Raw genomic sequence first — 230,686 nt, forward strand, 5'->3', positions numbered from 1 at the left:
GAGCTTTTGGACCCAAAGGAAGCCTGGTACGGTATCTGCGGCCCCTGTATGGAGACCCTGGTTATGGATAATGGAAGCCGCTGCTCCTCCTGCGGCCGGCCCCTGATCTCAGAACAGGAACAGTGTCTGCAATGCCGGGAAGGGGAGGGCGGGGGACCTGGGTCCCGGGCCTTTGACGGGGCGGTCAGTATCTTTCCCTATACGGGAAGATACCTGAAACTCCTGGGGGCCTACAAATTTGGGAAGAACCTTGCCCTGGCTAATTTTCTGGCGGAGAAAATCCCGGAAGCCCTGGCCCGGCTTAACCGGAACGCCGGTGAAACAGTGTTGGTGCCCGTACCGCCCCGGCCGGGCAAAATACGGAAAGCAGGCTGGGATCAGGTGGCGTATCTGGGAAAGATTCTGGAAAGAAACGCCAGTAAAACTAATGCCTATACAGTCTACCCCTGCCTCAAGCGGCTTCCTTCAAAAACCCAAAAGAAGCTGGACAAGGCAGACCGCAAACTAAACCTTCGGGGGAAGATACTCTGTACCCGCCCGGCACCCAGGGAGGCTGTCCTCTTTGACGATGTGTTTACCACCGGCGCAACCCTGGAGGCCTGCGCTTCAGCTTTGAAGGAGGCGGGGACGGAGAAGGTATGGGCCATAAGTTTGTTCTACGGTTAAGGGTGTCTCAGGCTTACAGACACTCCGCAGTAAAACTGTTGGTGGGCTTTACCAGTTCTTCCTGGGCCTGTATGGTGAGCAGTTCCCGGCTTCCCGCCTTATAGGTAGCCTCTATGATGCCGAAGACCGACCCTGCGGTAAGTTCCAGGGTGCGGCATATATCGCTTGATTCCAGGTAGCGGGAGAGGAAGATGGCGGTGGTCAGGTCCCCGGAACCGGCCATGCCCGGACCCAGGGGGAGTTCCGGGGTGCGGACCCGGTAGAGGGATTTGCCATCCGAGGCCAGCATTTCGATGTGGTCCCCGGCCAGGGCTTCTTTTCCCCGATAACTGGTAACCAGCACCACCCGGGGGCCCTTGGCGTGGAGCAAATCAATGGCCTTGCGGGCCTCGGCAAGGGTTGCGGTATCAAGGCCCGTCAGGGCTTCAAGCTCAAACTGGTTAGGGGTTACTATATCCGCCAGGGGTATCACTTCATTTTTGAAAATTTCAGGGATATCCGGGTGCACGTAGAAACCCCGGCCTATATCCCCCATCACGGGGTCGCAGCAGTAGAGCGCCCCGGGAGAAACGGCTTTCACCTTTCGGACCGCTTCCAGTATGCCCCGTCCTACCCCGCCGTCCCCCATATAGCCTGAAAGAACCGCCTCGCAGTTCCCCAGCACCCCCCGGTCCTCAAGGCCGCTCAGCAGATCACTGGTTAACCCCGCATCCAGGATGATGCCCTTCCAGGCGCCGTATCCGGTATGGTTGGAAAATTCCACGGTGTTTATTGCCCAGACCTCCCGGCCCAGGCGCTGGAGGGGGAAAACTGCGGCGGTATTCCCCGCATAACCGTATACTACGTGGGATTGAATCGACAGAATAGCCATGAACTACCTTTCCTATTTAAACTGGTTTTTTTGTTTGTCCGATGGAGAGCGTTTAAATATACGATCAATGCTATTGGCAATCAAGCCCGAAAGCCCCTTCCTGGGGGCCCCGTACTTCTGGGAGAAATCCAGGGCCGCCTCTGAGACCGGAAAATGCACCCCGTATTTTTGCTTGAGGAAATCCCAGTGTTTCACGATCCACACATAGAGATCGCTGGGGGTCCTGCCGGGAAAATTCAGGTAAAGCCGCTCATCCTGGATTATTTCAATGATCGGTTCATATACCTTGTTATACCAGGAGACCAGGGCCTCCCCAAAGGGAATTTCCCCGCTCACATGCTGGTTCAGGAAGTACTTATGGACCAGGATATGGTTGTATATCACGTCATAACGGCCCGGGGCGCTGAAATCCAGATCCTTGTTGCCGGTCAGCCTGCCGAAACCGGTTTTCTCATAGAAGAGATTCTTTTCATAGCTAATCAGGGAAACCCGGAGATCATCGGTAGTCATGTCGGGGGAGATGCGTATCTCGCTGGAAAGGCTGGTAATCTCGGCGTCGATCTGTTCCACCCCCTGGGACCGGGCTACAGAAACCCGGTGGTTACCGTCCCGGACAAAGTAGACTCCCCCGATTTCGTAAAGCTGAATAGGGGGCAGGGGGATATCCTTGATCCGGGCCAGATCGACCCGCTCCCAACGCTGCCTGAGGTATTCCGATCGGGGGAGGAAAAATTTGTTAAAATCCCGGTACCTGCCTTCGCTCCCCACAATAAGATCGATTGCAATGGTCTGCATGCCCCGGTAGGTTTCATGCTTGGGTTTCAGGATTTCCTTAACATCGTTAAACGAAAGGAGTTTATCCTTATCAACATTCATAAAATGATGAATTTGAGAAAGAATGGCCCTTCCCCGGGCTTTGGAAAAATCATCGGAAGCCTGGAGCTTATCAGTGTTGCTCATGGTTATGTTCCTCTGTATCAATGATGTAGTGGCTATAGGCATTGATCACCAGGGTTTGTTCATACCAGGTGGTCCGCACTTCGGATAAATCGTAGAGATGGATATGGCCGTGGATCAGGTATTTGGGCTTAAAGACCCGCATAAACCAGAGGAAGGCCCTGAAGCCCCGGTGACAGGGGTCATCCCGATCATGGATATGCTCCGGAGAGGCGTGGGTCAGCAGTATGTCCAGGTACCGTCCCCGGAAGAGACGGTTAATAAGCATGCCCGGGATAAGCTTGAGTATTTCCAGGTACATCTGGAAATTAGTGTACTGGTTATCCCCCCGGTTGTACTGCATGGATCCCCCCAGGCCGGCGACGATGAGCCCCTCCTCAGTCTTGATCTTGGAACCCACATGGGTGGCCCCGGTAAACACCCTGTTTTCCCACTGGAGAGGCGCAGACCTATCCTTCCGGTAATAATAAAAATCACTCAGATCATGGTTGCCAAATACAAAAAGGAGGGGCTTGTTCAGGCTGGAAACCACAAAGTCCAGGTATTCCATGGGCAAATCCCCGGCACAGAGTACCAGATCGACGCCGCCGAAACGTTCCTTAATGGACGGGGAATATACCAGAGGATCGATCTGATCGGAAATACAGAGGATTTTCATGATCCCCCTTTGGAAATGCCGATAATTAGTATGGTTATTAGGTTTCCCATTTTAGTTTTATTATAGTATATCATAGAGAAAAACCCAATAATTGGCGAGTAGGGGAGGGGGAGGAATTGAGGGTGTTATTTGCAAAAAAAGGGGTATTTACCCTTATTTGCGTAATTTTTTTTGCCGGGACAGCCTTTGGGCAGAGTTCCTTTTCCCAGGGGGAGGATCTGTTCCTGCATAATAAACCCCAGGAAGCCCTGAGCTTCCTGGAGGCGGCCCTTGCGGAAGACCCCGGAAATGTTAAGGCCTGCATCTATTTGGGGGTTTCTTATCAGCAACTTAAGCGCCCCGATGAGGCTGTGGTGGTATACAACCGGGCCCTTCCTGTGGCCGGGGAAGATGCAGCCCTGATCGCCTTTAACCTGGGGAACGCCTATTATGCCATGGGGAACCTTTCCCTGGCCGAGGAGTCCTATACCCAGGCGGTGGCGGCAAACCCGGACTACGCTTCCGCCTACCTGAACCGTGCCAACGCCAAGCTGACCCGGCAGGCCCTCCAGGATGCTATCTCTGACTATGAATTGTACCTTTCCCTGGAGCCCCTTTCGGCCAAGCGGAATACGATAGAAAAGCTCATATCTTTCATCCATTCAGAGTTCGCTGCGGCGGAACGGGAGCGCATCCTGGCGGAAGCCCGGGCAGCGGCGGAAGCGGAGCGGAAAAAACGAATCCTGGAAGAAGTGGCCGCGTCCCTCCAGTCTGCGGCGGAGGATACCACCGGGCTTTCCTCAGGCAGCGAGGAAGTATTGGGCTATGACGGCGAATTTGAGCTGGAGTAATTGAGGAGTAATCATTTATGGCAACGAAGAAAAAAGCAGTTATAATCGGCATATCGGCCTTCGCCGTTTTGCTTCTCATAGCAGGGCTAGTATTTCTGGTTCTCCCCCGACTCTCCGGGGAGAAGCCCATGAGCCGGGAAAATGTCCTTGCCCTGGCCCGGGACTATCAGAGCCGGGGAGAATACAGCCGCGCCCTGGACCTCCTGGACAGGATCCTGCTCGTTGATGCCGAAGACGCCGATGCCCGGGCCCTGCGGGAGGAGATACTCCAGGCCCAGGCTCAAGTTGCCGCCGCAGAGCGGGAACGGGAAGCCCTGGCTGCCGCCCGGGAACGGGAACTAGCCGCCGCTGCAGCAGCCCGGGAAACCCCCCTGACCCCCGAGGAAATCGCCGTCCAGGCAGCCCAGGAAGAGGCGCGCAGGGCCGCAGCTGCGGAGGAACTGGCCAAGCTGGAAGAAGCCGCCGCCGCCAAAGCCGCCGAAGCAGCGGAACGGGCTGCGGTTGCCGCCGCCGAGGAAGCCCGGCGCAAGGCCCAGGAAGAGGAGATGGCCCGGAAATCCGCGGAACTCCAGGCCCAGATGCGGGAAGTGCAGTCCCTGGTTACCCGGGGCAAGGAAGCTCTGGCCAATGGTGATTTTGCCGCGGCCCGGGAAGCCTTCAATGAAGCACTGGCAAAGATGCCCCCGGGGGAAAATCGCTTTGAAGCCCAGGAAATGGCGGAGATAGCCGAAGCCTACTACGAGGGCTTCTCCCGGAACCCCAACACCCCTGAGGGCCGGGAAATGGCCCAGGAAGCCGCAGCCATGGCCCGCTCCGCCATTCAGAAAGACCCCACCCAGGCCCTGCCCCACTATACCCTGGGCAAGGTAAACCGGGACCTCAGGCAGACCGACAGCGCTATTGCCGAATTAAAGGAAGCGGTACGGCTGGATCCCAATAACTATGTCTATACCTATGATCTGGGCCGGGCCTTTTTTACCAATAAAAACTACCCCGAAGCCCGTGACTTCTTTGAAAAGACCACCACTCTGAACCGCAATTTTGAGTCAGCCTGGTACAACCTGGGGGGCAGCTACCGCGCCCTGGGAAAACCCGATGACGCCCTGGGCGCCTACCGCCGAGCCGTGGGGGTTAAGCCGGATTACGCTACCGCCCACCGGGAAATAGGCCGCATCCTCTCCGCCAAGGGGGACGCCCAGGGCGCTGCGGACGCCTTTACCAAAGCCCTGGAATTTGCCCCCAATGACCTGGCCTCGCTCCGGGAACTGGGGGTAGCCCAGCAGGCAGCCGGAGATTTTGCGGCGGCGGAAGCTTCCTTTGCAAGGTCCCTCCAGGCTTCCCCCGCAGATGATCAGACCAATTACAATATGGCGGTGGTTAAACTGAGTCTGAACAAGGGCGCCGATGCTCTGCTCTACGCCCAAAAAGCCTCGGAAGCTGCCCCATCCAACCCTGTCTACGCCTACACCCTGGGGCTTGCCTATGACGCCCAGGGGGACTTTGACGGGGCTGTGGCCGCCTACGGCAGGGCCGTAGCCATGGACCCCAACTATATACGCCCCCGGATCAACCTGGGAAGCCTCTACCTGGCAAATGGCTTTCCCCAGGAAGCCCTGGACCTCCTTAACGCAGCCTATAGCAAGGAGCCGAAATCCTTTGAAGTGAACAACAACATGGGTTCCGCCTATGCCCGGCTGGAAAAGTGGCCGGAAAGCGTGGAACATTATGAAAAAGCCCTTGTATCGGAACCGAAAAACCCTGCGGTCAGGCTGAATTTGGCCCGGTCCCTGGTCAGCGCCGGGGATCTTGCCAAGGCAAAGGATGCGTATCTGGAATTGCTAAGTATCGATACAAGCAACTGGGACGCCCGGATGGAGCTGGGAAAGACCTACATCAGCCTGGGGGACAGCGCTTCTGCAAAGCGTTCTCTCCAGGAACTTATACGGGGCAACCCCAACTACTCAGGCAAAACCGAGGTCGAGCGGATACTCTCAGGGCTCTAAACCTGCGTTTTTTGCAGCCCTCCCTTGTTGCAAATCATCGGTGATGGTACTGTTAAGCAGTGGAGGAAACCCATGAACGCGATTATCACCGTGGTAGGTACCGACCATGTCGGTATCATTGCCAAGGTCAGCGCCTTTTTGGCGGAACGTAATATCAATATTGAAGAAATCAATCAAACCATCCTTTCGGGCAATTTTGTGATGCTCATGATGGTGGACCTCGCCCAATGCAGCAAGCCCCTGGAGGCTGTTAAGGATGAACTCCCCAAGCTGGGGGAAGCTTTGAAGGTTTCCATCAGCATCATGCACGAAGGGGTCTTTAGCGCGATGCATAGGATTTGAAACTTCGTTTCAAATCCTTGAGGAGAAAAGCGAAGCTTTTCTCCATACCAATAACCAAAAGCCAAGAACTAAAGGCCGAAAAATCAGCGGTTCAATAAGCAAAAGGACCAACATTGAATAAGGATAGTAATTATGTTATTTACGCCCTTTGAAATAAAAGAAACCCTGGATATGTTTCTGCGGTATAAGCTGGATATACGGGCCATCACCCTGGGGGTTTCCCTCCTGGACTGCGCCTCTGCCACGGGCACTGATACCCGGCGGCGGATCCGGGAAAAACTCCTCCGGGTGGCAGGCCCCCTGGTGAAGGTGGGCCGGGAAATCGAGGTGGAATACGGGATCCCCATCATCAACAAGCGGGTCTCGGTCACCCCGATAGCCCTGGTAGCCGCCTCATCGGATGACGAAAACTACACCCCCTATGCCCAGGTGCTGGACAGCGTCGCCAGTGAACTGGGCATCGACTTTGTCGGCGGATTTTCCGCCCTGGTGCAGAAAGGCTTTTCCTCCGGGGACAAGCGGCTCCTGGATTCCATCCCCGAGGCGCTCTCAGTGACCGAGCGGGTCTGCGCCTCAGTGAATGTAGCCAGCACCAAAAGCGGCATCAACATGGACGCGGTGCGCCGCATGGGGGAAATAGTAAAACTAACTGCCGAAAAAACTGCGGACCGTGACGGCCTGGGCTGCGCCAAACTCGTAGTATTCTGCAACGCCCCTGAGGACAACCCCTTCATGGCCGGCGCCTTCCACGGCACCGGAGAAGGGGAGAGCTGCCTGAACGTAGGGGTCTCAGGCCCCGGGGTAGTAAAAGCCGCCCTGGAATCCCACCGGGGCGCCAGCTTTGACGAACTGGCGGACACGATTAAAAAAACCGCCTTCAAGATAACCCGCATGGGCCAGCTGGTAGGCATGGAAGCCGCCAAACGCCTGGGCGTCCCCTTCGGCATCTTGGACCTGTCCCTGGCCCCCACCCCGGAAGTAGGGGACTCGGTAGCTCGGATCCTGGAAGAAATGGGCCTGGAATCCGCGGGCACCCACGGCACCACCGCCGCCCTGGCCATGCTCACAGACATGGTGAAAAAAGGCGGCGTCATGGCCTCCACCCACGTGGGCGGCTTTTCCGGCGCCTTTATTCCCGTCTCGGAAGACGAAGGCATGGTAGCCGCAGTCCGCGCCGGCACCATCACCCTGGACAAACTGGAAGCCATGACCTCGGTCTGCTCTGTAGGCCTGGACATGATAGCCCTTCCCGGTGACACCCCGGCCAGCACCATTGCTGCGATCATCGCCGACGAAATGGCCATAGGCATGGTGAACAATAAAACTACCGCCGTCCGGGTCATCCCGGTGCCTGGAAAAAAAGCCGGCGACTGGGCTCAGTTCGGCGGCCTCCTGGGCGGGGCGCCCATCATGGCGGTCAACGCCGCAGGCAGCGAAGCGTTTATTCAGCGGGGAGGGCGCATACCGGCGCCTATACACAGTTTTAGGAATTGAGAGGGGGGGAAGAAAGGCATTGCGGACAGTGATGGCAATGTGCTATTATATGGGTAAGGGGAACATGAAATGTATGCAGCCTATCATGTAAAGGCAAAAGAAATAAACCAGGAGCTTATTAATATCCTGGAAAAAACCTACCATGACCAGGAACTGGTCATAGTAAGCCGGGATGAATATAACCAAATGGAAAAGGCCCGGCACAATATTGAATACCTTGCCAAAATAGACAAAGCGGCACGTGACATAGAAGACGGGAAGGGCATCAGTGTAACCATGGAACAATTGGAAGCCATGGAAAATGGATGATCTGATATTTGCACCCGATGCGTTTAAACAGTATACCGAATGGCAGACCGAAGACAAAAAAATCCTTAAACGCATTAATGAACTTATACGGGATATCCGGCGGAATGGCTTACTGAAAGGAATTGGCAAGCCAGAAGCATTAAAACATCGGAAAGCCTATAGTCGCCGCATTGACGATGCCAATCGGCTTATCTATACGGGAGATGAAAACCGGAATCTGAAAATACTTTCGTGTAAAGGCCATTACGAGGATTAAGTTTCCTCCAAAATTATTTTTCATACCTTCTGCCCAGCCACCTTTTTATGAAGTATGTATTGATCCTATAAAGAAAGCGGACTATTATTACTTACTAAACATATAAAAAAGGGGGCAATAATGTCTGTAAATACTCGTAATTACTTATATTATAATGAATTATCACCCCCCCCCCCCGACAAATTTACTAGGATATACCGAACCAATAGTTTCCGGACCCTCTGTCCTACCTTGTCTCTACTTTTTTCCGCAAATCTATTTTTTCCTCGGAGAGCAAAATGATATATAAACATTCCCGGTTTTACAGTTCTGGCGTTTATGCCCTGCTTCTCTCTGTGGCTATAAGCGCAGTGTTGGCCATTAGCTGCGAATCGCCGACAGATCCGGCCCCCACTGCTCCTGTGAATACCTACATGGTCATATTCAGCAGGAATGGCGGGGACACGGATGCCGACCCCCAAGCCAAGACGGTGACCAGCCCGGCGACGACTGTAGGCAGCCTGCCGTCACAGCCTGTCAAGGCTGGAAGCACCTTTGTTGAATGGAACACCGAAGCGGATGGGAGCGGGTCAACTTTTTTCGCCAATACAGGGGTTACGGGAAATATTACGGTATACGCAAAATGGTCGCTTAATCCCCCCGGAACCTACACGGTAAGTTTCAATAAAAACAGCGGGGACACTGAGGCCAACCCTCAAACCAAGACGGTAATCAGCCCGGCAACAGTAGACGCACTGCCCTCACAACCCACCAAGGCCGGCTATACCTTTGTCGGATGGAACACCCGGAAAAATGGGAGCGGGTCAGCTTTTACCGCTACAACGCCGGTTACTGGAGATATTACGGTATATGCCAAGTGGCAAGTGATTACTTACACAGTAAGTTTCAATAATAATAACGGAGACACAGAAGCCGACCTTCAAACCAAGATAGTGACCTATCCTGCTACTACCATAGACAGCTTACCCTCAGAGCCTACCAGGGCGGAGTTCACTTTTATCGAATGGAACACCCAGGAAGATGGGAGCGGGACAGCTTTTACCGCCGCAACGCCGGTTACAGATGATATTACGGTTTATGCAAAGTGGAACAGCCTTTCTGCAATTATCCTGAGTTTTGCCGATTCGGGATCCGGGGTCTTTAGCCAGGAAAGCTTTACGGTTATAAAGAGCGGAACCCCGGCGAGCCAGGCCATTGTGCTGGCCGGAAGCTGGACCAAGAGGGAATGGTATATAGACGGGGGGCTTCGGGGAAACGGGGTCAGCCTGACGGTGAACGCTTCGGATTATACCCTTGGGGGGCATATCCTGACAGTTACGGTATACCAGGGAACGATTCCCTGGACTAAGAGAATAAACTTTACGGTAAAGAATTAGAAAAGGGGACCCTCATGAGGACTATGAAAAAGAGTGTACTATTTCCGGCTTTTTGGACCGCTCTGATCTTGTGCGGCGTCTTATCCATGGGATGTTCAAACATTCTTGAAGGAAATTCCGATGCGCCGGAATACACCGGAGAAACGGCGATTCCGGAAGGCCAGGGCGCAGTATTGCTGAATATCCAATCCCTTTCGGCCCGTACCCTGCTGCCCTCTGCGGAACAGCTTTACTGTATCGCCACTTTTACCAGCGGGACAAATACGGTAACGGAAAGCTTCGGCGGCATCAGCAAAAAAACAGTAGTCCTGTCTGAAGGAACCTGGAGCCTGGTGGTACAGGGGTACCGGAACCCGTCGGATGCCCTTGCGGATACGCCGCTTACACCAACTGCAAGCGGCAGTGTCTCCGAAATTATCGTAAGTTCGGGGGAGATGACCCCGGCGCCGGTGGTGCTGACTGCCCCTCAAACAGGCATAGGAAAACTGGCCCTGTCCGTAAGCTATCCCAGTGAACCCCAGATAATCGATGGCTGGATCAAGGTGGAACAGATAGGCGGCGCCTATACCAATAAGATTGACATAAACCCCGGCCCGGGTACTGGGTTTACCCGGCGATTTACCCTTGAAGCAGGGTATTACCATGTTTCAGTATATCTGTTTAATGGAAAAAACATCCTGACCAGGGATGTGGCCCATATACATGATGACTTGGAAACCCCGGCAGCCTTTAGCTTTACTGCCGCGGACCTCGCTGAAAATGCGGATATGACCGCCCTGAACTACGCCATAAGCCTTGCCAACATCAAAAAGGATGGGGTAAAGATCAGCCCCAACGGAACGTGGATCCCCTCAGGCTTCTTTTGGGCTACCCAGGAAAACATGGGTACCCTGAACGCCGCCATAACGGAAGCCCAGGCCATTGTCGCCCTGCGTGGAACGGGCTATACCCTGAGCGCAATCAGCGCCGCAACAACAACCCTGAACAATGCGGTAAATGCCTTTACCCGGACATCCGGCACCTATATTCCCGGTTCGGATGCGGATATCGGCCTTTATATTGATGATGATTCCTCCCCGGAGGATGCCGCCGGGAAGACCCTGGCATCGGCCCTGGCTTGGCTGCAGATCCACGGACTTGATGATACTGCATACACCATATTGCTGGGCAATGATGAAACTCTGACCCCCTGGACCCTGGGGGGCTCTTCAGGCGGGACCGCTATTGCATTCGACGGCAAGACCGGCGTTACCCTTACCCTGAAGGGAAAAAGCGCCGAACGGATCGTGCAGCTTAGCGGACAGGGGAGCCTGTTTACCGTTTATGGGGGAGTAACTCTTGTTTTGGATGAAAATATCACCCTCAAGGGTATCTCCGCTAACAACACTTCGTTGGTATTTATCTCTGGTAATAATGCAAAACTTGAGATGAAGGCGGGGTCTAAAATCACAGACAATACCAATACCTCCTCCTCCTCCTACGGCGGTGGCGGTGTGTATGTCTCTTCCGGGACTTTTACCATGAGCGGCGGGACCATATCTGGTAATACCTCCTCCTCCTCCTACGGCGGTGGCGGTGTGTATGTCTCTTCCGGAACTTTTACCATGAGCGGTGGGACTATATCCGGTAATACCACCACCACCACCTCCTCCTACTACTCCGGCGGCGGCGGTGTGTATGTCTCTTCCGGGACTTTTACCATGAGCGGCGGGACCATATCCGATAATACCTCCTCCTCCTCCTACTACTCCTACGGCGGCGGTGTGTATGTCTCTTCCGGAACTTTTACCATGAGCGGTGGGGCTATATCCGGTAATACCTCCACCGGCTACTACTACGGTGGCGGCGGTGTGTATGTCTCTTCCGGGACCTTTACCATGAGCGGCGGGGCTATATCCGGTAATACTACCACTACCACCACCACCATCTCCTCCTCGTCCGGCGGCGGCGGCGGCGTGTATGTCGGCTCCTCCGGAACTTTTACCATGAGCAGTGGGACCATATCTGGTAATACCTCCCCCTCCTCCTATGGTGGCGGCGTGTATTCCGAGGGGGCATTTACCATGAGCGGTGCATCCAGGGTTGCCTTAAATAACCCGGTGTTTATTTCTCTTGGTAAGGAACTACTCATCGGCGGCGCCTTGAGCGGCTCCGATCCGGTTGCAGCCCTGGAATTGGAAACCAATATTGGGTGGATAGGGAAGGCCCTTATCAAATGGGCACCCAGCCAGAGCGGCACACTGCCGGTTAGCCGCTTTAGCTACCCCAACAGCAATATGGTGAATAGTTCGGGTGTGGTTAGCATTGTCAATCCAGCGCCCCTTTCTTTGGGGGCCACCAGCGGCGCATGGCTTGCCCCGGGGGATGCCCATTACTACAAGATTGCCGCAACTATCAACCGGACTTACCGCATTACCACTACTGGCATGGGCATGGGCCCTTCCGTGTCTAAGGCCTACCCCGATGGTACGGGAATCGCTGCAGGCAGTTTTATTGCCAACAGAACCGGGGATGTTATTGTCATGGTTACCGGGGATGGTGCGTATACCCTGACATATACGGAAGAGTAGTCCGGAAAGATAGAAAAAGTGCCTGTCACCGGTTTTGGAAAAAGGTGACAGTCACCTCTTTTTTATCTTGTCCTGACATTCCCTTATGTCCGTGTTTGAACAGTTCTTCACCCTGCCAAAACCTTGGAAACCACATCCGGAACTTGCTCAATAACTTTAAGATACGCCCTGGCCGCCGGGTCCGGCTGCCGCTTCCCCTGTTCCCAATTCCGCAACGTATAAAGCGACAATCCAAAGCGCTTGGCAAATGCAGGTTGTGAAAGTCCCATTTGCTGCCGTATGGCCTTAACATTAATCTGCTCCGGTATATGAATTCGGTAGGTATCCTGGGCCAGTTCATCCCGGGAAATGGCAAGCGCCTCTTTCATACTCTCAACAATCCGGCTTCCGCTCATTATTTTAATCTCCCTGCTCTATAATTTTCTAACAAGACCCGTTCATCACCCTCAAGAAGCTTCTTTCTATCCCGTAGAAACGATGGTGTTTCAATAACGGTGACAGGCCCTGATGTGATCATATGGTAAGTGTAAGCCATTGGATTACCCCTGTCAAGTTTTTTTTAACTTGCCTTTTTGACCAAGCGCCCAGAAAGGAGGTGTCTTACGCTTTACGTAATGCCCGTGATGCCTTGACAAACACACCTTATATGGTGTATATTTAATCATGAGCGGCAAGGAATTTGTCAAGAAATTGATGAAAGATGGCTGGATTTTAGATCGGGTAAATGGTTCCCATCATATTATGCGAAAAAACAGCATCAATTTATCCGTGCCGGTACATGGGAATGGGGACTTGAAACCGGGTATTCTCAATACATTAATGAAAAAGGCGGGTTATAAATGAAAACGATGATTCCCTGTAAAATAAGCTATTCAAAAAAAGATGATTGCTGGTATGTTGAATCTCCCGGGTTCTACGATGGCATCATGACTTACGGCAGTACTCTGGAGGAGGCCAAACGTATGGCCGGAGAAGCCGCGTCGGGACTTCTTGAGTCATACCTTGAACATGGGGACAAATTTATCATCCCCAAGGGAAGAACTTCTTCAGGCTGGTATGGTATAGAAATAGCGCCGGCCCTGTCTTTTGCGCTTTGGCTCCGGAATGCCCGGTTATCGCGTAATATGACCCTTGCAGAGACGGCGGAAAAATTGAAGGTAAAATACCAGGTTTACCAAAAACTGGAAAATCCCCGCACTGCCAATCCTACACTGAAAACATTAAAAAAACTTGAGGAACTATTTCACGAAGAAATTGTCAGGGTTTAAAACAGAGGTAGGCTGGCAAACATGTCATCACCACCACACAAATTCAAAGCCCCCATTGACCTAATCGGAATAAACCCCTTTGTATTTCTCCCCGAAAATATTTTGACTGATCTGTTTAAACAAGCGGGTAAAGAAAAAGGCCCTATCCCTGTTAAAGGAACTGTGAACAATAATCTGTATAAACAGACCCTGGTAAAATACAGGGGCTATTGGCGATTGTATATTAATACAACAATGCTAAAAGATTCGCCGAACAGAATTGGCGAAATAATAGAAGTAACCATAAGTTTTGACCCGGTTGAACGGACAATAACTCCGAACCCGAAATTTATAAAAGCCCTGGAAGAAAATAGTGAAGCAAAAACAGTCTTTGACGGATTATCCCCCTCTAAAAAACATGAAATTATCCGGTACATTTCATTCCTAAAAACAGAAAAGAGCATTGACAAAAATATAGATAAGGCAATAGATTTTTTATTGGGCAATGGAAATTTTGTTGGCAGAGACAAGCCGTAGGAAAAAAGGAAGATTATGCCGATGTCTGATTCATCTGAAAAAGAAAAAGTGATAGAAAAGATACGCAAACTCTTTGCCATGTCCGAATCCACCTCGATTAACGAAGCTGCCATAGCGGCGGAAAAAGCGCAGCTCCTGATGAGCGAATACAGCATATCCGCCGGTGATTTTATGGCATCCTTCAATATCCCCACTAAAAGAAATATTCCCCTGTGGCAGCAAAGCCTTGGGTTAACCATTGCAGATTTATACGGCGTAGTCATGAGGCGGGATCAAAACTTAATTTATGAAGATGATGCCTCCGGTTATTATACGTATTCCCTTCAATTCATCGGCGACGAAGTGTATGCAACGGTTGCAAAAGAAATGTTTGTGTATCTCAAAGAAGCAATACAGCGGCTGTCCATGGCGGTAGGGGGACGAAGCAGCCGGGACGCTTTCTGTAAAGGCGCTTCTCGGACGGTGATTGAGAAGCTCAATAATATGGGTACCGATGAATCATGGATCAGCCAAAGAAAACGTCGATATCTGCAAGCCTGTGATTATGTGGAAAACACCCTGGCCCTTGTAGTTCCCGCCAGAAGAAATGTTAAGTTCTCTATTGATCAGTCAAATTATGATAAAGGGCGGGATGCGGGAAACCGTATCTCCCTGCACAGGCAGGCCGGCGGAATTGCGCCCCAAGGAAAAATAACCGGTCGGTAAGCTTGTATTAGGCCCGGTTACTTACCGATACCACAGACATGTGCCATCAGCGCAATGATTGTAATTCCTTCCGTGCCACAGCCTGTGCAAAGGCGGGGCCGATGTCCGCCACTGCGGAGAGGAGCCGTATGCCTGCTTCACTCAAGGGGGGGCCTGAGAAGCGGCAGAGTGAGCCGGTTGCGGCGGCTACTGCGGCCAGGACCCGTTCATCTCGGTTCGGGATCAGGGGGAAGATCATGGATCTGAATGCGGCCAAGGCTATGCCGTCGGGATCAACCCCAATGTAGCCTATGGCCTCTGCGGCGGCGGCCTTGACCAGGGGGTCCGGATCGCTGCGGCAGAGGCCGGCCAGGAAGGGTATGGTTTCCCGGGAACCCATGTAGGCCAGGAGCCGGGCTGCTTCGACCCGGTAATTCACATGGATCAGGGGGTGCAGGGGGGACTGGTTCATCGGCGCGTCCGCAATGCTTCCGGCGATTTCCATGAGGTAGGCTGCGTAGCTCCGCTCGTTTTCCCCCAGCCTGCCTTCCCGGGCGGCGGTGGAGATTCGTTCCAGCCGGTCCCTGATTTCCCTCTCCTCATAGCGGTTGAAGTCCTCCGCCCAGGGCGAAGGCCGGGGGTTCCCGGTACCGTAGCTGCCCTCAGGGGCGGGCCCGTAGATGGACTGCCGTTGGGTTTTAATGGTGTCTTCCAGGTGGTAGGCGTAGAGTACCCAGTCATTGCCCCCGGAGTAGAGTATGCCCTCGTCGGAAAAGGCCGGGGGGGACTTTGCGTCCTGGATACGCTGGAGCCAGTGCTGTTTGCCATCCTCGAAATACCCGGTGGCCCCGGATTTGCTCAGGGCATAGAGGCCCCGTTCATCGTAGATCAGGGAGGACTCTGCCGGGGTATCCGAGTTGGCGATATGGCTGTCCCCGGACCAGAGGCTGCGTTTTTCTCCCACCGAATAGAGGGAGACCTTCCCGTTTGCCAGGGCCATGCCCAGTTTGTCCCCCCGACTGGCTACTGCCAGGGGCGCCGCAGCCAGGGCGGGGAAGGCTAGGGCGAAGCTTTGCTCGGACCTGGTCCAGCGTATGGTTTCGGCTTTTCCGGTTTTGTAAACCACCAGCAGGGTTGTCTCGGCGCCGGTGAAGACCGGGGGGAATTTTGAGGCGATATCAGCGGCAGCAGTGGCCTTTTCCCCCGCAAGCCGGGCTGCGGCTTCCGCGGCTCCCCGTGCCTGGGCTGCGGTGTTTTGGGCGGCCTGGTTATCCGGGGCGGCCTTTGCGGCAGCAGCGGCTTTTTCGGCGGCTTCCCGGGCCACGGCGGCGGCTTTGGCAGCCTCCTCCGCAGTTTTTGCGGCCTCAGCCACCGCAGCCTTGAAGGCTTCCGCTGCAGCTTCCGTGGCTTCAGGGGCCAGTGATTCCGCCGCCGGGGTATCCAGGGCAATGAAAAGCGCCGGGGTTTCCGAAAGCCGCCGGGACAGGGCCTTTCCAAAGGCGTTCAGGACCAGGAGTTCCCCGTCGTTTTGGATAGCCAACAATCCCCCCTGTTTGTCCAACTGGAGGGGGAGGCCCAGGGGCTGGGTCAGGGGCTTCGACCAGAGGGGGAACCCCGAGGCGGTATAGCAGGCGATACGTGAGGCAGTAGGGACAAAAATCCGGCCGTCAAAGCCCACCTGTACCGGGCTGGTGATGGGCGCCCCCAGATTGACCCGCCATAGTTCCTGGCCAACCCGATTCAGGGCAATTAAAAGCCCATTGGTCCGGCAAATATAACTGGTCCCTTCTCGGGAGCGGGTGATAAAGGGGGTCAGCCGGCCCTGGGCGTTGAAGTTCCACAGTTCCCGGCCTTCCCGGGAATATGCCTGGACATTCCCCCCGTCACAGACCGCCGCCACGGATTCCACCTGGGCAGCCGGGGCGCCGATCACCGCCCCGCCCAGAGCATGGCGCCAGTAGGGTGCCTGTTGGGCATGGAGGGTTGTGATACAGAAAACACAGAACAGAAACGCCGGGATTTTTGTTTTCATATATACAGTATCGGAAAAAAGCGATGGTGCCGGGTGAAAAAGGTGACTGTCACCTTTCCAGCACCCTATTCTCCCCCTTGCCATTTTCAGGTGGCTTACAGATACTGGGATAGTGCAGGCGTCAAAACGGTTTTCCGCTCAATGTATTGAACAGCTACGTTCCGAAATAGAGGACTCCCGGGGTAATGAGGTTTTTGCCCTGGGCTACCTGGACGATCAGGGCCTGGTGACCCGGCTTGATATCCGGGCCCGGGGCAATGAGGGCTCGGTCCTGGCCTTGCAGGACTGGTCCGAGGTAGATACTCCGGAGCTGCCGGATGCTGAGGACCTGTCTCACCCTGCGGATGTGCTGATCCACAACCACCCCAACGGTTTACTGACCCCCAGCGACGAGGACATGACCATAGCAGGCCGGGCGGCAGAGGCGGGGACCGGCTGCTATATCGTGGACAACCGGGTGTCCAAGGTCTATGTGGTGGCGGAGCCTACCCGGCGGCGCAAGCGGGTGCTCCTGGACGGGGATGCCATCTGCGCTTCCCTAGAACCCGGTGGCGCCATTGCCCGGCGGCTGGAATCCTACGAAAGCCGGCCATCCCAGCTTGGCCTGATGCGGCTCATCACCCGGGGTTTTAACGAGGATGCCATCATAGCCGCCGAAGCAGGGACCGGGGTGGGGAAGTCCTTTGCCTACCTGCTCCCGGCCATGGACTACGCCCTGGCTAACGAAGAACGGATCGTTATCTCTACTGCCACCATCAACCTCCAGCAGCAGCTCTACGAAAAGGACATACCCCTGGTTTCTGGGGCAATGAACAAAAAGATCAAGGCGGTGCTGATCAAGGGCCGGGGGAATTACCTCTGCCGCCGCCGCCTGGATGATGCTCTCAGGGAAATGGAACTTTTTGATGATGAAAAGGAAAACCTTGAAGCCATCGCCGCCTGGGGGGAAACCACTGCCTCAGGGAGCCGCTCGGACCTTTCCTTCCTGCCCCTGGATACACTCTGGTCCCGGGTCTGCTCCGAGGCGGATCTCTGCATGGGCCTGCGCTGCCCCGAGCGGGAACGCTGCTTTGTCCTCGCCCTCCGCAAGGAAGCCGCAGACGCCCGCATACTGGTGGTGAACCACCATCTCCTCTTTGCGGACCTGGCAGCCCGGTCCGAAGGGGCGGGTTACGATTCCACCGTGGTGCTCCCCCCCTATACCCGGGTGATCATGGACGAGGCCCATACCATGGAAGGGGCCGCCACTTCTTTCTTTTCCGAGGACTTCAGCCGCCTGGGGGTGTACCGGCAGCTCAACCGGCTTTACCGCCGCCGCAGGGCCCGGACCTTGGGGCTCCTGCTGCGCCTGGCGGTCCTGTCCCGCCAGGAGGACAAGCTCGACGATGGCGCAGAAATGGTGCAGTTTGTCCGGGATGCCGCAGATGCCCTGGATGAAGCCGCCCTGGGGCTCTGTTCTAAAGAAGGCAGCTTCCGGCTTACCCCCGCGGACGGGAAGATCATCGCCTCCGCCCTGTTCCCCCCCTTGCAGGATCTGCGGAAAAAGCTTTCCTCCCTGGCCCTGCTCATCCGGGATATGCTGGAAACCGTGCCCGAAGACAGCGCCGATGATCCTGCGGTCTGGGAAATAAAGTCCATCGCCCGGCGGCTTGAGTCCATCGCTTCTGTTTGCACATCCTTTATTGAATACCGGGAGCGGCCCACAGAAGTACTGTGGATAGAACGGCACTGGGGCCGGGGAGGATTTGGCCGCGCCGGGGCTGAAGCCCAGAACTGGGCGGTATTAACGGTCACCCCCATCGATGTGGCCCCATCTTTGCAGGAAGCGCTTTTTGCACCCAATAAAACTGTGGTCTGCGTTTCCGCCACCCTCACCATCACTGACTCTTTCAACTACTGGATGAACCGTTCAGGCCTCAACCTGACTGACAAGGAAGTCCTTACCGGGCAGTTTCCCAGCCCCTTCCCCTATGCCCGGGCGGTGCTTCTGGGCACCCCCTCGGATGCGCCCCTGCCCAACGACCCCAGTTACCGCTCCTTCGTGGACATGGCCGCAGCAAAACTGGCGGAAGCCGCAGGGGGATCCGCACTGATACTGTTCACCTCCTACGAATCCCTGAAAAGCGCCTTTGCCGCTGCGGCCCCCAGGCTGGAAGAGCTGGGCATACGCTGCCTCAAACAGGGAGATGATGACCGGGGCCGGCTCCTGCGGACTTTCCTGGATGACAGATCCAGCGTGCTCTTTGCCACCGACTCCTTCTGGGAAGGGGTGGACGCCCCGGGGGACACCCTCCGGCTGGTGATACTCTGCCGGCTCCCCTTCCGCACCCCCAACGAGCCGGTTTTTCAGGCCCGCTGTGAAGCCCTGGAACGGAAGGGCGGCAGCTCCTTCATGGAACTGTCCCTCCCGGAGGCGGTGATGAAATTCAAGCAGGGCTTCGGCCGGCTGATGCGCCGTTCCAGCGACCACGGGGTAGTGGCAGTCCTGGACGGGCGGCTCCTTCACAAACGCTACGGTGAGCACTTTCTCCGCTCCCTGCCTGAAACCAGGCGGAGCTTCGGGGAGTTTAACAGTTTATTGCAGGAGATGGAGCGGTTTTTATTTTCCGGGCATTATAATCAATAGTTACTTATACTACTTTTTACCCCTCGCTGTCAAACACAACCTTCCCCAGCCCTGAAGCATTGGGATCGATCCCCCTGCGGTATTTCTCCAGTGCGGCCTTTTCCCGTTCCAGTTCATTAAAGGAATAAACCGCTTCCCCGGACGCATCCAGGGCGACCTCGGGCACCGAGTAGGCGCCGATTTCTTTGATCACCCGGTCCCGGGCGGCGGCCATGTTTTTGGGGCGGCATTCCGCCGGCTTGGGATCGATTTCAGCGGGCTTAACCGAAAGCGGGGCCTCCCAGATCCGGTGAAAGCCGTCCTTCCGCAGATTTTCCAGTTTGACCGTTTCGTTGGCCTTCTTCAGATTTACGTTTCTGAGCAGGGGGATGAGCCAGAAGAGGAGGGAGAATACCAGGGGCACCACCCCGAGGCCGATGGTGATAAAGGGCAGGATATCGCCGCTGCTTATTGATGAGAAGAGGAGGTAACTTACTTTATAGAGGTAGGAAGCGGCATCAAACTGGGCCTGGGTGGTGATGGCCCCGGTGGTGAAGGCGTTAAAAAGGAAGTAGCTGCCGAAAGCCAGGTTAGCCCCGTTGATCACACTGAACCAGCCGTTCATTTTTTGCTTGTTTGAGGAAAAGCTTAAGAGCCGCTTCAAGGGGGCGCTAAAACCCGCAAAGGAACGGCTTTTTTTATCCGCCCGGAGCAGCAGTTCGTCAAAGCGATACACCACAGTCCCATCATCGGTCGCCTCAGGGAGGCCGCCGAATTCCGCGCAGTAGCCGGTGATCCCTTCCTCGGCCTCAGTGCTTTCCTTCCCCGTGAGGGCCATAAATTCCGGCAGGGAGATGACCCCCGCATTGGCCTGTATATAGGCGATCACCCCCTGCTTTTCACGGGAGATCCAGTCGGCGTTGGGGTCCCCGTCGCCGAATACAAAAGAAAAGATCGCCTTGTACAGGGGGCGGCCCTTGGGACGCGGCTGCGAGCTTCCCCGGCCGTAGCCATAGCTGCGGTCTATGGATTTGGTTAATTCCGAATAGAACCAGATGCGGATGATCATGTTAAAAATACCCGAGGCAAAGAAGAGGCCCCCGCCCCCCCGGCTGGAAGAACGGTTATCGGACCGGGAAGAGGAGGAAGCGGCCACGGAAAGCATCAGGGAAGCCAGGGCGATGAGCATGAACAGGGCAAAATAGCCCACCAGCATCACCATGATCCATACCTTAAAGGCCCCAACGCTGAAAATTTTCAAGGCTTTGCCGAATTTTTCCAGGAACCTGTTCAGGGAAGCCTTAAAACCCCGGTATTTACTAATAAATCCCCGGGGAAACGAGTAGAGTATCTCCCCGGATTCGGTCACTTCCAGGCGCCCTGAGTATTCATCCGCCGCCTGGGGAACCAGTTCCCGCACCGTATTCAGGGGAAGCGCCGTTTTTGCCACAATATCGGCAACCGTAGCGCCCTTTTGCTGACGCATAAAGGCCGTTACTACCTTTTGATACGCTTCCTTGTCCTTAATTTTCTGCCCCATATTGATCCACCTATCTGGATACTACAGAAAAAGGGCTATCTTAACAAGGAGAAACAGGTACAGCTATTTCTCAAGGGTTTCCTTTTCCAGGATAGAGGCCAAGGTTATACTATTGAAGAAATTGTTGATCAGCTCGGTTACATCCGCCCATACCGAGTGGGTCAGACAGGCGCCCAGCCGGGCACAGTCCTCGGAATGTTTATCGCAGGCGGTAAGGTTTAGCTCCTCCCCTGCGGCGTCCAGAATTTTTTTGATGGTGAGCTGATCCAGGGGCTGGGCAAAGCAAAATCCGCCACCGGGGCCTCGGACCGAAGAGACTATCCCCGCTTTCCTGAGCTTAAAAAAAATCTGCTCCAGAAAGACCGATGAGATATTTTCCTCTTCCGACAGGCTATTAATGGATACAGGGACTCCCTCTTTTCCGATTTTTGCTAATGCCAAGGATGCCCTGAGTGCGTAACGACCTCTTGTGGTAATTCTCATAGGAATCAGCCCCCCTTTCGAAATTTGAACGCTCTAAAACCTTAAAGCATCGATAATGTATCTATTAAACATGACTGTATCTGACTATCATAATAATGAATATTTGTATAAATGTAAAACAAATTTTTCCAAAAAACCTTAAAAATAGATAAAAAACGAGGTAAATTTTTGTAAAATGAAGAACCGGTGTTACAGGAGGCTCACGGGATCCACATCCACCTCAAGGTAAGCCTTGGCATCCCGGCCCTTGTCATAGCGGTCCAGGATGGCCCGGGCTGCGGTATGGAGGGTGCCCATGGTCTTTCCCCGGAGTATAAGCTGCCGCCGGTGGTTTCCGCTCATGATGCCTATGGGGCATTCTGCGGGGCCCAGTACATCCGCGTCCCTGGGGATCAGGGGCGTGGCAATTGAGGCAAGCCGGGCAATGGCCCCGTCCGCCCGTTCCGCTTCCTTGGACCGGAGGGTAAAGCGTATGAGCCGGGTATAGGGGGGGAAGCCCAGCATTTCCCGCTGGGCCAGCTCGGCGGTGAAAAAGCCCTCCACATCCAGGGCGCAGGCCCGGGTGATGGCGGGATCATGGGGGCGCAGGGTTTGGACTATCACCTTGCCGTCCGGAAAGTAGCGGCCTGCCCGGCCTGCCACTTGGACGATCAGGGAGAAGGTCCGTTCCGCCGCCCGGAAATCCGGCATGTGGAGCCCCGTATCCGCCAGAACCACCCCCACCAGGCGCACCCCCGGGAAGTTGAGCCCCTTGGCAACCATTTGGGTTCCCAGGAGTATGTCCATGCCCCCAGCTTTGAAAATGTCCAGGGTTTCCGCCAGGCTGCCCTTGCGCCCCGTGGTATCCGCATCCGCCCGGCGCAGCCTCAATTCCGGGAAAGTCCGGGCCACCTCCTCCTCGATCATCTCGGTGCCGAACCCAGCAAAACCCGCCTCCAGGGAGCCACATTCCGGGCAAGCCTTGGGGGGAACCACCGAATAGCCGCAATAGTGGCATACTGCCCGGCCCTTGCTCTTGTGGTAGGTCAGGGATACCGAGCAGTGTTTGCAGCTCAGTTCAAAGCCGCACTGTTTGCAATGGTAAAAATAGGCGAATCCCCGGCGGTTGAGAAAGAGTATGCTTTGTCTGCCCAGTTGGGCGGTTTTGCGAATTTCGTCTTTTAATTCCCCGGTGAGGCAGCCTTCGGTATGTTCCAGGCTTACGGGGATGATCTCCGGGGGGCTGCCACCGGAAAGCCGCCGGGTCAGGTCCAGCCGCTTGATGCCCCCGTCCTTCATGAGCTTCCAGGCCTCCGCCGAGGGTGTGGCTGACCCCATGACCAGCCGGGCCCCGCTGGTCGCAACCCTGCGCATGGCCACCTGCCGGGCATGGTAGCGGGGGGTGTTTCCGGACTTGTAGGAGCCGTCGTGTTCCTCATCAATGATGATCAGCCCCAGGTTCTTCACCGGCGCAAAAACCGCGCTCCGGGGGCCCACCACGATATGTACTTCCCCGGCTCGTATACGCACCCACTCGGTAAGCCGCTTGCTGGGGCTCATCCCGGAATGGATGGTGGCTGCCACCGGGCCGAATCGTTTTCCGATAGCCTCGGCGGTTTGGTGGGTCAGGGAAATTTCAGGGACCAGGTAAATTACCGATTTCCCCTCCCGGATCGCCGACTCTGCGGCGCGGAGGAACACCTCGGTTTTTCCTGACCCAGTGATGCCGTACAGGTAGAAGGGCGGGGGCTTTTCGGCGGGGGCGGTAATCGCTGCCAAGGCCTTTTCCTGTTCCTCCGACAGTGATAGTGCAGCCTGGGCAATATCTTCATCATCATCAAAGGACGAATAGCCCCCCACCCGCCGGCCCGAGGGGATCATGGCTGCCAGGGCTTCCCCCAGGCCGCAGAGGTAATAGCCGGCCATCCATTTGGCAAGCTCTACGTCGCCGCTGTCAAAAACAGGCTCCCCATCCACCACCCGGCGTACCGCCTTTATACTGCCGGCGCTAAGGGCGGCGGGGGCCTCGTCCCGCTGGCCGATTATGTACCCCGTCATTTCCCGGCGCCCAAAGGGGGCCATGACCCGTTTTCCCAGGGCCGCTTCGCCTTTGGGGTCCATACGGTAGGTAAAAACAGGATTGTCCCGGATGGGCACATCAAAGACGATATCCAGGTACTGGGCAGAATCGGCCATGGCTAAACGCCGCCTTCCCCGGCCTCCCGGGCGTAGCTTTCATCAATTTCTATGAGACGCTGCCTGAGCAGTTTCAGGTCCTCCCAGGCGGGGCGTTTGTAGGTATCATCCCGGAGCAGGGCACTGGGATGGTAGGTGGCTAAAACGGGGATACTCAGGGTTTCATGTACATGGTAAGGGGTGAACTGCCCCCGGAGGCTTCCGATGGGAGACCCGGTTTTAAGCAGGGTCTGGGCGGCGACTCGTCCCGCACAGAGAATAATCCGGGGTTCCAGGAGGCGTATCTGCCGGGCAAGGAAGGGGGCGCATGATTCGGTTTCCTCAACCAGGGGGTCCCGGTTATCCGGAGGCCGGCATTTTACCACATTGGCGATAAAGCAGTTTTTCTCCCGGGAAAGCCCCACCGAACCAAGCATCTTGTCCAGGAGCTGTCCCGCCTTACCCACAAAAGGCCGCCCCGAGGCATCTTCATCCGCCCCGGGGCCTTCCCCAATAACCATGACCAAGGGCCGCTCCACCCCCTCGCCGGGGACCGCCTGGCTCCGCCCGCCGTGCAAGGGGCAAGCAACACAGCGGACAATATCCGCCGCCACCGCTTCCAGGGTGTCTGAAACGGTGACAGTCACCTTTTCGACGCCCAGCGCCTCCGGTGAGGGCCTCGTAACGGTGTCAGTCACCTTTTCGGCGGCTGATGCCTTTTCCGGGTCATCGGTGAAGGCACTGGGTTCCCGGGGCTTATGGTAGCCATCCCGGAAAAAATCCCCCGCAGTGTCAAGGAACAGGGCAAGGCTCAATTTTTCTTCGGCGGTCATGTCCCTATTGAACCCTAAGAGCCGGGAGAGTTCAAGGGGCGGATTAAGAACAAGCGCTGCCAACGTCCCCCCGCCGGCAGCAAGAAGTTCTCCGTGTTATAGTACCTCAAGGTTTAGGGACATCTCCCAGTTTTTGGATTTCCCTTACAAATTCTTCAACATTTTCAAAATGCCGGTACACCGAGGCGAACCTGACACAGGCAACCTTGTCCAGGCTGCCCAGTTTTTCCAGAGTCAGTTCCCCGATGGCGGAGGCGGCGATTTCGTGGTTCACCTTCCCCAGAATGGCCGAGGCGTCCTCGATCTCGTTGATCAGGTTCTCTATGCTCATCTGGGAAACCGGCCGTTTTTCCAGGGCCCGCTGAACCCCCCGCTCTATCTTTGACCGGTCAAAGGGCTCCCTGCGGCCGTCCCGCTTTATCACCATGAACTGCTTGTCTTCGATCCGCTCATAGCTGGTAAACCGGTACCCGCAGCCATTACACTCCCGCCGCCGCCGTATGGCGTCGCCGTTGGCCAGAGTTCGGGATTCTATTACCTTGTCATCAAAATTCCCGCAATGGGGACAGCGCACCCTTTACCTCAATACACAATATATAGCGTTACACCTGTAGCGTCAATTTTCTTTGTTCCAAGGATATCACGCTATAGCTTGTGTCGCAAGGGGGATGGGCGGGAAAAAGGGGAATATCTTAAAATTCTCTTTTCCTTTATAGTAATGACCGCTATGCTATAGATAAGCGAGGTATATATAATGAAGGTTGGTATCGATACCTTTGCCTGCAATGTTGGGGCATCCGGTGTCGGTGTATATATTTCCCAATTGTTGAAACGAATCCCCCCATCGGGGGACCGGTATGAACTTTTTGGATGGGATTTTGACCGTTTTGCCTACAACGAAACTGCCCCGAACCTGGAATTTATCTCCAGATGCCGTTATAGCGGCGATAGCGCCAGCGCCCTTTGGCATATTTACAGGTACCCCCAATTCGCGGAACACCGCAAATTTGACGCCTGTTTTTTCCCTGCAGCCCACAAACAGCTGCCCCAAAGTTCCCCCTGCCCATCCGTGGGGGTGGTGCATGATATGGCAGCCTACTGGGGCAAACGGGGGGTTCGGGAACATTTGGGAGTGGTAATCCGCATGGGCCTCCCCCGGGCGCTGCGCCAGTTGGACCGTATTATCGCGGTGAGCCAGTGGGTCAAGCAGGAACTGGTGGAGCGTATGGGTATCAGGGAATCCCAGATCGATGTGGTGCCCAACGGCATTGACAGCTCGGTTTTCTACCCACGGCCCCAGAACGAGGAAAGTGTCATTTTGATACAGCCCTTCAGCTTCCGCCGCCCCTATATACTCAACGTGTCCCGGCTGGACCATCCGGTTAAAAACCATGTCCGGCTCATCCAGGCCTTTGGTATCTTTAAGGAACGGACCCGGTTCCCCCACCGCCTTGTCCTGGCCGGCTCGGATAGCCACCGTGCGGATGTGATCAAAAACGCCGCTTCTATCAGTAAATTCCGGAACGACATCTTCTTTACCGGCCATTTTCCGGCAAAAAATCTCCCGGAACTCTACGCCGGCGCAGATATGGTGGTAGTTCCCTCGCTGTACGAAGGGGGCGGTATGGGGGTTCTGGAAGCCATGGCTTCTGGGGTTCCCGTTGCCTGTTCCCGCTCCGCCGCCCTTCCCGAAATAGCGGAACACGCGGCCCTGTACTTTGACCCCCTCAGGCCCGAAGACATGGCGGATCGCATGGTTACCATGTCCACCAACCGGGAAACCTATCTGGAATGCCGTAGAGAGGGCCTTAAACGGGTAGAGTCCTTTTCCTGGGATCGCTGCACAGAGCAGACCCTGCGGATTATTCGGGAGACTTCAGGGCTTTAAGGATCAGGGGAGTTTTTTAATATCAGTAAACAGAATGGCAAAAGCCTCATCCGCAGTTTCCACAAAGTCTACTTTCAGGGAGTCCCGGACTTCCTTATCCAGCTCCTCCCAGTTGTCACGGTTTTCTGTGGGCAGCAGAACCCGCTCCATGCCGTTACGGATAGCGGCCAGCAGTTTTTCTTTGAGCCCCCCGATGGGGAGTATGCGGCCTGTGAGGGTGAGTTCACCGGTCATGGCAACTGCGCTCTTCGGGGGGACTGCGCAGAGGGTTGACAGTAATGATGCTGCCAGGGTGATACCCGCCGAGGGGCCGTCCTTGGGGATGGCCCCTTCCGGGACATGGACGTGGAAATCCGCTTTTCCTATATCGACCTTGAAATTGTAGCGGCCCTGGGCGCTGCGCAGATAGGACAGGGCGATCCGGGCGCTTTCTTTCATCACGTCCCCCAGGTTGCCTGTGATGATCAGGTCACCCTTGCCCTCATAGCTGATGGTTTCCACGGGCAGCATGGCGCCCCCGGTTTCGGTCCAGGCCAGGCCGTAGGAAACACCGATTCTGGCTTCTTTAAAAACTACATCGTTTTTATACTTCCGCCGGCCCAGGAGTTTTTCTAAATCCGCGGGGCGCACAGTTTTTCTAAAGGATGTAATGGGCTTTCCATCGGTCTTTCCGTATCCCTTTTCCACCGCATACCGGGCGATACGGCGTATACAATGGGCTATCTCCCGTTCAAGGCTCCGCACCCCGGACTCCATGGTCCAGTGCCGTATGAGTTCCAGTATGGCCTCATCCTTAAACTGTATTTTAGCCTCAGCAAGACTGTTCTCTGTCAGTTCCTTGGGTACCAGAAACTGTTTTGCGATGGCCAGCTTTTCCATTTCCCCGTAACCGGGCACTTCGATGATCTCCATTCGGTCCAGAAGCGCATAGGGGATGGTGTGCAGGGAATTGGCGGTGGCAATAAACAGGACCCTGGAAAGATCGTAGGGCACTTCCATGTAGTGATCCGTAAAGCTGGAATTCTGTTCCGGATCAAGCACCTCAAGCAAGGCCGATGCGGGGTCCCCCCGGAAGTCGCTGGAGAGTTTGTCGATTTCGTCAAGCAGGAACACTGGGTTTACGGTGCCCGCTTTCCGCATGGACTGGATGATCTTCCCCGGCAGGGCCCCCACATAGGTTTTCCGGTGCCCCCGGATCTCCGCCTCATCCCGGACGCCCCCCAGGGAAATCCGCACAAAGCTGCGGCCCAGGGCCCGGGCTACGGATTTGCCCAGGCTGGTTTTTCCCGTTCCCGGGGGCCCCACAAAGCAGAGTATGGGCCCCTTAATCCGCTCATTAACCCCGCTGAGCAGTTCCGGTGTTTCCGCTGCCCGTTTTTCCCCCAGTAAAACTAACTGGCGGACCGCGATAAATTCCAGGATCCGTTCCTTGGCCTTCTTCATGTCGAAGTGATCTTCGTTGAGGATACGCTCCGCTTCTCCCAGGTCCCCGGAATCAATGGTGGCGTCGCTCCAGGGGAGGTCCCCTATCCATTCCAGGTAGCCTCGCAGAACCCCTGCTTCGGGGGAAAGGGCCTGTAGTTTTTTGAGCCGCGCAATTTCTTTGCGGGCCTTTAACAGTACTTCGTCCCCGGGGTTTTTTTCCAGAATCACCCGTTCCAGTTCGGCAAATTCATCCTCCCCGCCGTCCTTTCCCAGTTCCTTGTTAATTTCCTTAAGCTGCTCGTAGAGAATATATTCCCGCTGGTTTTTCTCCATACGGTTTTTAACTTTTCCGCTGATATTTTTCTGGATACCGTAAATTTCATTCTCTGTTTCAAGGGTTTCCAGAATAGCCTCCAGGCGTTCCGTGATTCCCTCAATCCGCAGTAATTCTACCTTTCTATCCGGTTTGATAGCCAGGGCATTGGCGATAAGGTTGCCCATACGTTCCGGGCTTTCGGACTTTTCAACGGAAGTAATGGTTTCGGTGCTTATTTTTTTGGAAAATTCCGCATATTGGGCAAAGGACCGCTGTACCGCCCGGGTCAAAGCCTGGATCCCGCTCTCACCCAAATCGGAAGGGTCCCCTCCGCCCACGGGCTCCACCATAGCCATGGCATGACCGCCTTTTTTCCGTGTGCCTGTGATGATTCCCCGGTATTCCCCCTGAAGGACCACACGAAAAGTGTGGTCCGGAAGCTTGATATGCTGTAATACCCGGACCACCGTGCCGGCAGAATAGGTTTCCCCGTCGAATCCCCTGGGGTAGGCGGCCTTGGCTTCCCCTTCGCTCTGGCCGGAATTTTCCTGCTTCTCAGGCTGGCTTTCTTTGAGGCAGGCGGCAAAGAGGCGGCTGTCCAGTTTTAGCGCCTCTTCCAGGGCAGTAATGCCGGATTTGTAAGTTATATAAACAGGCACAATGGTGTGGGGAAATAAAACCAGCTCCCGCATGGGGAGCAGGGGGAATTCTTCGGCAGTGTTTTTTCCTTTCGGTGGTGAAAGGAATTTCATGGGATCCTCATGCGGATTTCTGAATTATGTGAACTTCAGGGGGTTCGGATTTTTCAACCACATCCTGGGTGATCTCCACCCGTTTGCTCCCCTCCATTGAAGGAAGTTCAAACATAATATCGGTCATCATTTTTTCTACGATGGCCCGTAATCCCCGGGCGCCGGTTTTCTGTTTGATCGCCGTATCCGCAATGGCGTCGATGGCCCCTTCGGTAAATTCCAGCTTAACGTCATCGATAGCCATGGAAGCCTGGTACTGTTTAACAATGGCGTTCCGGGGCTCGGTGATGATGCGCCTGAGATCCTCCCGTTTCAGTTCTTCCAGGCTCACCGTGATGGGGAGCCGCCCGATAAATTCGGGGATCATGCCGAAGTGGATCAGGTCATCCGGATGGAGGGCGTCGTACAGTTCCTTGAGGTTCCGGCCGGTCCGTTCTTTCACATCTGCGCCAAAGCCCATGGGATGCTGGACCACCCGCTGCTCAATGTATTTGTCCAGCCCTACAAAGGCGCCGCCGCAGATGAACAGTATATTTGTGGTATCAATGCGGATCATTTCCTGGTTGGGATGCTTCCTGCCGCCCTGGGGGGGCACGGATGCTATGGTTCCTTCGATAATTTTGAGCAGCGCCTGCTGCACCCCTTCCCCGGACACATCCCGGGTGATAGAAACGTTCTCGCCCTTCCGGGCTATCTTGTCGATCTCGTCGATATAGACGATGCCCCGTTCTGCGGAGGCGATATTTCCCCCGGCGCTCTGGATCAGTTTGAGGAGTATGTTCTCCACATCCTCGCCCACATAGCCCGCCTCGGTAAGGGTGGTGGCGTCCACAATGGCAAAGGGAACCTTGAGTTTCTTCGCCAGGGTTTTTGCCAGCAGGGTTTTTCCTGTTCCCGTGGGGCCGATCAGGAGGACATTGGATTTTTCAATCTCCACTTCCTCAGGCTCCTTTGACGGGTTGGCTATGCGTTTGTAGTGGTTGTACACCGCCACAGACAGGGCCTTTTTGGCAGGCTCCTGGCCTATGATAAAGAGATCCAGGTAGCTCTTGATCTCCTTGGGGGTGGGTATTTCACCGTTAAACTGGGTGGAAAGTTCGTGGTCCTCGTCGGTAAGGATCTTTCGGCAAACCTCCACGCACTCGTCGCAGATAAACACATCGTTAGGACCCGCAATCAGGCGCCGGGCCATATCGGCGCTCTTCCCGCAAAATGAGCAGGATCGCTCATAACTCCCTGAACCGTTACGAAGCCGCGCCATTTTTTTCCCTTGTTAAGACCCGGTCCACAACGCCGTAGCTTACGGCGTCCAGGGCAGGCATGTAAAAATCCCGTTCCATATCAAGGGCAATCTGCCCCTGATCCTTGCCAGTGTGCTTTGCAAAATACTCTATGGTTAGTTTTTTTAACCGGATAATTTCCTGGGCCTGGATACCGATATCCCGGGCCTGCCCCTGGGCGCCCCCCCAGGGCTGGTGCATCAACACCCGTGAAGAGGGAAGCACAAAGCGTTTCCCCGCGGCCCCTGCGGTGAGGATAAGTGCGGCCATGCTGGCGGCCTGGCCCAGGCAGATGGTTTGCACATCCGCCTTCACATACTGCATAGTATCGTAGATCGCCAACCCTGCGGTTACCGAACCACCGGGGGAGTTGATATACAGGTTGATGTCCTTGGCAGTATCCTGGCCGTCCAGGAAGAGGAGCTGGGCTACCACCAGGTCCGCGGTAAGATCGTTGATCTCCCCGTCCAGAAATACTATCCGGTCCTTGAGCAGCCGGGAATAGATATCGTAGGAACGTTCACCCATGCCGGTCTGTTCGACCACTACGGGGACCAGGTTATTCATATATTCATTCATTGTTTGGTACGCCTATTGCTGGACTATGTCCGTGTATTTTTCCTGCTTGCCCTTTTTAATGGTATTTTCCGCAAGCATGATATCAAAGAGTTTACGTTCTTTGATCTCTTCTTTCAGGTATTCCTTCATATTCTCCTGTTCATAGTATTTTTTTATATCCTCCACGCTCGATCCGGTCTCCGCAGACAGATTTACTATTTCTTTTTCAAACTCATCGTCGGAAGCTTCAAGTTTTTGCTCCTCCATCAATTTTTCTACGATGATCCTTGAGTGGAGGGCCTTGATAACATCGGGCCGCCATTCCTCGATAATTTGTTCATACCCCTTACCGGATGTTCCCATAATTTTCAGGAGCTCCTCCGCTGAGGTGTTGAAACGCCGGGCCAGGTTCCGCCAACGGGAGTCCAGTTCTATGCGAATCATGGATTCGGGGATTTCAACCGGAGTCTCGGCGCTTATTTTTTCCAAAAGATTATTCAGGCTGATATCCCGCAGCCGTTTGTCCAGATTTTTGGTAAGCCGCCCCCTGATATCCGCCTTAAGGTCATCCAGGGTTTTGAATTTTTCATCCACATCCTGGGCAAGATCGTCATCCAGGGCCGGGAGTATCTTTTTCTTCAGGGCCGACAGGGTAATTCTGAGCTTGATGGTTTTCCCCGCCAGGTCCTTATCGGTAAAGTCCTCGGCATAGGTTTTGGTGATATCCTTGGATTCTCCCTTCTTCATCCCCACCACTTCATCATCGAATTTATAGAGGTTATACCCCGAACCCAGGGTAAAGACAAAATCCTCCCGTTTGGTATCATCCAGGGGCTCCCCAGCTTCGGAAAGTTCCAGGTAATCCACGGTAACCACGTCGTCCTTGAGCGCCTCTTCGCCATCTTCCTTGTCCTGGACTATGGCGTTCCGGTCTCGGACGGTTTCCAGTTCCCGGCTGATGTCCTCTTCGCTTACAGAAACATCCGGGGCCTCCACCTCAAGCCCCTTCCAGGTTGCCACGTTTACCGCGGGCATCACGTCGTAGACCACAGAAAAACTCAGGTCCGAATCCAGGGCCAGGACAGGCTCTTCCTCGACCTGGGGGGTGGAATAGGGGAGGGGCCTATCCCCCTTGGGGAAGCCTTCGTCCTCGAAAATGTCGGTGATAGACTTTTCGATAATGCGGCCCAGGGCTTCTTCTTTAAGCCCGGAACCGAATTTCCGTTCCAGTACATCCTTTGGGGCCTTTCCCTTGCGAAATCCCGGGATTTGCAGGTTTTTACTGTAGCCGGAGAGCAATTCATCGTACTGGGTGCGGACATCCTCTTTTCCGACTGTTACAGTCAGCTTTACGTTGGAATGTTCAAGCCGGGTAATTTCTTTAGTTATAGCCACTTTAATCCTCTTCCTCTTATTAATATACCATTATTCGGTGAAAAAAAGCATTATTTTTTTGTTCTACAGCGGGAAACGGGAGTCGGACCCGCGCCATGCGTCGCTAACGCTCCGCGTGTCGATAGGAATGGATTGAAGGTCCGACTCCCGCCTCTAAACCGCTCTAAAGCCTTCTAGCGGGAAACGGGAGTCGGACCCGCGCCATGCGTCGCTACGCTCCGCGTGTCGATAGGAATGGATTGAAGGTCCGACTCCCGCCTATACCGCTTAAGAACACTTTGAGCGGGAAACGGGAGTCGGACCCGCGCCATGCGTCGCTACGCTCCGCGTGTCGATAGGAATGGATTGAAAGTCCGACTCCCGCCTCTAAACCGCTTAAAACACTTTGAGCGGGAAACGGGAGTCGGACCCGCGCCATGCGTCGCTACGCTCCGCGTGTCGATAGGAATGGATTAAAGGTCCGACTCCCGCCTATACCGCCCTAAAGCTTTCTAGCGGGAAACGGGAGTCGGACCCGCGACATCGACCTTGGCAAGGTCGCGCTCTACCACTGAGCTATTCCCGCACAAACTAGGATATAGTTTAATATATTAGGCAAATCAGCGTCAAGTGTGGTTTATAAAGGCGGGCTTTACGAGAGAAGGGACTTGAAGGTTTCTCGTATAATTTAAGTCTTTATATTATAAAGAATTAAAGCCACTGAAATTACCTATGTATAAAATAATGTATTTTTTTCCCCCTTTCTCTCAAATATTATCTTCTATATTATTGTACTTTCTAAAGGCAAGGACAAGAGGGGGCAGGGGTGGTTATTATGAATAATTTTATATTATTAGTATTCTTAGAGGAATAAAATATAATACTAAAAGCCCCTTTTCAGGAGCTCTTAATATAGAAAGTATTATTATTATGAAAAAATTATTTTCTTTCTTTTATATATAGTCCAGTTAGTCATAAATAAAGTTTATAATTCTTTCTATATCATTGATTATGACAGACTATATCAATAGAGGTATTAAAATTATGAAAACTATTTATTTCAAAAAGTATACAGAAGGGCATCCAGATCAGCTTTCAATCTGGAAAGTTAGACAATCCAGTTATTACAAACAACTTAGAAAGAATATTTTGAGAGAACACCACTATCAATGTGATATTTGTAGCGATCCTGAATTACTAACAATAAGTCATCAATATCATTCAAAGAATGAAGATGAATACTTAGAAGACTTAGAGGAAAGGAATGTTTCTGTACTCTGTAGCTTTCATCATCTAAAAATTGACAAGCTCATTCATAGGTATTCAATTCTGTATTCTCTTTCCCCGGCAGAGGAAAGGGAGCTCTATTCAATGGTGGTCAATGAATATAGGGCCCTTCTAAGTAAATATGATGATGATTATATAATTGGAGAGCTGAGAGAGCTCATAGTTGAGACATTGGAGTATAACCGGAGCTTCAAAGTAGCTTAAAATCTTCTCGGGGTCATCTTGAGCCCCAGCACTTAATTTAAAGATATGTATCATTTTGACCCACCTAAAATAAAATATATTTTAAAGCGTTAATATGTATAGGAAAGAAAGTTAGCGTCTTCCAATGACTAACTAAGTATATAGAAACCTTAAAACTAAACTGAAAATGAAGCTTCTTTTAGTTTTTGGTTTAGTGAAAGGTTTATTTTAATCTAGCCCTATAATTTTAGAGTGAGAATTAAATGGTCTTTCCAATAAAGAGAGATTATTAATTCTCACTCTTTTTTATTGGACATAAGAGAATTAAAAATTATAGGAGTAACAATGAACATTTTAATAACTGGGGCAGCCGGGACAGGGAAAACATTTTTAATAAAAAGACTTCAAACAATTCATAAGAATTGGTGTTTCACCGGAATGACTAATCAATCAGCGTCACTAATCAATGGAAAAACTATTCATAGTCATTTTGGTTTCACTACAAATTGGTTTGATGAATTAACTATACCACATAATAAAAAAGCCACTATTGTTATTGACGAAGCATCAATGTTAAGTCAGGAACAACTGGAAATGATGAATAGAGCTAGACCCTTTCAAAATATAGTATTAATAGGAGACTTCAATCAATTATTACCAGTGAAAGGCACTCCAATAAAACCAGAAAGTATTGATGAAATGTATATACTCACTAAACAGTATAGAAGCAAGGATATTATTCTTGACCGTTTTCTGAATGGTTTATTAAATAATAAAATTGATTGGGATCTGATTGAAGACAGAAAATCTAATCATACCGATGAAAAAACATTATTTATTACTTATGAAAATAGCTCTAGGGAAGAGTACAACAAATTATTTTCACTAAAAAGAAATAGTCCAGTAAAAGCAAGAACACATAGGATTATTGACGGTCTCCCCGTTTCCTATAGAGACAGTAGGGAGACAAGGTTTAAACACCCTTTTTGGTTTAATAATGAATTATTCACTATTTATGAATTAACAAACTTAGATATTGTATTATTTAATGAGAGACTAGGAATTAAAACCCTAGCAAGAGATATCTTTGATGATTATTTTCAAGTCAATTTTTCATCTACCTTTCATAGTGTACAGGGGCAAACAAGGGAAGGGCGAACAATCATTCATCTTGACAGTTTAACTAAAAAATACCAGGACCCGGACAAAAGAATGAGGGCCCTCTATGTAGCGTCAAGCAGAGTTAAGAATATAAATGACTTATATTTCTCTTATGATGACTTAGAGAATATAAGGAAAGAGGAGTTAAAATATATGTATAGTTTTTCAGGGGGGCCACTTAGTGGGGGATCAATGATCAAAGAATTAAAAGCACTAGAAGTTAGTCAGGATGATATTCTTAAAATCCCGGAATGGGGGTATGTCCGTAAGAGCTTACTCTGTAGTATAGACAGGGGAAGTGGGGACCCCCTGAAGGTTATAAAAGACATAAAACCAAAAACCGAGAAGGAAATAATTGAAAGGAAAGCTCTATGTTTAGAATATTTAAAAAATTATAAAGATCCTTATACAACAAGGGAAATGTCTTCACTCTTAGAAGTATCTCCAAAAACAATCAGAAAATATTTAAAAGAGATTGAAACAATTACTAAAGCCCCTTATTCATATCTCTATGGTGTAGACAAGTTTGCAAACTATGACAATGGGACAATTAAGAATAAACCAGATGAAACCACCCAATTTGTTTCAATAAATCCTATATACTTGACAGATATTAGTGAAGGGAAAAAGACAAATTGGGATGATGATCACGCAGCTTCATATAGTAATTTTGTATTTGAAAGTGACAACATATCAATAGAAAAACAAATTGAAATGGCCTACAAGCTAGGATCAAAAGGAATAGTCAACAGATCTGTACATTCCGGGGGAAAGTCTATACATTGTAGAATAACTGTAAAAGATGAGCCAAAAAATAAAGATGAATATCACTATGTATGGGATATTCTGAATATAAAGTATTTTGAAGGGCAAGCAGACAGAGCCTGTAAAAACCCCTCAAGGAAAACAAGGTGTCCCGGAGCTATGAGAGACAATGGGAATATACAAGAATTACTCTTTGAGAATAACAGTATATTAGATATTGAATGGAGGGGAGACTATGAGAGAGAGAAAAGGGGTATTGAGCTAGACAGAGCCTGTCTTTCATACATTAAGAAAGGAAAAAAGATTGTTGCTTCCAGTGGTGTAGTATCTTTAAATGAATTGTCTAGGAAAAGTATAAGTAATAAAGCCAAAAAACTAATAGACAATTCTTTTATTGATGGTGAAAAACATATTGAAATCCCGGGAGGTGTAGCCAGTCTCAAAAGGTTAGGAGTAGACAAAGAGACAGTCTTTAATCTTGTAAAGGCCACTAAGATCAAAGAACCAAACATTAAAGCTTATTTTGAAAAGCTTTGGAATTATTTTGAATAGGAGAGAGTTACAAATCCCCCCCTGAATTATGAAAGAGTTGTAAACCTTCCCCCGCACGGGGGGCAAGATGAAAGACAGGAATTATTTCAGGGGGAATAATATATAACTAATAAAGATATATGAATTGGAGTAGAAACAAAATAAAAAAATATCTGTTAGAGAATATCTTTTTATAATAACAATGAGAGAGTACAGGAATGAATAAAAAGCAAGATGATGATCCCTTCAAAATAATTGAAGATGAATTGAAAGAACAAAAGAGAATTAGTAAAGCTCTCTTCAAAGAAATTAAAAGTCTAAAAGATGATATAGAGAAGTTGAAAGAGTATGTTTATGATTAGACCTATAGGGGGGTATTTTAAAATGAGTAACTTAGAGTATTTCACACTACACAGTATATTTCCAGATATAGGTGTCAAAAAGGCAGACTATATAAGTAATAGGAGATATAAAAAATGAAAGATGAATTGAAAGAAAAGATTAAAAGATTAGACAAAATATATTTTGGATATGAAGAGCCAATATATATAATTGAAAAAAAAATAGAATTGGAAGATGAAATATTATTTCAGTTTGAAAGAATTAAATTGGCCCTGAATGAGTTAGAACCAAGAGACAGAGGATATATAGAATTATTAGAATTATTATTATATATTGAAAAACAATTAAGAGAGGATGATCAAAATGCCTAGAGGTGGACATAACAAAAAGAGTATTGAGGAACATATTAAAAATGGGACATATAGAGCAGACAGACAGGGAATAAAAATAGGTGAAGATCAAAATAAAACCTTAAAAGATATTGAAACTGATCTAAATAATAAAATTAGTAAAATTAAGACAGAATTAGAAACAATTGATATGATTAAAGATATTGACACTTATAAAGGACTTATGAGTACATATCTTTCAGTAATTAAGAGTTATAATATGTTGGTCAAAGAAAATGGAGTAACATTCATTGAAAAGAATGAAGATGATGAAAGATTAAAAGCTATATCTGAGGGGAATGTAGTAGCTAAGATATTGTTAGAAAATGAATTAAAGAATAGAGAGCCAACGGAAAATGAAAAACAAGCTCTAAAGGATTATAAAAAGACTAGAAAATAATTTTTATTCAAACCGAAAAAGTTATATATTTCTAACATATTAGAGTCTAAGAGTTATACTTGTATAACATTAAAACGCAAACAAAAAGCTCTAGGAATTAACCTAGAGCTTAATTATTCTAATTATTTATACCTATTTTTTAATTGCTTCAATTAGTCTTATTACAACTAAAGTTAAATTAAAAACACCTAAAAGAACATTAGCTATTAAAAGCTTTTCTAACTTACTAAAAGGTTTTTTCATAATTCTTTCCCCCCTCCTTTTATTTTAACACATATTCATCATTATTTTTTAAGTCTTTCTTAAAAGCTTTTTTTTCTTTAATTTTTTTAATAGCTTCATTAATTGTTTCAAGTAATTTGTTTAATCTTTTAAGTCTTCTATTGTATTTTTTATCATCAACAATATTTAAATTATTGATATCTCTTTCTAAGTCTTTTATAAAATCATTTAATTCCTTTTTATTATTCTTTTTTAATAATTCAACTATTCTTTCCTCTTCATAATATTTTAATTGGAAAAGACTTATAATATATTTTGCTTCTATTAAATGTTCTAACTTTTCCTTGTCCCATTCTTTTATTTTTTTTAAATAACTTTTGGAATTAATTGAACCATTAATCTTTTCCAGTTTTAAAAATAACTCCCAGGTCTTTTCATCTATCATAATTCTTTCCTCTCCTTTTCTTATTATTTTTAATTCGTTTTTATAATTTTCAACTAGAGTATTTAATCTGTTTAATCTAATACTATATTTTTTATTATCAATAAGACTTAAACTTTCTGCCCAAATTTCTAGAAAACTTAATATTTTTTTTAATCTCCGTTTATCAATTCCTTTTTCTGTTATATATCTTTCATAATCTTTTAATAGTGAAAGTTTTATAACATACAATTTTTCTATCAATTTTTCTAGCTTTTCTTTATCATATTCTTTATATTCTTTTAATTGAACACTTGAAAAAGATGAACCATTTATATATTTTAGTTTTAAAAATAACTTCCAAGTCTTTTCATCTATCATAATTCTTTCCCCTTTAAAGTTGTATTAGATCATCTCTAAAATAATCATCATCATCTAAAATGTCAATAACAGTTTCGGTATTCTTTAAACAATAAATGAGATATTTTTTCTCTATAGTACTGGAAACATCTTTATACATAATCTCATTTTTAACATATTCTTTTTTTGGTATAATCTCTTTATTACTTAGAATGTCTTTTATTGATGAATAATCCCAATTCAAAATATTCTCTTTTTCTATATCTTTCCTATAATCATCAATAACCTTGATGATCATTTGACCATTCTTTTCTAATAATTCATTACCTATTTTTTCTAAGTGTAGGTAATTTTTTGACATATCCCCTTTTTTGTTTTTTCCGTGTCCCATAATCATTTCAATATAATCTTTATATTCAGGTATTTTATTTTGTAACATTGTTTTAAAAAAATGTCTAAAAGAATTGAACACTATATTATGTTTTTTAATAGTATTTATATCATACCCACTCAAAAAAGAAAATATCTTTGATGATCTGTCAAACTGAGAGTATGAAATACCTTTTCCCCCATTCCAAAATAAATAATCTGTCCTATCATTATCTTTAATGTATTTTATTAAATGTTTGTACACTATAGGATGAATTGGGACTAATCTTTTCCCGGCAGGTGTCTTAGTCCCGGATTGATTAATTCTACTATTCACTATGTCAAAAAAATATGTATCACCTATTTTTTTAATATAGGATTTTCTTAACATATATATTTCAGCTACTCTAAGGCCGCACAAATTACCTATGAGACAGAGAAGTCTAAAAGTTTCAATATGTCTAGTTTTATTTATTAAGAAAGGAATAGTAGTTTTTTCATTATTCTTTGACCATAAATGATCATCAAACAAGACATTTAATGTTGTTGAAATAGGAATAATACCTATTTCCTTTCTTTCCCCCGGTTTTTCTCTCACTCTGTAGTCTAATAAAAATACAGAATTGGTTACTAATACTTGATTAAATATTTTAGCTATTGAAGTAAGATTGTTGTTTAGTGTTTTTCCAGTAATTGAATGTTGTAAGTCATTCTGTTTATCATCTTGACAGTATTCTTGAAACCTTTCAACAACTTCCAAAGTATTAGCTTTTTCAAGAGTAGTAATATTATTTTTTTTAAGGAAAGGAATATAATAATTATCAATAAAAGCTTTATACTGTCTAATCTGTTGATCCCCTATATCTCTTTTTTTCATAGCTTTAATAAGCAGGGGACTATTTTCAGTGTAGTAATTTGTTAGAAGATTGTAAAAGCTCTCTTTATCTTTTTTCTTGTAATAATTTTCTAAAAAAGTTTTTCTGTTTTCAGTAGCGTATAGTTTAGCTTTTTCTTTATCTGTAGTCCTACAAGACATTCTAGCGTCTGTCTGTCTTCCATCATCATCATAAAGGTGGGCATAGTATATAGGTGTTTTAGTGTAGTCATTGATATATAATCTAAAGAGCTCTTTTCCACTCAAGATCATCAATTCCTTTCTAATAATATCTAGGCTATGTTCTAAGTCCTTTTCTTGGCTAGAAAGTATTCCAGACAGTTTGACTAGTCTTTCATCATCTAAGTGTAACATTATTACACAAAAATACATAGATCAATACATAGTTTGTTTTTTCCCTTTCATATACACTATATATGGTGTAGGTAACTCTCTATTTCAGTAAAACTACACTATATATGGTATACGAGAGAAGGGACTTGAACCCTTAAGCCAAAGGCACCAGATCCTAAGTCTGGCGTGTCTACCAATTTCACCACTCTCGCATTGTTTTGTGAATTTTACCGGAAACAGGGGAGGGTGTCAATTAAACACGTCGCTGTGCTCCGCGTGTCGATAGGAATGGATTGAATGGTCCGACTCCCGCCATTGACGGCGGTATAAAAAACTAGCCCGGAAATGTCGAATTTCCAGGCTTTTCATACACTTATGAGCGGGAAACGGGAGTTGGACCCGCGCCATGCGTCGCTGCGCTCCGCGTGTCGATAGGAATGGATTGTATGTCCGACTCCCGCTATTAATGGCGGTATGAAAAATAAGCCTGGAAATTTAACATTTCCAGGCTTATTTTTCATAAAAGCGGGAAACGGGAGTCGGACCCGCGCCATGCGTCGCTGCGCTCCGCGTGTCGATAGGAATGGATTGTATGTCCGACTCCCGCTATTGATGGTGGTATAAAAAAACAGCCCGGAAATTTAACATTTCCAGGCTTTTCATACACCTATGAGCGGGAAACGGGAGTCGGACCCGCGCCATGCGTCGCTGTGCTCCGCGTGTCGATAGGAATGGATTGAAGGTCCGACTCCCGCCATTGACGGCGGTATGAAAAATAAGCCTGGAAATTTAACATTTCCAGGCTTTTTATTTATAAAAGCGGGAAACGGGAGTCGGACCCGCGACATCGACCTTGGCAAGGTCGCGCTCTACCACTGAGCTATTCCCGCATATAGATAGCGAAAAATCGGAGATTTTTCGCTAATGAGCCGCCCGAGGATCGAACTCAGGACCCGCAGATTAAGAGTCTGCTGCTCTACCAGCTGAGCTAGCGGCCCAAAAATACAAAAACACCCACAAGGAGCCTGTTATGCCGCCTGAAAGATGTTTTTCTAATTTATAGGAAAGGGCGAAAGTCGTCAAGCCCCCTTTTCAAATGATAGGGCTATATTAAAACAAGTTCTATTTCCCTATTCTGCGTCCGGCAGGACTCGCCCTCCGGCCTTCGACGTCCTGTCTCAGGCCTCCGGGCCGGGGTTGAACCCTGACGGCGCCATCCATGGCGCCTTTTCCTCCCTTTGGTCGGCGGGTTCAACCCTTCGAGTCCTGCCCTAATGCGTCCGGCAGGACTCGCCCTCCGGCCTTCGACATCCTGTCTCAGGCCTCCGGGCCGGGGTTGAACCCTGACGGCGCCATCCATGGCGCCTTTTCCTCCCTTTGGTCGGCGGGTTCAACCCTTCGAGTCCTGCCCTAATGCGTCCGGCAGGACTCGAACCTGCTACCTACGGATTCGAAGTCCGTCGCTCTATCCACGTGAGCTACGAACGCATAACTGGCTGTGACAGCGTATCAGCAGCCAGAATCCAGCATATAATACTGTTAATAAGATGATTATATCAGGTTATACGATTTTATCAAGGCTTATGGTGTCGCATATCATCAAAGGGTGAATAGCGCCATCAAGCCTTTAACAGAGAAGGGCTACTACTTCGTCGCCGTGGGCGCCGACCAATTCTTGTTTTGCGGGATTCACGATTAAATCCATGTCTTCAAGGGGGATAGCGCCCAGCAGGACAGGGCCGGCGCCTGAAATCATCAGAGATGTACAGGCTGTTTCCCGGTTCTTCCAGTGAATTTCTACCGGCTCGGTAACTTTGCATATCTCCTTTACCTCATTGGCGAGGCTGGCGCTACGCAAGCCCTGGATAGCTAGCCCCAATTTTTGCCGGATCTCTTCGTTGATAATGAGGGTCCCCGCACCGGTATCAACTAGCGCCCGTACCGTCGTTTCCCGGACTTCCTCTTCCTTGATATACCCGCGTCGAACATTAATTACATCGCCGGCGTTTTTCAGGGTGATTTCTGCGTATACTGTTCCCATGCCAAGCCCCCGGTATATAATATCGCATAAAAAGGGCAAAAAGAGAAGCTGGATCGTAGCTGATCGTGATTCCAGTCACTATTTTTCGCAAAAAATAGCCCGGTGTTAGCCGGGGCCAGTCATAGGCATCCCCTCCAAAAGGCCTAAACTTGACCCGGCACAAGCAGTAAGAAGAATTTTACCACGAAGGGACACAAAGGTGAATAGGAAAAGATCATAGCCCCCCCTCTTCTTCGTGTCCTTTGTGGTGATTAAATTGGGGTCAAGTTTAGTCAAAAGTCGCACTTGATAATCCCCCCCCACCCGGAGTATCCTTCTATAACATGGACAAGCTCATCATAAAAGGAGCCCGGGAGCACAATTTAAAAAACATCGACCTGGAGCTTCCCCGGGACAAGTTAATCGTTATTTCAGGCCTTTCCGGATCCGGGAAGAGCTCCCTGGCCTTTGACACCATCTTCGCCGAGGGGCAGCGGCGTTATGTGGAGAGCCTTTCCGCCTATGCCCGGCAGTTTCTGGGCCGCATGGACAAGCCCGATCTGGACTATATCGAGGGCCTTTCCCCGGCTATTTCTATAGAACAAAAAACTACCCACCGGAATCCCCGGTCTACCGTGGGCACGGTTACGGAAATCTACGACTATTACCGGCTCCTCTTTGCCCGGATAGGGCTGCCCCATTGCCCCCAGTGCGGCAGGGAAATCCGGGAACAGCCGGTGGACCAGATCATTGATACGATCATGCAGATGGGGGAGGGGACCCGGGTCCAACTTCTGGCCCCGGTGATCCGGGGCAAAAAGGGGGAACACCAGAAGGTACTGGAGGACGCCCGGAAAGCGGGGTTTGCCCGGGCCCGGGTAGACGGGATTTTGGTGAACCTGGATGAAGAAAGTACTATTAAACTGGACAAACAGAAGAAACACTCCATCGAAATCGTGGTGGACCGGCTGGTCATAGGCCCGGAGATCAGGTCCCGGCTTGCGGAGTCTGTGGAAGCCGCCCTCAATGCGGCGGACGGGATCATGCTGGTGCTCCAGCAGGGGGCCGGTAAAACGGGAAGCTCCCCCGATCAAACGGGTGGCAGAACCGGAGGTTCTGCAAGAGATTCCGCCGCCGGCGGAATCTCCGAACTTTTTTTCAGCCAGAAAAACGCCTGCCCGGACTGCGGGATTTCCATACCGGAGCTTCAGCCCCGGCTTTTTTCCTTTAACAACCCCTACGGCGCCTGCCCCTCCTGTTCCGGCCTGGGGGCAAAGCTGGAATTCGACCCTGCCTTGGTGATCCCCGACAGGCGCCTGTCCTTTAACGAAGGAGGGGTAGTCCCCTATAACCCGGACAGTGCCTGGCACCGCAGCCGCTTTGAAAGCCTGGCCAAGCATTACAAGTTCAAGCTGGATACCCCCCTGAAGGAACTGCCCAAGAAGGTGCTGGATGCCATACTCTACGGCAGCAAGGACGAGATAAAGGTCCGCTACGAAAACCGGGACCGGACCGGCCACTTTGAGTACCAGTCGAAATTTCCCGGGGTGCTGGAAGACCTGAAACGGCGCTACCTGGAAACCCAGTCGGAGAACATGAAGGAGTGGTTTGAAAAATTCATGAGCCAGAAGCCCTGCGAGGACTGCGGGGGCAAGCGGCTCAAGCCTGAAGCCCTGGGGGTTACCGTGGGTGGGCGGAATATCTGGGACCTTACCAATCTTTCGGTCACCGATACTCTGAAATTTTTCGATACCCTGAAATTTACCAAAAACGAAAAGAAGATTGCCTCCCAGATACTCAAGGAAATTAATGCCCGGCTGGGGTTTATGAAAAACGTGGGCTTGGAATACCTGACCCTGGAACGGAAGTCCGCCACCCTTTCCGGGGGGGAGGCCCAGCGCATACGCCTGGCCACACAGATTGGGTCAAGCCTTGTCGGGGTGCTTTACATCCTGGACGAGCCCTCCATCGGGCTCCATCAGCGGGACAACCAGCGGCTCATCGATACCCTGCTCTATCTCCGCAATTTGGGGAACACCCTGATCGTGGTGGAACACGACGAGCAGACCCTGCGTACTGCGGACCATATCGTGGACCTGGGGCCTGGGGCAGGGGTTCACGGGGGCAAGGTGGTGGCCCAGGGTACCCCTGCGGAGGTGATGAAAGTGGGGGAGAGCCTTACCGGCCAATACCTGGCAGGGACCCTCACCATGGAAATCCCCAAAAAGCGGCGCCAGGGGAACGGGAACTTCCTGCGCCTCACGGGGGTTACGGAGCATAACCTTAAAAACATCGATGTGGAGATACCCCTGGGGCTGTTTACCTGTATCACCGGGGTTTCCGGGTCAGGAAAATCCACCCTCCTTTCGGATGTGCTCTACCCGGCCCTATCCAACCAGGTCTACGGCTCCAACCACCCCGAAGGGGCCTATAAAAAACTTACCGGGGCGGAGTTCATCGACAAGGTGATCGATATCGATCAGAGCCCCATAGGCCGGACCCCCCGGTCCAACCCCGCCACATACGTTGGGGTCTTTTCAGGGATCCGGGACCTTTTCGCCAGCCTGCCTGAGGCCAAGATGCGGGGTTATAAGCCCGGGCGCTTTTCCTTCAATGTCCGGGGGGGGCGCTGCGAAAACTGTTCAGGGGACGGAACAATCAAGATCGAGATGAACTTTCTGCCGGATGTGTATATCACCTGCGATGTGTGCCACGGACAGCGCTTTAACAAGGAAACCCTGGAAATACGGTACAAGGGCAAAAATATCGCCGATGTGCTGGACATGACCATAGAGGAAGCGGCGAAATTTTTTGAATATATACCCCACATAGCCCGGAAGATGGATACCCTCCTTTCGGTTGGCCTGGGCTATGTCAAGCTGGGCCAGTCCGCCCTGACCCTGTCCGGGGGGGAGGCCCAGCGGGTGAAGCTTGCCCTGGAACTGTCCAAGCGCTCCACCGGCAGGACCCTCTATATCCTGGACGAACCCACCACAGGGCTCCACTTTGCGGATGTGAAGCAGCTCATGGAGGTGATCCAGCGCCTGGTGGATCAGGGAAATACGGTGGTGATGATCGAACATAACCTGGATGTGCTGCTCCAGGCGGATCAGCTCATCGATTTGGGGCCCGAGGGGGGCGACAGGGGAGGGGAACTGGTGGTTACTGGTACCCCCGAAGAGGTTGCAGCCTATCCCCGTTCCTATACGGGGGTGTATATCAAGGAAATCCTGGACCGGCGTTCACATCGCCGTTCCTCCCGGCGTACATGAATATACCCTTTCTCCGTATTTCTCGCCGGATTTTTCTAATTTCAGCGTTTTTCTTCCTCGCACTATCGTTTATAAATTCCCAGGAAGCTCCGGTAGAACCTTCCTTGGAATCCCCCCTGGAGGAGCTGACTGAAGAGGCGTCTACCGGGGAGCCAGGGGCGGAGGCTGAAGCAGCGACAGAACCGGCGGCTGAGCCGGTAAAGCCTTCCAGGGATGCGGAGATTCTGGAACTGGATATCAAAACATCCACCCTGTCGGAACTGGCCGCTTGGTGCCGTATCCTGGGCTTGAGCGAGGGGGGGACCCGGGAGGTTTTGGCTGCCCGGCTTCGGGAGCACTTCCTTCTTGCGGCGCTGGTAGAAACCCCCGGTGAGGGGCCCGAAGGGGGGCCAAAACCTCCCAAGGTTATAACCATTGAAGCAGCCAGGAGTACCGAGTATTTTACCCTGGAAGTGGTGGACGAAGAATACGCCCGGCTGCGGGGAAATGTGGTGATCAGCCTCAAGGATGGGGACGCGGTTCACCGGATTAAAGCCTGGGAACTTCTCTACAACCGGAGCCGGAACCTGCTCTCTGCCACTGGCGGTGTGGAGTATGTGAAAGAGTCCGGGGATACCATCGAAACCTTCCGGGGGGAATCCATCACGGTGGATCTGGACAACTGGTCCAGTATCTTCATGGACGGCGTTTCGGAACGATCCCTTTCTGATGAAGAAACTACCTATCGTTTTGAAGGGAATGTTATTTCCCGAAGCGCCGAGGAAGCAACGGTGCTGAGCCGTGCGGAAATATCCAATGCCGGTAAAGAGGAAGCCTACTGGTCTATTTCCGCTTCAAAACTCTGGCTGCTCCCGGGCTCCGACTGGGCAATCCTCAACGGGTTTCTCAAGGTAGGTGAAATACCCGTGTTGTACATCCCCTTTTTCTTTTTTCCCGCAGATGAAGTTATTTTCCATCCGGTCCTGGGCTACCGGACCCGGGAAGGGACCTTTCTCCAAACCACCACCTACATACTGGGCCGGCCCCAGGCTTCCTCCTCCTCGGAAAGTAGCTCTATCAGTAAAATTCTTGGCAATTCTTCGGACATGGAAAAGACCCAGCACGGAATCTTTCTGCGGAGTACGGGGAAAAAATCCCGGGACCCCAATACCACCAGACTTTCAGTTCTCATGGACTTCTATACGAACCTGGGGATGTACATGGGAACCAACCTTGCGCTCCCCAAAAAGGGAGTTTTCGGTGAATACAATTTCTCCCTGGGGGTGGGCCGTACCCGGGATATTTATAAAATAGGAGATAACGATATCTATACCCCCTTTCCCCGGTATGACGGAACCAGTGACTGGAATAGCTCCCATATCGGCGATTGGGAGGCGCCCTTCCGGTTCAGGATGATTAACAATGGTTCTCTGTCGGGGAAATACGGTTCCTTTAACTGGAATCTGCCCCATTATTCCGACCCTTTTGTGGACCGGGATTTCTTAAACCGCAGTGAAGAGATGGACTATATCAATATGTTAAAAGAAGGCAACTCAACGGAACAGAATGTCGAAGAGGAGCTTACCAAAAATGTATTGGGTTCCTATGAATGGCGCTTGAGCGGTTCCTCCTCGCTTTCCCTGCCGATACTGTCCCCTTATGTCTCCAATATCTCGATCTCCAGCCTTTCCAGTTTTGTTTCCTTTAATTACCGGAATTCTACGAAGTACCAGGAAAGCGTTTCTCCGAACCGAACCTTTTTCTTCCCCGATAAATTTACTATCTATTCCCTAAGCGCCTCAATACAGGGAACCCCCCTGACCCTCACCAGCGGCCAGGGTCGGCAAACCGCCTCGCAGGGAACTCCCGCCCTTGAAGGAGTGCTGCCTGCTGAGGCGCCGGATCCCTTCATGGGTCTGGGCATCCCCGTTTCGCCTTGGGGCTCCGGGGCCGAGGAAGCCAAGGCGGAAACGCGGGCTACAACTTTAACTCCCCCGGTCTTAAATCAGCGTTTTGATCTTCCATCAGCTTCGGGGCTGCGTTTTTCCATCGCCTATCAGCTTACCCCCACCAGTGCAACGGAGCTTAAGTTTAACTCCGATTCGAGTAACTGGGTCGAGCCTGAGGATATAGAGTGGGACGATATTGCTTCTATTCTGACCAGTTCCAGAATGGACAGCAGTACCACCTTTACCCTGGCGGATCTGAACAATATCGTTACCACCACCATCCGGATTTCCGGAAGCGGCTCCTGGCAGGAATATGGGTATATTAATGAAGAAGCGGGGGAGTACACCAAAGTTGTAGGGGGAATCCGGGAGCCTGACCAGAGCAGGATCAATTCCGCCAAAATACGGGCCATGGGCCAGAGCTCGTTTACCACCAGCTCGGAATTTACCGAAACTATACGGCCTTTCTACCAGAGTACTGTTTGGGGTAATACAAATTTTCAATATACCCTAAAGGGGCTTATTGCCAAATCTGTCCTTGAGGGTACCGAAAAAAATGACCCCAAGGAAGCCTCTTGGGATGTTGTCTACGGTGACTGGTATAATAAGGACGATCTGGAAACCCACCGGGCTGCGGCTAATATTCAGGCTTCGGTGATGAACAAGGTGCAGACCCTTACGGTAACTGCGGATCTGCCCCCGGAGGACGGCCTCATGACCGGAGACGCCACCGCCCGGATTTGGGTCAGCGAAACCAATTTTAACGGGAAGGTTAAGGAGCCTTTTGATGATCCGGTCTTTGATCCCCTGCGGTTCACCGAAACCCTGCGGTTTAACACTTCCTTTTATGTTTCTCAGAATGTGGTCTACGATCCGGAAAAGGATGAATTTGACAGTATGACCTCGAATTTAAGCTTCTACGGCCTGACTGCCTCCTATACAATGACCAATTCAAACACCTATACCCTTGAGCCCAGGTCAGGCTCGACCAGCGGATACCAGTGGGTTGCCTCAAAAGACCCGTCTTTTAATCCCCGAGAATTCAGGTTGGGGTATAACCAAACTTTTAAAAAGGAAAATCTCTGGCGCCAGCGGCTTGCTTTTTCGCTTAACCTTAATTCTGCCTTAAATTTCAATTTACAGCAGTATACCAACTCCAGTTTCAATTTTGGCCTGAATTTTACCCTGGGAATCGGCAAATTTATCGATATCACCCTGGGAACCACATCGGCTAATTCGGTGATATTCCGGTATTTCCGGGATTGGCCTATTTTTGATGTCCCGGAGGATCTTCCCAGGAACGGGGAGGCAAATATATTTACGGATCTCATAAATTCCTTCAGATTTGACGATGAGGAACTGCGGCGCAGCTCTGGATTTAAGCTAAAATCCTTTCATTTAGCCCTTCTGCACTATCTGGGAGACTGGAATGCTAAGCTGGATGTCACCCTGTCCCCCTATTTGCCTCCCGGGGATAAGCAGAATTACAAATTCAATACCGAACTCTCCTTTGTGGTTCAGTGGCTGCCTATTAGTGAAATAAAAACCGAAATTCTCTATAACAAGGACGATTTTGAATTTAAATAAGATTAGGGCTTGAAACGCTTGACATAAATGAGGCCAGGGGGTAGACTATTATTAATAATTAGGTATTGAAACTTTTCTATGGTGTATTCCTTTCAAAGAAAAAATCTAACAGGAAACGAGCACGTTTGAAAGCGCGTAAGAATAAATTATCCACCTGCGGTTACCGCATTTATCACATCAATTCTTGTTCCGTTCAGTTATGAACGTGAAGCGGAGAGACGGAGTTTTTCCATGGCAATTATACGAAAGAGTCGAAATTCCAAAACAGCGAATCACGATGAACTACCGGGTTTTGATAAGGACGAATCAGCCCAGGGGGATTTTTCCGCCGATCAGTCCTATGACTCCCAAGGTGATCTTCATTCCTTTGAAGGTTCAGAGCCGGATAGGGTGCTGCAAAATCCCGGTGAGGGGGATACAGAGTCCGGATATGCCCAGTCAACCCAATTAGGCCAGGATGATTATGGATCTGAACGGGGAAATGGCAAGACCATTGTGGTCCGTACCAAGCCCCGTCGGACCCCCTCTTCCCGGGAAAACCCGGGAAGGTTTTCTGAAAATGGCAATGCCTGGAATGAGAGCGCCTATGCCTCACCGGGCCAGGGCAGACCCCGGGGACGGCGGCCCTATGGGGGGGCTAATCAGGGGAATTTTAACTCCTCCGGGGCCCAACCCATGCAGAGCATGGGGTCCCGGGAGAACGGTACTGAAGACCAGGTTTCTGCGTCCCAGGATGCTTCGCCCCAGGGCGCCCCTCAAGGTACGGCGCCTGGGCTTCCCCTGCCGGCCATACCCAAGCTGCCCTCCATGCCGGATATCTACGGCAAACCGGAACCCCGGCTGGATCAGGATAACGGCAAGCCCCGGCTTTCCATCAACGAGCTTATCCGGCTCAACATGATAGACCTGCGGGAGCTGGCAGCCTGCTACAATATCTCCCACGAGGACATGGTGGCCCTGAAAAAGCAGGAAGTCATCTTTATCATTCTCAAGGCCCACACCGAGCGGGGGGGCATCATCTACGCCTACGGCTCCCTGGAAATACTCCCCGACGGTTACGGCTTCCTCCGCAGCCCCCAGAACTCTTACCTTCCCGGGCCGGACGACATCTACATCAGCCCCAGTCAGATACGGCTCTTTGCCCTGAAAACCGGGGACACGGTCTACGGTCAGATCCGCAGCCCCAAGGAAAGCGAACGCTTCTTTGCCATGCTCAGGGTGGAGACCGTGAACTACGACGACCCCACGGTGGCCCAGAACCGCATCCCCTTTGACAACCTGACCCCCCTGTACCCCAATAAGATACTGGACCTGGAGACCACCACCGAAGGCATCAGCGAGCGGGTGATCAACCTCTTCTGCCCCATTGGGAAAGGCCAGCGGGCCCTGATCGTGGCCCCTCCCCGGACCGGGAAGACCATCATGATGCAGAAGATCGCCAATGCCATCACTAAAAACCACCCCGAGGTCTACCTCATCGTGCTCCTCATTGACGAGCGTCCCGAGGAAGTGACCGACATGGAACGTACGGTCCGGGCTGAGGTTATCTCCTCCACCTTTGACGAACAGGCCAGCCGCCATGTCCAGGTAACCGAAATGGTCCTGGAAAAGGCCAAGCGCCTGGTGGAGCATAAAAAGGACGTGGTCATACTTCTGGACTCAATTACCCGGCTGGCACGGGCCTATAACCAGACCGTGCCCATGTCGGGAAAGATACTCTCAGGGGGCGTGGACTCCAACGCCCTCCACAAGCCCAAGCGCTTTTTCGGGGCCGCCCGGAACATTGAGGAAGGGGGCAGTCTGACCATCATCTCCACCGCCCTGATAGAGACCGGCAGCCGCATGGACGAAGTTATCTTTGAAGAATTCAAGGGCACCGGCAATCTGGAAATCAACCTGGACCGGCGCATTTCCGACCGTAGGCTCTTCCCGGCGATCAATATCAAGAAATCCGGCACCCGGAAGGAGGAACTGCTCCTGGCAGAGGAACAGCTCCAGAAAATATGGATACTCAGGAAGGTTATTAACCCCATGGACGATATCGAGATCATGGAACTCCTGGTTGACAGAATGAAGAAAAGCAAGAATAATGAAGCATTCCTTAGGTCAATGAACACCGGCTCAGCCGGCATGGATTAAGGGTCAGAATGTATCATTCTGAACAAAGAAAAGATCGCACTGGAGGATTGATATAGATGAAAGAGAAGATACATCCCAAGTATGAGCTGACAAAAATCACCTGCGCCTGCGGGAACGTGATTGAAACCCGTTCTACCGCCAAGGACCTTAAGGTTGAAATCTGCTCTTCCTGCCACCCCTTCTTTACGGGCAAGCAGAAGCTGGTGGACACTGCAGGCCGTATCGAGCGGTTCCGCAAGAAGTACAACATCAAAGAGTAGGGCGGCTCATTCGCCTTAGGGCGAAGTTGCTCATTTTTTTCGGTATACCCAGGCATTGCCCTCTTTTCCGACCCGCTCTGTAATATTGAGCTTGGTTAGGACATAGAGGGTTTTTCCTGCTATTTCCGGTGTTATACTTGTCTTTTCTGCCAAACCACGGACCGTAAAGATTTCAGTTTTCTTAAAAGGTACAAACTGGCGGTATTCTTTTAATCCTGAAAGCACAATGGACTCATGGTATTCGGCTATGCTCTTATCGGTAATGCTCGCCCCCTTGCGCCGCCAGGAACCCTTTCCGTCTAAAATACGCTTTTCCAGCACATCCACCGGGGCAATTTCCAAAGTGAGCCCCTTCAGGCGGGGCAGTTCCGGGGCATAGACCAGGGCCTTGAAAAGGTCCCAGGCTGTGCCCTTGCGGGGGCTTTTCCGACGGCGGATGAGTTTTTTCCGGCTGTCCCTGGTTTCAATTATTTTGCTGATAATGACCGGGTGGATGAGCCGTACCGGCCCCAAGCGGAGCAGTTCGGGGATTTTTTCCTTTAAAGGGCCGAAACTTCCGGTCTGGACTTCGATCATTTCCCCATAGGAGCTTATTCCATCACAGACATAGCCTCCCCGGGGGACCTCGGTTTCCCCTTCAATCCCGGTGTAGCGGAATTTCAAGGCCCGGTGAATATTTCCCTCCCGTTCAGTTCCAATTCCCATGGGCAAATCATAGCAGGCGGCCGGATCCAGGGCAAGCTTTACCCTGTACCATACGTACGTTTAGTAGAAAGAATTTTATTTTACTATTTATAACGTTTTTTCCAAAAAACCTTATTGACCTTTTCATTTGAAGTATAAATAATGGCATATAGTGGGTAATCGTGGAAATTAATAGGAAAATGTGGTATGGTAATAGAAACCGGGACATTTGAAAGCACTTTAGATGACAAAGGCCGGGTGAGCATTCCTGCGCAGATACGGGAGAAATATGCCCGGGGCCAGCTTGTCATTACCCAGGGTATGCAGCCCAGTGTCTATATCATGACCCCCACTGCCTGGGAGCTGTTTTCCGGGAAGTTGATGGATTCTGAAACCCTGAATGAGGAAGAGTACAACCTGATCCAGTATCAGTACATTCTTCCCGCCCAGGTGGGAGAAATAGATAAGTCCGGTCGTGTCGCCATACCGCCGGCCATCAGGAAGTATGCTGGTTTGACCAGGGACTGTCTGGTGATGAATGCGGAGAACCATCTTGAAATATGGGACGCCGAATTCTTTTATGCATACTTGAAGGAGAATCGTGCGAGAACCCAGGAAGCTATGCGGCAGATGGGAGCCCTAAGGCTCTTTAAAACGGATGAAAAGGAATAACCTGAAAATGACTGCGGTCCATGTTCCGGTTTTACTGGAAGAGACAATCTTATACCTCGCCCCCCGTTCCGATGGGGAACTGATGGTGGATGCCACCCAGGGTGAAGGCGGGCATAGCTATGCCTTCCTGTCCCGGTTCCCCACCCTCAGGGTTGTGGGGATAGACGCGGATAAGGCTATTCAGGAAAAAGCCCGGGAGCGACTTCAGGAATTCGAGGATCGAATTACTTTCTATAACGGCTGGTCCCATGATTATTTCGCCGCCCTGGGGGCTGTTGAAAAGCCCGATACCATCCTCATTGATCTTGGGGTGAGTATGTACCATTACGAGGAATCCGGCCGGGGCTTCAGTTTCAGGAAAGATGAACCCCTGGATATGCGTATCGATATCAGTAGCGGGGATACCGCTGCGGACCTGATTGCCCGGCTTCCTGAAAAGGAACTGGCGGACCTGATCTACAATAATGCGGAAGAACGGTATTCCCGGCGTATAGCCCGGGCAATCGTGGAAACCCGGTCCCAAGGAGCCATCACAGGTTCCGCGGCACTGGCGGAGATTGTAAGCCGGGCTGTCCCGGCGGAATACCGCCGGGGGAGGGCTCATCCGGCTACCAAGACCTTCCAGGCCCTGAGGATCGCGGTGAACGGGGAATTGGGTCGGCTGCTGGAATTGCTGGAGTCCGCCCTGAATTCCCTGAAAGTAGGGGGGCGAATGGGAGTTATCAGTTTCCACTCCCTGGAGGACCGGAAGGTAAAAAATTTCTTCCGGGAAAAGAACAAGGAGTGTACCTGCCCTCCTGAAACGCCGATATGTAGATGTACGGGACACCGCTTTGTCAATCTTCTGACCCGGAAGGCTGTTGCCCCGGATCAGGAAGAAGCCCGAAAAAATCCAGCTTCCCGGAGCGCCAAGCTGCGGGTTGTGGAAAAAATATTTAATGAGGATGGACAGCCATGAGGCGGTTTGTATCACTGTATGTATTTGTCCTGACCCTTCCCCTGTTCCTGGCAGGATCAGTTTGGCAAGCCCGCCGTTACACAGCTCTTCAGCGGGATGTGCGCCGGCTTGAGGTGGTACAGGAAGAATGGATTGAGAGCAATAAGCGGCTTATTGCAGGAATAGGATTGCTGTCCTCTGCGGAGCGGATAGAACATATCGCCATTGAAGAACTGGGGCTTATGAAAAAGCAGCCCGAAGATGTATTACAGGTCCGGATTGAGGCCGGCCGCGGGAGGACCGATGGCTGAGCGCTACTTACAACGCAGGGTTGTTGGTAAAGGGGCCGTCCGGTTTCACTCTGGGGCTTCGGTATATCAGGTATCCGGTTTTACCCATATCGTATCTATCGGCAGAAATGGTACGGAACTTGAGAGCATGAGGGGAGGAGCATAAATGTTTTTGGAATTTATCTATCCCTTGGTTAAATACTTTACCCCCCTTAACGTGTTTCAGTACCTCACCTTCCGGGGCGCCTATGCCGCCCTGACTACCCTGCTTCTGTCCTTTGTGTTCGGGCCTCATCTTATTCTGGCCCTGAAGAAACTTAAGATAGGCCAGCCCATACGGGATGATGGCCCGGCTACCCATTTGAAGAAGGACGGGACCCCCACCATGGGCGGGGTGATCATCATCTTTTCTACGCTCATTTCAGTTTTGCTGTGGATGGATCTGGATAACGGAAAGGTTTGGCTTACCCTGGGCGCCTTTATCGCCTTCGGGATAATCGGGTTTGCGGATGATATCATCAAGGTACGGCGACATAACTCCGACGGGCTTCCTGTCTGGGCAAAGCTGGTAGGCCAGTTCGCGGTAGCCATAACGGTTACACTGATACTGTACAATTCAGGAGAAGAGGGTATCACGGATCTGTACGTGCCCTTCTTTAAAAACCCGGTGGTGGATATGGGAGTTTGGTGGATACCATTCGCAGTATTGCTGCTGGTAGGAGAATCTAACGCAGTAAACCTATCTGACGGCCTAGATGGACTTGCTTCGGGGCTGTTAATTTTAGTGTGTATTGCTTTGGCTATCCTGACCTACATTTCCGGTCGGTCGGATTATTCCTCCTACCTGGGGATACCCTATATTCTCGGGGGCGGTGAGCTTACGGTGTTCTGCTTTGCCCTGGTAGGGTCCTGCATAGGTTTTCTGTGGCATAATGCCCACCCGGCGGAAGTTTTTATGGGCGATGTGGGAAGCCTCTCCATGGGAGGGGTTATTGCCACAATTTCCCTGATTATTAAAAAAGAGATACTTGTTCTGATTATAGGCGGAGTATTTGTGCTGGAAGCGGCATCGGTGATTATCCAGGTGCTCATTTTTAAATTGCGGAAGAAGCGGGTCTTTAAAATGGCGCCCCTTCATCACCATTTCGAGAAATCAGGATGGGCGGAGACCAAGGTGGTCATCCGGTTCTGGATCCTCGGGGGCCTGTTTATCATAATAGCCCTGTCAACACTGAAGATACAATGATGCAAACCTTTAACGCCGAAAAGACGGGATTCCGGCCCCGTTCAGACCACATTTTAATCGCCACCATCTTTCTCTTGACCGGGGTAGGCCTGGTGACTCTCTATTCTGCGTCCTATGCCTACGGGGAACGCTTCTTTAAGCAAGGTATGTACTTTGTCAACCGGCAGCTTTTGTACGCCCTTGTGGGTGTAGTGGCTTTCTTTGTCGCATCCTGGGTAAACCTGGATTCTGTGCGAAAACTGGTGGTTCCCATAGTGGCGATCACCGCCCTGCTCTGCCTCTTTGCGCTGCTGCCCGGAATCGGGGCAAAAAAGAACGGCGCCGCCCGGTGGATAAAAATTGGGGCTTCCGGTACCTTCCAGCCCTCTGAGCTGGTTAAACTGACCCTGCCATTCTATCTGGCCCATATTTTCAGTAAGAAACAGGATCGCATAAATTCTCTGGTTTCAGGAATATTACCTCCTATTTTGATAACGGTACTGTTTTTCATTTTAATTTATCTTCAGAATAATTTTTCAACTGCCTTATTTCTTGCTATTAATGCGCTGGTTATATTTTATCTTTCCGGGATATGGTATCGCTATTTTATTGCCGCCGCAGTAATTTTGACGCCCTTGTCAGCTTATCTGATACTTTCTAAGGCGCACCGGATCAGCCGGGTGATAAGTTATTTTATCCCCGACTGGGAACCCCAGGGCGCAGGGTACCAGGTTCACTCTTCCCTGCTTTCCATAGGCTCAGGAGGGGTTTTAGGCAAGGGCTTGGGGCAAGGCACCAGAAAAATTGCCAGTGTCCCTGAAATACAGTCGGATTTTATTTTCTCTTCATTTTCGGAAGAGGCGGGCTTGGTCGGGGTTATCCTGTTTTATGCCCTGTTTATTGTATTTACCGTCCAGGGCTACCGGGCGGCTTTGAAGGCCGATGATATGTTCCGACGCCTTTTGGGCTGCGGCCTGGTTACCGTTATCAGTTCCCAGGCGCTGCTCAATATTGCTGTGGTTTCCGGGGCTGTGCCCGCCACAGGGGTTCCCCTGCCGTTCTTTTCAGCAGGCGGTTCTTCGCTGATAGTAACCTTGCTGATTGCAGGGATCATTGTCAATATTTCCCGAAAAAGGGAGGCCAGCCATGTCTGATGGGTATATTTTTGACAGCGCCCTGCCGGAGGATCACCCTGTTCATGCAAAGATGAACAAACGGCTCAAGGGGGCATTGGTAGTCCTTGCAATAATTCTGGCAGGTGAACTTATCTGGGTTTTAGGGATAACTCCCTGTATGCCCTTGGCGGTAATTGATATATCCGGAATTCCTGAACTGGATCGAGGGACGGTGCTGGCCCAGGCGGGAATCGGGATACACAGTTCCTACATGACCGTGGATATCCGTGGCGCCGAGCTTTCCCTGGGCGCCCTATACCAAGTGGAGTCAGCCCGGGTAACCAGGCAGTTTCCCGATACGGTTAAAATAGCCCTGGAGCCCCGTAAGGCAGTGGCCATGGCGTTGGCGCCGGTAAATGGCTTGATAGAGCCGGTGTTTTTTGACAGGTTTGGTGTGGTTTTTAAAATCGGAATTGATGGAGATAAACCGTTAGAAAGACTGCCGATTATTTCAGGGCTGGTGTTTGAGAATCCCTCCCTGGGAATGAAGCTGCCTTCAGTGTTTCAGAAATTTCTTTCCGACCTGGCCCGGTTAAACAATTCCGATCCGGAACTTTTGGGAACCCTTTCAGAAATCCAGGTGAATCGAAGGCCCTATGACGGGTTTGATCTGGTCCTGTATCCGGTACATTATCCGGTAAAGATTCGGGTGGGTAATGAATTAACCCAGGAAACGCTTCGGTATATGCTTCTGCTTATCGATGTATTTATAAAACAGGGGGTGGCGGTGGATGAAATTGATTTCAGAACCGGTACCGCCTCGTATATCAGGAAGGAGGCATCCCTTGGCTAATGATGGATTAGTTGTGGGCCTTGATATAGGAACCACCAGCACCCGCGCCGTGATAGGCGAGCGGACCGAAAAGGGAACTATTGAAATTACCGGTGTTGGGATCAGCCCTTCCACGGGATTGAAAAAAGGTGTGGTGGTAAATATTGAGGCAACCCTTCAGTCGGTGTCCGCAGCTATTGATGCGGCTGAGATGATGAGCGGCCGGGAAGTACATTCCTGCTGGGCCGGCATTGGGGGGAACCATATCGACGGGGTAAATTCCCGGGGTGTGGTGGCGGTGACAGGCAGGAGCCGGGACGAAAAGCAAAACCGGGAAATAGGGCCTGAGGATATAAACCGGGTGCTTGAAGTTGCCCGGGCTATGGTTTTCCCCATGGATCGGCAAATACTGGAAGTGATACCCCAAACTTTTATTGTGGATAAGCAGCGGGGTATCAAGGATCCTATGAATTTTATCGGGGTAGGCCTGGAAGCAGAAGTGCATATCATTACCTGTTCCGCCAACAGCGCCCAGAACCTGATTAAGTGCGTTAACCGTGCAGGATTCCGGGTTAACGATCTGGTGCTGCAAACCCTGGCAGCGGGCCGGGCGGTTTTGACCGAAGAAGAAAAAGAATTGGGTGTAGCACTGGTTGATCTTGGGGGAGGCACCACGGACGTGATGGTTTACTGCCAGGGTGCTCCCTATTCAACCATTTCCATCCCCCTTGGGGGATCAGAAATTACCCGTGATATTTCAGCAGTGAAGAATATTTCTTTTGAAAATGCCGAGAAGGCTAAGATCGACACCGGATGTTGTATTGCAGAAATGCTGGAAAGGGATGAGGATATTATCATTGAGGGTATGGGCGGACGGCCTCCGATGCCTATTCCAAAATCTCAAATCGCAATAATAGTGCGGCCTCGGCTGGCGGAAATATTCCGTTTGGTCCAGGATAAGTTAGACAGTCTTTCTCTGCCCCGGCCGCTGGGCGGCGGGATTGTGCTTACCGGGGGGGGCGCAGAATTTTTGGGGGCCGTTGAACTGGCAACCCGGATATTCAAGTTGCCTGTACGGATCGGTAACCCCCTGTCCCTTGGGGGGCTTCATGAAAAGTACCAAAGTCCGATTTACGCTACCGCAGTGGGACTGGTTCTGGAAGGGAATATCCGGGAGGGCATTAAAGTTCCTGAACGGGGACTTGATCCTAAGATTCCCCGGAAAGGGGGGAAATCTATTTTTAATAAAATAGGTGAATGGTTGAAAAAAGAATTGTTCTAAAGGTCTATAAAAGGCGCAGGGAACGCCTTAAAAAAATACATCAAAAAATGATGCGGGGGGGAACGAAATGTTGAATCTTGAGGTACATGAAGAGACAGTGATGGGGCCGAGGCCGACGATTATCAAGGTTATCGGTGCCGGAGGTGGCGGGTGCAATGCGGTGAACCGTATGATCGAACACGGTTTGCAGCAGGTACATTTTATCGCGGCCAATACGGATCAGCAGGCGCTGAACCTGAATAAGGCCGAGACAAAATTGCCCATTGGGTCCAAGCTCACCTCCGGCCTGGGAGCGGGGGGCAACCCTGATGTGGGGGAAAAAGCCGCCATGGAGGACAGGGATTCTGTGGCCAATGTCCTGAAAGGGGCGGACATGGTTTTTGTTACCGCCGGCATGGGTGGGGGCACCGGTACCGGATCAGCCCCGGTAATCGCCCAGGTTGCCCGGGAAAACGGGGCGCTCACGGTTGGTGTGGTAACCACACCCTTCACTTTTGAGGGTCAAAAAAAGATGCAGCTTGCCGAAGAGGGGATCAACAAGATGCGGGAAGCGGTGGATACCCTCATCATTATCCCTAATGAGCATCTCATGGGAATAATCGACAAGAAAACTACGATGAAGGAAGCCTTCCTCAAGGCCGATGATGTACTCCGTCAGGGAGTACAGGGCATTGCAGACCTTATCACCACTCCCGGGGATGTTAATGTTGACTTTGCGGATGTTAAAACCGCCATGCTCGGCCAGGGGGATGCCCTTATGGGTATAGGGACCGGGACCGGGGACAACCGTGCTCTGGATGCGGCTTCCAAGGCTATTGATAATCCCATGCTCAAGGATACTACCATTGCCGGAGCCCATCACATCCTGGTTAATATTTCCGGAGGTGCTGATATCTCGGTGTTTGAAGTTCAGGATATCGTTAATTATGTTAGAGAAAAAGCTGACCCCGATGTGTTGATCAAATACGGAACCGCCTTCACTGCTACCCATGAGGATAAGATCCAGGTAACGGTTATTGCCACAGGCTTCCGGGGAGATAATATCAAGGAAGCGGAACTCCCAAACGCCCAGGAAGGGACCAAGCCTAAGGATGAAGACTTTCTCCATTTTTCCGAATGGGAAAAGGTGACCAACCATTCCAAGCAGGCATCTAAGCCCCGTAACGGGCAGGATGATTTTTTTGATTCTTCCCGGAAGAGCAATCATGAAGACTATTACAATGTGCCGGCGATTTACCGGGACAGAGAGTATTTGCTTCAATTTGAGAAGGGGAAAAGCGAGAAAACCGGTTCAGATAACAGGGAACTCTAGGTGCCGCGGCCTGATTTGTTGGGGCATTTCAAATCCAGGCTCCTTGCTCTGGAACACCGTTCCCTTCTGACCGCCCAGACCTATTGCTTTGAGGCGAAGCGTTTTCTGGAATGGCTGGAAACCGCGGGTCTTAAGGTGGAAACCGTGGATTCCCTTTCGATTTCCCGGTACCTTGAGGAGCGGCGGGAACGGGACGGCATAGATTCCCGTTCCACCGCTAAAGCAATTTCCGCTCTTCGATCCTTCTTCCGGTATATTGGGGATGAAGGATTACGGGATGATAACCCTGCATCCATCCTGGAGCCTCCCCGGAGGAGCAAGCGCCTGCCGGAACTGCTCTCCCAGGAGGGGGTTGAAAACGTTCTTGCCATGGCGGATCCCGAAAATCCCCGGGGCTTAAGGGACAGGGCGATCTTTGAGCTTATCTATTCTTCGGGCCTGCGGATTTCCGAAGCGGTTTCCCTGAATATCAGGGATCTGTACTTTCCCGAGGGCATTGCCCGGGTTCGGGGAAAGGGCAATAGGGAGCGGCTGGTCCCCTTTGGCGGGGAAGCTGCCCGGTGGCTTAAGCGCTATCTGGAGGACGGTCGGCCCAAGTTGGCGAAAAGCAGCCGGAGCCCGGCGCTTTTCCTGGGAAGGACCGGCAAACGGTTTTCCCGAAAGGGGATATGGAGGAACTACGCAGCCCTGGCGGGTCTTGCGGGGACCAGTTCCAGGGTCCATACCCTGCGGCATAGTTTTGCCACGGAACTCCTGGCCGGGGGGGCGGATCTCCGTTCAGTTCAGGAACTTTTGGGGCACGTGGATCTGGCGACCACCCAGATTTACACCCATGTTGATATGTCCTTGCTTAAGGATAGTTTGAAACGGTACCGGCCGAAATTGAAAGCTTTAAGGAGTTCTGATAAAGCATAGGGGTTTTATGAAAGTCAAAAAGGAAATGGTCGTTGGCATTATTGTAATTATCCTCATTGCTACAGGATTGTTTACCTATATCGGACGCCAGCGGAGCAAGGGCCGGGACGCCCTGGCCAGGGAGATAATTTCCTTTAATCCCCAGAACGGTCCCCCGGAAACCATTGAGGGCCTGCGGACCGCCATACGGGCCTATGAAACCAAGATCCAGCAGCATGTTAAAGACGCCGCCCAGACCGGGGTTTACTGGAAGATACTGGCTAACCGGCTCCAGGACAAGGGGCTCCATGGTGAGGCCCTGGACGCCCTGGAGCGGGCCATCTATTATAAGCCCACAGATGCCTCCCTGTTTTACCAGGTGGGAATTTCCGCCGGGGTAATGGCCAAGTCCGCCCTGGATTTTAACGGGGCGCCCGGAGAGGCCCGGGAGCGCTACTATGCCCTTGCCGAAGAGGGCCACCTTAGGGCACTATCCCTGGACGAGCGTTATGTGAAGCCCATGTACGGCTTGGCAGTGCTCTATGTCTTTGAACTGAACCGGCCCAGGGAGGCCATACCCTATTTGCAGAAAAATTTGGCAATCAGCCCCGATACGGACGCCATGTTTGTCCTGGCCAGGGCCTATGTCATGACCGAATCCTTCACCGAGGCGGTGAAGGTCTACGAAGACATTGTTTCCTTTACCAAGGATCCTGATAAACGGAACGAGGCCCAGGTAAACCGGCAGTTGGTATTGGACAGGTTATATGAATAAAAGGGGTTTGCTGGATCTGATCATTAACCGTATTCCTGGCCTGGGCAGCCGGGAAAAAATATTCCTGGGTGAAAAATTTGACCGGGAGGGGGATTTTACCATACTTTCAAAGAAGGATGTTGAAGCCCTTATAAACCGGCCCTTGCAAGCTCCCTGGGATATGGGCACCCTCCGGGGTCTGGCTGAACGGGACGCTTCCCTGGGGCGGCTGCGGGGCATTGCCTGGGTATCCCATGGGGATCCCCGGTACCCGCCTTTGCTCCGGGAGCTTTGGGATCCCCCGGCTCTGCTCTTTTTCCGGGGGATACTGCCGGACCCGGAAAAGCCCCTGATCGCAGTGGTGGGAACCCGGCGGCCTTCCGGGCAGGCTGCGGCCCAGGCCTACGATATATCCCGGGACCTTGCCCGGGGAGGTGCCGTGGTGGTTTCCGGCCTGGCCCTGGGTATCGACGCCCTGGCCCACCGGGGTAACCTGGACGGCGGGGCGCCTACGGTGGCAGTGCTGGGTTCCGGGCTGGACCAGATCTACCCCGCTTCGAACCGGCCTCTGGCAGGGCGTATCCTTGAAGCTGGGGGCTCCCTGGTGAGTGAATTTTCCCCGGAAATGGGGCCCCGGAGCTGGACTTTTCCCGCCCGGAACCGGATCATTTCCGGCCTTGCCCGGAGCGTGCTGATAGTGGAGGCGCCCCAGCGATCCGGGGCACTGATAACTGCCCGGTTTGCCCTGGAACAGGGCAGGGACCTGATGACAGCCTCCGCGGGGGTTTCCTCCTCTCTGGGGGTGGGGACCAGAAAGCTGGCCGAAGAGGGCGCCAAGGTAATAAGCGGCGCCGAAGAGATTTTTGAGGAATGGGGAATGGTTCCTGGGCCAAGGACTGGGGCAATGCCCGGGTCCGTAGAAAGGATGTACGAAAATGGAGTCGGACTGGCCTTGAGCCTTGCCCGATCCCTTAATATTGTTTGCGAGGAATAGGATACCATGGCTGTAAAGACCGAAAAGATCGAAACGACCAAGAAGGCCGAAAAGAAAGTAAAGGGCAAAAAAGCTGGGAAGGAACGGAAAATTCTGGTCATTGTGGAATCCCCGGCCAAAGCTAAAACTATCGAAAAATATCTCGGCCCCAGCTACACCGTGAAAGCTTCCATGGGCCACCTCATCGATCTTCCCAAGTCAAGAATAGCCATTGATGTGGAAAATAACTTTGAGCCTGAATACATCACCGTCCGCGGCCGGGCAAAGCTGCTGAAGGAACTCCAGGGGGACGCCAAAAAAGCTGACACCGTGCTCCTGGCAAGTGATAATGACCGGGAAGGGGAGGCCATAGCCTGGCATTTGCGGAATGCGATTATTGCAAAGACCGACAAGGTTCCTATCCGGCGTATCAGTTTTAATGAGATAACCCCGGTGGCGATCAAGGCTGCAGTTGCCAATCCCACTGACATAGACGAATCCAAGGTGAATGCCCAGAAAGCCCGGCGGGTACTGGACCGCCTGGTGGGGTACAACCTTTCCCCCCTGCTCTGGAAAAAGGTGAAAAACGGCCTTTCTGCGGGCCGGGTCCAATCGGTGGCCCTCAGGCTTATCTGTGAACGGGAGAAAGAAGTAGAGACCTTCATCCCCGAAGAGTACTGGACCCTGGAGGCGGATTTCAAAACCAGTAAAACAGTGTTTACCGCCCAGCTGGTTTCCTGGAAGGGGGCCAAGCCGGATCTTAAAAACGAAGGGGACGTGAAGAGCATTGTTGATCAGATTACCGGACTGGACTGCTCGGTCCTGGATATACGGGAAACCGATAAGACCGTGAAGCCCAAGCCCCCCTTTACCACATCCCAGCTTCAGCAGACTGCGGCAAACCGTCTGGGCTTCACCAGCAAGAAAACTATGCAGATAGCCCAGCAGCTTTACGAAGGGGTGAATATCGGCAGTTCTCGGATAGGGCTTATCACCTATATGCGCACCGATTCTGTGCGTATTTCTCAAACAGCCCTGGATGAGGTCCGCACCTGGATTGGGGAGAAGTACCCCAAGGATCTGCCGGAAAAAGTGGTGGAATATGTAATGGGCAAAAAAGCCCAGGATGCCCATGAAGCGATACGGCCCACATACGTAAGCTATCTCCCGGATGATATGAAGGATCATCTGACCCGGGATCAACTCAGGCTTTATACAATCATCTGGGAGCGTTTTGTTTCCAGCCAGATGAATCCTGCCAAAACTAAAACTGTCAGTACGGACATAAAAGCCGGGGAGGGGATCTTCCGGATCGCAGGTACTAAAATTGTGGAAAAAGGTTTCTATAGGGTTTTGAAGCTTCTCAATACTAAAGAAGAAAAGGGGAGCTCCTACCCGGTCCTGAAGATTGGGGATATAGTGACGGCGGATAAATTCTCCCCCGAACAGCACTTTACCCAAGGGCCGCCCCGGTACACCGATGCGACCATCATAAAGACCCTGGAGGATAAGGGCATTGGGCGGCCTTCAACCTATGCGCCTATTATCTCGGTGCTCATTGACAGGTATTATGTAACCCGGCCCAATAAACAGCTGGTTCCCACCCTGGTAGGAAGGATGATCTGCGATATGCTGGTGGAAAATTTTTCCACTGTGGTGGACGTTGCCTTTACTGCGGATATGGAAAATAAGCTGGACGAGGTGGAAGAAAGCCACATCCTCTGGCCCGACATGATCCGCGGCTTCTATCAGCCCTTTAAGGACCAGGTGGACCTGGTGGACAAATCCCTGGAATCCTTCAAGGGTTCCCTGGACGAAGCGACCGATTATGTCTGTGAAAAATGCGGTAAGCCCATGATAAAAAAACTGGGCCGTTTCGGATTTTTCCTTGCATGCTCAGGCTTCCCGGAGTGCAGAAATACTAAGTCCATACCCCTGGCCAAGTGCCCCAAATGCGGGGGGGACATCGTAGCCCGGAAAACCCGGGGCCGGGGCAAGGAATTTTACGGCTGCACCAATTACCCGGACTGTGATTTTATCAGCCACTTTAAGCCCCTGAATCAGGACTGCCCCAAGTGCGGGCATTTCCTGGTGGAAAAATACGACAAGAAAAACGGGAACCATAAGGCGTGTATCAATCCTGAATGCGACTATCTCCATTCCGATGATGATGAGGAGACTGCTGATGCCGAATAGGGCGGGTGTGCTTCCGGCGGCGGCCAAAACAGGCACCGTTACTGTGAACACAAATACTGAAAATTATATCCGCGAATACCTGAGCTACCTTTCTGCGGTCCGGGGGATATCCGAGCGGACCCGCCATGCCTACGAGGGGGATCTGCTCCGGTTTGCCGCGTACTGTGAAAACCGGGAAACCACGGCGGAAACCGCAGTTCCCTACGAAGTTCAGGGCTTTATCGGGGATCTCAGCGCTGAGGGTATGGCTTCGGTGAGCGTGAACCGGGCACTTTCCTCGGTCAGAGGATTTTACCGCTGGCTCATACGCTTCGGCCTCCGCAAGGATAACCCCGCAGGAAACCTCAGAAACATCAAAACCCCTAAAACCCTCCCGGTATTTCTCTGGGAAGGGGAGATGGCGGACTTCGCTGATCTGCCTGATACGGCGGGCATACTCTGGCCTTTGCGGGATAAGGCCCTGATTCTGACCATGTATTCTGCGGGGCTCCGTATTTCCGAGCTGGTGAGTCTGTCCCTGAAAGCCCTGGAACGGGATCTCAGCGGGGGCAGGGTTATCGGAAAGGGAGACAAGGAACGGATCGTGTTTTTTTCCGATGAGGCAAAGGAAGCTATCGCAGAATACCTGCCTGCCCGGCAGAACCGGATCAAGGCGGAGCATCCCACGGACCGGCTTTTTGTCAACCGCCGGGGCGGCCCTATCTCTGTGGCAGGGGTACGGTGGATTATCGCTAAATACGCCGAACGCTCGGGTCTGCAGAAGAACGTGCACCCCCATGCGCTCAGGCACAGTTTTGCTACCCACCTGGTTAACGCAGGCTGTGATGTGCGTATAGTCCAGGAACTTTTAGGCCATGCAAGCCTGTCCACAACCCAGCGCTATACCCATGTGGATATGGAACGGTTAAAAAAAGTATATGTCAAAGCGCATCCCCACGGGAAAAGGAAAACCCAATGAAGAATAAAAGTAATGAACTACAAGGGAATGGTACCGGAAAATTTCGCTCAACCACAGTATTGGCAGTACGCCGGGACGGCAAGGTTGCCATGGCCGGGGATGGCCAGGTAACTCTGGGGGAGACGGTGATGAAGAACAATGCCCGCAAGGTCAGGCGTCTTCTGGACGGCAAGGTCCTCTGCGGCTTTGCCGGGGCCACTGCCGACGCCTTTACCCTCTTTGACCGGTTTGAGGAAAAACTCAAGGAGTATTCCGGTGACCTTGCCCGGGCGGCGGTGGAGCTTGCCCAGGCCTGGCGCACCGACCGGGCCCTCAGGAAGTTGGAAGCCATGCTCCTGGTGGCGGACAAAGCCAAGACCCTGCTCATCTCCGGCACCGGGGATGTGGTGGAGCCTGCGGAAAACGCCCTGGCCATAGGCTCCGGGGGCAATTACGCCTATGCTGCGGCCCTGGCCTTTCTGGAAGGCAGCAGTTATTCTGCGGCAGAAATCGCCGAGAAGAGCCTTAGAATAGCAGGAAGCATCTGTATCTATACCAATGGGAATATTACCCTGGAGGAGCTGGACTGATGAGCGAAAAAAACCTGGACCGGCTTACCCCCCGGGAAATCGTTGCGGAACTGGACAAGTATATTGTGGGCCAGAAAAAAGCCAAGCGGGCGGTGGCAGTAGCCCTGCGGAACCGTATCCGGCGGCTCAAGCTGGACCCGGAAGTGCGGGAGGACATTGCCCCCAAGAACATACTCATGATAGGCCCTACGGGGGTGGGGAAAACCGAAATTGCCCGGCGCTTAGCAAAACTGGCGGGTTCCCCTTTCATAAAAGTGGAGGCCACCAAGTACACCGAGGTAGGCTATGTGGGCCGGGACGTGGAATCCATGATCCGGGACCTCATGGCCGCAGGGGTGCAGATGGTAAAACAGGAGATGCAGGAAACGGTCACCGCGGAAGCGGAAAAACGGGCCGAAGAAGCGCTGTTGGATCTCCTCCTCCCGGGTACCGGAAAAAAACCCAAGGAGCCAAAGACCCCGGACGGCCCGGTGGTACGGCCCATGGGAGCCTTTTCCATCAACCCCAATAACGGCGGCGGAAACGGAGCTTCCTTTATGGGCGCCGCCATCCAAGTGGGGATACCGGTATCCCGGAAGCAAAGCGGTGACACCCCTGAGCTTACGGCAGATTCGGAACAAACAGAAACCCTGAATGATTCTGCGGGAAGTACCGGAAACCAAAAAGACTTCGGGAACACTAATGATTCAAGAAATCAAAAAGACTCTACCCGTGAAAAATTCCGGGCCATGCTCCGGGATGGAAAACTTGAGGACCGGCTGGTTGAGATCACCATAAGCCAGAACCCCCAGTTTCCCATTGAAATGATGGGCGGCGGCGGCATGGAAGACCTGGAAAACAGCCTTTCGGGTATCGCCGGATTTTTCGGCGGCGGCAAGAAAAAGAAGCTGCTTCCGGTCAGCCGGGCCAGGGAAATCCTAAAAGCCGAGGAATCGGAAAAACTCATAGACCGTGACCGGGTAAGCGACGAAGCCCGGCAGCGGGTCTGCGAAACCGGCATCGTATTTATTGATGAGATCGACAAGATCGCCGTAAAGGGCGACCGGGGAGGGGGGCCCGATGTTTCTCGGGAAGGGGTACAGCGGGACATACTGCCCATAGTCGAAGGCGCCACGGTGAACACCAAGTGGGGCCCCGTGGACACCAGTCACATCCTCTTCATTGCAGCCGGGGCCTTCAATGTCAGCAAGCCCTCGGACCTGATCCCGGAACTCCAAGGCCGCTTCCCCTTGCGGGTGGAACTGGAATCCCTGGGCAAGGATGAATTCCTCCGTATCCTCACGGAGCCGAAAAACGCCCTGACCAAGCAGTACATCGACCTGCTGGGTACCGAGGATGTGACAATCGACTTTGTCCCTGAAGCCATTGAACGCCTGGCAGCCCTGGCTGCGGACGTGAATTCCCGGCTGGAAAACATAGGCGCCCGCCGGCTTCATACCATCATGGAGGCCCTTCTGGAGGAACTTTCCTTTGAGGCTCCGGATATTGCACCCACAAAAATTTCCATCACCGAAGCCTATGTGAACGAGCGGCTCAACGACCTGGTGGTGGACAACGACCTGGGGAGATATATCCTGTGATTGGGGTTAAAAGACGTTTAGTAAGTGCCGATGATAAGAATGGGAGAATGTAATGATATCGAATAACTTTGAAAAAACTGTGGATCTCCTGCACCGCTCCATGGATGCAGCCCTGATCCGCCGGGATGTGATAGCCAATAACCTTGCTAACTCGGAAGTTCCCAATTTTAAGCGGTCCAATGTGAACTTTGAGAGCGAGCTTAAGCGAGCCCTGGAAACAGAAAAACAGCGGCCCGCCCTGGACCTGACCCTGACTAATCCCAAGCACATCCCCAACTGGCGTGAGCGGGATTACCGGGACGTGGAACCCCGGCGGGTACTGGACTATACCAGTACGTCCAAAAACAACGGGAACAATGTGGACGCCGAGCAGGAAGTGATGCTGGCCCTGGAAAACCAGATGATGTATACCCTTCTGGCCCAGGCCCAGACTTTTGAATTCAGCCAGATCAATATGGTCTTGAGATAAGGAGATAGAATATGGGACTTTTCAGTTCGATTAACATAGCTGCCACGGGGATGAGTGCCGAACGGCTCCGCTCGGATGTGATCGCCGACAACATGGCCAATGCCTCCACCACCCGTACCGCCGAGGGGGGACCCTTCCGCCGGAGCCGGGTGGTGCTGCGGCCCCGGGTTGAACAGCCCTACTGGCGTTCGCCTTTTCTGCCGGACATGATGGACAACGGCCCAGGACAGGGGGTCCGGGTGGCGGAGATACAAAAGGACACCACCCCGAACCGTCTGGTCTACGATCCCACCCACCCGGATGCAATTAAAGCCGGACCCCAGGCTGGGTACGTGGAGATGCCCAACGTTGATGTGGTCACCGAAATGGTGGATATGATCGCGGCGACCCGGGCTTATGAAGCAAACGCTTCTATTATAGAAGGTTCCAAGACAATGTTTCTGCGGGCCCTGGATATAGGCAGCAGATAAATTAAGGGGGAGGGGATAGATGACAATTTACAAACCTGAACTGGTAAGCGGGGACAAGGTCCCCATGGCGATAACAAATCCCAAGCACCTGGTACCCCAGGGCGGGCCCTTCTCAATCGGCGGCAAACTTGCGGCCGGCCAGGGCTCCCTGATTTCCGAAATGGGAAACACCATTGGCGCCGAGGCGGTTCTCGGCACCGGCAGCTTTGAGGATGTGATGCTCCGGGCCCTGGACAGGGTCAGCGGGGAGCAGCAGTTTTCAGCGGATTTAACCCAAAGGGCCATCATTGAGCCTGGTTCCGTGGATGTCCATGACATAACCACCGCCCAGGCCAAGGCCAATATGTCATTGAACATAGCCCGGACCGTACTGAGCCGTGTGGTCCAGGGTTGGAAGGACATAATCAATACAAGATAAGGGCCATTAGCAGGGCTGCTAAAGCAGCTTAACATAGTTATAAATTAAAGGAGAAATCCGGCGTTGCCGGGTTTCCCGTTCTTCTGGGGAGGGGAACTATGAACGAATTTTTCAAAAAAATCTTTGGACAGATCTCAGGACTTTGGGGCAAGTGGAGCTGGCTGCAAAGGGGCATACTCATCGGTATAACCGTGGCGGTCATCGCCGGGCTTATCGCCCTGGTGACGGTTTCTTCTGCACCCACCCTGGTGCCGGTCATCGATGTGTCTATCAAGGACGAGATTAGCCGGGACCGGATCATCACCCGGATCAACGAGGAGGGGGTTAAAACCTCAATCAACGCTTCCGGGGTTATCATGGTGGAGGATGCCAAGACTGCCCAGCGTTTGCGGTCCATCCTTATCCGGGAGGACCTTATCCCCTCGGGAACCGACCCCTGGGCCATCTTCGACAAGGATCGCTGGTCCATTACCGACTTTGAGCGGAACGTCAACTTCCAGCGGGCCCAAACCCAGATGGTTACGGACCATATTAAATCTATTGATGATGTAGACGACGCTAACGTTACTATCGTGTTTCCGGCCCGGGAGCTTTTTTCCGCAGACCAGAACCCGGTTACCGCCAGCGTTATTATCACCCCCCGGCCGGGCAGCGATATTACGGCGAACCGCAAAAAAATCGAAGGCATCCAGAAGCTCCTCAAATTTGCCATCGAGGGCCTCAAGGACGAGAACATCGTTATCGCGGATCAGAACGGCATGATGCTCAACGATTTTGCGGGCATGGCGGAATTTGACCGCCTGGCGGTGATAGAGCGGGAAACCAAACTGGTCCAGGGCCTGGAAGCCAAGTACCGGGCCATGGCGCTCAAGTCCCTCCAGGGGACCTTCAGCTCCGACCGGGTCCGGGAACTCAATATCAAGATCGATATGGATATGTCCAAGAAGGCGGTAAGTACCGAGGAATACTTCCCCATCACCATAAAGCCCCGGACCCCGGGCCTTTCCTACGACGATTCGGAAAGCGCCAAATCCATTACCCGGTCCTTTTCCAACTCTAGCACCGCCTGGGAAGGCACGGGCTTTAACCCCGAAGGCCCTGCGGGGGTAGAGGGCCAGACCGCCCCGGCTTTCCGGGACATGTCCAACCTCTACGGAAAGGTGAACCAGGAAACCAGAACCCAGAACGAAGAAATCAACAGCCGGCATATACAGGAAGAAAAAAGTCCCAGTATTGACCGGGTAACCGTATCGGTGAATATCGACGGAACCTGGAAATTGAAGTATGATGAAAAGAAGAACCCGGTGATACTGGTGGATGGTTCCCGGGAACGGGAATATACCCCGGTTGCGCCGGAGGATCTTAAGGCCGCCCAGGCCTTGATCCAGGACGCCATTGGGTTCAGCGCCGGCCGGGGGGACTCAGTAACGGTGCAGAACATCCGCTTTGACCGGACCAAGCAGTTTTTCGACGAGGACGCCGACTACCACCGGCAGAAGCAGATGCAGACCACTATCCTGGTGCTCCTTTCAGGGGTGGCCCTGCTCCTGGTCGCCTTTATCGCCTTCCGGATGATCACCCGGGAGATGGAACGGCGTCGGCGGCTTCGGGAAGAGGAACTTGCCCGGCAGCATCAGGAGATGCGGGAACGGGCCTTCCAGGAAGCGGAGGAAGAAGGGGTGGAGGTATCCATGTCCGTGGAAGAGCGGAAGCGCATGGAACTCCAGGAGAACGCCATCAATATGGCGAAGGAACATCCCGGGGATGTAGCCCAGCTTATCAGAACCTGGCTTTTGGAGGAATAGTATATGGCAAAAGCAGCAGCTCCAGGCGGCGGCGCCGCCGCGGGAGGAAAGAAAAAAGGTGTCAAGGATTTTACCGGGCGCCAGAAAGCCGCAGTTTTCCTGGTCAGTATAGGATCGGAAATATCTGCGGAGATTTTTAAGTACCTCCGGGAAGATGAAATAGAAACCCTCACCTTTGAGATAGCCCGGCTTGAAACCATAGAGCCGGATCAGAAAGAGGCGGTCCTCATAGAGTTCCAGGAACTCATGATGGCCAATGAGTTCATCACCACAGGGGGTATCGACTATGCCCGGGAACTTCTGGAAAAATCCCTGGGAAGCCAGAAAGCCATTGATATTATCAACCGCCTCACTTCCAGTCTCCAGGTACGGCCCTTTGACTTTATACGACGCACTGATCCTGCGCACCTCTTAAACTTTATCCAGCAGGAACACCCCCAGACCATCGCACTTATTCTGGCATACCTGGAGCCCCAAAAGGCGTCACTGATCTTGCAAAACCTCCCCCATGAGGTACAGAGCGATGTGGCTAAGCGTATCGCCACCATGGACCGGACCAGCCCTGAGGTGCTCCGGGAAGTGGAACGAGTTCTGGAGAAAAAACTCTCCACCCTGTCCAGCGAAGACTACACCGCCGCAGGTGGTGTGGAAAGCATCGTAGAAATACTGAACATGGTTGACCGTTCATCAGAGAAGCAGATCATAGAAGCCCTGGAAGACGAGGACCCGGAACTGGCTGAAGAGATCAAGAAACGGATGTTCGTGTTCGAAGACATTGTCATGCTGGACGACCGGGCCATACAGCGGGTTATGCGGGAAGTGGATTCCCAGGAACTTTCCAAGGCCCTCAAATCGGTGGATACGGAAGTGCAGGATAAGATATTCCGGAACATGTCAAAACGCGCCGCTCAGATGCTGAAGGAAGATATGGAATTTATGGGCCCTGTACGGCTTAAGGACGTTGAGGAAGCCCAGCAGAAGATCGTATCCATAATCAGGCACCTGGAAGAGACCGGGGACATTGTGGTTGCCCGGGCCGGTGAGGATGAGTTAGTCGTATGATTACTAAAGCTGTTTTCAGGCCAGGGGAACTGGTCATGGTGGATCAAAAAGTTTTTCTGGAGCCCCCCCAGGCTTATGCGGAGCTGCCCTCCTTTTCGAGCCCCGCCCTGGAGCCCCTGGATGAACTTGAAGAGATGCCGGAATTTCTCGGCCCCACTGCAGACGATCTCAGGCGGGAAGCGGAACTGTTCAAAAGTAATTGGGACGCAGAACGGGAAGCCATGATCGCCGAAGCTAAGGACAAGGCGGAAGCCATTGTCGCCGACGCCCAGGCCAATGCCGGCGAAGAGACCCTCCGGGCCGCCGAGGAAGCCCAGGAACTAAAAACCCGGGCGGAAGCGGAGGCGGAGACCCTCCTGGCTGAGGCAAAACAAAAGGCGGAAGAGCTTGAAAACTCCGCCCAAACCACCTTTGAGAAGGATCGCAAAGAGGCAGTCGATGCGGGAACCAAGGAAGGTCGGGAAGCAGGATACGCCGAAGGAAAAGCCGAAGCGGATCGCCTGATTGAGCGGGTCCAAACCGTGCTGGAACGGGCCCAGGGCCGGCGGGAAGAAATCCTGGAAGAGACGGAACAGCAGATCATCGATCTGGTGCTCATTTTGACCCGGAAGGTTATCAAGATCCTTTCGGAGACCCAAAAGGATGTGGTCAAAGCCAATGTAAGCGAAGCCCTGAGTAAAGTTAAGGGCCGGGGAGATATTATTATCCGGGTGAACATGACGGATGTAAAACTCACCACCGAACACATCAACAGTTTTATTACGAAGATGGAAGGTGTCAAGGGCATACAGGTGGCGGAGGATTCCACGGTTGGTCCCGGGGGCTGCATCATAGAAACCGATTTTGGGGAAATTGACGCCCGGATCAGCAGCCAGCTTTCTGAGCTTGAATCGAAAATACTGAATATGACCCCCATAAAGACGAAACCAAAGTCCCCTGCGGGGCCCTCGGTCTCCGGAGGACAGACCTCCGGCAGGGGGCTTGGCGCCCTCAGCGAGCAAGCTGAAACAGCGGACAGCGAAGCGGCTGAATAGGGGAGTGTATGGAAACCTTATTAGACAAGTATATTGAAACTGCGGAAGAAGTTGAAACCATAAAATACGTGGGCCATGTGATAAAGGTCCAGGGTATACTCATAGAAAGTCTCGGCCCTTCCGCCGTGATAGGAGAAGTGTGCCGCATAGAAGTACCCCGGGGTAAAGGGGTCATCCAGGCAGAAGTGGTGGGCCTCTCCAATGGCATAGTGCAGCTCATGGCCTACGAGGATATTGAAGGCATTGAGATAGGCAATAGGGTAGTGGCCTCAGGCGCTGCATTAGGGGTTGCAGTTTCCAACAAACTATTGGGCAGGGTCCTGGACGCCATGGGCCGCCCCAGTGATGGGAAGGGCGAGATAGATTCCCCCCTGCAGTATCCTGCCATCGCCAGCCCCCCGCCCCCCCTGAGCCGCAGACGTATTAAAGAGCGTATTGCAACCGGGGTGCGGGCCATAGACGGCATGTTAGCCGCAGGCCGTGGGCAGCGTCTGGGGATCTTCGCCGGTTCCGGGGTGGGGAAGTCCACCCTCCTGGGCATGATAGCCCGGAACACCAATGCTGATGTTAATGTTGTTGCCCTCATCGGAGAGCGGGGCCGGGAAGTCAACGATTTTATTGAAAATGATCTGGGCCCCGAAGGCCTGGCCCGGAGCGTAATTATTGTAACCCCTTCTAATTCCCCCCCCCTGGCCCGGCTTCGGGGCGCCTACACTGCCACTGCGGTGGCAGAATACTTCCGCGACCAGGGCCTGGACGTGATGCTCCTCTTTGACTCGGTCACCCGTTTCGCCCGGGCCCAGCGCGAAATAGGCCTGGCAATCGGGGAACCCCCGGCCACCCGGGGCTATACCCCCAGCATGTTTGACTCCATGCCCAAGCTCCTGGAACGCAGCGGCACTTCCGACCGGGGATCCATCACCGGCTTCTACACCATCCTGGTTGACGGGGACGACATGGACGAGCCTGTGGCGGACACAGTCCGGGGTATCCTGGACGGCCACATCATCCTTTCACGGGACCTGGCTCAGCGTTACCATTACCCCGCCATCGACGTGCTCACCAGCATATCCCGGCTGGCCCCCGCCGTATCCGGCCCGGTGACCAACAAAGCTGTGGGCTACATACGCCGGCTCATGGCGGACTATGCGGCGGCTGAGGACCTTATCAACGTGGGAGCCTACCGCACAGGCTCCAATCCAGCTATTGATCAGGCCATCGCCAAGCGGGAGGCCATTGAGAATTTCCTCGTCCAGAATGTGGATGAAAAATCCACCATGAGCGAAACCCTAAAGACCCTGGCCGCCATAGCGGACATGCAGATCCCCGATGAAGAGCTGTCCCGGTACCGCGCATGAGGCGTTTCAGATTTGCCCTGCAAAAAGTTCTTGAACTGAGAGAACATGTTGAAGCTGAAGCAAAAATAGAACTGGGCCGGGCCATGGGCGCCCTCAACCTCATAGAACAGCGCATAAAAACTGTGGCAGAGCAGCGCAATAATGCTGTGGCGGAACGCTTCGCCCCGGGCAGGGATTTTTCGGAAATGCAGAACTACGAACGGTACATAGTCAGGCTCGACCAGACTAAGGAAAAGCTCCTCAAGGACGCCTCCCTGGCGGAACTGGATGTGGCGGAAAAGCGGGACATCTACCTGGAAGCCGCCAGGGACCGCAAGGTCCTGGACAAGGTCAAGGAACGCCGCACCGGGGAGTACCGCAAGGAAGCCCTGGCTGAGGAGAACAAGGAACTGGATGAAGTGGCAGGGCGCCTCTTGCAACGCAGTTCCCCGCGCATGAGGGACCGGGAAGGGTAAGCTGGCCCGGCATCCTGTTAAATAGTAAAAGGATGCCCATAAATTCTACAAATATACGCCTTTTCATCCCCCTTTTGTTCTGCTATAATTCAAATATGAAAAATTATATGCTAAGACTAACATTATTTACGGCCCTCTTTGCGGGTCTCTGTGGAGCTTTGGCGGCCCAAACGCCGCTGACTATTTATGCTATCAAGGGGCCCTCAGGGGTCGGCATGATCCGGCTCTTTGACCGGCCCCCGGCCCTGCCCGGCGGTCCGGCGAAACTGGAAGCCCTAGCCCAGGCGGACCTGATGGCGGCGAAATTCATTTCAGGGGAAGCCAAAATCGGCATACTCCCCGCCAATGTGGCGGCCAAAATCGCTTCTACCGGCAAGCCCATCCAGATTGCGGCGGTGACCGGTACGGGTATGCTGAGCCTTTTGACCAGTGACAGCGCTGTCCGCAGTATTGCGGACCTTAAGGGAAAGTCTGTGGAGGTGGCAGGGCAGGGCGCCACCCCAGATTATGTTTTCAGGCGCATACTCCTTTCCAAGGGGATCAACCCTGACAAGGATATCCAGCTGGGCTATGCCCTGGCCTATCCTGAAATAGCCCAGTCCCTTATCGCCGGCCGGGTTTCTACGGCCCTGCTTCCTGAACCTTTTGCCACCATGGCCCGTACCGGTAAGCCGGAACTCAGGGTGGTGGGGGATATCCAGGCTGAGTGGGTAAGCGCCGGGGGCAGGGGCAATTACCCCATGACAGTCCTTGTGGTGGACGCCGACTATGCTAAGGCCCAGCCCGCTGTTATCAGGACTGTGCTGAGCGCCCTCAAGGATTCTATCGAATGGGTAGTTGCCCATCCCGCCGAGGCTGGGGCGCTTGTGGAAAAGTACGACTTGGGACTCCGGGCGCCGGTGGTAACTGCGGCTATTCCCCGGAGCAATTATATTTTTATCCCCGTAAAAGAGGCCCGGCCTTCCCTGGAAGCGCTTTATAGAACTTTCTTGGAATTTTCTCCTGTCTCAATCGGGGGCGCCCTTCCGGCGAACAGCTTCTACCTTGATCTCTAAGAACTGGTGGTGGAGCCTTGCAGGTATTGTAAGCTTCATCGCCTTATGGGAAATCGGAGCTTTGGCGGCTGGGAGTGATCTTATCTTTCCCGGCCCTCTGCCGGCGGCTCGGCGCTTTGTTGAACTGCTGCAAAGCCCCCGTTTCCTCCGCGCCCTGGGGGGAAGCTTCCTCCGGGTGCTTTTGGGGATACTCCTCTCTGCGCCCCTGGGTATGGTCCTGGGTATAGCTGCCGGGCTGGACAAGCGGTTCAGCGCCTTTTTGTCGCCCTTCTTTTCAGTTATCGCTGCCACCCCGGTGATGGCGGTGATCCTCATCGCCTTTCTGGTATTCGGCTCCGAGCGCACCCCGGTCTTTACCGCCTTCCTCATGGTCTTCCCGGTGATGGCTGCCAATGCCATGGCCGGGGTTCGGGCGGTGGATCCCAAGCTCAGGGAACTTTTTGCCCTTTACGGCTTGTCCCGCAGCGAAACAGTGCGGCGCCTCTACATTCCGGCGATCAAACCCTTCATCCTGGGGGGGATGCGGAGTTCCCTTTCCCTTTGCTGGAAGGTGGTGGTGGCTTCGGAGGTGCTGGTCCAGCCTTTGCTGGCCCTGGGTACCGGTATGCAGCGGGCTAAGGCCCAGTTTGAAACCCCGGAACTCTTCGCCTGGACCGCAGCCACGGTGATCGCCGCCGCCCTTTCCGAGGCCCTCTTTACCCTTGCCGCAACTGGGTCAGGCAAAAGGCGTTTAGCAGCGTGAGTATTTCTGTTGAAAACATTTCTTTCAGTTATGGTGAAAAATCTGTTTTCAAAGACCTTTCCATGGAAATAGGGGAGGGTGAAAGCCCGGTAGTAATACTCGGCGCCTCAGGCTGCGGCAAGACCACCCTTTTGCGGCTCATGGCGGGTCTCCTTAAACCAAGCTCCGGCGCGGTGGAATCCAGCGACAGGGCTTCCTTTGTGTTCCAGGAAAACCGGCTCCTCCCCTGGTACACGGTGCTGGAAAATGTCAGCCTCCCCATAGAGACACTATTAGGTAAGCCTGAAGCCCGTGAAAAGGCCCGGCAGTTTCTGGAACTGGTTTCCCTGGGGGATAAGGCCAACGCTTTTCCCACCGAACTTTCCGGGGGCCAGGCCCAACGAGCCGCTATTGCCCGGGCTTTTGCCTACCCGTCACCATTACTGTTTATGGATGAACCCTTTCAGTCCCTGGACATACCCCTGCGGCTCCAGCTTATGGACACGGTACTTGCCCTGCTGGAAAAAGAAAAACGTCTCACCCTTTTGGTAACCCACGATCCCCGGGAGGGAATCTACCTAGGCCGGCGCATCCTGGTCCTGGGCGCCGCTCCCGCCGGGATCATCCTTGATGAAGGGGTGGATTTTTCCCGGGAAGACCGCGCCTACGGGGCCGCCGCCCACAGCGGGCTTGAGAAAAGGCTCATGGATGCCCTGAGGCAGGGCCCTATAGGCTGAGTTCTTTTCTGTAGGCGACGACATAGGGCGCCAGGCGTTCCCGTTTTTCTCCGGGGAAACGAATCCAGTTGTTTCGACATGCCGGCGAAAGTATCTATATGTTATACTAAACTAACATCATAGGCAAAAAAAACCCTTTTTCGCTAAAGTCCAAACACGCTTCTTCCGGTGAGGGAAACCAACAGAACAATACTGAAGGGGCGATTATTTTTGTCAGCGTTGTAGCTATAATAGGTCCCGTCCTCGCTGCCTAAGGCCATGGGAACGGCTAAGGATACCGCCATATGGGGTAGTGGATTTATTCTGATCCCCGGCACGAGCTGTGCGGTATTTTCTTTAGGGGCATACAGAAACTGAAGGACAAAGCGGAGGTCCTTGAACCAGTCGGGTCTAAAACGCAGGTTAAGGGCGGTATTCAAGCCGCCAATAAAAGGAGATACCTCCTCTTCCCGTAAATCAGTTTTTGGGCGGAATAAACCAGAGCCTGCTTCGCCATTATAAAATACTTCGGCATTGACCGTCAGTTTGTCCGTAAAGAAATCCTGTAAAACCCCAAGGTTGGCGGAAAAGTTCCAATTATCCCAGGTATCATGATCGTCAGTAAAGGGATGCTGAACTGAGGTCATCCCTTCAGTATAGAGTTCAGTTTCCTTAATCGTTTTCTTAACGGAGATAAAAGCTCTCAGGGGCATGGCTGCAAGGAAAAAGGCTCCCACATCAATATCCGCCCAGGGAAAGGCTAGATTGTATTTAGCGCCGTATCCAATCTCGCGTAAACCAGGATTAATACTGTTATCTTCTATAAAACCACGACGGTGCAGGGCAAGGACTTGCAGACCCCCAATGCCGATAGGGATATCGGCCCTGGCCACGATTGCACTCTGGCTGGAGTTCAATGCGACTTTCCACCAGGGCCCGTTGGGCACCCTGGCTAACAGGTTGGTAAACGGAAAATTAGAAGAAATCCCCCAGGTAGGTTCGTACTTTCCTGCCCGGATAAAAACAGCATTTTTAATCGTATAATCAAAGAAAAATTGGTCGACGTACAAGGAAAAATTGGGGTAGTAAAAGCCAAAGCTGTTTTTTACCCGAAACACATCGGAGATCTGGACATCAAGCCCCATACCACCGGCCATTCCCAGACCTACAATATGTGTGTACTCATTTTCCTTGCTCGACGAATCCCAGTGCCAAGGAGCCTGGTTCCAACCGGGAGCAATACCGGCATTGAAATAATAGGAAGCGTCCAGGGAGGCCCCTGTTTTTCGCAACAGAAAGGCCGGCACATTCTTTGCAGGAACGCTTTCTTCCTTGACATCACCCTTCTCTCCGGGGGACACTTCTTCCGTATCCACCGGCTCGTTAAACAGGGTGTCCATATCCCAATCAGAAAAATCTGTGTCATCCGCCCATACTACAAAGAATAATGAATGAAACAGCAATAGTAACAAAAAAGCACGCCGCATTATCGGTTCACCGACTCCAGAAACGTTTTTGAATAGACTGAGTCGGCAATCTTTTCAAAAGAAGGTTTATTAATTGTAATCAAAGTCCGCTCTTTTACCAATTTTCCGTTAATCACGGCCCCCCGCAGGGCTTCTTCAAACAGAATCTGGGTAGGAACAAACCGCTTCCCTGTCCTCTGATAATCGAGGATAGCCGAGGTCCGCATCAACTGGCCGGAAAGGCTGTAATCTTCGGTTTTCCGTACCAGGCCGTCCTCACTGATCCATAGCTTCATCCGGGGATAGGTAAGCCCGGCGCTTACCTCTTCCAGGGTAAGGAGACGGCATTTGAACCGTCCCAGAACGGTATCTTCCCCGTTTACAACCCGGTAATCATCCGCCAGAGTGGAGCGGGTAAAATCGGAATTTCGGGCGTTAGTATTTTGGAACCGTTCACTGCTGCTTGTGGTGTTAAAACGACGGCTATCGGGATCGTAGAACCATAGGGTGTCATCCTGTTTCAGATATCCCTGTCCCCGGCTAATTTGGGGCTGCATAATAATTATCACATATATTGCCCGGGAATCCCGACGAAATACCCCTGCCACAGTGGTGGACCGGTCCTGTCCGGGTTTATCCTGAACAATAGTATATTCCGCAGAAAAATCCGTATCATAATAACTGGCAAGGCCATCCGCATTGCGTAGCAGTTCTAAATCGGTAATTGCCCAAAGGAAATGTGCGGAGAATACCAGCAGAGAAACCAAAAGTGTATGACAGAAACGTGTATTCATCAATCATTTCCTCCGGATAACATCCCTGGCAATGGATTCCGTGATGAGCGGAATGCCGGAAGCCAAATTGCCGCCATCAGGATAGAAAAAAACACGGCAAGATTGATAAGCATCGTATTGGAAAGATAGAGAGGTGTTAAGCGTCCATTCTTCATGAAGATTTCAAAACTGGGAAACCAGGAAAGGGGAATAAACTGTACCGCCCGGGACAAAATAAATGCGAAGATAAAGCCCGCGATCAGGGAAAGCAGCCCTAACCCAAGGGTCTCCAGTATCAAAATGTGCCGTACATCAGCTTCATGAAAGCCAATGGCCCGCATGGTCCCCATTTCCCGGGATCGTTCGTGGAGAATGAGATTGTAGGTTACCATGGCGCTTACCAAAATAATCACCATCATCATCAAATACAAAAAATAGGTAATGATGTTTATGGCGCCCAAGAGATCCGCAACTTCTGAAAGATATACCGGAATAGTAAGGACAAATATTTTTACTCCATTCCATGGTTGATCTCTCTCCCGTATCAGTTCATCCCGATCCTGCACCAGCGGAGCGGTCGGAATATTTTTCTCTAATTCCTTCTGTAAAATATTTTTTTTTACATTTGTTTCCCGTCGATCATTGAAGAACAACCCGATACTAGAACATTCATCTGCTCTGAATAAAAAGAGTCTGTTAAGGGTGGGACGGGAAACATAGGCCTTATAATAACCAAAAAGTGTTGAATCCTCCACAATACCTCTAACCACAAATACACCGGTATTACTTTGACCAAATCGGGTTTTTACCCCCAGGACAAGACTATCCCCAAGGCGAACCCCCAGCTCTTTGGCTACGGGAACGGAGAGCAGGATGGTATCTTTATCCTCTGAAAAACTTTGACGTTCCTGGTAAACAAGGCTATCAAAATAGTTTTTTTCGGTATTCCAATCCACTCCAATGGTATACTTAAGGGATAGCGCTGATCCATTAAAATAGAGAATCCCGTCGCTGGACAATGTCCGCATGACGGCACGCGCCGGATTAATTTTTGTATTTTTAATTACCCAGCCGATTTTAATCATATCAAGTATTTTTATATGGTCTGTCTCTATCTGTCCTTTGTCATAACCATTAATAATAATATCACCGGCATAATGAGACTGGGCTGAATTATAGATATTTTCGTACATCCCGTCTTTAATAGAAGTAATAAAGGTAACAATACCAAAGCTAAAGGTCAATGCCAGAAAGAGAAAGAGATACCGGCGGCGGTAACGAAAGAGATATTTCATGGCCAAGTGCGGTACCAGTAAAAATTTCATGTTTATCCCTGCCGCACCGCAACAATAGGATTCACACGAACCGCCATTTCCACCGGATAGAGGGATGCGGCAATGCCAAGAAACAGTGAAACACCAAAGGATGCCAATGCCGCGGAGGGTAAAAAAGAAATCTGTACCATTTGATCATCCAAGAGAGAGGCAATAAGCGTATTGGAAATGATAATATCAAAGCCGTTGATGATGCGGAGAAAACAATAGCCCCCCAGAATACCAAGGATGCCAGCAATACAAGCGAGAATGAGGTTTTCACCCAGGATAAGGGTGCGGATATATCCATCATAGGCGCCCATAGCCCTCAGGGCGCCTATTTCCTTTGTTCGCCTGAATACTGAAATTAAAAGAATATTTACTGCGGCGATGATACCGGCCACACTCACCAGAAACATTCCGATGTTAAATAAGTTTTTTATAAGCAGCATAAGAATAGCGGAACTACCCGCTGCTATACGCCAGCCCACCGCGGTAACTTCAAAGGGGGCAAGTTTTTTGTTGAGCGATGCAATTACGGCCCCAGGATTCACTCCCTTCTTAAGGCGGAGGATAATGAAATTCCAATCGCCTCCTACCGGTATATTTTGCTGATCCGCTTCTTCTTTTGAATTTTGCAAAACATTTTTAAGGAAATCCACAGAAAAACTTTCTTCTTCGTCGCCTTCTCTCCCAAAATCACCGCTAAAAAAATCATCCAAATCTATCCCAAACAAAAGGGAGTCTTTCTGGTCAAGCTCTATATCTGAAGCAGCAACCTGTATTGACTCAAGCACCCGAACCGTCTGAGGATCGGCGATGACTATTTTGTTCATAAAAGTGCCGGGATTCCGGTAGCGATAGATCCCCACCAGGGGAACATCTCTGATCTTGAACCCTGTAGTCCCTCCTGCGGTAAGCAACAGAGAATCACCAATAGCCGGACGCTGTCCGGTTTGTTTTTCAATACGCTCTGCTCTATCGGCGCTTATCATGACGCCGTATTCGTTTGCTTCCAGAAAGCGCCCTTCCTCAAGGAGGATTCCCGGAAAGGCAGTGAAATAGGTTGACGCATCTATCCCGCAGAGCAGAACCCCCTCCCGGACCCCCAGGGCATCCAAAAATGCACGACTTGATACCTGACTGGTAACAACACTAATGCCCGGTTCTTCAAGGATAAGTTCCCGTACCATATCATACGCGGGAAAAGAAGGGATATTGAAATATTCATCAATTACGGGTGTATTGGCGCCAAAGAGATTCATGGTTACATCGGATGTTTTCTGGATAACCACATCCCCGGTAAGGCTTTCCACAAAAGCGTTCCGCAAGCCCTGATCGGACTTCCCGAGTATGCTGTTCCCGATAAAAAGAATAAAAGTAATAACCCCGATAAGCAGGATTATTACCAAACTATTTTTTTTATTCCGGGTTATATTTTTAAGCATAAGCTGCCAATTCATCGTCGCTTCTCCGATTCTATACGACCATCCTTTAAAAAAACAATGTGATTAGCCATTTCCCAAATATCCGGATCATGGGTTGAAAAAATAAAAGTCGTCCCCTCTTCCTGATTTATTTTTTTCATAAGTTCCAATACCCGCTCCCCATTGGCGGAATCCAGGTTTGCCGTGGGTTCATCGGCAATAACTATTTTTGGTCTGGTTACCAACGCCCGGGCGATAGCCACACGTTGCTGTTGTCCGCCGGAGAGCTCTGAAGGCTTATGGGTTTTCCTATCCCCTAACCCGACTTCCTCCAAAAGGTATTCAACCCGTTCCCGTCGTTCAGCACGGGCAGTCTTTTTTTGTGCGATTGTTAGGGGAAGTTCTACATTCTCAAAAACCGTTAAAACCGGCAGCAGATTAAAAGATTGGAATACAAACCCAATGCTTTCCTGCCGTATGCGGGTCAGTTCCTTACGGCGGAGGTTCCCGGTCTCTTTACCGTCGATAAGTACCCTGCCGCTGCTTGGGGTATCAATGAGGCCGATAATGTTCATTAGGGTAGTTTTTCCTGAACCCGAAGGACCGGCTACGGAAACAAAATCACCCTTGGATAGTTCCAGAGAAATCCCGTTCAAGGCATCTACGCCGAGTTTTCCCATGGGGTAGCTTTTCCAAATGTCCCTTAGCGTAATCATCTTACCGGCACCTCATCGTCCTTCCTGCTTAAGCACGGTTACCACGGTCTTAAACAATATAGAAATATCCAGTAAAAGGGACATATTCTTGATATAATACAAATCGCGCTGCATTTTTTTACGGGTATCTTCTCCGGAAGGCGAATGATACTCCCCCGATACCTGATCCCATCCAGTAAGGCCTGGTTTTACCAATAGGCGCTGGCGGTAAAAGGGAATATTCTTCTCCAGATGACTAACAAAAACAGGCTGCTCCGGCCGGGGTCCGATAAAACTCATATCACCCCTAATAATATTAATACATTGTGGAATTTCATCAATCCGGGTTTTGCGCAGGAAATCACCGAATTTCGTTATACGGGGATCATTGTTAGTAACCATGCCGCCGGTATTTTTTTCTATCCGCATGGTACGAAATTTTATAATAGTAAATTCATTACCAAAAAGACCAACCCGCTTCTGAAAGAAAAAAGCAGATCCCGGACTTTCTGCTTTTATCATCAGGATGATAAGGGGGAAAAAAGGCAGTGCTAAAATCAAGATCAATAGGGCTATTATTATATCGCCTATTCGTTTAAAATATTGATACAGGTTTTTGACGTTTAGATTAATACTTCGTAAAAACCAGAGTTCATTTACCGAATCAATGGGAATACGCCGCAAATATGTTTCATAAAAATCAGCTATATTGAAAAAAAAGACGCGGCTATGCAAAAGTTCAAACAGGATATCTTGCAGGATGTAAGAAATATTTATATCATTAGCAAAAACTATTGCCTGGATATTATTTTTTTTGATTTCATTTATAAATGATGCTTTTTCTTTACACACCGGTATACCGCAATAATCATCTCCCTCATAGGTATCATCAAATATAAAGGGAACATGATAGGTCATATACGAAAAATTGCTGGTGTTATGTAATAAATCGGCAACCGTATTGTTAATACCAATAAAAATAATATTAGACACGGGAAAATACTTTTTTAATACTACGCTAAGAAACCATCGCCAAAACCCAATAAGGGCAAAGGCGAAGGATGAAAATAACAACAGAATAGTTTTCGGCACAATTAGTGAGTCATAATTGAGATAATAAATAGAAAAACCAAAAAACGTACAAATAATGGCAACAAGAAATATGGTCCATATTGTTTTATAGCCTGCATAGGGCATTTCCAGGGAATAAAACCCAAGGGTGTAAAAACAGATTATCCAGGCTATGATTACCGGAAGCATCACCCATATATGGACAAAATAATCATGAATAGACGGAAAGAGACGCCACCGTATGACAAGCGCCATGTGTACCGAAATAAGGAGTAATATAATATCAATAATAGCTATAAAAAATTGACGTTTCTTTCGAGATAGAGCCATAAAATTTTCTTATTCTTTTCCTATTTTTTTCAGATATTCCAAGGTTGTTTCCGGCACGAGCTTGGAAATCTCTACGAAGTTCTTTTCTTCAAGCAGCTTCCGTACCTTTGATGCGCTAATTGGCGTTCCATCCACTTCTTTCCTGGGAATTACTTCAAATTCGATGCCATGCTGCGGTAATATCCGCTTCATAGTATCGTTATATTGGCGTGTTACATTGTCCAATGGCTCTTCCCCGGCAAAACGTACGTTTATACCTAAAGTAGGAGCTATTTCTTCCGCGAAAATGGTAACATCATTTGACGGGTCAATCACCCGATCCTGTATTTTCGATTTATTAAAATAGTCGTTGAACGTGAGGGATGAAATAATAAACTTACCGCTTGGCAGTACGGTAACATTCGGTAAGTCTTTCACGCCGGCTTTGATAAGCTCTAACCTGTCTGCAAATGGGAATATAGACTTGTCTTCTTCCACCGCAAAGATATAGAGCCGTTCAACCTGTTGTGCGGCGTACTCCGCGAGATACCGGTGACCGAAGGTAAATGGATTGCAGTTCATGACAATAGCGCCGATTCTTGTTTTATGCTCAAGCAGCGATCTTTTGTATTTTTCTAATTCAGCGGTGTATTCGGAGGGAATATTTGTAGAGGATGCCGTGTTTTTCTGTAGGGCTGATTCCGGAATACCGAATAAATGCGGAAATGCAGACAGTGCACAGGGTGGAGCGGCGTTTTCTTTAGGCGCAGAAAAAAAATCATGTTTTTCGAGAACTTTATAGAGGGCATCTGCTATGGCGCGATTGCCGTTTTCATTCCAATGCAACTGATCAATAAACACTTCACCGTAAGAATGAGGACGCTGTAAAATTTGGGATAAATCAGTCCAACAATAGTGCTCTGATGGAGAAGCCGAGGTAATCACAATATCTCCCGGCTTTACTGGTAAAAGAAATAGTTGGCGTAAATAGTCCTCATGGCGCCCATGTATATAGCCGCCATAATTCCGTACGATGAAATGCCGCTCCGGAACATGCCTATTTAACAGCGCTTGTAAATATGATGAAGTCGTGCCGCTGTCCGGCGCACCATAACCAAAAAGTCTACAATCGCCATAGAAATAAATGGTTTGCACCGGGTTTTCAGGCTGCCCGATTGTTACTCGGTGACCATCTTTAATGTTTACATATTTTCCTTCTTTGTCATTGTAAATACGAAGATTATTAGTATCTAAATAAGAAGAAGAAGGAGTCATCATTTCGAGCACATCCGACGGCGTATAGGAAAACTCATTATAGGTGGATGTGGTAAATATACCCTTTTTTAATCCTTGTATAAATTTCCCTAATGAACTGTGCCCATTCAAAATATCAGTTTCGTTTTCTGTTCCTTTTTTTTGTGGAAATAACGGAGCGTGATATGTAAGTAAGTTAACGTAGGGATAGATGGAAGTAAAGAGGATTAGTGGTCTTTCATAAAGGAAATAGAAATGCAGAATCTGTATTAATGATGGCAGCTGCACAATCCGCGTTTTAGTTCCTTTCAGATATTTCTCAGCCGCATAATCGATAACCGGTTTGATGATAAAGATCACATCTACATCTTTCAGATCGATTGTATCGAGCGTACCGGAAACAAAACTGCCAAAATGAATGACATCGTGATAATTTATTATAAAAGGAATTCTTGAACAGGCATGCATTGTTATTCTTTCATCCATACGAAATGATAAAGCGATCGGTTCCATCAAAGGCCAATATTGCTTTTCTGTATAGAGAACAATGTTTTTATATCCCTTGTCAACGCACCATTGTGTGGCTGTATAACCTGCCGCATACAACTCATGGATTTGAGAAAGCCATTTTTGCATAATATCGTGTGCAAGGGATGGAAGGAAATTATGCTCTGCCTTGTCCGCATTTACTTGTACTGACTTATTTTTCTGTAGGCTCCGATTTTTTAAAATTTCACACGGTAGAATGGTTTTGACAATTTCCTTCAGCGTAATTTTCAACTTAGTTTCCTTGAGGCTATTTACCACATTTTTCTTGCAAATACTTTAACGTTGTTTCCGGCACCAGCTTTGAAATCTTCACGAAGTTCTTTTCTTCAAGCAGTTTCCGTACTTTTGATGCGCTAATTGGCGTGCCATCCACTTCTTTCCTGGGAATTACTTCAAATTCGATACCGTGCTGCGGTAATATCCGCTTCATAGTATCGTTATATTGGCGTGTTACATTGTCCAATGGCTCTTCCCCGGCAAAACGCACGTTTATACCTAAAGTAGGAGCTATTTCCTCTGCAAAAATAGTCACATCATTTGACGGGTCAATCACACGATCCTGCATTTCTGATTTATTAAAATAATCTTTGAACGTGAGGGATGAAATAATAAACTTACCGCTTGGCAGCACGGTAACATTCGGTAAGTCTTTCACGCCGGCTTTGATAAGCTCTAACCTGTCTGCAAATGGGAATATAGACTTGTCTTCTTCCACCGCAAAGATATAAAGCCGTTCAACCTGTTGTGCGGCGTACTCCGCGAGATACCGGTGACCGAAGGTAAATGGATTGCAGTTCATGACGACAGCGCCGATTCTTGTTTTATGCTCAAGCAGCGATTTTTTGTATTTTTCTAATTCTGCGGTGTATTCGGAGGGAATATTTATAGAAGATGCCGTGTTTTGCTGTAGAGCTGATTCCGGAATACCGAATAAATGCGGAAGCGCAAACAGTGAACTGGGGGGAGCGTCGATTTTTTTAGGCTCAGAAAAAAAATTGTTTTCTTCGAGAGCTTTATAGAGGGCATCCGTCACGGCGCGATTACCATTTTCATTAAAATGTAACCTATCAATAAATACTTCACCGTAAGAATGGGGGCGTTGCAAAATTTCTGATAAATCAGTCCAATAATAGTGTTCTGATGGAGGAGCATGGGAGACTACAATGTCGCCTGGTTTTACAGATAAAGAAAATAATTGGCGTAAATAGTCATCATGACGTCCGTATATATAACCGCCATAATTCTGTACGATGAAATGCCGCTCTGGAATATGCCTATTTAACAGCGCCTGTAATTGTGAAGGAATTGTGCCACTGTCCGGTGAGCCATGACCAAAGATATCACAAGGTCCAGAAAAATAAATCGTACGTTCCGGGTTTTCAGGCTGCCCGATTGTTACTCGGTGACCATCTTTAATGTTTACATATTTCCCTTCTTTATCATTATAAATACGGAGATTATTGTCGTCTAAATAAGAAGTTGGGGTTGTTAACATTTCGAGCACATCCGACGGCGTATAGGAAAGCTCATCATAGGTGGATGTGATAAATATACCCTTTTTTAATCCATCCAAAAATTCTTTTTCTGCCCTGCGATTACTCAAAATATTATCTTCATTTTCCGTTCTATTTTTTTGTGGAAATCGTGGATAGCGATATGTAAGTAAGTGAACATCGGGATGAAGGGAGGCAAAGAGGATCAGTGGTTTTTCGAAAAGGAAATAAGCACGCAAAAGCTGTATCAGGTCCGGCAGCTGCACAATCCGCATTTTAGTTCCTTCCAGATATTTTTCAGCGGCAGAATCAATAAACGGTTTGATGATAAAGATCACGTCTACATTGTTCAGATCGATTGTATTGAGCGCACCGGAAACAAACCAGCCAAAAACAACTTCATCTTGATACCTTGATATAAAAGGAATTCTTGAACAGGCATGCATTGCTATTCTTTTATCCATACGAAATGATAAAGCAATTGGTTCTATCAAAGGCCAATATTGCTTTTCTGTATAGAGAACGACGTTTTTATACCCCTTGTCAATGCACCATTGTGTGGCGGTATAACCTGCCGCGTATAACTCATGGATTTGAAAAAAAAGCCATTTTTGAGCAATATCAGTCTGCACATTGGGTGGAGGGAAATTATGCTGTAGTTTTTCTGCGTTTACCCGTATTGATTTGGATTTTTTTACATCCAATATTTTTAAAATCCCATACGGTATAAAAGCTTTGACAATCTTCTTCGGCGTAATTTTCAATTTAGTCTCCTTTTAGCTATCCGCTGTACTTTTCTTTCAAATATAACAGCGTCGTCTCTGGAACGATCTTGGAAATCTCCACAAAGTTTTTTTCTTCAAGCAGCCTCCGTACCGTTGATGCGCTGATTGCTACACCGCCAATTTCTTTTCTCGGAATCTCAACAAGACTCACACCGTTTTCAGGAAAAATCTTATGCATAGTCTCGTTATACTGTTTTGTAACAGTATCGAATGGCTCTGTCCCTACAAATCTAGTTTTAATATTAAGAATTGGGGCAATCTCTTCTGCGAAGAAAATTACATCACTTGACGGGTCGATTTTTACCTCCTGTAGTTTTTCCCTGTTATAATAACTGGAAAAAGTAAGCCGTGAACCTATGAACATACCGGAAGACAAAACGACAACATTTGGAAGGTCTTTGGTTCCCTCCTTTACCATTGCATACCTATCTTCATACTCCAAAAAAGTTTTGTTGTCTTTAACTACAAAAATATATAAGGTTGAAACTCGTGCTGCAGCATATTCAACTAAATATCGATGCCCATAGGTGAATGGACCTGCCGTCATAGCAATAGCCCCATTTTCACCCAAAGTTTTGTTGCGGTGTTCATACAAAACTTTTTTGTATTCCTCAATCTGCTTTTCATACCCAGGGAATAATTTGTGTTTTGCAGGGATATTCGTAGAGAATGCTGCTTTGCTCTGTAATACTGATTCCGGGATACCGAATAAATGCGGAAGCGCAAACAGTGTACCGGGGGGAGCGGCGTTTTCTTTAGGCGCAGAAAAAAAATCATGTTCTTCGAGAGTTTTATAAAGAGCATCCGCTATGGCGCGATTGCCGTTTTCATTAAAATGTACCCCGTCTATAAATACTTCACCATAAGGATGGGGGCGTTGCAAAATTTGTGATAAATCAGTCCAACAATAGTGTTCTGATAGAGGAGCCCAAACCTCGGAAACTACAATATCTCCTGGTTTTACAGACAAAGAAAATAATTTGCGTAAACGGTCATCATGACGTCCGTATACATGGCCGCCATAATTCTGTACGATAAAATGCCGCTCGGGAGCATGGCTATTTAGCAACGCTTGTAAATGTGATGAAGTCGTGCCACTGTCCGGTGCGCCATGGCCAAAGATTCGACAACCACCAAAAAAATAAATCGTATGTTCCGGGTTTTCAGGCTGCCCGATTGTTATTCGGTGACCATCTTTAATGTTTACATATTTCCCTTCTTTATCATTGTAAATACGGAGATTGGTGTTATCTAAATAAGAGGGCGGAGGGCACATCATTTCAAGTACATCCGAAGGTGTATAGGGAAATTCATCATAGGAGGATGTGGTAAATATACCCTTTTTTAATCCATCCAAAAATTCTTTTTCTGCCCTGCGATTACTCAAAATATTATCTTCATTTTCCGTTCTATTTTTTTGTGGAAATCGTGGAGAGCAATACGTAAGTAAGTGAACATAGGGATGGAGGGAAGTAAAGAGGATCAGTGGTTTTTCAAGAAAGAAATAATCACGCAAAAGCTGTATCAAGGATGGCAACTGCACAATCCGCGTTTTAGTTCCCTCCAGATATTTCTCAGCGGCAGAATCAATAAACGGTTTGATGATAAAAACCACGTCTACATCTTTTAGATCGATTGTATTGAGCGCACTGGAAACAAACCAGCCAAAAATAGCTTCATCTTGATACCTTGTTATAAAAGGAATTCTTGAACAGGCATGCGTTGTAATTCTTTCGTCCATACGAAATGATAAAGCAATCGGTTCTATCAAAGGCCAATATTGCTTTTCTGTATAGAGAACGACATTTTTATACCCCTTGTCAATGCACCATTGTGTGGCGGTATAACCTGCCGCGCATAACCCATGGATTTGAGAAAGCCATTTTTGCATAATATCAGTCTGTACAAGGGGTGAAGGGGGATTATACTGTAGTTTTTCTGCGTTTACCCGTATTGATTTGGATTTTTTTACATCCAATATTTTTAAAATCCCATACGGTATAAAAGCTTTGACAATCTTCTTCGGCGTAATTTTCAATTTAGTCTCCTTTCAGCTATCCGCCGTACTTTTCTTTCAAATATGACAGCGTCGTCTCTGGAACGATCTTGGAAATCTCCACAAAGTTCTTTTCTTCAAGCAGCCTCCGTACCCTTGATGCGCTGATTGCTACATCGCCAATTTCTTTTCTCTGAATTTCAACAAGACTTAAACCGTTTTCAGGAAAAATCTTATGCATAGTCTCGTTATACTGTTTTGTAACAGTATCGAATGGCTCTGTCCCTACAAATCTAGTTTTAATATTAAGAATTGGGGCAATCTCTTTTGAGAAGAAAATTACATCGCTTGACGGGTCGATTTTTACTTCCTGTAGTTTTTCCCTGTTATAATAACTGGAAAAAGTAAGCCGTGAACCTATGAACATACCGGAAGACAAAACAACAACATTTGGAAGGTCTTTGGTTCCCTCCTTTACCATTGCATACCTATCTTCATACTCCAAAAAAGTTTTGTTGTCTTTAACTACAAAAATATATAAGGTTGAAGCTCGTGCTGCAGCATATTCAACTAAATATCGATGCCCATAGGTGAATGGACCTGCCGTCATAACAATAGCCCCATTTTCACCCAAAGCTTTGTTGCGGTGTTCATACAAAACTTCTTTATATTCCTCAATCTGCTTTTCATACCCAGGGAATAATTTGTGTTTTACAGGGATATTCGTAGAGAATGCTGCCTTGCTCTGTAATACTGATTCCGGGATACCGAATAAATGTGGAAACGCAAACAGTGTGCCGGGAGGAAGGTTATTTTCTTTAGGTTCAGAGAAAAAATCGTTTTCTTCGAGGGTTTTATAGAGAGCATCCGCCATGGCGCGATTACCATTTTCATTCCAATGTCTTTTGTCTATAAAAACTTCACCATAAGGATGGGGACGTTGTAAGATTTGCGATAAATCTATCCAAAAATAGTGTTTTGATGGGGTAGCCTGGATTACAACAATGTCTCCTGGTTTTACGGGCAGTAAAAACAGTTGGCGAAAATAGTCCTCATGGCGCCCATGTATATAGCTGCCATAATTCTGTACAATGAAATGCCGCTCGGGAGCATGGCTATTTAGCAGCGTTTGCAATTGCGAAGGTATCGTACCACCGTCCGGCGCACCATGACCAAAAAAATTACATTGTCCAATAAAATAAACCGTTCGTTCTGAATTTTCAGGCTGCCCGATTGTTACCCGGTGACCATCTTTAATGTTTACATATTTCCCTTCCTTGTCATTGTAAATACGGAGATTATTATTGTCCAGATAAGAAGGAGGGGGCGTAATCATTTCAAGCACATCCGATGGAGTATAGGAAAACTCGTCATACGTGGATGTGTTAAATATACCATTTTTTAATCCTACAGTAAATTCCAACCCTGCCTTACTTCTCTTGAAAATATTATTTTCATTTTCTGTTCTATTTTTTTGTGGAAATATCGGCGCATGAAATGTGAGTAGGTGAACATCGGGATGGAGAGATGTAAAGAGGAGGAGCGGTTTTTCAGAAAAGAAATAAGAATGTATGATTTGTATCAATGATGGCAACTGTACAATCCGTGCCTTTGATCCTTTTAGCTCTTTCTCAACATCCAAATCAACATCCGGTTTGATGATAAAGACCACGTCTACATCTTTTAGATCGATTGTACTGAGCGCATCTGAAACAAAGCTGCCAAAATCAATCTCATTTTGATAATTGATTATAAAAGGAATTTTAGAATAGGCACGCATTGTTGTCCTTTCGTCAATACGAAACGATAAAGCAATCGGTTCCATCAAAGGCCAATATTGCTTTTCTGTATAAAGTACGACATTTTTATATCCTTTTTCAACGCACCATTGTGTGGCGGTATAACCTGCCGCATATAGCTCATGGATTTGGGAAAGCCGTTTTTGCATAATATAGTTCGGTATATGGGCTGGAGAGAAATTATGTTGTTTTTTGTCTATATTTACCGATATTGACTTTTTTCTCTGTATATTCCGAATTTTTAGAATTCCGTATGGTATAAAAGCTTTGATAATCTTCTTTAATGTGATTTTCAACTTAATCTCCTTTTAATTTTCCTTTGGCGGCTATATCTTTACTACGCCGAAAAATACCTCAAAGAACAACGGTTCATTTATCTCGGAGGACACAAACAACGACAATTGTGCTTCAAACTCTTCCTTTGTTTTGGCAGAAAGATATTTAAAACCGAGTGATTTTACCCAACCCTCAGCGGCCGTTTCGTGTGCCTGGGTAACGCCGGGACTACGATGATGCCGGAGTAATCCGGCTCCTCCATCGTTGTTGAGGAGTATGCGGATATTTCCTGTAATATTTTTATTCCAAAGACTGTTCATATCATAGAAAAATGATAAATCTCCAACAAGCAGAAAACAAAGACGCGATGGCTCAGTTACCGCAGCTTGTCCCATAAAAGTGGACACACAGCCATCTATGCCATTTGTCCCCATGTTGCAGAACACCTCAACGCTGGGATGAAGCGCATATCTTTGGGACATCATAAATGTATTGCCAACCGCGAGGTGAAGTGTCGAATTTGGCGGGATACGTTTCATAGTTTCGTTTAGTGTAAAGTCTGTAAAGTAATTTGTTGGATTTTTAATATCTAGCTGATCAATGCTTTTTTTAATCAACGAAAAATATTCATTGGTATTTTTAATATTTCCCGCATGTTCGGCAAAATACTTAAAGAAATAATTATCTGAACACTCAAAAACCGCGGTGAGCTTACGATAGGGATCAACAATAGCTCCATCCTCGGACACACGCCATATATCTACATTTTGGGGCGCTCCACGTAACCTATCACCGGTAGGATTATTCATAACCTGCTTGTCACCTATGGATATTACCAGATCTGGTGACATGGTTTGATTGAATTCTTCTTGAGTGCAATGATTGAATAGGAGATAGGTATGGAGGCTTTTCTCAGAATGATAATTTGAAAGGTGATCGGTTGTTATTACGCAGTTATATTTTTTTACAAACACATCAATGTTATTGCGTAATTCCGGAGAAGGCGGAAGATATTGCCCAACGACAATCAGTACCCGTTTTTTACCGTGCAAAACCGTTATATAATCGTCCCATATTTTTGAGCCGCTTTCAAGCGTAATCCGCTGAATAATTCGTAATGGCGGAAGTTTCAATGTTGTCAAATCAGTCGGCGGCATACGTTCAATATAATTTATTGGCACATTTATCTGAACAGGCCCTTTGGAATGATGGGTTGCCTCTAAGATTGCCTCCGATGTCAGCAGCCTTGTTTCCCATTTACCAAAATAATCGCCATTAATAGGAAGGGTTACACTTTTTTTGCAGACCGCGCCGTACATACCCGGTTGTGGGATTGTTTGGTCTTCCATTTGCCCGAGAAAACACGGGTATCTATCGGCGGTAATCGCAATGAGTGGCACATGCTGATAGAACGCTTCAGTTATTGCGCTTAGGTAATTTGACGCGGCGGTACCTGAAGTACAGCACATTCCAACCGGCTGTTTTCCTAATTTGATCGACAGCCCAAGCGCAAAGAATCCAGCGCTGCGTTCATCTGTCACATGATATATTTTAAAAAAGTCATTATTTGCCTCGAATAGCCGGACAAGGGAAACATTGCGCGTGCCGGAAGAAATCACAATATGTTTTATGTTGTATGTTTTGCACAGTGACACTACAATTCGACAACGCTCAATATCAGGATGTATTATGGTGTCCACTGTTTTGCCTATAGATTTGGCCGGCGGCATCTTGTCATTTGGTTTTGGCTGTATTGGCTCATTTTTATTTAAATCCCGAATTTTTAAAATCCCGTATGGTATAAAAGCTTTGACAATTTTCTTGGGTGTAATATTTAATTTACCTCCCTCCGATGGTGGTGTAAACAGCGTCTTTTTTATCCACTTCAGGGAATATCTTTTTGGAGGTAATGCATTCTTTAGCCAATCAAGAGATTTTTTACGTTCTTCTTTTAACACGGAATTTATTTTTTCATAGTCAAGCGCTTCGAAAAGCTTTTCATTTCCTATGATAGTTTCGGCGTCGGTTGTGAATCGTTCTTTGTTTTCTATCATTTCAAAAAGAGAGTCAAACCGTGACATACCCCGCATTTTGTTCCCTATAGTTACAAAGGGCTTGTTGAAAAGCAGGGCAAAAACAGTTCCATGAAAAGAGTCGGTTATAACAAAGTTTGCGTTGAGGTATAAATATACAAAATCTTCACTTTCTACGTCTTCCGCTATGCCATCTAAATCAAGCGCTTTTTTATTCCCTTCAAATTTCCATGGCAACCCGTCAAGAATATGTATCAACTTCAATCCCAAATGCTCTGCTATATAGAGCATTGCCCTGCGTTTTTCGGGTGTGGGGTCCAAAATGTATGATAAAACATAGGGTTTCTTTTCGCGTAACAAAGATTTTTCAGCAAGTTTTTCATACAGTTTTTTTCCGCATAACAATATGGGGTCTAAAACCTGTGTTGCCTTAACATCGTAAATGTCCCTGCATAAACGAACACCGCTCTTTTCTCTGACAGAAATGGCGTTAAAACATTTCATATAGCCGCTGATATTTTTACGTTCTTCCGGCGGGGCGAAATCAACCGAATGTCCAAAAGAAGTGGAATAAGAAATTTTATGCTTGGTATTGTATGCAAAATCTAAATAATAGGCTTTGCCGAAATTTTTACTGATCCCGTAATTCCACAGTTGGTCAGAACCCACAATAAATGCGTCGCATAAATCGTTGAGTTCAGAAATATCTGATAAGGTATAATATTTGCTTATATTATAATGCATCCGTGCAAAACGCATGCTAAAGGTGTCCCCACGTTCCGGATCCGTTAGGGAAGCATTGATTTTTGAAATCATCAGCACTGAAAACCCCAGGGATTTCAAGGTTTCATGCAAACCATAATAGGTCAAAACACCGCCATAATTACAGCTGTGCCATAGACCAAGTACCCCAATGTCATATTTCTTTTTATTCATGGTTTAACTCTAAATACTTTTCCCAGAACTCGAATGAGGTCAATTCCTTATGCGCTTTGGTATATTCTTTTTTTAAATCATCAAAACGCGCTTTGATCTGCTTCATCCGTGCTTTGAATTCTTTTTCAAACACTATCATGCGTTTACGGTCATATTTTCTGATACAATATTTTCCGGTTAACAAATTGTATACTTTTACTGTTTTAACAAGCATAAAGTTATCCATCGGCGGGTACCACTCAAGGGCATTGGATTCTTTTTCCCAGAGGAATTGCGGGCAATATTTGCCATGCCTTGTCAACTTAAATACTATCTTACGTTTTTTCCTTGGTGGATAATAGGTTTTAGCGTATTCAATTTCACGTATTTCGGCATCAAAATATTCTGGTTTTTTTACCATGCTTTGTAATTCTTTGTGTAGCAGTTCAGGATTTTGTTTGAGCATTTGCGGCCCCGCAAGAACGTCATCAAGCGCCCTAAATAATAAATCGATATCATTATAATTATATGTTTTCAGTAAAAAATAAAAAACATCTGTCAAGAATTTTTTATAGGTGTTCTTAAAATCATCAATATAAATTGACCAAACAATAAAAACATTTCTGTGATGATAATATCGGTCTGTCAGCGGAGGAACCTTCCACATAAAAGGCTCATGCCAAACACAAATACCGTTCAATGCGATATGGTGCTTTCCCTGATGCCGCCAGCCCCATTCCACATCATCGCATCTAATAAAGAATGGGAGGGGCAATCCTTTTTCATGAATAAAGGAGACCGGGAAGCAATTATACCACCATCCGGAAAACACCTTTTTTTCAGAAAATAATTTGTCTTGTACTGTATTGATTTTTAGGATATTTTCCAGCCTGAGAACATCCATCCCTGAATACACACCCTTAACCCAATCTCCCTTTTGAAATGCAAGGGCCTCAAATAACCAATGCTTCGAAACCATTTCCATCATGGCACCGCTAATAAAGGCATCACGGTATTCTTCGCGTAAATAATTTGAAACAATCAATGTGCGGAAATAAGATTCCGGTAAAACATCAATATCATCATCCATCAGAAGGATTCTGGTATACCCCGCATTTGATTTTACCGCTTCCATCATTCCCCGTGTAAAGCCGCCGGCGCCGCCGGCATTCATATTGGGCAAAATATCTGTATGAGCATAACGTTTACCGGCATCCAAAGTTCTTCCGTTGTCAATGACAAATAGATGTATTTTATCGCGCAGTGCTTCGTTTTCTGTTAAAAAATTTTCAAATTTGCCGATGTTATTTAAAATATATTCTTCCCGCTTGAAGGTACATGAAACAATGGCAAGTTTGTTTTCAGTTCCAGGCGTCTTATCGGTGCACCATTGTATTGAATTAATAGCAAAAGGTTCAGTTGATTTTTTGTAAATAGTGAACCAAATACCATCATAGTTTTTTGCATCAGGAATTGATACTTGTTCACTATCGGTATCAATATATGTATCGAGTAAAATACTGTCCAATGATGTGCCAAAAGCATGATTTTGATTTGTGCCCATAATCTGTAATTGATAAGCGCCGGTAATGTTAAGTCTAAGATAAATTTCGCCCAAATCGCAGTAGGCGTACCATTTCTTTGCTCCGAATAAATTCATCCATGTGTTAAATTGATAGACATCGCCTTGTTCCAAATTACCAAGATCCTTATGGTGCCAATAAAAAAGCCCCTTATAGTGAAGAAAATTTGGTGGAGGTAATACCACATTTGAAAGCGGGTACAGTTTCTTTATCACTTTTGACGACTCCATATGTTCTTAAGATGGGTCCCTAGCATATACTTCAGATATTCGGTATGAACTTCTTTTGGTGGGCCCTGCATAGCAATAATGCCATCATTTATCCAGTAGGTGCGGTTACAGAATGCCTCTATGGTTCCCAAACCGTGTGCAACTATTGCAATGGTCATGCCTGCCTCCTGCAATTCGTGCATTTTTTTGATACATTTTGCAGAAAACGCGGCATCCCCCACTGCCAAAACTTCATCTGCCAATAAAATATCCGCATCGACATTGATAGCTATGGCAAACGCAAGGCGAACATACATACCGGAAGAATAGGTCCGCACAGGATTGTCCAAATAATTGCTAAGTTCGGAAAAGTCGATAATATCCTGTAGTCGTGCGTCTGTTTCTTGTTTTGAGAGTCCAAAAATTGAGGCATTTATATAGATATTCTCCCTGCCGGTCATATCCGGATGGAATCCGGCGCCCATCTCGAGCAGACTTGATATGCGGCCAACCATTTCGATGTTTCCCTGGTCGGGATACATAATTCTTGTCATGAGTTTAAGGAGCGTGCTTTTTCCGGCGCCGTTTTTCCCGATTATTCCAATAGATTCACCTTTTTTTGTTTCAAGCGAAACACCCTTCAACACCCACCTATCCTCATAATAATTTCTGTTCCTAAATAGAAGACGTTCCTTTAGTGTTTTGCCTTTGTCGAAGTACACTTTGTATTTTTTATATACATTGTCAACTTTTATTATTGTATCGTCCGCCATCTATAATTCCTCCGCAAAATATTTTTTTAGCCTTTGAAAAACGAATATGCCGATGCATAAACAAACCACACTCACCGCAAAAGCGTGGACGAGAGTCAGCCAATCGGGAATTTTTCCTCTATAGAGAATATCCCGATAGACTTCGACTATGGGAGTCATGGGATTCAGGATATACCATTTTTGATATTTTTTAGGCACATTTTCAATGGAATAGAATAGCGGCGTGAGAAACATCCACAGCATTGAGACTGTACTTAGAATATATTGCACATCCCGGAAGTATACGGTAATTGCGGAGGTGATAAAGGTTATGGCAAGGGCAAGTAAGTATTCAATTATCATGATGAGTGGCAAATAGAGCATGGCGACCGGATTTATGGGGACGCCGGAAATAAACACCACCGCAAACACAATTACAAAACAGTATAGCATATTGATGAAATTGGTAGTTACAAATGCGATGGGCAGCACTTCCCGGGGGAAGTATATTTTTTTTACCATGCCGCCATTCGCGATGATGACGGCACAGCCGCTGTGTAGTGCCATTGAAAAAAATGTCCATGGGATAAAAGCAACAAATAAAAACACACTAAAATTCGGAATGTTCGTACGTCTGATTGTGGAAAATACGAAGGTATAGACAACGAACTGTAAGAACGGATTAATGAAGGTCCATAGGAACCCCAGCACTGACCCCTTATACCGCCCACGTAACTCGCGGTGTATAATACCAGCAAGCATATATCGATAATTGTAAATTTCTTTTAAAGTATTCATTAGGGCTTATTTATCCTCCATTAGTTGGCGCGGGATATCCAGGTGTTGGCACCAAAAATCCAGGCTGGAAATTTCTTCCTGTCGTTTCCGAAAGGAACGGGCCGCTGCAGGATAGTTTTGAATCATTTTTACCGTCATGGATGTCAAATCCCGAAAGGTTTTACGGATACTCTTTTTTACCGTTCCGGAAGATATGGCCAGTAAATCCCTGTGTAAAAGCTCTTCATCGATGGTCAGAAAAAAATCTATTCCCTGCAAAAAATCTTCATAAGCTTTATTTATAAAATTAATAGCCATATACTGCCGGCGGAGGGATAACTTTATTGTGCCATAAACAAATTTTAACCAGTGGATAAACAAACCGGCACGGGGGCAGTGCAAAACATCTACAATCATGTGATTACGCCTGACATAATAAGACATTACGGGCCTGTTGTATTTGCTGTCAAAATCCGGATGCCAAATTCCTATGCCGTTCATGAGCGCCAATCTTTTAACAGTTCTTAGACCGTAGTCCACATCATCGCTATTAATAAACAAAGGCAGGGGCAGCTTATACTGATCTACCACAGAGAGGGGCATACACATATACCACCACCCCTGATAATCTATTTTTTCCTCAACTTCATTTTCAAGGACAGAATCAATGCTTCTTAAATCCAGATTATGCTTGACAGACACACATTTCCCCCGCCAAACACCGCCGGCTTCATGCTGAAGGAAAGGCAAATCCAAGCGCAGCATACTGGCGCCAATACATAAATCCTTATGTTCCGGCCGGATTACCCGGAGAAAAGATACGGTTTTTGCCAGGGTTTCTGCGTCAAATATAATATCATCATCCATGAGCAGAAAATGGGTGAACTCGTCCTTCCGTTTATGGGCTTCAATAATGCCCCGGGTAAATCCTCCGCTGCCGCCATAGTTTTTATTGGGAAATACCTGAATACGGTTCTTATCCCAGCGGTCTTCCGGTATAGTTTTTCCGTTATCAATAATAAAAAATTTTATGCGGCCGGCAATAAAATAAAGATCGGCGTTCTGAAATATATACCGTTCTGCCATCTCCATATTACGGTAAAGGAAGGCTTCGCGCTTATAGGTGCAGATAATAACCGCTGCTTTTACATTATTGGGCGGCTCCATATCTTCCGATGCATAATACGCACCGGAAAGAACTGCTCCGTCGGATATGGCCCTTACTTCTATATAATAAAAACCTATGGTCCTGTCCATAGAAAAATCATTGCCAAGACGAACTTCTTCAAATGATTCTGTATGGATATCCTTCGATGCCAGTACTTCCCTGTGTATCCTACGGCCCTGTCTGCGTACCGCCAAAAGACGGATACTAACTTCACCTTTTAAACGCAGGACCGCTGCAACAGTGCTTACGGTGGTATAGGCCAGATATTTTGAATAGGAAAAACAATTAAAATAGGTGTCAAAAGAAAGGACCGTTCCTTTTTTTATCTCCAGTCCTTCGCTGCTGAAGGCTACTCTCCCTAGCTCCCCGCCTGCTGCATAGGCACGGTAATATAATTCTTGTTCTTGACAAATTCCTTCATTTGGCCATCTAAAATTAAATAACTTCAATATTTTTTACCAATTTAATTTTACAATACCCTGTAAACCCCAATACAATGTATTAAAAATACTACGCACATAACTTAATCCCAGGTATTGGTGGTAAAAACTAAATTGTTTTTTTATCAATTTAGTTTTTACCCCTGTGGTTGATGAGCCAATAAGCCGATACTTTGCCAACACTTCCGGGTTACCATAGGCAATGCCGGAAAATTTTAAAATATCTAACCAATATGCATAATCATCCCGGATACTTTTTAATTCTTCCCGCAGATAAACTTTTCCGTATTTTGTTGTATCATATAAGCCGGTTAAACATTGAATATAATTGGTTGATAACATTTTTTTATAGGTTATAAACGGGCGGGCCATTACAGGATTTAAGAATTCCTTTGAGTACTCATTTATTCTCCCACAGGATGCATAGACAAGCACAGCATTATTTTTCTTTAGAAAATCAATTTGGCTTTCAAGAAAATTCGGTTCCCATAAATCATCCGCATCCAATAACGCAATATACTGTCCATTGGCATGGCGAATACCGTTATTCCGTGCGGATGCGGAACCCATATTGGCCTGTTGTAATAAAAGGAACCTTGGATCACTGGATATAACACTATTTATTACTTCAATACTTTTATCGGTAGATCCGTCATCGATGATGATCATCTCCCAATTTGTATACCTTTGATTACGCACAGATTCGATGGTTTCACCAATGTATTTGGATCCATTGTATATTGGAGTAATTATACTTACTAATTTATCAACCATAATGAATTATCTAAAGGTATTTTAAATGACGGGTAAAATCATTATTAAATGCATCTGCGACCGATTGCAGATACAATTTATATCCATCCATATCAAAATTTTTAGTAATTAAAAATAACCATGTATACATAAAGAATTTCAACGCAATTTTTATTTTTTTGTCATAGTGAAGGTAAATGTAGGTATGGTTCCGTATTAAACATACCATTCGCAGTTTTGATTCTGAATAAGGAACATGAAAGAAACCGCACATAATTGGCACCAGGGGAAGTTTTTTCGCCGGGTGATAAAACAGTGCATCCATTGCGGTTACCGGATCAATATGGTGTTTCTTGCATCTCCAATAATGCTCATATTCATCTCCCCAGATAAAAAAATCCTTGTTTACATATCCAACGGAATCAATACAAAATTTTGATAACAAAGCGCCATTAAAGGGATACACATAGTTCATAATGGCACCCCATGATCGTTTTAATTCATCATAATATATTGTTTTTCCCCTGTTACGCTTTATGGTTGGCCAGGACAGTTCAGTGTGGTTTTCAATGTTTATACTAACCGGCATGGCATAGTCATAGTGCTCTGTCAGGGACTCTGTTAAGGATAATTGTTTTTCCAAACAATCTTCAGATGGATACCCATCATCATCCATGAGCCAGAAATACTCACTATTTAATACTTCATTCGCAATTTTTAGCCCCGTGTAGAATCCGCCTGAGCCACCGGTATTGGTTTCCTTGTATTCATAATAAATATCCGCATTATTTATGCCCGGCAGCACCATCAAGTCGTCTATTAATAGTGTAGGTATCTTACCATCACCGGATTGATACAATTCCCGGTACATAAAATTAAAAGTATCTGCAGAAGCGTTATCAACCACAAGTATAGAAGTAACTTTGTGTGTCTGAGCCAAGATCGCCTTTATGCAGCGAAGTAATTCTGCCTTGCGATTATAGGTAACTATAACTGCGGTAATCGCACTCATAGGTCCAGTTCTTTTTCCGCCGCCTCTAAAGACGCGAGGATAGCCTGATCCATATCGTAGTAAGCGTATTTTGCAAGGCGGCCGAGAAAAATAGTCCCCCGATCACGGGTCTCTGCCTTTGCTGCTTCGGCATACCGGCCATACAGGGCTTGGTTTGCAGCATCATTCACGGGGTAATAGGGTTCCATCCCCGGCTGCCATTCCAGGGAATATTCCTTGGTTACCACGGTCTTGGGCTGTGTGCCATATACAAAATGCTTGTGCTCAATGCTGCGGGTATAGGGAGTCTGGGCATCGGTGTAATTTACCACTCCTACCCCCTGGTGGTTTTCTTCGTCAAGAACTTCGTGTTCAAACCGAAGGCTCCGGTAGTGGAGCTGCCCAAGGGCATACTCAAAATAGGCGTCTATCATGCCGGTATACACCGCTTTTTTTGCAAGGGCTTTAAACCCCTGCTTATCCGTAAGGAAATCAGTATCAAGCCTGATCTCTGTCCCGGATAAAAGCTTTGCGATCAATGTGGTGTAGCCCAAGGAGGGGATTCCTTGGAAGCGGCTGGTAAAATAGTTATTATCAAAAGTAAAGCGCAGGGGCAGCCGTTTGATGATGAAGGCGGGCAATTCCGTGCAGGGCCGGTTCCACTGCTTTTCTGTATAGCCCCGGATCAACTTCTCATAAATATCATGGCCCACCAAGCTGAGGGCCTGCTCCTTAAGGTTGGCGGGCTCCCGGTCGTAGTGTACCCTTTGGGATTCCAGTTTTGCCTTTGCCTCCGCTGGGGTCTTGGTTCCCCAGAGGGCGTAGAAGGTATTCATGTTAAAGGGCAGGTTAAAAAGCGCGCCTTCAAAATTTGCTACCGGGCTGTTGATATAGCGGTTAAATTCCGTGAGGGAGTTTACGTATCCCCAGACCCGTTCATTATCGGTATGGAAGATGTGGGCGCCGTAACAATGGACGGCAATGCCTTCCCTCATTTCGGTGTATACATTACCCCCGAGGTGTGGACGTTTTTCCAGCACCAGACAGCGCTTACCTCTTTTAGTTGCCTCATGGGCAAATACGGCTCCGGAAAGGCCGCTGCCAACAATAAGGTAATCATAGGATGATGACATAACACTTCCTTTCGGGGATGGGATCTGATAATTAGGACAAAAAAAAGCCTTTTCCGGAAAATATCCGGAAAAAACGCATAGAAAAAGTTAGAAACATTTAACAGAGCCTAGGTGGCCGAAACACACTCTAAGATATCCAAATGTTTATTTATAATGCTTATTTTATAAATAAGACATTATATCATAATTTAATACAAAAGGAAAAGGTGGGATTCGAGCTAGAACAGGGCGAGGGCATATAAATTAAGGGGAAAACGCAAGCGAATCCGGTTCGGAAGCAAAGGAGGAATGGAGCAGGAGCTGTTCAAAAATCATTGGGGCCTGTGGGCCTGGAACATTTTGAGGTAAATTCCCTTTAATTTTCCTTTTTTATATGCCCTCGCCCTGTATTAGCCCCCTTTACAGAGTGCTCAGAAGTTACTATGATAGTATATCATGATATTTCCCCTAGAAGAACTGATTGAATACGATGGCAATATGTACGGGATCACCTCCGCAGCCTCCCGGCGTTCCTACCAGCTTTCCATGTTGAAGGACCCGGAAATTGAGGATAATGAAGGCAAGGTCGTATCCCTGGCGGCCCGTCAAGTCTTCACCAAGCAGATCGATTTCCGGCTGGAATCCGAATAAGAGCCTCTCATCGGCATTGCCGGAGAACCTTAGGTGACCCTAACCCCCATTCCGGTTTTGCTTCTTTTTGGCCCTACCGCCTCCGGTAAAACCGAAATCCTGGAAAAACTCTTTACCGGGGATCGGTTTTCCGGGGAAGTGGTTTCCGCCGACTCCATGCAGGTTTACCGGGGCATGGACATCGGTACTGCCAAGCCTTCTCCGGATCTGCTTGCCCGGCTGCCCCATCACTTAATTGATATACTCAACCCCAATGAACAGTTCAATGTTGGTGAATTTGTCCGTTTGGCGGACTGCGCTTGCCAAGACATCGCCCACCGGGGCAAGCTTCCGGTGGTTTCCGGGGGGACCGGGTTCTACCTCCGCAACTTTGTCCTGGGCTTAAGCGAGGCCCCCCCTTCGGACCTTTTGATCCGGCAAACCCTGGCAAAAGAACTTGAGACCCGGGGCGCCCCCTCGCTTATGGAAGATCTAGCCGCCTGTGATCCGGTCAGCGCTGCCCGTATCCACATCAACGACCATTACCGGCTCCTGCGGGCCCTGGAAGTGTTCCGTACCACCGGCCGCCCCTTAAGCTCCTACGCCCAATCCGGTGCTGTTTCGGAATTTGCCGGCGCCAGTGAAGCCCCGGCCCGGCCTTCCTACCGTTTCCTCATCCTGGGCCTGGACCGCCCCCGGGCTGAGGTCTACCGCCGTATAAATGAGCGCTGTGCCCTCATGTTTCAGCACGGCCTGCCGGAAGAAGTTCGGCGCCTCCATGAGGCAGGCTACGGCCCGGGTGATCCCGGCATGAAGGCCATAGGGTACCAGGAATTTTTTGTGAAAGATGATCCCGGGACTTGGCAGCTTTCAAAGGACCTTGGGGTGGTGGAAACCCTGGTAGCCCGGAACAGCCGCCATTATGCCAAACGGCAGTACACCTTTTTTGCATCAATCCCGAATGTTAAGTGGATATCCATGGCCGATGATCCGGTGGGGGACATACGGCGGGAACTGAAGAATATAGGGTATGAGGTCACGACATCTTTTTAGTATATGACCAAAGTAAAAGGGATGGGAAAGAAGAAGGCGATAGTGGTGATAGCAATAGACAATGAAAGTAAAACTGCGTATAAAAAATACCTGGATCTAATCAAGGATCAGTAAAAATGCCAATCCCTGAAGGCTGGCGACATGCTTTTCCTAGCGGGTTCCTTCCCTTGTTTCTCCCCTGATGGGCGGAATCCGCAGCACTAAGCCGGGTACAATGAGATTGGGGTTATCCGGTTCCGGAAGGGTACTTTTATTGGCTTCATAGAGAACCGGCCATTGGGCGCCTTCGGCGTAGACAAAGGGTAGGCGGGCAATGTTGGCCAGGGTGTCCCGGCGCTTGACTACATAGAAGGCCGGGAACTGGTTTTCTTCCGGGGAAGCAGCCGGAGTGGGGGCTTCCGTTGCCCCGGCCTCCGGGTTCGGAGCCGGCGGTTCGGGCTTGTCGGCAATCAGTGTTGATGCGGCAGCTTGCTCTGGGGTGATCGCTTCCGCTGCGGCAAGCTGCTCTACTCTGATCGCCTCCGCAGCCGCAAGCCGCTCCCCGGCAAGGCGCCTTCCAGGGCAATGAAGTCTACCTGTTCCGCCGCCTCCGCCCCAATCCCCAGGGAAAAGGCGGTGATAAAATTACACTAACCGTATATGCCGCACCGTCCGCCTGGGCGCGCTGGCATCCGCTTCAACTGTTATTTGTGCCATCGGGCTTTCATGAGATTGGGCGTCCACCCCGTAAAGGGTAAGCGTATAGGAGCCGCAGAAGAAGGAGGCAAAAACGGTGCCTGATACTCTTTTCCAAGACTAATGCATTTTGCCGCATCGCGGGTGCAGGGGGAAGTCCGGCCGTTGGCCTGGGGTTCTCCGGTATGGTATAATAATTTTAATGGAGCGAGGCAAAATGGTGGGAACTGTGTATGAACTAATCACCCTGAAAAATCTGGGTGATATAACGAGATGTGGAGATGGGCTTATCAAGGAAACGGAAATCCGGCAAATGACGGTCCGGTGTGTGGTTGATACCGGCGCGGGGACCCTGGTAATCAGCGAAGCAGTGCAGAAAGAACTGGGTCTGCGGACGGAACACCTGCACGAATCTACTCTGGCAAATGGGGAAAATGTGGTCTGCAAAATAGCCGAGACCGTAAGGGTATACTGGAAGGATCGCTACATGACCTGTGATCCCTGGGTACTCCCCGGCGCATCGGAGGTGCTCCTGGGCGCTATCCCCCTAGAAAACATGGACCTTATGGTGGACCCGAAAAGGCTGCAATTGGTTGGCGTCCATGGTGACCAACCTTTGGGGATGATCTACTAAACGGAACGGAGGCTGGTTGGCGTCCAGGGCCGTATCTGGTAAGCCGGTACTGGAAAAAGAATCCCCTTTTATGGCATACTAAGCCATCGGAGGGGTGCGGTGTATCAAGCGGTTGATCCTAAGGTAAGTTTTCCCAAACTGGAAGAAGAAATCCTCTCTTTTTGGGAGAAAAACGACATTTTCAAGAAATCCGTTTCCCAGCGGGACGGGGCAACAGAGTACGTCTTCTACGATGGCCCCCCCTTTGCCACGGGGATGCCCCATTTCGGCCACTTTGTACCCAGTACCATCAAAGACATTATCCCCCGCTACCAGGCCATGAAGGGCAAAAAGGTAGAGCGCCGCTTCGGCTGGGACTGCCACGGGCTGCCGGTAGAAAACCTCATCGAAAAAGAGCTGGGCCTCAATTCCAAGACTGATATCGAAAAGTTCGGGGTGGCGGAATTTAACGAAGCCTGCCGAGCTTCGGTGCTGCGCTATGTGGATGAATGGCGGAATGTGATCACCCGCCTAGGCCGCTGGGTGGACTTTGACCACGACTATAAGACCATGGACGCGGACTATATGGAGACCATCTGGTGGGTCATGAAGTCTCTCTGGGAAAAGGGCCTCCTCTACGAAGGCCACTATATCCTGCCCTATTGCCCCCGCTGTTCCACGGTACTTTCCAACCACGAACTCAACCTGGGGGGCTACAAGGACGTCCACGATCCGGCCATCACGGTGCGCTTTAAGGTGACCGGTATCACTCCGGCGAGTCCCGCCTCGGCCCAGACAGGCCTGAACGGCCTGGCTGATGGCGCCACCTATCTTCTGGCCTGGACCACCACCCCCTGGACCCTGCCTTCAAACCTGGCCCTGACCCTGGGGCCGGACATCGACTATGTGCTGGTCCAGGACGCCGGTGATGTGCTTCCCGCCCACCCCCAGCGCTACATCCTGGCGGAGGCTCGCTTGTCGGCCTACTACAAAAGCCCGGATGAATACACGATTATTTGGAAGCAGAAAGGCGCGGACCTTATCGGCATCAAATACGAACCCTTGTTCCCTTACTTTAAGGAAGCTGCGGAGCAGAACGCCTTCCGGACCTATCCCGGGGACTTTGTGTCCACCAGTGATGGTACCGGCATAGTCCACACCGCCCCTGGTTTCGGCGAAGACGACGCCCGGGTGCTCAAGGGCACCGGGGTCCCGGTTATCTGCCCCATCGACGCGGAGTGCAGGTTTACTGCGGAGGTGAGCGACTATCAGGGAATCTTTGTGAAGGATGCGGACAAGCCCATCATGGATAGGCTCAAGGCCGAGGGGAAACTGGTAAAGCGGGAGCAGATACTCCACGCCTACCCCCACTGCTGGCGCTGCGGCCACCCCCTGATCTATCGCGCCGTGGGCTCCTGGTTTGTCAATGTAGAAAAGATCAAGCAGGATATGCTGGACGCCAACAATCAGATTTACTGGGTGCCCGAGCACATCAAGGCCGGCCGTTTCGGGAAGTGGCTGGAAGGCGCCCGGGACTGGGCTATCAGCCGGAATCGCTATTGGGGGAACCCCCTGCCCATCTGGAAGTGCCCTGACTGCGGCAAGACTATCTGCGTGGGGAGTAGGGCGGAACTCAAGGAACTTTCCGGGGTGGAAGCCACAGATTTACATAAGCACTTTGTTGACAAGATTTCTATTCCCTGCAAGGCCGCGCCGGGCGGGAGCAAGGATTGTGGGGGCACCATGACCCGGATCCCCGAAGTGTTGGACTGCTGGTTTGAATCCGGGGCCATGCCCTATGGGCAGAATCACTATCCTTTTGAGAACAAAGAATTTTTTGACAGCCATTTTCCGGCGGACTTTATCAACGAAGGCCTGGACCAGACCCGGGGCTGGTTTTATACCCTCACCATCCTTGCGGCGGCGCTTTTCAAAAAGCCCGCCTTCAATAATTGCATAGTCTCAGGATTGGTGCTGGCTTCGGACGGCAAGAAAATGAGCAAGAGCCTGAAAAATTACACCGACCCCATGGAGGTGGTGAACAGTTTTGGTGCCGACGCCCTCAGGCTTTTCCTGATCCACTCGGCGGTGGTGAAGGCCGACGATCTCCGGTACAGCGATGAAGGGGTCCGGGATGTGATGAAGAGCATACTCATCCCCCTCTGGAACGCCTACAGTTTTTATGTTACCTACGCTAATATTGACAAGGCGGATCCCGCCGGGGCTCCCGAGAATCCCTCCAACCCCCTGGACAAGTGGATCCTTTCTGCGGCCGAGTCCCTGACCGAAAAAGTGGGGGCCGCCCTGGACGCCTACGATCTTTCCCGGGCGGTGGACCCGATCCTGGAATTTATCGACCTCCTCAACAACTGGTACATACGCCGCTCCCGCCGCCGCTTCTGGCGCAGCGAGAACGATTCTGACAAAGCTGAAGCCTACAGCGCCCTTTACGATGTGCTGAAAACCCTGATTACTGTTGCTGCGCCCTTCATGCCCTTTACCACCGACGCTATCTGGCAAAACCTCCGCCGGGAGGGGGAGAGCGAGTCAGTTCACCTGGCGGACTACCCCCTGGCCCGGGAAAGCCGGCGGGACCGGGATCTGGAGTTCCGGATGGCGGCGGTACAGCACGCGGTTTCCATGGGCCGGTCCCTCCGCTCCCAGTACAACATCAAGGTGCGCCAGCCCCTGCGGACTGTGGAACTGGTCACCCGGAACCCGGATGAAAAGAAGGTGCTCCTGGAAATGGAGGAGATCATCCGGGAGGAGCTGAACGTAAAGTCCGTGATCTTCCGGAACAACGAGGAAGACCTGGTGGAGTACCAGGCCAAGGCCAATTTCCGGGTCCTGGGCAAAGAGCTGGGGAAGGACATGAAGGCCGCCGCCTCCCGTATTGAAGCCCTCAGCCAGGCGGAGATCCAAGGCCTCCTGGAAGGGGCCACTCTTTCCATTGACGTGGCGGTCTCTTCGGGTACATCCTTAACCGTGGAGATTACCGCTGAAAAGCTCGACATACGGCGTATCGAAAAAGCCAATCTCCGGGTGCTGAACGAGGGGACCCTGACCGTGGGGCTGGATACGGTGGTGAGCGAAGAGCTTTCCCGGGAAGGGGATGTGCGGGACCTGGTCCGGGGTGTGCAGAACCTCAGAAAAGATACGGGGCTTGAGGTAACGGACCGTATCGGGATCACCCTTTTTGGATCCGACCGGCTCAAGGCTGCCTGGGAGTCCTTTGCGGGTTATGTGGCTGCCGAAACCCTGGCGAAATCCGTGGACTGGGGCCAGGCAGAAGGCCAGACCCCGGTAGACGCCGGGGATGAACAGTGGCTGGTAAGTTTGAGGAAGGTATAATTATGAAAATTCGTCGTTTTTGTATAATTTCGCTGTCCTCTTTTTTTGTACTCTTGGTCGTCGCTTCCTGTGCCTCTTCCCCCAAAGGGCAAGGCCCCGGGCAGAGCCTGGGCCAGTCCGACACGGATTTTGCTTCCCTGCCTACCGGAGGGCTGGTTTACTTTTTGATAGATGTAAACAAGGCCAGGCCCATCATGAACCATATTTCTCTGGGGGGCCTTAATGGAAAGCAGGCCCAAAGTATTCTGAAAAAAGTAAACTATATCTCCGGAGCCATGTTTCCTGCCGGCGCTCCCCAGCGTATTATAGCCCATGCCTGGAGGCTGAAGGGCAATCTCCCCGGCGGGGCAGGCTTGTCTTTCAGTTCCCGTTGGAAGAAAACCGGCGCCCGGGGCAAAACCTACTGGCATTCCGACAAGGACGGCCTTTCGGTGGCCCTTAAAAAGGGTGACGCCTATGTGTCGGACAAGAATCCCTTCCCTGACACCCCTCCCATAGCAGTGCCGGATAAATTGGCGGATCTTCGCTTTGAGGCGGTGCTGCTGGGATGGCTGGAGGATGCGGGTTCCCAGATTAACCGTTTCCTTTCCACCACCGGATTACCCATGCAGATTCCCACCCAGCAGGTCTTCTTTGCGGTCTCGGAGTCCCAAACTGCGGATGATGATGATGCCCCTTCCTCTGGCCCAGGGCCCCTATACCGGATTGCCATCCGGGTGGAAACCCAATCCGAATCCCAGGCCAAGGCCCTGGCGACCCTTCTGTCCTATGTCCGTGTCTTTACCGAAACCCCCAATCTCAACATGGAGGAGGGGTTCCTGGAAATCCTCAAGCCTTTACTGGCTAATCCTCCCAGCCAGGAGGGTACGGATCTCTGGTTACGAACCGGTGCCATGAACGCTGAAAGGGTAGCTTTACTTTTTAGCGGATTTTCAGTATACTCAAGATAAAACAAAAGGAATCACCCATGCCTACTTATGAATATGAATGCAAAAGCTGCGGCCACTCATTTGAAGCCGTTCAGAGCATGAAAGATGAAGCTCTTAAGGAATGCCCCCTCTGTGGAAAGGAAATACGCCGGGTGATCAACGGCGGAACCGGTATTATCTTTAAGGGTTCGGGTTTTTATGTTACCGACAATTCCCAAAAGGGCAGCGGCAAATCCTCCCGCCCCAAGGAGACCAAAGCTGCTGAGCCAGCCGCTTGCGCGGCCTGTGCCCAGGCGGCTGGTTGTGGCGCCCAGGCAGTAAACTCCTAGCGGTCCCCCATGGCCGCTCATTTCTTTTGTGAAAATTGCGGCGCCGAGGTCAAACGGGATTCCAAAAATTGCCCGAAATGCGGCCGCTCTTTTGCCAGCATACTCTGCCCCGCCTGCGGTTTTGTGGGTGAGGAGGCCCTTTTTGCCGGGGGCTGTCCGGTCTGCGGTTATACCGCCCCGGCCCAGGGCGCCCCAAAAAATCATCCCGGTAAAACCCTGCCCCAAAAATTCTCCGCTGGCGCCCTGCCCGGCTGGGCCTATGCCCTGGCGGTCCTGGTCTTTGCGGCAGTCGCGGCATTGCTGCTGTTTTCGCAGTGAAGGTGGAAATTTGCCCGAAACCACAAAATCCGGTTATGATATAAAGGTCCTTCCGGAGGGTCCATGAAAAAATCATCGTTTCTTATGCTCATATTTCCACTGACAGCACTTTTAACCGGTATCCTCCTATCCTGTTCAGAGAAGCCCGCCCCCGCGCCGGACCCGGCCCTCGTCGCCGCCCATACCGGGGGCATCATACGCAGTACCGATCCCATCGAAGTGGTGTTCACTAAAGAACAGGACAGCTCGACGGCCTTTTCCCCGGAAAACTTCCGTCTGAAACCCCAGGCGCGGGGAACCCTGTCCTGGAAAAACGGCTCCACCCTCACTTTTACCCCTGAGGCGCCCCTGAAGCCCGGGACCCATTACCAGGTTACGGTGGACGGGAAAGCCCTGGGGATGAAGCCCTTTGGCTTTAGCTTTGAAACCCAGGTTCCCACGATAGAACTTGTGCTTGATCCGCTGTTTATCGATTCTGCAGGGGATGCCCGGGTCACAGGAAAGCTGTTTGTTTCTGAGCCAAGTGATACTTCCCAAATAGAAAAAATCCTGAGCTCCGCTGATTTGGGGCTGCCTTCATGGTCCCACGAAAACGAAACCCACCGTTTTTCTTTTATGCCTGTCAGGCGCCTTGATGCGGATCGCACAGTAACGGTAAGCTGGACCGGTAGTCCCATAGGTGCCCGGGAAAAAGGCTCCGCTGCCATTACTGTTCCTGCAAGGAACCTTTTTAAGGTAATGGAACTGCGCCATGACAAGGGTGTGCTGGAACTGGTTTTTTCTTCTCCGGTAAAGCAGTACCAGGACTTACGGGGCTTTGTGTCCCTGTCGGGGGATACCAATGTCCGCTATTCTCTGGAAGGCAATGTGATACGGATCTTTGGCCCCCGGGAGGGAACCGTTACCCCGGGGATGGAACTTCTTGTCCAGGACCTGGAGGATATCAACGGCCTTCCCCTGGCAGAGCCGGTGCGCTACACCGTGCCCAGCACCTGGGAATTGCCTGAGCTCCGGTTCGCCGGCACCGGGAACATACTTCCCTCAAGCCAGGGAACTTCCATAGTCATTGAAACCCGGAACCTTTCGGGCCTCATGGTGGAGGCCTTCCTGATCCCTGCTGACAATATGATTCAGTTCTTCCAGGTAAATGAAATTGAGGGCGAACAGGAACTCTACCGGGTGGGGGAGAGCCAGTGGGCCACATCCGTTGATTTGCCCTGGAAGGATTCGGATCAGAACCGCTGGGTCCGTCATGGCCTGGACCTTTCGGAGCTTTCCCGGAAATACCCCGACGGAATGTTCCGCATACGGCTCAGTTTCCGGAAACGGCACATCAAGTACGAATGCCCTGAAACCCACGGGGATTTTTCCAATCTCCCCTTCCCGGACGAGTCCTTCCCGGCCTATGCCAACGGCGGCGAAAATTACTGGGATTTTATAAATAATTCAGGTTATTCCTGGTATGACTGGTCTCAGCAGCGCAAGGACCCCTGTCATCCGGCCTATTACCTTTCCTACTACGATCACAATATTATTGTAGGCCGCAATGTGCTTGTTTCGGATCTGGGGCTGCTGGCAAAAAAAGGCCTGGACGGGACATACCTTATAGCTGCAAACAACCTTAAAACTGCCCACCCCATGGCAAACACGGATATTGAGGCCCTCAATTTTCAAGGACGCCTCCTGGCCCGGTTTAAGACCGGCTCCGACGGTCTTGTGTCCATGGACAGTTTTATTGCCCAGCCGGGCGCAGGACCCGCTCAGTCGGCATCCGGCGGAACTCCCTATTTTCTCGTTGCCAAAAACGGCCCGGCCCGGGCTTTCCTCAAGCTCAACGATTCTCTGGCCCTGGCAACAAGCCACTTCGACGTTGCCGGGGATGCTCCGGTGGAGGGCTTGCGGGGGCTCATCTATGGTGAGCGTGGAGTGTGGAGGCCCGGGGACGATATCTTTCTCACCTTCCTCCTCTCGGACCCCGCCGCAACACTACCTGCGGATCATCCTGTGTCCTTTGAGCTTGAAGATCCCCGTGGTCGCTTAAGCTTTCAACAGACCTATAGCTCTTCTGTGGACGGCTTCTATCCCATTGCTGCCTCTACCGCCGCGGATGCACTTACCGGAGACTGGATTGCCCGGGTGCGGGTCGGGGGCGCTGTTTTTACCCGGAATATCAAGGTGGAAACGGTGATGCCCAATCGGCTTAAGGTGGATTTGGATTTTGGTCCCAAAGACTATATTGACGGGTTAAAAAACAACATTACCCTGGAGGCGGCCTGGCTTTACGGCGCCCCGGCTCCGGGGCTTAAGGCAGATATCTCGGTTTCTTTTACAGACAGGGAAACCAGCTTCAATACTTACACTGAGTATTCATTCAGAGATCCTTCGCGTAGTGTTTCTGTGGAGCGGCAGACTGTTTTTGAAGGTACCCTGGACAATGCCGGGAGGGCGTCCTTTGACATGGAGTTGAAACCAGGACCGGCCATTCCGGGAAAATTGTCGGCCCGTTTTTTAACCCGGGTTTTTGAACCCTCAGGGGTTTTTTCATCGGAACAGATAAGCAGGGACGTCTCTCCTTACAAACGTTATGTGGGACTCAAGCTTCCCCGGGGAAATGGGGCTATGCTTTCAACCGATACCGAACACCAGGCGGATATCGTGGTACTGGATGGGGATGGCAGACCGGTAAAAGACGCAGTAAGCCTGGACTGTTCTATTTATAAACTTAATTGGCGTTGGTGGTGGGAACAGGGAGATGGTGAACGGGCTGAATTTTCTTCCGACCTTTCCCGCACCCCGGTTGCCCAGGGAACCATCATCAGCTCCGGAGGCAAAGCTGCCTGGAATTTTCGGGTAAAGAGTCCTGACTGGGGCCGCTACCTGGTGGTAGTCCAGGATACCCAGGGCGGACATTCCGCCTCTTCAATCGTATACATAGACTGGCCCGGATCGCCAAGCCGGGATCAGGAAGGCGGACAGGGGGCCGCAGCAATGCTGACCCTTAGCGCCGGAAAATCCGCCTACAGCCCGGGCGAAAAAATTTCCGTCAGCTTCCCTTCCAACAAGGAAGCTGCTGCATTGGCGGTGGTGGAGAAGGGCGGGAAAATACTCAGGAGCGAATGGATCACCTGTTCTGATTTTCTTACAGAGTATGAATTTTCCGCTGACCCTTCCATGGTTCCCAATATCTATGTGCACGTAATATTACTACAGCCCCATCTCCAAACCCAAAACGATCTCCCCCTGCGGCTCTATGGCATAATCCCGGTAAGCGTGGATGATCCCCGCACCAGGATTACACCCCGGATAGAGGCTCCTGAGACTTGGCTGCCTGAATCCGCTGTTTCTTTCACGGTCTCCGAAGCTTCGGGCCGGCCCATGGTATATACCGTGGCGGTGGTTGACCAGGGGCTTTTGGGGCTTACCCGGTATACCCTGCCCAATCCCCGGAACACTTTTTATGCTAAGGAAGCCTCCTTCCTCAAATCCTGGGACCTTTTTTCGGATGTCCTGGGGGCCTACTCGGGGCAGCTTGAAACCCTTTTGGCCATAGGGGGTGGGGATGACGAAGTACTTGAGGGCAGCAAGGAAACCCAGCGCTTTAAGCCGGTGGTTCGTTTCTTTGGCCCCTATGAGTTGAAGGCCGGGGAACAGCGGCCCGAAACCTTTGAGCTTCCCCCTTATACCGGGGCCCTGCGTATCATGGTGATGGCAGCCTCTTCCTCAAAAGAGTCTCCTGAATCCCGGCAGCCCAATAAATCTGCCCGGGCCTACGGCGTCGCAGAAAAATCCGTGAAGGTCGCTTCGGATCTGATGGTCTTTGGTACCATTCCCCGGCTGCTTTCCCCGGGGGATGAGGCGGAGATCCCTGTATCGGTGAATTCCTACGCCCCTGGGGCGAGGACTGTAACGATAAAGCTCGCCGCACCCGGCGCAGAGCTGAGCGATGGGGGAACACAATCGGTGTTCTTTGATATACCCGGAGAGAAGTTGATCCATTTCAAGCTGCGCTCTCCGGACCTGAGCGGACAAGTCCGTATCAGTATTACTGCTGAATCACCGGGTCTCAGGACCGCCAGCCATATAACAGACCTGTGGATACGATCTACCGTCATTCCGGTTACCAAATCTGCTTTGAGTCTTATCCCACCGGGTGAAATATGGCAGGGCGCCTTGGAATTCCCCGGCAGGACAGGCACTAATACCGGGATGGCGGAATTTTCCCGGTTTCCGCCCATAAACCTGGAATCCCGGCTCCAGTATCTTATAGCCTATCCCCACGGCTGTATAGAACAAACCGTCAGCGCTGTTTTTCCCCAGCTCTACCTGGACAGAATTCTTACCCTGGATGAAAAACAAACCGCAGATATACGTACAAATATCACTGCGGGGATAGAAAAGCTGCGGGGCTTCCAGGTTCCGGGAGGCGGCTTTTCCTACTGGCCCGGTGAAGAGTCAGCCCATGATTGGGGCAGTACCTGGGCCGGGCATTTCCTCATAGAGGCTAAGCGGGCGGGTTATAGGGTGAGTGATGATATGCTGAACCAATTCTTCCACTTTCAGAAAGACCGGGCCGCATTGTGGGCCGCCAATGACGGTAACCCTTTGTCACAGGCCTACCGGCTCTATACCCTGGCCCTGGCTTCCGAGGCGGACCTAGGTTCCATGAACCGGCTTCGGGAACGGCGGGACCTGAACCCTCAGGCGGCATGGCGGCTGGCCACAGCCTACTGGTACGCAGGGCAGCGGGACATAGCCCGTTCCATGATCAGGCAGCTTGATCCGGTGGCACCTGAATACCGGGAACTGAGCGGAACCTTCGGTTCAGAACTGCGGGATAAAGCCATGATCCTGGAAACCCTGATCCTCCTGGGGGAAAGCGCCCGTACCCGGCCCCTCTTTGAAGAACTGGCCGGGGCCATGTCAGGCGAACACTGGCTTTCTACCCAGGAAACCGCCTATGCCCTGATCGCCATGGCCCCCTACATGGGAGAAGCCGACAATGTAAAAAGCAGTATTACTGCGGATATTAGCCTGTCCGATCAAAACCGTTCCGTTAGTTTTACTACACCTGTTATCCGGCTCGATCTGGGAAACATGGCCGGGACTTCCGGGACCTATAGGGTACAGAACCGTTCTGCCTCTCCGCTGTATGCGCGGATAACTGTTACCGGTTTACCCGAAGAAGGCCTGGAGTCTGCCCTGTCCGAGGGGCTTTCTATGACCGTGGAGTACCGGAATATGCAGGGCCAGGCTATTGATCCGGATACCCTGAAACCCGGAGATGATATGGAAGTTCGCCTCCGGGTTAGAAATTCTTACGCCCAGGATGTACCGGAAATAGCTTTAGTACACCCCATCCCCGCGTCCTGGGAGCTTATCAACTACCGTCTTGCCGGCGCCCCAGGGGATAACTCTCCGGCTTCAACATATAAATATCAGGACATCCGGGACGATAGGGTGATGACCTACTTTGATCTGGCCCGTGGCGCAGAACAGACCGTGATTTTTCGGGTGAACAAAACGTATGGGGGAACCTACTTCCGTCCGGCGATTCATGCCTATGCTATGTACGATGAGTCAATCAGGGCATTGATACCCGGGGTGAGGAAATAGTTTCACCCATGCGCCGCCTCTTGTTTTGGTCCGGACTTACGGTCCTGCTACTCATGTTTGCACTTTCACTGCCGGACTCGCTCTTTGAAGCGTATTATTCACCGGTCCTCTACGACCGTGAAGGAAAACTCCTGGGCGCCCGGGTGGCCCTGGATGGACAGTGGCGGTTCCCTGATGCTTCAGGGATGGGATTGAACGAAAAATTTATTGCCGCCCTTATTGAAGCAGAGGATCACCGCTTCAAATGGCACCCAGGCATTGATCCCCTGGCCATAGGCCGGGCCCTGGTTCAGAACATCCGCGAAGGGCGGGTGGTTTCCGGGGGCTCCACCATCACCATGCAGACCCTGCGGCTCATGCGGAAATCAAAGGGGCGGACGGTTTTTGAAAAAGCGGTGGAAGCAGTACTGGCCCTGCGGCTGGAAATAAGTCTATCAAAGGATGATATACTAAAACTCTATGCCGCCAATGCCCCTTTCGGTGCCAATGTGGTGGGCTTTGAGGCCGCTTCCTGGCGCTGGTTTGGCAGGGAAGGGGCGGAGCTTTCCTGGGCGGAGGCCGCAACCCTGGCGGTGCTTCCTAATAACCCTGCGCTTATCCATCCAGGCCGCAACCGGGATGGGCTGCGGAAAAAACGGGATGCTTTGTTGGGACGGCTCTACACCAAGAGGTTCTTTGACGCAGAAACACTAATTCTTGCTAAAGCTGAAAACTTGCCCGAGGAACCATTGCCCCTGCCCCAGCTTGCTCCGCATCTCCTTAACCGGGCAGTTGTGGAAGCCGGAGGGGTAGCGAATTTTGCAAGCGGCGCTAATGCCATGCATTCCCCCAGAATACAAACCACCCTGGACCGGACCATTCAGGAGCGGGCCCTGGGTATAATGAACCGGGCGGCGGATCGTTTTGCGGTGAATGGGATCATGAACGGCGCCTGCCTTGTCATGGACACCCGCAGCGGAGCTGTGGCGGCTTATGTGGGGAACGTGGATTCACCGCTTGCCCGTGATGTGGACATTATTCCCGCAAAGCGCAGTTCCGGGAGCCTGCTCAAGCCCTTCCTCTATGCGGCAATGCTGGATTCCGGGGACCTGCTTCCCAAAGGGCTCATCAGCGATATTCCTACCCGGGTGGGAAGCTACAGCCCGGAGAACATCACCAGGACCTATCTGGGGGCGGTTCCGGCGGATGAAGCCCTGGCCCGGTCCCTCAATGTTCCTGCGGTGCGTTCTCTCCGGATCTTCGGGGTGGACCGCTTTGCCCGACTGCTCCGCAGTATTGGTGTTTCTACTCTGTTTCGTCCTGCTGAAGAATACGGCCTACCGCTTATCCTTGGCGGCGCGGAAGTGACACTTTGGGAAATGGCCGCTCTTTACGGCGGCCTGGCCCGATCTGTGTACGCCCAGACGGACACCGGTGCGCGGGGAACTTCGTTGCAAGTAGCAGCCGAAGGGCCAGTCTTTTTTCCGCCCCGGGTCTTTGCCTGGGAAACCGCCGCAAAAATCCGCCGCCCCGTGGCCTCGGCTCAACAGGCCCTGTTCCCGGAAACTCGCGCTCCTGTGGCTGCGGCCCAGCGGCCCCTGTCCCCGGGCGCGGCTTGGCTCACCCTGGATGCCCTCACCTTTGTTGTGCGTCCTGGCGAGGAAGCCCATTGGCAGGAGTATGCCGGGAGCCGGCGTATAGCCTGGAAGACCGGGACCAGCTTTGGGTTTCGGGACGCCTGGGCCATCGGTGTAACCCCTCAATGGACCGTGGCGGTGTGGATAGGGAACGCCTCAGGGGAAGGCCGGGCAGAACTGCGGAGCGCCGTTACTTCCGCGCCGGTACTCTTTGAACTTTTCTCTGCCCTCGATTCGTGGCGAGGGTATGTACCCGAGTCCAATACCTCTAAAGAACAACCATACCCCAGCCGCTCTGCCTCCCTTGCGAAGCAAGTTCTTGGGTTGGTTGATTCTGTACCTTCCGGCGAGGACTGGCTCTGGTTTCCCCAGCCGGCGGATGATTTGAAGTCCCAGGAAGTCTGCGCATGGTCGGGCTATCCTGTGGGCCCCGACTGCGGCCCTGTCAAAACAGTATTACTGCCCCGGAACGCGCCGCCTCACCGGGCCTGCGAATATTGTCGTACCGTTGCCTTAAATGAGGCGGAGGATCGCCAGATACGGCCCGCCGGAAATGACGGCCGGCCGGTGGTCCTGAAAAAGCGCTTTGTCCTTCCCCCTGCGGAGGAATGGTACTACCGGCGCTGGCGGGCGGATTACAAGCCCCTGCCCCCTCCTGAAAACGATGCTGGCCAACTGCCCCTAGCCCTGTTTAACCCCGAACCCTTCTCCCGTATCTTTGTGCCCCGGGAGTTGGACGGCAGGGAAGGCCGGGTGGTTTTCAGCGCCGCCCACCGTGAGGATTCCGCCCTCATCCACTGGCACCTGGACGGCGAGTACCTGGGCAGCACCAGGGTTTTCCACGAAATGGAGGCCCGCCCCGCCCCGGGCTTTCATACCCTTACCCTGGTGGACGGGGCGGGAAATACCCTGACGCGCCGCTTTGAGGTGATAGACAATGGCACATAATTTTTTGTTACTAAAAAAGTAAAAATATTTTGAGAGGATTGCACAAATTTTCCGTATTGACTATGCTATTCCCATGCTTCCGGCAAGGGCAACTCCCAAGTGGGTTGCAGTTGCTGGGACATAAAAACCGCAAAGGAGTTGTTCACATGAAGAATAATAAGTTGATTGTAAGGGGAATGTTGGCAGTGTTACTGGCATCCGGTTTGGTTTTGTCGGGATGCGGTGATGACGGTTCAAACGATACACCATGGGCATACCTCCCTGACATCATCGCCCCAGTGGTAACAGGCGCTGTTATTGAAGATATCGAAAAAAATGTATTAAAAGTAAGCTTTAGCGAAGCGGTTACCGGGGTTTCAGCGGCGGACTGGACCGTTACCGGCAGCCCAAAAAATATAACCGTCAGCGGTGCTTCGGGCAGCGGCGCAAACTGGACGCTTACCCTGAGCCGCCTGGCAGTCAATGGCGAGAAGATTACCCTAGCCTATAGCGGAGCCACTGTTGTAGATGCGGTGGGAAACGCGCTTGCAGGGTTTACCGGCAATCCGGTAACCAACAACGCGGCAATAGTAGGCAGCCCATACGACCATACCGAGCCTCTGTTGGCTACCGCAGTTATCGCGTACGATGCGCCAAATATACTTATTCTTACCTTTAGCGAACCGGTTATCGGGGTTTCAGCGGCGGGCTTTACCGTTACCGGTAGTCCCGCAAATATAACCATCAACCGCGCTTCGGGCAGCGGTACAATCTGGGCGCTTACCCTGAGCCGCCTGGTAGTCAATGGCGAGGCGATTACCCTCGCATATAACGGAAGCGCAATTAAAGACACGGCGACTTCACCTCCCAATGCGCTTGCGGCGTTTTCCGACAAAGCGGTAACTAACCAGTTCGAACAAGTCATCAGCCCATTTACGGGGTTATATACCAGTGGAAATAAGACTATAAGCTTTAGTGATACAAATTGGGCCGTAAAAATTGGTGAAAATTGGTCTGATGGAAGTATCTATGTGGAGGGTATTATTAATGGTACTACTCCCCAATATGTTGTTAACGGAAATACTGCCACATGGACAGCAGTAGGAACAGGGTCAGGGCTGGGGGGAACTGCTACGCTCTCCGGCAATACCTTGACAGTATCAAGCGGCAACCCTGCCATAAACGGCACATACACTAAACAAGCCGGCGGGCCATTCCGTATAAAGGTTACCGGAATTCCTTCAAATGTAATTTCATTAATATCACAATATAATCCTTCGGCCAAAATTCGAGTTGGTATAAGTGAGCCAGGTTCACTTATACCAACTGACATAGGACATGTAATCGCCGCCAGAGATACAGATCCGGCTGGCTGGGGTGATATTATAGACGGTGATTCCTATGAATGCTGGATGTACGGTGGAGTCGGTGCAAGGGTATATTATTTTGGCTCCCCCGGGTATTATGATATAAGGTTTCTTGCTGAGTCGCTTTCAGTCTACAAATATAGGTCTATGGTACCATTGCAGATAAATGAAACTAATATCATCCCGTATAGTTCGTTTACAAATTTTACTGTCAGCCCAAAAACATTTGTTATAACAGGCATAACAGAAGCGCAAAAAACAGTCGGGCAGAGCGGGTTTATGATTGGCGTGTTTCGTGGCGGAACCACACCCGAGCAAGCTATATCGCAAATAAATTTGGTTGTGGGATTTGATGGAAGCGGAGACAATTTTTCAATATCAGGAGGATCTGCGCCTTATACGGCAACAATTAACAACCTGTATGCCGATTGGACCGGTATAAATACTTGTGACCTATATGCTATGCTGGGTTCCGGCGGCTCAATGAGTTATTATAGGAAGACAGGAGTAATATCTTCTTCGACATCAATAAATGTTAATATGGCAACTTTTGAACAAATAACATTTTAAAACGTATTGATCCTGGGTCCCCTGATAACCAGCTTGCGCGAAGGCAGGTTCTCGGGGGACTGTTTTTTATGGCTGCCGGCAGTGTTCAGTACCGTACCGGTGCGGCTTTACCGCATTGAGCGCAGTAGTACTGCTTTCCGCTTTCGACATCCCTCAATACCAGCCCTCCACTGTCTACCCTGTAGCCTTGACGATTTATCAGTACTGCGCCGCAGTGTTGGCAGACAGTATCGTTGTGTTCACCCCATATATTGCCGGTATACACAAAGGAAAGATATTCCCGGCCCATATGGGCAATTTCTGCCAGGGAGACAGGGTTAGTGGGAGGAGCGTTCCATTGATAGTCAGGGTGGTAGGCAGAAAGGTGCCAGGGTATTTCACGGGAAAAGCCGGAGAGGAATTCCGCGCAGAGCCGGGTTTCTTCGGCGCCGTCATTCAGGCCCGGGATGATAAGGGTTGTCACCTCCAGGTGGATGCCTGAGCTGTAAGCGGTTTTTATAAATTCCAGGACCGTCCTAAGTTTTCCACCTAGTACCTTTGCGTAGGTTTCTTCGGAAAAACATTTCAGGTCTATGTTGGCGGCATCCGTGAGGGGCAGTATTTCTGCGGCCGCTTCGGTATTGATACAGCCGTTACTGACCAGGATATTGGCGATACCTTCTTCCCGGCAGAGGGTCATGCAGTCCAGGAGGAATTCAATGTGTATAAGAGGCTCGGAATAGGTGTATGCTATCTGGGTAAAGCCCCCCTTCCGGGCCCGGGACAGTATTTCTGTAGGGGAAAGGCGGCGGCCCGGGGCATCCGTACCCTGGGAAATGTGCCAGTTCTGGCAGAATGGACAGCGGAGGTTGCAGCCTGCAAAGCCCAGGGACAGGATAGAAGAGCCGGGCCTGAAATGGTAGAGGGGTTTTTTCTCAATCGGGTCCTCAGCCATGGCAGTGATGAAACCGTAATAGGGGAGGTCGCCCTGGCCGTTGATGTTTTGCCTGACCCTGCATTGGCCGAAGGAACCCGGAGAGAGGACGCAATGCCGGGGACAGAGCCGGCATTCCAGGACCCTATCCCCGCTGTCGGTTTTTAGGGAAAAGAAAAGGGTTTTCCTCAACGAGGCTGGGCCTCGAAGAAACGTTCCTTGAGATCCTTCGTCTTATTGGCAAAGTGGAGGGGATCGTCCACTTCAAAGGGCTCCAGGATCACCCCGTGGGCGCCTTTTCTGATCCACAATTTTGCCAAGGGTACCCCTTCACCAGATTCGGTAACCGCCGAGTGTATATTCTCCATATAGAGAATGTCCTCCAGTTTGAATTCAATGATCTTCGGGTTATCCCCTAATGGATCGTAGAGGAGGATGAATTTGTTCTTCTCCGATGGATGCTGCCGGGGATATCCCGTAAAGGGTACACTATCCTTGGGGGCGCCCCCTGTATATTTGGTTATTTCATTGAGGGGTAATGTTTCCAGGTAGCTGATTATACTCATAGGTACCTCCGGCTATAACTATAAATCGGATGGTCTCCCTACGCAAGTTGTATAAAAGCCCTTTTTCAGGTACCATGAAAAAAATAGGGGGTTTTATGACAGCGACTACCGGATCCCTGGGGGCCTTTGTGTTCCAGGGATCAAATCTGATTTTTCCTGACAATATCGATATCTCGGCGGCCATTAACCCCCTGTCCCGGGATCTGGTTTTTGATGCCTTTGGCGGATCGGGTCTAACAAACCCAAGAAATTACTATGAAATTAAGACCGTAGATGGAACTGCTACAGTCACCGGTTTAATGCTGGAAATGGGTGATCTCCCCCCAGGTTGGAGGAGTCTTTCCATTCGGCAGGTCCTTGCGGAGGCGATCCATGGGCTGGTAACCGGGGATAGTGCTGGAGGGCTCTTGTTCCGCTCTTACCACCTCATGCAGTGGCGCCGGGATTCAGCCTATTGCGGCAGTTGCGGCAGTCTGAACAGCGATTCGTCTGAGGGGACGGCCCGGAACTGTCCGGTCTGCGGCAGGGTGGAATTCCCCCGCATATCCCCGGCGGTTATTGTGCTTATTACCAACGATAAAGACGAGGCCCTTCTGGCCCATAACGCCAATTTTAACAACGGGGTATACAGCCTTATCGCGGGCTTCGTAGAGGCTGGGGAAAATCTGGAAACAACGATAAAACGGGAAGTAAAGGAAGAGGTGAATATTGAGGTGGACCGGATACGCTATGCAGCCTCCCAGCCCTGGCCTTTCCCCAATTCACTGATGCTGGGATTTACCGCCCATTATACAGGAGGGGAGCTGAAACCCGATGGGACAGAAATCATTGATGCCCAATGGTTCAGCAAGGAGAGCATACCCACCCTGCCTGGCCATGGATCGGTTGCCCGGTATATTATTAACCGCTGGCTAAAAGGAGAAACTTAACTCTTGGGCTCCGCTAAATCTATAGTTTCGTCAGTCCAGCCGCCTTCAAGGGCATGGGTCGAACGGATGTAAACGGTTGCCGCCTGATCCCTGGTCAGATTCAGTTTAGCATTGCTGGTAAAACGCTGAAGCGCCCCTTCGGCGTCCTTAAAAGCGACGCTGTTCGCTGCCTGAAGGACAAATATCAAATCCAGCTTAAACCGTTCGGTATTTTCTTTTTCTGTAACTTCACCGGCCTTCTGATAGTCCGGGATGCTGATCTCTTTATACGCAGTTTTGTCCAGGTTTTGGGCATAAACCGCATTAAAGGCGATAAACAAAACAAATGCTAGGGCAAAACGTTTCATATAAATCTCCTTGAAATCATACTATAAACCATATTTGAAAACTATGCAACTCACCTTTTATCGTATATTTCTCCGTACTTTGTGTTGATCCGTACCGCCTGGTGGTAATCAATCTGCGCCTGGGCATATTCCCCCAGGTAGGAAAGGGCCTTGCCCCGGCTTATGTAGGCGGTGGCATAATTGGGGTTGATTTCGATGGCCCGGTTAAAGTCATCTATGGCCAGCCGGTATTCCCCGATATTAGCGTAGACCGCCCCCCGGTGCCTATAGGCCAGGGCCAGATTGGGGTTGAGCTTGATGGCTTCGTTATAATCCGCTATGGCCTTGCCGTAATCGCCTCTGTTGTTATAGGCTACACCCCGGTTACTGTAGGCCCTGGGAAGGTCCGGGCCGGCATTCAGGTTGATGGAGATGACCCGGTCGTAATCGACCTTTGCCCGATCAGGGTAGCCTACATCGTAGTAAATATTGCCCCGGTTGATCAGGGCTTCCACATAGTTAGGGTTGATCCGTATGGCCTGGTTGTAATCCGCCACTGCCTTATCGTACTCGCCCTTGTTGGCGTAGGCATCGCCCCGGCTGCCGAAGGCCTTGGCATAACCCGGTGAGAGGCGCACAGCCTGGTTAAAGTCCAGGATCGCCTGATCGTACTCTCCCTTGCGCAGGTGGATTTCCCCCCGGTTGCGGTAGGCCTTGGCGTAGTTGGGGTCCATGGTGATGGCCATGGTAAAATCATTCCGAGCCCGCTCATAGTCCCCGATTTCGGTGAAGAGCAGCCCCCGGTTGTTATAGGCAAAGGTGTAGTTCTGTTTGAGCCTGATAGCCTCGGTATAGTCCGCCATGGCCCAGGTGTATTCGCCCTTGATCACATAAACTACCCCCCGGTTATTGTAAGCCTCCGCATAATAGGGGTTGAGCCGTATTGCCTGATTGTAATACCCAATGGCCCGGTCATATTCCTTCCGGTCCGCAAAAATGATGCCCCGGTTAAGGTACTCATCGTAATTGAGGCTGTCCGCGAAGGCCCCCTGATACGCGGAAAGGAGCAGCAACAGTGTCAAGGGGAACACTGCATTTGGAATAGTTTTTCTCCTGGTCATAGAATCCTCCTTAAACATTTTCTATTCTGTTAGCGTCCCTGGGGTGAATAAAGGTATCTGAAATATTCCATATCCGTGGAAAGGGTCTTGTCAAATTTTGGGAGGGTACTCCGGTAGGATTCCACGGCTCGCCAGAAGTCGAAGAAGTTCCGGTCCCGGGAATAGGCTTCCGCATAGATACTCGCGGCTTCCGCGTCCGCAGTACCCCGGATGGTTTCTGCGGTTGCATAGGCTCCGGACAGAATGGACATCCGTTCATTTTCCATGCGTCCCATCCATTCGGCCTTTTTCCCTTCACCGTCGGACCGGAAGGCCTGGGCTATCTGGTTTCGTTCCTTGATCATCCGGGCGTAGACACTCTGGGTCAGCTCATCGGAATACCGGATCTGCCGGATTACCACATCGATAAGTTCAATGCCGTATTCGGGAACCATCTTCCGGGACCGTTCCAGGATTTCTTCCGCCAGGGCCCGGCGCCCCCGCTGTATGGGTTCCCTGGACCCTGCGGACTGGATCAGTATGGGCAGATCGATCTGGGTGTTGTCCCCAATGCCCAGGCTGTCCGCATTGTCCGCCTGTTCCAGGATGATGTTGGAATTCCGCACCGTTTCCCGGAGGTAATTTTCCGCAACCACGGTCCGTACTTCCGAATCAATAACCTCCGCCAGTTTTGAATAGGCCAGGTTGATGCTTTTAATGGATTCGTAGAATTTCTGTGGGTCCGCAATTCTCCACCGGGCGGTGACATCCACCCAGATATACTGTTTTTCCCGGGTGGGCATGTTCTTCTGTTCTCCGTCCCAAGCCATGATTCGTTTGGGGTAGCGTACCACCTGATCAATAAAGGGTGTCTTTATGTGGAGCCCTGCATCGGTGATCACGTTCACCAGCCTTCCCATCTGGACCACCACCGCCTGTTCCCCCTCATCTACCACGTAGATGGGGCCTGCCATGAGTATTCCTATCACCACCACTGCAATGATTATTAGTACCACCATTGATTTTTTCATTACCTTGCCCCTCCTGAAGAACGGGAAGCATTAAGATCCCGCAGGGGGAGGAAGTTGTTAAAATTCCGGTCGATGATCACCGTTTCGGTATCATCCTTGAATACTTCTTCCATCATTTCATAGTAGAGCCGCTGCCGGGTAACATCCGGCGCCTTGCGGTATTCTTCGTATACCGAGTTAAACCGGGCTACATCGCCGTTCGCTTTGTTGATCCGTTCCGCCTCATAACCTTGGGCAATCTGGATGAGCCGGTCCGCCTCGCCCTTGGCCCGGGGTATTTCGGCGTTGTAAGCCTGCTGGCCCTCGTTGATCAGCCGGTTCTGGTCCTGTTCGGCTTTGTTCACGTCGTCAAAGGCCTCCTGAACCCCTGCGGGGGGATCGATATTCTGGAGTTTTACGGCGATCACGTCGATTCCCAGGCCGTAACCCCGGAAGGTCTCGTTCATAAAAGCTGCACCTTCGTTTTCAATGGTACTGCGCTGGCTTCCCATGATGTCCATAATTGGCCGATCCCCCACCAGCATATTGATCGCCGACCGGGACACATCCCGGATAGTTTCGGTGCGTTCCATTACATTGAACACCCAGGCCATGGGGTCGGTGATTCGGTACTGGATGATCCACTCCACTTCAATGATATTGAGGTCCCCGGTGAGCATGGTAGATTCGTTGGTGAGGTTTGAGTAAGTGGAACTCACCCCGCTCCTCAGGGTCCTGAAACCAAACTGTTCGGTTTGTACAGTAGTAACGTTAACCAGGTACTGATGGTCTATGCCGAAGGGCAATTTAAAATGAAGCCCCGGCCCGTAGATGGCGTTGAACTTCCCGAACCGGGTAACCACAGCCTCTTCGGTCTGGTCCACGATATAAACACTGGTGCCCAAAAGGCTCACCACCACAATCCCCACCACAACGAGGATCACCGTCACGGGGTTCATAAATTTTGAAACCCCCGGGGTTACATTCTGCATATTGCTCTACTCCTCTAAAAAGGGCGGCGCAGCCGCCAGTCAATCGGAAGTGTTACGAAGTAACACCTACTCCTCTAAAAAGGGCGGCGCAGCCGCCAGTCAATCGGAAGTGTTACGAAGTAACACCTACTCCTCTAAAAAGGGCGGCGTAGCCGCCAGTCAATCGGAAGTGTTACGAAGTAACACCTACTTCCTTTCGGTCAGGTCCTTTGCATTGAGAAGCACCGCCTGACCTTCGGTGTTCTGGGTAATAATAAGATCATCCTGGAAGGTTACGGTGGCAAAGGGATGCACCGTTACTGTTGACCGGGCCTGTCGGGCCAGCTCCGTATTGTACCTGCCTAAGTAGAGGCCACCGGGCGCGGAGCTGATGGCGTAGATATCCTGCCCGTTTATCCAGAGGAGGCTCTGGGGGTGGATATCGTCTTCCCCCTGTTTAATCATTTCCAGGGTAGCGGGGCTGATCTCCACCAGCCGTATGGCGCCATTGCCCCGGTCCTCCCCGGCCACGGCCAGTATCTTTCCCTCCATGAGGGTGAAGGTCCGGGCGTTTATGCTGTTCAGCGCCGAGCTTTGCAATGTCGTTCCGGAATCGATCTGTAGTTTTACTATTCTTCCAAGGGCAGAGTTGGGGCTTTCCAGTTTTATCCCCAGAACACCCTGGGGCGCCTGGGCTGCTTGCTGATTGATGAGCCCCTGCTGATCCTGGGCTATGTCCTGCCGTTCCTGCTGGGCTTCGGCAGCCTTCTGTTCGGCGAACTCTTCGGTTTTTTCAGCTTCCTGGCGCTGCTCATCCAGTTCCTCTTCCTTCTGGGCGATCTCTTCATCCTTCTGGTCCGCCTCAGCCTCCCGGGTGTCCAGTTCCTTCTCTGCGGCCTCCGCTTCTTCGGGGCTAATCTTCCCCGCTTCCTGATCTTCTTTTAATTGCTGCCGGTCTTCGGCTATCTGCTGGCGTTCCTGCTGATTCTGCTGCCTATCCTCGGCTACCACTTTTTCATCATTGGCGATGGCTTCCCGCTTGGCAGCGGCGGCTTGTTCCGCCTGTTCCGCCTCCCGTTCCTTGATGTCAACCATGCCCTGGCGCTGGGGTATGCCCTTGTCATCGTCCTGGCGCAGTTCGCCTATCACATCATTCTCTGTGAGGGTGGAGGTATCTATGGCGCTGAGGGATCCGGGCATGGCGGTTTGCAGGGGAATCACAATCAGGGAACGGCCGGGCCATTCGTCATATCGTGTGGAAAGCCCCGCCTTTTCCCGGGTCAGGTTCCCAATCACCGGAGTCTTATACCGGCGGGTAAAAAAGTCCCAGTTTCCCCGGAACACCGCATTGTAGATAGTGATATATTGGGCCAAAAGGGCGGCGTCCCGCTCGCTGTAATCGTAGGCCCCTTCAAGGTAGCCCTGGATGATCAGCCGGAGATTGCGGATATGGTCCACCCCTGCATCAGGGCCCAGCCCCAGGATATCCGCATCAAGTTTGTCCCCCTCGGGATCGCTCACCGAGTGGATCACAAAATACCGGGCAGAAGTGCCAGTGGTGGAATCCCCGGCCCGTATGGCCTGGCCTGCGGTAAACCCGATATTCCGTATCTGGGCCCGGGTTTCTATCCGGTCTTGGGGCCCTTCGTAGTTGATGAAGTTTATCGGCTCCTGGCTGGTGGACAGTTCCTCCGTATCGACCTGTGAAAAGAGGGGAGTACCGGAACCCAGAATTAAAATAATGGAAAAGAAAAGCAGGTATCTGGCGCCGGGGGTCTTCATGTGATTTCTCCTTAGGATAAACCTACTGTATAGTATGCCCGGAAAAAGCAATGTTTACAATGGGGAATGAGGAATTTAGCCCTAGGAAGCGGCGGCAAGGTTTATGATGTCTTTAGCTTAGAAGGTCTGCGGCGATCCAAAGCCAGCGGCCGGGAGGGGTGGTCCAGACTTCCCGGTAGGTGGCGATGTTTGCCTGGGGCCAATAGGGGAGGTCTTCGTTGCCCCGGGTTTGTACTCCCACGGGCATTTCTCCTACAGTTTCTCCCAAAAGGGCCGTATATTGCTGCCCAAAATTACTGCCCTCTCCGTATATCAGGGATTGGCCAAAGGGATTTTTACCCAGGGTCCAATACAACTGCTCCCGGGCTATATTGAGCAGCGCATGGTCTTTAAAATAGTTCCCTAAAATAGATGCTGCCTTGCCCATGGAAAGATGAATAGCCGAATTTCCCCGAAATGAAAACCATACGGGGAAACACCGGATGCAGTACTCTTTCCCCAGGGGTATTCCCTGTTTAAGCTGCTCCGCATAATTTTTTCGCTCCCCTTCGTAGTCCACCCGAGGATGGACACGCTCAAAGGCGTCCCGGTCGTCTATTTCGTCAGCCCTGTGTATACCCGCAGGGAGCATGCCATAGGGGGCCGTATAAGAGGTCAATGCCTTAAGGTAGTTTCCAAAGAGCTTTAAGCCTGCTTCCCAGAGAGCTTTATCCTCATGATCCGGCAAGGCCTTACAGGCTTCGGCCAGGGCCTGTACAAAGATCTGATCCCGGGCCTGGTGAGAAAAATGAACGATAGTTTTTTTTGTCTCATCCCGGTAGAAAAATCCTTTCAGGGGCGCCTGGGCTTCTCCGGTTTCCTGGCAGTCCAGGAGCTTTCGGGCAAATCCAAGCAGGGGTTCCAAAAAGGATGGGTCCCCGGAATTTTGGAACAGTAGGGCGGCGGCCCAGCACGCTGCGGCATAGTATTGAGAAAGTCCGGCAGATCCTGCGTGTTCCTGGGGTATCGGCGTTTCGACGCCAATTTCGTTAAAACGCTTTATGGCAAAAGCAAAGTCTTCTTTTGCAGCGTCCAGACATTTCCAGGACAGGGGCTGGTCTTTTTCGGCAAAGGCCGCCGCCGCCGTCGCTTCTACAGCGGACATGATAAAATTTTCAAAAGAGTGGTTGTGGACCCCGGCCTCACAGTCATCCATGTTTCCTATCAAGCCATCGGTCCAGCGGCGTATCCCCGCATTGCTGGCCCGGTAGCCATCCCCAAAGCGCATCCTGAGGATAAAGTCCAGTCCCCAGTTGGCTTCTTCCATGAGCCGGTTATACAGAAAACTGTTTTTTGTTTTAAGCGCTTCGGCGGTCTGCAGCAGGGCATGCAGTATTTCTGCACTTTGAACCGTCTGCTGGGATACATCCGCGGCATCATGCCAGCCGCCCTGGTAGGGCAGGGTAAGTCCCCCATGTTTGGCCACCACATCGGCATGGCAGACGCCGTGCTTTCCTGATACGGGATAACCGCACCGTTCGCTGTATAGAAAATTTATCAGCTTCCAAATAGTATCTTCAAAGACTGTGTCCCCGATGCGGAAGGATGCAGTACGGGTATTGCCAAAACAGAGATAGTAAGTCCCCGGAGTTTCGACGGAACTAAAATCCATGACCCCAAAGGCGCCATGGATATTTTCTACTCTGTCTATGGGACCGGAAAACACGGGTTTTTCAGTCTCCCCGTTAAATACCGTAAAATCGGCGGCCGTTGTTTGGGCAACAGCGGTTTTTGCGCCCCCGCAAAAATATCCGGAGGACGAAAATACCGCAGTTTCTTCGGCGCACTGCCACCCATGAACCACATCGCATTGAACTTCCTGAAACTGAATATCCCGAAGTTCAAAAAAAAGTTCATCTCCCGTACTGAGTTCCTTTCCGTAGCGGTGGACCTCAAAAGAAATTTCTTCGATCCGGTCGTGGGCTATGGTGTCTATTTCCCATGCGCAGGTATTCCACTCAAAATTTTTAAGGTTTATGGCGTTAAAGCCTTCCCGGGAATAGACATCGGGGATTTTTATTTTACCCGTGTTTACAAAGCCGACCCGCACAATGGGACTGTGCAGCCCCGGGCAGGCAGGACGGATTTGAAAATAAATGCGGTTGCCCCGGCTCAGGTCCCGGCCTCGGAGATCAAGCCGGGCAATGTAGGAACCAAAGGTGGCATAGTCTCCCGCCGCAGCGTCCATGGCCCGGACTTCTTTTCCGGGCCAATGATCCGAGCGGGCGCCGGTTTTGAGGGCCAGAGTACCATCGGCACCAATCCGGAATGTTCCTTCTCCATCAAAGGTCCAGGGCTTTTGATCTGTACCGTCCCAGAGGCTGATCCGGTGCAGAACCGGTTTTTTCAGGCTCCGGTATTCAACGGTTTTTTCAGCATCCGCCTCCAGGGGGTAATGCACATACAGGGATTCCTTGAGTTTTGTTTCAAATTGAATATCCATACCAGCCGCCTATAATTCTATTTCAAAGATGGCTTCGGTTTCTACCGGAATGTTTCCCGGCAGCGCATTAACGCCAATGGCAGACCTGGCGGGCAGCCCTATGGCAGGGCCAAAAAGATCCGACAAAAGCTGGGTGCCGCCATTGGCTACATCGGGCTGATTGTAAAAATCATCGGTTCCGGCCACCATGGTTAGTATCTTTACGCAGTTTTTTATTTTACCCAGATCGCCGATATTGGCCTCAAGGATTGCCAGTACATTTAACATACAGTTACGGGCAAAGATTTGTCCCTGGGCAATATCAAAGTCACTGCCCAGTTTACCCTGAATAGGAACATCCAGCAGGGGACCGCAGCCTGAGACATATACCAGGCCCGACCCAAATTGTTTTACCTGTGCATAGACTCCCCCTTTAGGCGGTGCCTTGGGAAGAGTAATCTTTAATTCTTTCAGCCGTTCATACACACCCATATATCCATCCTTATTATTTTTATTCTCATTGCTTGATTAAACCCCGCGGGAGAGCACTGAACCCGAATACTCTTCGGTTTTGTCCTGCCGCCAGGCTATAGTTCCATTTACCATTACCAGATCCATACCTGCTGCTTTCCGTAGGGGGTTAAGATAATCCCCCTGATCGGTAAAACACTCAGGTTTAAAAATTGCTATGTCCGCATAATTGCCAGGGGCCAGTCTTCCCCGGTTTTTTATTCCCACCCGATCCGCGGCGAGGCCGGTCATCTTGTGTATTGCCTCCTTTAAGCTTAGAATTTTTCGTTCCCGGACGTATTCTCTCAAAAGTTTTGGAAAGGCGCCGGTCAGCCGGGGGTGGGGATGAGGGGTTCCGCCATAGAGGGAATCGGATATCACCACGGTCCAGGGCAGCCGGGCTATGGTATCAACATCCTCCTGGTCCATGCTGAGAACAATTATCCCTGCCGTTTCTTGGTCCAACAAAAGATCGGCCAGTAAATCAGCGGCATCTTCATACCCTTCATTCCGAGCAGCCTCATCCATGGTTTTACCGAGATACTGTTCATGGTTTCCCCCTGAGAGGGAACTAAGGATGATCCGATCCCAGCCTATGCTGGTAACCATGTTATCCCATCCGGGGTGGTTTTTATACAGCTCTGCTTTTAAAAAATCCCTGCCCCCGGGAGCAGTCAATTGTGCCCGCAACGCTTCGGGTTTGTCCGCCTGAACTGTTGGGGGTAAAAGGGACAGTATGGTGGTGGACCCTCCGGTATAGGGATAAAAATCCGCTGCCACAGGCTGCCCCCGGGCGCGGGCCTGTTCGATACAGTCGATGGCTTTGAATATTGTTTTGCCCCAGTTCTGTATACCCGTAGCTTTTAAATGGCTGATATTCAGCGGAATTTCAGCGTTTCCGGCAACTTGTATCATCTCTTCCACCGAGGCTGCCAGGCTGTCCCCTTCGCCCCGGATGTGGGTGCATAAGACGCCGCCCCGTTTGCCTGCTTCCCGAGCAAGACTTTCCAACTCTTCCCGGGACGAAAAATATTCAGGCTGGTACATGATGCCAAAGGAAAGCCCTAAGGCCCCGGCATCCATAGCCTGGGCAATAAAGGCTTTAGCCTTTTCCAGTTCCTTTGCGCTGAGGGGAGCGCGGGAAAACCCTTTCAGCGACGTTTCGATGGCCCCAGCGCCGGCAAGAAAAGCCATGTTGAGGGGCAGGGGCAGCTGTTTGAGTCCTGCGGTATAGGCTGCATAATCCGCAAGGGGCAGCCCATGGGGCACAGTCCCCAGTACCGGCCGTATATACCGGTACATTTCTTCTTTCCATCGGGGGTCAACTGGCAGGGGCGCCATACCGCAGTTTCCTACCACCGTGGTACTAATCCCCTGGGCAAGTTCAATCTGCCCAAAATCCTGGTCCGTAAAAACCGCTGCATCACAGTGGCGGTGGATATCAATAAAACCTGGACATACCACTTTCCCCCGGGCGTCTATCACCTGGGCGCCGGAATCCGGCAAATCAGGGCCCATGCGGGCAATGGTTTTACCCTCCACCAAAAGATCCGCTGTAAAGGGCTCGCCGCCGGTACCGTCATAGAGGAGGCCGCCCCGGATTAGGATTTTATTCTGGCCCATGGATTTACACCACCATGCCCCGGGCTTCTACCCGCTGGAGGCGGAATTTTCCCGCCTCTTCCAAATACACCTGGTTATGCATGTTTATGGCGGTACACACATGCAGGGGAATCAGGGTAATACGCTGTCCTACCGAGAGCAGGGTTTTTCCGTTGACAGACCGAATAATGCCGTGTTCTTCATTCATACGATCAAGGAGCAGATCCTCCCGGCCTTCTACCCGGGCATAGGCGGTATACTGAAAGGGCGCCGTATGCAGGACCACATCGGTGGGAAAGCATTTGGTCCCGCCGTCAATAACCGCATAATCTTCCCGGGGACAGCTTACCACCGTTGCAACATAGCGTACCGCTATCTCGGATGGTTGGGCGACCTTTTCACTGCAGAGCATAAGGTCCTTAAAGATGTAGGTGCCCGGACGTATTTCATTTATCTTGCCGAGCCGGGCCACCGCTGCTCCGGTGGGAGAAGAACCCCCTGAAATATCCGGGAGTTTTATTCCCAAAGCTTCTATCTTTTTAGCAGCCCTTTCCATGAGGCTGCTCTCTTCCTGAGCTGCCAGCTCATTTTCCTCCGTCGGCGTCCCCTGATAATTGAGGCCTTTAAACGTATAAATTCCCGTAAGCCGGAGCCCCGGCATTTTATATACCGCCTCCGCAAGCAGGGAAGCTTCTTCCAGGGGTATCCCGGTCCGCTTTGCCCCGGTATCAATTTCAAGCCGTACTTCCAGTTCCTGTCCGGCCTTGACTGCGGCCTGGCTGAGGGCAAGGGCGCCTTGCAGGCTGTCCACCGCCAGAATCAGCCGGGTAATCCGTCGGGCCAGGATCAGGGCCCGCTGGATGCGAAAGTCCCCTACCAGGGGGTAGGCGATAAAGATATCCTGTAGGCCTCCGTCAGCCATGACCTCCGCCTCGCTCACCTTGGCGCAGCATATTCCTGAGGCGCCCGCCTCGACCTGCATACGGGCAAAGAGGGGCATTTTATGGGTTTTAACATGGGGCCGCAGCCGACATCCCGCGGTATCGGCGATTTTTTGCATGGCCGTAATATTTTCCCGGACCTGTTCCATGTTTATTACAAGGCAGGGAGTTTCGAGCTGGGCTTGGGTAAGGGTCTCCATGTGTTATGCCTTTAAACCGCTGGTAGCGATTCCCTGTACAAAATACCGTTGGAAGAAAAGAAAAAACACAATCACCGGAATTACAAAGATCAGGGATGCTGCCATGAGCAGGGACCAGTCAACGGTATATTGGCTTAAAAATTGCTGCAGCCCCAAAGAAAGGGTTAGTTTTGACGGGTTGCTGATGTAGATAAGGGGGGCCAAATAATCGCTCCAGGCGTCCAAAAAGGCGTAGATCCCCACGGTAACCAGGGCCGGCCTGCAGAGCGGCAGGGCGATAAAGACATAGCGCTGCAGCTCATTGGCCCCGTCAATACGGGAGGCTTCCATAATCGAATTGGGCACCCCGGCAAAAAATTGGCGTACAACGATGATGTAAAAGGCCTTGCCAAAAAAATTGGGAAGTATCAGGGGAACATAGGTATTGGTAAGATGCAGTTTCGAATAGATCCGGTAAAGGGGTATCATGGTCACCGTAAAGGGGATCATCATGGTGGCCAGTAAAAGACCGGAAATAATTTTACTGCCCCGCCATTTTATTTTTGCCAGGGAATAGGCCACCATGGGAGTAACAATAAGCTGCCCCAGCACGGAGAACAGGGTTATAAAGACAGTGTTACCCATGTACTTCCAATAGGGTATGGTTTGAATCGCCTTAGGAAAATTTTGAAACACCAGCTTTCTGGGCAGGAGCTGTACCGGCAGGGTAAACGCATCCTTGTTGGTTTTAAAAGCAGTGGTCAGCATGATAAGAAAGGGCGAAAAAAAGATAATGCAGAGAACTACCACTACCGCAAAAAAAATGACGGCGGTGATTTTCTTTTTAAGGAATCCCTTGTTAAACAGCCGACCTTTTTTCATTTTATTCCACCCCCGCGTTTTGCGTCGCCCTTTTGGTTACTTTAATCATAACCATGGTGAGCAGGGATACTACTATGAAGAGCAGCCATGCCATCGCAGAGGCTCTGCCCATTTTAAGAAACGAAAAGGCGTTATGGAAAATATAGAGGGGATACATCAGTATGGAGTTACCCGGACCGCCTGATGCATAACCCGCCCCGGCGCCAGCACCGGTACTGGCGTTGGTGATAATATATACCTGCTGAAAATACTGAAAGGCGTTGATAAAATTGAGAATAGCCTGATAGACGAGTACATGGGCTATGGACGGCAGGGTAATGTGAAAAAACCTGGATAGGGGACCAACGCCGTCAATCTCCGCCGATTCATAATAACTGATGGGAACTTCTTCCAGCGCCGCCATACAGACCAGCATGGCGGTCCCGGTGGACCAGGAACCCATGAGCAGCAGGGCCGGTTTGGTATACCGCATATCCATAAGCCATGCGGGCCCATGGATACCGAACCAGCCGAGGACATTGTTTATATACCCATAGGAGGCGTCGAACATCCAAATCCAAACCATGGTTGCCGCAATGGTGGGGATAATACAGGGTAAGAAAAAGATGGTTCGTACAAAGCCCCGCTGGCGAAACTTTCTCGTGACCACCGTGGCCAACAGCAATGCTACAAGCAGATTGACCGGGGTAGATACAAAAGCCATAAAGAGGGTATTCATGAGGCTTTTATAAACCAGCTTATCATTGAGCACCGCAGTGTAATTTGCCAACCCTACCCACTTGGGCGCCGTAACGGGATTAAACTCGGTAAAGCCATAATAAAAGGAAGCGGCCAGGGGATAGATACTTAAGCAGATAAAACCGATTATCCACGGGAGGGCAAATAAAAACCCATTTCGTGTATTCCGTGCAGAATTTGACAATAGGATTTTTTGCATGGTGACCTCACGTTTTACGTATTGCAGCCCCAAGCTCGCCCTGCAGACTCAGTCTGCGGGGTGAGCCTATGGAAACCGGACTATTGCAGGGACTTTGCCTGATCCGCCAAAGCTGCCAAAGCTGCTTCGGGGGTCATCTGGCCTGCGTACACATAATCAAGATATTCATTTAACAGTGAAATATATTTGTTCAGATCACCGATCTGGGCGTACTGTATGCCCTTTTCCTGGCTCAGAGCCTCGATAAATTCGGGGAAGCCGGGCATGGCAAGAATTGCAGGATCGTTGTAGAGGGCTTTTAAGGCCGGGAGAACCCCGGTACCGGCGCAGATTATTTTTGCACCCTCATAGCCGGAAAGCCATTTGATAAAATCCCAGCCGCCGTCTTTATTGGTCGCCGTAATGGGAATCGACGCAGAGTCGGTTTCATAGCGGCTTGAGCCCCGCAGTTCAGGATGGGCCTTAGTTCCCGGGACCAGGGTAAGGCCCCAGTTTACCGTGGAGTTGAAATTTTTCATCATCGTCGGCAGCCAGGCGCCGTCCAAACGGAAAAGCTGTTTTCCCGCAAAGAACATATCCTGTTCGGTATACCGGTTGGTATTGGCGGTTCCTATAAAAGACTGGACCTTGGTGATGCCGTATAAATTGCGGTACCGCTGATTGTATGTAAGGCTCTCAATGGCGCCTGCCGACTGGGGGGTGAGGGTCTTGTTATCCGCCGCCCACCAGCGTCCGCCGAAACCATAGATCAATTCCTGTCGGGCCGAGGCCAGGGGGAAAAGGGGATAGCCCAGGACATCAATATTGCCGCTGGCGTCCAGTTTTGTGGCCTTAACCGCCATCTCATACATTTCTTCCACTGTTTTAGGGGGCTCGGAATAACCCGCCGCAGCCAGGATGTCCTTATTATAGAACATCTGAATAACATAGCCGTCCACAGGAAGCGCAAAGAGCCCACCGTCTATCGTATTGGCCGCAAGCGCCTGGTTTGAATAAATACCCAAATCAAGCTTATCCCGCTCCGCATAGGGCTGCAGGTTCTCAAGGAGGCGGTTGGCCTGAAAAGCAATCACAGCGGAATTGGAACCCTTGATAACATCCGGTGGTTCGTTGCTGGCAATGGCAACAATGATTTTTTGCTGATCGTTGACGCTTAAGCCCCGGGCCTCGTATTTAGTCTGGGAAGTGTTGTACGCAGCGATGGCCTCTTCATAGACCAGGGCCTCGTCGCCGGTATTCCCATACCATACGGTCACAACTTTACGTTCCCCGCTGGCGGGTTTAGAAGCATTGCAGGCGACAAGAAGGCCCGCAATCGCCAAAATACAGAATGCCGAAAAATGCCATTTCTTCATAATTTCTCCTCCATAATGATAAGAAAATTTTACCATGCAGTTTGTCAATTGTCAATGATTCGGACAAAAAAAACGGTTTTTTGCTAATTTATTATACTTTGTTAGATTTCTTCCTACTTTTTTGATCATTTTCAAACTAATTTTTAGGTTATTGATAGGATCGTAAAAAACCTACTTGACACCCCTCTTTTCCTGCGTTTATCGTAACAGGCAGTAGGGAGATGCACAATGAACAGCCTGGAAGATGAACAACCCTTTTTAAAACAGCTCTTAACCCTCATTTCCGCACAGTTCGGCGACCGTTGCGAGGTGGTCCTCCACGACCTGACCCGGGATTACAACCATACCATTGTGGACATCCGTAACGGTGGGGTGACCAATCGGAAAATCGGCGGATGCGGCAGTAATTTGGGCCTCGAAGTGCTCAATGGCAGCGTAGAAGGTGGGGACCGTTTCAACTATGTCACCACAACTCCGGACGGTAAAATCCTGCGGTCCTCTTCTATATATGTAAAAAATGATGATGGTAAGATCATTGCTTCAATCTGTATCAACCTGGACATTACGGAGTCCATACAATTCGAAGGCTTTTTGCGCAAGTATAATCATTTTGAAGCGGGGCAGGGTGAATTTTTTGCCCAGGATGTCAACACGCTTTTGGACTATATGGTGCAGCAGGCACAACAACTCATGGGCAAGGACCCTAAAACGATGAACAAGGACGAACGGATAAGCTTTTTATCCTACCTCGATCAAAAGGGTGCGTTTCAGATATCCAAATCCAGCGTTAAAATATGCAAAGTCCTGGGGATAAGCAAATTTACCCTTTATAGCGATTTAGACACCATACGGGGCGCAGGCAATGCCGGGCAGATCCCCGTCTTTGACGAAGCCCTGGACGAACAGGCTTAGGGATATTTTCTTCTTCAGTATTTAGTCCCTTTGCTCGGTGGTTAAATTTGTATCTCCCGCGCCAAGCCCCGCACATTGCATTTTTCCCCGTATTTTAGTATACTCTTCCCTAATGAACCTTGAAGCCTTTATCCTCGGTTCCGGCGGCATGATGCCCTTGCCGAACCGTCATCTTACATCTGTGCTGTTGCGCCGCGAGGGGGAGCTCTTCCTGTTTGACGGGGGGGAGGGGACCCAGGTTTCCCTGAAGAGGCTCAACCTCCGGTGGAAGAAGATATCCGTCATATTTGTCAGCCATACCCACGCGGACCATGTGACAGGTATTCCAGGGCTGCTCATGCTCTCCTCCCAGGTGGACCGGGACGACCCGCTCTACATTATCGGCCCCCCCCGGATTGCCGAATATATCGAGACCAGCCGCCGGGTGCTGGATATGTATATCAACTATGAAATCGTGGTAAAGGAAATTACCGAGCCGGGCATTGTCTATCAGGGCGATGGTTTCCATGTCCGGGCATTTAACCTGCGACATACCAAGCCCTGTCTGGGCTATGTGCTTGAGGAAGACCGGCGCCCCGGCATTTTTCACCCGGAAAAGGCGGATGCCCTGGGGGTGCCCCGGGGGCCCCTGTGGTCCCGGCTCCAGTCCGGGGAGACCGTGACTGCCGCGGACGGCAGGGAAGTGCGGCCTGAGGATGTGCTGGGGGAAACCCGGTCCGGGCGGAAATTTTCCTTTGTCACCGATTCCCTGGCCTTCCCGGAAATCGCCGATGAGGTGCACGGGTCGGACTTTTTTGTCTGCGAGGGGATGTTTGAGCGGGCCCTGGAAGAGAGCGCCCGGGAGAAAAAGCACATGACCGCCGAACAGGCCGCCTACCTAGCAAAGGCGGCGGAGGTTAAAAAGATGGCCCTGATCCATTACAGCCCCCGCTACACGGACTACGATCTGAAACAGCTTCTCAAGGAAGCCCAGAATATATTTCCCGGGACTATCCTGACCCGGGACAGGATGGTATATCCAATTGAATATATCGATTAACTAAGGAGACTTGGCCCCATGATTGAAGTGCATGGACTCACAAAACGGTACGGCCCGGTCGAAGCGGTAAAGGATGTTTCCTTTTCAGTAGGCAAAGACCAGGTCCTCGGATTTCTCGGCCCCAACGGGGCGGGGAAAACTACCATCATGAAGATCCTCACGGGTTACCATTTTCCGTCCGGGGGCAAAGCCCTGGTGGACGGGATTTCCGTGGAAGATGATCCGGTGGAGGTAAAAAAGCGTATAGGCTACCTCCCGGAAAGCGTGCCCCTCTACGGGGATTTGACCCCCACGGAGTACCTGGACTTTATCGCCCAGGCCCGGCTCATCCCCAAGGAAGAGCGGAAACAGCGGCTAGAAAACACCCTGGACGCCTGCGGGCTCCAGCATGTCCGGTCCAAACGCATCGAAGAGCTTTCCAAGGGTTATAAGCAGCGGGTGGGGCTTGCCCAGGCTATCATCCACGATCCGCCCATCCTGATCCTGGACGAGCCTACCTCAGGGCTGGACCCGAACCAGATTATCGAAATCCGCAGCCTCATAAAAACCCTGGGGAAAAGCAAAACAGTAATACTGTCAACCCACATACTCCAGGAAGTGGAAGCGGTTTGTTCCCAAGTGCTGATCATCAACGAAGGCAGGATCGCTGCGCAAGGGAGCCCCGAGGAAATCGCCGGCACCATGAAGGGCGGTGATACCTGGGAGCTGACCCTGAAGGGGGCGGAAATCGGGAGCCTCCCGGAGAAGTTCAGCCTCCTGGACCGGGAAGCGAAACCGGCCCTAGAAAGCCGGGAGGATGGCACGGTGGATATCTCCTTTTTCCTGCAATCCTCCGCTATTCCGAAAGAAGAAGCCGGCCCGGAAAACCCTGCTTCCTCAGGGGGCGATGAGGGGGAGCGTATCTTTGATTGGGCGGTGTCCCAGGGATTCAAGATCCTCAGGATGAACCGGAAACGGCTGAGCCTGGAGGATATATTTGTAAAACTTACCAATGAAGTTAGTAATACTGCGCATAACAGTAAGACTGATAGTACGGGGGTCAAATCATGAAGATTATATCCCAAAGGGCGCTGGCCCTGGCCCGGAAGGAACTCTACTCCCACTGCAATTCCCCGGCATTTTACGGGATAGCGGTATTTTTCCTGCTCTTTACCTCGATCTGGCTTTTTTATATCCAGCGCTACTTTGCCATGGATATGGCTTCCCTGCGGGTGTATTTCGCCGCCTTTCCCCTGGCCTTTATCCTGGTCATTCCGGTGATCACCATGAAAAGCTGGGCGGAGGAACGGAAGCTGGGGAGCGTGGAACTGCTCCTGACCATGCCCTTTTCGGAATGGGAACTGGTGCTGGGGAAATTTATTTCCTCCCTTGCGGTAATGGCCTTCATCATAGTCCTCACCATTCCTGTTCCCCTGAGCCTGCTTCCCCTGGGCCGCTTTGATGGGGGGGTGATTTTCGGGGAGTACATAGGGAGCCTGCTCCTGGCATCTGCAGCCACCGCATTGGGGCTGCTCCTCTCCTCCCTTTCCAAGAACCAGGCCGGGGCATTCCTGGGCGGGGCGGTGGCTCTCATGGCGGTCATGCTGATCCAGCAGATTACCCAGAGCTTTGACCTGCCCCCTTGGCTTGCGGAGGGGATTAACTTTATTTCCCTGGCCTTTCACTTTGAAAGCTTTTCCAAGGGCCTCATCGATTCCCGAGATCTGGCCTTCTTTATCACAGCCACGGTACTGTTCCTCTTTCTCAATACCCGGGTTATCCTGTACCGGAAGTGGAGGTAGGTGATGACAAAAAAACAGCTTACCCTTATTACAATTCTTTCTGTTATTGCCATGGTGTTAGTAATACTAATCAGCCGGCGTTTATGGTTCCGCCTGGATTTAACGGCGAATAAGGCCTACACTATTTCTGCGGTTTCCCGGAATCTTCATACCGAGATACCCGATCAGGTCCGCATTACCTATTACCTTTCGGACAAACTGGCCTCGGTGCATCCGGTGCCTGGGGAAATAGAGGATCTCCTGCGGGAATACGCTGCCTATTCCCGGGGCAAGATACGGCTCACCGTGCGGGACCCCGTGAAGGCGGGGCTGAACCGGGAAGTGGAAGCCCTGGGGATCATCTCCCAGCAAATGGAAATCGTGGAGCAGGATCAGGCAAATATCGCCGTGGTCTATTCGGGGATACTCATCGAATACCTGGATCAGGTGGATGTGATCCCCTTTGCCTTTAACCTGGGCACCCTGGAATACGATTTAACTTCCCGGATACGGACCCTGGTGCGGGGCACCGAGCGAGAAGCGGGTTTCCTGGTGGGCGATTCTGGCCGCCAGTGGTCCCGGGAGTACGCCATCGCGAACCAGGCCTTTGCCCAGTCGGGGTTCAGGGTGCGGGTTTTCAATGCCGGGGAGGAGATCCCCGATTCCCTGCCAGTGCTCTTCGTGCTGGGCGGGGTGGAGGACCTGGACGACTGGGCCCTGTACCGCATTGATCGGTATATCCAGGGGGGGGGCAAGGTCCTCTTTGCCCTGGAAGGGGTCTTTGTGGATCAGAACGGGGGCCTTGAAAGCCGGGTGATGATCGACAAGGGGCTTCAGGCCATGGTGTCCTTCTACGGCGCCACGGTAAAATCCGAACTGGCCATGGATGTATCCGCCCTGAGCCTCTCCTACCAGTCCGTGGACCCCTCGGGTTCCCGGGTGTACCGGATCATCCGCTATCCCCTGTGGATAGGCATCCTGAACCAGAATGGTAATCCCGACCACCCGGTTACCGCCACCTTTGGTGGGCTGGATGTCTACTGGGCGAGCCCCCTGGAACTGACCCCCCCTGAGGGTGTGGATGCGGTTCCCCTGTTCTACACCACCGCCGATGCCTGGTCCCAGACGAAGAACTATAGCGCCAACCCGGAAATGTCCTACCTCTTCCAGCAGGAAGCCGCAGAAACCCGGGGCCCCAAGATACTGGGGGCTAGTCTTTCGGGAAAATTCCCCAGCTGGTTTGCCGGGGTACCAAAGCCGGTACGGGAAGGCTCCGAAGAGGAGCTGCCCGATATGCCTTCGGAGGCTAAGGAATCCCGGATCATCGTTATAGGCGATTCGGACTTGGCCACCACCCTGATCCAGTATACCCGGAGCGACCGGAATTTTGACCTGCTCATCAAGGCTGCGGACTGGCTGGGGAACGACGATGATATCATCGGCATACGGAACCGGCTCCCCCAGTCCGGGCGGCTGGACAAAATTACGGATCAGAGCGCGCGGGTTAAGGCCATGGCCTTTGCCCGGTATTTTAATGTTGTGTTCATCCCCCTGGCGGTAATTGCCCTGGGGATTTTCCGTTCGATACAGCGGCGCCGCTCCCTCAGGGCCGCTAACGTGAAAGGAAAGGAAACTCCCGATGCTGTATAAAAAGAAAGTTTTACTGCTTACTACTTTGGTAGGCTTTTTAGCCCTGGTCTATGCGCTCACCCTGTTCTTTGATCCCGAGCGGGTGAATTCCCGGAACGCTGCGTTCCTTTGGCTGGATCCTAAATTCCGGGATCAGGCGGACAGTATAGAACTGTCCCGGCCCGGCGACTGGGCCAATCCCCAGCGCCTGGCCCGCCGGGGAAATGACTGGTTTGCCCTGCTTGGAGACGAAGAATTCCCCGCAAAAAGCTCCCGGGTGGATGATCTCCTCCGTGCCCTGAGCGTTCGCGCCGCCTACCCGGTGCGCGGTTCTGCCCCGGCGTCCCATGGCCCCATGGGGGTCGCCGAAAACAGCGCCGCCCGCATCCTGGTCAAAGGCGGGGCAGGGCTCCCCCTGCTGGATCTGCTCATAGGAGGCAGGGACGCTTCGGGGATGGAAGTCTATCTGCGGAAGAACGGCCAGAACGAGGTCCGATCCGGGCAGGACACCCTTTCCACTTACATCAACGGCGTGGGAAGTTCCTGGTACAATCTCAGGATTTTCCCCACCATCGATCAGTCCCTGGTGCAGCGCCTGACCCTTATCCCCCTGCCATCGGATGAAACCGGCGAACAGGGCCCATCCCTGGTGATTACCCGGAACGGCGGTGGCTGGAGCATAGCGGGGCTGGAAGACGGCACGGTGGATACCCAGAAAGTGGAGTCCTATATCAGGGGCGTCCTGGAGGCTGAGGGAGAGAATTTTGTGCCGAACCTGAAAGCTGCGTCGGCTTCCTTAAACGAGGGCCGCATTACCCTGGAACTGGGCAACCGCTCAACCCTGACCCTCAGCGTCGGGTCCCTTCCGGACGCCGGCGAGGAGAAACGCCGGGCCGCTGCGGCTTCCGGGTCAAGCTATGTGTATACTTTGGCGGACTGGACCGTGACCAGGCTCTTCCGGGATAGCGCTTACTTTGTGAAACAGGAATAGCCTAAGCCTTCTTCCCCCGGCTTTTGATATAAGCCCGGTATTTTTCAGGATCGCTCTTGAAAGCCACTATCGGGGAATCAGGCTCGGTTTGTGTCCTTTCCAGGGCTTTGGAAGCCTCAAGGATGAGCCGGTCAGCCGCTAAAGCCCGTCCTGTCCGGGCAGCCAGGCCTATGCGCAGGTCATTCCTGTGGGGGAATATCGCCGGCAGGCCGCTCAGAATCTGTTTGTGAAATTTGTCGGCTCTGGCAAAGCCGTCCTCAAGGCTGACATTGGGCAGGATCACCGCTATCCCCCGGGTGCCCCATTCAAAATTCAGGCCCGGGTTATTAAAAAACTGGATCACCAGGCCGGCGAATTTCCGGTATACCTGGTCATCGTCTCCTACACTGAAACCGGCGGTGAGGCTCAGCTCCAGAAGCACAAAGGTCAGATCCTCAGCGGTGGAGGAGCAGCGCCGCAGTTCCTCTTCCAGCCGACCCTTGGCGTCCTCTTCCTTTCCCGCTGCGCTTCGCGCCGGTTCCGGCTGGGGGCCGCCCTGTTCCGGTGGCGGCCCGGCTTTTTTGGAGGCCGATCCGGTTCTTGAAGAGGCAGGTTCCTTTTCCGCAGGAGCGTAGGCTTCCTGCATCTTGCGGTCCACCATGGCTGGCTGTTTTTTTATTCTCAGTGAATAGATTAACAGGGAAAGCCCGGATAAGACCAGGGCTGCAAAGATCATGAGCAGTGACTGTTTCAGGATATTCGTGAAAATCGGGTAATTGATCTCCGTGGTGACCGCAGAAATGTTGGCGTTCCGAAAACCCATCCTGAGAGGGGAAAAATGGGGCTCCCGGGAAACGCCAAATCGGGAAATGAACCGGGGGCTATCCCCCACCCAGGTAATAACAGTGCTATTTTCCCGTTCATAGGTATATTCAACCCCATAGGGGCCGGTAATGATGACACCCAGGAGGGTTTCGGATCCTGCAACCGTGTCCCGAACCGCCTCAATAAAGGGCTCCTCCATAAATCCCAGTGCCCCTGCCGAAGAGGCGATATCCGCCAGATCGTAGAATTCCCGCTGGGCCACCACCCGGCGTTCGTTGATACTGGCAAAGATCCGGATAACGCCGGTTCCGATAGCCGCCGCATAGGCTGCGATGCTTATCACCGCAATAATAGAAGTTACTTTTATCCGCATAAAATTATTATATACGTTTTTTTTATAACATGCTAGAATGGTATAGAATAAACGTATGACTTTGAGAAAACAACGCCTTCAGGCGGGCTGGTATCCCTTTTCCGCCTCTGGGGTGGCAGATTTTTTAGGGGGAATTTCCCTGGATGGGGAGCATTATCCCTCTGCTCCGGCGGCGGTGGCCCCCCACGCGGGTTGGTTCTATTCAGGGGCCATTGCGGCCAGGGCAGTTTTGTCCCTGGATAGGGATGCGGAAACTGTGGCCATCATCGGAGGCCACCTTCCCGCTGGTATGCCCCCCCTTATAGCCCAAGAGGACGCCCTGGAGACGCCCCTGGGGGAACTGCCTGTGGACCGGGAATTCGCCCTTGCCTTGGGCCGGGCCCTGGATTGCCGGGGGGACCGCTACACGGATAATACCGTGGAGGTCCTGCTTCCCATGGTTCACTATTTTTTCCCCCGGGCCCAGGCGCTTTGGCTCAGGCTCCCGGCTGAGGCGGCTTCCCTTGAGGCGGGTCGGGAGATTGCCCGGATAGCCAAAAAGATCGGGCGGCGGGTGGCGGTGCTAGGTTCCACGGACCTGACCCATTATGGGGAAAATTATGAATTCAGCCCCCGGGGCAAAGGGGAACAGGCCCTGGCTTGGGTCAGGGGTGTCAATGACCGGCGCTTTATTGAGGCGGTTTTATCCGGGGATCCCCGGGCCGTCCTGGAAAGGGCCGAAGAGGAGCGTTCCGCCTGTTCAGCCGGTGCGGTCCTGGGGGCCATAGGCTTTGCCGGGGAAAGCGGTGCCCCTAAGGGTGAATTGCTGGCCTACGGTACCAGCGCCGATGCGCGGGGGACTCTCTGGCTAAAGCCGGCGTTGCAAGTAGCGCGGGGAACTTCGTTGCAAGTAGTGGATAGCGAAGCTTCCCGCATCGAGGTCCCCGATTCTTTTGTAGGCTACGGGGCTTTTTACTGGAGAAAATAAGGGGGTGATAATGATGAGGACAGTCGCGGGTATTGACATGGGTACCCAGAGTATCAAAGTTGTTTTGTACGACTGGAATGCAAAACGCATCATCGCTTCAAGCCATGAGCCGGTGGACCTGATCGCCTTGGACGATGGCACCCGGGAGCAGAAAACCGAGTGGTACGATGCGGTTCTTGAAAAATGTTTCTCCGCTTTTTCTGTAGAAGAAAAAAACAGTATTGCTGCCATAGGCGTTTCGGGGCACCAGCATGGCTTTGTACCCCTGGATGCGGATGGAAAAGCCCTATACAATGTAAAACTCTGGAACGATACCTCCACAGCTGAAGAATGCCGGATTATCACCGAAGCTGCCGGGGGGGATGATGCGGTGATCGCCGAAGTCTGTAACCTTATGCTGCCGGGCTTTACTGCACCCAAGATACTCTGGCTTAAACGGCATAAACCCGAAGCCTTTGCAAAGCTGCGCTATATTATGCTCCCCCACGATTACCTTAATTACCGTTTTACAGGGGAGTACAAGGCGGAGTGCGGGGATGCTTCCGGGATGGCCCTGTTTAACGGCGCCAAGCGGTGCTGGTCACAGAAAATATGCTCCATCATCGATGAGCGGATCATCGGTCTGCTGCCGCCCCTTATCAGTTCCGATGAACCTAACGGGTTCGTCAATGCCGCTGCGGCGGAACGGTTTGGCATACCCCGGGGCATTCCTGTTTCCTCAGGGGGCGGGGACAATATGATGAGCGCCATAGGTACCGGCACAGTCCGTGACGGTTTTCTTTCCATGAGCCTGGGCACCTCCGGGACCCTGTACGGCTATTCCCAAACCCCCATCGCGGATCCCAAAAACGGGCTTTCGGGTTTCAATTCATCCACCGGTGGTTACCTCCCGCTCCTTTGCACCATGAATTGCACAGTTGCTACCGAAGAAGTTAGGCGTCTTTTCAATTTGGATGTCCGGGAGCTTGACGCTCTGGCGGAAAAATCAAAACCCGGGGCGGAAGGAATAGTTTTTTTGCCTTTTTTTAACGGGGAGCGGACCCCGAACCTTCCCAACGGACGAGCCGATATCTGCGGCATTACCGCTACTAACTTTACCCGGGAAAACATAGCCCGTTCCGCCCTGGAAGCGGCAATTTTTGGTATGCGCTGCGGACTTGAGGCCTTTCAGGGGCTTGGATTCCGTCCTCAGGAGATCCGGATAACCGGAGGGGGGAGCAAAAGTTCCGTGTGGCGGCAGATGGCTGCGGATATCATGAATATACCTGTAAAGCGGCCGGTCAATGCAGAATCAGCCGCCATGGGCGGGGCTATTCAGGCTCTCTGGTGCCTTCTTAAAAAAGAAGGAAAGGGGGTTGATATAGCGTTTCTAACCGATGAGCATGTTGATATCAGCGAGGCCGAAAGTATTAAGCCCGATAGTATAACTGTCGCCGCTTATAACAAGGCTTATGCTGAATACAATAAGTACCTTAAAGCGTTAAGCCCGATCTTTGTTTAGATCGGCGCCCGCTTTACAAATATGTAGTAAGAGGAGCGAAGTATGGCAAATTATTTTATCGGTAACAAAGAATTTTTCCCCGGAATAGGAAAAATTCCCTATGAAGGAAGTGGGTCCAAAAACCCTCTGGCGTTCAAGTATTATGACGCTGAAAAAACGATACGGGGCAAAAAGCTGCGGGACTGGCTCAGATTTGCTATCGCCTATTGGCATAGTTTCTGTGCAGATGGTGCGGACCCATTTGGTGTGGGAACCCACATCTTTCCCTGGAATAGTTCTGCTGACCCCATGGAAAACGCAAAAAACAAAGCTGACGCGGCCTTTGAATTTTTTACCAAGATCAACGCTCCTTATTACTGCTGGCATGACCGGGATATTGCGCCGGAAGGAAAAGACCCGGAAGATTCTGCAAAAAATCTCAGCATCATTGTGGATGAACTTAAGAAACGGCAGGACGCCACTGGGGTAAAACTACTCTGGGGAACCGCTAATGTGTTTTCCAATCCCCGTTTTATGAACGGTGCGGCAACCAATCCTGAATTTGCCGTGGTTACCCATGCGGCCAATCAGGTGAAAAACGCCATCGATGGTACCATAAAACTGGGCGGAGAAGGGTACACCTTCTGGGGAGGCCGGGAAGGCTATATGTCCCTGCTCAACACGGACATGAAACGTGAGAAGGAGCACCTCGCAGTGCTTCTGACCATAGCCCGGGACTATGCCCGTAAACAGGGATTCAAGGGTTGTTTCTATATTGAGCCGAAACCTATGGAGCCCACCAAACACCAATACGATTTTGACTCCGAAACCGTCATTGGCTTCCTCAAAGCCCACGGCCTTGAAAAGGATTTCAAACTGAACATTGAGGCAAACCATGCAGAACTTGCAGGGCATGATTTCTACCATGAACTTTCTGTTTGTGTGGATAACGATATGCTCGGCTCGGTGGATGCAAACCGGGGTGAGCCCCGTAATGGCTGGGACACGGATCAGTTCCCCAACAGCGTTTATGAGACCAGTTTGGCCATGCTTGCTGTACTCCGCATGGGTGGATTCAAAACCGGTGGGCTTAACTTTGACGCCAAGATACGGCGCAATTCGGTTGATCCGGCAGATCTGTTTATTGCCCACATAGGCGGCATGGATACCTTTGCCTACGGCTTTGAAAAGGCTGTGGCGGTTCTTGACGACGGGCGCATCCCAGATTTGCTCAAGGCCCGCTATGCTTCCTTCGATTCCGGTGACGGTGCGAAGTTTGAAAAGGGTGGTTTTACCCTGGATAGCCTTGCTGCTCTGGCGAAGAACTACGATAAATCAGGCTGGACCAGCGGCAAACAGGAATACCTGGAGAATGTTCTGGGGGATATACTGCTTTCGAAATAGTGTATAAGGTGTAGGGTGTAGGGTAGCAGGAACGGGACCCCCACACCCTCTACCTCATACCCCATATCCCAAGAAGTTTTTCTAATTCCCCAACACAGTATTTCTTCACCGCATCAAAAAGCTCTGGAGTATCCAATTCAGGCGCACTTCGTTTTAATGCCGCCGCAGCTGGAAGTAAAGTAGTGAATATAATAGTCTCTTCCTTAGAAAGGCCGGTGAGAAAACTGTATACCGGTCCTTGGAGAAGGGGAAGGGCGTTTATGCCGGCCCGGTATTGGGCGAGGAATTCCAGTGCGCCCATGGCAGCCTTGCCTGAAGAAAAAAGCCGAAGTGTATCAGCAGTTCTGTTGTCCCCAGTGTTTGTTTCCAGTCTGATTGGCGCGCCCATGCCGGGAACGACGACAATACGGGCCTTCATGCTGCGAACTTTTTCTTCCAACCTGAGGCGGTACATGGCCATGGGTTTTGTCTCATAATACCAGGAATTATTTTCATCACCCTGCTTAAAGAGGGGAGTCCGGTAAAGGAAAGCAGAATGGAGTGCCTCCAGAGGAATGCAGCGATTCTGTTTGTTTTCAAAAAGGGAACGGATATAGGTTCCCCGGGCATAGCTTGTTCCCCGGGGATAGGAAAAGTCTGCGCCGTACAATTCAATATTCCGGGCGCATAGGTATTCTGCCAGGGATAGTGCGGCATAGGTGACATTGGCTCCCGAGGTATCTACCTCCGGGATGGGTCGCCAGTAACGGGAGATATACCTGGTTAAGGGGTGGCCTCCGGAAAAGAAATAGGGCCTCGGTGAACGGGAGGCTACCAGGGGCGGGCTTGCCAGATCAAGAAAGAGCAGGGTTTGTTCGGGAAGCCCCGCCATAAAGTGATAGTAGCTGATATGCTGACAGTCAATGGAAACCACCGCATCCGGCGTAAGTCCCGCACTGATCAGGGCAGGGAGGGCTGTATCCGCAGCAATGATGAAGGGCCTATTTTTTCTTTCTGCCAACAATGGTATCTGGGCATCCAGGCTTGGGCCGGCGGCACATATAGCAACACTGTGCACTGGGGCGAGGGGAACTGTATTCTGTTCCGCCTGAGCAATATTCCTGATGATGTTGGAAAACCAACGTTTTCCGAAATAGGCCTGGACCGAATAATCCGCTGATACCATATCAATGGCGGACTTGATCGCTTCCCCTGCTTGGTTGAACAGGCCTTGACTGAAATCAGCTCTGGTACGCAGGGGCAGCAGGCTTATGCCGCCGCAGATAACCGGTTTGTAACGGTCCAGGATGTACTGCTCCAGGGCTTCAGCTGAGGGGTCCACCAAAAGCCTGAACCGTGGGTCGTTAAAGATGCCAATATACTCCCGGGAGCTTAACAGTTCTGCTACGCCGTGGATATCAAAATCTATCACTGTAATCCCTTCGATAGTTGTTTTTTCCAGAGCAGCTTCTATATGAAAGCCCCCTCCTAAACCGAAAATGATGAGGAAGCCCTCATTGCCCAGGGTGGAGATCAGTCGTTTTCCTTCTCTCCGGGGATCAACCAGCGAGTGCAGGGGATGGGCCGCCCCTGAGTTATCCACTAGGGCGGGAATGGATTCCCCTGACCGGGATTCAATGAATCTGTAGCGGCCCCTGGTGGTTTCCGCTCCTGAAAGGCGTGAGCAGAGGGCGGGATCAAACCTGGACAGGGCCAGCAGGTTCCTTTCAAAATAAAAACCCTTATTCATAGCTGCCCCGCTTATTGTCACTGCTGGCTTCTATAAGCGCTTCCCTGATTGCTCCTGCGGAAGGCCGAGGATCGCCGTTTAAGAGCAGGGGACCCAGTTCCCTGACCAGGGTGTCCCGGCTTTCCGGAGAATCAAGGGATCGGAGCAGTAATTCTGCACCCTCCATGGATGCTGGAGAAACCGGCCTTTCGATAAATTCAGGAACAGAGAACCCTGGTACGCAATTCTGGCCGCTTTCAGATAAGCTCCCTTTCCTGAAATTTTCAAACACAGCGTTGTTGTTCCCCAGGGAAAAAATCCGGTCCGGACAGGTTTCTATCCTGCGGGCAAACCATTGGGCGTAGATACTCTGGCTTCCCGATGCGGCAATGGTGGAAGCCCTGAGGAAACTCTGGGAATAAACCGGTTTCAGCCTGGACCCTTGTTCTTCAAGGAGCCGGTCAAAGCTGTAGGGGCGCGCATGGGTGCGTAAGCCTGAGTTAGCCAGATCCATACCGGCTATATACACCGGGCCGCGGGTAAGCATGAAGGCCAGATCCAGGGCAGTAGCGGTGACGGTTCCCCTCTGGGGAAGCTTTGCAAAGGGCAGGGCGGTATTTTCCAAAAGGAGATTCTGCCAAAGGGAGCCGTCGCTAATGGGAAGCCAGGGTAATGATTCAAACTGAGAGGGCAGGGCGGCGCTGAGGCTTGCGGTAAAAACAGGTCCGGCCCAGCCCTGGCAGCGATCCTGTTCACCCAAGAAGCTTCGCCGCTTGCAACAGAGTTCCCCGCGAAGGGCTTCGTAAAGGTGCAGCAAAGCCCAGTTTCCCCCGTCGGTGCTGAGAATAAGGTCAGGGATCAGGTCCGCCGCAAGGAGGGCTGATACAGAGGATGAGGCCGCCAGAATAAATACAGAGCCGTTTTTTTTACGTTCTTTTATAAGGGGGATGACCTCCTCTAAGCTGGGACCTGCACCGCATATCACCAGGGGCATGGAAAGGGTAGGGTATTGGGGAACCCTTTTCAAAAGCCTTATGTTTTTAAGGGTATTCATGAACCAGCGCCTGCCAAAGGCTGCTACAGTCCGCTTGTTGGCATCTACCCGTTTGATAAATTCTGCGGTGTCCGCCAGAAGCCTGAGGTAGGCTTCTCCGAATGCAGCTTGGGATGGGCGCCATTCAACAACCGCCACCGAAGAAGCTTCCGTATCCGGTATATGGTTTTCCAGAAATTGCTGGACCGTTTCCGCAGAATCAGGCCCCCATACTGCATCAGCGGATCCGGTAACACCATTACTGCTGCATACTTCACCGGTTGCGGCAGTAGCAATAGTGTTACGGGTAAAAAAAGCGGATATATGGAGGACCAGGATACAGGCCTGGGGGAATTTTTTTCGCAGGGCATGAACGGCATAGTCCAGTCCGGGCTCCAGGAATATGAAGAACCGGACACCATCCCTGAAGTTGAGGGAATTAATATACCGCTCCGCCTCCACCAGGGGGTTGTACCGGGAATGTAAGACCAGATCTCCAATAAAGATAGTGGGGAAACCGCTTCCTGTAGGAGCAAGCCGTTCAAGCATATTACAGATAGGGCTGGATTAGCTCCAGGGCTTTTTCGGGAGTATCCGCTTCAAAGCAGGCTAGGACTTCGGTGTTAAGGCTTATGGAAAGCCGGTGGGCAATCAGTTCCCGGTCAGGAGGCATGGGCAGCAGCAGCAGGGCACGTCCTGAGGGGAGTAGGTTCGTCTCTCCCAGGGCTCCAAGTTTGAGCCGGAGCTCTGGGGCGAAGTCTTCCTTGCCCTTATCCGTTTTTTTCAGAACTATGCCCTGAAATTGGGGATTAACCTTTTGGTAGGCGTTAATTTTACTGCAAATCTCTTCTTTTGTCGAAATTTCCGGCGACTCTTCCATCGGGATTTCCAGGTCAAATTCTGCCGCTGGAAGTTCCGCGGGAAGTGCCGCGGGGAGCTGCGCTGGAAGTGCCGCCGTTTGTTCAGGAGCTTTCTCTTGCAATAGATCTGACGCTGCTACAGGTGAAGTGAAAATAATTTTTGTGTCCTCAAGAATCAGAGCAATGCGCTCAGGGTTAAAACCGGCGTCGGGCTCTTCTGCTGCAAGGAGTAGGTTCAGTTTTGGCTCCCGGTTGTCCAGGGGGAATATCCAGAGCTTCATTCCGGGAATAAAAAATTTAAGTGCCAGGGATTCGGGGTTATTAATTTCAAAAAAACTTTGATGCCTGGCATCTATTTCTTCCGGTGCTAGTATTACTTTAGCAACTCCCATGCCCACAGAAACATAGCTGGTGTAGCCTTCTTTTTTCAATTCCAGGCATGCCCCTGACTTAAATGCGCCGTAACCCTTTAATAGGCTCAGGGCGGTGTAGGCGGAACTTCCTGTGGCCGATTTTTTCGATGAAAGCCGGAGAAGCCGGTCCTTCAGAGCAATTCCTGCATCATCTAATTTACTGGGCGAGCCACTGAGGGCTTTGCTTAAAAGACCCATTAGCTAATACCTAATTCCACGAAGAGTTTTTTGTAGGTATCAAAATATTCAGACTGGGCGAACTCTTCAATTTTTTCTTCCGGCAGGGATTCTAACAGTTTATCCATATAAACAAGGACATTTCGGAGTTCAGTTTTAATTGAAGATAAGATCCCCGTTCCCCCGGGAACGGGAATTTCCATGGAAGCTTCCTTCGGGATATCAGCAACGAAAGTATCGTTTTCCGGTGCGGGGGACTCTGTTGCAAGTGGCTCATCTTCCAGGGTTATTTCAAGGGAATCGAGATCCTCAAGGAGGTCAATATTATCTGTCGGATCCCCGGCGTCCGCATTTTCAGCGGAGCCGGGACCACTAAAATTTAGGTCGTCAAGCCCCTCTTCCTTGAAAAACTCATCTATCTCATCCAATGGTAGATCCAGAGGTGGAAGATCCAATACAATCTTCGTACCCTCAGGAAGAGCCTGCTCAAGGTCGTCATCAATTTCCGGTTCCTCACCGGAGCTTTCATCTGAAGTTTCATCAAACAGGGATATGGATTCAAAGGAATCATCGGTAATAACATTGTCCTGAACGTTTTCCTGTATGGGAAGATCCGCATCTTCACTGATCATATCAAAATTCAGATCTGAATCGGGTAAATCCAGGGAAGATTCGTCAATGGCATCAGGAATATCATCAAAGGAGATTTCAGAAAAATCATCTCCCGGATTAGTCTCCCGGGAAGATCCGTCTTCATTAACGGAAGTTTCATCCGGGGAAAGATCATCAAAGGAAACTTCCTCAAAAAGGTTCTCTTCAACTGCGGGAATATCATCCATATTGTCCAGATCAATCAGGGAAAGGTTATCCAGGGAAGGTTCTTCCAGGGGAGTTTCCTTAATGCCATCGCTAAGATCAGGCTCATCTATAATCGCATCCCTTAAATCCAACTGTTCCCCGTCCAAGGGCTCCTCTTCCAGGTAAGAGATGTCTTCCGGCGCCGGGGTCATGGGTTCAACCCCATCTTCCCTAAGGATCTTTAAGTCCTCTGTATCCTTTGCCTCAAAGTCCTCCGGAGAAGAATTTTCCAATTCTGAAAGATCCTCCGGGGAAAACTCCACCGCCGGATTTTCAGTTCCGGAATCAGAAATTTTATTAAGGGGTCTGCCCAGGCCATCATAGATGAGTTCAGCGGAATCGTCTGCGGCCGACTGGGATGAAACATCCTCAGAAACATCCGAGGTATCCCCGTCTGATAATCCAAAGGGATCTTCTGATGATTCATCAGTATCGGAATCGGAGAATTTAACAAGAGGTCTGCCCAGGCCGTCATAGACGACATCACCTGAAAATTCTGCGGCACTTTCCGGGGTATTCACCGGCTGTTCCGGCTCCTCGGAGTAAGCATCGGATGAAAAATCCTCGGAAAGATCCGGAACATCCTCTTCTGATAATCCAAAAAAACCTTCTCCCGCAGGGGTAAGATCCTCTGATTCACTTAGATCGATTGGTTCTGAGGCGAGTGAAAAACCGAAATCTTCATTAGGGTTCGTGTTGGCGTCCGCCCCGGCTTCTTCGATAAAATCTGCGTTGTGGATAATATTATTCAGCTCATCTCCGGTAAGGGCTATTTTGTCATCGTCCTCTTCATCAAAGAATCCTCCATCCTCATCAAGGGTCTTGGTGGAAGCGCCAGCGGGCCTTTCGTTGTGGATAGCGGAAATCTCATTTTTCAGGTTGGACAACTCTCCCTTGATTGACGACAGTTCTTCGGCAATCTTCATCAGGAGCTGGGTTGAAAGATCCGACGCCGCTGCTTTGTTTTCCACCCGGGGAGGGGAATGCTCCTGGGAGTCCAAAGCGGGAAGCTGCTCCTCTTGGAAAGAAATTCCCACTTCATCCAGACCAAATTCATCATCCAGGGAGGAATTCGGCAGTTCGTCAAATGAAATATCCCCATCGTCCCCTTCGCCATCCTGGGCAAGGCTGGGAAAGGGAAAATCAAGATCCGAAGGCATATCCTGGGGTTCCAGTTTTACCCATACGCCATACTGATCAAGCTCATTGGATGATCCAATTGTACCGCGATCATCATATATTGAAGGAATTTTTTCAGTTGCCATAGCCCGCTCCCACTAATTTACACGTATATTATCCATTATCGTCAATTGCAAAATTTCTGTGAAGGATTTTTTAGGTAATCCCATTTATAAGAATGTTAGCGGCGCTTTTTCCGGTTGTCAATGGAGACGCCTCAAGAAATGGGGTAGAACAGCCGTTAATGTACTAATGCGTATCTTGAAATACCTCATAGCAGTCTGGACAACCATTGCAATCTATACGGTCTCGGCCTATCTCGTGGGGCCTACGGGTATTTTGGCCCTTAAACAGCTTTCTGTGGAACGGGACAAACAACAGTCGAATATTGAAGCCCTCAAGGAACTTAACCAGGAACTGGAAGGGACCATGAATGCCCTGAAGTACGATTCTGATACAATTATGGTTTATGCCCGGGAATTGGGGTACGGTACTGGGCCTGAACATTTTGTACGTATAGTAGGCCTGGGAGGTACCAGGAAACAGCGGGCCACCGCCGGGCAAATTACGGTTCCCCGGGCGCCGAATGCCATTCCCGACAGGATACTCTGGTTTATTGCCATTTGTACCGGCGCCGCTTTGCTTGTTCTGCTGAGTATTACCGAATTTATCCAGGAGCGCCGTATACGCTGGCGATACTACAAGTAATAGCAATACAGAGGCCTAGCGGGTTGGCTTTGTCCATTCAGCTTCGCGGATAGATCCGGGACGCAATTCTATAATCCGGTTGTCCTCATACTCCACTTCGGTGGATGTTTTTATACCCCGTAAAACCGTGCCTTCCTCGTAAAGAAAGAGTTCCCACTGCCAGGGTTCTGCTTGGGCCTTCAATTCCCGGGCAATATCAAAGGGGATGGGGTAGTAAAACCGTTCAGTGTTGGGGGAATTTTGAGTTACCTTCAGGGTATTTCCATCAATTCGGTAGACCAGGCTCATCTGGACGCCTGAAGAAAGGATAGCCCTGCCGGTTCCTCCCGGCTGGAGGCGGACTATCTCCACACCTGTATCTCCCCGCCAGGTCCCCAGAATTTTCCCTTCCGAAAGGGTTTCCTGGGGTATTTCCGTTTGAGGCGCCTCTTCATGGGCGGAAGGCCCCATGCCAACTGCGGGCGAAGGGTTCGTCATGGAAAAAGCCGTTTCCACCAGGGAACGGGCCTTCAGAGCCAAATCAGTGGTAGTTTTATAGGTGGACTTATAGTAGGCCCGTTCACCGGTACTGGTTTTGATAATGTCCAGGGACAGGATTGGACTGTCCTGATCCAGGATGATGCTTCCGGAGATTATATAATCCGGGGTGGTGAACCGCATCTCCAACTCTCCGATATCGCCCACATAGGACTGTATCAGGGCTTCGATAAACCGGGATTCTTCCAAGCCCAAGCCCTCAATGGTAAAGGGCATAAGCTGGATTACAGGTTTATTTTCCTGGGCATCCAGGGACCAGAGGAAGGGTATGAAACAAAAGGACAAAAGTATCCTTTTCATTTTTTTACTATAATATAAATTTCAACATTTTACAAATAATTACTAAAAAATCATAAAAAAGAGGGTTTTTTTTAAAAGGGGCGTAAAATCCAGATTATTGCAGTTTTGTGCGGAATTCACGGGAAATTTCCCGCTTGATATCCCGTTCCCGGATATCCGCCCGTTTGTCATAGGTCTTTTTCCCCTTGCAGAGTCCAAGTTCCACCTTCACTCGGCCTTTTTTAAAGTAAAAAGAAAGGGGAATAAGGGTATACCCCTTTTCATCAACCTTTCGGGCTATGCGCTTAATTTCATCCCGATGGAGGAGGAGCCGTTTTTTCCGGTCCGGGTCGTGGTTAAAAATCGAGGAAAAAGGGTTCTCGGCGACCCGCAGGGAACGGACCCATACTTCGCCGTCTATCACCTCCGCCCAGGCGTCGGGAAAAGATATCTTGCTGTCCCGAAAGGACTTGACCTCCGTGCCAAGCAGCTCTATGCCGCATTCATAGCTGTCATCCACCGAGTAATCATGCCGGGCCCGGCGGTTTACGGCGATGATCTTAACCCCTTCGCTCATTGTGTCACCGCCTTAGGCGCCGCCAGAGGCGCGATTACCGGCCTGAAGGACACGAAAGCGGATGATGTGGCCGGCGCCAGGGATGCCCGGGTTTCCATACCTACCGATCCTGGGGGGTTTATCCAGGAACCGCCCTTCAGAGACCGTTCAGGGGAAGTGATGGTATTTCCCCCGGGGAGATAATTGAGGGGAGCATAATAATCAGCGCACCATTCCCATAGACCCCCGATCATATTCTGGGGTATTTCCAGAGAAGTTCCCCTTGGCAAAGCAGAATCCCCAGCGCCGAGCTTGGCGGCGTATTCCCATTCAGCTTCCGTGGGAAGCCGTACTTCCCATTCTCTTAACCCAGGGGGAAGTAGTGTGGTCAGCCACTGGCAGCAGGCGGCGGCGGCATACCAGGAGATTCCCGGCACGCCGGGCTTAGGGTAGGGGGGGTAGATCGGTTCTTCCAGGTAGCCTTCGGAGACTAAGCCTTCACTTATCAGGGTTTTGCGGTTTTCCCGTCCCCACCTGGGGGATGCCCGGAGAAAGTGTTCCCAAGTTTCGCTGTCAATTTCGGTGGTGGCGATATAGAAACTCCCCTGGGTAAGTTCCCGGGGAAAGGCGGTCCCCTGAATAAAGCTTCCCCCGGGGATTTCCCTGAAAGAGAGGGAGTCCAGGCGGAGGCTTGCCCCCAGGGGCCGGACAGGGGAAACCGGGGATTTGCCGGAAAGGGCTGCCGCAAAGGAGACCGCCTCCCGGTACCAGCCGGATCCTTCCACGCTACGGGCGCTTTCCGGGGACAGGGTTTCGGTAAGCCAGGGGGCGGCGCCTTCAAGTTCAGAAAGATAGCTCAGGATACCCGAGGCGGTTTCTGTAAAGGTAAGGGGGGAAGGGGAAAGCCCTCCATTGCCGCTGAGGAACAGGGCCCGCAGCAGATCCCTCTGGGCCGCCTTGGTGGAGGCGTACCGGGCCGCTTCTTTGAGGATTTCGTCCATCCCTTCCCGGAGCAGGGGATCCGCCGCAGCGGGTCCTGAACGGTAGGCCCCTTCGGAAAGATCCCGGGGTATCTGATAGGCGGCGGTGGGTTCCCCGGTAAAGGACCATGCGGCATATTCCGAGGCTCCAATAAAAAGGGCTTCCAGGGGTAGAGTCGGCGCCAGGGTTTCTGCAATGGCGATACGATGGGGGAAAAGCCGGGAGCCGAGGATACGACCCGGCGCGTCAATGTCCAGTTTCCGGGAAACAAATCCCGGGAGGGTCAGCTCCACGGACCGGCTGCCCTGGCTAACAAAAACTTCGCAGGGGGTGGCCCCCAGGGTGATCCCGTCAATACGCACCGCCGCACCCCTGGGCTCGGAATCCAAAACCAGGAGGCTGCCCGGATTGGTAAGCCCGGGGAAGAGGAAGATGAAGAAAAGCAGCGCCAGGAGTATCAGTGTGAAAAGACCGGCCAGATAAACCCCAGGCCGTATACCCAGGATAGGCTCCAGATGGACCTGATCCTCCGGTACTTCCAAGGTTCCGGCTAAAGTCGGCGCTTCCCGCGAAAGAAGTTCCGTGGGGGTCTTTTTTCCGAACATATCAGATGATTATAGGGGCCCCTTCATACCTTGTCAACGATGGCGCTTCATGGTATTTTGCCTTATATATGGCTGACAACAGGGATTTTTTTGATCAACTCCAGGTATTCACCGAAGGCTGTTTAAGCCGCAGGCAGCGTAAGCGGCGGATCAGGAAGGAGAAATCCCGGGCAAAGAACCCCGTGCTGGACTGGATAGAGGCCTTTCTCTGGGCGGCGGGGGTGGTACTCCTGATCAACCAATACCTTTTCCAAGCATACCAGATCCCCTCGGGTTCCATGATCGATACCCTTTTAATTAAGGACCGGATCTTTGTCAATAAAATAATCTACGGCCCGGAATTGCTTCCCGGGGTGTTCAAGCTGCCCAGCCCCATAAAACCCAAACGGAACGATGTGATTATCTTTGAAAACCCTTCCTATATATCACGGGGCCCCGCCTTTGATATTGCCCAGCGCATTATCTATATGCTTACCCTCTCCATGGTGGACATCGACAAGGATGAATCCGGGGATCCGAAGGTTCACTTCCTTATTAAACGGGCGGTAGGCATGGGGGGGGACCGGTTCATCACTGAAAACGGGGAACTGAATATCCGTTTTGCAGGGGAAGACCGGTGGATGCCCGAGCGGGAGTATAATGCGGGCCGGGGATTGAAGCATAAGCTGAGTCGGCTCATGGATGAAGACGCCTATCCGGCCCTAAAAGCCGCCGGGAGAGCCGCCGCCCTTATGGATCTGGGGCTGCCCGTTTCCGGAGAGCTTTCCGAGGCAGCGGCGGGGGTGAATAAGCTGCGCTACCCCGATTATCTGGCCCATGAGCGGGCCCGGCTGGAATTGATTCGGGGGGCCTATCCCCAGGAGAACCGCTACCGTACCCTCTTGGCTCGGCATACTCAGGGCTGGTATGTGCCTCCCGGTCGCATACTTCCCCTAGGGGATAACCGGGATAATTCCCGGGACGGTCGTTACTTTGGCCCGGTGCGGGAATCAAAAATTCTGGGAAAGGGTTCCCTTATTTATTGGCCCTTCCGGCGTATCGGACCCATACGCTAATGTTTATGAGGAACCTGATATATGTTTAACAAATGGCGAAAATATTCCTACGCCGCCCAGAAGGATCAGCGGCATCAGATACGCTGGGTTCTGGTTTGGCTCCTGGCTTTTTTCGTTTTGTACTCCATGCTTACGGGCTTTTTTTTCTCCATGCGGGTTCTGGAAAATGAAACCATGCAGCCCGGCCTTCGTAGCGGGGACAGGTTTGTGCTTTCATCTTACAGGATCTATGCGTTTCTGGCCGAAAGGGACTGGATTGGCGGGGAGCTTCCTTTTAAGCGGGGCAATGTGGTTCTGGTGGATATGTCCCTGAGGGATGATCCGGGTATAGCCCGGAAAACCCTGGATGTATTGATCCGGTTTTTTACCCTTCAACGCCTGAGCCTCTTCAATCAAAAAGAACATTACTATATCAAGCGGGTCATAGGACTACCGGGGGATGAGATTTCCATGACCAATTTTGTGATCCGGGTAAGGCCCGCCGGGGGAAATTACGCCCTTACAGAATTTGAGTTATCCGACCGGCCCTATGTTCCCAATATACCCCAGGTTCCGGCCCTCTGGGATGAGTCGATTCCCTTTTCAGGCAACATGGATACCCGTATCCTTACCGAAGATGAGTGCTTTGTCCTTTCCGATGATCGCAGTAATACTAACGATTCCCGCACCTGGGGTCCCGTCCCGGTTGATCTGGTGGCGGGTAAGCTGCTCTTCCGCTACTGGCCTCTGACAAAACTGGGAAGGCCCTAGGAAAAAATGGGGGATCAGGAAGCGTCTCTGTACGTTCATGTTCCCTTCTGCGCCTCCTTCTGCGATTACTGTGATTTTTATTCTATCCTGACCAGCCCCGATGATGAACGGCTAAACCTGTATGTTGATGTGGTGCTGGAGGAAATACGGGGCCTTATTGCCCGCTTTAAGGTGGACAGGGTTCCTACGGTATATATTGGCGGGGGTACCCCCTCTGTTCTGGGTGCTTCAAGGCTGGATAGGCTTCTGGGTGGTATAGCAGGAATACTGCCCGGTATTCCTGCATCGGCAGGAAGGATTTCTGCTACAGAATGTACCCTGGAAGTGAACCCTGAGTCTGTCCGGGAAGACCTGCTGGAGGTATGCCGGGACCGGGGGGTTACCCGGCTGAGCGTGGGGGTCCAGAGTTTTTACGGCCCTTCCCGGCAGGCAGTACACCGGGCCGGTGAGTCCGGCCTTTTGGATGAACGGCTTTCCATGATAGCAGACTATTTTGGTGACAGTTTTACTGCGGATATTATGTCAGGCCTTCCTTTTCAGGATGAAACAGTATTACTGCGGGATATTGAAAAGCTGGTTTCATACAGCCCGGGGCATATCTCTCTCTACAGTCTGACCCTGGAGGAAGGGACCCCCCTGGTGGCGCACCTGGCGGAATCTGCCGCCAAGTGCGCCGTCCCGGGCGCCGCTCTTGGCGCTGCCCCGGGAACCGCCGGGGGCACTGTTTTTTTGCCCGACGGGGATGAGGCGGATCGGCTCTGGCTTTCCGGGAGGGATGCCCTGGAACAGGCGGGATATGCCCAGTACGAGGTGTCCAATTTTTCCCGGCCCGGCAGGGAGGGGCGGCACAATCTCCGGTACTGGCGCATGGAAAACTGGCTGGGCGCTGGCCCGGGTGCTTCCGGCACCCTGATTGACGACGAAGAAGGCCGGGGTATACGGTACACCATTCCTGCGGATGCCGATACCTGGCTTGCGGGGGGCGCCGCCGCAGTGAATGAAATTCTGGACAGGCCCACCCTGATACAGGAAAGCCTACTCATGGGTTTCCGCTCCCTGGAAGGCCCGGACACTGCATTGTTTGAAAAGCGTTTTCATTGCAGCCTGGAAAGCCTGATCCTCCAAACCCTCCGCCGCTGGGAAAAGCGGGAGCTGCTCGCTCCTCTGAAAAGTTGGGAGAGACGGGAAGCCCTTGCCTTAACCAGGGAAGGGCTGCTGTTTCTCAATACCTTCCTTGCAGAGGCCTTCGCTGAGCTGGATCGCAGTTTGTTAAAGAAAGAGGGCTCTGATTCGGCTTAGTAGCGCGGGAAACCAGGTCTGTTTGGAGTCTATGCCATATATTATAATAAAAAGAAAGATAATAATACAGAAATAACTATTTATGTCATACTTATTGTACTTAATGAGGAATATTAGAAGTATTCTGAACTGGTTCCCTATTTTAACGACGATCAAATATATATTTTCTGTAATAGAGATGATTATATTACATATCTAAAAAAGTATAATGATTGTTATTTTATCGTTGAAAATACTCTTATTGAATCAGGAGATATGAGCATTGACGCTTTTGGAGAATATGCGAAATATATAAACGAAGTGGGATTATTTACTTGTTATAGAAAACAATAAGGCCGCGCCAAGTAGAAATGAAAAAGAGGGAGTTTTGCAACTCCCTCTTAAAAGCAAGATCAGCTATCGTTACTTCGTCAGTTTAAAGATTCGAAACTTGCATTCGTAGCATCAGCGCAGCCGTTGATAAACGCAACATTTTTTAGAAGTTTATATTTATGGTTATCGTAATCGTATTGATAAACAATTGTAAAGGTTCCGGATCCTGCCCAGCTTCCGCTGTCACTGGGGCCGGGAGTTAAATCCAATGTTTGGCCGGGTTCTTTTACATGAAGTTCAAAGGTCTTTACTGTTGTATCACGCCAACTTGAATAACCTTCATTATAGTAGGCCGCTACTGGTGTGGAATCATTGAAGACTGTTGTGTTGTTAGCAACAATAAATAATGAATATTCTATTGTTGGAAGGTCATCAGTGAATTTTAAGATACCCGGAATGATAAAATCCGCTAAGTCAACCGTAGCGCACCCGTTGACAAACTCAACATCCCTTAGAAGTTTATATTTACGGTTGGAATCGTGGAGATATTCATAAACAATTGTAAACGTTCCTGACCCTGCCCATCTTCCGTGGTCGTAGCTGGGAGTTAAACCTAATGTTTGGTCGGGTGCTAGTACATGAAGCTCAAAGGTCTTTGCCGTTGTATCACGCCAAGCTGCATAACGATTATTGTAGTAGGCGGCTACTGGTGTGGAATCATAGAAAGCGGTTGTGTTGTTAGCAACAATAAATAATAAATTTTCTACTGCTGGAAGGTCATCAGTGAATTTTAAGATACCCGGAATGGTAAAATCCGCTAAGTTAACCGTAGCGCACCCGTTGACAAACTCAACATCCCTTAGAAGTTTATAAGCAGAAGACGAGGTTTGATAAACGACTGTAAAGGTTCCGGACCCTGTCCATTTTTTGTGAGATTCACCAGTCATAGCTAAGGTCATTGTAGAATCTATATCATTGACGTGAAGCTCAAATGTTTTTTTAGTTGTATTGCGCCAACCTGCATAATTTGTACTATAATAAGCTTCTATTGGTATATAATAATTGAATACTTCCGTATCATTAGCTACAACATACAGTGCTTTATATACATCTGTTGGAAGAGTGTCGGCAAATTCCAGGATACCGGAGATCGCAAAGTCAGCCAGGTTAACGGCAACGGACCCATTAACGAACGAAACATTTCTTAAAATTCTGGGGTCTCCACTGGAAGCATTATAAAATAGCGTATATGTTCCATTTCCGTCCCATTTTGGATCCGATGAACTTGCATAGTCTTCTATTGTCAAATTACTGCGGGTGTGCAGTTCAAATGTTTTTGAACTTGCATTTTTCCATCCCAGGTTGGATGAATAATAAGCCACCGCCGGCATTCCATTAGCTAAGGATGTTTGACTATTTTCGACAACATAAAAACCAGTAATATCAGGCAGGCTGTCGGTAAATGTCAGAATACCCTTCGGGCCGCTGCTTCCAGACGGATAATGAACCGTAACCGGATGATTAGTACTGTTAATGCCATCTTTTGTGATTTTGACTTTAACGTTTCCCGCTTTGCTTGTAGTAATCCCCAATTTCCAGCTTATTCCGCTTCCGGTCAAACTTCCCATCGCCGCTGTGCCGCCATTATTCGTTAAAGTAATATCGGTTCCAACTAATCCGGTAATTGCGCTTGCAAAAGTCAAAGTTAGTTCAGTAGTAGCCTGGGTATTTGCTGTTCCATCGGCAGTTACAGTAAAAGCAATGCCGTCACCATCGCCGTCACCATCGCCATCGCCGTCACCATCGCCATCGCCGTCACCATCACCATCACCATCACCATCACCATCGCTGCCGCCTAATAATGCAAGCCATGATACCAAACTGCTATAAGCCACTGTCGCACTGCCGTTTACAAATGGGACATTTGCGCGTCCCGTGGCACTATTATCGTTGCCAATATAAATAAGATAATTACCGGTTCCGGTAAACGGAGTTTTATCCATGTTATATAAGCTATAGGGGCTGGCGGTATCCGTGCTTCCGCCAAGCGGATTACTTGCCTTCAAAGCTGCTGTATTTTGAAACAAAGCGGCAGTTCCCGAAACTGTACCGCCTGTAATTGTTAGAGTACCGGGGGTATCTCCGCCGTTGCTGTTGTCGCCCGTGCCGTCCGTACCGCCCGTACCGGTATCGCAGCCAAAAAATGAAAGGCTTAAAACCAGCAATAACAAGCCGAGAGTTCCAAATCCCCTGTTTTTCATTTTCATAAAAACCCCCTTTAAGATTTTTTTACAATTCTATGATTGCATACCAGGAGTATGGGACCTTGTTTTATTTGCTGTCATGAGTAGTTACGCACGAGTTTACATTTTTTGCAGTTCAAGCCGGGAGGAGACGCCGGTTTTCATGTAGACAAAGGACAGGATGTTTTCCACCGTGCGCACTTTTATGCCGAGTCCGGCGGCGATTTGCTTGTTGGAAAGGCCGTCCTTTACCAGGGTAAGGATCTGGGCTTCCCGTTTGGTAAGGAGGCTTAGGGCAGCGGCAATGGTATTCAGTTTCGGCTCCACTGATTTATCAATGTACATTTCCCCTCTCAGGACTGTATTTATGGCCTCTTCAAGTTCGGCTTCGTTCCGGCTTTTGCAGACATAGGCATAGACGCCCATGCTGATCGTGGTGTTCACATGGGAGTAGTCGGTGAAGTTGGTGTAGACCACGAACCTGGGGAGCTCAATCGGCGGATTTGCGGTACGGTTCCGCTCCTTCATCCAGGGAACGAGATCAAGTCCCCAGGCGTCTTCAAGCTGTATGTCAAGGAGTATTATATCGGGCTGGGGGGCGGTAGTTTTACCCGGCGTCAAAAACGCTTTTGCCTCGTTCAGGGTAGACGACGTTCCCAAAACACGCCAGCGCCCCGAAGCGCTAAAGTATGCCTCCAGGCCATTCCGCATAATGGGATGATCCTCTAGTATGAAAAGGTTCGGGAGAGTTTTCATGCCTGATCGTCCCCTTCGGGTACTTCGATGCAAACCATAAAGCCGTTGTCCTTTTCGCTGCGTACCGTAAAGGTGGCGCCTATGATGGCGGCTCGCTGACGCATGGTTCTCATGCCCAGGCCTCCCTGCGGTATGCCTGGGGAGAGCCCTGCGCCGTCATCGGAAACACAGAGCAGAATATTCCGGTTTTGCCGCCGGGCTATGAGGAAAGCCTTTTGAGCCCCCGAATGTTTTTCTATATTATTAAGGGCTTCCTGAACCATGCGGTACAGATGAAGCTGGTTTACCGCTTTTATCCCGCCAAGATCCAAACCTTCCTGAATATTGAGGACACATTCAATCCCGGTCTTTTTGCCGAATTTGGCCATAAGGCCGGAGAGGGAATCGATAAAGGAAAAGCGTTCAAAGTCGGGAGGCATAAGATCGGCGCAGATCTCCCTGATTTTATCGGCAGCAGGGCTAAAGCGGATTTCGGGAAGCACCGTGTCATGGAGTTCCCGGGATATGCGCTGCCGTTCCTGTTCCTGCCCCGCGATAATCAAATGGGAAAAAGCAAGGTTCTGCTCTTCCATCTGCTGCGCTTTTTTCATGGAAAAATAAAGATAGCAGAGAAGGAGTACGAGAACGGAGATAATACCCACAAAAAGCCAAAGCAGGCTGAAATAAGCAGTAAGTTCCGCGGATAAATCAGCCGCTTTCGCGGGGAACTGCGCAAGTGGTATGGACGGCGTACGTCCCGGCATCACGGTTCCTCCTGTCATCATAAGGTAGACGTGTTTCCTATTTTAAGGTTTTAATAGAAATATGAAAAGGGCTCAAAAAGAGGGTGTTCCCAATTCCCTTCCGCTTTGCTCCCGTGCACAGCAAGTCCCCGGGTTGATTTTTCTCTGTATCGCCGGGGCCCTGCTCAATAATTTTTTCTACTGGTTTTTTGTACTCAAGGCGGGGATTCCCCTGTATCTGGACACCGCTCTAACCATCGCCCTTACATTCTACGGCGGCGCCTTTTGGGGAGTTCTGACCGGAGTCTTTACCAATCTTATTCTCCACTCAGTCTGGTTTGAGGGCTGGGGCAATTATCTTTTTATCATCTGCAACGCGGCGGTGGCCATGATTACCGCCTTGTTCATCAGGCTTTTCCCCGTCGAATTAGGTTACCTCCCTGTCCACCGGGAAGCTCTGCCTGAGGGATTACCGCTCTTAAGGAGTCAGCGGATCAAAAATATTATGGACAGCGGGATTGTACTTATCATCCTTTCCTTTGTGCTCTGTGCTGCCATAAGTCTTTTGGGCGGCATAGTCGCCGCATGTATAAAGGTTTTCGCCGTCTCTTCCAATGGCGGCTTTGGGCCGGAACTGTTTTTCGCTCCCTTTTTAAGCCGGAAAAATCTGCCGGTTTTTATAGTAGAAGCCCTGTCCCGCATCCCCCTCAACATCATCGACAGGATTGTTACGGTTGCAGGCGGTTACGGCATCGCCTGTATTATTTCGTTTTTCAGAGATAGTGTTTTTCGATATGGTAAAGGCCGGTAAAATTCCTGAAAAACAGCCAGCGGTTTTTTTATTGCATATTCCCCATTTAAATATTTTTATTGACATCTTAACATTTGTAGGGTATGCTTTTATCAGGAGCAAGTAATCCATGCGTTCATTAGCCAGTGTTCAAAAAGTTGGAACCATTACCCCCATCGCGGATTCTGATTTTCTGGAGCTTGCCCATGTGATGGGCTGGCAGTGCGTCGTGAAGAAGGGCGAATTCAAACCCGGCGATTTGGCTGTGTATTTTGAAGTAGACAGTTTTTTACCCGAGGACGCTCGTTATGAATTTCTGCGCAAAACATCCTGGCGGGATAATGCTGATAACGGGCAGGGTTTTCGCATCAAAACTATAAAACTGCGCGGTCAATTATCCCAGGGGCTGATCCTTCCCCTCTCTGGATTTCCGGAATTGGCGGGCTGTTCTGTGGGCGCTGATGTCACTGAGGTCCTCAATGTTAAAAAATGGTATGTTCCGGAAGTCGCCAATGCTACGGGGGTGATGATCGGCGACAGGCCTTACGGCATACCGGCTTCGGACGAGATACGTATTCAGTCGGCAACGGAGCTGTTGGAAAGCCTCGGTGGAGAGCCCTACTACATTACAACCAAAATGGACGGCACATCTTGTATTGTGTATTATATTGATGGAAAAATCGGCTGCTGCAGCAGAAATCATGAGATAAAGGACGAAGAGACCGCGCTGTATTGGGCGCCGGTGTATCGCTATAGGCTAAAAGAAAAGCTTAAAGCCCTCGGCAAAAATGTAGTGCTAACCGGCGAGCTCTGCGGACCGAGTATACAAAAGAACAAACTACGCCTACCCCAATTGGAATGGTATGTGTTTGACTATAAAGAATGGGACAGCGGCGTTTACGTTTCTTATAAAGAAATGGTAGAAGCCTGCGCTGCACTGGGTGTTCCGACCGTGCCGCTTGAGGAAGAGGGCGAACACTTCTCATACACCTTGGAAACGCTCCTGGGAAAAGCACGCGGCAAATATCCCAGCGGCCTGGACAAAGAGGGGATAGTCGTGCGCCATAGAGAATCGCCGCATCAGGTATCCTTCAAGGTACTTAACAACGATGCGCTGCTCAAGGAGAAGGACTAAAGAGCCAAACCAGTTGTAAAATAATGGAAAAAAATAAAAACGAATTTTTAATAAAATATTTATTTTCAGAAGCTAATGAAATAATAAAATTATCTGGTCGTTAAAAAGAGGAACCCGTTTTTTATACTTCGGTATTATCTGCGGCTCTGGAAGAAAGGGCTATGTGGGGACTCGTGTCCGTATCTTCGTAATTGTCCATATCATAAAAAAGTTTGCCTTTTACTTCGCCGTGTTCGTTGATGTCGAAAATATCCGTATCCAGAACCTTAAAGGGTTTCAGATAGATGCGTGAATGATATCAACAGGACTCCATACCCAATGTCCAGGCGGTTCCCTTTGCTCTGATGGATTAAATGACCACGCCCGCTTCCCTTGTGTGTTCATTTTGTCGTAATGGTACAAACCTATGTCGGAGCAGAAAACCGCATATATGGCAGGACCATCACAGGAGGGCTCCAGGGCAAGTATTTTAAGCGGTAATCCGTCTTTCCCCTGTATATCCAAGCTATTGCCGCATTGATGGAAGGAATAGGTAAATTTGTCAATGAGTGAACACTATCTCTGCCCCCGGATTGGGCATAAAAATGGGCCATCTTGAGGTTTTTAAGGAAATCCTTGAGAATAATAGGGCATAATGGTTGATTTATTACAGTTCCTGGGATACCTTAATAGTATATGTCCATTTCCGCACCGGATTCAGAGGAATCCACGGGAAACTCCGGGACGCCGATACTTGGCTTGGATGACCATGAGGAACAGCTGGTCCGGGAAGTATTGGCTTATCTGGAGTCCCGGCATTGTGAAGATATTGAAGCAGCCCGCACCCGTATTTCCTGCCTTCGGGATCTAGGCCAGGTGATTTCCCGCTACCCTTCTATCAGGGAAAGCCAGATGGTCCGGGGGGAAATGCGGGATGAGGAAAAACTCATAGAAACCATCCGCGCCTTTGCCCATCCTTCCCGGCTGTTGCACAGCCCTACCCGGATTGTGGCAATCCGCAGTTACATGGTGGCTAAATCCCATGCCTTTACCATGCTGGCCATACTGGTTCAGGACAAATTGGAATTCTATGTACCGGTACGGCGTATTATCTTTTCAATTATCTGTACCCTGATGATCGAAGAGGTGTACTTTTCCTGTCTGAACGACAGTTCCTTTTCGGAAAAGATACGGTTCAGCCTGGCCGACGATCTGGTTACCCTCTGGGACAGTGGGGTTGATCCCCGGGCTATTGAGCACCTGCCTGCCCTGGAGGCCCTCTGGGCAGCCCGGGATGCGGCGCCCCCCAGTTTCGGCACCATGGACGGCGCCAGCGAGCTGGTGCGCATTTCCGGGGATCTTGGGGACGATTGGCATAAATTCCTGGTGAATAATATTGCGGGGGATGAAACCCTCCAGGCTCTAGAGGAATTTCTCTTTGGCTTGTCCTATGAGGAAATTCTGGAAGTCCGTTCCCGGCTGATCCGTTTCGGGATCAGCGCGGTAAACAACGACGAGGTCCGCAGCTACCTGGGGAGCAACCCCGCATATACCATCGTCAATGACGCGGACCCCCGGTCAATCTACGATTTTTACGTTGATCGGCGGGATGCGGCCCAGCTCCGGAAACGGATCAACGCCCCGGGCCCCAAAAGAACATTGGAAGAAATTTATCTGAAACACCGCTTGGCAAAGGATGAATAGTTTTTCTCGCCCCTGGCGGAATGAGTTCTTTGGGCTGCGCAAGTGTGAACGTGATGGGCTCAGGGCCCAAGCGCCTGAACTTCCTACTGCTGCTCGTATTGCTGAACTTCATCATGGATGTATTCCAGCTGTATCCCCACTGTTTTAAACATGGCTTCCGAATCTTTCCCGTCATGATAACGGCGTTGGCAGACTACCCGGACTATGCCGCAGTTGATGATAAGCATGGCGCAGGTCCTGCAGGGGGTCATCCGGCAATACAGGGTTGCCCCTTCAATGGAGATGCCCCGTTTGGCGGCCTGGCAAATGGCGTTTTGCTCTGCGTGGACGGTCCTCACGCAGTGGGTGGTGACCGAGCCGTCTTCGTGGAGCGCCTTCTGGAACTGGTGCCCCACCTCATCGCAATGGGGCAGCCCGGCGGGGGCGCCTACATAGCCGGTAACCAGGATCTGGTGATCCTTGGCGATGACGCAGCCTGAACGGCCCCGGTCACAGGTGGCCCGCTTGCTTATGGCATCGCAGACTTCCATAAAATATTCATCCCAGCTTGGGCGCTTATACTCCGATTCAGACATATTTGCTCCTGGTTTCATTGTATCAGGTATCAGCTGTATCGGCAATTCCCGGTTTATGATGGCTATAAAGGGATTACTGAGGCAGGGGCTTAGTCCGAATGCAGCATAGTCTCCCGTAAAACGGCATTGATTCTGGTCTGATAGCCTTTGCCCTTTGACTTAAACCAATCAAGCACATCAGCGTCTATTTTAATTGACAGGGCAACTTTTACGGGTTCGACTTTCCAATATTCAGAGTGCGCCCCCGGGCTCACCCTCTTCGGGAATGGGGAAAAGGGGAGGTTCAATGGAGTTCGCTCTATAGGCGACATGATCAAATGACTCTGGGTTTGTGGAACGAATAACGTACACCATAAAAGCACCTCTTCCTTGGCTCCTGAAATTTAAACTTAATTTTTTAATATGTAATATGATTAAATTTTCTTTTTTTACCGCGTACTATAATTAATACGCTTAAAAAAAGCACTATGCTAATTATTTGCGATGTTGATAATAAAAACCATTTTCCACGCAAGTCATCACCACGCAAAAACTCAATAAAAAATCTCCCCGTTGAGTACATTAATAAATATATATACAGCATCTTGTCCTTAAACATACCTTTTTTTCTCAGTTTTGCCAATATCAAAAATAGGAAAACATTAAATAGCGCTTCTAAAAGCTGAACAGGGAATCGTTGTATCCCATTTGCTTCTTCTACAATACCATGTTCAGTGGTAAATCCGATAGAGCTTTCAATCCCAAAGCAGCACCCCCCTAAAAAACAACCGATACGTCCAAAAAAATGGAATAACGGAATAGCCGGTGTAACAATATCCAGTAAATATTTCTTATTTTCATTTTTATTAATATATAAATGTCCTGCAAATATACCGCCGAGTAATCCCCCATAAAAGACACTGCCGCCAAAGATAACAAGAAGAGCATCAAAAATTATTTTTATGGAATTGAATTTTTCTAAATTATTTATCGCATAAATTATATAAGTATAATTTACTATACCATATAAGAGATGTCCGCCAATAAATACACCTATGGCAGAAAACAGAAGTAAGGATATTGTATCATTATCGTCATGTCCTGTTTTTCGCGTAGCTGTACAAGAACAAATCCCTGTGGCGAAAATACCGCATAGAGCCATTATTTGATATAAACCTATGGTTTTGCCAAACAGTTCAAAATATGGGAGCATATTAACCTATTTTTCAGGCAGTACTAAAAACTGATCCAAATATTTTATAAACCATTCGGATCAGTTTGACAAAAAAGATTGACGGGACGCTTAGTAAAGATTACTAAACGCGTCAGCAGCGCTGCCGAGGGCGCTCACGCACATAACCGTACAGATAAGGCCAACTATCGAAATAACCAACCCGACAATGCTTAAAACCAATCCAGCTGTTGCAATTCCTGTTGGCTGACTATCTGCTGCCGCTTTTTTTCGACCTATTGCGCTGAGTACTATACCTAAAATACCAAATACCCAAGCAAAATAGTTTAACCCTGGAATCCAGCCGCCCACTGCGCTTAGAATCCCTAAAACCAGTCCCGCTACACCCATACGACATCTCCTTCTGTTCTATTTATGATATACAGCCATAGGGCTATACTTCCCAAGAAAAAATTGATCCAGATATTAGTGTACTATAATCTCTATAAAATCAGTGAAATTATTACAAACACGATAGCAACTCCTGACAGAATTACACCTGCTAATGCTTTACCATTCTTTGTTTTAATGAATGAAATCAAGCCAAAGGTCAGACTAAGAATTATAAGGAATACCTCTGCTGGGATACCAGCGATTGCCTCTTCGCTTGACATGATTCTTCTTATGAGTATAATAGGCAAAAAACTTTGAATTGTTGCCAATATTCCAAAAATAAGCGATGTGTTAGCAAACCCCTGTTTCTTTTTGATTTTTGGCGGAATCGGCAAAGAATTACCGATGGTCTGCGAATTCGGTGTTACGGAATTTACCGCAATTGGCTGATCAGGTATGCTCGCTATGCTTATCTGTTCTCCGCACTTGGAACAGAACTTCACACCTTCATCCAATTTTTCTCCACATTTTGAACAAAACATACGATCCCCCTTCCTGGGCAAAAAATTATTTTATTGGTAAAAAAATCAGCCATTCAGCTTGCTCATATCCCAAAAATATTCCATAACACCGACAAAAAATCCTAATGTCTCACCATCAGAATTTTGACTACCCGTAGATTTTTTTTCTGTTTTAGAACCGCTTATCAAGTTTACAAGATTGACATATCGGCAATAACTCATTTCTGACATATCATCAGATACAAAAGTTACAAGCAGACGCATCATTTTCATGTCATCTTTTTCAGGAACATGTAGAGTAACAAGAAGCTGGCCGGTAAATTCTTTTTCACTTGCCGTAGTCTTTTCAAGGGTAATTGTTGTCGGAATACCCTCAAGGGATGTAGCAAAAGTGGTTCCAGGGCTAAAAAGATTTCTTACTGTTGGATTAAGTGACGAGCCAAGTAAACTGAAATAGGCAATTTTATAATCTGCAGGGTATTTCCCAAAGGTTGTATCTTTCGATTCGGCTTTAACTTCTTGGATTACATTAGACGGTTGGGAACCAGCGTTTGCCGTTTCCTTCTTGCTACACCCTGCAAACACAATGGATATTCCCGCTAGAACCGCTAAAACCATAACTCCATAAGCCTTTTTCATATAAATTTCTCCTTTTTATCGTCCGGCGGATAACACCTGCCGCCGTTAAGCCCTTGAAATTCCGGTTCCAATAACCGGTAAAGTATAGAATTTTTTATAACTACCATATAGGAAGTATAATAAAATACAAATAGGAAGTTGGTCAATATCTCCTCTGTCAACTAAATTTGTATCAAGGCATATAGTGGAATATGACAAGTATTAGGGACATAGTGGCAAAAAATATGAAGGCGTACCGCAACGCTTTGGGGCTTTCACAGGCCAAACTAGCGGAAAAAGTAGACACCAGCACCCACTATATAGGCATGATTGAGACCAAAATCAAGTTTCCTTCCCCGGAAATGCTTGAACGGATTGCCAAAGCCTTGGAAATTGACACGATTGCCCTATTTTCCAAGGATATTGACCTCCCTGAAACCATGAAAACCTACCGGAAAGTAGCTTTGAAAGACATTAAAGGGCTTTTGGTGCAGATTATCGATGAACAATTAGAGAATTTAAATAAAAAACCGTAGACGAATACCTATCAAGAGGCCTTATTAGCTAAAATCCTACTCCAAAACTGGTAAATTATGGCTAGAAATATTAAATTATGACTCAGCCCATTGCTAAACACAGTGTAAGGAATGCCTTAGCCCCTTGTTAACCATACCAGCAGTCAATACCTGTTTTCCATTGTTGACCCAAGCCTCCGGGCGGGGCGGGGATGCCTCTGGGGGCGTCTATGGAATTCCCTGCCGAAGGAGACCTACTGGGCTCCGGAGGCAGACTCAACATGTTAGCCCCCGGAGGTATCCCCGCCCCGCCCGGAGCATGAGCCGCCATTGCCTAAACAGCGAATTGAGTAAGCAACTCCGAATAGTACCGCTCTTCAATCCTATCCCTGGTAATCCCAATTTTGTCCAAAAATTCCAGCAGCCGGTTCCGGGCAGCGGCTACCGTTTCCGGTGAGTTATCCTCCGCCAGTATCTCTAGTTCGGCAAACCAACCCAGTTTGATTTCCGGAAGCGTTTTTCCGGGCGGCGGGTACACCGGGGGGTTGCCGGGGTTGAAGCCCTTGACCTGGCAAAGTTCCGTTGTAATGCCCTGCCAGGACCAGGCCCAGCCTTCTTTGAATTTTCGGGTTCCCGGGACCAAGCCCAGTCGGTTCAGAAGTTCCCCGAATGTATCCCCATCAGAAACGATGAATTCTCGTTCATCGTTTACTTCAATTCCGTCCCGAACTTCCTTGGACTTGTAGGTTACCAGAGTCTTGGCTTCCCTTTTGCCATCCTTCTGGGTAAAAGTTTCCCGCCTGACCCGTACCCCGGATTTTGGGAAACTCTCCGGCGGTACCGGGGTAATCCAATAACAATCATCCTTTTCAAAGAAAAGAGGCGTCCCGGCCAGGGAAGAAATCCTGTCCTTAACTGTTTCAAAATTTGATATCCCCGCTTTCAGCTCTATTTCCACAGCCATAAAAGCCCCCCTATAAGGAAGTATATCTCTTTTTTGTTTCTTTATTAGAAAAATTGTATTTTTTTTTATTAAAAGAAGAGTTTTATGGAAAAAAACTTGTCCTTTATCCAGCAAAAGGGTATATATTGCTTAGGTGGTATAATAAAAAACGATAAAAATTCCGATACTGGATGAATATGAAGGGTCGATATCGTTTTTTATGCCTAATATTAGTTGTGTCAGCAGCCCTGGCCGCTGCTGAAGAGACGATTCATATTGTTCAAAGGGGAGATACTATCTACTCTTTAGCCCGTACCTATGGTGTTAATTTTCAGGATATACTGGTTCTGAATGGGATTGATGATGCCCGGAGAATTCAGATTGGTCAGCGTATCCGTATACCTGGCAGTTCCAGCCCGGACCTTAGCCGGATGGCACCCCAGGTCCAGAGTTTTCTGGAACACCGGGTTGTCCGGGGGGAGACCTTGTACGGCATATCCCGGCTTTACGGGTTATCCCTGCAAACCCTTCTTTCGGCCAACAACCTTTCGGAAAAGTACATGCTGAAAACCGGGGATACCCTGCGTATTCCCCAAAACGGCCCGGTCTTGGCGGCCCCTTCGGCGCCTGCTGTAACGCCGGCAAGGCCGCCGGTAGTGCAGCCGAGGGTGGATGAGCATTATATAGAATCGCCTTTGGATATTTCCCCTGGGAAGGCTGCCTTGCCGACGGTCACGGCTGCATCGGGCATAGACGGTGCCGAAATTCGTTCCACCGTAAGCAAGCCTGTGGACAGTTCGGTGCGCTGGCCTATTGCGGCCCGGGAAATTGCCTATTTGAGCGGAAAACTGAACGGGGTGGTGCTCAAGGGGGAGCGTAACGAACCGGTCAGAAGCCTTACCACCGGGGTGGTAATATCCGCAGGCCCCTATCGGGGATTCGGTAAGGTGGCCATAGTCCAGATGACAGGAGGTTATTGGTACGTTTATGGCGGTTGTGAAAATTTGACCGTACGAGAGGGCGATCGGGTTGCTCCGGGATCGGAATTGGGACGTCTGGGCATCGACGCATTGTCGGATAACCCCCAGTTGTTCTTCCTGGTTTACCGGAATAATGTACCGGTGGATCCTGCCACCGCCCCCAGAAATTAGACAAATTTTCACTTTCATATGAAATCAGTTCAAAAAGAATAGATAAAACCTATTAAAGGTGTTAGTATGACAAAAACAATAGTTAAAACAGCGACATTGGAACGGCTTGGGAAAGATGCAGGGGTTGCAGTTAAAAACCCTGGTGAGGGAGGACCGGAAAAAATCCGGAGCAAAAAAAGGATGCCAAATCCCGGTTTGCAAAAGCCCAAAAAGTCTAAAACCGTAAAAGAAACGGATCCTCTGGCCTTATATTTTAAGCAGATTTCAAAATTTCCCCTCCTGACGGTCCAGGAAGAACAGGCGATAGGTGAAAAAATTGTCAACATCCGAACACAAATACGTACCCTGGAAGATTCTTATTTGGATGAGGAAAAGGATCCGCCTTATAAGCAGGAACGGTCCCGGCTGGACGAGAGTCTCTTGCTTTACAAAAACCGGATGATCAACTCTAACCTGCGTCTAGTGGTTTCTATTGCCAAAAATTACCAGCACCGGGGTTTATCCCTGCTGGATCTGATCGACGAAGGCAATATCGGGCTTATTGAGGCAGTTGAGCGCTTTGATTATACCCGGGGCTGCCGTTTCTCCACCTACGGCACCTGGTGGATCAGGCAGGCTATCATTAAGAGCATCGCCGACAAGGGCCGGGTTATCCGTATCCCCATCCACATGCTGAATACTATAAAAAAATGTTACTTTGTGGCTAAACAACTGACCCAGGATCTGGGCAGGGACCCCAGCGAAGAGGAACTTTCAGAATACTTAGGCGTGCCCGTGGGCAAGGTTAAAGAGATAGTCAAACTCTCCCAGGAAACTACCAGTCTGGATACCATCGTGGACGACGGCAACCTTACCCGGCTGGCGGATCTTATCAAGGATGACACCATGGAGGAGCCTTTTGAGATTGTCTTTTCCATGACCCTCCAGGAAACTATGGGGGATATACTCACCCACCTTTCCGAACGGGAGATGAAGATCATCCAGCTCCGTTTCGGCCTGGCTGGCGAGGGGCCCCTGACCCTGGAAGAAACCGGGAAGCTCCTGGGGATAACCCGGGAACGGGTGCGGCAGATCCAGGAAAAAGCTACCTTTAAGCTGCGGAACCTTAAACAGCTCCACGAGTTACGGGGAAACCCCTAGTCTAGGTCCGCTGTACCCCACGGAATAGCTCTTCCCGGCTGATCTCCACCCAGATGGGGCGGCCGTGGGGGCAGCGGTGGATGGGCAGGGCCAGGGCTGCCTCGGCAAGTTCCCGGGCGCTGGTGTCGTCCAGGTAGTCTCCGTCCTTTACTGCGGCATGGCAGGAAAGGGTGGCGGCCCAGCGTTCGGCGATGTTTTCACCGGCGGTCCTGAGCTTGAGTATCTCCTCCACGGTTTCACCATCCCCCAATTGCCAGCCTGCGGGCAGGGCTTCAATGATCCACCTGCCTTCACCTTCGTTCCCAATGGAAATACCCAGCTTTTCAAGCTCCTCCCTGCGGGCGCTCAGGAATGTGTCATCATCTTCGCTTTCCGTGGAAAAGGGGATGGGCACCAGGAGTTCTTGGGCGAGTATGGGTTTGCTGAGGAAGCGGTCGTAGAGTATGCGCTCATGGGCGGCGTGTTGGTCAATGACGAAAAGCCGGGCTCCCTTTTCGACAAGGAGGAAGAGCCCAAAAGCGCGTCCGGCAAGCCGCACGCGCAGTTCAGACGCCTTGCTTTCATCATAGACAGTCCCGGATTCCGCAACCATGCCCGAAGTGTCGGCCTCACCATAGATGGGCTCAGGTTCCACTGCCATATCCGCCTTTTCACCCCGGTTACGGCCCGGCAGGGGGGCAAAAGCCGGCGGCCGTTCCAGCAGGGCTTCCAGGGCCAAAGCAGAGGAGGCATGGGCGGGAAACTGCGTTGCAAATGGGGCCTGTCCCAGAAATGAGGCAGGGTCTCCCCGGTCAGCCCAGTTTTGCGGGGCCCGAGACCCAGGTCCGCCCTGGTAGGGCAGGGTCGGCTGATTTGCAACGGCATTGGCATCCGGCAGGTACGGGGCGGAGATGCCGGGGTTCAGGTGGTGCATAAAATTCCGCAGCGCCGAGCTGATGCAGTGGTGGATTTCCCCGGGGTCCTTAAAACGGGCCTCCCGTTTTGCCGGGTGGATGTTAAAATCCGCCAGTTCCGGATCGATGTCGATATACACCGCCCCTACCGGGTGGGTCCCATTGGGGAACCATCCCTGGACACCGTATTCCAGGGCCTGGAGCAGGGAGAAATCCTGAATCCTCCGGCCATTGGCAAAAATATACTGCTGCCTCCGGTCGCTGCGGTGCAGTTCCGGGCCCCCCACCACAATAGTAACCCTGAACCCTTCGCCCTGGGCCGCGATCTCCTGGAGGAAGGCCCCTTCCCTGTTGTCCAGCAGAGCGTAGGCGAAGCGCTCTTTCCGGCTGGATACGGCGGGAAGAAAAAGTTTGAGCTTGCCGTCCTGGGTAAAGTGGAAATTCAGGGCCGGGAAGGCCAGGGCTTTTTCGAGGAATATCTGGCGGCAAAGGGCGGCTTCGCTGCCTTCCCGTTTGAGGAACCGCTTGCGGGCGGGGATGGTGTCGAAGAGCCCCAGGGCACGCACACTGGTCCCCTTGGTTCGGTGGAACTGTTCGATGTGGCAATCTCCGCCGCCGGGGCCCACGGTAAGCTGCCAGGCTTCCCTGCCGTCGATGCTGGTCAGTATTTCAAGCCGGGAAACCGTTGCCACCGCTGCCAGGGCTTCCCCTCGGAAACCCAGGGTTTCGGCGGTTTTCAAATCCTCCATGGAACGGATCTTGCTGGTGGCGTGGGTCTGCCAGCAGATAGCCAGATCCTCCCGGCTCATGCCGGCCCCGTCGTCCAGCACTTCTGTGCGGCCTATGCCTCCCCCTTCAATGATCAGATCAATGGTGGCGCCACCAGCATCTATGGCATTGTCCAGCAATTCCCTGACCAGGGCAGCCGGACGATCCACCACCTCCCCGGCGGCAATCTTCCGGGCTTCCTCCGGGGGGAGCACCAGGATACGCCGGTCCTCCGGTACCGCTGCCTGCAACGCCGGCTTTAGTCGGAAAGTTCCCTGCGCATCGGCGTTTTCCGCCATCAGTCTCCCCCGTTAAACAGGTCCAGTTCCGGGGGTGTGTCTGCCTTGACTTCCGGGCCGTTCATCAGTACTTCGATACGGCTCTCCACCTTTTCCAGGTCCTTTTCCAGGGACCTGGCCAGGCGTATCCCCTCTTCAAAGGCCTTCAGGGCATCGTCCAGGGGGAGCTCCGGTTTGCGGATATTGTCCCCCAGCTCTTCCAGCCGTTCCAGCCGTTCCTCAAAATTTTTCACTCATATCCCCCTTAGCCTTCTGTTGTATTTGCCGCCGGAATCTCGACAGCCTCGGTGGTTGCGGTGATGATCCCTCTAAGGGGCCGTATGATAAGCCGGTCCCCGGGCCCGGTCTCCCGGGCATCCCGCAGCACCGCCCCGGTTTTTTCCCGGACCACCACCGAATATCCCCGTTCCATAATAGCCTGAGGGTTAGCAGCTTCCAGGTTTATCAGAGCCCGTTCTGCCCGGCGGCGCATATCCCCGATTTTATCAGACAGGGCGGAAAGCAGGGCTTCCTTGGCATCGTCAAAGCGCAATAGCCGGGGTTGGAGCATGGCCCTGAACCGGTATTCCAGGTCCTCGGTACTAAAGGGCTTGATCAAAAGCCGAGCCCGTTCCAGCCGCCCTTCCATGGTTTCCTTCAGGTTTTTTGCGGATCGGCGCAGCTTTTCCAGAACCTCGGTCCGGCTGGAACTGACCAGTTCAGCCGCCGCCGAAGGGGTAGGGGCCCGGAGATCCGCCGCAAAGTCCGAGAGGGCCCAGTCTATCTCATGGCCCACGGCGCTCACCACGGGAATAGCCGAGCCGGCAATGGCCCGGACCACCGCCTCCTCCGAAAAGGGGAGCAGGTCTTCCAGGGAACCCCCGCCCCGTCCCACAATCAGCACATCCCCCAGCTTCCATTGGTTGGCCTGTTCAATACGTCGGGCGATAATCGGGGCCGCCTCGGTTCCTTGCACTGGGGCAGGGAGAATAATCACCCGGATACTCCCAGCCCGGCGGGCCAGAATATTGAGGATATCCCGCACCGCCGCCCCGGTGGGGGAGCTTATCACAGCTACCGTCTCCGGAAACCGGGGTATGGGCTTTTTCCGCCCCTCGTCAAAGAGCCCTTCCGCCGCCAGGGCCCGCTTCCGCTTTTCCAGGATCGCCAGAATATCCCCGGTCCCGGCCTCTTCCATTTCTTCGCAGATGATCTGGTAGCTGCCCCGCTGGGCATAGACCGAAATGCTCCCCCGTACCCGGAGCAGCATCCCGTCCTTCGGCTCAAAGCCCAGGTAGCGCAGGCGGTTTTTGAACATCACTGCGGAAATGACCGCCCCGGAATCTTTCAGGGTAAAGTAAAGGTGTCCCGTGCTGGAAGGCCGGTAGTTGGAAAGCTCCCCCTCCACAACCACCGGCCCGAAGGAGTTTTCCAGGCATTGGCGTATCATTCCGGTGAGCTCGGACACTGAAAGTTTTTTATCCTGATCCATGGGTTTAGTATATAAAAAAATTAAAGAAAAACACATAGCCAGGGGGCTTGAGAAAAACCAGGAAAATTGAAGATTTGCTATAAAGATCGCAGAGGAGTCCGCAGAGTTCACACAAGTAAAATGAGGAAAATCCCCCTGCATTCCTCACTCCTTCCTTATCCGGTATTGTCCGCCCTGCTATTTGCCGATAAACAAAAGTATGAATGCCCTCACGGTTTTGTACGGCGCCCGCTTGTCCGCTGAAGCTTTTGAGCCGGTTTTTGCCGGTAAGAGCGCCCTTTCTCTGGCTGTCGGCCGGGCCAAAAAATTTCCCGGAACCGGAAAGGTGCTGTTTTTGGGCGCTGTCGGGGACGGGCTGGCGGCGGGAGTTGAACCGGCGGAAACCCTGTTGCGGCCCGATTGGACCCTGCGGTCCCTGCTGGAAGAGCTTTCCATCCGGTCTGCGGGTTTTGACCTGATCTACTTTGCCTGGGCGGATTGCCCGCTGCTGGACCCGGCGCTTGCGGGGGCTCTGGCGGAGCGGCATCTGCGCTACGGGGCTGAGTACTCCTATGCGGACGGCTGGCCCTACGGCCTGGCTCCGGAACTCCTGTCACCGGGAACCGCGGGGATACTGGCTAAGCTTGTCGCTGATGATGACGGGCCGGTAGAGCGGGATGCCCTTTTTTCAGTCATACAAAAAGATATTAATGCCTTTGATATAGAAACTGAGATTTCTCCGGTGGATTTGCGCTACCACCGGCTGAGCCTGGCGGCGGATTCCCGGCGGAATCTGCTGCTCCTGTCCCGGCTTATGGAGGCGGGGCTCCAGGGCGCTTCCGATGCGGAGAGGGTTATCGCAAGCAGACCGGAACTGCTCCGCACCCTTCCGGCGTTTTACGGGATCCAGGTTTCAGGCCCCTGTCCCCAGGCTTGCTCCATCTGCCCTTACCCCCGGTTTGGCGGGGCGGGGAATGCGGTAACTGACCGGAAGGATTTTCTCGAACCGGATAGCTTCGCAAAACTTCTGGATAAGATCGCCGCTTTTTCCGGGGACGCGGTGATCGATATTTCCCTCTGGGGGGAACTCTCCCTGCACCCGCAGCGGGAGAAGCTTATCCGCATGGTCCTTGCCAAGCCGGAACTTTCCTGCGTGATCGAAAGCTCGGGACTGGGCTGGAAAAAATCGGGCCTGGAAGCCCTAGCAGAGGCGGCCTCTGCTGCGGCGCCCCGGAAAAACCGTATGGAGCCCCTATCCTGGATAGTATCCCTGGATGCGGCGGACAGTAATCGGTACCGGGAAATCCGGGGGCCCGGCTATGCAGAGGCGACAGAGTGCGCAAAAACTCTGTCGGCCCTGTTTCCCGGGAATAGTTATGTACAGGCGGTGCGTATCAAGGGCGCCGAGGATGATACGGAACAGTTTTACCGGTCCTGGAAGGAAAGCGGGGCTGGGGTGATTATCCAGAAATACGATGATTTTTGCGGGTTCCTCCCTAAGTTGCAGGCTTCGGACCTTTCCCCGGTACAGCGCCGGCCCTGCTGGCACCTTATGCGGGATATGGCGGTTCTCATTGACGGAAGGGTGCCCCTGTGCAGGGAAGTGCTGGGCGGAGGGCTGGAACTGGATCTGGGGAACGCCTTCACCGAGGACTTGGAAACAATTTGGGACCGGGGGGCAGGTTTCTACCGGGAACAGGCCTCACCGGCGGGGACTGCTCCTGCGCTTGGGGAGTATAGGCAGCCATGTATGGGGTGTGATGAGTACTATACCTATAATTTTTAACGAATCCCTTCCCTCGTATACCGCTGTGGGGGGCTCAGTCCGGGGCGCTTCCACGGGAGTATCGGCGATACTCCTGAACCGGGGGGGGCGCTATCCCCGGCGTACCCTCTTTAAAGAACTGGAAAAATCCGGGTTTGACTATATCATCTCCCTGGAGGGGCCCCATGACCGCTATGATCTGGAGGAGTTGTCCGGGCGTTTCCCCTTTGTGCGCTTTATTCTCCTCAAGGATCAGGTAAGCCCCGGGGAACAGATCAACCTTGCAGTATCGGAATTAAACAGCCCCCTCTTTTTTGTGCTCTGGAACGATCTGCGCATACTTCACGGCGGGGATGCCGCTAAAATCTCCGAATGGCTGCGCTTTTCCCGGGAAGAACTGCGGAAGGCTCCTTCCGGAACCCGCGCTTCCGGCGGGACCATACGGCGGCTCTGCACGGTTCCGGTGATGCAGAATTCGGGGATGGAAACCCTGCCCACCATTATAACCCCGGCCTTTTTCCGGAGTACCGTTAAGCCCCTCCATTTTCCCCCCCACGGAGAAGCCCAGCCTTCCCTGTACCCCTTTGACGGGGTGGGCCTCTATGACCGGGACCGCTTTATCAAGTTAGGCGGGTTTGACAGTTCTATTAACAGTACCTACTACCAACTCCTGGACTTCGGATTCCGGGCCCACCTTTGGGGAGAGGAGATACGCAGTACCCAACTGATCCGGCTTTCCTACGATGGGGAAGCTGAAGCCGAGGATACCACCACGGATTCAAACTACCGGCGTTTTTACCTAAAAAACCTGGCGCCGGTTTTCCACAGAGATTCAGCCCATATCCCCATAAGCCTTTTTCCCGCCTATTTTTTGAAAACCGGCGGGGAAATCGGGGCAGCCTGGGGTGAATTTAACCGGAACCGCCTTTGGGTGCGGGCAAACCGGTATCGATTCAGACGGGATGCCCGTATCCTCACCAGCCTCTGGGAGCACCCCGGGGGTATGGATGACCCGGGATATTTTCCCCCGGAAGACGAGTCCTTCCCGGGGCGGATTGAATTTCCCGGCAATAGTTCCGGCGCCGGTTTTAGCCGGGGAACTCCCCACAGCCCCGGGGTTCCCAAACCATGACCGCACTTATTCTGCAATGCCGGCTTGATTCCTCCAGGCTCCCCGGTAAGGCCCTGCTTCCCCTGGGGGAGAAGCCCATGGTACTGCGGGTCATGGAAGCCCTTAAACAGTTTCCCTGCGATACCCATATCCTTGCCTGCTCCGATGACAGTAGTACTGCACTTGGGCCCCTGGCAAAGGAAGCCGGATTTGCCCTGGTTCCCGGGCCTAAAAACGATGTGCTCCGCCGTTTCTGCATCGCCCTGGAACAATGCCTCCCGGGGAGCACCCCGTCTTCCGCGGGAAGCTTCGCTGGATGTTCCGCGGGAAGCTTCGCTGGATATTCCGGGGATTGGGTCATTCGGGCTACTGCGGATAATCCTTTTGTGTTTACCGACGCCGCAGAGGCCCTTTATAAGGAAGCGTTGGAACGTAAGGCGGATTATGCAGGCTACAGCGGCCTGCCCTACGGCGCAGGGGTTGAGGTAATCAATGCCCAAGCCCTGTTCCGCTCGGATAAAGAGGCTTCTGATGAGGAGGACCGGGAACACGTTTGCCCCTACCTCTACAAGCACCCGGAATTGTTCCGCCTCCACCGTCCCCTGGCACCGTTATACTGGCAGGGACCGGAGATCCGGCTTACCGTGGATACCCCGGCGGATTATGAAACAGCCCAGCTGCTTTACAACGCCCTGATCACTGAAAAAACGAAAAAACGCAACCAGGGGGAATTGGTCATTACGGAATTCAGGAAAACTTTTCAAAGGGTAAACCCATGAAATCCCCAGAAAGTCCCGGGTCCCTCTTGGTGGTTCCTTTGATTGAAAAAAACCGGGGCGGCGGCCACCTGGTCCGTTCTGCTGCCCTGGTCCGCGCCCTCCGTACCGCGGGCCGGGAGGCCTTTCTCTTTCTCCCCGAAGTCTCCGGTGAACACCCGCCTGATGATATATTCCGGATCGCCGGCCTGTTCGTGGAAAACACCTGTGAACCCTGGGTACTTCAGGAGGATCCCCGTAAACCCCGGCGCTCAGGAGCAGACAGGGCGAATACAGGCTTCCCGGATTTCCCCCCCTGGGATTTTATAATCCTGGACCAGTTTCAGACGCTCCCGGAAGAAGCCGCCTCCTGGGCTGCCCTGGCCCCGCTGATCGGCATTGATGAAGGCGGCCCTGCCCGAAGTGACTTTGATTTTCTTATCGATCTCCTCCCGAACTTTAATCGCCTCACCCCCAATGTAAGCGCCCCATCCTTGCTCCCTCTGCCGAAAAACCGCCGCCCATCCTTCTTTCGGGATGCTTCGTTTGAGGGGTCTCCTGTTCCCCCTGCGGGGGGACCTAGCTTGCGGGTACTTATCAGTTTCGGCGCCGAGGACCCCGGGGAACTGGGTTTCCCGGCTGCTATGAGCTTGGCCCGCCGGGCGCTGCCGGAACAGTTTAAAATCACCCTTGTCGCCCCCGGGCTGCCGGAAGACAAGGCGGCGATACTGGAGGCGGCTTTTGTCCGGGTCACCAGGGGGGCGCCGGAACTCAGGGAGCAGTTAGCGGATTACGATTTGCTGATTACCCATTTCGGCCTTACCGCCTTTGAAGCCATCCATGCCCGGCTTCCGGTGATCCTGGTTTCTCCCGGCCCCTACCATGAAAAACTCGCCCGGAATGCCGGTTTTTTTTCCGCCGGTATTGGCCCCGGCGCGGCGAGCCGCATTGGCCGACTCTTTTTTCCCTATAAGAAGGGCCTCAGCGGTGATTTTTTGCATTCCCTCAGCGCCCGCTGCAGAAACATCGCTAAGCGCTATGGCCTTGAGGAGCCTACCGGTGAATTGGGTTCCATCCTGGCGGAATATAGCCCCCAGGGTTCCCGGAGCTGCCCAGTATGTGGAGACCCCCAGCGGGGCAGCGTAACCCTGGCCCGTTTTCCCGGCCGGAGCTACCGCCGTTGCAGCCACTGCGGTATGGTTTATTTATTCGCTTCCACCCCCTCTCCAGTGGAATATGAGACCGATTATTTTTTTAGTTTCTATAAAGAGCAGTACGGTAAAACCTACTTGGAGGATTTTCCTAACCTGGTATTGGCAGGGCAAAAACGGCTTTGTATTATTAAAGCCCTCCTTCGCGGGAGTTCCGGCAAAATTTCCCGAAACGCGGACAGAACCGGTGAAAACCCGAGGCTCCTGGACATAGGCTGCGCCTACGGTCCCTTTCTGGCAGCGGCCCGGGATCAGGGATTTTCACCCCAGGGCATGGATCCCGCAGAGGGTGCGGTTCGTTATGTCCGGGAAGAACTGGGTATTTCCGCCCAGAGGGGTATGTTCCCGGATCTTTCCCGGGATAGTTTAGCCGCAGGGAGTTTTACCGTGGTCTCCCTCTGGTATGTGATCGAGCATTTTATGAATCTTAACCCTGTATTGAGGGAAATCAACCGGCTCCTCAGGGTCGGAGGGATTCTGGCCTTTTCAACCCCTTCCTTCCGGGGCATTTCCGGGAGAAAGTCAATCTGTAATTTTCTGGAAAAAAGTCCCCGGGATCACTGGACTGTCTGGGAGCCTGGTATTTGTAAAAAAGTCCTGGCCAGGTACGGGTTTGCCTTGAAAAAGATCGTAATTACCGGCCATCATCCTGAACGTTTTTTTAAGGGCCTCAAAAAAGGCGGATTATCCTGGAATTTTGTCTTTTTTCTTAGCCGTTTATTCGGTCTGGGGGACACATTTGAATGTTATGCGATAAAAAAGAGGGACCTATAATGAACGAATTTTCCGGTGAGCGGATCCTTATACTGGGCGCCGGTGTCATGCAAGGCCCCGCCATCTCTATAGCCCGGGACCTGGGGCTTTTTACCGTGGTGGTGGATGGGGATCCAAATGCGCCGGAAGTTTCAAAGGCGGACCGTTTTGAATGTATCGACCTCAAGGATAAAGAAGGCATAGCCGATCTGGGCCTGTCCCTGCAATCCAATGGCGGACTTGGGGGCATCATGACCGCCGGAACCGATTTTTCCGCGACCGTGGCCTGGGCCGCGGAAAAACTCGGCCTTCCGGGCATCCCCTATGAAGCGGCCCTCAACGCCTCCGACAAGGACCGTATGCGCCGTTGTTTTGAGGCTGCAGGGGTTCCTTCTCCCCAGTTTACGGTTTTCACAGGCGAAACCCTGAAAGGGAAACTCCCGGCATTGCCCTTTAGCTACCCCGCGGTAGTAAAGCCCGTGGACAATATGGGCGCCCGGGGCTGCCGCCGGGTAGACACCCCGGAAGAATTGACCGCCGCCTTGGAAGATGCCCTAGGCTTTTCCCGTTCCGGCCGGGCTATCGTGGAAGAATATATGGACGGCCCGGAATTTTCCGTGGACGCCATCGTATATAAGGATGAAATTCATGTTTGCGGTTTTGCGGATCGGCATATTTTCTTCCCCCCTTATTTCATTGAGATGGGCCATACCATGCCTAGTAATCTGGGTAAAAAGGAAACAGCATCCCTTATGGAAGCTTTTTTCGCCGGCATTCGGGCCCTGGGAATCAGCGGCGGGGTAGGGGCCGCCAAGGGGGACCTGAAGCTTACCCCTCGGGGACCCATGATCGGGGAAATTGCCGCCCGCCTTTCCGGGGGCTATATGTCCGGCTGGACCTACCCCTACGCCTCCGGAGTGGACCTGACCCGGCTGGCCATTCTCACCGCCATGGGACGCCGTCCTGTGAATTTTGGCCCCCTCCACCACTGGACCAGCGCCGAGCGGGCTTTCATCTCCATCCCCGGCAAAGTCCGCTCCATCCAGGGCCTGGATCAGGCCCGGAACACCCCTCTGGTCAAGGATGTTTTCCTCCGGGCCGCCCCGTCTTCCCTTGTCCGCTTCCCTGAAAACAATGTCTCCAAATGCGGCAACGTCCTCAGCGCCGCCCCTGACCGGGGGGGTGCAATCGCCGCCGCAGAAGGCGCCGCCTGTTCGGTGCTTATACGCCTTGAGGCTCCCAACCCTGAAACCGCCGCCTTCCTGACCGCCACCGCCGCCTTCCCGCCGGGGGCCTATACTCCGGACGCCGCAATTTTGGCCGCCTTGAACCGGTTACCAGACCCCCCGGAAACCCATTTTCTAAAACTATCTACTATAAATATAATCCCCTTTCCTGAATTTACCGGTTCCTCTCTGATGGATTACATGGGGAGAAGCCCGGAGGAAAGCCTGGAAGCGGTGCGGTCCATCACCGGTCTGGCCCTGCCCATAAAAGACTCGGGGGATACGATCACCCTGGGCCGCCGTTTCTGGGCCGCCCTGATACGGGGAGGCTACCAGGGCGGGGCTTATTTTGTCGATACTATAAACAACCAAACAGAGCAGGGAGAAGGGAAAAAAATATGAATAGGCAAATCAGTACCGGGCGTTTCAGCCTATGCAGAAAATTTTGGGTCTTGATCATTTTCATTTCGCTGCCCTCCGCCGGGCTTTTTTCCCAGGAAAGCGTGGCGTCGGCGGGATCTGCGGATTCGCAGCCGCTCGCCATGGAAATTTCGGCGGAAAATGCCGGTCTGGCTCAAGCTGCCCCCGCAGAATCCCCGGTGCAGCCGGAACCGGCGGAGGCAGCCACTCCCCCGGCTCACAAACCCTTTCCTTTGGATGAAGCCCTGGCTGTGCTTGGGGCGGAACTCCGCTGGGACCCCCTGTTCCGGGCCGGGGTTTTAGCCGCATCCGGACACTATCTGGCCTTCCAGGCCGGCAACTCTGGGGCGCAAAGCCTTTCCCTAATGGATAACAAGGACCTATTCAAGCTGCCTGCTCCCTATCTGGATGGTGGAAACCTGTATTTTCCCGGTGAATTTGTATCCTTCCTAAAAAATACCCTGGATAACTACCGGGAAACAGAACTTTCCCGGTTCCGCATTGCCGCGATTATCGTTGATCCCGGCCACGGTGGCAAGGATCAGGGCGCATCAGGGACCCATACGGTCAAAGGCAAGCAGTTTACCCTGGTGGAAAAGGACGTCACCCTCAGGGTTTCCCGGGATCTCTACAGCATGCTTCGGACGGCCTACCCGGACAAGCAGGTGCTCATGACCCGTACCGGAGATACCTTCCCCACCCTGGAAGACCGGGTGGTTATCGCCAATTCGGTGCCCCTCAAGGAAAATGAAGCCATAGTATTTATCTCCGTCCACGCCAACGCATCTTTTAATAAGGCTGCCCGGGGCTACGAAGTCTGGTACCTCAGTCCCAATTACCGGCGTACTGTGATCGACGAGTCAAAATATGCAGATTCTCAGGAGGTTCTCCACATCCTCAACGATATGCTGGAGGAGGAATTTACAACCGAAAGCATAGTCATGGCTCAGCTTATCATGAACCAATTTAAGGAGAATTTAGGGTCCCTCATCCCCGGCCGGGGTATCAAGGAGGAAGAATGGTTTGTGGTGAAGAATGCCCGTATGCCCTCGGTCCTGGTGGAACTGGGCTTTGTTACCAATGAAACTGACGCCCTGCTTATGACCGACGAGAACTACTTGCAAAAACTCTCCCAGACATTATATAAAGGTATAAACCAGTTTGTGACCATGTTTGAACGGTCCGGAGGATTTACAGCCATAGAATGAGCGATTTATACAGGGAATCCCCGGCGGTATATACCAGTGAAGCTTCCGAAGCCTTAATACCCTCCGCCCGGAAAAGCTTGCCCCGAATTCTTCGGGACAAGCCAAAACGTCGTTTATTGTACCTTTGCCTTCTGGGAGTCCTGGCTCTTGCAGAATTTTTTATTTTAGGGCTTGTCAGGCGGACCTTTGTATTTTATTCTATTGATAACGGGAATTTGGTAGTTGAGGACCGTATGGTTTCAAAAACCGGTTCCCGGGAAAAGGATATAGCCCGGTATGTGGAAGAAGTCCTGTTAGGGCCTGTTTCACTGGATTCTTCGCCGCTTTTCCCCAAGGAAACCCGGCTTGAATCTTTATTGTACCGGGATGGAGTAGTGTACGCCGGGCTTTCGGAGTCAGCGGCCTTACCCTCCGGGTATGGGAGGGATGTTTTTACCGGTTTATACACCCTTAACGGCGGTATTAAACGGAATTTTTATTATGTGAAGGATGTCCTGATATTCATTAACGGGCATGAATCATATTCTGAAAAAATTCGCGAAATATTAGCTGGTATTGCCGATAATTAACCGTTAGAGCGTTGACAAAAAAGTGCCATCTTGTATACTTTTGGTATGTATTGCATGATCAATATTGAAAGGAGCAGTGAATGAAAAGGATCTTCATTCTTATCACCGTAGCGTTTATTGCCGTTGGGGCCATATTTGCCGATGAAGCCGTATTAATCGACTTTACCAAACTTACGGCAGATATTACAGTTAATAGTGATGGCGGCCCTAACCAGAACCGCAGGACCATGATGGACTACGGAGCCGTAGCCGGCGGCAGTTTCACCACCGAACAAAAACAGGTGATGAAAACCTCCCTGGCCATCGCAAACTGGGAAATTCTGCTTGCGTCGTCCTCCAGGACCGTGGGGAACGCAACCCGCAGCTATACCTCAGAGGCCCCCTCTAAGCAGTGGGGTACCGTAATGGGCGCCAGGATACATTTCCCTGTGGAACCATTTAATTCCTGGGCAAGAATAGTTCCCCCTTTTGAAATCCCCGCCTATGAAGCGCCTGCTGAAGTTGATGATGACGGAAACATCCAGCCTTCCGACGATAGCAGCTTTACCGGCCCTTCCCGGTTTGAAGACGGATACGGCATTGTAAAGAATGTTGGAACCATTAAGTCCGTGGCAGTTGATGCCTACGGCCTTAATTTTCCTCACGGCCTTTCTACTATCCTCATTGATCCCCAGGGAACTGAAAAAACCATATTCATGGGTTACCTGAGCTACGATGGCTGGGGCGAACTCCGCTGGGATAATCCCCAGTATATCCAGGCCGTCCGGAACCGTGAACTGCGGATTTATCCCCTTTATCCTGAGGCTACCCCCTTTGTGAAGTTCGGTGGATTCCTGATCCAGCGGGATGCTGCTAAGGAAGGCGGTGATTATATCGGTTATTTCAGGGATGTAAAGATCATCTACGATAAAGCAGTTCTGGATACCGATCGCGATATCGACGACGAATCGCTTTGGGGCATCATTCGGACCCGGGAAACCGCAAAGAAGGTATACGAGATGGAGCAGTTCGGGCATGATCAGGTACTGCGGTATCTTGATTCCCAGAAGCAGGCTACTGAGAATTCCTTCACCCCTGCGGCTGATACCGGTACTCAGCAGTAAAACGCTTGGGTTAGCCAGGTTTAGAAACTACGGCTGTCCGGAAAATCCTAAGGATTTTTCAGACAGCCTTTTTTTGTCACACCCCGGGATACCAGGATGAATAACAGAAAGCTTCCGGATCAACAGGCTCTTCAAATTAGATATGAAGGATACTCTGAAGCAAGGCTTGCCATTGCCAAGGAATTGCAGGAGCTCATTGAACATTCGGTTCAGGAGTTGCCATCTCCCCTCATGGTAAAGGTCAGGTCTAAGGATTTTGTCAGTTTTTTTAAAAAATATATACGAATCCTCAATAGCGGTTCCCCGGAACTGATAGGTAAGGATGGCTCTCCCCGCATTACGGATATTATCGGTGTTCGCATTATATGCCCCTTCCTTGAAGAAATTGATATGGTGGAGCTCATACTCGCCAGGGTTTTTGAGATAGTTGAAGTTGAAAAAAAGGGGGCCAACTATTCTTTTAAGGAATTTGGCTATGAGTCAATCCATATCCTGGTTAAAATCCCTGCCAGTTTAATCGAAAAGCACGGAGCCTGCGGTTGTGACGTGGCCGAAGTGCAAATCCGCACCATACTTCAGAATGCCTGGGCCGAGGTTGAGCATGAACTGGTCTATAAGGCTGAATTTAATCCCTTTGGGGAGCCCATGAAGCGGAAACTGGCGGCGATTAATGCCAACCTTTTCCTGGCGGATGTTATTTTTGAAGAAATCAGGACCTACCAACGCCAGTTGAACGGTGAGCTGGGAAAGCGCCGGCATTCTTTTTTCAAAAAGGTCGAAGATGCCACTGATGCCCTGTTGTTCAACCCCGAAGAACCGGAAGAACCTGAAGAAAGGCTTGATGGGCTTCCTATGGAATTCATCCTTGGGACAAAGGAAAATTCCTCCATGGATGATCTCCTTCTGGAAGCCCTTTCCGCCCACAATAAGAGCCAGTTTAACGAGGCCATCTATTTTTACAGCCGTATCCTGGAAATGAACCCCGACAATTCGGTTCGCGCCCTGGTATACAAACACCGGGGCATGGCAAATTTTGCCCGGTCTCATTACGAAGAAGCTCTGAAGGACTTCTCCAATTCCCTGAAATTGGATCAAACATCCTATAAATCGGCCTATTACCGGGGCCTGGTCCGGGCGGTGCTCCAGCAGTACTCAGAGGCCATAGAGGATTTTACCCTTTCTGTACAGATAAACCCCTACCAGCACTTCTGTCTGTGCCGCCGGGGCCAAGCTTATTACCACCTGGGTGATTACCCCCAGGCTTTGGCGGACTGTGAAGCCGCTCTTGTACTGGACCCGTCTTCTCAAACCGCCCTGCAATTCCGAGACCTGCTCCGGGAAAAATTGAAAATGTAAGATGCGGGTTCGACTCCCGCCACTTTATTATTGGAGGTGGCGGGAGTCGGGCTGGGGCTTTTGTCACTAGGACCCCCCTGCGGCCCTACGCACCTGCTTGGGCCTTAGGGGGCTGGACAGGGGTTCGATTCCAATTTGTTCGGAAAATTAAAAATTTGGAGGTGAGGGGAATCGAACTGTTGGCCTTTGTGGCGTAGGACCCTCCCTACGGTCCTACGCTCTTGCTTGGACCGTAGGGAGGGCTGGACGCGGGTTCGACTCCCGCCACTTTATTATTGGAGGTGGCGGGAGTCGAACCCGCGTCCAAATACGCGAAGCACAAGCGTCTACAGGTTTAGCCGTGAATTGAATTGTCGGGACTGGCTTGGCTTCTCGGCGCGCGGCCTGTCCGTATTCCGGGAGTTTCTCGCCGCCCCCCGTCCGGAACCGGGGTTTGGCCAGCCTTGATTGCGACGGAAAGCCGGCCCCTCAAGGCGGCGGGGCCGGGTTCCGCGCTCTACTGCTTACGCAGCGAAAGCGTAACTGTCATTGTTGGCAGTTAAAATTTTGCCGAATCAGGAGATCGGCACTCCACCTGCAGCTTGTACTCCGAACCGTACCTGTCGAAACCGGTGCACCCCCAGAGTCTTGTAAAGTATACACTTTTTTTGCCGGTTTTGCAAACCCTATTGGTTGTTCTTGGAGATTTCCGCAAACTGGTCCTGAACCTGCACCACCGCATCGGTGAGTACCGGGTCAAACTGGGTGCCCCGGCCATCCACGATGATATCTATGGCAACACTGAAAGGCATGGCGGATTTGTAGACCCGGGCGCAAACCAGGGCGTCGTAGACATCCGCTAGGGAGGCGAGGCGGGCGGCCAGGGGGATATCAGTCCCCGACAGGCCCCGGGGGTAGCCTTTACCGTCAAAGCGTTCGTGGTGGCCGTAACAGATATCCTCGCAGTGTTTGAGGTAGAGGGAGGAGTTTACATCCCCCAATTCGCCGATAATCTCTTTGCCATGGGTGGTGTGGGTCTTCATGATCTCGAATTCCTCCGGGTCAAGCCTGCCGGGCTTGAGGAGTATCCGATCGGGGATGGCAATCTTTCCAACATCGTGGAGGGCCATGGATTTAACAATGATATCCGGCTTTAAGGCCAGAAAATCTTCGGCATATTCCAGGTTATTGTGTATAATATGATCCATCAGGGCTTTGACAAAAAGCTGGGTGCGCTTAACGTGCTCCCCGGACTCCAAATCCCGGTGTTCAATGACATTTGCCAGCCCCTGTAGGGCGCTGTCCAGGGTTGCGGTGGCCTCGGCGGTCTTTTCCGCCACCATTTCTTCCAGGCTGTCGCTGTAATTCTTCAGCTCAATCTGGTTCATCACCCTAAGCTTGACTATTTCAGGCAGGAAAGGTTTGGAAATAAAATCCACTGCTCCCGCAGAGAGGGCATCGCTTTCTGAATCCGATGTGGTTATAAAGATAACCGGAATACGCTTGAGGGTGGCATCGGATTTCATCACTTCCAGCATTTCATAGCCATTCATTTCGGGCATAAAAACATCCAGGAGGATGATTTTGGGGAGAACCTCCGCCTTATGCAGCTTTTCCAGGGCATCTACCCCATTGCTGGCGGTCATAATCTTGTAGCTGTCCTTGAGTATTTCCTCAAGGATCATAACGTTCATATCAACATCGTCAACAACTAATACTGTTGGAACGTTATTGGTATTATCCGGCATACTGCTCAATCACCTTTGTTACAAGGATAATGGTCTCTGCAAAACATTTCTCTATCGAATCCTGGGTTTCCGGGGACAAAGAACCGGCCTTTATCTGGGCTTCCGCTTCCAGGGTCTGCTTGTACAGCTCTGTCAGGGATAAATTAGCGGCAATCCCCTTGAGGGTGTGGATAGCCATCTTGGCCTTCTCCTGGTCTCCGGCTTGTACGGCGGCAATGGCATCGGCCAACAGAGTAGCGTTGTCGGTCTTGAATTTACCCAGCATTTTCGCGAAGAACTTAGGATTATTCATCATCCTTTTAAGCCCTTCGTCCATATTAATATAGACGGCGCCGTTAGCGCCTATGACATCATCTGCCATGCCCATCTCCCAATTAACCCTTCTCGGGTGATATTACTTAATGAATCCCTTATAGTGTAACCTTTCTTTGCGGGCAAGTCCAGACCTGAATACCGGTTCTCACACTTTCTTGGGTTTGAAATCTTTTGCGGATAGCCCACTTGTTTTTTTTTCCTATATAATCTATCGTTTGAATCATAAAATTATTTGATTCGGAGGTATTTATGAAAATTGCGATTAATGGTTTTGGCCGGATTGGCCGCCTTGTGTTTCAAGCCCTGGTTGGTCAAGGATTATTGGGTAAAGATAAGATTGACGTGGTAGCGGTGGTTGATATTTCCACGGACGCCAAGTATTTTGCCTATCAGCTCAAATACGATTCCACTCAGGGTCAAATGAAAGCGGATATCGGTACCGAAGGGGACGACGTCCTGGTGATAAATGGCCACAAAATCAAGTGCCTGAACGGCAAAAGCTATGAGGGGATTAATAAACTTCCCTGGAAAGAGCTGGGAATTGACTATGTGGTGGAATCCACGGGCCTTTATACCAACGAAAAGGCCTACGGCCACATCGAAGCGGGGGCCAAAAAGGTCATTATTTCCGCTCCTGGCAAGTCCGGTGACGATTCCAAACCCATCAAGACCATTGTCATGGGGGTTAATAACGAAGAATACGATGTTTCGAAGCACCATGTGCTTTCCAACGCAAGCTGCACCACCAACTGCCTGGCACCCCTGGTACACGTTATCCTTAAAGAAGGTATCGGCATTGAAACCGGCCTTATGACCACCATCCACAGCTTAACCGCTACCCAGAAGACCGTGGACGGTGTTTCCGCCAAGGACTGGCGGGGCGGCCGGGCGGCTGCGGAAAACATCATCCCCTCCACCACCGGCGCTGCCAAGGCGGTTGGGGAAGTGCTTCCCTCCACCAAGGGCCATCTCACGGGAATGTCCTTCCGGGTACCCACCCCTACAGGCTCCGTGGTAGACCTGACCTTCCGGTCCGTGAAGGATACTTCCATCCAGGAAATTGATGCGGCCCTCAAAAAGGCCAGCGAGACCTACCTCAAGGGTATTTTGTCCTACGCCAACGAAGAAATTGTCTCCCGGGACATTATTCACAACCCCAACACCTCTATTTATGACAGCCTGGCCACCTTGCAGAACAATCTCCCTGGGGAGAAGCGCTTTTTCAAGGTAGTTTCCTGGTATGACAATGAGTGGGGCTATTCCAACAAAGTTGTGGACCTCCTCAAGTACATCGATTCCAAGAAATAAACCCCGTTGTCTAACGGCTAAAGGCTCCGACCCGCGACGGGCGGGGCCTTTTTTAGTATGAAGTAAGGAGAAAAAAATGATTAAAACCGTAAAAGATGTGGACCTGAAGGGCAAACGGGTCATCATGCGGGTGGACTTCAATGTCCCCATGAAGGACGGGGTTATCCAGGACGACACCCGTATCACTGCGGCCATTCCCACTATCAAATACATTCTGGACCAGGGAGTAAAGACCCTGACCCTGATGAGCCATCTGGGGGACCCATCCAAGGACGCCAAGTCTGCCAAAGAAAAGGCCGAAAAAGGCGGCAAGAGCTTTGACGAAGCGGCCTATATCAAGGGCAAGCACCGGATAGCCCCGGTGGCTGCGTACCTGGAAAAGAAGCTGGGAAAGCCGGTGATTTTTGCCGGGGAAGATTCGGATTACGGCAAGAAGGCCTTTATCGATTCCCAGCCCGCCGGTTCCGTGATCATGCTGGAGAATACCCGGTTTCACAAAGAGGAGACCGCCAAGGAAGCTGCGGACCGGGACAAGTTGGCAAAAGAGCTGGCTACCTACGGGGATATCTTTGTGAACGATGCCTTTGGCACCGCCCACCGGGACCACGCCTCCACGGCCTCCATAGCGAAATTTGTGCCCGTGTCTGTGGCAGGTTTCCTCATGGAAAAAGAAGTGAACTACCTGGAACCCATTGTGACCAGCCCCAAGAAACCCCTGGTGGCCATCATCGGGGGCGCCAAGGTTTCCTCCAAGATTGCGGTCCTGGAGAGCCTTTTAAAGAACGCCTCAGCCCTGGTCATAGGCGGCGGCATGGCCTTTACCTTCCTTAAAGCCCAGGGCCACAAGGTAGGGAAGTCCCTGGTGGAGGACGATCAGATCGACACCGCTAAAAAAATTATCGAAGCCGCCAAAAAAGCCGGGGCGGAAATCGTCCTGCCGGTAGATCATGTGGGGGCCGAAGCTTTTGACGCCAACGCAAAGCCTGTAACGGTGGACGGCATCGACCTGCCGGATAATCTCATGGGCTTGGACGTGGGCCCCAAGACCGTAGCCAAATACAAAGAAGTGCTTGCCAAGGCCAAGACCATAGTCTGGAACGGCCCGGTGGGTGTCTTTGAATTTGACGCCTTTGCCAAAGGCACTGAAGAGGTGGCCAAACTGGTAGCGGAAGCCACCGGCAAGGGGGCCATCACCGTGGTAGGCGGCGGCGACTCAGTGGCGGCGGTAAACAAGTTCGGCCTGGCCGACAAGATGAGCCACGTTTCCACCGGCGGCGGTGCCTCCCTGGAACTTCTGGAAGGGAAGAAATTACCCGGTATCGAAGTAACTCGTGGATAAAAAAGGGAAGATATAGAAACCACGAAGGGCACAAAGGATTAAGAAATTAATATTTGATAAAAACCTTTGTGTCCTTGGTGGTTAAAATCGTTAGTATTAGTATTATAAGGAGCAATCATGAGCAGATCATATTACATTGCGGGTAATTGGAAGATGCACAAAACCCGTGCAGAAGCAGCGGAACTTGCCAAGGCCCTGGTGGCCCAGCTTAAAGACGGCAAGCACAAGTACCTGGTGGCCCCGAGTTTCACCAGCCTGGAAACCGTGGGCGCCATTGTCAAGGGGACCAATATACGCTTGGGCGCCCAGAACATGGCCGCCGAGGAAATTGGCGCCCATACCGGGGAAGTGTCGGTGCTGCAGCTTAAAGACCTGGGGGTACAGACCGTGATCCTGGGGCATAGCGAAAGGCGGCATAACTACAAGGAAGATAACGCCCTGATCAATAAAAAGGTAAAGCTTGCCCTGCAGCACGGCCTTGAGGTGATACTCTGCGTGGGGGAACTCCTGGAAGAACGGGAAGCAGGTAAAGCAGAATCGGTCTGCGAAACCCAGACCGTAAAGGGCCTGGAGGGGGTTCCCGCTTCGGAACTTGGTAAGATTGTTATCGCCTATGAGCCGGTTTGGGCCATCGGCACCGGCAAGACCGCTACCCCCGAGGACGCCGACGCCATCCACGCATATATCAGAAAGGTTGTGGGGAAGCTTTACGGAGACGCCGCTGCGGAGAATATTATTATCCAGTATGGCGGGTCCGTAAAGGCGGAAAATGCAGCCCAGCTTATGGGGAAAGAAAACATCGACGGTGCCCTGGTGGGTGGCGCGGCACTTAAGGCAGATACCTTTGTGCCCATTGCCAAGTTCGGCTGAATTTAAATTGGAAGAACAGGAAGAACAGAAATACTGTTCTTCCTGATGAATAATAATGTTGTTGAATAAGATAAAAACGGTTTTTCAAAACAATATCGCAGTGGCGTTCTTTTCTATTGCCGCAGTGCTGGTACTGGTTGTTGGTATATACACCAGCGTACTGATCAGTTCTTTTTCGTCTTATCTGCGGGAAAGTATTGAGGAACGGCTTAAAGCTACTGGCCGGGAAGCAGCATCCTTAATAAGTCCGGAAGAGCTGGCTGAGCTGGTTGTTCCCGAGGATATGGAAAAACCACTCTTTGCCGAGATCCGGCAGCGGCTTATCCGATATGCCAACAAAACGAATGTTCTTTTTGTGTACTTCTATCGGATAACTGATGCGGGTGTTATGCAGCCCATTGTAGATAATGATGAAACCGACGAGGCATATAACCTGGATAGCGAGCCCCTTGAAATGGAACCCATGGTTTTACTGGCATATGAAGAGGGTGTTACGGTTACTACGCCTTTGGGCAATTATTCAGCCGGTTTTGACGGGCTCCTTTCGGCATTTACCCCCATGCAGGACAAGGATGGGAATATTATCGGTATTGCCGGGGTGGACATTCCTGATACACGACTGCTCAGGACCAGAGGTCAAACCATAATCCTCTCTTGTCTGCTCCTGGTTTCCATGGCCTTTCTCATTGCTGCAGGATTTTTAAGTTTTATTATTTATAAGCGGAAGGAAAACGCCTTCTCTGACCGGTTCAAGCAGCAGTCCCTTATGACACAGCTGACCCAGAATTTTATTTCTTCCCAGGACCTGGGTTCCCTGATTAACGACGCACTGCGTATCACCGGGGAATTTCTCAAGGTTACCCGCATACTGGTAGGCGTTGCCGAAACCGATACGGCGGTAAGCCACGCAGCGTACCTGTGGTCAACCGGAGAGGTGGTTACTGCCCCCTCCAAGGAAGGGCTTAACGATATTATCAATAGCTTTCCCCGGGAACAGCCTTCAGGCGGTATTGCCCCCCTTATCTACTGCGATGATATACGGCAGGATAAACGGTACGCGGCAATGGAGATGGTGGGGGTTAAGTCCTTTATGATGCTCCCCCTCTACGTAGATGGCAAATATTGGGCGGTACTTTCGGTTGAGGAATGTTTTACGCTCCGGCGCTGGACTGAAAGTGACCGGCAGCTTATCATCACCATGAGCAGTGTTATTGCCGGGGCTGTCGGCCGGGATCGCCGGGAACAGGAACGGGATGCTGCCCTGGAACAGGCGGAGAACGCCAGTAAGGCAAAGACCAGTTTTCTTGCAAATATGAGCCATGAGATACGTACCCCCATGAATGCGATTATCGGTATGACTTCTATTGCACAATCTTCCTCAGATTTGGAAAAAAAGGATTACTGTTTAAGTAAAATCGAAGAAGCTTCAAACCATCTCCTGGGGGTCATCAACGATATCCTGGATATGTCAAAGATTGAGGCTAATAAGTTTGACCTTTCTCTGGATGATTTTGATTTTGAAAAGATGATCCGGAAGGTGGTAAGTGTTAACAACTTCCGAGTGGAAGAAAAAAATCAGATTTTATCGGTCCATATTGACAGGGATATTCCCCGCTCCCTCCACGGTGATGATCAGCGTTTATCCCAGGTGATAACAAACCTGCTTTCCAATGCAGTCAAATTCACCCCCGAATCGGGAAGCATTCACCTGGAAACCCGTCTGGAAAAGAAAGAGGGTGATCTTTGTACCCTTAGAATAAGTGTCACCGATTCAGGTATAGGAATCAGCCCGGAACAGCAGGGTAGGCTTTTTTCCTCTTTTGAGCAGGCTGATTCAAGCACTTCCCGAAAATTCGGAGGTACCGGCCTGGGGCTTGCCATTTCAAAACGCATCGTGGAAATGATGGGAGGGACTATTTGGCTGGAAAGCGAACTGGGGAAGGGCGCGGCCTTTATCTTTACTGTGCAGGTGGAGTTGGGGCCGGAAAAACAGGAAAGCCTCCTCAGCCCGGGCATCAACTGGAAGAACATCCGGGTATTGGCTGTTGATGACGATGGGGATGTGCGTTCCTATTTTGCCGAATTGGCAGAACAGCTGGGCTTTGCCTGTGAAACCGCCGCCTCCGGAGAGGACGCCATAAACCTTATCAATAAAAATGGGCCCTATGATTTATACTTTGTGGATTGGAAGATGCCCGGCATGAACGGCGTGGAATTATCCCGGTGGATTAAAGAACATAAACCGCTCACTGATACATCTTCTGTATTGCCTGTAAAATCCGTAGTTATCATGATCTCAGCCACCGAGTGGAATGTTATTGAGACAGAGGCGAAACAGGCTGGAGTTGATAAATTTTTACCCAAACCCCTGTTCCCTTCCAGCCTTGCGGACTGCATAAACCAGTGCTTGGGAAGCAATACCACTGCTTCATCTTCCAAAAAAAAGGATGATGAACCGGATGATTTCAGCGGTCGCCACATACTTCTGGCGGAGGATGTGGAAATTAACCAGGAGATCCTTATTGCCCTTCTGGAACCGACATCAATTATGATTGACTGTGCCGGAAACGGAGCAGAGGCGCTTCGTATCTTTAAAGACCAGCCGGATAAATACGATATTATTTTTATGGATGTCCAGATGCCTGAGATGGACGGCTATGAGGCAACCCGGGGCATCCGAAGTTCCGGCATTCCCAAGGCAAAGGAAATCCCTATCATTGCCATGACCGCCAATGTGTTCCGGGAGGATATTGAAAAATGTCTGGCAGCGGGGATGAACGATCACCTGGGCAAGCCTCTGGATTTTGATGACGTGCTTTCCAAGCTGCGGCAGTACCTGCCAAAACGATAGCATCATTAGAAGCGTAGTTTTAGTGATGCTGTCACATCGCAATAACTTATCCTAGTATTTAATGGGCGCCTGAACGGTAAGGTTCAAGGTTATTCCCTGAAAAATATCGTATCCAGCCGGGATATTGAATAAAGATTCAGAATAAGGTATTGTTTTGTATAAATATACGGAGGTGGCAATGCAGAATACTAAGGAATACCTATCGAAGGTGACGGGGAATGACTATATCGATATTGAACTTTTCAATAAATTCAATGTTAAACGGGGTCTCCGTAATGCCGATGGGACCGGGGTATTAGTAGGCCTTACCAGGGTAGGAGACGTTCATGGGTATATCATGGACGAAGGGGAAAAAACCCCTGTGGACGGCAAACTCTTCTACCGGGGCATTAATGTGGAGGACCTTGTTGCCGCCGCTGCCGCCGAAGGCCGTTTCGGCTTTGAGGAAGTCGTCTACCTTCTGATGTTCGGGGTGCTTCCCAACAAGGAACAACTGGACAATTTCAGCTCTCTTATAGGGGAAAAACGATCCCTGCCCCCGAATTTTGCCGAGGACAGCATCATGAAAGCCCCTTCCCGGGATATCATGAATAAGCTTGCCCGGTCGGTGCTGACCCTTTATTCCTGGGACGATGATCCGGAAAACCAGTCCCCGGAAAATGTGCTGCGCCAGTGCCTTGAACTTATAGCCCGGTTTCCTACCATTGTTGCCTACTCCTATATGGCGAAAAAGCACTATTACGATAATGAAAGCCTGATCATTCACCTGCCCCCCCCTTCCTGTTCCACCGCAGAGACTCTGCTGTCCCTGATCCGGCCGGATCAGCAGTTCACTAAGCTGGAAGCGGAAATCCTGGACCTAGCCCTGATTCTCCATGCTGAGCACGGAGGTGGGAACAACTCCACCTTTGCGGTACACCTGGTTTCTTCCGCTGACACCGATACCTACGCCGCCCTGACCACGGGGATCAACTCCCTCAAGGGCGCCAAGCACGGCGGGGCCAATATCCAGGTGGTGGGTATGGTCGAAGACATCAAGAAACACGTAAAGCGCTGGGACAATGTGGGGGAAGTGGCGGACTATCTTTTGGACATACTCCGGGGGGAAGCCTACGATCATTCCGGGCTGATCTACGGTCAGGGCCACCCGGTTTATACCAAATCGGATCCCCGGGCAGTCCTCCTGCGGAGCAAGGCGGCAACCCTGGCGGTGGAAAAAAATCGTGTGGAAGAATTTGAACTCTACCGCCTGATTGAACGGCTGACTCCGGAAGTGTTCAAAAAGTTCAATGGTTCCGGCAAGGACATGTGCACCAACGTGGATTTCTACTCCGGCTTTGTCTACGGCATGCTGGGAATCCCCACGGAGCTTTATACCCCCATCTTTGCCATAAGCCGGGTTGCCGGCTGGGCAGCCCACCGCATGGAGGAAATCGTCGCCGGCGGCCGAATCATACGCCCGGCCTATAAATGCGTCCAGAAGCGGCTGGATTACACGCCTCTTGCTTCTCGGGAGGAGTAGGGTTATTCTGATATTTGTGCCAAAAAATTGCGCCTAAAAGAAATTAGGCGTAATTTTTCCACTATTGAAAGTAATATATTGTAGGAGAATTAAAATGGATAAAAAATATTTTGAATTATTGGGAAATTATAATAAAGGGGCAAATGAGAAAATGAATACTATCATAAAAACCCTTTCTGAAGAAGAATGGGATAAAGCATTTGCCGGATATTATAAATCTATACATGAACTATGTTCCCATTTATTTATTGGAGATTATAATTGGTTAACCCGTTTTAGATCAGCTAAAAATTTTAAAAGCCTTAAAGACGAATATTTTACTAAAAATTATAGCCCTAAAGAAGCCGTGTTTAAAACTATAGATGAATATATAAACATGAGAATGGAATTGGATAAAATTATAATTGATTTAATAAATGAAATAGCAATAGAAGATATTAAGTTACTATTAAAATGGACCAATGCAAAAAAAACAACCTTTGAAAAAAGCATTGGAACATGTTTAATACATTTATCCAATCATGAAACGCATCATAGGGCAATGATTTCATTGTATTTGGATATGCTTGGAAAAGAAAACGATTATAGCAATTTATACCCATATGGATAAAAATACTTTTGAAATAGGGATAATAAGCTCAAGAAAGATAGCGAGGATGTGTGCTTAGCAGAAAACAGAGGAATTACACAGAGGGCACAGAGAATATAAAGTCGAGCCTCCGTGTCCTCTGTGTCCTCCTTTTCCTGGAGTTTGGCAAAGCCAAACTCCTTAAAGAAGAAGAATAAAAAACTTTAGTTTTTTATTCTTCTTCTTCCTTCACTCTGAATGCCTCAGACGCCTTAATCACATCCTCGGCGATGCGCCCGGAAATGGGCGCATAGTGGTCGAATTCCACGCTGAAAGACCCGGTCCCGCTGGTGATAGAACGCAGGTCTATGGAATAGCGCAGTAATTCTGCCATAGGGACCTGGGCGCGTATTTCTTCAATGCCGCCGCCAACAGAGTCCTGGCCCAGGATCTTGCCCCGCTTGCCTGAAAGGTCAGACATGACATCCCCCAGGTACTTGTCTTCCACAAAAACAGTAAGGTTGTTGACGGGTTCCAAAAGGGTAGGGGAGGCCTGTCGCATGGCTTCCCGGAAAGCGTTCCGGGCTGCTAGCTTGAAGGCCAGTTCCGAGGAATCTACCGGGTGGTACTTACCGTCTACCACCTTTACTTCTACATCCACCACTGGGTAGCCTGCCATGGTGCCTGCGGCCATCCCTTCCAGGACGCCTTTTTCTACACCGGGGATATAATTCTTGGGGATGGAGCCGCCGAAAATGGCGTTGATGAACTGGTAGTTTTCCCCCCGCTTGAGGGGGGCTATTTCCAGGAGCACCTTGCCGTATTGACCGTGGCCGCCGGTCTGTTTTTTATGGGTGTATTCGGCGGCGGCTTTTTTCGTAATGGTTTCGCGGTAGGCGATCCGGGGTACGTGGGTTTCCACTTCGATTTTTTGGGTTGCCTTTACCTTGTCCAGGATGATGTTCACCTGAAGTTCCCCCATGCCGGAAATTACTGTTTCCTTGGTTTCGCCGTTGAACTGGTACCGGAAGGTTTTGTCCTCCTCCGCCGCCCGGACAAGGAATTCCCCGAGCTTGTCATCGTCTTTTTTCGCCGCCGCATTGACCGCCACGGAATGGACCGGCTCGGGAAGGCGCAGGGGCAGGAACCTGAGGCTTGAGTCCCCGGCAGTGATAGTATCGTTGGTTCTTAAGGTAGCCGACTTGGAAATGATCCCTACATCCCCGGCGTAGAGTTCCTTGACCTCTTCCAGCTTTTTGCCCTGGCAAATGTAGAGCTTGCCTATGCGTTCCTTTTTATTTTCCGAAACATTCTGGGCATCTGATTCGGCGGCCAGTTTGCCTGTAATGATCTTGACCCAGGATAGTTTCCCCGAGAATTGGTCATAGGCAGTTTTGATAACCAGGGCGGAAAGGGGCTTTCCGGGATCGATGGGCACATCTTTTTGGTTTCCCTCCCCATCCAGGGCTATATCTTTGGCAGTATTGGGGGTAGGGACGATTTCTGCGGCAAAGTCCAGGAAAGGGATGAGGCCGGAGTTTTTGATGGCCGAACCGGCAAACACGGGGATTGTCTTGTGTTCCGCCAGGGCTTCAATAAGCCCCTTGTAAATTTCCTCCGCTTCCAGGGAGCCCTTGTCAATATAATGCTCCATTAAAGTATCGTCCCCTTCGGCGGCGGCTTCTATGAGCTTTTCCCGGGCGGCGTCCACGGCGGCCTTAAACTCCGCCGGGATAGGGCCTTCCTTTTCCAGCCCCCCGGCGCTGTCTATGGAATAGGCCTTTTCGTGCAGCACATCAATGACCCCGGCAAAGGAGGGGCCGGCCCCCATGGGTATGGTAAGCGGGATAGGGTCAATCTTGAATTTTTCCTTTAAATCATCCAAAACCTTGTTAAAGTCCGCCCGCTCTTCATCCAGTTTGGTGACGAATATGCCCCGTGGCTTCTTGCGGCCTTCCAGGTTGCGCCAGAGTTTGATGGTCTCGATCTGGATTCCTGTACGGCCGTCCACGGTAAGGAGGGCAAATTCTGAGGATCGGAAGGTTAGAATCACATCCCCGGTAAAGTCCGATGATCCGGGGGTATCAAAAATATTGATTTTTTTGCTATTGCGCTCAATATGAGCCAGGGCGGCATGGATGGAAATTTTCCGCTCTATCTCTTCGGGGCTTGAATCTCCCACGGTCTTACCGGATTCTACGGTTTCGGGCTTGGAAATTGACCCCCCCGCAAAGAGCAGCCGCTCAAAGAGGGTTGTTTTGCCGGTTCCCCCATGACCGGCTATGCTAACATTTTTGACTAGGTCTGTGGTGAAACTCATGGTATGCTCCTTAGGTGTTTCGTGAAATATATTCATCATGAATCGGTCTGGGCGGATTGTCAAGAAAAATGTCTTTAGCGTATAGTAAAAACATGGATGAACGGAAAAAAACGATTCGGGAGCTGGAAGAAAAACGCAGGGAAGTCCAAAGTTCCATAGACGGCATATTACAAGCCCTGGGGAAAAATCTTTTGGTCCGGCTGGATGGGGAAAACAGTGGAGCTTTTGCCCAGGAATTAGGTGAATACCGCCGTATTCTGGGGGATATTAAAGAGTCAGAAGAGAGTATCAGGGAAATAGAGGCGGATACCCTTCATGTGAAGGATCTGGAAGGAGAAATTAACCGGAAAGAACAGGGGAATCTGGAGAAAAACAAGGAGCTGTCAGAACTATACACCCATTTAGGCGGAATACTTCTGGAAAAAGGGGAATTTGCGAGTTTTGACGCCCCGTACCGGCACCAGGCGGAAGCCCTGGTTCAGAAAATTCAGTCCCTGGATGAACGGATCGGGGAGCTTGATGGGGCAAAGAACGCCAATATTTTTGCCTGGATTGGTAAAAGTACCCAGGGCATGGTTCTACGTTCCCTTTTGACTAAAAGCCAGGCGGGTTTATCAAAGCTTTATACTGCCGCAGGGGAAAAGTTTGCCTCCTTGAATAATCAGGTACTGGACAATCCGGCATTGCAGGATATTATGGAAACCGTGCTCCGTGTCAGGGCGGAAGCTGCCGAGCTGGGGGAGGCCCTGGCTAAACTGCGGAGTGAACACCGGGAAATCGGGGAAGCCCTGGGGCAGGACGGAAGCCCGGCGAAAAAAACCCAGGAACTGGAGCGGCATATAAGCCATGCCCGGGGGCAGCTGGCAGCCCTGTTTTTGCGTGTGGGCGGTCTTATGGCCGCTAAAAAACCTGGCGGGGAAATTTCTGAAGGGGAATCCCTCTCATTAAGTGTCGATGATATGGGCGCCCTGGATAAAGTGGGAACACTCCGGGGTGAAATTGCCGAATACGAGGGGTGTATAGAAAAACTTAAGGCATCCCTTGCCATTGATGCGGCAAGAGAGGAAATTGAGAAGATGGAAAAGTCTATCACAGGTCACAGGCAGCGGATTCGGGCCAGCGAAGAGGCCATAGCCGATTTGGAAAAACGTATTGATGAATCAAACCAGCATATTCAGAAGCTGATGAACATGGAGTACAATAAAACCCCGAGTGGTTTTTAATAAGAGAATCTCTGAAAACTTTAATTTTTAAAGAATACCGTTTGAAATAGGATAATATTGAATGGCAGTAAAAAAAGAACAAACCACGGGCAATGCTAAGGGCAAGGGCCTGGCAGCCAAGGCGACGGAAATAAAGGCCAAGGCCGCCGCTTCCGCAAAGGCAAAGACGGTCAAAACAGTTAAAGCCGGGACAAAAAAAACTGCCGGGGCAAAGGTTTCCAGGGCGGCTAAGGTCGCCGGACCCGCTAAGGCGGCTAAGGCGGCAAGTTCCGCCAAGACAGCGATCGCCCCGGCTAAACCGGCCGCATCTAAATCATCGGGATCGGCTGTCTACGATGAATCCAAGATAAAGACCCTTTCCTCTCTGGAACACATCAGGCTCAGGACCGGTATGTACATAGGCCGCCTGGGGGACGGATCAAACCCCGATGACGGCATCTATGTGCTCCTCAAGGAGATAATAGATAACGGCATTGATGAATTCATCATGGGGAACGGGAAGCATATCGAAATAGCGGTAAAGGACGGGACCGCCAAGGTCCGGGACTTTGGCCGGGGCATACCCCTAGGGAAGCTCGTGGAGTGCGTGTCGGTGATCAACACCGGAGCCAAGTACAACGACGATGTGTTTCAGTTTTCCGTGGGCCTCAACGGGGTGGGGACCAAGGCGGTGAACGCCCTGTCCTCTCATTTCCGGGTGCTCGCCTTCAGGAATGGGGAATACGCCGAAGCGGTCTTTACACGGGGTGGGCTTGTTTCCCAGAAAAAGGGAAAGCTCAAAGAAAAGATGAAGGACGGCACCTATGTTGAATTTACTCCCGATGCGGATATTTTCGGGGAGTACCAGTTCAACCTGGAATTTATTGAAAAGCGCATCCAGAACTACGCCTACCTCAACACCGGGTTAAACCTCCACTTCAACGGCAAATCCTATGTGTCCCAGCATGGGCTCTTCGATCTGCTTTCAGAAGAAATAGGGGAGGACGGGATCTACCCCACCGGGTACTATAAGGGTGAGCACCTTGAATTCGCCTTTACCCATACTTCCGGGGACAAGCACTACGGGGAGGAATACTTTTCCTTTGTAAACGGCCAGTTCACCTCCGATGGGGGGACCCATCTTTCAGCCTACAAAGAAGGGTTTCTCAAGGGGGTCCAGACCTTTTTCAAAAAAGACTACCGCAGTGAGGATATCCGGGAGGGGATCACCGCGGCGGTGGCGGTAAAACTTAAAAACCCAGTTTTTGAAAGCCAGACCAAGAACAAGCTGGGAAACTCGGATATCAGGACCTGGATAGTGCAGGAAGTTAAGGATGCTGTGGAGGACTGGCTCCATAAAAACCAGGAGGCGGCAAAAAAACTGGAAATAAAGATCATTTCCAACGAAAAACTCAGGACCGAGCTTAATGCAGTTAAAAAGGAAGCCCGGGAGGCCGCCAAAAAGATCGCCCTTAAGATACCCAAACTCAAGGACTGCAAGTACCATCTGGAGGATGGAATTTTCGGGGACAAGTCCACCATATTTATTACCGAAGGAGATTCCGCTTCGGGGTCCATGGTTTCCAGCCGGGATGTGATGACCCAGGCCCTGTTTTCCCTGCGTGGCAAGATCGAAAACATGTACGGTAAAAAACGGGCGGCGATCTACAAAAACGAGGAACTCTACAATATGATGATGGCCCTGGGCATTGAAAACGATACCCAGGGCCTCCGCTACGCCCGGATCGTCATCGCCACGGATGCGGACTTTGACGGTTTCCATATACGGAACCTGCTGCTCACTTTTTTCCTCTCCTACTTTGAGGAGCTGGTTACCTCAGGCCGGGTCTTTATCCTGGAAACCCCCCTGTTCCGGGTGCGTACGAAAAAAGATACTCTCTATTGCTACAATGAAAAGGAGCGGGATCAGGCGGTGACAAACTTGGGCAACCAGAGCGAAGTGACCCGCTTCAAGGGCCTGGGAGAGATAAGCCCCAAGGAGTTCGGCCAGTTTATCGGTGAGGATATACGGCTGGTTCCTGTATCGATTAGCGTTCTCAAGGCGGTGCCCCAGGTACTGACTTTTTACATGGGCAAAAACACCCCGGAGCGCCGGGACTATATCATGAAAAATCTGATCGACGATGCGGGCTAAATGAGGTTTTTACTATATAAATATTTTTGTAGCTTTTTTCAAATTCACCGTTTATACTGTCCATAGGAGGAATTATGGACGAACGGTTTTTTATATTAGTGCCAATTGGTTCCGTCATTGCGTTGATTTTTGCATTTATCCAGGGCCGCAAGGTCCTGGGTTTTTCTGAGGGCAGCGAGCTTATGCAGAAGATATCCCGCTCAATCCGCCAGGGGGCCAATGCCTACCTGAAGCGGCAGTACACCGGGGTATTGCTGTTTTTCGTGGTTATGTTTGTGGTTCTGGGGATCATGGCCTTTGCGGGGTTCCTTACCCCCTTTGTGCCCTTTGCCTTTGTTACCGGGGGTTTCTTTTCCGGCCTTTCCGGCTTTGTGGGTATGAAGATAGCCACTGCCGCCAATTCCCGGACCACCCAGGCTTCTTCGGAAAGTCTGGACCGGGGCCTCAGGGTGGCGTTCTCTTCCGGTACCGTCATGGGCTTTACCGTGGTGGGCCTGGGGCTCCTGGACCTGTCGATATGGTTTTTCCTTTTGAAGTATGTGTTTTATGCAAATTTGGCGGCTGACCCCGCGGAACAGGTACGGGCCATTTCTGCGGCCATGCTGACCTTCGGCATGGGCGCTTCCAGCATGGCCCTCTTCGCCCGGGTCGGGGGCGGTATCTTTACCAAGGCCGCCGATGTGGGCGCCGACCTGGTCGGCAAGGTCGAGGCGGGCATCCCCGAGGATGATCCCCGGAACCCGGCGGTTATCGCGGATAATGTGGGTGACAACGTGGGTGACGTGGCCGGCATGGGCGCGGATCTTTACGAATCCTATGTAGGTTCCATTGTGGCCACCATCGCCCTGGCGGTTGCCGCGGGGTATGACTATGGCGGTGCTGCGGTTCCCATGATCATCGCATCCGTGGGGATCGTGGCTTCCCTGATCGGGACCTTCTTTGTGCGCTGCAAGGAAAACACGGATCAGAAGGTCCTGCTGGCAGCCCTCCGAAAGGGGACCTATGTTTCTTCGGCGATCATCATCCTGGCGGCCTACCCAATCATTTATTATTTCCTGGACTGCGCCAAGCATCCGGAACGGATCGGGGTGTATTTTGCCATCCTTTCCGGACTTATCGCCGGGGTGCTCATCGGCTTCTTTACCGAATACTTCACCTCCCAGACCTATAAGCCCACCAAGGAACTTGCAGGTAGCAGCCTTACCGGGTCGGCCACCATCATCATCGGGGGTATTTCCCTGGGCATGATGTCCACGGTTCTCCCGGCGATCATCGTGGGGGTTTCAGTACTGGTAAGCTTCTTTTGTTCCAACGGCGCCCAGAGCTTTGCCCAGGGCCTGTACGGGGTGGGCATTTCCGCAGTGGGAATGCTTTCCACCCTGGGTATAACCCTGGCCACCGACGCCTACGGCCCTGTGGCTGACAACGCCGGAGGTATCGCCGAAATGGCCCACCTGCCCGCAGAAGTCCGGGAAAGGACCGACGCCCTGGATTCCCTGGGAAATACCACCGCTGCCACGGGCAAGGGCTTTGCCATAGGTTCAGCGGCCCTCACCGCCCTTGCCCTTATAGTAGCCTATACGGATGAGGTGGCGATCAAGGCGCCTGACTTTATCTTCAACCTTAACATCACCAATCCTCCGGTACTGATCGGCCTCTTTGTGGGGGCCATGCTGCCATTCCTCTTCTCTGCCATGACCATGCGAGCCGTGGGCCGGGCAGCCCAGAACATCGTGGTGGAAGTCCGCCGCCAGTTCAGGGAGATTAAGGGCCTCATGGAAGGGACCGCGGATGCAGATTATGCTACCTGCGTGGATATCTGTACCAAGGGCGCCCAGAAAGAGATGATTGCCCCGGCCTTAACGGGAATTATCTCCCCCATTGCGGTGGGGCTCATCCTGGGGGTGAACGGCGTGGTGGGAATGCTCGCCGGGGCCACCACCACAGGCTTTGTGCTGGCGGTGATGATGGCCAATTCCGGGGGCGCCTGGGATAACGCCAAAAAGTACATCGAAGAGGGCAACTACGGCGGCAAGGGCTCGGATGCCCACAAGGCCGCAGTGGTAGGCGATACCGTGGGGGACCCCTTTAAGGACACCTCCGGGCCGTCGATCAACATTTTGATCAAGCTGCTTTCCATGGTTTCCATTGTGTTTGCCGGGCTGATTATCCGGTTTGCGTTGTTTAAGTAAAAACAAAGAGAGAGAAGAGTAACCACTTTTAAATACGGCTGCTGAAGTGACTCCCCGGTGATCCCGGGGAGTTTTCGTTCTAGTGAAGGATCAGGGAGAGGATAAATACCCCCGCCATACCGCAGAGGCCTTCAATGAGGGTCGCAGTGGTTTGGGTTTTATAGCCCTGCTCAGGGGTCATACCGCCGAAGTTAGTAACCACCCAGAAGTAGGAATCGTTGGCGTGGGATACCGTCATGGCGCCGGCGCCTATGGCAATTACCGTCAGGGCTGCCCGGGCCGGGGAATCCAGATTCAGAACCCCCAGGAGGGGCGCCACAATACCGGCGGTGGTGGTTAGGGCTACGGTTGAAGAACCCTGGGCGGTCTTGAGAATCGCCGACAGGAGGAAGGGGAAGAAGATGCCCACGGCGGCCAGGGCTTGAGAATTAGTGGTAATAAACCTGACAATATCCGTAGATGCGATAACCCTGCCCAGGACGCCGCCCGCAGCGGTGATGAAGAGTATGGGGCCCACAACTTTGAGGGTCTCGTTGGTGATATCGTAGAATTTATCCAGCTTATTTGCGGTAATAAGCTGCCAGACTGCAAAGAGAACCCCTACCGCCAGGGCGATAATGGGGGTTCCCAGGAAGGTGCTGATTTGGAAGGCAGAACCTGCCCATTTTGCCATGGAGGCAATTGAACCCAGTGCCATGAGGATGATGGGGACAATAATCGGCGCCAGGGAGATAGCGCCGTTGGGGAGCTTGCCGTAACCGGCGACAATTTCTTCGTAGGTCTTGGTCACTCCGCCAATATCAATGTCTTCCTTGGATTTTACCTTTTTCCCAATGTATTGGGCAAACACTGTGGAACCTATCAATGCGGGGATAGATACCAGGACGCCGAGTCCCATAACGAGGAGCAGGTTATTTCCCACCCCCAGGGTATTGGCTGCCGCAATGGGGCCGGGAGTCGGAGGGATAAAGACATGGGATGCATAGAGGCCCGTGGACAGGGCCACGCTCATGGCCACACTGCTTACCTTAGTACGTTTAACCAGGGCCTTGCGGATGGGGTCCAGGATAACAAAGCCGGAATCGCAGAATACGGGGATGGAAACCACCCAACCCATGAGCTGCATAGCCAGAACCGGATGTTTGGGGCCAACCACCTTGATGACCATATCAGCCAGTTTAAAAGCCGCCCCGGTTGCCTCCAGCACGGTGCCTACCAGAGCGCCCAGGATGATCACGATACCGATGCTGGTAAAGGTTCCCGAGAACCCCGCTCCGATAACATTGGCAATCCCCTGTACGACACTCTTGTCTTCCCGGGTGACATTCACCAGGGGGATTCCCCCAATCAATCCAAAAAGAAGAGAGATCGCCATAATCGCAAGAAAAGGGTGAATCTTCAGTTTGGAGATAGCGAGGATCATCACGATAATTGCGATGATAAAAACGATAATAAGTCCGATGCCTGTCATTATTAGACCTCCTGAATAAGTATTGTATCATTACAGCGGATTTGCAACAAAAATTTACGGCTATGAGCCTCGGTAAATCTTCTAAGACAATCTGTCCCCGGGGTATTACCCCGCCCCTTCCTTTTATGCTATAATAACCCAATAAAATTATGGCATACGTTAAAAATCTATTCGACCGGAATTTTCTGGAATACGCCTCCTATGTTATCAAAGACCGGGCCATTCCTGATTTGGAGGACGGCCTTAAGCCGGTCCAGCGGCGCATACTCCACTCGCTTTTCGAGATGGACGACGGGAAGTACCACAAGGTAGCCAATGTGGTGGGTCACTGTATGCAGTATCACCCCCACGGGGACGCTTCCATCGGGTCCGCCCTGGTGGTTTTGGCCAATAAGGACTTCTTTATCGACCGTCAAGGGAACTTCGGGAATATCCTCACCGGGGATGATGCTTCAGCGCCCCGGTACATCGAGTGCCGGAATACACCCCTGGCAAAGGATATCTTTTACAACCCCAAACTGACCCCCATGGCGGACTCCTACGACGGCCGGAAAAAGGAGCCCATCCTCTTCCCCGCAAAGATCCCTGTGGTCCTGGTCATGGGCGCCGAGGGGATTGCGGTGGGTATGTCCACCAAAATCCTGCCCCACAATATCATTGAGGTGCTGGAAGCGGAAAAGGCCTGCCTTTCGGGGAAGAAGTTCGAGCTTTTTCCGGACTTTCCTTCCGGGGGCATGGTGGATGTATCGGAATACCGGGATGGGAATGGCAAGGTCCTGGTCCGGGCCAAGCTGGACACCTCGGACCCCAAACGCATTGTCATCCGGGAACTGCCCTTTGGCTCCACCACTGAAAGCCTGATCAACAGCGTTGAAACCGCTGCTAAAGCCGGGCGGATCAAGATACAGTCCATCAATGATTTTACTACCAGCGCAGTGGAGATCGAGGTCAAGCTCGCCCGTGGAGTTTACTCCGAAGAAACCGTAAACGCACTTTTTGCTTTTACCGAATGCGAGCAGTCCATATCGATAAACCTCCTGGTGATCAAGGACAATTATCCTGTGGTGATGACCGTCACCGAGGTGATAAAGCACCATGCCAAACAGTTAGTAAAAGTGCTCACCCGGGAACTGGAGTTGGAAAAAAAGGAACTCCAGGATAAGCTCCACCTGCGTACCCTGGAGCGCATCTTTATTGAAGAGCGGATTTACAAGGGCATAGAAAAAATGAAAACCGCCGAGGGGGTTACCAAGGCGGTGATCGACGGGTTCAAGCCCTTCCTCAAGGAAATCGGATCCCGGGGGGTGAGCCCGGAAGATGTGGAACACCTGCTGCGTATCCCCATACGCCGCATATCACTTTATGATATTAACAAAGCCCGGGCGGAAATGTCGGAGATCCAGGCGCGTATCAAGGAAATTAACAATCACCTTAAAAACATTACCGCCTATGCCTTAGGCTTTCTGGACAGTATTATTGCCAAGGTCAAGGCTAACGAGGAGCTGGGCAAGGGGGCGCGGAAAACCAGGGTGGGCAAATTTGACAAGGTTGATGTGAAGGAAATTGTTAAAAAGGATCTGGAGCTCAAGTACGACAAGGGATCGGGTTACCTGGGAACCGCTGTAACCGGAGAAGTCGCCGCAGAGGTCTCCCCCTTTGACCGGATCCTTACCCTTAAAAATAACGGTTCCTGGTCTGTAACGGACCTGCCTGAAAAAGCCTTCGTGGGTCCCGGCGCATGGTGGATTGGGGTTGCTGAAAAGGAAATTCTTTCCGCCATTGTGTTTACCGTTATTTACAAGGATACTGACGGCCACCCCTGCATCAAACGCTGCGTCATTGAGGGGTGGATTATGAACAAAGACTATTCCCTGGTCCCCGAAGGCGCCCAGGTGCTGCATATCGACACCAGGGAAAAATTTGTCTTTACCCTGCATTATGTACCCAGGCCCCGGCTCAAGATATTGACTGAAGTTTTTAAGGCCCAAAATTATGCGGTCCGGGGCCTCAAGGCCGGGGGGATACGGCTTTCTTCCAAGGAAGTGAAAAAGGCAGAGGTCAAATAAGTGCCTGAATGGTTTGAGGACGGGCATTTCTGGGAGCACTACGGCCCGATCATGTTTGACCGCAAGCGCTGGGACGAAGTGCCCCTGGTAGCCGATGGGCTTACCCGGATGGCGCGGCTTGATCTCTATCACAGGGATACTACCGGAAGCAGTAACACTGAGCAAGGCCCCAGGGTGCTGGATCTTTGCTGCGGCTTCGGGCGCATTGCCCTGGAGCTGGCCCGGCGGGGCTTTTCCGTTACCGGGGTGGACATCACCGAAACCTACCTGAATACCGGCCGCGAGGATGCCTCTTATGAAAAACTGGATGTGGAATTTGTCAAAGGCGATGTGCGGGATTTCAAGCGCTCCGGCTTTTTTGATCTTGCACTGAACCTGTACATATCCTTTGGCTATTTTGAAAATCCCGCAGATGATCTGCTCTTTGCCCGTAATGCCTGTGAAGCCCTCAAGCCCGGGGGCAGTTTTATTATTGAAACCCTGGGCAAGGAGATCGCCGTCAGGGATTTTGTAGAAGCCGAGTGGTTTGAGAGGGCAGGGTACACGGTCCTGACCGAGTACGCCCCGGCGGATTCCTGGGCGGGCCTGAAAAACCGGTGGATACTCATCAAAGGCGGGGAGCGGATCGAGAAAGTTTTTACCCAGCGGCTTTACGCGGGTTCAGAAATCAGGCGGCTCCTCTTTGACGCGGGGTTTTCTTCTGTGGAACTCTACGGCAGCTGGGATGAGGCGCCCTACGATCACCGGGCGGAAGTTCTTATTGCGGTGGGACGAAAATAATACTATATATATGTATAGTATTTTAATATTTTTGAATTCATGGATTTTTTAAAAAAGGGTGATATACTTGAACTGGTGTAATTTTGAAACAAACTGCCCCAGAGCCGCGTATTTGTTTTTTGCTCGCCACTCTTTTCGTGCTTTTCATAAGCGGGGGGAAAATCTATGCCCAGACTGCTGCGGAAATTGACCGAATTCTGGAAAGCCCGGAAATAAGCAGCGCCCAGGCCGCAGGTTTTGTACAGATGGCGGCGGGATTGCTTCCGGATTCCGATTTTCTTTCAATCGCGGGTTCCCGGACCCCTATCAAATTGGGGGAACTGTGCTTTCTCATTATGAAATCCTTTAACCTGAAGGGGAGTTTTTTGTACACCCTTTTTCCGGGCCCCCGCTATAGCTACCGGGAATTGCGGTATATGCGGCTGCTGCCGGAACCGAGTGATCCGGCTATGAGGGTAAGCGGTTTACAACTCATGCAGATTGTGGAACGGGTATTGAATTATCTTGAAAGTGATGAAAAAGCAGCTTTGGCCTTGAATCGGGGGGCGAAGTGAGGATCATGGGACGGCGTAAAACAGCTGTTTTTTGGGAACTGATCCTGATTTTTTGCGCATCCGGGGGGTTTGGGGCGGACTTTGGGGTGGTGGTGAAAACGGAACCGGAATATGGATCAGGCTCGGAGAACTTCACCCTTACCGGAAGCGTCAATCCCTGGGTTTCCGCGCTTTTTAGCCCCGCCTTTAACCTGTATGTATCCGCTGGGGCGTATGCGGAATATACCGAACAGTCGCTACCCTTCAGCCGGGAAGGGTTTCCCCTTTTGATTGAACTGGAGCGTTTGGAATTGAATTGGCGGCCGGTTCCCACAGTGTCTTTTCAGCTGGGCCGGCAGCAGTATGGGGACCCGGCGGGACTTATCATGGCCGGGTTATTCGACGGGCTCCATGGGTCCTGGGGTTTTGAGAGGCTTCGTTTTTCCCTGGGGGCTTTGTATACAGGATTACTGTACAAAAAAACGGCGAATATCGCTATGACCGCCCATGATTTGGAAAGCTATGCCGCCGGAACGGATTACCGTGATATGACAAGTTATTTTGCTTCCAAACGGATTCTGGTCCCGGTTATGGTGGAATTTTCCGATTTGAGTCCCCGGTCTTCCCTGGCGCTTAGCGTTATTGCCCAATTTGATATGAACCGTAGTGATATTGAGGACGACGAGGCGCCCCTTCACAGCCAATATCTGGAAATTCAATACCTTATAGAGCCCCGGGAACCGCTGCACATCACCTTTGCCGCCAGTGCGGGGCTAGTGGAGTATGGAAAACCGCAAATGGGTTTTGCCGCCATGGTAGGGGCGGACTATGAACCGCCTCAGGCGGTGAAGGATTTACTTTCTTTTCAGATGCGTTGGTCAAGCGGGAGGATGGATAGTTTTTTTGCCCCCTTTTTCCCGGTGAGTAATATTGCGGTGGGGGAAATTTTTACTCCCCGCTTAACGGGTTTGATGCAGCTCAAGGCTGCTTATAGCATACGGCCCCATACTAATTTTAGTGCCGAGGCGGGAGCGGGTTATTTTATCAGAACCGATTTAGAAACCCTGCAGGATGCAAATTTGGATCCTGCTTTAGATTCCCGGTTTTTAGGCGGGGAGCTTTACTGTTCGTTAATATGGGCACCCCAATCGACGCTCAGGCTGACAGCCGGGGGCGGTGCTTTTTTTCCGGGATTGGGAGGGGCCTTTGCTTCTGATACCGGAATTAGATGGAAAGCCTCATTAGGGCTTATGGTTTCTTTGTAAAGGCGAGTAGAAAGATTGGAGATTGTTATGAAAAAGTATCCGGCAAGCCTGTTGTTTATCTGGGTTTTAGCGGTTCCGTCCATGGGGCTTTGGGCTCAGAATGGGGCGGTATCCAAGGCGCGGGAAACTACGTCGCAAGCAGCGTTTATTCAGGAGATTAGCGGGAAGGTGGAAACCAAGGCTCCGGGCTCAGACTGGGTTAGCGCCGTTGAAGGCCAAATGATAGAAAATGGGACCATGATTTCCACGGGCTTTAAGGGTGTAGCCCTGATAGCATTGGGAAATTCAGTTTTGACCGTGCGGCCTTTAACCAGGCTGACCTTACGGGAAATTCGGGAAAACGCCGGGAATGAACAGGTACGATTGGATATGGAAACAGGCAGGATACGGGCGGATGTGTCCCCTCCGGCAGGGGGCAGGACGGATTTTATGGTCCGCAGCCCCATCACAACAGCTTCAGTGCGGGGGACATCCTTTGAGTTTGATGGGACGATCCTGATAGTCGCCCAGGGGCAGGTACGCTTTACCGGCGGGGATAGTACATCGGTATATGTAAGCGCAGGCCATAGGGTTACCATAAATTCAATGTCCGGGGAACCCATCCTGGTTGCAGAAATGATACGGGAAGAAATGAAACCGGATTTACCCGCAGGGATGAGCGCAGCTGCGCGGGGGAAGGAAATAAATCCATGGAAGGGTACAGATTTGTCAGCGGAGGGAACCGTGTATGTCGGTACGAAATGGGTTGAATGAATTGAAGAAGGCCATAATGGGATTGGCCGTTTTGTTATTTTTGGCTTCCTGTGATTTCTTAATGGGCCCCCCTGTGGAGCAGGGGAATGTAACAATCCATACCGGCCGCAATGGAAGAGCTGCCCTGACCCACGATATTACCGATCAGTTTCAGTACACGTTTATTTTTACCGGGCCGGAGCAGCATTTTGAATGGACCCCTGCTCCGGGAGTGTCTTCACGAACCCTGGCCTTAGATATGGGAGAATGGCTTGTTGAAGTCAGCGCTTTTAACGGGAACATAGTTGTTGGAGAGGGGAAAGAACGTTTTACGGTTGTGCGGGGAGATAATCCGGTTGAAGTACTGATGCGGGAGACTTCCAGGAGCATAAAAATTTTTAACATCACTAGCCCGGTTAGCGCAGTGGGGATCGTGGATGAGGCCGCCCATACCGTTGCCATCAATGTGCCTTACGGAACGGATGTAATGAATATGGTTACTTCAATCACCCATACCGGAGCGTCCATACGTCCTGAATCCGGGACGGAGCAGGACTTTACCGATGCGGTGCTTTATACGGTAACTGCAGCGAATGGTTCAACCCAGGAATATGAGGTACGCGTAGTAATACTGGACCGTCAGGAAATAAGTATTACCTTTACCGATCCTATGGATACAAACGTTGGCCTTACGGTTAGTGGTATGGGTCTGACCTATGATGATCCAACGGATACGTATACGCTTCTCTGGCTTCCCCCGAGCGTTTTAAGGCTGACCGCAGCGGGAGGTCTCGAATACCAGTGGCACGTGGATGGGATCGATAGTACCGGCTGGGTCGCCACGGCCAGCTATGATCGTCAAGGTAATTCATTTGCTCTGGGGCAGCATCAGATCATGGTCAAGATCAGGACTTCAGCAGGGGCAGTGTACTCGGAGACGGTTAATTTTATTGTAGACTGAGTGTGAAAAGGATGGATGTATGAAAAATATGAATGAGCGGAATGATAATAGAAAACCGAACAGGTTTGGGATACGAAATTTTTCGGGCCCGGCCCTGAAGGTTTCCCTTTCCGCATTTATACTTCCCGTCATATTGGCAGCCTGTCTTAACCCGGTTCAAGATGCCAAGCCCCCGGTTTTGGGGCGGGTACTGGTGTCCCTTGGGGATGGAGGGGGGAGAAGTTTGCTGCCCCCAACTACTGATTTTACCAAATTTACCCTCGTTTTTAGTTCCGGAGAAAAAACAGTAACAATGGATCTTACCGGTGATGATTCCAAAACCATTAGCGCCGGTGGGTACGGGGTGGACCTGGAGCTGGGAACCTGGAATTTAACTGTTAGCGCTTATACCGGGACCGCTCCGGATTATACGCTCACTGCGGAGAGTGCAGAAGCGGTAGAAATTGTAGTTAGCTGGGGCAGTATCAGTGTGCAAAAAATATGGCTCATCCCTGTAACGGTGGGCAATGGTACTTTTTCATGGGATATCAGTTTTCCTATTACCATGGGTACTTTCATTAACGATGTTGCGACGCTGGAATTAAAAAAACCGGACGGCGCTATTGCAGTCCACCAGGACCTATTAGCCGCTAATCTTACGAATACGGCCACAGAAAAAGTGTCGAAGGGATCGGTCGATATTCCTGTTGAATACTATGATGTGGTTATCAGGCTGCAAAAAGATGAAAAGCTTGCGGGGCGGGCTGAGCTGGCGCGTATTTTCCCGGGGCTGACCACAGATGCGGTCTTTAGCTTTACTGAGGATGATTTTGTGAGTCAGAAGTACCTGATGGGGGAAATTCAAGACCCTGCCAATACTTCCGGTCTAACCCTGTCAGATGTCAGGATAACTGCTTTTGACAGCGACCCCCGGGTCGCCGGAAACCCGATTTCCGACCCGGTTACGGTTACTGAGGGCAGATGGGCGTTGAAAGTTCCGGTTGATACTTCCAGCGCCTATTTTAAGGTGGAATTCCACCTGAGCGGTAATACTCCCGGAGTTTACGAAACAATCGAAGGCCCATTTAACACCACGGTAACTAACGAAGGCGCCTTAACCGAACCCATTCCCCCGGCAGCCATCATCCCTTTTCAGGCGCAGGTGGACGACATACTTTATTTCACCCTTGAGGATGCCATAGAAGCAGCAAAAAACATATCCGCAACTAAATCTGCGTCTAACCCGGTTATTGTAACCCTGCTTGAGGATATATCTCTAAGCAGCCCAATAACCATTTCAACCGGAACCTTTGTAAAACTTGTTTCCCGTCCCGCCAGTGGAGCCGGCGAAGGGAAGACCTTAAGCCGGGCTACGACTGACAGTCTTTTTACGGTGGAAACCGGCGGATACCTGGAATTGGGTGGCGATGCGACCCTTACCATTAATGGTGAAAAAGGGACTTATAGTGCTGTGACCAGCGCCTTGATTACCGTAGATGGCGGCGCCTTTACCATGACAAGCAGTTCTATCCGTGAGAACCATGACCACGGGGTGTATGTAGAGAGCGGCACCTTTACCATGTCGGGGGGGTCCATCACCGGAAACGAAAACAGCGGGGTGGGAATGCTTGATGGTACATTTACCCTGAAAGGCGGAAACATAGGCGGCGAACTCATCGAAGGAAATACCGCTGTAAGCGGCGGCGGGGTGCTCATGTCCGGCGGTATCTTTGAAATGTCAGGCGGTTCGATATCCGGAAATGCGTCGTCCGGCGTTGCCAGTACTGATGGTACCGGTGGCGGGGTGGCCGTGCATGGTGGTACGTTTACCATGTCGGGTGGTTCAATCCGCAATAATACTGCCTTTAGCCTTTCTGGCGGATCCGGCGGCGGTGTGTATGTGAGTGCCGGCGATTTTGATATGCAAGGCGGCTCCATCACCGGGAATAAAGCCCGGACCCTGTCAGCAAACGACGGTTATGGCGGCGGGGTGTATAAGGACGGCAACGGTAAGTTTGAAATGAAAGGCAGCGCTTCCATTGCCTCGAATGAGGCTGGTGACGGCGGCGGGGTATATGTGGCAGCCGGCGGATTTGATATGCAAGGCGGTTCTATAGCTGAAAATAAAGCCAACTTTAGTGCAGTAAACAACGGTAATGGCGGCGGGGTGTATGTGAAAAACGGTAGATTTTATATGCAGAATAATTCTTCCATCAAAGAAAATGAAGCTATGCAAGATGGCGGTGGGGTGTATATGGAAAATGGAGCGTTTACCATGGATCCCGGTACTTCTATTGCTTCTAACAGTGCTGGTCAAGATGGCGGCGGAATGTTGTTGTACTCATCTTCTAATAAAGAATTCAAAATACAGGGTTCCATCACCGGCAATAGTGCTCAAAACGGTGGTGGAATGTTTGTAGAGCTCTCTAATGCTAACACGCTTTATTTCGCTGGAATTATAGGAGGTGACGATCCCGGCAAGGGGAATACTGCTGTAATGGGTGGAGGGATGTATATAAAAAATTATAGGTTAACCATGAACCTAATTTCTAATACCAGCGGTTTTATCACTGGGAATACTGCTTCCACCAATGGCGGCGGGGTGTATGTAGATGCCGTGTCATTTACCGTGAAAGGCGCCACCGCCATCACTGGGAATACCGCGACCGGAACCGGCGGTGTGCCTGGCCTTGGCGGCGGGGTGTATGTGAATGGCGGTACTTTTAATATGCAGGATACTTCCTCCATCAAAGAGAATGAGGCTGGTCAAGATGGCGGCGGGGTGTATGTAGCTAACGCCGGGATATTTACTATGTATAGTACTTCTTTCATCAAAGAAAATGAGGCTGGTCAAGATGGCGGCGGGGTGTATGTGAATGCCGGTACTTTTAATATGCAGGATACTTCCTCCATCAAAGAGAATGAGGCTGGTCAATATGGCGGCGGGGTTTATGTAGCGAATGCCGGGTCGTTTGCCATGATGCATACTTCCTTCATGAAAAAGAATGAGGCTGGTCAAGATGGCGGCGGTGTGTATGTGGTGAATGCCGGGTCGTTTGTCATGGAAGGCGCCACCGCCATCACCTGGAATACTGCCTCCATCAATGGCGGCGGGGTGTATGTGGATGCGGGGTCGTTTAATATGCTGAATACTTCTTTAATCGAAAAGAATATGGCTGGTCAAGATGGCGGCGGTGTGTATGTGGCTGATGGGAATTTTGACATGGGAACCTACAGTAGCGACAGCCCCTCCATTTCCGAAAATACCGCCAGTGATGGAGGAGGAATTTATGTGGCGAACCCTGGTACTGTTAACTTCAATCAAGGTTCTATCACCGGGAATACCGCCTCCACCAATGGCGGCGGGGTGTATGTGGATGCGGGGTCGTTTACTATGGGAGGCAACAGTGCCATCACCGGGAATACTGCCTCCACCAATGGCGGCGGGGTGTATGTGGATGCGGGGTCGTTTACCATGGAAGGCAACAGTGCCATCACCGGAAATATCGCCTCCACCAATGGCGGTGGGGTGTATGTGGATGCGGGGAATTTTAAGATTGGATACAGCTTAAGCGACAACACCTCCATTTTCGAAAACACCGCAATAAATGGGGGAGGAATGTATGTGGCAAATCCTTCTGGTACTGTTACCTTCCTTTATGGTTCCATCACCGGAAATACCGCGACCGGAACCGGCGGTGTGCTTGGCCTTGGCGGCGGCGTTTATAGCAAAAAAACTCTCGCTAATACTAGCTTAGTAGTAGATAATACTCCCGACAACTATATATACATATCACCCTAACAGAAAAACTGCGGAGACCAGAAATGCCTGAACCTAACAGAGGAGACACATCATCACTATACATAAAACATCGGCCCTGGTAGCCCTGGGGTCAAGCGTCATATTTTTTCTCCTCTCCCTGACCCCCTTTTTCCAGCAGGGGGAAAACAAGGTCTACGATAGTTTCTTGCGGTTCAGGCCCAAGCGGGAACGGATAGACAATGTAGTTTTTCTGGATGTGGATGATCTGTCGGTGGCGCATATCGGGGTGTTTCCCTGGCCGCGCTCGATAATGGCCGACGGGCTGCTCAGGCTTAAAGAATACGGGGCGGACGCGGCGATATTCGATATCGAGTATATCGATAAAAGCCCTACCCAGGTGGACGAGGTGTATTTGCGGGATGGGCTGCGGGCCGACTATAACCGGCGCTTCTCTCAAATAGGGGCCAATGTGGCGGAGCTGCTCAATGCGGTCGGCGCAGGGTATATACCGGTGAAGGAGGCTCCGGCGTATATCGGCGACATGATGGACCTCATCGCCGACGAGCGGGACGGCCTCTACAGGGATACCCTGGCCATCACCAGGGATAATGATGAGTACCTTGCCCAGGCTGCGGCCCTGTTCGGAAAAGCCTGGGGAACACTAAACCTGCAGGATGAATTTCCCCTCACCGGGGAACAGGCGGAACGGCGGCCCCTGGCGGAACAGCGCTTTTCCTATCCACTTACTGCGGATGAGGATGTTCCTGTGGGTAATAATATTGATATTCTCGCCGCAATTCCGTCTTTTATGTCGGCTGTCCGTGGAGCGGGATTTACCAATGTGGAAATTGACAGCGATGGTATCAGGCGGCGCATATTTCTGACCAGGAAGGTCGGGGATCACTGGTATCTTCAGCTTGCCTTTGCGCCCTTGATGGAATATCTGGGATACCCTTCAATTGAACTGCATCCCCGCAAGCTCATCATAAAAGGCGCCGAAGCCGGGGATAGGGTTATTCCCCTGGACAGCGCCGGAGCAATGCTGCTGGATTGGCCTACCGCAAGCTACCGGGATAGTTACTCCCATATTTCATTTTTACGGTTTTCCCTGCTGACCGAATACGAGGCCCATATTGAACAGTACCTGGACGCCCTTCTTTTTGCGGACCGGCATTTGTTTCCCCATATTGTAGAAAACTCAGGAACCCTTGCCGCAATTCTTAATAATGCCAATGACGAGCGTTCCCGTGCGGTGGAAGGGACCGACGAGGCTAGCTTTGCAAAATACATGGTTTTGCGGGATCAGGGTCTGGTTCAATTAGAGGAATTTCTTGACGGCGCCGGGGATTACCTTGAAACTGAAACCCTGGGATTTTTGGAAAACCCGGGGGGGCTGGATCCTGAGTATATCAGGCAGGAAGCAGAGTACTGTCAAAACCTGCTTGAGTATCTGCAAACCGAGTTAAAGGCCCTGGAAGAGACCCGGGGCTATTTGCGGGAAAACCTTGCAGGAAAATTGTGCATCATCGGGCGGGTTGATACAGGAACCACGGATATCGGGGTCAACCCCTTTCACGGGGAATACGTTAATGTGGGTACCCACGCGGTGGTGCTGGATACCATACTGTCTTCTTCTTTTATCACCCCCCTGCCATCTTTCTGGAGTATACTAATACTGTTTCTGCTGGGCCCCCTTGTTATTATAAGTATTTCAAATGTTACTCCTGGATTACGTTTCCTCCTGGGTATTTCCGCAGATTTGCTGTTTTTTATTTTCAGCTTCTGCCTCTTTTATTTCAAGGGCATCTTCCTGGCACCCCTGAATCCAGCGCTTGCCCTGATCACGGCCCTTGTTTTGCGGGAAACCCTCGCCTATGTGGGAACCGAAAAGGAAAAAAAGTTTATCCGCTCCGCCTTCTCCCGGTACCTTGCCCCCAAGGTTATTGAGCAGATCATTGCGGACCCTTCCAAATTGCAGCTCGGCGGCCAGAAGCGGGAAATGACCGCCATGTTTACGGATATCCGCAGTTTTTCTACCATTTCGGAAGCCTTAGGCGATCCGGCCATGCTGGTGCAGCTCCTCAATTTCTACTTGACCCGGATGAGCAACATTGTCATGGAACACCAGGGGACCATCGACAAATACGAAGGGGACGCGATTATTGCCTTTTTCGGCGCGCCTTTGGAACTGCCTAACCATGCGGTTATGGCCTGCCGTTCCGCCGTTGAGATGAAAAAAGCAGAGCTGGCAATCAACAGGGATGCCATAAGCGAGGGCCTAGTAACCGAAGCTGCCATAGAAGCGCTGCTGAAAAAGGGCATCATAACGGAAAGCGGCAGATCGGAACCGGTTTTTACCCGCATCGGCCTCAACACCGGGGACATGGTGGTGGGGAACATGGGGACCCCGAACAAGATGGACTACACCATCATGGGCGACGCAGTGAACCTGGCGGCCCGGCTTGAAGGGGTAAACAAGCAGTACAATACCCGGGGCATTCTTATCAGCGAATACACCCGCGCCCAAATCGGGGAAGAATTCCTTTTGCGCCGCCTTGACCGGGTCCGGGTGGTGGGGAAAAACGAGCCCATACGCCTGTACGAAATTGTGGACATGGCGGATGCCGCTTCCGCTGAGGATGCCAAAAGGGTAGGGCTCTTTAATGCCGCCCTGGACTTTTTTGAAAACCGGGACTGGGCTGCGGCGGACGAGGGCTTTCAGGCGGTCCTGGAAATGGCGCCCCTGGACGGGCCTGGGCTCATATACCGGAAACGATGCGCCGCATTCAGGAAAAAAACTGCGGACGACAACTGGGACGGGGTATTTAACTTGGATGAAAAATAGCCTATACTATAAGCAATTCACTCATCAAAGGAGTTCCCGTGGTAGAAGCCCTTAAAAAGAATCCGGCCTGGAAAGGACGGAAAGGTCCCGTGGTGCTGGTCATCATGGACGGCGTAGGATACGGCAAGTACAAAGAAGGCGATGCGGTCGCCGATTCCAAGATGTACCATCTTGATGCAATCCGGGCAAAAAGCCCCAATACCAAACTCAAGGCCCACGGCAAGGCGGTAGGCCTCCCCTCGGACGAGGATATGGGCAACAGCGAAGTGGGCCACAATGCCATGGGCTGCGGCCGGGTCTTTAACCAGGGGGCAGCCCTGGTGTCCACGTCCATCGAAACCGGCGCCCTATTCCAAGGCCATGCCTGGAAAGAGGTTGCCGCCACCAAGGGAACCCTGCACTTTATCGGCCTTTTTTCCGACGGCAACGTGCACAGCCACCTGGACCACCTGAAGGCCATGATCAAGCAGGCCAAGGCGGATGGAGTAAAGAAAGTCCGGGTCCACACCCTTTTTGACGGCCGGGACGTGGGGGAAACCAGCGCCCTGGAATACATTGATCCCTTTGAAGCATTCCTTAAGGAACAAAGTACCGGCGGATTTGATGCCCGGATCGCTTCCGGGGGCGGGCGTATGTGGATCACCATGGACCGCTACGGCGCTGACTGGTCTATGGTGGAGCGGGGCTGGAAAGTCCATGTCCACGGCGAAGGCCGGCAATTCGCCAGCGCCCGGGAAGCCGTGGAAAGCTACCGCAAGGAAATCCCCGGAATTATCGACCAGGACCTCAAGGAATTCGTCATCGCCGACGGCGGTAAACCCATCGGCGCCATTCAGGACGGGGACTCGGTAGTCTACTTCAACTTCCGGGGGGATCGCTCCCTGGAAATCACCGCCGCCTTCGAGGACGACAAATTTGACAAATTCGACCGGGGCCGCAGGCCCGCCGTTACCTATGCGGGGATGATGGAATACGATGGGGACCTCCACGCGCCCAAGCGCTACCTGGTGAGCCCTCCTTCCATCGACCGGACCATGGGGGAATACCTGGCTGCCACCGGGGTCCGGACTCTTGCGATTTCGGAAACCCAGAAGTACGGCCATGTGACCTACTTTTTCAACGGCAACCGCACCGGCAAATTTGACGACAAGCTTGAAGACTTTGTGGAGATCAAGAGCGATGTACTCCCCTTTGAACAGCGACCCTGGATGAAGTGCGCCGAAATCACCGACCGGATCCTGGAAGCCATCCCCTCGGGCAAATACGACTTTATCCGGCTCAACTTCCCCAACGGTGACATGGTCGGCCACACCGGGGTCTACCAGGCGGTAATCTGCTCCATGGAAGCCATGGACCTCCAACTGGGCCGCATCGCCAAGGCAGTTGACGAAGCCGGTGCAGTCCTGGTGATCACCGCCGACCACGGCAACTCCGACGACATGTTCGAACACGACAAAAAAACCGGCGCCGTGTCCCGTAAAGCCGACGGCAGTCCCAAGGCCAAAACCAGCCACAGCCTCAACCCCGTGCCCTGCATCATCTACGATCCGGGATACCAGGGCGAATACAAGCGGGAACCCCATGAGGGATCCTTGGTTGAAGGGCTGGGAATCAGCTCCATTGCGGCGACCTGCATAGAGCTGCTGGGCTATACGCCCCCTGAGGACTACGATAAGCCGGTAATAACCCGGTAAGTTTCGCCGGAAGATTTATCACAGAGACACAGAGGGCACAGTGGAAGAAAAAGTATCCTCCTCTGCTGTCTCTGTGGTAAATCTTTATCTTGCTCCCTCCGCTCGTTTTTTCATTTGCCCCTAGTTTTTTATTTTTAAATATTTCATTATAAACGATACTCATTTCATTTAAGGAGGAGAAAAATGAAAAAAGGATTTCTTTTGGTTCTGGTCATAGCCCTGGGCTTACAGGGGCTCTATGCCGGAGGCAGCAAGCAGGGGGGCACGGCAAGCAGCGCCAAGACCGTTACCATCGGGTGTAATGTTAACACCCCCTACGGCACCCTAGACCCGGTCCACGAAGACGGCACCATCCTGTGGATTATCGAACTGGCTTTTGAAGGCCTGGTGGATACCGTTGAGACAGCTGGTGGCGGGGTAGCCCTGGCCCCGGCCCTGGCGGACAGCTGGGAGATAAGCGCCGACGGGCTTTTCTACACCTTCCATTTAAAACCCGGGGTCAAGTTTGCGGACGGAACTCCGGTAACAACTGCTGATTGGATTTGGTCCTTTGAGCGGGCCCGGGATACCCCGGAAAGCCCCTGGGCGTCCTATGCGGAACCCATCAAGGCAATCACGGCGCCCAACGCCAATACCTTGGTCATAGAACTGAAGCGGCTCAATGCTCCCTTCCTGTCCATGCTGGCGGTACACAACTTCAGTGTCCAGAGCAAAGCCCGGTTTGACAAACTGGGGGCTGATGAGTATTTTAAACACCCCCTGGGAACCGGTCCCTTCTACTTTACCGATTGGGGGCTTCATGAATACTATCGGCTGGAAAAGAACCCCTACTACTACGGTGGGGTATCCAAGGTTGATGTGCTCCAGTTCAATGTGGTGGAGGATGACAATACCCGGATAATGCAGCTCCAGGCAGGGGATATCGATGTTTGCCTCAACCCTCCCGCCAACCGCATCGCCGAACTCCAGGCCGACAAGAATATCGATGTTGAAATCGTCAATTCAACCGAACAGCGGTATGTGAACTTCAACACCACCAAGCCCAATCTGAACAACGCTACTGTACGTCGGGCGCTCAGGATGGCTACCAATAAAAACGAGATCATCAAAATGGCCGTATTCGGCTATGGAGAACCTACTTATATTGTGTACCCCCGGATTATCGGCGAATTTTTTAACACCGATATTGTGGATGAAGGGTACGATCCGGTCAAAGCCAAGGCGCTGCTGACCCAGGCGGGGTTTCCCAACGGCTTTACCACGGAGATCAGCTACTCCAACGGCAATTCCGTGGTTGAAGGGATTGCCACCCTGCTCAAGGCCCAGTGGGCCCAGATCGGGGTTACCCTGAACCTGACCCCCATGGAAGGCGCCGCCCTGAGCGAACAGTTTGATACTCTGAACCATACCATCACCATGCTGCGCTGGTCCGAGGATACCAACGATCCTGCGGGGCTCACGGATTTTATCGCCGTCTACGATCAGAGCCACGGTTTCCACACCGGATTCAAGAACAGCCGCATGACCGAATTGGCCGAGATAGCTGCGGGTACCGTGGATACGGCAAAACGGGCTGCGGCATACAAGGAAATTCAGAAGATTCTCTACGACGAAGCGCCTCTTTTCCCGGTGTATCAGGCATCCTATTTCCTGGCAACCAGAAAGAACATTTCGGGGTTCAAACAGCTCTCCCTGGGCCAATATGACCTTTCGGAGCTTGTTAAAAACTGATGGCGCATCAGTACTATTGAACATGAATAAAAAGGAGAAAACAGTGAAAAGATATTTTGGTTTGTTGGCTTTGATTCTGGTTATCGGTTTACAGGGACTCTACGCAGGAGGCAATAGCCAGTCTTCCCGTAATGCCGCCAATGCGGCGAATACTATTACAATTGGATGCAATATTGATAGCAGTACCTTGGATCCGGTTCTTGAAGGGGGGACTATCCTCTGGATTATTGAATTGGGATTTGAGACTCTGGTGAATATTGAAGAAACTTCAGACGGGGGAATGGAATTGGTTCCGGTCCTGGCGGACAGTTGGGAAATAAGCGATGATGGCCTGTTTTACACCTTCCACCTGAAGCCTGGGGTAAAATTTGCGGACGGCTCCCCGGTCACCATTGCTGACTGGATATGGACCCTGGAACGCGCCCGGGATACCCCGGAAAGCCCTTGGGCTTCCTATGCCGAACCTATTAAAAACATTAGCTCCCCGGGCGCCAATACCCTGGTTATTGAATTAAAACGGCTCTATGCGCCGTTCCTGAATATGCTTGCGGTGCATAATTTTAGTGTCCAGAGTAAAACCCTGTATGACAAAGTAGGCCCTGAAGCTTACTTTAAAAAACCTTTGGGAACCGGCCCCTTCTACTTTACCGACTGGGATATGCATGAGTCCTATCGTCTCCAGAAGAACCCCTACTATCATGGTAAGGCCCCTAAGGTTGATACGCTTCAATTCAATGTCGTTCAGGATGATAATACCCGGATTATGCAGCTCCAGGCAGGGGACATTGATGTATGTCTCGGTATCCCTTCAAACCGCGTCACCCAACTTCAGTCGGATCCAAACCTGAAGGTCGATATCGTAGATTCCTCTGAACAGCGTTACGTTAATTTTAATGTTACTAAAGCGCCGCTGAATAATGTCAAGGTACGTCAGGCTTTGCGGATGGCCACCAATAAAGATGAGATCGTCAAAATGGTCTTATTTGGCTTCGGCGAACCCACCTATTTGGTATATCCCCGTATTATTGGACAGTACTTCAATACTGCCATAAAGGATGATGGGTTTGATCCCGTCAAAGCAAAAGCTTTGCTGGCGGAAGCGGGGTTTCCCAACGGTTTTACTACCGAAATCAGTTATTCTAATGGCAATACGATTCTGGAAAACATCTCCACCCTGTTAAAAGCCCATTGGGCTCAAATAGGGGTTACCCTGAATCTGGTTCCCCTGGAAAGCGCCGCCTTGTCTGAGCAGTTTAATAGTCTGAATCACACGATAACCATGCTGCGATGGGCCGAAGACACCAACGATCCCGCAGGGTTTACGGATTTTATCGCAATTTATAATCAAAGCCATGGTTTCCATACGGGTTTCAGAAATACCCGGCTCACGGAATTGGCAGGTATTGCCGCCGGTACAGTAGATACCTCAAAACGGGCTGCTGCATACAAAGAAATACAGCAGATCCTATACGACGAGGTTCCGATGTTCCCGGTTTTTCAGACAGCCTATTTTGTGGTTACCCGTAAAAATGTTTCCGGATTTAAATTGAATTCCTTAGGCAATTACGATTTGTCGGAACTCACCAAAAATTAATAGTCTTGAAAGCTAAGAACCCCCTTCCCATACCATTTCCGGTGGGAAGGGGTTCTTCCTGGATCATTCGTTCTTACCGGGAGGCAATGCCTTGAACAGGCTTAACTATATCCTGAAACGGCTGCTGCAAATGATCCCCGTATTGTTTGTTATCACGGTCGTTGTTTTTCTGTTAATTCATTTTATCCCCGGGGATCCCGCACGGCTGCTCCTGGGTGAACGGGCGCCTATTTCTAGCGTGGAAGCCATGCGTGAAAAACTGGGACTCAATCAGCCTCTGATAGTGCAGTACGGTATTTTTATGCACAACCTGGCCCATTTCGATCTGGGGGTTTCCATTAAATACCATACCCCGGTGATGGAACTTCTGGGCCGGCGTCTCTCCCTGACCGTTGCTCTTACCCTGCTGTCCTGCCTTTTCGCAGCCCTGGTCTCCCTGCCCCTGGGGTATATCGCGGCGGTCAACAAGGATAAGCTGCCTGACCAGATCATCCGGGGTGGCGCCCTGATCGCCCTGTCGGTGCCCACCTTTTGGATAGCCCTGCTGCTCCTCATTGTGTTTGCCCTACGGATCAGGATTTTTCCCATCGGGGGCTGGGGCAGCACCCCTCTGGAACACCTGCGGGGGCTCATACTCCCGGCGTTTACCCTATCCCTGTCAACTTCTGCCCTCATCATGCGCAATGCCCGCAATAATATTGTGGATACCGCCCGCAGCGATTTTGTCGATTTTGCCCGCAGCAAGGGGCTTAAAAATAATACTGTGCGTATGCGTCATATCATACGCAACGGGCTTGTTTCCAGCGTTACTCTCCTTTCTATGCAGGTGGCTGCCATGATCGGTGGCAGCGCCATTACGGAAACGGTTTTCAACCTGCCGGGGATAGGCAAGCTGATGGTGGAGTCCATCTTTGGCAGGGATTATCCGGTGGTCCAGGGCACCCTGCTGGTCACTTCGTTTCTTATTATGTCGGTGAATCTTCTCACGGATATTCTGTATTCCGCGCTTGACCCGCGGGTTACCCTGGATTAGGAGGAAGGCCATGGGAATTACCCTTGCGGATATACGGGAAGCAGGATTGCGGCGGAAGAAGCCCCTGAGCCCGGCGCTGCGCAACACTAATATTGTCATCGGTGGGGTCATCGTGCTTGTCATGGTGTTCATCGCCTTGTTTCCCGGCCTCGTGGCCTCCCATGACCCCCTGGCGTACAGCGCGGATCTGATGCTGCGCCCCCCGTCGGCGGAGCATATCTTCGGCACGGATCACCTAGGCAGGGATATTTTTTCCCGGGTTATTTGGGGTGCCCGGATAGACCTTATGATGGGGGTGGTGGCGGTGATCACCCCCTTCATCCTGGGGACCCTAATCGGCCTTCTGGCGGGCTATTACGGCGGCTTCATGGACAGCCTCATGATGCGGGCCTGCGATATTTTTATGGCTTTCCCTTTTACCCTCATCGTTATTGTGGTGGTTACCGTTACCGGCCCCAGCATTACTAACCTTTTTATCGCCATGTGGCTGGTCAGCTGGATGCACTATGCCCGGCTGGTGCGGGGTGAAGTGCTGGTGGCAAAAAACGCAGAATATATACAGGCCGCCCGGGTGCTGGGGTATACCAATATCCGTCTGTTACTGCGACACCTCCTCCCCAATGTGATTAGCGGGTGTGTGGTATACGCCGCCTCGGATATTGTGATGTGCATGCTCGCCGGGGCGTCCATGAGTTTCCTCGGTCTGGGCATACAGCCCCCAACCCCGGAGTGGGGTGCCATTATCGAAGGCGGCAGGGCGTATATTTCCAACGCCTGGTGGATAGCCGCCTTTCCGGGCCTGTTCCTGGCAGTTACCGGTACCGGTTTTAGCCTCATCGGGGACG

Annotated in this window: 187 protein-coding genes, 5 tRNA genes and 1 other RNA gene (2 of these 193 cut by a window edge); 112 read left to right on the plus strand and 81 right to left on the minus strand. The window is 51.1% G+C overall.

What is annotated here, in order from left to right; all coding sequences use genetic code 11:
- Positions 1–666, plus strand: partial view of a ComFC family protein gene (locus TREPR_RS06970; protein WP_015707595.1) — the 3' portion only. It extends 90 nt beyond the left edge of the window; 666 of the gene's 756 nt are visible here — the last part of the coding sequence; its start codon lies beyond the left edge, outside the window; the stop codon is at positions 664–666.
- Positions 667–679: 13 nt separating this feature from the next.
- Here TREPR_RS06970 and pdxY read toward each other — a convergent pair whose 3' ends face one another.
- Genes pdxY through TREPR_RS06985 form a run of 3 tightly spaced genes read right to left on the minus strand, consistent with a single transcriptional unit; the run spans position 680 to position 3,152 of the window.
- On the minus strand, positions 680–1,537 hold the full coding sequence (gene pdxY, locus TREPR_RS06975) for a pyridoxal kinase PdxY (RefSeq protein ID WP_015707596.1): 858 nt from the start codon (positions 1,535–1,537) through the stop codon (positions 680–682).
- Positions 1,538–1,549: 12 nt separating this feature from the next.
- Complete coding sequence (locus TREPR_RS06980) at positions 1,550–2,497, minus strand: hypothetical protein (RefSeq protein ID WP_015707597.1); 948 nt, start codon at positions 2,495–2,497, stop codon at positions 1,550–1,552.
- Positions 2,484–3,152, minus strand: coding sequence for a metallophosphoesterase (locus TREPR_RS06985; protein ID WP_015707598.1), 669 nt, complete (start codon positions 3,150–3,152; stop codon positions 2,484–2,486). The genes TREPR_RS06980 and TREPR_RS06985 overlap by 14 nt, the downstream gene beginning before the upstream one ends.
- Positions 3,153–3,274: 122 nt before the next feature.
- On the opposite strand from TREPR_RS06985, the gene TREPR_RS06990 reads away from it, so the two are divergent.
- The 8 genes from TREPR_RS06990 to TREPR_RS07025 all read left to right on the plus strand — a co-directional run bounded on the left by TREPR_RS06990 (position 3,275) and on the right by TREPR_RS07025 (position 12,332).
- Positions 3,275–3,982 carry a tetratricopeptide repeat protein gene (locus TREPR_RS06990; RefSeq protein WP_015707599.1) on the plus strand — a complete coding sequence of 236 codons (708 nt, stop codon included), beginning with the start codon at positions 3,275–3,277 and terminating at the stop codon, positions 3,980–3,982.
- Between the two features lie 17 nt (positions 3,983–3,999).
- Complete coding sequence (locus tag TREPR_RS06995; protein ID WP_015707600.1) at positions 4,000–5,985, plus strand: tetratricopeptide repeat protein; 1,986 nt, start codon at positions 4,000–4,002, stop codon at positions 5,983–5,985.
- A 72-nt stretch (positions 5,986–6,057) separates the two neighbouring features.
- Positions 6,058–6,327 carry an ACT domain-containing protein gene (locus TREPR_RS07000; protein ID WP_015707601.1) on the plus strand — a complete coding sequence of 90 codons (270 nt, stop codon included), beginning with the start codon at positions 6,058–6,060 and terminating at the stop codon, positions 6,325–6,327.
- Positions 6,328–6,459: 132 nt separating this feature from the next.
- On the plus strand, positions 6,460–7,821 hold the full coding sequence (locus tag TREPR_RS07005; RefSeq protein ID WP_015707602.1) for a PFL family protein: 1,362 nt from the start codon (positions 6,460–6,462) through the stop codon (positions 7,819–7,821).
- Between the two features lie 69 nt (positions 7,822–7,890).
- Entirely contained in the window at positions 7,891–8,130 is a 240-nt protein-coding gene (locus tag TREPR_RS07010; protein ID WP_015707603.1) for a hypothetical protein, read from the plus strand.
- Positions 8,123–8,386: a Txe/YoeB family addiction module toxin gene (locus tag TREPR_RS07015; RefSeq protein ID WP_015707604.1), complete on the plus strand. Its 264-nt coding sequence runs from the start codon at positions 8,123–8,125 to the stop codon at positions 8,384–8,386. The genes TREPR_RS07010 and TREPR_RS07015 overlap by 8 nt, the downstream gene beginning before the upstream one ends.
- Before the next feature lie 278 nt (positions 8,387–8,664).
- On the plus strand, positions 8,665–9,762 hold the full coding sequence (locus TREPR_RS07020) for an InlB B-repeat-containing protein (protein WP_015707605.1): 1,098 nt from the start codon (positions 8,665–8,667) through the stop codon (positions 9,760–9,762).
- Positions 9,763–9,848: 86 nt separating this feature from the next.
- Complete coding sequence (locus TREPR_RS07025; RefSeq protein WP_148257253.1) at positions 9,849–12,332, plus strand: autotransporter outer membrane beta-barrel domain-containing protein; 2,484 nt, start codon at positions 9,849–9,851, stop codon at positions 12,330–12,332.
- 107 nt (positions 12,333–12,439) lie between these two features.
- Here the strand turns inward: TREPR_RS07025 and TREPR_RS07030 are convergent, their stop codons facing one another.
- On the minus strand, positions 12,440–12,727 hold the full coding sequence (locus TREPR_RS07030; RefSeq protein WP_015707606.1) for a helix-turn-helix domain-containing protein: 288 nt from the start codon (positions 12,725–12,727) through the stop codon (positions 12,440–12,442).
- A gap of 268 nt (positions 12,728–12,995) precedes the next feature.
- On the opposite strand from TREPR_RS07030, the gene TREPR_RS07035 reads away from it, so the two are divergent.
- From TREPR_RS07035 to TREPR_RS07050, 4 genes are read left to right on the plus strand one after another with little or no spacing between them, the layout of a single operon-like run.
- A complete protein-coding gene (locus tag TREPR_RS07035) occupies positions 12,996–13,175 on the plus strand; it encodes a type II toxin-antitoxin system HicA family toxin (protein WP_015707608.1) in 180 nt (59 codons plus the stop codon).
- Complete coding sequence (locus tag TREPR_RS07040) at positions 13,172–13,600, plus strand: type II toxin-antitoxin system HicB family antitoxin (protein ID WP_015707609.1); 429 nt, start codon at positions 13,172–13,174, stop codon at positions 13,598–13,600. Before TREPR_RS07035 ends, TREPR_RS07040 begins: the two co-directional genes overlap by 4 nt.
- A 21-nt stretch (positions 13,601–13,621) precedes the next feature.
- The gene (locus TREPR_RS07045; RefSeq protein WP_015707610.1) at positions 13,622–14,116 is read left to right on the plus strand and encodes a YdeI/OmpD-associated family protein; all 495 of its coding nucleotides are present in this window, start codon (positions 13,622–13,624) and stop codon (positions 14,114–14,116) included.
- Between the two features lie 21 nt (positions 14,117–14,137).
- A complete protein-coding gene (locus tag TREPR_RS07050) occupies positions 14,138–14,821 on the plus strand; it encodes a DUF2786 domain-containing protein (protein WP_015707611.1) in 684 nt (227 codons plus the stop codon).
- 46 nt (positions 14,822–14,867) lie between these two features.
- Here the strand turns inward: TREPR_RS07050 and TREPR_RS07055 are convergent, their stop codons facing one another.
- Positions 14,868–16,832, minus strand: a complete 1,965-nt coding sequence (locus tag TREPR_RS07055; RefSeq protein WP_015707612.1) for an outer membrane protein assembly factor BamB family protein — start codon at positions 16,830–16,832, stop codon at positions 14,868–14,870.
- A gap of 112 nt (positions 16,833–16,944) precedes the next feature.
- Between TREPR_RS07055 and TREPR_RS07060 the strand changes: the two genes are divergently transcribed.
- Positions 16,945–19,458 carry a helicase C-terminal domain-containing protein gene (locus TREPR_RS07060; RefSeq protein ID WP_015707613.1) on the plus strand — a complete coding sequence of 838 codons (2,514 nt, stop codon included), beginning with the start codon at positions 16,945–16,947 and terminating at the stop codon, positions 19,456–19,458.
- A gap of 16 nt (positions 19,459–19,474) precedes the next feature.
- Here the strand turns inward: TREPR_RS07060 and TREPR_RS07065 are convergent, their stop codons facing one another.
- From TREPR_RS07065 to nrdR, 5 genes are all read right to left on the minus strand, one after another.
- A complete protein-coding gene (locus TREPR_RS07065; protein WP_015707614.1) occupies positions 19,475–20,977 on the minus strand; it encodes a hypothetical protein in 1,503 nt (500 codons plus the stop codon).
- 63 nt (positions 20,978–21,040) lie between these two features.
- Entirely contained in the window at positions 21,041–21,460 is a 420-nt protein-coding gene (locus TREPR_RS07070; RefSeq protein WP_015707615.1) for an RrF2 family transcriptional regulator, read from the minus strand.
- 189 nt (positions 21,461–21,649) lie between these two features.
- A complete protein-coding gene (gene priA, locus TREPR_RS07075; protein ID WP_015707616.1) occupies positions 21,650–23,635 on the minus strand; it encodes a replication restart helicase PriA in 1,986 nt (661 codons plus the stop codon).
- 2 nt (positions 23,636–23,637) lie between these two features.
- Positions 23,638–24,447 (minus strand): uracil-DNA glycosylase, encoded by an 810-nt coding sequence (locus TREPR_RS07080; protein WP_041611511.1) that lies wholly within the window; start codon positions 24,445–24,447, stop codon positions 23,638–23,640.
- Positions 24,448–24,553: 106 nt separating this feature from the next.
- Positions 24,554–25,021 (minus strand): transcriptional regulator NrdR, encoded by a 468-nt coding sequence (nrdR, locus tag TREPR_RS07085; RefSeq protein WP_015707618.1) that lies wholly within the window; start codon positions 25,019–25,021, stop codon positions 24,554–24,556.
- Between the two features lie 180 nt (positions 25,022–25,201).
- Between nrdR and TREPR_RS07090 the strand changes: the two genes are divergently transcribed.
- A complete protein-coding gene (locus TREPR_RS07090) occupies positions 25,202–26,335 on the plus strand; it encodes a glycosyltransferase family 4 protein (protein ID WP_015707619.1) in 1,134 nt (377 codons plus the stop codon).
- Between the two features lie 3 nt (positions 26,336–26,338).
- On the opposite strand, the gene lon is transcribed toward TREPR_RS07090, so the two are convergent.
- From lon to TREPR_RS07115, 5 genes are all read right to left on the minus strand, one after another.
- Positions 26,339–28,828 (minus strand): endopeptidase La, encoded by a 2,490-nt coding sequence (gene lon, locus TREPR_RS07095; protein ID WP_015707620.1) that lies wholly within the window; start codon positions 28,826–28,828, stop codon positions 26,339–26,341.
- Positions 28,829–28,835: 7 nt separating this feature from the next.
- Complete coding sequence (gene clpX, locus TREPR_RS07100) at positions 28,836–30,089, minus strand: ATP-dependent Clp protease ATP-binding subunit ClpX (protein ID WP_015707621.1); 1,254 nt, start codon at positions 30,087–30,089, stop codon at positions 28,836–28,838.
- A complete protein-coding gene (locus tag TREPR_RS07105; protein ID WP_015707622.1) occupies positions 30,073–30,687 on the minus strand; it encodes an ATP-dependent Clp protease proteolytic subunit in 615 nt (204 codons plus the stop codon). Before TREPR_RS07105 ends, clpX begins: the two co-directional genes overlap by 17 nt.
- Before the next feature lie 12 nt (positions 30,688–30,699).
- Positions 30,700–32,061 (minus strand): trigger factor, encoded by a 1,362-nt coding sequence (gene tig / locus TREPR_RS07110; RefSeq protein ID WP_015707623.1) that lies wholly within the window; start codon positions 32,059–32,061, stop codon positions 30,700–30,702.
- Between the two features lie 493 nt (positions 32,062–32,554).
- Positions 32,555–32,626 (minus strand) — tRNA-Gly (locus TREPR_RS07115).
- Positions 32,627–33,084: 458 nt separating this feature from the next.
- Here TREPR_RS07115 and TREPR_RS07120 point away from each other — a divergent pair.
- The 5 genes from TREPR_RS07120 (at position 33,085) to TREPR_RS07135 (ending at position 37,098) form a co-directional block, all read left to right on the plus strand.
- Complete coding sequence (locus TREPR_RS07120) at positions 33,085–33,531, plus strand: hypothetical protein (RefSeq protein WP_041611065.1); 447 nt, start codon at positions 33,085–33,087, stop codon at positions 33,529–33,531.
- 324 nt (positions 33,532–33,855) lie between these two features.
- Positions 33,856–35,988, plus strand: coding sequence for an AAA family ATPase (locus TREPR_RS07125; RefSeq protein ID WP_015707624.1), 2,133 nt, complete (start codon positions 33,856–33,858; stop codon positions 35,986–35,988).
- Between the two features lie 197 nt (positions 35,989–36,185).
- Positions 36,186–36,329 carry a hypothetical protein gene (locus tag TREPR_RS18590; protein WP_015707625.1) on the plus strand — a complete coding sequence of 48 codons (144 nt, stop codon included), beginning with the start codon at positions 36,186–36,188 and terminating at the stop codon, positions 36,327–36,329.
- Between the two features lie 114 nt (positions 36,330–36,443).
- Complete coding sequence (locus TREPR_RS07130) at positions 36,444–36,680, plus strand: hypothetical protein (protein ID WP_015707626.1); 237 nt, start codon at positions 36,444–36,446, stop codon at positions 36,678–36,680.
- A complete protein-coding gene (locus TREPR_RS07135; RefSeq protein WP_015707627.1) occupies positions 36,673–37,098 on the plus strand; it encodes a hypothetical protein in 426 nt (141 codons plus the stop codon). Before TREPR_RS07130 ends, TREPR_RS07135 begins: the two co-directional genes overlap by 8 nt.
- Positions 37,099–37,360: 262 nt before the next feature.
- On the opposite strand, the gene TREPR_RS07140 is transcribed toward TREPR_RS07135, so the two are convergent.
- The 7 genes from TREPR_RS07140 to TREPR_RS07170 all read right to left on the minus strand — a co-directional run bounded on the left by TREPR_RS07140 (position 37,361) and on the right by TREPR_RS07170 (position 41,739).
- The gene (locus tag TREPR_RS07140; RefSeq protein WP_015707628.1) at positions 37,361–38,122 is read right to left on the minus strand and encodes a hypothetical protein; all 762 of its coding nucleotides are present in this window, start codon (positions 38,120–38,122) and stop codon (positions 37,361–37,363) included.
- Between the two features lie 13 nt (positions 38,123–38,135).
- On the minus strand, positions 38,136–39,611 hold the full coding sequence (locus tag TREPR_RS07145; protein ID WP_015707629.1) for a site-specific integrase: 1,476 nt from the start codon (positions 39,609–39,611) through the stop codon (positions 38,136–38,138).
- A gap of 218 nt (positions 39,612–39,829) precedes the next feature.
- Positions 39,830–39,910, minus strand: a tRNA-Leu gene (locus TREPR_RS07150).
- Positions 39,911–40,516: 606 nt separating this feature from the next.
- Positions 40,517–40,588 (minus strand) — tRNA-Gly (locus TREPR_RS07155).
- Positions 40,589–40,623: 35 nt separating this feature from the next.
- A tRNA-Lys gene (locus tag TREPR_RS07160) sits at positions 40,624–40,696 on the minus strand.
- A gap of 416 nt (positions 40,697–41,112) precedes the next feature.
- A tRNA-Arg gene (locus tag TREPR_RS07165) sits at positions 41,113–41,186 on the minus strand.
- 139 nt (positions 41,187–41,325) lie between these two features.
- Complete coding sequence (locus TREPR_RS07170; RefSeq protein WP_015707630.1) at positions 41,326–41,739, minus strand: retroviral-like aspartic protease family protein; 414 nt, start codon at positions 41,737–41,739, stop codon at positions 41,326–41,328.
- Between the two features lie 323 nt (positions 41,740–42,062).
- Here TREPR_RS07170 and uvrA point away from each other — a divergent pair, with 323 nt between their 5' ends.
- The 4 genes from uvrA (at position 42,063) to rpmE (ending at position 50,904) form a co-directional block, all read left to right on the plus strand.
- A complete protein-coding gene (gene uvrA / locus TREPR_RS07180) occupies positions 42,063–44,990 on the plus strand; it encodes an excinuclease ABC subunit UvrA (protein WP_015707632.1) in 2,928 nt (975 codons plus the stop codon).
- Between the two features lie 104 nt (positions 44,991–45,094).
- Positions 45,095–48,505 (plus strand): LPS-assembly protein LptD, encoded by a 3,411-nt coding sequence (locus tag TREPR_RS07185; RefSeq protein WP_245534802.1) that lies wholly within the window; start codon positions 45,095–45,097, stop codon positions 48,503–48,505.
- 231 nt (positions 48,506–48,736) lie between these two features.
- Positions 48,737–50,644: a transcription termination factor Rho gene (gene rho, locus TREPR_RS07190; protein ID WP_015707633.1), complete on the plus strand. Its 1,908-nt coding sequence runs from the start codon at positions 48,737–48,739 to the stop codon at positions 50,642–50,644.
- 56 nt (positions 50,645–50,700) lie between these two features.
- Positions 50,701–50,904, plus strand: a complete 204-nt coding sequence (gene rpmE / locus TREPR_RS07195; RefSeq protein ID WP_015707634.1) for a 50S ribosomal protein L31 — start codon at positions 50,701–50,703, stop codon at positions 50,902–50,904.
- A 30-nt stretch (positions 50,905–50,934) separates the two neighbouring features.
- Here rpmE and TREPR_RS07200 read toward each other — a convergent pair whose 3' ends face one another.
- The gene (locus TREPR_RS07200; protein ID WP_052299707.1) at positions 50,935–51,609 is read right to left on the minus strand and encodes a DUF8091 domain-containing protein; all 675 of its coding nucleotides are present in this window, start codon (positions 51,607–51,609) and stop codon (positions 50,935–50,937) included.
- Positions 51,610–51,795: 186 nt separating this feature from the next.
- On the opposite strand from TREPR_RS07200, the gene TREPR_RS07205 reads away from it, so the two are divergent.
- From TREPR_RS07205 to TREPR_RS07330, 26 genes are all read left to right on the plus strand, one after another.
- Positions 51,796–52,260: a division/cell wall cluster transcriptional repressor MraZ gene (locus TREPR_RS07205; protein ID WP_015707636.1), complete on the plus strand. Its 465-nt coding sequence runs from the start codon at positions 51,796–51,798 to the stop codon at positions 52,258–52,260.
- A 7-nt stretch (positions 52,261–52,267) separates the two neighbouring features.
- Entirely contained in the window at positions 52,268–53,218 is a 951-nt protein-coding gene (rsmH, locus tag TREPR_RS07210; RefSeq protein ID WP_015707637.1) for a 16S rRNA (cytosine(1402)-N(4))-methyltransferase RsmH, read from the plus strand.
- Entirely contained in the window at positions 53,215–53,508 is a 294-nt protein-coding gene (locus TREPR_RS07215) for an FtsB/FtsL family cell division protein (RefSeq protein WP_015707638.1), read from the plus strand. Before rsmH ends, TREPR_RS07215 begins: the two co-directional genes overlap by 4 nt.
- Positions 53,509–53,653: 145 nt before the next feature.
- On the plus strand, positions 53,654–54,733 hold the full coding sequence (gene mraY, locus TREPR_RS07220; RefSeq protein WP_015707639.1) for a phospho-N-acetylmuramoyl-pentapeptide-transferase: 1,080 nt from the start codon (positions 53,654–53,656) through the stop codon (positions 54,731–54,733).
- Complete coding sequence (gene ftsW / locus TREPR_RS07225) at positions 54,730–55,866, plus strand: putative lipid II flippase FtsW (protein WP_041611068.1); 1,137 nt, start codon at positions 54,730–54,732, stop codon at positions 55,864–55,866. The genes mraY and ftsW overlap by 4 nt, the downstream gene beginning before the upstream one ends.
- Positions 55,859–56,680 (plus strand): cell division protein FtsQ/DivIB, encoded by an 822-nt coding sequence (locus TREPR_RS07230; protein WP_015707641.1) that lies wholly within the window; start codon positions 55,859–55,861, stop codon positions 56,678–56,680. Before ftsW ends, TREPR_RS07230 begins: the two co-directional genes overlap by 8 nt.
- Positions 56,673–57,941: a cell division protein FtsA gene (ftsA, locus tag TREPR_RS07235; RefSeq protein WP_015707642.1), complete on the plus strand. Its 1,269-nt coding sequence runs from the start codon at positions 56,673–56,675 to the stop codon at positions 57,939–57,941. Before TREPR_RS07230 ends, ftsA begins: the two co-directional genes overlap by 8 nt.
- 67 nt (positions 57,942–58,008) lie before the next feature.
- The gene (ftsZ, locus tag TREPR_RS07240; RefSeq protein ID WP_041611069.1) at positions 58,009–59,253 is read left to right on the plus strand and encodes a cell division protein FtsZ; all 1,245 of its coding nucleotides are present in this window, start codon (positions 58,009–58,011) and stop codon (positions 59,251–59,253) included.
- Entirely contained in the window at positions 59,254–60,168 is a 915-nt protein-coding gene (locus TREPR_RS07245) for a tyrosine recombinase (RefSeq protein ID WP_041611070.1), read from the plus strand.
- Between the two features lie 7 nt (positions 60,169–60,175).
- Entirely contained in the window at positions 60,176–60,922 is a 747-nt protein-coding gene (locus tag TREPR_RS07250; protein WP_015707645.1) for a tetratricopeptide repeat protein, read from the plus strand.
- The gene (gene dprA / locus TREPR_RS07255) at positions 60,915–61,895 is read left to right on the plus strand and encodes a DNA-processing protein DprA (RefSeq protein WP_015707646.1); all 981 of its coding nucleotides are present in this window, start codon (positions 60,915–60,917) and stop codon (positions 61,893–61,895) included. The genes TREPR_RS07250 and dprA overlap by 8 nt, the downstream gene beginning before the upstream one ends.
- Positions 61,896–61,901: 6 nt before the next feature.
- The gene (topA, locus tag TREPR_RS07260; RefSeq protein WP_015707647.1) at positions 61,902–64,070 is read left to right on the plus strand and encodes a type I DNA topoisomerase; all 2,169 of its coding nucleotides are present in this window, start codon (positions 61,902–61,904) and stop codon (positions 64,068–64,070) included.
- On the plus strand, positions 64,060–65,028 hold the full coding sequence (locus TREPR_RS07265; protein WP_015707648.1) for a tyrosine recombinase: 969 nt from the start codon (positions 64,060–64,062) through the stop codon (positions 65,026–65,028). Before topA ends, TREPR_RS07265 begins: the two co-directional genes overlap by 11 nt.
- Complete coding sequence (gene hslV, locus TREPR_RS07270) at positions 65,025–65,597, plus strand: ATP-dependent protease subunit HslV (protein ID WP_015707649.1); 573 nt, start codon at positions 65,025–65,027, stop codon at positions 65,595–65,597. Before TREPR_RS07265 ends, hslV begins: the two co-directional genes overlap by 4 nt.
- Positions 65,597–67,177: an ATP-dependent protease ATPase subunit HslU gene (gene hslU, locus TREPR_RS07275; protein WP_015707650.1), complete on the plus strand. Its 1,581-nt coding sequence runs from the start codon at positions 65,597–65,599 to the stop codon at positions 67,175–67,177. Before hslV ends, hslU begins: the two co-directional genes overlap by 1 nt.
- A 52-nt stretch (positions 67,178–67,229) precedes the next feature.
- Complete coding sequence (flgB, locus tag TREPR_RS07280; protein ID WP_015707651.1) at positions 67,230–67,646, plus strand: flagellar basal body rod protein FlgB; 417 nt, start codon at positions 67,230–67,232, stop codon at positions 67,644–67,646.
- Positions 67,647–67,657: 11 nt separating this feature from the next.
- A complete protein-coding gene (gene flgC, locus TREPR_RS07285; RefSeq protein WP_015707652.1) occupies positions 67,658–68,116 on the plus strand; it encodes a flagellar basal body rod protein FlgC in 459 nt (152 codons plus the stop codon).
- Positions 68,117–68,135: 19 nt separating this feature from the next.
- Positions 68,136–68,534, plus strand: coding sequence for a flagellar hook-basal body complex protein FliE (gene fliE, locus TREPR_RS07290; protein WP_015707653.1), 399 nt, complete (start codon positions 68,136–68,138; stop codon positions 68,532–68,534).
- Positions 68,535–68,632: 98 nt separating this feature from the next.
- Positions 68,633–70,339, plus strand: a complete 1,707-nt coding sequence (gene fliF, locus TREPR_RS07295; protein WP_015707654.1) for a flagellar basal-body MS-ring/collar protein FliF — start codon at positions 68,633–68,635, stop codon at positions 70,337–70,339.
- 3 nt (positions 70,340–70,342) lie between these two features.
- The gene (gene fliG, locus TREPR_RS07300; RefSeq protein WP_015707655.1) at positions 70,343–71,401 is read left to right on the plus strand and encodes a flagellar motor switch protein FliG; all 1,059 of its coding nucleotides are present in this window, start codon (positions 70,343–70,345) and stop codon (positions 71,399–71,401) included.
- Positions 71,398–72,435, plus strand: a complete 1,038-nt coding sequence (gene fliH, locus TREPR_RS07305; RefSeq protein WP_015707656.1) for a flagellar assembly protein FliH — start codon at positions 71,398–71,400, stop codon at positions 72,433–72,435. The genes fliG and fliH overlap by 4 nt, the downstream gene beginning before the upstream one ends.
- Before the next feature lie 8 nt (positions 72,436–72,443).
- Positions 72,444–73,793, plus strand: a complete 1,350-nt coding sequence (locus TREPR_RS07310) for a FliI/YscN family ATPase (RefSeq protein WP_015707657.1) — start codon at positions 72,444–72,446, stop codon at positions 73,791–73,793.
- A complete protein-coding gene (gene fliJ / locus TREPR_RS07315) occupies positions 73,790–74,248 on the plus strand; it encodes a flagellar export protein FliJ (protein ID WP_015707658.1) in 459 nt (152 codons plus the stop codon). The genes TREPR_RS07310 and fliJ overlap by 4 nt, the downstream gene beginning before the upstream one ends.
- Before the next feature lie 107 nt (positions 74,249–74,355).
- On the plus strand, positions 74,356–75,303 hold the full coding sequence (locus tag TREPR_RS07320) for an ABC transporter substrate-binding protein (protein WP_245534803.1): 948 nt from the start codon (positions 74,356–74,358) through the stop codon (positions 75,301–75,303).
- Positions 75,293–76,045: an ABC transporter permease gene (locus tag TREPR_RS07325; RefSeq protein ID WP_015707660.1), complete on the plus strand. Its 753-nt coding sequence runs from the start codon at positions 75,293–75,295 to the stop codon at positions 76,043–76,045. Before TREPR_RS07320 ends, TREPR_RS07325 begins: the two co-directional genes overlap by 11 nt.
- Positions 76,042–76,761, plus strand: coding sequence for an ABC transporter ATP-binding protein (locus TREPR_RS07330; RefSeq protein ID WP_015707661.1), 720 nt, complete (start codon positions 76,042–76,044; stop codon positions 76,759–76,761). Before TREPR_RS07325 ends, TREPR_RS07330 begins: the two co-directional genes overlap by 4 nt.
- A 143-nt stretch (positions 76,762–76,904) precedes the next feature.
- On the opposite strand, the gene TREPR_RS07335 is transcribed toward TREPR_RS07330, so the two are convergent.
- The 18 genes from TREPR_RS07335 to glf are packed head-to-tail and all read right to left on the minus strand — an operon-like array spanning position 76,905 to position 102,700.
- Positions 76,905–78,227 (minus strand): hypothetical protein, encoded by a 1,323-nt coding sequence (locus TREPR_RS07335; RefSeq protein WP_015707662.1) that lies wholly within the window; start codon positions 78,225–78,227, stop codon positions 76,905–76,907.
- Entirely contained in the window at positions 78,227–79,000 is a 774-nt protein-coding gene (locus TREPR_RS07340; protein ID WP_015707663.1) for an outer membrane lipoprotein-sorting protein, read from the minus strand. The genes TREPR_RS07335 and TREPR_RS07340 overlap by 1 nt, the downstream gene beginning before the upstream one ends.
- Positions 79,000–80,304: an ABC transporter permease gene (locus TREPR_RS07345; RefSeq protein WP_015707664.1), complete on the minus strand. Its 1,305-nt coding sequence runs from the start codon at positions 80,302–80,304 to the stop codon at positions 79,000–79,002. The genes TREPR_RS07340 and TREPR_RS07345 overlap by 1 nt, the downstream gene beginning before the upstream one ends.
- A 2-nt stretch (positions 80,305–80,306) precedes the next feature.
- The gene (locus TREPR_RS07350; protein ID WP_041611071.1) at positions 80,307–81,755 is read right to left on the minus strand and encodes an ABC transporter permease; all 1,449 of its coding nucleotides are present in this window, start codon (positions 81,753–81,755) and stop codon (positions 80,307–80,309) included.
- Positions 81,752–82,435: an ABC transporter ATP-binding protein gene (locus tag TREPR_RS07355; protein ID WP_015707665.1), complete on the minus strand. Its 684-nt coding sequence runs from the start codon at positions 82,433–82,435 to the stop codon at positions 81,752–81,754. Before TREPR_RS07355 ends, TREPR_RS07350 begins: the two co-directional genes overlap by 4 nt.
- A gap of 12 nt (positions 82,436–82,447) precedes the next feature.
- Positions 82,448–83,815, minus strand: a complete 1,368-nt coding sequence (locus TREPR_RS07360; protein WP_015707666.1) for a sugar transferase — start codon at positions 83,813–83,815, stop codon at positions 82,448–82,450.
- Positions 83,816–83,824: 9 nt separating this feature from the next.
- Complete coding sequence (locus TREPR_RS17815; RefSeq protein ID WP_015707667.1) at positions 83,825–85,828, minus strand: nucleotidyl transferase family protein; 2,004 nt, start codon at positions 85,826–85,828, stop codon at positions 83,825–83,827.
- A 16-nt stretch (positions 85,829–85,844) separates the two neighbouring features.
- A complete protein-coding gene (locus tag TREPR_RS17820) occupies positions 85,845–87,854 on the minus strand; it encodes an adenylyltransferase/cytidyltransferase family protein (RefSeq protein ID WP_015707668.1) in 2,010 nt (669 codons plus the stop codon).
- A gap of 16 nt (positions 87,855–87,870) precedes the next feature.
- Entirely contained in the window at positions 87,871–89,913 is a 2,043-nt protein-coding gene (locus TREPR_RS17825; protein WP_015707669.1) for a citrate lyase ligase, read from the minus strand.
- A 16-nt stretch (positions 89,914–89,929) separates the two neighbouring features.
- The gene (locus TREPR_RS17830; protein ID WP_015707670.1) at positions 89,930–91,966 is read right to left on the minus strand and encodes a nucleotidyl transferase family protein; all 2,037 of its coding nucleotides are present in this window, start codon (positions 91,964–91,966) and stop codon (positions 89,930–89,932) included.
- Positions 91,967–91,996: 30 nt separating this feature from the next.
- A complete protein-coding gene (locus TREPR_RS07385; RefSeq protein WP_015707671.1) occupies positions 91,997–94,915 on the minus strand; it encodes a polysaccharide pyruvyl transferase family protein in 2,919 nt (972 codons plus the stop codon).
- Positions 94,908–96,692 (minus strand): hypothetical protein, encoded by a 1,785-nt coding sequence (locus TREPR_RS07390; RefSeq protein WP_015707672.1) that lies wholly within the window; start codon positions 96,690–96,692, stop codon positions 94,908–94,910. Before TREPR_RS07390 ends, TREPR_RS07385 begins: the two co-directional genes overlap by 8 nt.
- Positions 96,689–97,459 carry an ABC transporter ATP-binding protein gene (locus TREPR_RS07395; RefSeq protein WP_015707673.1) on the minus strand — a complete coding sequence of 257 codons (771 nt, stop codon included), beginning with the start codon at positions 97,457–97,459 and terminating at the stop codon, positions 96,689–96,691. Before TREPR_RS07395 ends, TREPR_RS07390 begins: the two co-directional genes overlap by 4 nt.
- The gene (locus tag TREPR_RS07400) at positions 97,460–98,236 is read right to left on the minus strand and encodes an ABC transporter permease (RefSeq protein WP_015707674.1); all 777 of its coding nucleotides are present in this window, start codon (positions 98,234–98,236) and stop codon (positions 97,460–97,462) included.
- Positions 98,237–98,242: 6 nt separating this feature from the next.
- The gene (locus TREPR_RS07405) at positions 98,243–99,832 is read right to left on the minus strand and encodes a glycosyltransferase (RefSeq protein ID WP_015707675.1); all 1,590 of its coding nucleotides are present in this window, start codon (positions 99,830–99,832) and stop codon (positions 98,243–98,245) included.
- 6 nt (positions 99,833–99,838) lie between these two features.
- Positions 99,839–100,597 carry a glycosyltransferase family 2 protein gene (locus TREPR_RS07410; RefSeq protein ID WP_015707676.1) on the minus strand — a complete coding sequence of 253 codons (759 nt, stop codon included), beginning with the start codon at positions 100,595–100,597 and terminating at the stop codon, positions 99,839–99,841.
- A 10-nt stretch (positions 100,598–100,607) separates the two neighbouring features.
- A complete protein-coding gene (locus tag TREPR_RS07415) occupies positions 100,608–101,588 on the minus strand; it encodes a glycosyltransferase (RefSeq protein WP_015707677.1) in 981 nt (326 codons plus the stop codon).
- Positions 101,585–102,700 (minus strand): UDP-galactopyranose mutase, encoded by a 1,116-nt coding sequence (gene glf / locus TREPR_RS07420; RefSeq protein ID WP_015707678.1) that lies wholly within the window; start codon positions 102,698–102,700, stop codon positions 101,585–101,587. The genes TREPR_RS07415 and glf overlap by 4 nt, the downstream gene beginning before the upstream one ends.
- A 435-nt stretch (positions 102,701–103,135) precedes the next feature.
- On the opposite strand from glf, the gene TREPR_RS07425 reads away from it, so the two are divergent.
- The 11 genes from TREPR_RS07425 (at position 103,136) to TREPR_RS07470 (ending at position 120,670) form a co-directional block, all read left to right on the plus strand.
- Positions 103,136–103,330 (plus strand): DNA-directed RNA polymerase subunit omega, encoded by a 195-nt coding sequence (locus tag TREPR_RS07425; protein WP_015707679.1) that lies wholly within the window; start codon positions 103,136–103,138, stop codon positions 103,328–103,330.
- A gap of 33 nt (positions 103,331–103,363) precedes the next feature.
- Positions 103,364–104,362 carry a tRNA (adenosine(37)-N6)-dimethylallyltransferase MiaA gene (miaA, locus tag TREPR_RS07430; protein WP_015707680.1) on the plus strand — a complete coding sequence of 333 codons (999 nt, stop codon included), beginning with the start codon at positions 103,364–103,366 and terminating at the stop codon, positions 104,360–104,362.
- 388 nt (positions 104,363–104,750) lie between these two features.
- Complete coding sequence (locus TREPR_RS18910; RefSeq protein ID WP_245534804.1) at positions 104,751–104,930, plus strand: hypothetical protein; 180 nt, start codon at positions 104,751–104,753, stop codon at positions 104,928–104,930.
- A gap of 324 nt (positions 104,931–105,254) precedes the next feature.
- A complete protein-coding gene (locus tag TREPR_RS07435) occupies positions 105,255–105,671 on the plus strand; it encodes an aspartyl protease family protein (RefSeq protein WP_015707681.1) in 417 nt (138 codons plus the stop codon).
- Between the two features lie 99 nt (positions 105,672–105,770).
- A complete protein-coding gene (ileS, locus tag TREPR_RS07440; RefSeq protein WP_015707682.1) occupies positions 105,771–109,001 on the plus strand; it encodes an isoleucine--tRNA ligase in 3,231 nt (1,076 codons plus the stop codon).
- Between the two features lie 2 nt (positions 109,002–109,003).
- Complete coding sequence (locus TREPR_RS07445; protein WP_015707683.1) at positions 109,004–109,951, plus strand: hypothetical protein; 948 nt, start codon at positions 109,004–109,006, stop codon at positions 109,949–109,951.
- Positions 109,952–109,968: 17 nt separating this feature from the next.
- Positions 109,969–110,259 (plus strand): FmdB family zinc ribbon protein, encoded by a 291-nt coding sequence (locus TREPR_RS07450; protein ID WP_015707684.1) that lies wholly within the window; start codon positions 109,969–109,971, stop codon positions 110,257–110,259.
- Between the two features lie 9 nt (positions 110,260–110,268).
- Positions 110,269–110,577: a zinc ribbon domain-containing protein gene (locus TREPR_RS07455; protein WP_015707685.1), complete on the plus strand. Its 309-nt coding sequence runs from the start codon at positions 110,269–110,271 to the stop codon at positions 110,575–110,577.
- A gap of 63 nt (positions 110,578–110,640) precedes the next feature.
- Positions 110,641–116,190, plus strand: coding sequence for an Ig-like domain-containing alpha-2-macroglobulin family protein (locus TREPR_RS07460; RefSeq protein WP_015707686.1), 5,550 nt, complete (start codon positions 110,641–110,643; stop codon positions 116,188–116,190).
- Positions 116,191–116,243: 53 nt separating this feature from the next.
- Positions 116,244–118,754 (plus strand): penicillin-binding protein 1C, encoded by a 2,511-nt coding sequence (locus tag TREPR_RS07465; RefSeq protein WP_201765767.1) that lies wholly within the window; start codon positions 116,244–116,246, stop codon positions 118,752–118,754.
- A gap of 146 nt (positions 118,755–118,900) precedes the next feature.
- Positions 118,901–120,670, plus strand: a complete 1,770-nt coding sequence (locus TREPR_RS07470) for a SwmB domain-containing protein (RefSeq protein WP_015707688.1) — start codon at positions 118,901–118,903, stop codon at positions 120,668–120,670.
- Between the two features lie 85 nt (positions 120,671–120,755).
- On the opposite strand, the gene amrS is transcribed toward TREPR_RS07470, so the two are convergent.
- Positions 120,756–121,775 carry an AmmeMemoRadiSam system radical SAM enzyme gene (amrS, locus tag TREPR_RS07475; protein WP_015707689.1) on the minus strand — a complete coding sequence of 340 codons (1,020 nt, stop codon included), beginning with the start codon at positions 121,773–121,775 and terminating at the stop codon, positions 120,756–120,758.
- Positions 121,772–122,149: a hypothetical protein gene (locus TREPR_RS07480; protein ID WP_015707690.1), complete on the minus strand. Its 378-nt coding sequence runs from the start codon at positions 122,147–122,149 to the stop codon at positions 121,772–121,774. Before TREPR_RS07480 ends, amrS begins: the two co-directional genes overlap by 4 nt.
- Positions 122,150–122,244: 95 nt before the next feature.
- Here TREPR_RS07480 and nudC point away from each other — a divergent pair, with 95 nt between their 5' ends.
- On the plus strand, positions 122,245–123,078 hold the full coding sequence (gene nudC / locus TREPR_RS07485; RefSeq protein WP_041611525.1) for an NAD(+) diphosphatase: 834 nt from the start codon (positions 122,245–122,247) through the stop codon (positions 123,076–123,078).
- Here nudC and TREPR_RS07490 read toward each other — a convergent pair.
- From TREPR_RS07490 to TREPR_RS07545, 12 genes are all read right to left on the minus strand, one after another.
- Entirely contained in the window at positions 123,075–123,425 is a 351-nt protein-coding gene (locus TREPR_RS07490) for a hypothetical protein (RefSeq protein ID WP_015707692.1), read from the minus strand. The two genes, nudC and TREPR_RS07490, sit on opposite strands and share 4 nt — an antisense overlap.
- A gap of 50 nt (positions 123,426–123,475) precedes the next feature.
- Positions 123,476–124,525 (minus strand): tetratricopeptide repeat protein, encoded by a 1,050-nt coding sequence (locus TREPR_RS07495; RefSeq protein WP_015707693.1) that lies wholly within the window; start codon positions 124,523–124,525, stop codon positions 123,476–123,478.
- A 29-nt stretch (positions 124,526–124,554) separates the two neighbouring features.
- Positions 124,555–125,535, minus strand: coding sequence for a protease modulator HflC (gene hflC / locus TREPR_RS07500; RefSeq protein ID WP_015707694.1), 981 nt, complete (start codon positions 125,533–125,535; stop codon positions 124,555–124,557).
- Positions 125,535–126,506 (minus strand): FtsH protease activity modulator HflK, encoded by a 972-nt coding sequence (gene hflK, locus TREPR_RS07505; RefSeq protein WP_015707695.1) that lies wholly within the window; start codon positions 126,504–126,506, stop codon positions 125,535–125,537. The genes hflC and hflK overlap by 1 nt, the downstream gene beginning before the upstream one ends.
- Positions 126,507–126,692: 186 nt before the next feature.
- Positions 126,693–128,267: a P83/100 family protein gene (locus tag TREPR_RS07510; RefSeq protein ID WP_015707696.1), complete on the minus strand. Its 1,575-nt coding sequence runs from the start codon at positions 128,265–128,267 to the stop codon at positions 126,693–126,695.
- Positions 128,268–128,379: 112 nt separating this feature from the next.
- On the minus strand, positions 128,380–130,749 hold the full coding sequence (locus TREPR_RS07515) for a glycoside hydrolase family 9 protein (RefSeq protein WP_015707697.1): 2,370 nt from the start codon (positions 130,747–130,749) through the stop codon (positions 128,380–128,382).
- 9 nt (positions 130,750–130,758) lie between these two features.
- Entirely contained in the window at positions 130,759–131,220 is a 462-nt protein-coding gene (locus TREPR_RS07520; RefSeq protein WP_015707698.1) for a RidA family protein, read from the minus strand.
- A gap of 36 nt (positions 131,221–131,256) precedes the next feature.
- Positions 131,257–132,861, minus strand: a complete 1,605-nt coding sequence (locus tag TREPR_RS07525) for an N-acyl-D-amino-acid deacylase family protein (protein ID WP_015707699.1) — start codon at positions 132,859–132,861, stop codon at positions 131,257–131,259.
- 4 nt (positions 132,862–132,865) lie between these two features.
- Positions 132,866–133,981 (minus strand): alanine racemase, encoded by a 1,116-nt coding sequence (locus TREPR_RS07530; RefSeq protein ID WP_015707700.1) that lies wholly within the window; start codon positions 133,979–133,981, stop codon positions 132,866–132,868.
- 3 nt (positions 133,982–133,984) lie between these two features.
- Positions 133,985–134,842: a carbohydrate ABC transporter permease gene (locus TREPR_RS07535; RefSeq protein ID WP_015707701.1), complete on the minus strand. Its 858-nt coding sequence runs from the start codon at positions 134,840–134,842 to the stop codon at positions 133,985–133,987.
- Position 134,843: 1 nt separating this feature from the next.
- Positions 134,844–135,779: a carbohydrate ABC transporter permease gene (locus tag TREPR_RS07540; RefSeq protein ID WP_015707702.1), complete on the minus strand. Its 936-nt coding sequence runs from the start codon at positions 135,777–135,779 to the stop codon at positions 134,844–134,846.
- An 80-nt stretch (positions 135,780–135,859) separates the two neighbouring features.
- Positions 135,860–137,134 carry an extracellular solute-binding protein gene (locus TREPR_RS07545; protein WP_015707703.1) on the minus strand — a complete coding sequence of 425 codons (1,275 nt, stop codon included), beginning with the start codon at positions 137,132–137,134 and terminating at the stop codon, positions 135,860–135,862.
- Positions 137,135–137,362: 228 nt separating this feature from the next.
- On the opposite strand from TREPR_RS07545, the gene TREPR_RS07550 reads away from it, so the two are divergent.
- The 6 genes from TREPR_RS07550 to TREPR_RS07575 all read left to right on the plus strand — a co-directional run bounded on the left by TREPR_RS07550 (position 137,363) and on the right by TREPR_RS07575 (position 143,465).
- Positions 137,363–138,046 (plus strand): helix-turn-helix transcriptional regulator, encoded by a 684-nt coding sequence (locus TREPR_RS07550; RefSeq protein WP_015707704.1) that lies wholly within the window; start codon positions 137,363–137,365, stop codon positions 138,044–138,046.
- A gap of 112 nt (positions 138,047–138,158) precedes the next feature.
- On the plus strand, positions 138,159–139,085 hold the full coding sequence (locus TREPR_RS07555) for a ribonuclease Z (RefSeq protein WP_015707705.1): 927 nt from the start codon (positions 138,159–138,161) through the stop codon (positions 139,083–139,085).
- Between the two features lie 18 nt (positions 139,086–139,103).
- Positions 139,104–140,135 carry an ABC transporter ATP-binding protein gene (locus TREPR_RS07560; RefSeq protein WP_015707706.1) on the plus strand — a complete coding sequence of 344 codons (1,032 nt, stop codon included), beginning with the start codon at positions 139,104–139,106 and terminating at the stop codon, positions 140,133–140,135.
- Complete coding sequence (locus tag TREPR_RS07565; RefSeq protein ID WP_015707707.1) at positions 140,132–140,866, plus strand: ABC transporter permease; 735 nt, start codon at positions 140,132–140,134, stop codon at positions 140,864–140,866. Before TREPR_RS07560 ends, TREPR_RS07565 begins: the two co-directional genes overlap by 4 nt.
- Positions 140,867–140,869: 3 nt before the next feature.
- On the plus strand, positions 140,870–142,495 hold the full coding sequence (locus TREPR_RS07570; protein WP_015707708.1) for a GldG family protein: 1,626 nt from the start codon (positions 140,870–140,872) through the stop codon (positions 142,493–142,495).
- On the plus strand, positions 142,485–143,465 hold the full coding sequence (locus TREPR_RS07575; RefSeq protein WP_015707709.1) for a DUF4340 domain-containing protein: 981 nt from the start codon (positions 142,485–142,487) through the stop codon (positions 143,463–143,465). The genes TREPR_RS07570 and TREPR_RS07575 overlap by 11 nt, the downstream gene beginning before the upstream one ends.
- 1 nt (position 143,466) lies before the next feature.
- On the opposite strand, the gene TREPR_RS07580 is transcribed toward TREPR_RS07575, so the two are convergent.
- Positions 143,467–144,642, minus strand: a complete 1,176-nt coding sequence (locus TREPR_RS07580) for a nucleotidyl cyclase domain-containing protein (RefSeq protein WP_015707710.1) — start codon at positions 144,640–144,642, stop codon at positions 143,467–143,469.
- A gap of 55 nt (positions 144,643–144,697) precedes the next feature.
- Here TREPR_RS07580 and amrB point away from each other — a divergent pair, with 55 nt between their 5' ends.
- The 3 genes from amrB to xylA are packed head-to-tail and all read left to right on the plus strand — an operon-like array spanning position 144,698 to position 148,493.
- Positions 144,698–145,609 carry an AmmeMemoRadiSam system protein B gene (gene amrB, locus TREPR_RS07585; protein WP_015707711.1) on the plus strand — a complete coding sequence of 304 codons (912 nt, stop codon included), beginning with the start codon at positions 144,698–144,700 and terminating at the stop codon, positions 145,607–145,609.
- A gap of 10 nt (positions 145,610–145,619) precedes the next feature.
- Positions 145,620–147,110: a xylulokinase gene (xylB, locus tag TREPR_RS07590; RefSeq protein WP_015707712.1), complete on the plus strand. Its 1,491-nt coding sequence runs from the start codon at positions 145,620–145,622 to the stop codon at positions 147,108–147,110.
- Between the two features lie 42 nt (positions 147,111–147,152).
- On the plus strand, positions 147,153–148,493 hold the full coding sequence (gene xylA, locus TREPR_RS07595; RefSeq protein WP_015707713.1) for a xylose isomerase: 1,341 nt from the start codon (positions 147,153–147,155) through the stop codon (positions 148,491–148,493).
- Positions 148,494–148,542: 49 nt separating this feature from the next.
- Here the strand turns inward: xylA and TREPR_RS07600 are convergent, their stop codons facing one another.
- From TREPR_RS07600 to TREPR_RS07615, 4 genes are read right to left on the minus strand one after another with little or no spacing between them, the layout of a single operon-like run.
- Positions 148,543–150,222 (minus strand): motility associated factor glycosyltransferase family protein, encoded by a 1,680-nt coding sequence (locus TREPR_RS07600; protein ID WP_015707714.1) that lies wholly within the window; start codon positions 150,220–150,222, stop codon positions 148,543–148,545.
- Entirely contained in the window at positions 150,215–151,783 is a 1,569-nt protein-coding gene (locus TREPR_RS07605) for a 6-hydroxymethylpterin diphosphokinase MptE-like protein (protein ID WP_015707715.1), read from the minus strand. The genes TREPR_RS07600 and TREPR_RS07605 overlap by 8 nt, the downstream gene beginning before the upstream one ends.
- A gap of 1 nt (position 151,784) precedes the next feature.
- Positions 151,785–152,705, minus strand: coding sequence for a hypothetical protein (locus TREPR_RS07610; protein ID WP_015707716.1), 921 nt, complete (start codon positions 152,703–152,705; stop codon positions 151,785–151,787).
- Positions 152,705–154,807, minus strand: coding sequence for a hypothetical protein (locus TREPR_RS07615; protein ID WP_015707717.1), 2,103 nt, complete (start codon positions 154,805–154,807; stop codon positions 152,705–152,707). The genes TREPR_RS07610 and TREPR_RS07615 overlap by 1 nt, the downstream gene beginning before the upstream one ends.
- Before the next feature lie 166 nt (positions 154,808–154,973).
- On the opposite strand from TREPR_RS07615, the gene TREPR_RS07620 reads away from it, so the two are divergent.
- Complete coding sequence (locus TREPR_RS07620; RefSeq protein ID WP_015707718.1) at positions 154,974–155,429, plus strand: septum formation initiator family protein; 456 nt, start codon at positions 154,974–154,976, stop codon at positions 155,427–155,429.
- A gap of 15 nt (positions 155,430–155,444) precedes the next feature.
- Here TREPR_RS07620 and TREPR_RS07625 read toward each other — a convergent pair whose 3' ends face one another.
- From TREPR_RS07625 to TREPR_RS07635, 3 genes are all read right to left on the minus strand, one after another.
- A complete protein-coding gene (locus tag TREPR_RS07625; protein WP_015707719.1) occupies positions 155,445–156,266 on the minus strand; it encodes a TP0183 family DNA metabolism protein in 822 nt (273 codons plus the stop codon).
- A 94-nt stretch (positions 156,267–156,360) separates the two neighbouring features.
- On the minus strand, positions 156,361–156,822 hold the full coding sequence (smpB, locus tag TREPR_RS07630) for an SsrA-binding protein SmpB (protein WP_015707720.1): 462 nt from the start codon (positions 156,820–156,822) through the stop codon (positions 156,361–156,363).
- Entirely contained in the window at positions 156,819–158,387 is a 1,569-nt protein-coding gene (locus tag TREPR_RS07635; protein ID WP_015707721.1) for an SUMF1/EgtB/PvdO family nonheme iron enzyme, read from the minus strand. The genes smpB and TREPR_RS07635 overlap by 4 nt, the downstream gene beginning before the upstream one ends.
- Positions 158,388–158,455: 68 nt before the next feature.
- Here TREPR_RS07635 and lepB (TREPR_RS07640) point away from each other — a divergent pair, with 68 nt between their 5' ends.
- From lepB (TREPR_RS07640) to TREPR_RS07650, 3 genes are read left to right on the plus strand one after another with little or no spacing between them, the layout of a single operon-like run.
- Complete coding sequence (gene lepB / locus TREPR_RS07640; protein WP_041611532.1) at positions 158,456–159,442, plus strand: signal peptidase I; 987 nt, start codon at positions 158,456–158,458, stop codon at positions 159,440–159,442.
- Positions 159,443–159,463: 21 nt separating this feature from the next.
- A complete protein-coding gene (gene lepB / locus TREPR_RS07645) occupies positions 159,464–160,192 on the plus strand; it encodes a signal peptidase I (RefSeq protein ID WP_015707723.1) in 729 nt (242 codons plus the stop codon).
- 6 nt (positions 160,193–160,198) lie between these two features.
- On the plus strand, positions 160,199–161,491 hold the full coding sequence (locus TREPR_RS07650) for a coproporphyrinogen-III oxidase family protein (protein ID WP_015707724.1): 1,293 nt from the start codon (positions 160,199–160,201) through the stop codon (positions 161,489–161,491).
- A gap of 410 nt (positions 161,492–161,901) precedes the next feature.
- Here TREPR_RS07650 and TREPR_RS18400 read toward each other — a convergent pair whose 3' ends face one another.
- The 3 genes from TREPR_RS18400 to TREPR_RS07665 form a co-directional block, all read right to left on the minus strand.
- The gene (locus tag TREPR_RS18400; protein WP_015707726.1) at positions 161,902–164,070 is read right to left on the minus strand and encodes a hypothetical protein; all 2,169 of its coding nucleotides are present in this window, start codon (positions 164,068–164,070) and stop codon (positions 161,902–161,904) included.
- A gap of 96 nt (positions 164,071–164,166) precedes the next feature.
- The gene (locus TREPR_RS07660) at positions 164,167–164,802 is read right to left on the minus strand and encodes a response regulator transcription factor (RefSeq protein ID WP_041611073.1); all 636 of its coding nucleotides are present in this window, start codon (positions 164,800–164,802) and stop codon (positions 164,167–164,169) included.
- Positions 164,799–165,545 (minus strand): sensor histidine kinase, encoded by a 747-nt coding sequence (locus TREPR_RS07665; protein WP_015707728.1) that lies wholly within the window; start codon positions 165,543–165,545, stop codon positions 164,799–164,801. Before TREPR_RS07665 ends, TREPR_RS07660 begins: the two co-directional genes overlap by 4 nt.
- Before the next feature lie 61 nt (positions 165,546–165,606).
- Between TREPR_RS07665 and TREPR_RS07670 the strand changes: the two genes are divergently transcribed.
- From TREPR_RS07670 to TREPR_RS07680, 3 genes are all read left to right on the plus strand, one after another.
- Positions 165,607–166,335, plus strand: coding sequence for a hypothetical protein (locus tag TREPR_RS07670; protein ID WP_015707729.1), 729 nt, complete (start codon positions 165,607–165,609; stop codon positions 166,333–166,335).
- Positions 166,336–166,444: 109 nt separating this feature from the next.
- Positions 166,445–167,449, plus strand: a complete 1,005-nt coding sequence (locus TREPR_RS07675) for an RNA ligase (ATP) (protein ID WP_015707730.1) — start codon at positions 166,445–166,447, stop codon at positions 167,447–167,449.
- Positions 167,450–168,124: 675 nt separating this feature from the next.
- Positions 168,125–169,132 carry a hypothetical protein gene (locus TREPR_RS07680; protein WP_015707731.1) on the plus strand — a complete coding sequence of 336 codons (1,008 nt, stop codon included), beginning with the start codon at positions 168,125–168,127 and terminating at the stop codon, positions 169,130–169,132.
- Positions 169,133–169,215: 83 nt separating this feature from the next.
- Here TREPR_RS07680 and TREPR_RS07685 read toward each other — a convergent pair whose 3' ends face one another.
- From TREPR_RS07685 to TREPR_RS07710, 6 genes are all read right to left on the minus strand, one after another.
- Positions 169,216–169,707 (minus strand): deoxycytidylate deaminase, encoded by a 492-nt coding sequence (locus TREPR_RS07685; RefSeq protein ID WP_015707732.1) that lies wholly within the window; start codon positions 169,705–169,707, stop codon positions 169,216–169,218.
- Between the two features lie 89 nt (positions 169,708–169,796).
- On the minus strand, positions 169,797–170,018 hold the full coding sequence (locus TREPR_RS19260; RefSeq protein ID WP_081468706.1) for a BrnA antitoxin family protein: 222 nt from the start codon (positions 170,016–170,018) through the stop codon (positions 169,797–169,799).
- 86 nt (positions 170,019–170,104) lie between these two features.
- Positions 170,105–170,899 (minus strand): prolipoprotein diacylglyceryl transferase, encoded by a 795-nt coding sequence (locus TREPR_RS17835; RefSeq protein ID WP_015707733.1) that lies wholly within the window; start codon positions 170,897–170,899, stop codon positions 170,105–170,107.
- 90 nt (positions 170,900–170,989) lie between these two features.
- Complete coding sequence (locus TREPR_RS07700; protein ID WP_041611075.1) at positions 170,990–171,268, minus strand: hypothetical protein; 279 nt, start codon at positions 171,266–171,268, stop codon at positions 170,990–170,992.
- Between the two features lie 92 nt (positions 171,269–171,360).
- Positions 171,361–171,792: a zinc ribbon domain-containing protein gene (locus TREPR_RS07705; RefSeq protein WP_015707734.1), complete on the minus strand. Its 432-nt coding sequence runs from the start codon at positions 171,790–171,792 to the stop codon at positions 171,361–171,363.
- A gap of 45 nt (positions 171,793–171,837) precedes the next feature.
- On the minus strand, positions 171,838–172,410 hold the full coding sequence (locus TREPR_RS07710; protein ID WP_015707735.1) for a hypothetical protein: 573 nt from the start codon (positions 172,408–172,410) through the stop codon (positions 171,838–171,840).
- Positions 172,411–172,622: 212 nt separating this feature from the next.
- Here TREPR_RS07710 and TREPR_RS07715 point away from each other — a divergent pair, with 212 nt between their 5' ends.
- On the plus strand, positions 172,623–172,925 hold the full coding sequence (locus TREPR_RS07715) for a helix-turn-helix domain-containing protein (RefSeq protein WP_015707737.1): 303 nt from the start codon (positions 172,623–172,625) through the stop codon (positions 172,923–172,925).
- A 313-nt stretch (positions 172,926–173,238) separates the two neighbouring features.
- On the opposite strand, the gene TREPR_RS07720 is transcribed toward TREPR_RS07715, so the two are convergent.
- Positions 173,239–173,868 (minus strand): CYTH domain-containing protein, encoded by a 630-nt coding sequence (locus tag TREPR_RS07720; RefSeq protein ID WP_148257259.1) that lies wholly within the window; start codon positions 173,866–173,868, stop codon positions 173,239–173,241.
- A gap of 215 nt (positions 173,869–174,083) precedes the next feature.
- On the opposite strand from TREPR_RS07720, the gene TREPR_RS07725 reads away from it, so the two are divergent.
- Entirely contained in the window at positions 174,084–174,998 is a 915-nt protein-coding gene (locus TREPR_RS07725) for a M23 family metallopeptidase (RefSeq protein ID WP_015707739.1), read from the plus strand.
- A gap of 66 nt (positions 174,999–175,064) precedes the next feature.
- A complete protein-coding gene (locus TREPR_RS07730) occupies positions 175,065–176,138 on the plus strand; it encodes a sigma-70 family RNA polymerase sigma factor (protein WP_015707740.1) in 1,074 nt (357 codons plus the stop codon).
- Between the two features lies 1 nt (position 176,139).
- Here TREPR_RS07730 and mutL read toward each other — a convergent pair whose 3' ends face one another.
- From mutL to xseA, 3 genes are read right to left on the minus strand one after another with little or no spacing between them, the layout of a single operon-like run.
- Complete coding sequence (gene mutL / locus TREPR_RS07735) at positions 176,140–178,098, minus strand: DNA mismatch repair endonuclease MutL (protein WP_015707741.1); 1,959 nt, start codon at positions 178,096–178,098, stop codon at positions 176,140–176,142.
- Positions 178,098–178,331 (minus strand): exodeoxyribonuclease VII small subunit, encoded by a 234-nt coding sequence (gene xseB / locus TREPR_RS07740; RefSeq protein WP_015707742.1) that lies wholly within the window; start codon positions 178,329–178,331, stop codon positions 178,098–178,100. The genes mutL and xseB overlap by 1 nt, the downstream gene beginning before the upstream one ends.
- An 11-nt stretch (positions 178,332–178,342) precedes the next feature.
- A complete protein-coding gene (xseA, locus tag TREPR_RS07745; protein WP_041611538.1) occupies positions 178,343–179,569 on the minus strand; it encodes an exodeoxyribonuclease VII large subunit in 1,227 nt (408 codons plus the stop codon).
- Between the two features lie 199 nt (positions 179,570–179,768).
- Between xseA and TREPR_RS07750 the strand changes: the two genes are divergently transcribed.
- The 9 genes from TREPR_RS07750 (at position 179,769) to TREPR_RS07790 (ending at position 191,025) form a co-directional block, all read left to right on the plus strand.
- Complete coding sequence (locus tag TREPR_RS07750; protein WP_015707744.1) at positions 179,769–181,334, plus strand: spiro-SPASM protein; 1,566 nt, start codon at positions 179,769–179,771, stop codon at positions 181,332–181,334.
- Positions 181,309–182,445: a hypothetical protein gene (locus TREPR_RS07755; protein ID WP_015707745.1), complete on the plus strand. Its 1,137-nt coding sequence runs from the start codon at positions 181,309–181,311 to the stop codon at positions 182,443–182,445. The genes TREPR_RS07750 and TREPR_RS07755 overlap by 26 nt, the downstream gene beginning before the upstream one ends.
- Positions 182,442–183,203 carry a cytidylyltransferase domain-containing protein gene (locus tag TREPR_RS07760; protein WP_015707746.1) on the plus strand — a complete coding sequence of 254 codons (762 nt, stop codon included), beginning with the start codon at positions 182,442–182,444 and terminating at the stop codon, positions 183,201–183,203. Before TREPR_RS07755 ends, TREPR_RS07760 begins: the two co-directional genes overlap by 4 nt.
- The gene (locus TREPR_RS07765) at positions 183,200–185,164 is read left to right on the plus strand and encodes a class I SAM-dependent methyltransferase (protein ID WP_041611077.1); all 1,965 of its coding nucleotides are present in this window, start codon (positions 183,200–183,202) and stop codon (positions 185,162–185,164) included. The genes TREPR_RS07760 and TREPR_RS07765 overlap by 4 nt, the downstream gene beginning before the upstream one ends.
- Positions 185,164–186,771, plus strand: coding sequence for an ATP-grasp domain-containing protein (locus TREPR_RS07770; protein WP_041611078.1), 1,608 nt, complete (start codon positions 185,164–185,166; stop codon positions 186,769–186,771). The genes TREPR_RS07765 and TREPR_RS07770 overlap by 1 nt, the downstream gene beginning before the upstream one ends.
- Positions 186,768–187,997, plus strand: a complete 1,230-nt coding sequence (locus TREPR_RS07775) for an N-acetylmuramoyl-L-alanine amidase family protein (RefSeq protein ID WP_015707748.1) — start codon at positions 186,768–186,770, stop codon at positions 187,995–187,997. The genes TREPR_RS07770 and TREPR_RS07775 overlap by 4 nt, the downstream gene beginning before the upstream one ends.
- Positions 187,994–188,566 (plus strand): GerMN domain-containing protein, encoded by a 573-nt coding sequence (locus TREPR_RS07780; protein ID WP_015707749.1) that lies wholly within the window; start codon positions 187,994–187,996, stop codon positions 188,564–188,566. Before TREPR_RS07775 ends, TREPR_RS07780 begins: the two co-directional genes overlap by 4 nt.
- An 80-nt stretch (positions 188,567–188,646) precedes the next feature.
- Positions 188,647–189,669 carry a flagellar filament outer layer protein FlaA gene (locus TREPR_RS07785; protein WP_015707750.1) on the plus strand — a complete coding sequence of 341 codons (1,023 nt, stop codon included), beginning with the start codon at positions 188,647–188,649 and terminating at the stop codon, positions 189,667–189,669.
- 96 nt (positions 189,670–189,765) lie between these two features.
- The gene (locus TREPR_RS07790; protein WP_015707751.1) at positions 189,766–191,025 is read left to right on the plus strand and encodes a tetratricopeptide repeat protein; all 1,260 of its coding nucleotides are present in this window, start codon (positions 189,766–189,768) and stop codon (positions 191,023–191,025) included.
- Positions 191,026–191,298: 273 nt separating this feature from the next.
- On the opposite strand, the gene ssrA is transcribed toward TREPR_RS07790, so the two are convergent.
- The 3 genes from ssrA to TREPR_RS17840 all read right to left on the minus strand — a co-directional run bounded on the left by ssrA (position 191,299) and on the right by TREPR_RS17840 (position 193,113).
- Positions 191,299–191,646: a transfer-messenger RNA gene (ssrA, locus tag TREPR_RS18165) on the minus strand.
- Positions 191,647–191,690: 44 nt separating this feature from the next.
- Positions 191,691–192,752 (minus strand): HD domain-containing phosphohydrolase, encoded by a 1,062-nt coding sequence (locus tag TREPR_RS07795; protein WP_015707752.1) that lies wholly within the window; start codon positions 192,750–192,752, stop codon positions 191,691–191,693.
- The gene (locus TREPR_RS17840; RefSeq protein ID WP_015707753.1) at positions 192,742–193,113 is read right to left on the minus strand and encodes an Hpt domain-containing protein; all 372 of its coding nucleotides are present in this window, start codon (positions 193,111–193,113) and stop codon (positions 192,742–192,744) included. The genes TREPR_RS07795 and TREPR_RS17840 overlap by 11 nt, the downstream gene beginning before the upstream one ends.
- 203 nt (positions 193,114–193,316) lie before the next feature.
- Here TREPR_RS17840 and gap point away from each other — a divergent pair, with 203 nt between their 5' ends.
- The 6 genes from gap (at position 193,317) to TREPR_RS07830 (ending at position 201,567) form a co-directional block, all read left to right on the plus strand.
- On the plus strand, positions 193,317–194,375 hold the full coding sequence (gene gap, locus TREPR_RS07805; protein WP_015707754.1) for a type I glyceraldehyde-3-phosphate dehydrogenase: 1,059 nt from the start codon (positions 193,317–193,319) through the stop codon (positions 194,373–194,375).
- A 76-nt stretch (positions 194,376–194,451) separates the two neighbouring features.
- Positions 194,452–195,714, plus strand: coding sequence for a phosphoglycerate kinase (locus TREPR_RS07810; RefSeq protein ID WP_015707755.1), 1,263 nt, complete (start codon positions 194,452–194,454; stop codon positions 195,712–195,714).
- Between the two features lie 117 nt (positions 195,715–195,831).
- Positions 195,832–196,584 (plus strand): triose-phosphate isomerase, encoded by a 753-nt coding sequence (tpiA, locus tag TREPR_RS07815; protein ID WP_015707756.1) that lies wholly within the window; start codon positions 195,832–195,834, stop codon positions 196,582–196,584.
- 55 nt (positions 196,585–196,639) lie between these two features.
- Positions 196,640–199,435 (plus strand): GAF domain-containing hybrid sensor histidine kinase/response regulator, encoded by a 2,796-nt coding sequence (locus TREPR_RS07820; protein ID WP_015707757.1) that lies wholly within the window; start codon positions 196,640–196,642, stop codon positions 199,433–199,435.
- A gap of 178 nt (positions 199,436–199,613) precedes the next feature.
- The gene (locus TREPR_RS07825; RefSeq protein ID WP_015707758.1) at positions 199,614–200,957 is read left to right on the plus strand and encodes a citrate/2-methylcitrate synthase; all 1,344 of its coding nucleotides are present in this window, start codon (positions 199,614–199,616) and stop codon (positions 200,955–200,957) included.
- A 94-nt stretch (positions 200,958–201,051) separates the two neighbouring features.
- The gene (locus TREPR_RS07830; RefSeq protein ID WP_015707759.1) at positions 201,052–201,567 is read left to right on the plus strand and encodes a DinB family protein; all 516 of its coding nucleotides are present in this window, start codon (positions 201,052–201,054) and stop codon (positions 201,565–201,567) included.
- 190 nt (positions 201,568–201,757) lie between these two features.
- Here the strand turns inward: TREPR_RS07830 and fusA are convergent, their stop codons facing one another.
- The gene (gene fusA, locus TREPR_RS07835; protein ID WP_015707760.1) at positions 201,758–203,845 is read right to left on the minus strand and encodes an elongation factor G; all 2,088 of its coding nucleotides are present in this window, start codon (positions 203,843–203,845) and stop codon (positions 201,758–201,760) included.
- A 68-nt stretch (positions 203,846–203,913) separates the two neighbouring features.
- On the opposite strand from fusA, the gene TREPR_RS07840 reads away from it, so the two are divergent.
- The 3 genes from TREPR_RS07840 to TREPR_RS07850 all read left to right on the plus strand — a co-directional run bounded on the left by TREPR_RS07840 (position 203,914) and on the right by TREPR_RS07850 (position 209,394).
- Positions 203,914–205,068, plus strand: a complete 1,155-nt coding sequence (locus TREPR_RS07840; protein ID WP_015707761.1) for a hypothetical protein — start codon at positions 203,914–203,916, stop codon at positions 205,066–205,068.
- A gap of 61 nt (positions 205,069–205,129) precedes the next feature.
- The gene (locus TREPR_RS07845) at positions 205,130–207,202 is read left to right on the plus strand and encodes a DNA topoisomerase IV subunit B (RefSeq protein WP_015707762.1); all 2,073 of its coding nucleotides are present in this window, start codon (positions 205,130–205,132) and stop codon (positions 207,200–207,202) included.
- 74 nt (positions 207,203–207,276) lie between these two features.
- A complete protein-coding gene (locus TREPR_RS07850) occupies positions 207,277–209,394 on the plus strand; it encodes a sodium-translocating pyrophosphatase (protein WP_015707763.1) in 2,118 nt (705 codons plus the stop codon).
- Positions 209,395–209,473: 79 nt separating this feature from the next.
- Here the strand turns inward: TREPR_RS07850 and TREPR_RS07855 are convergent, their stop codons facing one another.
- Positions 209,474–210,865 carry a GntP family permease gene (locus TREPR_RS07855; RefSeq protein WP_015707764.1) on the minus strand — a complete coding sequence of 464 codons (1,392 nt, stop codon included), beginning with the start codon at positions 210,863–210,865 and terminating at the stop codon, positions 209,474–209,476.
- A gap of 149 nt (positions 210,866–211,014) precedes the next feature.
- On the opposite strand from TREPR_RS07855, the gene TREPR_RS07860 reads away from it, so the two are divergent.
- The 13 genes from TREPR_RS07860 to TREPR_RS07920 all read left to right on the plus strand — a co-directional run.
- Positions 211,015–212,931, plus strand: a complete 1,917-nt coding sequence (locus tag TREPR_RS07860) for a DNA topoisomerase IV subunit A (protein ID WP_015707765.1) — start codon at positions 211,015–211,017, stop codon at positions 212,929–212,931.
- A complete protein-coding gene (locus tag TREPR_RS07865; RefSeq protein ID WP_015707766.1) occupies positions 212,932–213,711 on the plus strand; it encodes a class I SAM-dependent methyltransferase in 780 nt (259 codons plus the stop codon).
- Between the two features lie 119 nt (positions 213,712–213,830).
- Positions 213,831–214,265, plus strand: coding sequence for a hypothetical protein (locus TREPR_RS07870; protein WP_245534806.1), 435 nt, complete (start codon positions 213,831–213,833; stop codon positions 214,263–214,265).
- Between the two features lie 5 nt (positions 214,266–214,270).
- Positions 214,271–215,509: an alginate export family protein gene (locus TREPR_RS07875; RefSeq protein WP_148257262.1), complete on the plus strand. Its 1,239-nt coding sequence runs from the start codon at positions 214,271–214,273 to the stop codon at positions 215,507–215,509.
- Between the two features lie 27 nt (positions 215,510–215,536).
- Positions 215,537–216,262: a FecR family protein gene (locus TREPR_RS07880; protein WP_015707769.1), complete on the plus strand. Its 726-nt coding sequence runs from the start codon at positions 215,537–215,539 to the stop codon at positions 216,260–216,262.
- A complete protein-coding gene (locus TREPR_RS07885) occupies positions 216,237–217,202 on the plus strand; it encodes a DUF5018 domain-containing protein (protein WP_015707770.1) in 966 nt (321 codons plus the stop codon). The genes TREPR_RS07880 and TREPR_RS07885 overlap by 26 nt, the downstream gene beginning before the upstream one ends.
- 19 nt (positions 217,203–217,221) lie before the next feature.
- The gene (locus TREPR_RS07890) at positions 217,222–220,983 is read left to right on the plus strand and encodes a nuclease (protein ID WP_015707771.1); all 3,762 of its coding nucleotides are present in this window, start codon (positions 217,222–217,224) and stop codon (positions 220,981–220,983) included.
- Between the two features lie 52 nt (positions 220,984–221,035).
- On the plus strand, positions 221,036–223,789 hold the full coding sequence (locus tag TREPR_RS07895) for a CHASE2 domain-containing protein (protein ID WP_041611081.1): 2,754 nt from the start codon (positions 221,036–221,038) through the stop codon (positions 223,787–223,789).
- A 38-nt stretch (positions 223,790–223,827) separates the two neighbouring features.
- Positions 223,828–225,483 carry a 2,3-bisphosphoglycerate-independent phosphoglycerate mutase gene (gene gpmI / locus TREPR_RS07900; RefSeq protein ID WP_015707773.1) on the plus strand — a complete coding sequence of 552 codons (1,656 nt, stop codon included), beginning with the start codon at positions 223,828–223,830 and terminating at the stop codon, positions 225,481–225,483.
- A gap of 183 nt (positions 225,484–225,666) precedes the next feature.
- Entirely contained in the window at positions 225,667–227,214 is a 1,548-nt protein-coding gene (locus TREPR_RS07905) for an ABC transporter substrate-binding protein (RefSeq protein WP_015707774.1), read from the plus strand.
- Between the two features lie 43 nt (positions 227,215–227,257).
- Positions 227,258–228,808 (plus strand): ABC transporter substrate-binding protein, encoded by a 1,551-nt coding sequence (locus TREPR_RS07910; RefSeq protein WP_015707775.1) that lies wholly within the window; start codon positions 227,258–227,260, stop codon positions 228,806–228,808.
- Between the two features lie 91 nt (positions 228,809–228,899).
- Positions 228,900–229,841 (plus strand): ABC transporter permease, encoded by a 942-nt coding sequence (locus TREPR_RS07915; RefSeq protein WP_015707776.1) that lies wholly within the window; start codon positions 228,900–228,902, stop codon positions 229,839–229,841.
- A gap of 10 nt (positions 229,842–229,851) precedes the next feature.
- On the plus strand, positions 229,852–230,686 hold the 5' portion of the coding sequence (locus TREPR_RS07920; RefSeq protein ID WP_015707777.1) for an ABC transporter permease. Its footprint extends 38 nt past the window's final position; the window shows 835 of its 873 coding nt (coding positions 1–835); its start codon is at positions 229,852–229,854; the stop codon falls past the right edge of the window.

Source organism: Treponema primitia ZAS-2, from assembly GCF_000214375.1.
In the GTDB taxonomy this organism is placed as follows: domain Bacteria; phylum Spirochaetota; class Spirochaetia; order Treponematales; family Breznakiellaceae; genus Termitinema; species Termitinema primitia.

Excerpts from the sequence above, each read along its gene's own strand:
- TREPR_RS07360 (WP_015707666.1), bottom strand. The coding sequence starts at position 83,815 with ATGGCTCTATCTCGAAAGAAACGTCAATTTTTTATAGCTATTATTGAT.
- TREPR_RS07005 (WP_015707602.1), top strand. The coding sequence starts at position 6,460 with ATGTTATTTACGCCCTTTGAAATAAAAGAAACCCTGGATATGTTTCTG.
- TREPR_RS06980 (WP_015707597.1), bottom strand. The coding sequence starts at position 2,497 with ATGAGCAACACTGATAAGCTCCAGGCTTCCGATGATTTTTCCAAAGCC.
- ftsW (WP_041611068.1), top strand. The coding sequence starts at position 54,730 with ATGATGCAAACCTTTAACGCCGAAAAGACGGGATTCCGGCCCCGTTCA.
- TREPR_RS07760 (WP_015707746.1), top strand. The coding sequence starts at position 182,442 with ATGACCGCACTTATTCTGCAATGCCGGCTTGATTCCTCCAGGCTCCCC.
- TREPR_RS07830 (WP_015707759.1), top strand. The coding sequence starts at position 201,052 with ATGGATAAAAAATATTTTGAATTATTGGGAAATTATAATAAAGGGGCA.
- TREPR_RS07780 (WP_015707749.1), top strand. The coding sequence starts at position 187,994 with ATGAGCGATTTATACAGGGAATCCCCGGCGGTATATACCAGTGAAGCT.
- TREPR_RS07340 (WP_015707663.1), bottom strand. The coding sequence starts at position 79,000 with ATGAATACACGTTTCTGTCATACACTTTTGGTTTCTCTGCTGGTATTC.
- ftsZ (WP_041611069.1), top strand. The coding sequence starts at position 58,009 with ATGTTGAATCTTGAGGTACATGAAGAGACAGTGATGGGGCCGAGGCCG.
- TREPR_RS07545 (WP_015707703.1), bottom strand. The coding sequence starts at position 137,134 with ATGAAGAAATGGCATTTTTCGGCATTCTGTATTTTGGCGATTGCGGGC.
- pdxY (WP_015707596.1), bottom strand. The coding sequence starts at position 1,537 with ATGGCTATTCTGTCGATTCAATCCCACGTAGTATACGGTTATGCGGGG.
- TREPR_RS07770 (WP_041611078.1), top strand. The coding sequence starts at position 185,164 with ATGAACGAATTTTCCGGTGAGCGGATCCTTATACTGGGCGCCGGTGTC.
- TREPR_RS07230 (WP_015707641.1), top strand. The coding sequence starts at position 55,859 with ATGTCTGATGGGTATATTTTTGACAGCGCCCTGCCGGAGGATCACCCT.
- TREPR_RS07710 (WP_015707735.1), bottom strand. The coding sequence starts at position 172,410 with ATGAAAAAGGCTTATGGAGTTATGGTTTTAGCGGTTCTAGCGGGAATA.
- TREPR_RS17840 (WP_015707753.1), bottom strand. The coding sequence starts at position 193,113 with ATGGCAGATGATGTCATAGGCGCTAACGGCGCCGTCTATATTAATATG.
- fliF (WP_015707654.1), top strand. The coding sequence starts at position 68,633 with ATGAACGAATTTTTCAAAAAAATCTTTGGACAGATCTCAGGACTTTGG.
- TREPR_RS07205 (WP_015707636.1), top strand. The coding sequence starts at position 51,796 with ATGGTAATAGAAACCGGGACATTTGAAAGCACTTTAGATGACAAAGGC.
- TREPR_RS07810 (WP_015707755.1), top strand. The coding sequence starts at position 194,452 with ATGATTAAAACCGTAAAAGATGTGGACCTGAAGGGCAAACGGGTCATC.
- TREPR_RS17835 (WP_015707733.1), bottom strand. The coding sequence starts at position 170,899 with ATGCTCCCATATTTTGAACTGTTTGGCAAAACCATAGGTTTATATCAA.
- TREPR_RS07840 (WP_015707761.1), top strand. The coding sequence starts at position 203,914 with ATGTCTTTAGCGTATAGTAAAAACATGGATGAACGGAAAAAAACGATT.
- TREPR_RS07425 (WP_015707679.1), top strand. The coding sequence starts at position 103,136 with ATGATATTTCCCCTAGAAGAACTGATTGAATACGATGGCAATATGTAC.
- fliJ (WP_015707658.1), top strand. The coding sequence starts at position 73,790 with ATGAGGCGTTTCAGATTTGCCCTGCAAAAAGTTCTTGAACTGAGAGAA.
- TREPR_RS07515 (WP_015707697.1), bottom strand. The coding sequence starts at position 130,749 with ATGGATATTCAATTTGAAACAAAACTCAAGGAATCCCTGTATGTGCAT.
- TREPR_RS07570 (WP_015707708.1), top strand. The coding sequence starts at position 140,870 with ATGACAAAAAAACAGCTTACCCTTATTACAATTCTTTCTGTTATTGCC.
- TREPR_RS07000 (WP_015707601.1), top strand. The coding sequence starts at position 6,058 with ATGAACGCGATTATCACCGTGGTAGGTACCGACCATGTCGGTATCATT.
- TREPR_RS07790 (WP_015707751.1), top strand. The coding sequence starts at position 189,766 with ATGAATAACAGAAAGCTTCCGGATCAACAGGCTCTTCAAATTAGATAT.
- TREPR_RS07635 (WP_015707721.1), bottom strand. The coding sequence starts at position 158,387 with ATGTTCGGAAAAAAGACCCCCACGGAACTTCTTTCGCGGGAAGCGCCG.
- TREPR_RS07700 (WP_041611075.1), bottom strand. The coding sequence starts at position 171,268 with ATGGGTGTAGCGGGACTGGTTTTAGGGATTCTAAGCGCAGTGGGCGGC.
- hflK (WP_015707695.1), bottom strand. The coding sequence starts at position 126,506 with ATGCAGAATGTAACCCCGGGGGTTTCAAAATTTATGAACCCCGTGACG.
- TREPR_RS07555 (WP_015707705.1), top strand. The coding sequence starts at position 138,159 with ATGAACCTTGAAGCCTTTATCCTCGGTTCCGGCGGCATGATGCCCTTG.
- dprA (WP_015707646.1), top strand. The coding sequence starts at position 60,915 with ATGAATAAAAGGGGTTTGCTGGATCTGATCATTAACCGTATTCCTGGC.
- TREPR_RS07880 (WP_015707769.1), top strand. The coding sequence starts at position 215,537 with ATGAAAAAGTATCCGGCAAGCCTGTTGTTTATCTGGGTTTTAGCGGTT.
- TREPR_RS07310 (WP_015707657.1), top strand. The coding sequence starts at position 72,444 with ATGGAAACCTTATTAGACAAGTATATTGAAACTGCGGAAGAAGTTGAA.
- TREPR_RS07080 (WP_041611511.1), bottom strand. The coding sequence starts at position 24,447 with ATGACCGCCGAAGAAAAATTGAGCCTTGCCCTGTTCCTTGACACTGCG.
- TREPR_RS07455 (WP_015707685.1), top strand. The coding sequence starts at position 110,269 with ATGGCCGCTCATTTCTTTTGTGAAAATTGCGGCGCCGAGGTCAAACGG.
- TREPR_RS07720 (WP_148257259.1), bottom strand. The coding sequence starts at position 173,868 with ATGGCTGTGGAAATAGAGCTGAAAGCGGGGATATCAAATTTTGAAACA.
- fusA (WP_015707760.1), bottom strand. The coding sequence starts at position 203,845 with ATGAGTTTCACCACAGACCTAGTCAAAAATGTTAGCATAGCCGGTCAT.
- TREPR_RS07010 (WP_015707603.1), top strand. The coding sequence starts at position 7,891 with ATGTATGCAGCCTATCATGTAAAGGCAAAAGAAATAAACCAGGAGCTT.
- TREPR_RS07470 (WP_015707688.1), top strand. The coding sequence starts at position 118,901 with ATGAAGAATAATAAGTTGATTGTAAGGGGAATGTTGGCAGTGTTACTG.
- TREPR_RS07575 (WP_015707709.1), top strand. The coding sequence starts at position 142,485 with ATGCTGTATAAAAAGAAAGTTTTACTGCTTACTACTTTGGTAGGCTTT.
- lepB (WP_015707723.1), top strand. The coding sequence starts at position 159,464 with ATGTTTAACAAATGGCGAAAATATTCCTACGCCGCCCAGAAGGATCAG.
- mraY (WP_015707639.1), top strand. The coding sequence starts at position 53,654 with ATGTTTTTGGAATTTATCTATCCCTTGGTTAAATACTTTACCCCCCTT.
- hslU (WP_015707650.1), top strand. The coding sequence starts at position 65,597 with ATGAGCGAAAAAAACCTGGACCGGCTTACCCCCCGGGAAATCGTTGCG.
- TREPR_RS07025 (WP_148257253.1), top strand. The coding sequence starts at position 9,849 with ATGGGATGTTCAAACATTCTTGAAGGAAATTCCGATGCGCCGGAATAC.
- TREPR_RS18590 (WP_015707625.1), top strand. The coding sequence starts at position 36,186 with ATGAATAAAAAGCAAGATGATGATCCCTTCAAAATAATTGAAGATGAA.
- TREPR_RS07015 (WP_015707604.1), top strand. The coding sequence starts at position 8,123 with ATGGATGATCTGATATTTGCACCCGATGCGTTTAAACAGTATACCGAA.
- glf (WP_015707678.1), bottom strand. The coding sequence starts at position 102,700 with ATGTCATCATCCTATGATTACCTTATTGTTGGCAGCGGCCTTTCCGGA.
- TREPR_RS07680 (WP_015707731.1), top strand. The coding sequence starts at position 168,125 with ATGTCCATTTCCGCACCGGATTCAGAGGAATCCACGGGAAACTCCGGG.
- TREPR_RS07560 (WP_015707706.1), top strand. The coding sequence starts at position 139,104 with ATGATTGAAGTGCATGGACTCACAAAACGGTACGGCCCGGTCGAAGCG.
- TREPR_RS07200 (WP_052299707.1), bottom strand. The coding sequence starts at position 51,609 with ATGGGAATTGGAACTGAACGGGAGGGAAATATTCACCGGGCCTTGAAA.
- TREPR_RS07845 (WP_015707762.1), top strand. The coding sequence starts at position 205,130 with ATGGCAGTAAAAAAAGAACAAACCACGGGCAATGCTAAGGGCAAGGGC.
- TREPR_RS07905 (WP_015707774.1), top strand. The coding sequence starts at position 225,667 with ATGAAAAAAGGATTTCTTTTGGTTCTGGTCATAGCCCTGGGCTTACAG.
- TREPR_RS07040 (WP_015707609.1), top strand. The coding sequence starts at position 13,172 with ATGAAAACGATGATTCCCTGTAAAATAAGCTATTCAAAAAAAGATGAT.
- tpiA (WP_015707756.1), top strand. The coding sequence starts at position 195,832 with ATGAGCAGATCATATTACATTGCGGGTAATTGGAAGATGCACAAAACC.
- TREPR_RS07785 (WP_015707750.1), top strand. The coding sequence starts at position 188,647 with ATGAAAAGGATCTTCATTCTTATCACCGTAGCGTTTATTGCCGTTGGG.
- TREPR_RS07435 (WP_015707681.1), top strand. The coding sequence starts at position 105,255 with ATGGTGGGAACTGTGTATGAACTAATCACCCTGAAAAATCTGGGTGAT.
- TREPR_RS07030 (WP_015707606.1), bottom strand. The coding sequence starts at position 12,727 with ATGAGCGGAAGCCGGATTGTTGAGAGTATGAAAGAGGCGCTTGCCATT.
- flgB (WP_015707651.1), top strand. The coding sequence starts at position 67,230 with ATGATATCGAATAACTTTGAAAAAACTGTGGATCTCCTGCACCGCTCC.
- TREPR_RS07620 (WP_015707718.1), top strand. The coding sequence starts at position 154,974 with ATGCGTATCTTGAAATACCTCATAGCAGTCTGGACAACCATTGCAATC.
- TREPR_RS07525 (WP_015707699.1), bottom strand. The coding sequence starts at position 132,861 with ATGGGCCAGAATAAAATCCTAATCCGGGGCGGCCTCCTCTATGACGGT.
- TREPR_RS07850 (WP_015707763.1), top strand. The coding sequence starts at position 207,277 with ATGGACGAACGGTTTTTTATATTAGTGCCAATTGGTTCCGTCATTGCG.
- TREPR_RS07615 (WP_015707717.1), bottom strand. The coding sequence starts at position 154,807 with ATGGCAACTGAAAAAATTCCTTCAATATATGATGATCGCGGTACAATT.
- amrB (WP_015707711.1), top strand. The coding sequence starts at position 144,698 with ATGACTTTGAGAAAACAACGCCTTCAGGCGGGCTGGTATCCCTTTTCC.
- TREPR_RS07450 (WP_015707684.1), top strand. The coding sequence starts at position 109,969 with ATGCCTACTTATGAATATGAATGCAAAAGCTGCGGCCACTCATTTGAA.
- TREPR_RS07860 (WP_015707765.1), top strand. The coding sequence starts at position 211,015 with ATGGCATACGTTAAAAATCTATTCGACCGGAATTTTCTGGAATACGCC.
- TREPR_RS07395 (WP_015707673.1), bottom strand. The coding sequence starts at position 97,459 with ATGGCGGACGATACAATAATAAAAGTTGACAATGTATATAAAAAATAC.
- hslV (WP_015707649.1), top strand. The coding sequence starts at position 65,025 with ATGAAGAATAAAAGTAATGAACTACAAGGGAATGGTACCGGAAAATTT.
- TREPR_RS07550 (WP_015707704.1), top strand. The coding sequence starts at position 137,363 with ATGAACAGCCTGGAAGATGAACAACCCTTTTTAAAACAGCTCTTAACC.
- TREPR_RS07665 (WP_015707728.1), bottom strand. The coding sequence starts at position 165,545 with ATGCCGGGACGTACGCCGTCCATACCACTTGCGCAGTTCCCCGCGAAA.
- TREPR_RS07465 (WP_201765767.1), top strand. The coding sequence starts at position 116,244 with ATGTTTGCACTTTCACTGCCGGACTCGCTCTTTGAAGCGTATTATTCA.
- TREPR_RS07135 (WP_015707627.1), top strand. The coding sequence starts at position 36,673 with ATGCCTAGAGGTGGACATAACAAAAAGAGTATTGAGGAACATATTAAA.
- TREPR_RS07020 (WP_015707605.1), top strand. The coding sequence starts at position 8,665 with ATGATATATAAACATTCCCGGTTTTACAGTTCTGGCGTTTATGCCCTG.
- TREPR_RS07675 (WP_015707730.1), top strand. The coding sequence starts at position 166,445 with ATGCGTTCATTAGCCAGTGTTCAAAAAGTTGGAACCATTACCCCCATC.
- TREPR_RS07035 (WP_015707608.1), top strand. The coding sequence starts at position 12,996 with ATGAGCGGCAAGGAATTTGTCAAGAAATTGATGAAAGATGGCTGGATT.
- TREPR_RS07065 (WP_015707614.1), bottom strand. The coding sequence starts at position 20,977 with ATGGGGCAGAAAATTAAGGACAAGGAAGCGTATCAAAAGGTAGTAACG.
- xseA (WP_041611538.1), bottom strand. The coding sequence starts at position 179,569 with ATGGATCAGGATAAAAAACTTTCAGTGTCCGAGCTCACCGGAATGATA.
- TREPR_RS07530 (WP_015707700.1), bottom strand. The coding sequence starts at position 133,981 with ATGGAGACCCTTACCCAAGCCCAGCTCGAAACTCCCTGCCTTGTAATA.
- TREPR_RS07535 (WP_015707701.1), bottom strand. The coding sequence starts at position 134,842 with ATGAAAAAAGGTCGGCTGTTTAACAAGGGATTCCTTAAAAAGAAAATC.
- lon (WP_015707620.1), bottom strand. The coding sequence starts at position 28,828 with ATGAAATTCCTTTCACCACCGAAAGGAAAAAACACTGCCGAAGAATTC.
- TREPR_RS07215 (WP_015707638.1), top strand. The coding sequence starts at position 53,215 with ATGAGGCGGTTTGTATCACTGTATGTATTTGTCCTGACCCTTCCCCTG.
- gap (WP_015707754.1), top strand. The coding sequence starts at position 193,317 with ATGAAAATTGCGATTAATGGTTTTGGCCGGATTGGCCGCCTTGTGTTT.
- TREPR_RS07415 (WP_015707677.1), bottom strand. The coding sequence starts at position 101,588 with ATGAGTGCGATTACCGCAGTTATAGTTACCTATAATCGCAAGGCAGAA.
- priA (WP_015707616.1), bottom strand. The coding sequence starts at position 23,635 with ATGGCCGATTCTGCCCAGTACCTGGATATCGTCTTTGATGTGCCCATC.
- xylA (WP_015707713.1), top strand. The coding sequence starts at position 147,153 with ATGGCAAATTATTTTATCGGTAACAAAGAATTTTTCCCCGGAATAGGA.
- TREPR_RS07885 (WP_015707770.1), top strand. The coding sequence starts at position 216,237 with ATGTCGGTACGAAATGGGTTGAATGAATTGAAGAAGGCCATAATGGGA.
- TREPR_RS07335 (WP_015707662.1), bottom strand. The coding sequence starts at position 78,227 with ATGCGGCGTGCTTTTTTGTTACTATTGCTGTTTCATTCATTATTCTTT.
- TREPR_RS07855 (WP_015707764.1), bottom strand. The coding sequence starts at position 210,865 with ATGACAGGCATCGGACTTATTATCGTTTTTATCATCGCAATTATCGTG.
- TREPR_RS07750 (WP_015707744.1), top strand. The coding sequence starts at position 179,769 with ATGAATGCCCTCACGGTTTTGTACGGCGCCCGCTTGTCCGCTGAAGCT.
- TREPR_RS07250 (WP_015707645.1), top strand. The coding sequence starts at position 60,176 with ATGAAAGTCAAAAAGGAAATGGTCGTTGGCATTATTGTAATTATCCTC.
- TREPR_RS07400 (WP_015707674.1), bottom strand. The coding sequence starts at position 98,236 with ATGAATACTTTAAAAGAAATTTACAATTATCGATATATGCTTGCTGGT.
- TREPR_RS19260 (WP_081468706.1), bottom strand. The coding sequence starts at position 170,018 with ATGTCGCCTATAGAGCGAACTCCATTGAACCTCCCCTTTTCCCCATTC.
- TREPR_RS07140 (WP_015707628.1), bottom strand. The coding sequence starts at position 38,122 with ATGATAGATGAAAAGACTTGGAAGTTATTTTTAAAACTAAAATATATA.
- lepB (WP_041611532.1), top strand. The coding sequence starts at position 158,456 with ATGGCTGACAACAGGGATTTTTTTGATCAACTCCAGGTATTCACCGAA.
- TREPR_RS07775 (WP_015707748.1), top strand. The coding sequence starts at position 186,768 with ATGAATAGGCAAATCAGTACCGGGCGTTTCAGCCTATGCAGAAAATTT.
- TREPR_RS07320 (WP_245534803.1), top strand. The coding sequence starts at position 74,356 with ATGCTAAGACTAACATTATTTACGGCCCTCTTTGCGGGTCTCTGTGGA.
- TREPR_RS07120 (WP_041611065.1), top strand. The coding sequence starts at position 33,085 with ATGAAAACTATTTATTTCAAAAAGTATACAGAAGGGCATCCAGATCAG.
- TREPR_RS07460 (WP_015707686.1), top strand. The coding sequence starts at position 110,641 with ATGAAAAAATCATCGTTTCTTATGCTCATATTTCCACTGACAGCACTT.
- TREPR_RS07495 (WP_015707693.1), bottom strand. The coding sequence starts at position 124,525 with ATGACCAGGAGAAAAACTATTCCAAATGCAGTGTTCCCCTTGACACTG.
- TREPR_RS07755 (WP_015707745.1), top strand. The coding sequence starts at position 181,309 with ATGAGTACTATACCTATAATTTTTAACGAATCCCTTCCCTCGTATACC.
- TREPR_RS07130 (WP_015707626.1), top strand. The coding sequence starts at position 36,444 with ATGAAAGATGAATTGAAAGAAAAGATTAAAAGATTAGACAAAATATAT.
- TREPR_RS06995 (WP_015707600.1), top strand. The coding sequence starts at position 4,000 with ATGGCAACGAAGAAAAAAGCAGTTATAATCGGCATATCGGCCTTCGCC.
- TREPR_RS07480 (WP_015707690.1), bottom strand. The coding sequence starts at position 122,149 with ATGAGTATAATCAGCTACCTGGAAACATTACCCCTCAATGAAATAACC.
- TREPR_RS07070 (WP_015707615.1), bottom strand. The coding sequence starts at position 21,460 with ATGAGAATTACCACAAGAGGTCGTTACGCACTCAGGGCATCCTTGGCA.
- xylB (WP_015707712.1), top strand. The coding sequence starts at position 145,620 with ATGATGAGGACAGTCGCGGGTATTGACATGGGTACCCAGAGTATCAAA.
- TREPR_RS07125 (WP_015707624.1), top strand. The coding sequence starts at position 33,856 with ATGAACATTTTAATAACTGGGGCAGCCGGGACAGGGAAAACATTTTTA.
- TREPR_RS07055 (WP_015707612.1), bottom strand. The coding sequence starts at position 16,832 with ATGAAAACAAAAATCCCGGCGTTTCTGTTCTGTGTTTTCTGTATCACA.
- TREPR_RS07600 (WP_015707714.1), bottom strand. The coding sequence starts at position 150,222 with ATGAATAAGGGTTTTTATTTTGAAAGGAACCTGCTGGCCCTGTCCAGG.
- TREPR_RS07090 (WP_015707619.1), top strand. The coding sequence starts at position 25,202 with ATGAAGGTTGGTATCGATACCTTTGCCTGCAATGTTGGGGCATCCGGT.
- uvrA (WP_015707632.1), top strand. The coding sequence starts at position 42,063 with ATGGACAAGCTCATCATAAAAGGAGCCCGGGAGCACAATTTAAAAAAC.
- TREPR_RS07580 (WP_015707710.1), bottom strand. The coding sequence starts at position 144,642 with ATGCGGATAAAAGTAACTTCTATTATTGCGGTGATAAGCATCGCAGCC.
- TREPR_RS07410 (WP_015707676.1), bottom strand. The coding sequence starts at position 100,597 with ATGGTTGATAAATTAGTAAGTATAATTACTCCAATATACAATGGATCC.
- rsmH (WP_015707637.1), top strand. The coding sequence starts at position 52,268 with ATGACTGCGGTCCATGTTCCGGTTTTACTGGAAGAGACAATCTTATAC.
- rho (WP_015707633.1), top strand. The coding sequence starts at position 48,737 with ATGGCAATTATACGAAAGAGTCGAAATTCCAAAACAGCGAATCACGAT.
- TREPR_RS07875 (WP_148257262.1), top strand. The coding sequence starts at position 214,271 with ATGGGACGGCGTAAAACAGCTGTTTTTTGGGAACTGATCCTGATTTTT.
- TREPR_RS06985 (WP_015707598.1), bottom strand. The coding sequence starts at position 3,152 with ATGAAAATCCTCTGTATTTCCGATCAGATCGATCCTCTGGTATATTCC.
- clpX (WP_015707621.1), bottom strand. The coding sequence starts at position 30,089 with ATGGCGCGGCTTCGTAACGGTTCAGGGAGTTATGAGCGATCCTGCTCA.
- TREPR_RS07045 (WP_015707610.1), top strand. The coding sequence starts at position 13,622 with ATGTCATCACCACCACACAAATTCAAAGCCCCCATTGACCTAATCGGA.
- hflC (WP_015707694.1), bottom strand. The coding sequence starts at position 125,535 with ATGAAAAAATCAATGGTGGTACTAATAATCATTGCAGTGGTGGTGATA.
- TREPR_RS07345 (WP_015707664.1), bottom strand. The coding sequence starts at position 80,304 with ATGAAATTTTTACTGGTACCGCACTTGGCCATGAAATATCTCTTTCGT.
- topA (WP_015707647.1), top strand. The coding sequence starts at position 61,902 with ATGGCTGTAAAGACCGAAAAGATCGAAACGACCAAGAAGGCCGAAAAG.
- TREPR_RS07795 (WP_015707752.1), bottom strand. The coding sequence starts at position 192,752 with ATGCCGGATAATACCAATAACGTTCCAACAGTATTAGTTGTTGACGAT.
- TREPR_RS07265 (WP_015707648.1), top strand. The coding sequence starts at position 64,060 with ATGCCGAATAGGGCGGGTGTGCTTCCGGCGGCGGCCAAAACAGGCACC.
- rpmE (WP_015707634.1), top strand. The coding sequence starts at position 50,701 with ATGAAAGAGAAGATACATCCCAAGTATGAGCTGACAAAAATCACCTGC.
- TREPR_RS07685 (WP_015707732.1), bottom strand. The coding sequence starts at position 169,707 with ATGTCTGAATCGGAGTATAAGCGCCCAAGCTGGGATGAATATTTTATG.
- TREPR_RS07565 (WP_015707707.1), top strand. The coding sequence starts at position 140,132 with ATGAAGATTATATCCCAAAGGGCGCTGGCCCTGGCCCGGAAGGAACTC.
- TREPR_RS07605 (WP_015707715.1), bottom strand. The coding sequence starts at position 151,783 with ATGCTTGAACGGCTTGCTCCTACAGGAAGCGGTTTCCCCACTATCTTT.
- TREPR_RS07610 (WP_015707716.1), bottom strand. The coding sequence starts at position 152,705 with ATGGGTCTTTTAAGCAAAGCCCTCAGTGGCTCGCCCAGTAAATTAGAT.
- fliH (WP_015707656.1), top strand. The coding sequence starts at position 71,398 with ATGATTACTAAAGCTGTTTTCAGGCCAGGGGAACTGGTCATGGTGGAT.
- TREPR_RS07490 (WP_015707692.1), bottom strand. The coding sequence starts at position 123,425 with ATGAAACGTTTTGCCCTAGCATTTGTTTTGTTTATCGCCTTTAATGCG.
- TREPR_RS07705 (WP_015707734.1), bottom strand. The coding sequence starts at position 171,792 with ATGTTTTGTTCAAAATGTGGAGAAAAATTGGATGAAGGTGTGAAGTTC.
- TREPR_RS07825 (WP_015707758.1), top strand. The coding sequence starts at position 199,614 with ATGCAGAATACTAAGGAATACCTATCGAAGGTGACGGGGAATGACTAT.
- TREPR_RS07650 (WP_015707724.1), top strand. The coding sequence starts at position 160,199 with ATGGGGGATCAGGAAGCGTCTCTGTACGTTCATGTTCCCTTCTGCGCC.
- TREPR_RS07350 (WP_041611071.1), bottom strand. The coding sequence starts at position 81,755 with ATGAATTGGCAGCTTATGCTTAAAAATATAACCCGGAATAAAAAAAAT.
- TREPR_RS07820 (WP_015707757.1), top strand. The coding sequence starts at position 196,640 with ATGTTGTTGAATAAGATAAAAACGGTTTTTCAAAACAATATCGCAGTG.
- TREPR_RS07510 (WP_015707696.1), bottom strand. The coding sequence starts at position 128,267 with ATGAAGACCCCCGGCGCCAGATACCTGCTTTTCTTTTCCATTATTTTA.
- TREPR_RS07670 (WP_015707729.1), top strand. The coding sequence starts at position 165,607 with ATGAAAAGGGCTCAAAAAGAGGGTGTTCCCAATTCCCTTCCGCTTTGC.
- TREPR_RS07890 (WP_015707771.1), top strand. The coding sequence starts at position 217,222 with ATGAAAAATATGAATGAGCGGAATGATAATAGAAAACCGAACAGGTTT.
- nudC (WP_041611525.1), top strand. The coding sequence starts at position 122,245 with ATGACAGCGACTACCGGATCCCTGGGGGCCTTTGTGTTCCAGGGATCA.
- mutL (WP_015707741.1), bottom strand. The coding sequence starts at position 178,098 with ATGGCGGAAAACGCCGATGCGCAGGGAACTTTCCGACTAAAGCCGGCG.
- TREPR_RS07540 (WP_015707702.1), bottom strand. The coding sequence starts at position 135,779 with ATGCAAAAAATCCTATTGTCAAATTCTGCACGGAATACACGAAATGGG.
- TREPR_RS07105 (WP_015707622.1), bottom strand. The coding sequence starts at position 30,687 with ATGAATGAATATATGAATAACCTGGTCCCCGTAGTGGTCGAACAGACC.
- TREPR_RS07445 (WP_015707683.1), top strand. The coding sequence starts at position 109,004 with ATGAAAATTCGTCGTTTTTGTATAATTTCGCTGTCCTCTTTTTTTGTA.
- TREPR_RS07520 (WP_015707698.1), bottom strand. The coding sequence starts at position 131,220 with ATGGGTGTGTATGAACGGCTGAAAGAATTAAAGATTACTCTTCCCAAG.
- TREPR_RS07625 (WP_015707719.1), bottom strand. The coding sequence starts at position 156,266 with ATGAAAAGGATACTTTTGTCCTTTTGTTTCATACCCTTCCTCTGGTCC.
- TREPR_RS07730 (WP_015707740.1), top strand. The coding sequence starts at position 175,065 with ATGACAAAAACAATAGTTAAAACAGCGACATTGGAACGGCTTGGGAAA.
- fliG (WP_015707655.1), top strand. The coding sequence starts at position 70,343 with ATGGCAAAAGCAGCAGCTCCAGGCGGCGGCGCCGCCGCGGGAGGAAAG.
- TREPR_RS07660 (WP_041611073.1), bottom strand. The coding sequence starts at position 164,802 with ATGAAAACTCTCCCGAACCTTTTCATACTAGAGGATCATCCCATTATG.
- TREPR_RS07385 (WP_015707671.1), bottom strand. The coding sequence starts at position 94,915 with ATGAATAAAAAGAAATATGACATTGGGGTACTTGGTCTATGGCACAGC.
- TREPR_RS18400 (WP_015707726.1), bottom strand. The coding sequence starts at position 164,070 with ATGAAAATGAAAAACAGGGGATTTGGAACTCTCGGCTTGTTATTGCTG.
- TREPR_RS07050 (WP_015707611.1), top strand. The coding sequence starts at position 14,138 with ATGTCTGATTCATCTGAAAAAGAAAAAGTGATAGAAAAGATACGCAAA.
- TREPR_RS07355 (WP_015707665.1), bottom strand. The coding sequence starts at position 82,435 with ATGATTACGCTAAGGGACATTTGGAAAAGCTACCCCATGGGAAAACTC.
- smpB (WP_015707720.1), bottom strand. The coding sequence starts at position 156,822 with ATGAGCGAAGGGGTTAAGATCATCGCCGTAAACCGCCGGGCCCGGCAT.
- TREPR_RS07170 (WP_015707630.1), bottom strand. The coding sequence starts at position 41,739 with ATGGGAACAGTATACGCAGAAATCACCCTGAAAAACGCCGGCGATGTA.
- flgC (WP_015707652.1), top strand. The coding sequence starts at position 67,658 with ATGGGACTTTTCAGTTCGATTAACATAGCTGCCACGGGGATGAGTGCC.
- fliE (WP_015707653.1), top strand. The coding sequence starts at position 68,136 with ATGACAATTTACAAACCTGAACTGGTAAGCGGGGACAAGGTCCCCATG.
- TREPR_RS07765 (WP_041611077.1), top strand. The coding sequence starts at position 183,200 with ATGAAATCCCCAGAAAGTCCCGGGTCCCTCTTGGTGGTTCCTTTGATT.